This is a genomic window from Rhodococcus sp. MH15, assembly GCF_019266045.1.
GTDB lineage: Bacteria > Actinomycetota > Actinomycetes > Mycobacteriales > Mycobacteriaceae > Rhodococcus_F > Rhodococcus_F qingshengii.
Map to the genome: position 1 here is coordinate 804,744 of NZ_LPNP01000061.1, position 230,686 is coordinate 1,035,429.

General features: G+C 63.3%; 212 protein-coding genes, 4 tRNA genes, 1 other RNA gene and 1 pseudogene (2 of these 218 only partly in view). 75 read left to right on the forward strand and 143 right to left on the reverse strand.

Translation table 11 applies throughout. The features are described from left to right. The 3 genes from ATN37_RS11710 to ATN37_RS11720 form a co-directional block, all read right to left on the reverse strand. Window positions 1-2,947, reverse strand: the 5' portion of a protein-coding gene (locus ATN37_RS11710) for a pyruvate carboxylase (protein ID WP_003942675.1). Its footprint begins 458 nt before the window's first position; the window shows 2,947 of its 3,405 coding nt (coding positions 1-2,947); it begins with the start codon at window positions 2,945-2,947; its stop codon lies off the left edge, out of view. 120 nt (window positions 2,948-3,067) lie between these two features. Beyond that, the gene (gene recG, locus ATN37_RS11715) at window positions 3,068-5,329 is read right to left on the reverse strand and encodes an ATP-dependent DNA helicase RecG (protein ID WP_003942757.1); all 2,262 of its coding nucleotides are present in this window, start codon (window positions 5,327-5,329) and stop codon (window positions 3,068-3,070) included. A gap of 73 nt (window positions 5,330-5,402) precedes the next feature. Then, entirely contained in the window at window positions 5,403-7,112 is a 1,710-nt protein-coding gene (locus tag ATN37_RS11720) for a DAK2 domain-containing protein (protein ID WP_003942755.1), read from the reverse strand. A gap of 333 nt (window positions 7,113-7,445) precedes the next feature. On the opposite strand from ATN37_RS11720, the gene rpmB reads away from it, so the two are divergent. Further along, entirely contained in the window at window positions 7,446-7,637 is a 192-nt protein-coding gene (gene rpmB / locus ATN37_RS11725; protein WP_003942669.1) for a 50S ribosomal protein L28, read from the forward strand. A gap of 131 nt (window positions 7,638-7,768) precedes the next feature. Continuing rightward, on the forward strand, window positions 7,769-8,563 hold the full coding sequence (locus ATN37_RS11730) for an enoyl-CoA hydratase-related protein (protein WP_003942812.1): 795 nt from the start codon (window positions 7,769-7,771) through the stop codon (window positions 8,561-8,563). A 66-nt stretch (window positions 8,564-8,629) separates the two neighbouring features. Here ATN37_RS11730 and ATN37_RS11735 read toward each other — a convergent pair whose 3' ends face one another. The 3 genes from ATN37_RS11735 to ATN37_RS11745 are packed head-to-tail and all read right to left on the reverse strand — an operon-like array spanning window position 8,630 to window position 10,881. Further along, entirely contained in the window at window positions 8,630-9,301 is a 672-nt protein-coding gene (locus tag ATN37_RS11735) for a uracil-DNA glycosylase (protein ID WP_020907272.1), read from the reverse strand. Then, on the reverse strand, window positions 9,301-9,822 hold the full coding sequence (locus ATN37_RS11740; protein WP_003942761.1) for a gamma carbonic anhydrase family protein: 522 nt from the start codon (window positions 9,820-9,822) through the stop codon (window positions 9,301-9,303). The genes ATN37_RS11735 and ATN37_RS11740 overlap by 1 nt, the downstream gene beginning before the upstream one ends. A gap of 9 nt (window positions 9,823-9,831) precedes the next feature. Further along, window positions 9,832-10,881, reverse strand: coding sequence for a thiamine-phosphate kinase (locus ATN37_RS11745; protein ID WP_211920394.1), 1,050 nt, complete (start codon window positions 10,879-10,881; stop codon window positions 9,832-9,834). 77 nt (window positions 10,882-10,958) lie between these two features. On the opposite strand from ATN37_RS11745, the gene ATN37_RS11750 reads away from it, so the two are divergent. Next, window positions 10,959-11,651, forward strand: coding sequence for a DUF3515 domain-containing protein (locus tag ATN37_RS11750; RefSeq protein WP_007729332.1), 693 nt, complete (start codon window positions 10,959-10,961; stop codon window positions 11,649-11,651). Here the strand turns inward: ATN37_RS11750 and ATN37_RS11755 are convergent, their stop codons facing one another. The 3 genes from ATN37_RS11755 to ATN37_RS11765 all read right to left on the reverse strand — a co-directional run bounded on the left by ATN37_RS11755 (window position 11,652) and on the right by ATN37_RS11765 (window position 14,976). After that, entirely contained in the window at window positions 11,652-12,758 is a 1,107-nt protein-coding gene (locus tag ATN37_RS11755; RefSeq protein WP_042450837.1) for a D-alanine--D-alanine ligase family protein, read from the reverse strand. It lies immediately after the preceding gene. 71 nt (window positions 12,759-12,829) lie between these two features. Then, window positions 12,830-13,981, reverse strand: a complete 1,152-nt coding sequence (locus ATN37_RS11760; protein WP_003942728.1) for a cystathionine gamma-lyase — start codon at window positions 13,979-13,981, stop codon at window positions 12,830-12,832. After that, a complete protein-coding gene (locus ATN37_RS11765; RefSeq protein ID WP_218695159.1) occupies window positions 13,978-14,976 on the reverse strand; it encodes an NAD(P)H-dependent glycerol-3-phosphate dehydrogenase in 999 nt (332 codons plus the stop codon). The genes ATN37_RS11760 and ATN37_RS11765 overlap by 4 nt, the downstream gene beginning before the upstream one ends. Window positions 14,977-15,102: 126 nt before the next feature. Between ATN37_RS11765 and cofC the strand changes: the two genes are divergently transcribed. Genes cofC through ATN37_RS11780 form a run of 3 tightly spaced genes read left to right on the forward strand, consistent with a single transcriptional unit; the run spans window position 15,103 to window position 19,091 of the window. Further along, window positions 15,103-15,852, forward strand: coding sequence for a 2-phospho-L-lactate guanylyltransferase (cofC, locus tag ATN37_RS11770; RefSeq protein ID WP_007729336.1), 750 nt, complete (start codon window positions 15,103-15,105; stop codon window positions 15,850-15,852). Window positions 15,853-15,903: 51 nt separating this feature from the next. After that, window positions 15,904-18,147 (forward strand): RNA degradosome polyphosphate kinase, encoded by a 2,244-nt coding sequence (locus tag ATN37_RS11775; RefSeq protein ID WP_003942685.1) that lies wholly within the window; start codon window positions 15,904-15,906, stop codon window positions 18,145-18,147. Between the two features lie 17 nt (window positions 18,148-18,164). Beyond that, a complete protein-coding gene (locus tag ATN37_RS11780) occupies window positions 18,165-19,091 on the forward strand; it encodes a bifunctional NUDIX hydrolase/histidine phosphatase family protein (protein ID WP_007729338.1) in 927 nt (308 codons plus the stop codon). Window positions 19,092-19,258: 167 nt separating this feature from the next. Here ATN37_RS11780 and ATN37_RS11785 read toward each other — a convergent pair whose 3' ends face one another. From ATN37_RS11785 to leuC, 3 genes are all read right to left on the reverse strand, one after another. Then, a complete protein-coding gene (locus ATN37_RS11785; protein ID WP_149357716.1) occupies window positions 19,259-19,945 on the reverse strand; it encodes an HU family DNA-binding protein in 687 nt (228 codons plus the stop codon). A 157-nt stretch (window positions 19,946-20,102) separates the two neighbouring features. Next, a complete protein-coding gene (gene leuD / locus ATN37_RS11790) occupies window positions 20,103-20,711 on the reverse strand; it encodes a 3-isopropylmalate dehydratase small subunit (protein WP_003944724.1) in 609 nt (202 codons plus the stop codon). A gap of 28 nt (window positions 20,712-20,739) precedes the next feature. Further along, on the reverse strand, window positions 20,740-22,161 hold the full coding sequence (leuC, locus tag ATN37_RS11795) for a 3-isopropylmalate dehydratase large subunit (RefSeq protein WP_003944727.1): 1,422 nt from the start codon (window positions 22,159-22,161) through the stop codon (window positions 20,740-20,742). A 158-nt stretch (window positions 22,162-22,319) separates the two neighbouring features. Between leuC and ATN37_RS11800 the strand changes: the two genes are divergently transcribed. From ATN37_RS11800 to ATN37_RS11810, 3 genes are all read left to right on the forward strand, one after another. Next, on the forward strand, window positions 22,320-23,021 hold the full coding sequence (locus ATN37_RS11800) for an IclR family transcriptional regulator (protein ID WP_007729342.1): 702 nt from the start codon (window positions 22,320-22,322) through the stop codon (window positions 23,019-23,021). Window positions 23,022-23,076: 55 nt separating this feature from the next. Then, window positions 23,077-23,580, forward strand: coding sequence for a pyridoxamine 5'-phosphate oxidase family protein (locus ATN37_RS11805; RefSeq protein ID WP_003944740.1), 504 nt, complete (start codon window positions 23,077-23,079; stop codon window positions 23,578-23,580). An 83-nt stretch (window positions 23,581-23,663) separates the two neighbouring features. Further along, window positions 23,664-23,861 (forward strand): DUF5302 domain-containing protein, encoded by a 198-nt coding sequence (locus ATN37_RS11810; RefSeq protein WP_007729345.1) that lies wholly within the window; start codon window positions 23,664-23,666, stop codon window positions 23,859-23,861. Between the two features lie 139 nt (window positions 23,862-24,000). Here the strand turns inward: ATN37_RS11810 and ATN37_RS11815 are convergent. The 10 genes from ATN37_RS11815 to ATN37_RS11860 all read right to left on the reverse strand — a co-directional run bounded on the left by ATN37_RS11815 (window position 24,001) and on the right by ATN37_RS11860 (window position 34,782). Beyond that, window positions 24,001-24,073 (reverse strand) — tRNA-Glu (locus ATN37_RS11815). A 96-nt stretch (window positions 24,074-24,169) separates the two neighbouring features. Next, window positions 24,170-24,241 (reverse strand) — tRNA-Gln (locus ATN37_RS11820). Between the two features lie 156 nt (window positions 24,242-24,397). Next, window positions 24,398-25,873, reverse strand: a complete 1,476-nt coding sequence (gene gltX / locus ATN37_RS11825; protein WP_003944712.1) for a glutamate--tRNA ligase — start codon at window positions 25,871-25,873, stop codon at window positions 24,398-24,400. 73 nt (window positions 25,874-25,946) lie between these two features. Then, window positions 25,947-27,107, reverse strand: a complete 1,161-nt coding sequence (locus ATN37_RS11830; protein ID WP_050656958.1) for an alkane 1-monooxygenase — start codon at window positions 27,105-27,107, stop codon at window positions 25,947-25,949. Window positions 27,108-27,497: 390 nt separating this feature from the next. Beyond that, window positions 27,498-28,271 carry a fumarylacetoacetate hydrolase family protein gene (locus ATN37_RS11835; protein WP_003944722.1) on the reverse strand — a complete coding sequence of 258 codons (774 nt, stop codon included), beginning with the start codon at window positions 28,269-28,271 and terminating at the stop codon, window positions 27,498-27,500. An 84-nt stretch (window positions 28,272-28,355) separates the two neighbouring features. Next, the gene (locus tag ATN37_RS11840; RefSeq protein ID WP_003944691.1) at window positions 28,356-29,369 is read right to left on the reverse strand and encodes a 3-isopropylmalate dehydrogenase; all 1,014 of its coding nucleotides are present in this window, start codon (window positions 29,367-29,369) and stop codon (window positions 28,356-28,358) included. Window positions 29,370-29,443: 74 nt separating this feature from the next. Beyond that, window positions 29,444-31,036, reverse strand: coding sequence for a phosphoglycerate dehydrogenase (gene serA / locus ATN37_RS11845; protein WP_003944758.1), 1,593 nt, complete (start codon window positions 31,034-31,036; stop codon window positions 29,444-29,446). A gap of 250 nt (window positions 31,037-31,286) precedes the next feature. After that, complete coding sequence (ilvC, locus tag ATN37_RS11850) at window positions 31,287-32,288, reverse strand: ketol-acid reductoisomerase (protein ID WP_030535412.1); 1,002 nt, start codon at window positions 32,286-32,288, stop codon at window positions 31,287-31,289. 53 nt (window positions 32,289-32,341) lie between these two features. Beyond that, on the reverse strand, window positions 32,342-32,845 hold the full coding sequence (ilvN, locus tag ATN37_RS11855; RefSeq protein WP_003944718.1) for an acetolactate synthase small subunit: 504 nt from the start codon (window positions 32,843-32,845) through the stop codon (window positions 32,342-32,344). Next, window positions 32,842-34,782, reverse strand: coding sequence for an acetolactate synthase large subunit (locus ATN37_RS11860; RefSeq protein WP_030535411.1), 1,941 nt, complete (start codon window positions 34,780-34,782; stop codon window positions 32,842-32,844). Before ATN37_RS11860 ends, ilvN begins: the two co-directional genes overlap by 4 nt. Window positions 34,783-35,048: 266 nt before the next feature. Here ATN37_RS11860 and ATN37_RS11865 point away from each other — a divergent pair, with 266 nt between their 5' ends. The 3 genes from ATN37_RS11865 to ATN37_RS11875 all read left to right on the forward strand — a co-directional run bounded on the left by ATN37_RS11865 (window position 35,049) and on the right by ATN37_RS11875 (window position 39,787). After that, window positions 35,049-35,570, forward strand: a complete 522-nt coding sequence (locus ATN37_RS11865; protein ID WP_030535410.1) for a PH domain-containing protein — start codon at window positions 35,049-35,051, stop codon at window positions 35,568-35,570. A gap of 72 nt (window positions 35,571-35,642) precedes the next feature. Further along, complete coding sequence (gene ilvD, locus ATN37_RS11870; protein WP_007729361.1) at window positions 35,643-37,484, forward strand: dihydroxy-acid dehydratase; 1,842 nt, start codon at window positions 35,643-35,645, stop codon at window positions 37,482-37,484. A 767-nt stretch (window positions 37,485-38,251) separates the two neighbouring features. Continuing rightward, window positions 38,252-39,787 carry an amino acid permease gene (locus ATN37_RS11875; protein ID WP_003944693.1) on the forward strand — a complete coding sequence of 512 codons (1,536 nt, stop codon included), beginning with the start codon at window positions 38,252-38,254 and terminating at the stop codon, window positions 39,785-39,787. Window positions 39,788-39,856: 69 nt separating this feature from the next. Here ATN37_RS11875 and ATN37_RS11880 read toward each other — a convergent pair whose 3' ends face one another. Next, window positions 39,857-40,684: a DoxX family protein gene (locus ATN37_RS11880; RefSeq protein ID WP_003944742.1), complete on the reverse strand. Its 828-nt coding sequence runs from the start codon at window positions 40,682-40,684 to the stop codon at window positions 39,857-39,859. 90 nt (window positions 40,685-40,774) lie between these two features. Here ATN37_RS11880 and ATN37_RS11885 point away from each other — a divergent pair, with 90 nt between their 5' ends. After that, window positions 40,775-41,905: a sorbosone dehydrogenase family protein gene (locus tag ATN37_RS11885; protein ID WP_003944688.1), complete on the forward strand. Its 1,131-nt coding sequence runs from the start codon at window positions 40,775-40,777 to the stop codon at window positions 41,903-41,905. A 127-nt stretch (window positions 41,906-42,032) separates the two neighbouring features. Next, complete coding sequence (locus ATN37_RS11890) at window positions 42,033-43,079, forward strand: NAD(P)-dependent alcohol dehydrogenase (protein WP_030535408.1); 1,047 nt, start codon at window positions 42,033-42,035, stop codon at window positions 43,077-43,079. 88 nt (window positions 43,080-43,167) lie between these two features. Here ATN37_RS11890 and gatB read toward each other — a convergent pair whose 3' ends face one another. From gatB to ATN37_RS11910, 4 genes are all read right to left on the reverse strand, one after another. Then, window positions 43,168-44,679, reverse strand: a complete 1,512-nt coding sequence (gene gatB, locus ATN37_RS11895; RefSeq protein ID WP_007729370.1) for an Asp-tRNA(Asn)/Glu-tRNA(Gln) amidotransferase subunit GatB — start codon at window positions 44,677-44,679, stop codon at window positions 43,168-43,170. Window positions 44,680-44,704: 25 nt separating this feature from the next. Beyond that, the gene (locus tag ATN37_RS11900; RefSeq protein ID WP_075832935.1) at window positions 44,705-45,736 is read right to left on the reverse strand and encodes an ATP-dependent 6-phosphofructokinase; all 1,032 of its coding nucleotides are present in this window, start codon (window positions 45,734-45,736) and stop codon (window positions 44,705-44,707) included. A 115-nt stretch (window positions 45,737-45,851) separates the two neighbouring features. After that, window positions 45,852-46,514 carry a response regulator transcription factor gene (locus ATN37_RS11905; RefSeq protein ID WP_007729374.1) on the reverse strand — a complete coding sequence of 221 codons (663 nt, stop codon included), beginning with the start codon at window positions 46,512-46,514 and terminating at the stop codon, window positions 45,852-45,854. Window positions 46,515-46,523: 9 nt separating this feature from the next. After that, window positions 46,524-47,798 carry a sensor histidine kinase gene (locus ATN37_RS11910; protein WP_166502152.1) on the reverse strand — a complete coding sequence of 425 codons (1,275 nt, stop codon included), beginning with the start codon at window positions 47,796-47,798 and terminating at the stop codon, window positions 46,524-46,526. Window positions 47,799-47,962: 164 nt separating this feature from the next. Here ATN37_RS11910 and ATN37_RS11915 point away from each other — a divergent pair, with 164 nt between their 5' ends. Both ATN37_RS11915 and ATN37_RS11920 read left to right on the forward strand, forming a co-directional pair. Next, window positions 47,963-48,637 (forward strand): hypothetical protein, encoded by a 675-nt coding sequence (locus tag ATN37_RS11915; RefSeq protein WP_166502151.1) that lies wholly within the window; start codon window positions 47,963-47,965, stop codon window positions 48,635-48,637. Further along, window positions 48,634-50,034 (forward strand): alpha/beta-hydrolase family protein, encoded by a 1,401-nt coding sequence (locus tag ATN37_RS11920; protein WP_211920402.1) that lies wholly within the window; start codon window positions 48,634-48,636, stop codon window positions 50,032-50,034. Before ATN37_RS11915 ends, ATN37_RS11920 begins: the two co-directional genes overlap by 4 nt. A 56-nt stretch (window positions 50,035-50,090) precedes the next feature. Here ATN37_RS11920 and gatA read toward each other — a convergent pair whose 3' ends face one another. Both gatA and gatC read right to left on the reverse strand, forming a co-directional pair. Then, on the reverse strand, window positions 50,091-51,569 hold the full coding sequence (gene gatA, locus ATN37_RS11925) for an Asp-tRNA(Asn)/Glu-tRNA(Gln) amidotransferase subunit GatA (RefSeq protein WP_030535403.1): 1,479 nt from the start codon (window positions 51,567-51,569) through the stop codon (window positions 50,091-50,093). Continuing rightward, the gene (gene gatC, locus ATN37_RS11930; protein ID WP_003944747.1) at window positions 51,566-51,865 is read right to left on the reverse strand and encodes an Asp-tRNA(Asn)/Glu-tRNA(Gln) amidotransferase subunit GatC; all 300 of its coding nucleotides are present in this window, start codon (window positions 51,863-51,865) and stop codon (window positions 51,566-51,568) included. The genes gatA and gatC overlap by 4 nt, the downstream gene beginning before the upstream one ends. 280 nt (window positions 51,866-52,145) lie before the next feature. Here gatC and ATN37_RS11935 point away from each other — a divergent pair, with 280 nt between their 5' ends. Beyond that, a complete protein-coding gene (locus tag ATN37_RS11935; protein WP_003944719.1) occupies window positions 52,146-52,796 on the forward strand; it encodes an amino acid-binding protein in 651 nt (216 codons plus the stop codon). Window positions 52,797-52,809: 13 nt separating this feature from the next. Here ATN37_RS11935 and ATN37_RS11940 read toward each other — a convergent pair whose 3' ends face one another. The 9 genes from ATN37_RS11940 to ATN37_RS11980 all read right to left on the reverse strand — a co-directional run bounded on the left by ATN37_RS11940 (window position 52,810) and on the right by ATN37_RS11980 (window position 62,598). Continuing rightward, window positions 52,810-53,298: a GNAT family N-acetyltransferase gene (locus ATN37_RS11940; protein WP_058038606.1), complete on the reverse strand. Its 489-nt coding sequence runs from the start codon at window positions 53,296-53,298 to the stop codon at window positions 52,810-52,812. A gap of 47 nt (window positions 53,299-53,345) precedes the next feature. Further along, the gene (gene ligA / locus ATN37_RS11945; RefSeq protein WP_218960151.1) at window positions 53,346-55,427 is read right to left on the reverse strand and encodes an NAD-dependent DNA ligase LigA; all 2,082 of its coding nucleotides are present in this window, start codon (window positions 55,425-55,427) and stop codon (window positions 53,346-53,348) included. An 81-nt stretch (window positions 55,428-55,508) separates the two neighbouring features. Beyond that, complete coding sequence (locus ATN37_RS11950) at window positions 55,509-56,531, reverse strand: methionine synthase (protein ID WP_058038604.1); 1,023 nt, start codon at window positions 56,529-56,531, stop codon at window positions 55,509-55,511. After that, window positions 56,528-57,640 carry a tRNA 2-thiouridine(34) synthase MnmA gene (gene mnmA / locus ATN37_RS11955; RefSeq protein WP_042447455.1) on the reverse strand — a complete coding sequence of 371 codons (1,113 nt, stop codon included), beginning with the start codon at window positions 57,638-57,640 and terminating at the stop codon, window positions 56,528-56,530. Before mnmA ends, ATN37_RS11950 begins: the two co-directional genes overlap by 4 nt. Continuing rightward, window positions 57,640-58,869: a cysteine desulfurase family protein gene (locus ATN37_RS11960; protein WP_058038603.1), complete on the reverse strand. Its 1,230-nt coding sequence runs from the start codon at window positions 58,867-58,869 to the stop codon at window positions 57,640-57,642. The genes mnmA and ATN37_RS11960 overlap by 1 nt, the downstream gene beginning before the upstream one ends. Before the next feature lie 52 nt (window positions 58,870-58,921). Beyond that, window positions 58,922-59,821, reverse strand: coding sequence for a 1-acyl-sn-glycerol-3-phosphate acyltransferase (locus ATN37_RS11965; RefSeq protein WP_054827837.1), 900 nt, complete (start codon window positions 59,819-59,821; stop codon window positions 58,922-58,924). Then, window positions 59,821-60,657, reverse strand: a complete 837-nt coding sequence (locus ATN37_RS11970) for a GNAT family N-acetyltransferase (protein ID WP_003944707.1) — start codon at window positions 60,655-60,657, stop codon at window positions 59,821-59,823. Before ATN37_RS11970 ends, ATN37_RS11965 begins: the two co-directional genes overlap by 1 nt. 135 nt (window positions 60,658-60,792) lie before the next feature. Continuing rightward, on the reverse strand, window positions 60,793-61,749 hold the full coding sequence (locus tag ATN37_RS11975; protein WP_003944698.1) for an electron transfer flavoprotein subunit alpha/FixB family protein: 957 nt from the start codon (window positions 61,747-61,749) through the stop codon (window positions 60,793-60,795). A gap of 48 nt (window positions 61,750-61,797) precedes the next feature. Continuing rightward, window positions 61,798-62,598 carry an electron transfer flavoprotein subunit beta/FixA family protein gene (locus tag ATN37_RS11980; RefSeq protein ID WP_003944754.1) on the reverse strand — a complete coding sequence of 267 codons (801 nt, stop codon included), beginning with the start codon at window positions 62,596-62,598 and terminating at the stop codon, window positions 61,798-61,800. A 271-nt stretch (window positions 62,599-62,869) separates the two neighbouring features. On the opposite strand from ATN37_RS11980, the gene ATN37_RS11985 reads away from it, so the two are divergent. From ATN37_RS11985 to ATN37_RS11995, 3 genes are read left to right on the forward strand one after another with little or no spacing between them, the layout of a single operon-like run. Continuing rightward, complete coding sequence (locus ATN37_RS11985) at window positions 62,870-63,649, forward strand: bifunctional 2-polyprenyl-6-hydroxyphenol methylase/3-demethylubiquinol 3-O-methyltransferase UbiG (protein WP_042451468.1); 780 nt, start codon at window positions 62,870-62,872, stop codon at window positions 63,647-63,649. Between the two features lie 29 nt (window positions 63,650-63,678). Further along, window positions 63,679-65,205 (forward strand): glycoside hydrolase family 57 protein, encoded by a 1,527-nt coding sequence (locus tag ATN37_RS11990; RefSeq protein WP_054187795.1) that lies wholly within the window; start codon window positions 63,679-63,681, stop codon window positions 65,203-65,205. Beyond that, window positions 65,202-66,446 carry a glycosyltransferase family 4 protein gene (locus tag ATN37_RS11995; protein ID WP_083057491.1) on the forward strand — a complete coding sequence of 415 codons (1,245 nt, stop codon included), beginning with the start codon at window positions 65,202-65,204 and terminating at the stop codon, window positions 66,444-66,446. The genes ATN37_RS11990 and ATN37_RS11995 overlap by 4 nt, the downstream gene beginning before the upstream one ends. Window positions 66,447-66,464: 18 nt before the next feature. Here ATN37_RS11995 and ATN37_RS12000 read toward each other — a convergent pair whose 3' ends face one another. Beyond that, entirely contained in the window at window positions 66,465-67,100 is a 636-nt protein-coding gene (locus tag ATN37_RS12000) for a maleylpyruvate isomerase family mycothiol-dependent enzyme (RefSeq protein WP_042926126.1), read from the reverse strand. Between the two features lie 97 nt (window positions 67,101-67,197). Continuing rightward, window positions 67,198-67,962: an acyltransferase gene (locus ATN37_RS12005; protein WP_003944741.1), complete on the reverse strand. Its 765-nt coding sequence runs from the start codon at window positions 67,960-67,962 to the stop codon at window positions 67,198-67,200. Between the two features lie 137 nt (window positions 67,963-68,099). Here ATN37_RS12005 and ATN37_RS12010 point away from each other — a divergent pair, with 137 nt between their 5' ends. Next, window positions 68,100-69,407: a PQQ-binding-like beta-propeller repeat protein gene (locus ATN37_RS12010; protein WP_083057494.1), complete on the forward strand. Its 1,308-nt coding sequence runs from the start codon at window positions 68,100-68,102 to the stop codon at window positions 69,405-69,407. A 1-nt stretch (window position 69,408) separates the two neighbouring features. Here the strand turns inward: ATN37_RS12010 and ATN37_RS12015 are convergent, their stop codons facing one another. The 5 genes from ATN37_RS12015 to ATN37_RS12035 are packed head-to-tail and all read right to left on the reverse strand — an operon-like array spanning window position 69,409 to window position 74,124. Then, on the reverse strand, window positions 69,409-70,566 hold the full coding sequence (locus ATN37_RS12015) for an SAM-dependent methyltransferase (protein WP_083057497.1): 1,158 nt from the start codon (window positions 70,564-70,566) through the stop codon (window positions 69,409-69,411). A 1-nt stretch (window position 70,567) separates the two neighbouring features. Further along, the gene (locus tag ATN37_RS12020; RefSeq protein ID WP_003944733.1) at window positions 70,568-71,584 is read right to left on the reverse strand and encodes a class I SAM-dependent methyltransferase; all 1,017 of its coding nucleotides are present in this window, start codon (window positions 71,582-71,584) and stop codon (window positions 70,568-70,570) included. A gap of 53 nt (window positions 71,585-71,637) precedes the next feature. Further along, window positions 71,638-72,417 carry an enoyl-CoA hydratase/isomerase family protein gene (locus ATN37_RS12025; protein ID WP_003944701.1) on the reverse strand — a complete coding sequence of 260 codons (780 nt, stop codon included), beginning with the start codon at window positions 72,415-72,417 and terminating at the stop codon, window positions 71,638-71,640. 10 nt (window positions 72,418-72,427) lie between these two features. Further along, window positions 72,428-73,246: an NUDIX domain-containing protein gene (locus ATN37_RS12030; RefSeq protein ID WP_218695161.1), complete on the reverse strand. Its 819-nt coding sequence runs from the start codon at window positions 73,244-73,246 to the stop codon at window positions 72,428-72,430. Window positions 73,247-73,302: 56 nt separating this feature from the next. Then, window positions 73,303-74,124, reverse strand: coding sequence for an ABC transporter ATP-binding protein (locus ATN37_RS12035; protein WP_218695163.1), 822 nt, complete (start codon window positions 74,122-74,124; stop codon window positions 73,303-73,305). A 51-nt stretch (window positions 74,125-74,175) separates the two neighbouring features. Here ATN37_RS12035 and glgX point away from each other — a divergent pair. Next, window positions 74,176-76,218, forward strand: a pseudogene (glgX, locus tag ATN37_RS12040) (glycogen debranching protein GlgX); the annotation flags it as partial. On the opposite strand, the gene ATN37_RS12045 reads toward glgX, so the two are convergent. The 4 genes from ATN37_RS12045 to ctaD all read right to left on the reverse strand — a co-directional run bounded on the left by ATN37_RS12045 (window position 76,131) and on the right by ctaD (window position 80,872). After that, window positions 76,131-76,925 carry a YitT family protein gene (locus ATN37_RS12045; protein ID WP_256933207.1) on the reverse strand — a complete coding sequence of 265 codons (795 nt, stop codon included), beginning with the start codon at window positions 76,923-76,925 and terminating at the stop codon, window positions 76,131-76,133. The pseudogene glgX and the gene ATN37_RS12045 sit on opposite strands and share 88 nt — an antisense overlap. A 37-nt stretch (window positions 76,926-76,962) precedes the next feature. Further along, window positions 76,963-77,748 (reverse strand): peptidyl-tRNA hydrolase, encoded by a 786-nt coding sequence (locus tag ATN37_RS12050; protein WP_218695167.1) that lies wholly within the window; start codon window positions 77,746-77,748, stop codon window positions 76,963-76,965. After that, window positions 77,745-78,965 (reverse strand): phosphoserine phosphatase SerB, encoded by a 1,221-nt coding sequence (gene serB, locus ATN37_RS12055; RefSeq protein WP_003944761.1) that lies wholly within the window; start codon window positions 78,963-78,965, stop codon window positions 77,745-77,747. The genes ATN37_RS12050 and serB overlap by 4 nt, the downstream gene beginning before the upstream one ends. A 116-nt stretch (window positions 78,966-79,081) precedes the next feature. Next, a complete protein-coding gene (ctaD, locus tag ATN37_RS12060; RefSeq protein ID WP_020907234.1) occupies window positions 79,082-80,872 on the reverse strand; it encodes a cytochrome c oxidase subunit I in 1,791 nt (596 codons plus the stop codon). 350 nt (window positions 80,873-81,222) lie between these two features. Here ctaD and ATN37_RS12065 point away from each other — a divergent pair, with 350 nt between their 5' ends. The 3 genes from ATN37_RS12065 to ATN37_RS12075 all read left to right on the forward strand — a co-directional run bounded on the left by ATN37_RS12065 (window position 81,223) and on the right by ATN37_RS12075 (window position 83,902). Continuing rightward, window positions 81,223-82,218, forward strand: coding sequence for an ABC transporter substrate-binding protein (locus ATN37_RS12065; RefSeq protein WP_218695169.1), 996 nt, complete (start codon window positions 81,223-81,225; stop codon window positions 82,216-82,218). A gap of 49 nt (window positions 82,219-82,267) precedes the next feature. Further along, on the forward strand, window positions 82,268-83,362 hold the full coding sequence (locus ATN37_RS12070) for an iron-siderophore ABC transporter substrate-binding protein (RefSeq protein WP_218695171.1): 1,095 nt from the start codon (window positions 82,268-82,270) through the stop codon (window positions 83,360-83,362). Window positions 83,363-83,428: 66 nt separating this feature from the next. Beyond that, window positions 83,429-83,902, forward strand: a complete 474-nt coding sequence (locus ATN37_RS12075; RefSeq protein ID WP_007736052.1) for an NUDIX domain-containing protein — start codon at window positions 83,429-83,431, stop codon at window positions 83,900-83,902. Between the two features lie 73 nt (window positions 83,903-83,975). Here ATN37_RS12075 and nrdF read toward each other — a convergent pair whose 3' ends face one another. Beyond that, a complete protein-coding gene (gene nrdF, locus ATN37_RS12080; RefSeq protein ID WP_003944744.1) occupies window positions 83,976-84,941 on the reverse strand; it encodes a class 1b ribonucleoside-diphosphate reductase subunit beta in 966 nt (321 codons plus the stop codon). Window positions 84,942-85,111: 170 nt separating this feature from the next. On the opposite strand from nrdF, the gene ATN37_RS12085 reads away from it, so the two are divergent. Beyond that, complete coding sequence (locus ATN37_RS12085; RefSeq protein ID WP_003944699.1) at window positions 85,112-86,029, forward strand: SPFH domain-containing protein; 918 nt, start codon at window positions 85,112-85,114, stop codon at window positions 86,027-86,029. 12 nt (window positions 86,030-86,041) lie between these two features. Continuing rightward, window positions 86,042-86,254 (forward strand): hypothetical protein, encoded by a 213-nt coding sequence (locus ATN37_RS12090; protein WP_003944723.1) that lies wholly within the window; start codon window positions 86,042-86,044, stop codon window positions 86,252-86,254. A 61-nt stretch (window positions 86,255-86,315) separates the two neighbouring features. Here ATN37_RS12090 and nrdE read toward each other — a convergent pair whose 3' ends face one another. From nrdE to nrdH, 3 genes are all read right to left on the reverse strand, one after another. Beyond that, window positions 86,316-88,499 carry a class 1b ribonucleoside-diphosphate reductase subunit alpha gene (nrdE, locus tag ATN37_RS12095; protein WP_003944756.1) on the reverse strand — a complete coding sequence of 728 codons (2,184 nt, stop codon included), beginning with the start codon at window positions 88,497-88,499 and terminating at the stop codon, window positions 86,316-86,318. Beyond that, complete coding sequence (nrdI, locus tag ATN37_RS12100) at window positions 88,457-88,936, reverse strand: class Ib ribonucleoside-diphosphate reductase assembly flavoprotein NrdI (protein WP_003944767.1); 480 nt, start codon at window positions 88,934-88,936, stop codon at window positions 88,457-88,459. Before nrdI ends, nrdE begins: the two co-directional genes overlap by 43 nt. 82 nt (window positions 88,937-89,018) lie before the next feature. Further along, window positions 89,019-89,249 (reverse strand): glutaredoxin-like protein NrdH, encoded by a 231-nt coding sequence (nrdH, locus tag ATN37_RS12105; RefSeq protein WP_003944717.1) that lies wholly within the window; start codon window positions 89,247-89,249, stop codon window positions 89,019-89,021. Window positions 89,250-89,540: 291 nt separating this feature from the next. On the opposite strand from nrdH, the gene ATN37_RS12110 reads away from it, so the two are divergent. After that, a complete protein-coding gene (locus ATN37_RS12110; RefSeq protein WP_054781819.1) occupies window positions 89,541-90,368 on the forward strand; it encodes a siderophore-interacting protein in 828 nt (275 codons plus the stop codon). 55 nt (window positions 90,369-90,423) lie between these two features. Here ATN37_RS12110 and ATN37_RS12115 read toward each other — a convergent pair whose 3' ends face one another. Continuing rightward, window positions 90,424-90,990, reverse strand: coding sequence for an NAD(P)H-dependent oxidoreductase (locus tag ATN37_RS12115; RefSeq protein ID WP_030534957.1), 567 nt, complete (start codon window positions 90,988-90,990; stop codon window positions 90,424-90,426). A 106-nt stretch (window positions 90,991-91,096) separates the two neighbouring features. Between ATN37_RS12115 and ATN37_RS12120 the strand changes: the two genes are divergently transcribed. Both ATN37_RS12120 and ATN37_RS12125 read left to right on the forward strand, forming a co-directional pair. Then, window positions 91,097-91,696: a TetR/AcrR family transcriptional regulator gene (locus ATN37_RS12120; RefSeq protein WP_003944690.1), complete on the forward strand. Its 600-nt coding sequence runs from the start codon at window positions 91,097-91,099 to the stop codon at window positions 91,694-91,696. Window positions 91,697-91,731: 35 nt separating this feature from the next. Continuing rightward, window positions 91,732-92,511 carry an META domain-containing protein gene (locus ATN37_RS12125; protein ID WP_064444376.1) on the forward strand — a complete coding sequence of 260 codons (780 nt, stop codon included), beginning with the start codon at window positions 91,732-91,734 and terminating at the stop codon, window positions 92,509-92,511. Between the two features lie 19 nt (window positions 92,512-92,530). Here ATN37_RS12125 and ATN37_RS12130 read toward each other — a convergent pair whose 3' ends face one another. Beyond that, window positions 92,531-93,085: a nucleosidase gene (locus ATN37_RS12130; protein WP_065352914.1), complete on the reverse strand. Its 555-nt coding sequence runs from the start codon at window positions 93,083-93,085 to the stop codon at window positions 92,531-92,533. A gap of 68 nt (window positions 93,086-93,153) precedes the next feature. Between ATN37_RS12130 and nadE the strand changes: the two genes are divergently transcribed. Continuing rightward, the gene (gene nadE, locus ATN37_RS12135) at window positions 93,154-93,978 is read left to right on the forward strand and encodes an ammonia-dependent NAD(+) synthetase (protein ID WP_003944695.1); all 825 of its coding nucleotides are present in this window, start codon (window positions 93,154-93,156) and stop codon (window positions 93,976-93,978) included. 25 nt (window positions 93,979-94,003) lie between these two features. Here the strand turns inward: nadE and ATN37_RS12140 are convergent, their stop codons facing one another. The 3 genes from ATN37_RS12140 to moaA all read right to left on the reverse strand — a co-directional run bounded on the left by ATN37_RS12140 (window position 94,004) and on the right by moaA (window position 96,382). Then, window positions 94,004-94,759: a hypothetical protein gene (locus ATN37_RS12140; protein ID WP_218695173.1), complete on the reverse strand. Its 756-nt coding sequence runs from the start codon at window positions 94,757-94,759 to the stop codon at window positions 94,004-94,006. A 314-nt stretch (window positions 94,760-95,073) separates the two neighbouring features. After that, window positions 95,074-95,331, reverse strand: coding sequence for a MoaD/ThiS family protein (locus ATN37_RS12145; RefSeq protein WP_003944706.1), 258 nt, complete (start codon window positions 95,329-95,331; stop codon window positions 95,074-95,076). Continuing rightward, complete coding sequence (gene moaA / locus ATN37_RS12150) at window positions 95,324-96,382, reverse strand: GTP 3',8-cyclase MoaA (RefSeq protein WP_118606743.1); 1,059 nt, start codon at window positions 96,380-96,382, stop codon at window positions 95,324-95,326. Before moaA ends, ATN37_RS12145 begins: the two co-directional genes overlap by 8 nt. A 111-nt stretch (window positions 96,383-96,493) precedes the next feature. Here moaA and glp point away from each other — a divergent pair, with 111 nt between their 5' ends. The 4 genes from glp (at window position 96,494) to ATN37_RS12170 (ending at window position 100,785) form a co-directional block, all read left to right on the forward strand. Further along, the gene (glp, locus tag ATN37_RS12155; protein WP_218695175.1) at window positions 96,494-97,696 is read left to right on the forward strand and encodes a gephyrin-like molybdotransferase Glp; all 1,203 of its coding nucleotides are present in this window, start codon (window positions 96,494-96,496) and stop codon (window positions 97,694-97,696) included. Between the two features lie 28 nt (window positions 97,697-97,724). Further along, complete coding sequence (moaCB, locus tag ATN37_RS12160; RefSeq protein WP_218695177.1) at window positions 97,725-98,711, forward strand: bifunctional molybdenum cofactor biosynthesis protein MoaC/MoaB; 987 nt, start codon at window positions 97,725-97,727, stop codon at window positions 98,709-98,711. Further along, on the forward strand, window positions 98,704-99,117 hold the full coding sequence (locus ATN37_RS12165) for a molybdenum cofactor biosynthesis protein MoaE (RefSeq protein WP_007731311.1): 414 nt from the start codon (window positions 98,704-98,706) through the stop codon (window positions 99,115-99,117). The genes moaCB and ATN37_RS12165 overlap by 8 nt, the downstream gene beginning before the upstream one ends. 228 nt (window positions 99,118-99,345) lie before the next feature. Further along, on the forward strand, window positions 99,346-100,785 hold the full coding sequence (locus ATN37_RS12170) for a DEAD/DEAH box helicase (RefSeq protein WP_165638279.1): 1,440 nt from the start codon (window positions 99,346-99,348) through the stop codon (window positions 100,783-100,785). Between the two features lie 40 nt (window positions 100,786-100,825). Here the strand turns inward: ATN37_RS12170 and bluB are convergent, their stop codons facing one another. The 3 genes from bluB to ATN37_RS12185 form a co-directional block, all read right to left on the reverse strand. Further along, window positions 100,826-101,455, reverse strand: coding sequence for a 5,6-dimethylbenzimidazole synthase (gene bluB, locus ATN37_RS12175; RefSeq protein WP_007731309.1), 630 nt, complete (start codon window positions 101,453-101,455; stop codon window positions 100,826-100,828). Then, window positions 101,452-102,504, reverse strand: coding sequence for a GTP-binding protein (locus tag ATN37_RS12180; RefSeq protein ID WP_070162203.1), 1,053 nt, complete (start codon window positions 102,502-102,504; stop codon window positions 101,452-101,454). Before ATN37_RS12180 ends, bluB begins: the two co-directional genes overlap by 4 nt. A gap of 81 nt (window positions 102,505-102,585) precedes the next feature. Next, complete coding sequence (locus ATN37_RS12185) at window positions 102,586-103,188, reverse strand: lipocalin family protein (protein WP_064444372.1); 603 nt, start codon at window positions 103,186-103,188, stop codon at window positions 102,586-102,588. A gap of 178 nt (window positions 103,189-103,366) precedes the next feature. On the opposite strand from ATN37_RS12185, the gene ATN37_RS12190 reads away from it, so the two are divergent. Beyond that, window positions 103,367-105,901 carry an alpha/beta fold hydrolase gene (locus tag ATN37_RS12190; RefSeq protein ID WP_030534966.1) on the forward strand — a complete coding sequence of 845 codons (2,535 nt, stop codon included), beginning with the start codon at window positions 103,367-103,369 and terminating at the stop codon, window positions 105,899-105,901. Between the two features lie 10 nt (window positions 105,902-105,911). On the opposite strand, the gene ATN37_RS12195 is transcribed toward ATN37_RS12190, so the two are convergent. The 14 genes from ATN37_RS12195 to ATN37_RS12260 all read right to left on the reverse strand — a co-directional run bounded on the left by ATN37_RS12195 (window position 105,912) and on the right by ATN37_RS12260 (window position 118,415). Next, window positions 105,912-106,955 (reverse strand): FAD-dependent oxidoreductase, encoded by a 1,044-nt coding sequence (locus ATN37_RS12195; protein WP_308125206.1) that lies wholly within the window; start codon window positions 106,953-106,955, stop codon window positions 105,912-105,914. 126 nt (window positions 106,956-107,081) lie between these two features. Then, window positions 107,082-107,154 (reverse strand) — tRNA-Ala (locus tag ATN37_RS12200). Window positions 107,155-107,299: 145 nt separating this feature from the next. Further along, window positions 107,300-108,043: a DsbA family protein gene (locus ATN37_RS12205; protein WP_218695179.1), complete on the reverse strand. Its 744-nt coding sequence runs from the start codon at window positions 108,041-108,043 to the stop codon at window positions 107,300-107,302. A 42-nt stretch (window positions 108,044-108,085) separates the two neighbouring features. Next, entirely contained in the window at window positions 108,086-108,574 is a 489-nt protein-coding gene (locus ATN37_RS12210; RefSeq protein ID WP_003942318.1) for a MauE/DoxX family redox-associated membrane protein, read from the reverse strand. Window positions 108,575-108,599: 25 nt separating this feature from the next. Next, complete coding sequence (locus ATN37_RS12215; RefSeq protein WP_218695181.1) at window positions 108,600-109,853, reverse strand: MFS transporter; 1,254 nt, start codon at window positions 109,851-109,853, stop codon at window positions 108,600-108,602. Window positions 109,854-109,895: 42 nt separating this feature from the next. Continuing rightward, window positions 109,896-111,533 (reverse strand): phosphoglucomutase (alpha-D-glucose-1,6-bisphosphate-dependent), encoded by a 1,638-nt coding sequence (pgm, locus tag ATN37_RS12220; RefSeq protein ID WP_218695183.1) that lies wholly within the window; start codon window positions 111,531-111,533, stop codon window positions 109,896-109,898. A 97-nt stretch (window positions 111,534-111,630) separates the two neighbouring features. Then, entirely contained in the window at window positions 111,631-111,975 is a 345-nt protein-coding gene (crcB, locus tag ATN37_RS12225) for a fluoride efflux transporter CrcB (RefSeq protein ID WP_218695184.1), read from the reverse strand. Further along, complete coding sequence (locus ATN37_RS12230) at window positions 111,972-112,349, reverse strand: CrcB family protein (protein WP_007731302.1); 378 nt, start codon at window positions 112,347-112,349, stop codon at window positions 111,972-111,974. The genes crcB and ATN37_RS12230 overlap by 4 nt, the downstream gene beginning before the upstream one ends. A 23-nt stretch (window positions 112,350-112,372) precedes the next feature. Continuing rightward, window positions 112,373-113,176 carry a DUF1295 domain-containing protein gene (locus ATN37_RS12235; RefSeq protein WP_037130102.1) on the reverse strand — a complete coding sequence of 268 codons (804 nt, stop codon included), beginning with the start codon at window positions 113,174-113,176 and terminating at the stop codon, window positions 112,373-112,375. After that, the gene (locus ATN37_RS12240) at window positions 113,173-114,489 is read right to left on the reverse strand and encodes a class I SAM-dependent methyltransferase (RefSeq protein ID WP_218695186.1); all 1,317 of its coding nucleotides are present in this window, start codon (window positions 114,487-114,489) and stop codon (window positions 113,173-113,175) included. Before ATN37_RS12240 ends, ATN37_RS12235 begins: the two co-directional genes overlap by 4 nt. After that, the gene (locus ATN37_RS12245; RefSeq protein ID WP_003942339.1) at window positions 114,486-115,775 is read right to left on the reverse strand and encodes a cyclopropane-fatty-acyl-phospholipid synthase family protein; all 1,290 of its coding nucleotides are present in this window, start codon (window positions 115,773-115,775) and stop codon (window positions 114,486-114,488) included. The genes ATN37_RS12240 and ATN37_RS12245 overlap by 4 nt, the downstream gene beginning before the upstream one ends. Beyond that, window positions 115,772-116,515 carry a DUF1365 domain-containing protein gene (locus ATN37_RS12250; protein WP_218695188.1) on the reverse strand — a complete coding sequence of 248 codons (744 nt, stop codon included), beginning with the start codon at window positions 116,513-116,515 and terminating at the stop codon, window positions 115,772-115,774. Before ATN37_RS12250 ends, ATN37_RS12245 begins: the two co-directional genes overlap by 4 nt. Next, complete coding sequence (locus ATN37_RS12255) at window positions 116,506-117,786, reverse strand: NAD(P)/FAD-dependent oxidoreductase (protein ID WP_218695190.1); 1,281 nt, start codon at window positions 117,784-117,786, stop codon at window positions 116,506-116,508. The genes ATN37_RS12250 and ATN37_RS12255 overlap by 10 nt, the downstream gene beginning before the upstream one ends. Beyond that, window positions 117,783-118,415, reverse strand: coding sequence for a dienelactone hydrolase family protein (locus ATN37_RS12260; protein WP_054187610.1), 633 nt, complete (start codon window positions 118,413-118,415; stop codon window positions 117,783-117,785). The genes ATN37_RS12255 and ATN37_RS12260 overlap by 4 nt, the downstream gene beginning before the upstream one ends. A 53-nt stretch (window positions 118,416-118,468) precedes the next feature. Here ATN37_RS12260 and ATN37_RS12265 point away from each other — a divergent pair, with 53 nt between their 5' ends. From ATN37_RS12265 to ATN37_RS12275, 3 genes are all read left to right on the forward strand, one after another. Beyond that, a complete protein-coding gene (locus ATN37_RS12265; protein WP_080961234.1) occupies window positions 118,469-119,290 on the forward strand; it encodes a GNAT family N-acetyltransferase in 822 nt (273 codons plus the stop codon). A 41-nt stretch (window positions 119,291-119,331) separates the two neighbouring features. After that, a complete protein-coding gene (locus tag ATN37_RS12270) occupies window positions 119,332-120,684 on the forward strand; it encodes a DUF222 domain-containing protein (protein WP_308125207.1) in 1,353 nt (450 codons plus the stop codon). A gap of 101 nt (window positions 120,685-120,785) precedes the next feature. Beyond that, window positions 120,786-121,766, forward strand: a complete 981-nt coding sequence (locus tag ATN37_RS12275; RefSeq protein WP_218695193.1) for an alkaline phosphatase family protein — start codon at window positions 120,786-120,788, stop codon at window positions 121,764-121,766. Window positions 121,767-121,881: 115 nt separating this feature from the next. Here ATN37_RS12275 and ssrA read toward each other — a convergent pair. The 3 genes from ssrA to ATN37_RS12290 form a co-directional block, all read right to left on the reverse strand. Next, window positions 121,882-122,252: a transfer-messenger RNA gene (gene ssrA / locus ATN37_RS12280) on the reverse strand. Window positions 122,253-122,318: 66 nt separating this feature from the next. Then, the gene (locus ATN37_RS12285; protein ID WP_218695195.1) at window positions 122,319-123,893 is read right to left on the reverse strand and encodes an SDR family oxidoreductase; all 1,575 of its coding nucleotides are present in this window, start codon (window positions 123,891-123,893) and stop codon (window positions 122,319-122,321) included. 20 nt (window positions 123,894-123,913) lie between these two features. Beyond that, window positions 123,914-124,861 (reverse strand): NAD(P)/FAD-dependent oxidoreductase, encoded by a 948-nt coding sequence (locus tag ATN37_RS12290; RefSeq protein WP_158170455.1) that lies wholly within the window; start codon window positions 124,859-124,861, stop codon window positions 123,914-123,916. A 65-nt stretch (window positions 124,862-124,926) separates the two neighbouring features. Here ATN37_RS12290 and ATN37_RS12295 point away from each other — a divergent pair, with 65 nt between their 5' ends. Next, window positions 124,927-125,511, forward strand: coding sequence for a helix-turn-helix domain-containing protein (locus ATN37_RS12295; RefSeq protein WP_042450077.1), 585 nt, complete (start codon window positions 124,927-124,929; stop codon window positions 125,509-125,511). 36 nt (window positions 125,512-125,547) lie between these two features. On the opposite strand, the gene ATN37_RS12300 is transcribed toward ATN37_RS12295, so the two are convergent. The 7 genes from ATN37_RS12300 to prfB all read right to left on the reverse strand — a co-directional run bounded on the left by ATN37_RS12300 (window position 125,548) and on the right by prfB (window position 131,198). Next, complete coding sequence (locus tag ATN37_RS12300) at window positions 125,548-126,405, reverse strand: DMT family transporter (protein ID WP_218695296.1); 858 nt, start codon at window positions 126,403-126,405, stop codon at window positions 125,548-125,550. An 8-nt stretch (window positions 126,406-126,413) separates the two neighbouring features. Then, window positions 126,414-126,887 (reverse strand): SsrA-binding protein SmpB, encoded by a 474-nt coding sequence (smpB, locus tag ATN37_RS12305; protein WP_003942330.1) that lies wholly within the window; start codon window positions 126,885-126,887, stop codon window positions 126,414-126,416. Window positions 126,888-126,963: 76 nt separating this feature from the next. Continuing rightward, window positions 126,964-127,869: a permease-like cell division protein FtsX gene (gene ftsX, locus ATN37_RS12310; protein WP_003942367.1), complete on the reverse strand. Its 906-nt coding sequence runs from the start codon at window positions 127,867-127,869 to the stop codon at window positions 126,964-126,966. An 81-nt stretch (window positions 127,870-127,950) separates the two neighbouring features. Continuing rightward, the gene (ftsE, locus tag ATN37_RS12315; protein ID WP_020969258.1) at window positions 127,951-128,631 is read right to left on the reverse strand and encodes a cell division ATP-binding protein FtsE; all 681 of its coding nucleotides are present in this window, start codon (window positions 128,629-128,631) and stop codon (window positions 127,951-127,953) included. Window positions 128,632-128,702: 71 nt separating this feature from the next. After that, a complete protein-coding gene (locus ATN37_RS12320; protein ID WP_007731286.1) occupies window positions 128,703-129,188 on the reverse strand; it encodes a hypothetical protein in 486 nt (161 codons plus the stop codon). Then, the gene (locus tag ATN37_RS12325; protein WP_003942304.1) at window positions 129,185-130,069 is read right to left on the reverse strand and encodes a mechanosensitive ion channel family protein; all 885 of its coding nucleotides are present in this window, start codon (window positions 130,067-130,069) and stop codon (window positions 129,185-129,187) included. The genes ATN37_RS12320 and ATN37_RS12325 overlap by 4 nt, the downstream gene beginning before the upstream one ends. Before the next feature lie 22 nt (window positions 130,070-130,091). Then, a complete protein-coding gene (prfB, locus tag ATN37_RS12330) occupies window positions 130,092-131,198 on the reverse strand; it encodes a peptide chain release factor 2 (RefSeq protein WP_003942364.1) in 1,107 nt (368 codons plus the stop codon). A 109-nt stretch (window positions 131,199-131,307) separates the two neighbouring features. Here prfB and ATN37_RS12335 point away from each other — a divergent pair, with 109 nt between their 5' ends. The 3 genes from ATN37_RS12335 to ATN37_RS12345 all read left to right on the forward strand — a co-directional run bounded on the left by ATN37_RS12335 (window position 131,308) and on the right by ATN37_RS12345 (window position 134,267). Further along, window positions 131,308-131,802 (forward strand): carbonic anhydrase, encoded by a 495-nt coding sequence (locus ATN37_RS12335; RefSeq protein ID WP_007731285.1) that lies wholly within the window; start codon window positions 131,308-131,310, stop codon window positions 131,800-131,802. A 19-nt stretch (window positions 131,803-131,821) separates the two neighbouring features. Continuing rightward, on the forward strand, window positions 131,822-132,604 hold the full coding sequence (hisN, locus tag ATN37_RS12340; RefSeq protein WP_064112620.1) for a histidinol-phosphatase: 783 nt from the start codon (window positions 131,822-131,824) through the stop codon (window positions 132,602-132,604). Between the two features lie 136 nt (window positions 132,605-132,740). Then, window positions 132,741-134,267 (forward strand): multicopper oxidase family protein, encoded by a 1,527-nt coding sequence (locus tag ATN37_RS12345; RefSeq protein ID WP_218695197.1) that lies wholly within the window; start codon window positions 132,741-132,743, stop codon window positions 134,265-134,267. Here the strand turns inward: ATN37_RS12345 and ATN37_RS12350 are convergent. Then, complete coding sequence (locus ATN37_RS12350; RefSeq protein ID WP_218695199.1) at window positions 134,261-134,899, reverse strand: response regulator transcription factor; 639 nt, start codon at window positions 134,897-134,899, stop codon at window positions 134,261-134,263. The two genes, ATN37_RS12345 and ATN37_RS12350, sit on opposite strands and share 7 nt — an antisense overlap. Further along, entirely contained in the window at window positions 134,896-136,041 is a 1,146-nt protein-coding gene (locus tag ATN37_RS12355) for a histidine kinase (protein WP_308125208.1), read from the reverse strand. The genes ATN37_RS12350 and ATN37_RS12355 overlap by 4 nt, the downstream gene beginning before the upstream one ends. A 103-nt stretch (window positions 136,042-136,144) precedes the next feature. On the opposite strand from ATN37_RS12355, the gene ATN37_RS12360 reads away from it, so the two are divergent. From ATN37_RS12360 to ATN37_RS12370, 3 genes are all read left to right on the forward strand, one after another. After that, entirely contained in the window at window positions 136,145-137,593 is a 1,449-nt protein-coding gene (locus ATN37_RS12360) for an acyl-CoA dehydrogenase family protein (RefSeq protein WP_218695300.1), read from the forward strand. A 27-nt stretch (window positions 137,594-137,620) separates the two neighbouring features. Continuing rightward, window positions 137,621-138,826 carry an acyl-CoA dehydrogenase family protein gene (locus ATN37_RS12365; protein ID WP_003942363.1) on the forward strand — a complete coding sequence of 402 codons (1,206 nt, stop codon included), beginning with the start codon at window positions 137,621-137,623 and terminating at the stop codon, window positions 138,824-138,826. Between the two features lie 156 nt (window positions 138,827-138,982). After that, window positions 138,983-140,617 (forward strand): acyl-CoA synthetase, encoded by a 1,635-nt coding sequence (locus ATN37_RS12370; protein WP_003942348.1) that lies wholly within the window; start codon window positions 138,983-138,985, stop codon window positions 140,615-140,617. 6 nt (window positions 140,618-140,623) lie between these two features. On the opposite strand, the gene ATN37_RS12375 is transcribed toward ATN37_RS12370, so the two are convergent. Genes ATN37_RS12375 through ATN37_RS12385 form a run of 3 tightly spaced genes read right to left on the reverse strand, consistent with a single transcriptional unit; the run spans window position 140,624 to window position 144,110 of the window. Beyond that, window positions 140,624-141,952 (reverse strand): amidohydrolase family protein, encoded by a 1,329-nt coding sequence (locus ATN37_RS12375; protein WP_064075173.1) that lies wholly within the window; start codon window positions 141,950-141,952, stop codon window positions 140,624-140,626. 40 nt (window positions 141,953-141,992) lie between these two features. Further along, a complete protein-coding gene (locus tag ATN37_RS12380; RefSeq protein ID WP_003942293.1) occupies window positions 141,993-142,970 on the reverse strand; it encodes an isopenicillin N synthase family oxygenase in 978 nt (325 codons plus the stop codon). 15 nt (window positions 142,971-142,985) lie between these two features. Continuing rightward, window positions 142,986-144,110 carry a nitrate ABC transporter substrate-binding protein gene (locus ATN37_RS12385; protein ID WP_256933264.1) on the reverse strand — a complete coding sequence of 375 codons (1,125 nt, stop codon included), beginning with the start codon at window positions 144,108-144,110 and terminating at the stop codon, window positions 142,986-142,988. Between the two features lie 317 nt (window positions 144,111-144,427). Between ATN37_RS12385 and ATN37_RS12390 the strand changes: the two genes are divergently transcribed. The 4 genes from ATN37_RS12390 to ATN37_RS12405 are packed head-to-tail and all read left to right on the forward strand — an operon-like array spanning window position 144,428 to window position 147,871. Next, the gene (locus ATN37_RS12390) at window positions 144,428-145,210 is read left to right on the forward strand and encodes an ABC transporter ATP-binding protein (protein ID WP_003942349.1); all 783 of its coding nucleotides are present in this window, start codon (window positions 144,428-144,430) and stop codon (window positions 145,208-145,210) included. Next, entirely contained in the window at window positions 145,207-146,112 is a 906-nt protein-coding gene (locus ATN37_RS12395; protein WP_218695200.1) for an ABC transporter permease, read from the forward strand. Before ATN37_RS12390 ends, ATN37_RS12395 begins: the two co-directional genes overlap by 4 nt. After that, entirely contained in the window at window positions 146,109-147,179 is a 1,071-nt protein-coding gene (locus ATN37_RS12400) for an isopenicillin N synthase family oxygenase (protein ID WP_063316617.1), read from the forward strand. Before ATN37_RS12395 ends, ATN37_RS12400 begins: the two co-directional genes overlap by 4 nt. A 47-nt stretch (window positions 147,180-147,226) precedes the next feature. Further along, complete coding sequence (locus ATN37_RS12405; protein ID WP_003942323.1) at window positions 147,227-147,871, forward strand: GntR family transcriptional regulator; 645 nt, start codon at window positions 147,227-147,229, stop codon at window positions 147,869-147,871. A 4-nt stretch (window positions 147,872-147,875) separates the two neighbouring features. Here ATN37_RS12405 and ATN37_RS12410 read toward each other — a convergent pair whose 3' ends face one another. Together ATN37_RS12410 and ATN37_RS12415 are read right to left on the reverse strand one after the other, a co-directional pair. Next, entirely contained in the window at window positions 147,876-148,652 is a 777-nt protein-coding gene (locus ATN37_RS12410) for a triacylglycerol lipase (protein WP_218695201.1), read from the reverse strand. A gap of 73 nt (window positions 148,653-148,725) precedes the next feature. Next, window positions 148,726-148,799 (reverse strand) — tRNA-Met (locus tag ATN37_RS12415). A gap of 450 nt (window positions 148,800-149,249) precedes the next feature. Here ATN37_RS12415 and ATN37_RS12420 point away from each other — a divergent pair. Then, entirely contained in the window at window positions 149,250-149,804 is a 555-nt protein-coding gene (locus tag ATN37_RS12420; RefSeq protein WP_003942299.1) for a transglycosylase family protein, read from the forward strand. Between the two features lie 89 nt (window positions 149,805-149,893). On the opposite strand, the gene ATN37_RS12425 is transcribed toward ATN37_RS12420, so the two are convergent. Then, complete coding sequence (locus ATN37_RS12425) at window positions 149,894-152,809, reverse strand: UPF0182 family protein (protein WP_207623849.1); 2,916 nt, start codon at window positions 152,807-152,809, stop codon at window positions 149,894-149,896. A 174-nt stretch (window positions 152,810-152,983) separates the two neighbouring features. On the opposite strand from ATN37_RS12425, the gene ATN37_RS12430 reads away from it, so the two are divergent. Then, window positions 152,984-153,586 carry a PPA1309 family protein gene (locus ATN37_RS12430; RefSeq protein ID WP_003942343.1) on the forward strand — a complete coding sequence of 201 codons (603 nt, stop codon included), beginning with the start codon at window positions 152,984-152,986 and terminating at the stop codon, window positions 153,584-153,586. 26 nt (window positions 153,587-153,612) lie between these two features. On the opposite strand, the gene ATN37_RS12435 is transcribed toward ATN37_RS12430, so the two are convergent. Beyond that, entirely contained in the window at window positions 153,613-154,635 is a 1,023-nt protein-coding gene (locus ATN37_RS12435) for a PDZ domain-containing protein (RefSeq protein WP_037130086.1), read from the reverse strand. Window positions 154,636-154,758: 123 nt separating this feature from the next. Between ATN37_RS12435 and ATN37_RS12440 the strand changes: the two genes are divergently transcribed. The 3 genes from ATN37_RS12440 to ATN37_RS12450 all read left to right on the forward strand — a co-directional run bounded on the left by ATN37_RS12440 (window position 154,759) and on the right by ATN37_RS12450 (window position 158,520). Then, window positions 154,759-156,159 carry a zinc-dependent metalloprotease gene (locus ATN37_RS12440; RefSeq protein ID WP_058039104.1) on the forward strand — a complete coding sequence of 467 codons (1,401 nt, stop codon included), beginning with the start codon at window positions 154,759-154,761 and terminating at the stop codon, window positions 156,157-156,159. A gap of 98 nt (window positions 156,160-156,257) precedes the next feature. Then, a complete protein-coding gene (locus ATN37_RS12445) occupies window positions 156,258-157,172 on the forward strand; it encodes a hypothetical protein (protein WP_218695202.1) in 915 nt (304 codons plus the stop codon). Between the two features lie 4 nt (window positions 157,173-157,176). After that, the gene (locus ATN37_RS12450) at window positions 157,177-158,520 is read left to right on the forward strand and encodes an AarF/ABC1/UbiB kinase family protein (RefSeq protein ID WP_172403528.1); all 1,344 of its coding nucleotides are present in this window, start codon (window positions 157,177-157,179) and stop codon (window positions 158,518-158,520) included. Between the two features lie 26 nt (window positions 158,521-158,546). Here ATN37_RS12450 and ATN37_RS12455 read toward each other — a convergent pair whose 3' ends face one another. Then, window positions 158,547-158,870, reverse strand: a complete 324-nt coding sequence (locus ATN37_RS12455; protein ID WP_003942321.1) for a WhiB family transcriptional regulator — start codon at window positions 158,868-158,870, stop codon at window positions 158,547-158,549. A 512-nt stretch (window positions 158,871-159,382) separates the two neighbouring features. Beyond that, window positions 159,383-161,521, reverse strand: coding sequence for an ATP-dependent DNA helicase UvrD2 (locus ATN37_RS12460; RefSeq protein ID WP_218695203.1), 2,139 nt, complete (start codon window positions 161,519-161,521; stop codon window positions 159,383-159,385). 103 nt (window positions 161,522-161,624) lie between these two features. Between ATN37_RS12460 and ATN37_RS12465 the strand changes: the two genes are divergently transcribed. Beyond that, window positions 161,625-161,882, forward strand: coding sequence for a mycoredoxin (locus ATN37_RS12465; protein WP_003942350.1), 258 nt, complete (start codon window positions 161,625-161,627; stop codon window positions 161,880-161,882). A gap of 14 nt (window positions 161,883-161,896) precedes the next feature. On the opposite strand, the gene nudC is transcribed toward ATN37_RS12465, so the two are convergent. Then, window positions 161,897-162,796, reverse strand: coding sequence for an NAD(+) diphosphatase (gene nudC / locus ATN37_RS12470; protein WP_007731249.1), 900 nt, complete (start codon window positions 162,794-162,796; stop codon window positions 161,897-161,899). A gap of 38 nt (window positions 162,797-162,834) precedes the next feature. Further along, entirely contained in the window at window positions 162,835-163,902 is a 1,068-nt protein-coding gene (locus ATN37_RS12475; protein WP_003942296.1) for a TrkA family potassium uptake protein, read from the reverse strand. 156 nt (window positions 163,903-164,058) lie between these two features. Here ATN37_RS12475 and ATN37_RS12480 point away from each other — a divergent pair, with 156 nt between their 5' ends. Then, on the forward strand, window positions 164,059-164,460 hold the full coding sequence (locus ATN37_RS12480; protein WP_003942341.1) for a hypothetical protein: 402 nt from the start codon (window positions 164,059-164,061) through the stop codon (window positions 164,458-164,460). Here ATN37_RS12480 and ATN37_RS12485 read toward each other — a convergent pair. Then, the gene (locus ATN37_RS12485; RefSeq protein WP_218695204.1) at window positions 164,457-167,849 is read right to left on the reverse strand and encodes an ATP-dependent DNA helicase; all 3,393 of its coding nucleotides are present in this window, start codon (window positions 167,847-167,849) and stop codon (window positions 164,457-164,459) included. The genes ATN37_RS12480 and ATN37_RS12485 overlap by 4 nt on opposite strands. After that, complete coding sequence (locus ATN37_RS12490) at window positions 167,850-171,212, reverse strand: ATP-dependent DNA helicase (protein WP_218695205.1); 3,363 nt, start codon at window positions 171,210-171,212, stop codon at window positions 167,850-167,852. 52 nt (window positions 171,213-171,264) lie between these two features. Here ATN37_RS12490 and ATN37_RS12495 point away from each other — a divergent pair, with 52 nt between their 5' ends. Genes ATN37_RS12495 through ATN37_RS12505 form a run of 3 tightly spaced genes read left to right on the forward strand, consistent with a single transcriptional unit; the run spans window position 171,265 to window position 174,156 of the window. Next, window positions 171,265-172,053 carry an alpha/beta hydrolase gene (locus tag ATN37_RS12495; RefSeq protein WP_054187621.1) on the forward strand — a complete coding sequence of 263 codons (789 nt, stop codon included), beginning with the start codon at window positions 171,265-171,267 and terminating at the stop codon, window positions 172,051-172,053. A gap of 10 nt (window positions 172,054-172,063) precedes the next feature. Then, window positions 172,064-172,360: an MGMT family protein gene (locus ATN37_RS12500; RefSeq protein WP_003942322.1), complete on the forward strand. Its 297-nt coding sequence runs from the start codon at window positions 172,064-172,066 to the stop codon at window positions 172,358-172,360. A 50-nt stretch (window positions 172,361-172,410) separates the two neighbouring features. Then, window positions 172,411-174,156, forward strand: coding sequence for an NTP transferase domain-containing protein (locus ATN37_RS12505; RefSeq protein ID WP_218695206.1), 1,746 nt, complete (start codon window positions 172,411-172,413; stop codon window positions 174,154-174,156). 5 nt (window positions 174,157-174,161) lie between these two features. On the opposite strand, the gene ATN37_RS12510 is transcribed toward ATN37_RS12505, so the two are convergent. Next, on the reverse strand, window positions 174,162-174,506 hold the full coding sequence (locus ATN37_RS12510; protein WP_054826395.1) for a hypothetical protein: 345 nt from the start codon (window positions 174,504-174,506) through the stop codon (window positions 174,162-174,164). Continuing rightward, window positions 174,503-175,081, reverse strand: a complete 579-nt coding sequence (locus tag ATN37_RS12515; protein ID WP_042922177.1) for a hypothetical protein — start codon at window positions 175,079-175,081, stop codon at window positions 174,503-174,505. The genes ATN37_RS12510 and ATN37_RS12515 overlap by 4 nt, the downstream gene beginning before the upstream one ends. An 89-nt stretch (window positions 175,082-175,170) precedes the next feature. On the opposite strand from ATN37_RS12515, the gene ATN37_RS12520 reads away from it, so the two are divergent. Next, on the forward strand, window positions 175,171-175,938 hold the full coding sequence (locus ATN37_RS12520) for a hypothetical protein (RefSeq protein WP_003942311.1): 768 nt from the start codon (window positions 175,171-175,173) through the stop codon (window positions 175,936-175,938). 51 nt (window positions 175,939-175,989) lie between these two features. Here the strand turns inward: ATN37_RS12520 and ATN37_RS12525 are convergent, their stop codons facing one another. The 7 genes from ATN37_RS12525 to ATN37_RS12555 form a co-directional block, all read right to left on the reverse strand. After that, window positions 175,990-176,637 carry a maleylpyruvate isomerase family mycothiol-dependent enzyme gene (locus ATN37_RS12525; protein WP_007731241.1) on the reverse strand — a complete coding sequence of 216 codons (648 nt, stop codon included), beginning with the start codon at window positions 176,635-176,637 and terminating at the stop codon, window positions 175,990-175,992. Next, on the reverse strand, window positions 176,582-177,331 hold the full coding sequence (locus tag ATN37_RS12530; RefSeq protein ID WP_007731240.1) for a sirohydrochlorin chelatase: 750 nt from the start codon (window positions 177,329-177,331) through the stop codon (window positions 176,582-176,584). The genes ATN37_RS12525 and ATN37_RS12530 overlap by 56 nt, the downstream gene beginning before the upstream one ends. Then, a complete protein-coding gene (locus ATN37_RS12535; RefSeq protein ID WP_003942336.1) occupies window positions 177,318-178,478 on the reverse strand; it encodes a uroporphyrinogen-III synthase in 1,161 nt (386 codons plus the stop codon). The genes ATN37_RS12530 and ATN37_RS12535 overlap by 14 nt, the downstream gene beginning before the upstream one ends. Further along, window positions 178,475-178,888 carry a nitrite reductase small subunit NirD gene (gene nirD / locus ATN37_RS12540; protein WP_003942316.1) on the reverse strand — a complete coding sequence of 138 codons (414 nt, stop codon included), beginning with the start codon at window positions 178,886-178,888 and terminating at the stop codon, window positions 178,475-178,477. The genes ATN37_RS12535 and nirD overlap by 4 nt, the downstream gene beginning before the upstream one ends. Before the next feature lie 90 nt (window positions 178,889-178,978). Beyond that, window positions 178,979-181,480: a nitrite reductase large subunit NirB gene (gene nirB, locus ATN37_RS12545; protein ID WP_070386895.1), complete on the reverse strand. Its 2,502-nt coding sequence runs from the start codon at window positions 181,478-181,480 to the stop codon at window positions 178,979-178,981. 49 nt (window positions 181,481-181,529) lie between these two features. After that, window positions 181,530-182,930: a nitrate/nitrite transporter gene (locus ATN37_RS12550; RefSeq protein WP_218695302.1), complete on the reverse strand. Its 1,401-nt coding sequence runs from the start codon at window positions 182,928-182,930 to the stop codon at window positions 181,530-181,532. A gap of 113 nt (window positions 182,931-183,043) precedes the next feature. Next, window positions 183,044-184,306, reverse strand: a complete 1,263-nt coding sequence (locus tag ATN37_RS12555; protein WP_218695207.1) for an MFS transporter — start codon at window positions 184,304-184,306, stop codon at window positions 183,044-183,046. A 93-nt stretch (window positions 184,307-184,399) separates the two neighbouring features. Here ATN37_RS12555 and ATN37_RS12560 point away from each other — a divergent pair, with 93 nt between their 5' ends. Then, the gene (locus tag ATN37_RS12560) at window positions 184,400-185,080 is read left to right on the forward strand and encodes a FadR/GntR family transcriptional regulator (protein ID WP_003942319.1); all 681 of its coding nucleotides are present in this window, start codon (window positions 184,400-184,402) and stop codon (window positions 185,078-185,080) included. On the opposite strand, the gene ATN37_RS12565 is transcribed toward ATN37_RS12560, so the two are convergent. Genes ATN37_RS12565 through ATN37_RS12575 form a run of 3 tightly spaced genes read right to left on the reverse strand, consistent with a single transcriptional unit; the run spans window position 185,077 to window position 188,258 of the window. Next, window positions 185,077-185,931, reverse strand: a complete 855-nt coding sequence (locus ATN37_RS12565) for a TIGR02569 family protein (protein ID WP_007731227.1) — start codon at window positions 185,929-185,931, stop codon at window positions 185,077-185,079. The genes ATN37_RS12560 and ATN37_RS12565 overlap by 4 nt on opposite strands. A 45-nt stretch (window positions 185,932-185,976) precedes the next feature. Next, window positions 185,977-187,164 (reverse strand): adenylyltransferase/sulfurtransferase MoeZ, encoded by a 1,188-nt coding sequence (moeZ, locus tag ATN37_RS12570; RefSeq protein WP_003942292.1) that lies wholly within the window; start codon window positions 187,162-187,164, stop codon window positions 185,977-185,979. A 47-nt stretch (window positions 187,165-187,211) separates the two neighbouring features. After that, the gene (locus ATN37_RS12575; protein WP_007731223.1) at window positions 187,212-188,258 is read right to left on the reverse strand and encodes a DUF3152 domain-containing protein; all 1,047 of its coding nucleotides are present in this window, start codon (window positions 188,256-188,258) and stop codon (window positions 187,212-187,214) included. A gap of 328 nt (window positions 188,259-188,586) precedes the next feature. Here ATN37_RS12575 and ATN37_RS12580 point away from each other — a divergent pair, with 328 nt between their 5' ends. Further along, window positions 188,587-189,258 (forward strand): TetR/AcrR family transcriptional regulator, encoded by a 672-nt coding sequence (locus tag ATN37_RS12580; protein ID WP_003942309.1) that lies wholly within the window; start codon window positions 188,587-188,589, stop codon window positions 189,256-189,258. A 75-nt stretch (window positions 189,259-189,333) separates the two neighbouring features. On the opposite strand, the gene ATN37_RS12585 is transcribed toward ATN37_RS12580, so the two are convergent. Beyond that, window positions 189,334-189,564, reverse strand: a complete 231-nt coding sequence (locus ATN37_RS12585; RefSeq protein WP_003942312.1) for a DUF3107 domain-containing protein — start codon at window positions 189,562-189,564, stop codon at window positions 189,334-189,336. Window positions 189,565-189,671: 107 nt separating this feature from the next. Next, complete coding sequence (locus tag ATN37_RS12590; RefSeq protein ID WP_029255047.1) at window positions 189,672-190,367, reverse strand: ferritin-like fold-containing protein; 696 nt, start codon at window positions 190,365-190,367, stop codon at window positions 189,672-189,674. A gap of 377 nt (window positions 190,368-190,744) precedes the next feature. Between ATN37_RS12590 and ATN37_RS12595 the strand changes: the two genes are divergently transcribed. Together ATN37_RS12595 and ATN37_RS12600 are read left to right on the forward strand one after the other, a co-directional pair. Then, window positions 190,745-192,349, forward strand: coding sequence for a DEAD/DEAH box helicase (locus tag ATN37_RS12595; protein WP_063316629.1), 1,605 nt, complete (start codon window positions 190,745-190,747; stop codon window positions 192,347-192,349). 9 nt (window positions 192,350-192,358) lie between these two features. Continuing rightward, on the forward strand, window positions 192,359-193,561 hold the full coding sequence (locus tag ATN37_RS12600; protein ID WP_218695208.1) for a PQQ-binding-like beta-propeller repeat protein: 1,203 nt from the start codon (window positions 192,359-192,361) through the stop codon (window positions 193,559-193,561). A 13-nt stretch (window positions 193,562-193,574) separates the two neighbouring features. Here the strand turns inward: ATN37_RS12600 and ATN37_RS12605 are convergent, their stop codons facing one another. Next, the gene (locus ATN37_RS12605) at window positions 193,575-194,372 is read right to left on the reverse strand and encodes a ParA family protein (protein WP_030535000.1); all 798 of its coding nucleotides are present in this window, start codon (window positions 194,370-194,372) and stop codon (window positions 193,575-193,577) included. 71 nt (window positions 194,373-194,443) lie between these two features. Here ATN37_RS12605 and ATN37_RS12610 point away from each other — a divergent pair, with 71 nt between their 5' ends. Together ATN37_RS12610 and ATN37_RS12615 are read left to right on the forward strand one after the other, a co-directional pair. Next, window positions 194,444-195,067 carry an acid phosphatase gene (locus tag ATN37_RS12610; protein WP_080552758.1) on the forward strand — a complete coding sequence of 208 codons (624 nt, stop codon included), beginning with the start codon at window positions 194,444-194,446 and terminating at the stop codon, window positions 195,065-195,067. 17 nt (window positions 195,068-195,084) lie between these two features. Continuing rightward, the gene (locus tag ATN37_RS12615; protein WP_003940724.1) at window positions 195,085-195,564 is read left to right on the forward strand and encodes a GNAT family N-acetyltransferase; all 480 of its coding nucleotides are present in this window, start codon (window positions 195,085-195,087) and stop codon (window positions 195,562-195,564) included. Between the two features lie 42 nt (window positions 195,565-195,606). On the opposite strand, the gene ATN37_RS12620 is transcribed toward ATN37_RS12615, so the two are convergent. After that, on the reverse strand, window positions 195,607-196,077 hold the full coding sequence (locus tag ATN37_RS12620; RefSeq protein WP_019747799.1) for a membrane protein: 471 nt from the start codon (window positions 196,075-196,077) through the stop codon (window positions 195,607-195,609). 41 nt (window positions 196,078-196,118) lie between these two features. Between ATN37_RS12620 and ATN37_RS12625 the strand changes: the two genes are divergently transcribed. Both ATN37_RS12625 and ATN37_RS12630 read left to right on the forward strand, forming a co-directional pair. Then, window positions 196,119-197,075, forward strand: a complete 957-nt coding sequence (locus ATN37_RS12625; protein WP_218695209.1) for a diacylglycerol kinase family protein — start codon at window positions 196,119-196,121, stop codon at window positions 197,073-197,075. Window positions 197,076-197,330: 255 nt separating this feature from the next. Beyond that, window positions 197,331-197,585 (forward strand): WhiB family transcriptional regulator, encoded by a 255-nt coding sequence (locus ATN37_RS12630; protein WP_003940950.1) that lies wholly within the window; start codon window positions 197,331-197,333, stop codon window positions 197,583-197,585. A gap of 119 nt (window positions 197,586-197,704) precedes the next feature. Here the strand turns inward: ATN37_RS12630 and ATN37_RS12635 are convergent, their stop codons facing one another. Both ATN37_RS12635 and ATN37_RS12640 read right to left on the reverse strand, forming a co-directional pair. After that, window positions 197,705-199,207 carry a sensor histidine kinase gene (locus tag ATN37_RS12635; protein ID WP_003940890.1) on the reverse strand — a complete coding sequence of 501 codons (1,503 nt, stop codon included), beginning with the start codon at window positions 199,205-199,207 and terminating at the stop codon, window positions 197,705-197,707. An 8-nt stretch (window positions 199,208-199,215) separates the two neighbouring features. Then, window positions 199,216-199,431 carry a biotin/lipoyl-binding carrier protein gene (locus ATN37_RS12640; RefSeq protein WP_007731208.1) on the reverse strand — a complete coding sequence of 72 codons (216 nt, stop codon included), beginning with the start codon at window positions 199,429-199,431 and terminating at the stop codon, window positions 199,216-199,218. Between the two features lie 136 nt (window positions 199,432-199,567). Between ATN37_RS12640 and ATN37_RS33145 the strand changes: the two genes are divergently transcribed. After that, entirely contained in the window at window positions 199,568-199,642 is a 75-nt protein-coding gene (locus ATN37_RS33145; protein ID WP_022597109.1) for a 50S ribosomal protein bL37, read from the forward strand. Between the two features lie 102 nt (window positions 199,643-199,744). Here ATN37_RS33145 and rsrA read toward each other — a convergent pair whose 3' ends face one another. Further along, window positions 199,745-200,026, reverse strand: coding sequence for a mycothiol system anti-sigma-R factor (rsrA, locus tag ATN37_RS12645; protein ID WP_003940722.1), 282 nt, complete (start codon window positions 200,024-200,026; stop codon window positions 199,745-199,747). Continuing rightward, window positions 200,023-200,721, reverse strand: a complete 699-nt coding sequence (locus tag ATN37_RS12650) for a sigma-70 family RNA polymerase sigma factor (protein ID WP_042922166.1) — start codon at window positions 200,719-200,721, stop codon at window positions 200,023-200,025. Before ATN37_RS12650 ends, rsrA begins: the two co-directional genes overlap by 4 nt. 207 nt (window positions 200,722-200,928) lie before the next feature. Between ATN37_RS12650 and ybaK the strand changes: the two genes are divergently transcribed. Both ybaK and ATN37_RS12660 read left to right on the forward strand, forming a co-directional pair. After that, a complete protein-coding gene (ybaK, locus tag ATN37_RS12655) occupies window positions 200,929-201,423 on the forward strand; it encodes a Cys-tRNA(Pro) deacylase (RefSeq protein ID WP_058039127.1) in 495 nt (164 codons plus the stop codon). Window positions 201,424-201,447: 24 nt separating this feature from the next. Continuing rightward, window positions 201,448-202,161, forward strand: coding sequence for an SIMPL domain-containing protein (locus ATN37_RS12660; RefSeq protein ID WP_030535006.1), 714 nt, complete (start codon window positions 201,448-201,450; stop codon window positions 202,159-202,161). 3 nt (window positions 202,162-202,164) lie between these two features. Here ATN37_RS12660 and ATN37_RS12665 read toward each other — a convergent pair whose 3' ends face one another. Beyond that, window positions 202,165-202,917 (reverse strand): SOS response-associated peptidase, encoded by a 753-nt coding sequence (locus ATN37_RS12665; protein ID WP_030535007.1) that lies wholly within the window; start codon window positions 202,915-202,917, stop codon window positions 202,165-202,167. Between the two features lie 49 nt (window positions 202,918-202,966). On the opposite strand from ATN37_RS12665, the gene aroA reads away from it, so the two are divergent. Both aroA and rsgA read left to right on the forward strand, forming a co-directional pair. Then, a complete protein-coding gene (aroA, locus tag ATN37_RS12670) occupies window positions 202,967-204,280 on the forward strand; it encodes a 3-phosphoshikimate 1-carboxyvinyltransferase (RefSeq protein WP_042922161.1) in 1,314 nt (437 codons plus the stop codon). Further along, entirely contained in the window at window positions 204,229-205,266 is a 1,038-nt protein-coding gene (rsgA, locus tag ATN37_RS12675; protein ID WP_007731200.1) for a ribosome small subunit-dependent GTPase A, read from the forward strand. The genes aroA and rsgA overlap by 52 nt, the downstream gene beginning before the upstream one ends. Before the next feature lie 114 nt (window positions 205,267-205,380). Here the strand turns inward: rsgA and ATN37_RS12680 are convergent, their stop codons facing one another. From ATN37_RS12680 to ATN37_RS12705, 6 genes are all read right to left on the reverse strand, one after another. Then, a complete protein-coding gene (locus ATN37_RS12680) occupies window positions 205,381-206,622 on the reverse strand; it encodes a fatty acid desaturase (RefSeq protein WP_003940700.1) in 1,242 nt (413 codons plus the stop codon). Window positions 206,623-206,760: 138 nt separating this feature from the next. After that, window positions 206,761-208,023, reverse strand: coding sequence for an acyl-CoA desaturase (locus ATN37_RS12685; protein WP_003940901.1), 1,263 nt, complete (start codon window positions 208,021-208,023; stop codon window positions 206,761-206,763). 24 nt (window positions 208,024-208,047) lie between these two features. After that, the gene (locus tag ATN37_RS12690; protein ID WP_003940928.1) at window positions 208,048-209,166 is read right to left on the reverse strand and encodes a ferredoxin reductase; all 1,119 of its coding nucleotides are present in this window, start codon (window positions 209,164-209,166) and stop codon (window positions 208,048-208,050) included. A 92-nt stretch (window positions 209,167-209,258) separates the two neighbouring features. Beyond that, window positions 209,259-209,759, reverse strand: a complete 501-nt coding sequence (locus ATN37_RS12695; RefSeq protein WP_030535010.1) for a hypothetical protein — start codon at window positions 209,757-209,759, stop codon at window positions 209,259-209,261. A 23-nt stretch (window positions 209,760-209,782) separates the two neighbouring features. Next, on the reverse strand, window positions 209,783-211,192 hold the full coding sequence (locus ATN37_RS12700) for a wax ester/triacylglycerol synthase family O-acyltransferase (RefSeq protein ID WP_007731194.1): 1,410 nt from the start codon (window positions 211,190-211,192) through the stop codon (window positions 209,783-209,785). After that, the gene (locus ATN37_RS12705; RefSeq protein ID WP_054828205.1) at window positions 211,186-211,611 is read right to left on the reverse strand and encodes an HAD-IA family hydrolase; all 426 of its coding nucleotides are present in this window, start codon (window positions 211,609-211,611) and stop codon (window positions 211,186-211,188) included. The genes ATN37_RS12700 and ATN37_RS12705 overlap by 7 nt, the downstream gene beginning before the upstream one ends. 130 nt (window positions 211,612-211,741) lie before the next feature. On the opposite strand from ATN37_RS12705, the gene ATN37_RS12710 reads away from it, so the two are divergent. Next, window positions 211,742-212,260: an Rv3235 family protein gene (locus ATN37_RS12710; RefSeq protein WP_256933211.1), complete on the forward strand. Its 519-nt coding sequence runs from the start codon at window positions 211,742-211,744 to the stop codon at window positions 212,258-212,260. Window positions 212,261-212,296: 36 nt separating this feature from the next. On the opposite strand, the gene secA is transcribed toward ATN37_RS12710, so the two are convergent. From secA to ATN37_RS12790, 16 genes are all read right to left on the reverse strand, one after another. Next, complete coding sequence (secA, locus tag ATN37_RS12715) at window positions 212,297-215,140, reverse strand: preprotein translocase subunit SecA (protein ID WP_007731191.1); 2,844 nt, start codon at window positions 215,138-215,140, stop codon at window positions 212,297-212,299. Window positions 215,141-215,271: 131 nt separating this feature from the next. Then, the gene (gene hpf, locus ATN37_RS12720; protein WP_003940893.1) at window positions 215,272-215,952 is read right to left on the reverse strand and encodes a ribosome hibernation-promoting factor, HPF/YfiA family; all 681 of its coding nucleotides are present in this window, start codon (window positions 215,950-215,952) and stop codon (window positions 215,272-215,274) included. A 175-nt stretch (window positions 215,953-216,127) separates the two neighbouring features. Then, entirely contained in the window at window positions 216,128-216,859 is a 732-nt protein-coding gene (locus ATN37_RS12725) for a ComF family protein (RefSeq protein WP_218695211.1), read from the reverse strand. A 33-nt stretch (window positions 216,860-216,892) separates the two neighbouring features. Then, entirely contained in the window at window positions 216,893-218,671 is a 1,779-nt protein-coding gene (gene lpqB / locus ATN37_RS12730) for an MtrAB system accessory lipoprotein LpqB (protein WP_003940768.1), read from the reverse strand. Then, complete coding sequence (mtrB, locus tag ATN37_RS12735) at window positions 218,668-220,407, reverse strand: MtrAB system histidine kinase MtrB (protein WP_019747781.1); 1,740 nt, start codon at window positions 220,405-220,407, stop codon at window positions 218,668-218,670. The genes lpqB and mtrB overlap by 4 nt, the downstream gene beginning before the upstream one ends. Continuing rightward, window positions 220,404-221,081 carry an MtrAB system response regulator MtrA gene (gene mtrA / locus ATN37_RS12740; protein WP_003941013.1) on the reverse strand — a complete coding sequence of 226 codons (678 nt, stop codon included), beginning with the start codon at window positions 221,079-221,081 and terminating at the stop codon, window positions 220,404-220,406. Before mtrA ends, mtrB begins: the two co-directional genes overlap by 4 nt. Window positions 221,082-221,197: 116 nt before the next feature. Next, window positions 221,198-221,839: a dTMP kinase gene (locus tag ATN37_RS12745; protein ID WP_007731190.1), complete on the reverse strand. Its 642-nt coding sequence runs from the start codon at window positions 221,837-221,839 to the stop codon at window positions 221,198-221,200. An 80-nt stretch (window positions 221,840-221,919) separates the two neighbouring features. Next, a complete protein-coding gene (gene ahcY / locus ATN37_RS12750; protein ID WP_003940766.1) occupies window positions 221,920-223,398 on the reverse strand; it encodes an adenosylhomocysteinase in 1,479 nt (492 codons plus the stop codon). Between the two features lie 60 nt (window positions 223,399-223,458). Beyond that, on the reverse strand, window positions 223,459-224,100 hold the full coding sequence (locus ATN37_RS12755; RefSeq protein ID WP_003941024.1) for a TetR family transcriptional regulator: 642 nt from the start codon (window positions 224,098-224,100) through the stop codon (window positions 223,459-223,461). A 48-nt stretch (window positions 224,101-224,148) separates the two neighbouring features. After that, entirely contained in the window at window positions 224,149-224,331 is a 183-nt protein-coding gene (locus ATN37_RS12760; protein ID WP_003940894.1) for a rubredoxin, read from the reverse strand. Further along, window positions 224,328-224,513 carry a rubredoxin gene (locus ATN37_RS12765; protein WP_003940827.1) on the reverse strand — a complete coding sequence of 62 codons (186 nt, stop codon included), beginning with the start codon at window positions 224,511-224,513 and terminating at the stop codon, window positions 224,328-224,330. The genes ATN37_RS12760 and ATN37_RS12765 overlap by 4 nt, the downstream gene beginning before the upstream one ends. Continuing rightward, window positions 224,513-225,739, reverse strand: coding sequence for an alkane 1-monooxygenase (locus ATN37_RS12770; protein WP_218695213.1), 1,227 nt, complete (start codon window positions 225,737-225,739; stop codon window positions 224,513-224,515). Before ATN37_RS12770 ends, ATN37_RS12765 begins: the two co-directional genes overlap by 1 nt. 111 nt (window positions 225,740-225,850) lie before the next feature. Further along, window positions 225,851-227,347 (reverse strand): amino acid permease, encoded by a 1,497-nt coding sequence (locus ATN37_RS12775; RefSeq protein ID WP_007731185.1) that lies wholly within the window; start codon window positions 227,345-227,347, stop codon window positions 225,851-225,853. An 86-nt stretch (window positions 227,348-227,433) separates the two neighbouring features. Then, window positions 227,434-228,393: a cation diffusion facilitator family transporter gene (locus ATN37_RS12780; RefSeq protein WP_042450115.1), complete on the reverse strand. Its 960-nt coding sequence runs from the start codon at window positions 228,391-228,393 to the stop codon at window positions 227,434-227,436. An 8-nt stretch (window positions 228,394-228,401) separates the two neighbouring features. Continuing rightward, on the reverse strand, window positions 228,402-229,634 hold the full coding sequence (gene manA, locus ATN37_RS12785) for a mannose-6-phosphate isomerase, class I (protein ID WP_042922158.1): 1,233 nt from the start codon (window positions 229,632-229,634) through the stop codon (window positions 228,402-228,404). Next, a protein-coding gene (locus ATN37_RS12790; protein WP_218695214.1) for a tobH protein crosses the window boundary here: on the reverse strand, window positions 229,635-230,686 show its 3' portion. It continues 43 nt past the right edge of the window; only the last 1,052 of its 1,095 coding nucleotides appear in the window; its start codon lies off the right edge, out of view; its stop codon occupies window positions 229,635-229,637. It lies immediately after the preceding gene.

The following is a 230,686-nucleotide window of genomic DNA, read 5'->3' on the forward strand; positions in this document are numbered from 1 at the left end:
GCCGCGACGTGTCACCGTACTTCTCGCGGTGTTCGAGGAATTCCTTTGTCGGGCCGGGGAACAGCAGACGATTCAGCGTCGCCTGACGGTCCTTCGACGAGCCCTCGAGCAGCACCTCGTCCTCAGCGGACAACGTCGCTTCGGGCTTGGCCTGGCCACGTCCTTCGAGTGCCTTGCTGCGGAACGGTTCCGGCCAACCACCGGGAGGCGTACCGAGTTCACCGCGCAGGAAGCCCACCACGGAGTCGGGAATGTCGAACTTCGCCGGATCTGCGGCAAACTCCTCCGAAGGCACGCCGGCGCCGACAAGGTGGAGGGCGAGGTCGCCGACGACCTTCGACGACGGCGTCACCTTCACGAGATGCCCGAGCATGCGGTCCGCGTCGGCGTACTTGGCTTCGACCTCTTCGAACCGGTCGCCGAGACCGAGAGCAACGGCCTGGGTCCGGAGATTGGAGAGCTGGCCGCCCGGAATCTCGTGCGTGTACACACGTCCCGTCGGCGCCGGCAGTCCGGATTCGAACGGCGCGTACACCTTTCGCAGCGCCTCCCAGTACGGTTCGAGGTCGCACACGTTCTGCAGGTTCAGTCCGGTGTCGAACTCGGAGTGCGCAGCGGCGGCAACGATGGCCGAGAGCGCAGGCTGACTGGTGGTTCCGGCCAGTGCCGCCGAAGCACCGTCGACTGCGTCGGCGCCCGCCTGCCACGCGGCGAAATACGTGGCCAACTGTCCACCGGGGGTGTCATGCGTGTGGACGTGAACCGGAAGATCGAAGTTGCTGCGTAGCGCCGTCACGAGCTTGGTGGCCGCCGGAGCGCGCAGCAGGCCCGCCATGTCCTTGATCGCGAGCACATGAGCGCCCGCATCGACGATCTCTTCTGCCAACTTCAGGTAGTAGTCGAGCGTGTACAGCGTTTCGTTCGGATCCGACAGATCGCCGGTGTAGCTCAACGCCACCTCGGCGAGAGCCGTTCCGGTCTCACGCACCGCGTCGATGGCAGGGCGCATCTGGTCGACGTTGTTGAGCGCGTCGAAGATTCGGAAGATGTCGATGCCGGTGTCGGTGGCTTCCTGAACGAATGCGCGCGTGACCTTTTCGGGATACGGCGTGTAGCCCACCGTGTTTCGACCGCGAAGAAGCATCTGGAGGCAGATGTTGGGAATCGCCTCACGCAGTGCGGCAAGCCGGTACCACGGATCCTCGTGCAGGAAGCGAAGTCCCACATCGTAGGTCGCGCCGCCCCAGGCTTCGATCGAGAGCAGTTCCGGCGTCAACCGCGCAACGTGCCCCGCTACTCCGAGCAGTCCGCTGGTTCGAACTCGCGTGGCCAACAACGACTGGTGCGCGTCACGGAAGGTGGTGTCGGTGACGCCGACTGCCTTCTGCTCACGCAGTGCCTTCGCGAAACCTTCGGGGCCGAGTTCGAGCAGGCGCTGACGGCTACCGGCAGGAGGAGGCGTCGAAAGATCGATCTTGGGCAGCTTGTCCTGCGGGTACACCGCCGAGGGCCGCTCACCGTGAGGCTTGTTGACCGTCACATCCGCGAGGTAGGTCAGGATCTTCGTGCCGCGGTCTGCCGAAGAACGCAGAGTCAGCAACTGAGGACGTTCCTCGATGAAGGAGGTCGTCACACGTCCGGCCCGGAAGTCCGGGTCGTCGAGAACCGCCTGCAGGAACGGAATGTTGGTCGAGACACCACGAATGCGGAACTCGGTGACCGCGCGGCGAGCTCGCGCCACAGCGGCTTCGAGGTCGCGACCGCGACAAGTGAGTTTGACCAGCATGGAATCGAAGTACGCTCCGACCTCGGCGCCGAGTGTGGCGCCACCGTCCAAGCGGATACCGGCTCCGCCCGGGGTGCGGTACGCGGTGATACGGCCGGTGTCCGGGCGGAATCCGTTTGCCGGATCCTCGGTCGTGATGCGGCACTGCAGCGCCGCGCCGCGAAGCTTGATCGTCTCCTGTGACAGACCAAGTTCTGCAAGCGTCGAACCGGACGCGATCTTGAGCTGCGACTGGACCAGGTCCACGTCCGTCACTTCTTCGGTGACGGTGTGCTCGACCTGAATTCGCGGGTTCATCTCGATGAAGACGTGGTTGCCGCGCTTGTCGAGAAGGAACTCGACGGTGCCCGCGCACGTGTATCCGATCTCCTTCGCGAAGGCGACGGCGTCGGCACAGATCTTGGCGCGCAACTCTTCGGAGAGATTGGGCGCCGGAGCGAGCTCGATCACCTTCTGGTGGCGACGTTGCAGCGAGCAGTCACGCTCGAAGAGGTGGATGACGTTGCCCTGCTCGTCGGCGAGGATCTGCACTTCGATGTGCCGGGGGTCGATGACGGCCTGCTCGAGGAAGACCGTCGAATCGCCGAAGGCCGATTCCGCTTCGCGCGCTGCGGCTTCGATCGATTCCTTGAGTTGTGAGCGCTCCGCAACGCGGCGCATTCCGCGCCCACCGCCGCCTGCGACAGCCTTGACGAAGAGCGGGAAGGTCATGTCCTCGGCGGCTGCGAGCAACTCGTCGATGTCCGCTGACGGCTCCGAAGACGCGAGCACCGGGAGACCGGCGGCCTTTGCCGCTGCGATGGCCCGAGCCTTGTTTCCGGTCAACTCGAGGATCTCGGCGGACGGGCCGACGAACTTGATGCCTGCCTCGGCACACGCCGCCGACAAGTCCGGGTTCTCGGAGAGGAAGCCGTAACCGGGGTAGATGGCGTCGGCTCCGGCGCTCTTGGCGGCGGCGACGATTTCCTCGACCGAGAGATACGCGCGAACGGGGTGACCCTTCTCCCCGATCTGGTAGCTCTCGTCTGCCTTGAGACGGTGGATCGAATTCCGATCCTCGTACGGGAACACCGCGACGGTTCCGGCACCTAGTTCGTAGGCGGCGCGGAAGGCACGGATCGCAATTTCGCCGCGGTTCGCGACGAGCACTTTGGAGAACATTCGAGAAAACTACCCCGATTTCATCTTGCGTCTACATGCGGAGTCTCATATTTCGGACTGAATCGAGAAACCAACCCGGCGGTCCTCGTGCTATTCGATTTCAGCTTGTCGTCATACCCTTCACGACTTCTCGAGGTACTCGATCCGGTCGGAGTCCAGGGCAGCGGTCACCATGGAAGCGAGGGCGGGATGACCGTCGAGCGACGGATCGGAGTCGACGATTCCCTGAGCGAACTCCCTGGCGGACTCGAGGATGTCTCCATGGGCCATGAGGGAAAGCAGCCGCAGATTCGAGGTTGTGCCCGACTGCGCCGCACCGAGGATGTCTCCTTCACGTCTGGTCGCGAGGTCGAGTTGAGCCAGTTCGAACCCGTCGTTGGTCGCTGCCACCGCCGAGAGCCGCTCGTACGCCGGCCCCCCGGGATTGCTTCCGGTGACGAGGATGCACAGTCCCTGGTGTTTCCCTCGACCGACGCGGCCACGCAACTGATGGAGCTGACTGACGCCGAACCGCTCGGCGTCGACGATCACCATCACCGTCGCATTCGGAACGTCGACACCGACTTCGACAACGGTCGTACAGACGAGGACGTCGATGTCACCGACGTTGAACGCGCTCATCACCACGTCCTTTTCGTCGGAAGGCAGTCGACCGTGCAGCAACCCGACTCGCAGATCGGCCAGCGGACCACTCGACAGCTCTTCGAAGACGTCGACCGCCGACTTGGTCTCGGGCTGCTTCTCCTCGGTGAACTGATCTTCGCCTGCACCCTGCTCGCCGTCACCGATCCGCGAGCACACGACATACGCCTGACGGCCGTCGGCGACGTCCTCACGGATTCGTTCCCATGCGCGATCGACCCACTGCGGCTTCTGCTTCGCGGGCACGACACTGCTCTTGATCGGGGTTCGCCCACGTGGAAGCTCTCGCAGGGTCGAGACCTCGAGGTCGCCGAGCACGGTCATGGCGATGGTTCGCGGAATCGGCGTTGCCGTCATCACCAGCAGATGCGGACTCAGTCCTTCACGGGCACGTGATCGCAACTGATCACGTTGCTCGACGCCGAAGCGGTGTTGCTCGTCGACGACAACCATGCCGAGGTTGAAGAACTCGACGTTGTCCTGAATGAGCGCATGGGTACCGATGACGATCCCGGCGTCGCCGGTCACGGCTTCGAGCAGAGCTGCGCGCTTCGCAGCGACTGGCAGCGAGCCGGTAAGAAGGGCAATACGGGTGGAATGTTCGGCAGAACCGAGTTCACCACCTGCAGCCAGCGAGCCCATCATCTTGCGCAGTGATCGCGCGTGCTGATTTGCCAGGACCTCGGTGGGTGCGAGCAACGCGCACTGATAGCCCGCATCGACGACCTGCAGCATCGCGCGCAGAGCCACGATCGTCTTGCCTGACCCGACCTCGCCCTGAAGAAGGCGGCTCATCGGGTGTGGGCGGGCAAGGTCGGTGGAGATCTCCTCCGCAACTGCTTGCTGTCCCTCCGTCAGAGTGAACGGGAGCATCTCCTCGAACTGGTCCGCGATCCCGCCGGCGACCGGAGCGCAGGCCGGAGCCACACGCTCGGAATTGTCGTGACGACGCATCGCGAGGACCAACTGCAGAGACAGCGCCTCGTCGAAACGCAGACGATCCTGTGCTCGTTCGATGTCTTCCTTGGTATCTGGCAGGTGAACGGTGCGCAGCGCCTCGTCCAAACCGATGAATCCGTGCTCGGCCCGAGTCTCGGCGGGCAACGGCTCCTCGATCGGATCGAGTTGGTCGAGCACTTGCCGCACGCACCGCATGATGGTCCAGCTCTCGACCTCGCGGGTCGCCGGGTACAGCGGGATCAATGCGCGGTCGAAGACGGACAGATCGAGTTCGGCGCCGGGATCCTGATTTGCGCGAGCCAGGCCCGCAAGGTCACCGGCTCCCTTGATGGATGCAAGCGGAACTACCGAATCCTCTTCGCCGACACGAGGTTCCGGGAGAATCAGGTAGCTCGGATGAGTGAGAGACCACTTGCCGCGGAAGTACTTCACCGTCCCGGAGAACATCGCCCGAACGCCGGGCTTGATGACGTGCCGCACCTTCTGCGGGTTGAAGAACGTGACGTCCACGGTCTGCGAATCAGTCGCCAGCGACACTCGCAACATCTGCCCCGGACGGTTCTTCATCTTCACGACGGCGGCCGACGCCACACGCGCGATGATGGTGATGTGCTCACCCTCGGGGGGCTCCTTCTCGGCAAGTTCCTTGCCTGCCGACGCGTACCGGTGTGGGTAGTGACGCAGCAGGTCCTCGACGGTGCGGATCTCGAATGCCTCGTCGAGCGCGTCCGCGGTCTTCTTTCCCAGCAGCCGATCGAGTGGGTCGGCGAGCGTCGCCATCAGTTCCTCCAGCACAGTGTCGCGGTAAGCACACGTGTTCGTATATCAGCAGTCACCGACAGACCCGGTTCGATCACTCCACGCCCAACTGGAACAGGTCACCCGGCTGATCACCCTGATAGACGAGCACGTCGACGCCCGGGTGGTGCGCGACGACGTGCGCCTCGAGCTGCCCGGCCAGGTCGTCCGGCGCGTCGGCGCCCATGAGTAGGGTCACGAGTTCGCCACCGGATCCGAGCGCGAGGTCGACCAGTCGCGCACTCGACTCCGCGACGTCGGGACCGATGAGCACCACCTCGTGCCCCATCAGACCGATCGCGTCACCCGGATCACATGTCCCGACGTAGGTCAGCGAACGCTCGACCGCGATCCGCAACGATCCCCAGCGCGTGGCGGCCGCCGCCTCGGACATCGTGAAGCCGTCGTCGGCGACGTTGCGCTGAGGGTCGTGAACGGCAAGTGCTGCCAAGCCCTGGACCATCGACGATGTCGACAGCAGCAGAACCTGGTGAAGCGGATCGCGTGCAGCGGCACTGACTGCGACGAGTTCCTGCGCGGTCAAAGCTCCGTTCGGAAGCACCAGAACTTCGCTGCGTTCCATCTGACGAATGCGGCCGAGCAGTTGTGCGCGTGTCACCGGCGCATCGTCGCACCGAAGAACCGTCGCACCCTCACTCTCGAACAACGCCGCCGCGCTGTCACCGGCAACGACGGCCAGTACGCCGCGCGCGCCGGCCCCGGGGAATCGCCTCTCCGCCCGTGCCACCAACTGGTCGCGTTCGTCGACGAGAAAACTGCTGATGCGAATACCGTGAACCTTCCCGGCCTCGAGGCCGGCTTCCACGGCTGCACCGGCATCGCAGCAATGCACGTGCACCGACCAGCCGCCGAAACCGTCGCTGACGATGACCGTCGAATCTCCGAGGACGGACAGCCGCGTGCGCAGCGCCGTCATGCGATCGTCGTCGGAGTCGTCGACGAGGTACATGACCTCGAAATCCTGTTCCGAGTGATCACCACATTCGATCGGGCTCTTGTGAGCCCAATCGTGATCGAATGCGCTGACGTCGACAACTGCGCTCGACCTCGGGTCCGGCGTCCCCAGATCTTCGCGAACCTGCGGCTTCCCGGTCAGCACCTCGACAAAGGCGTCGAGGATCAGAACCAGACCGAATCCCCCGGCATCGACAACCCCGGCGGACGCGAGAACGTCCAGTTGCTCCGGCGTCTTGTTCAGTGCGACCGCAGCGGCGTCGGCAGCGGCGGCAACCACGGATGCAAGATCCTCGCCGCTCGGTGTCCTGGTGTCGACGCACTCCTGCGCTGCTTCTCCCGATGCGCGCAATACCGTGACGATGGTGCCTTCCACCAGATCGGAGACAGCCCGAGAGGCCAGCGTCGTCGCCGTGGTCAGCGAGTTCGCGAAGCTTCGGCCGTCGATGTGCTCACCTTGAACGCTCTCGGCGATGCCCCGGATCACCTGGGAGAGGATCACTCCGGAATTACCGCGAGCACCGGACACGGCGCCCCGAGCCAGAGCGTTGGCGACGCGGCCCGCACTGCGGACGTCGTCCTCGATCGTCTCGGCGGAATCGAGTGCAGCCCGCATCGTGAACAGCAGATTGGTGCCGGTATCCGAATCAGGGATGGGAAAGACGTTGAGGCTGTTGATCTCACCGCGACGTTTCTGGAGGCTGTCGACCGCCCGGCGGGCCCAGCGCCGCAGCAGATGTCCGTCCGCGACGGATTCCGCTTCTTCGGCGACGCGTTGCACTTCCCCCACTGACGGTTCCCCTCGACGATGGAAAGACTGACGATGAAAAAGAGATCGGTGATCGGTGCAGTCGAGGGTAGTCCGACGCTTCTGCGCAACCGTCATTACCGGGCGGTTTGGCCATTCGGGCCGGAAGCGGTTACTCTTACACGGTTGCCTCGAACGGGCTACACGAAATAACGCTGCACTTTGTTTGTTGCTGATTGACTGTTTTCACGTTCGACTGCACAGTGAGCGGTCAAGGATCGGTTCGAAGTCGAGTATATTCGGATTGTAATTCTGGCTGCCCTACCGTGTAGGGTAACCACTTCAATATTCATTTCTAACAAGGAGTTCGCGACTATGGCTGCCGTCTGCGACGTATGCGCCAAGGGGCCCGGCTTCGGTAAGTCGGTCTCGCACTCGCACCGGCGTACCAATCGTCGCTGGAACCCGAACATTCAGTCTGTTCGTACCGAGGTTGCCCCGGGTAACACCCGTAAGGTCAACGTGTGCACCTCCTGCCTGAAGGCAGGCAAGGTCGCTCGGGGCTGATTGCCCGAGCACAAACTATTGCAGGCTCTGCCCCCGTCACTTCGGTGACGGGGGCAGAGCTGTATCTATGTGGCTGTATCTATGTGTCCCCGTGTTTCGTATGGCTGTCGGACACCCGTAATGTGCGTTGAGTGACTTCCATCGATGACCTGAGCAAAGTGACCCTCGACGAGGGCGTACTCCGCATCACCATTTCCACCGCCGCCAACGGCACCTCCCTCGACGACGAAGGACTGGTTCAGGGCGCGCAGGCGCTCGAGACAGTCGGAAACGACATCGGGAGCATCCTTCTGGTCGGCGAAGGCGCAAACTTCTGTGCCGGCGGCAACGTCCGTGCGTTCGCCGCAGCCCCTGACCGCGGCGAGTACGTGGCCGAGGTTGCCCGCGTCTTCCACGTGTTCGTTCGCGCGCTCGACGCTGCGACCGCTCCAGTGGTGGCCGGGGTCCACGGATGGGCTGCCGGCGCCGGAATGAGCCTGGTCTGCCTCGCCGACGTCGCAATCGGCGGCACCGGCACCAAGCTTCGCCCCGCGTACCCCTCCATCGGTTTCACCCCGGACGGCGGAATGTCGTGGACGCTTCCACGCATCGTCGGCGTGGCACGCGCTCGCGAGATTCTTCTCAACGATTCGGTGATCGGTGGCGACGAAGCCGTCCGCCTGGGGATCCTCACCCGACTCGTCGGTGACGACGAGGTCCAAGAAGAGGCAGCTCGCCTCGCCCGCGCTCTGGCCAACGGACCGAGTACGTCGTACTCGGGAATCAAAGCACTGCTGCGTTCGTCGCGGACGAACTCGCTCGCCGAGCAACTCGACGCCGAAGCCGCGTCCATCGCCATCGCAGCGAACAGCCCGATCGGACGCGAGGGCGTCGACGCGTTCGTCGACAAGCGTCGGCCCGATTTCACTTCCGCAAAGCAGGCCTAGTCAGCTGGCATGCCGAATGTCGTGTCACGACGTTCGGCATGCCGGGTGAGTGCAGACGCTGATCGATCAGCCCAGATTCCAGTCCACCGGGTCAGCTCCGAGTCCGGTCAAGAGTTCGTTCGCACGACTGAACGGGCGCGAACCGAAGAACCCGCGCGAAGCCGAAAGCGGTGACGGGTGCGCTGATTCGATGATCGGTGTGTCGCCCAGCATCGGCGCGAGAGTGGCCGCGTCACGACCCCACAAGATCGCCACCATCGGTGACGACCGCGCCACCAAAGCGCGGATAGCCTGCTCGGTCACCGGCTCCCAGCCCTTCTTACGATGAGAAGCGGCTTGACCCGGCTGCACGGTGAGTACGCGATTGAGAAGCAGCACACCTTGTTTCGACCACGGCGTCAGATCGCCGTTCGGCGGTATCGGCAACCCGAGATCCTGGTGATACTCCTTGTAGATATTACCGAGACTTCGCGGAACCGGCCGCACGTCCGGGGCAACCGAAAAGCTCAACCCGACAGCATGACCGGGCGTCGGATAGGGGTCTTGACCGACGATGAGCACCCGAACGTCGTCGAACGGATTCGTGAATGCACGCAAGACGTTCTCTCCCGCAGGCAGATACTCCCGTCCCGCAGCGATCTCTTCGCGCAAGAACTTACCCATCGCGGAGATCTGCTCCGAGACCGGTTCGAGTGCCCGCGCCCACCCTGGATCGACGATCTCTGCAAGCGGCGCCATCAGTCGAGCCTGCGCAACGCGTCGCGGTAGTACGCCGCATTGGCTGCGTACATCTTGACGTTGCCGTCGAGGTGACCGAGCGGAACCTCGTATCCCGCACGGACCTTGGCGGGGACACCGAGTGCCATGCTGCGCGGCGGAACCTGCATCTTGTTGGCCACCACCGCACCAGCGGCGACGATCGACCCCGTCCCGATCACCGTTCCGTTGAGAACAACTGACCCCGACGCGATCAGGCAATGGTCCTCGATGGTCGATCCCTCGATGTGCGCGTTGTGGCCCACGACGCAACCGGAACCGATGACAGTCGCATCGACGGCGGTGCAATGGATGACGGTTCCGTCCTGGATGTTCGATCCGATTCCCACCGAAATGGTTCCGTAGTCACCACGCAATACCGCTTGCGGCCAGATCGAGGTACCCGCTGCGAGAGTCACGGCGCCGATCACCACCGCGTCCGGGTGGACGTATGCGTCCGGGTGAATGTCCGGAACTCTGTCTCCAAGTGCGTATACAGCCATGAAAGCAACCTATACCGCGGTGGTACCGGTGGTCGAAAAGCTGTGCCAGCCCCCGCCGCTCTCGCGAAGCGAACCGTCGACGCTCACGCCCGAACCGGCGGCAACCTCACCGATCACGATCCAACCCGACGGAATCTCGACCTCAGGCCCGAAAGTTGCTGCAAATCCGTGATCTTCACCACCGGAGAGGATCCAGTCCAGCGGATCGACGTCGAGCGCCTCGGCCGCCGATGCGACATCCGGTGAGGTCGGAACCGCAGCCGAGAAGATGTCGAACCGCACGTGCGAGGCCTCTGCGAGATGTCGAAGGTCCGCGATCAATCCGTCGGACACGTCCGTCATGGAATGTGCTGATTCTGCGGCGTCCCATGCCGATTGATACGGCGGATTCGGAACGCGATGGGAGGCAAGCAAATCTGGAAAGTTTGCGGGCTTGTCGAGCAGTACGGCTTCGTCGAGCAGTAGTGCCAACCCTGCTGCCGAGCAACCGAACAACCCGGCGACCGCGATCTTGTCACCGATCTTTGCTCCCGAACGCAGAACTGCCGCACGGCCACCGAGATCGCCGAGCACGGTCACCGACACCACGATCACCGGTGACTGGACCAGGTCACCGCCGACCACACCGGCGCCCAGATCGGTTGCCGCGTCCCAGATTCCCGCGGAGATTGCGTCGACCACGTCGACGGGTGTCGAAGGCGGGCACCCCAGAGACACCGTGAAGGCCGTCGGCCGCGCTCCCATCGAGACCACATCAGCAGCGTTCTGTGCCACTGCCTTCCGGCCGATGTCGCGTGGTGAAGACCAATCCATTCGGAAATGTCGACCTTCGACCAACATGTCGGACGAGACAACCACACGGCCGTCTCCGGAAGTCACGATGGCGGCATCGTCACCCGGCCCCAATTCAGTGGTGACCGGTTGGATTCGGCCGAGAAGAGATCGCGCGATCACGTCGAACTCCCCCACCTGCTCGACAGTGGGCTCCGACCCGAACTCCGATGACGCAGTGAACTCTGATGATGCAGTGAACTCCGATGATGCGATGAGTCTCTCCAATGCCGACGCAATTCGCTCGTAAGCGGCCTGCGGTACCTTCTAGCTGTGGTCGTGAATGCTTCTGCAAGCTCACGCGTGTGTCGGCAATCCTACCGATTCACCGACATGCTCTCAGAAGTGACAAGACCGCTGATCGACTGGACCAGGACCCGAGCGAAGAACTGAGCATGGCAGAAAACACCTCCACCGCAGACAACGCCGACATCGACCCCGACGGCGACGACGATCCGTCAGAGCGCCGCAGTCCGGCGCTGATCGCCACCGCCATCGCACTCCCGGTAGCCCTGATCGTCGGAGTAGTGATCGCGGCCGTCGTCGCGGGAAACAACGCTGAACTCTCGCCGGTTGCATTGGGACCCGTGCCGGCACCGGCAGCGGAGTCGCCGGCCTGCGTTTCCCTTCTCGGCGCGCTCCCCGACAAGATCGACGACTTCACGAAAGCCGAATTGGTAGAACCTGCTCCGGCCGGTGCGGCAGCGTGGCAGCGCAGCGAAGGAGAGCCGATCGTCTTGCGCTGCGGACTCGACCGTCCGTCCGAGTTCGACCAGGCTGCAGCACTACAGGTTGTGAACGGTGTCCAGTGGTTCCAGGTCTCGGGAACCGACATCGGTTTGGCGGCGAGCACTTGGTTTGCCGTAGACCGCGGTGAATACATCGGTATCACGATCCCCGACGGGACCGGTCCGACGCCGATTCAGGAAATCTCCGACACCATCACGGCGACTCTCGAACAGAAGCCTCTCGACCCGGCGCCGGTCGCGGTTCCCTGATCAGCGAAGGCCGGTGCCGCGAGCGACGGCGGTGTCGACCAGAGTCGAAATCAAAGTGCGGTAATCGATTCCGGTGGCGTTCCACATCTTCGGGTACATCGAGATGGAAGTGAACCCGGGCATCGTGTTGATCTCGTTGATCACCGGGCCGTCAGCCGTGACGAAGAAATCGACCCGCGAGAGTCCCTGGCAATCGAGTGCCTTGAACGCGCGGACAGCAAGCTCTCGAATCTGGTCGCTCACCGACTCGTCGAGTTTCGCGGGGATGTCGAATTCACAGACGTCGTCGAGGTACTTGGTGTCGAAGTCGTAGAATGCGTCCGAATCGGCGTCGGAATCCGGCATCCGGATCTCGGCGACCACACTCGCCTTGACGTCGCCGTTCGGGAATTCGAGGACGCCGCATTCCACCTCGCGGCCGATGATCGCGCCTTCGACGATCACCTTGGGATCGTGCAGGCGTGCATGAGCGATCGCCCCGTCCAGACCGTCCCAATTGCTCACCCGAGTGATGCCGATGGACGAGCCTCCACGAGCGGGCTTGACGAAAACCGGAAGGCCCAATTCCGCCTTCTGCTCTTCGGTCAGCGTTGCGGTTCCCGGTCGAAGCACGACCTGCACTCCGACGGGAAGTCCTTCAGCAGCAAGAAGCTTCTTCGTGAACTCTTTGTCCATGCCGGCGGCGCTGGCCAGAACTCCGGGTCCGACGTACGGAACCCCGGCAAGTTCGAGCAGACCCTGGATCGTGCCGTCTTCGCCGTAAGCCCCATGAAGAACGGGGAACACGACGTCGACCGACGCGAGCACAGCACCGGCGTCGGAGCCGTCGAAGGAGATGACCTCGCCCTCGCGGGTGGGGTCCGCGCTGAGGACCACCGACGTTCCGTCTTTGTCGACCGACGGCAGCGCGCGCCCGCTGATCGCGAGGGAACTGGGGTCGCTCGAACCGAGCACCCAGGAACCGTCGACGGTGATGCCGATCGGTACGACGTCGTACCGATCGGGGTCGAGGTTGCTCAGGACGCTTCCGGCGGAAACACAGGACACTGAATGCTCATTGCTCCGGCCACCGAAGATCACGGCCACGCGGGTACGACTGCTGTTCACGCGTCAAACCGTACCGCCGAATCGACTGCGGCACGCGATCGGGCCGGACCGATTTCGTCGACCCGGCCCGTTTACGCGTCGAGTGCGCGCTCGATGTCGGCCAGGAGATCGGCGGTGTCCTCGATGCCACAAGCGATTCGGACAAACCCCGCACTGACCGGATCGCCCCAACGCGCACGGCGATCCGCCGTCGTGTGGATCCCGCCGAAGCTGGTAGCAGCCGTGACGAGAGCGCTCGCTTCGACGAACGAGTGGAAGGCCTGAGCCGAATCCAACTCGACGCTCACCAATCCGCCGAATCGATTCATCTGACCGGATGCCGTTGCATAGGACGGGTCACCGCGAAGGCCGGGGTAACGAACGGACCGGACTGCTTTGTGATTTACCAACATCTCGGCAAGCGCCAGCGCGTTGTCGCACTGACGCCCGAATCGCAGGCCTGCCGTGCCGAGGCTCCGGTGCGCAAGCCACGTCTCGAAGGGGCCGAGCACCGTTCCCGAGAGAAGTCGCTCACGCTCGATTCGCCGACTCACTGCCGCATCGGAGGTGGCGACGTAACCCATCAGGAGGTCACTGTGCCCGCTGAGAGCCTTGGTACCGCTGGCCACCACGACGTCGGCACCCAATTCGAGCGGGCGCTGACCCAGCGGTGTCGCGGTCGTGTTGTCGACGATCAGCAGCGCACCCGAACGGTGGCACACGTCGGCGAGCACGCGAAGGTCGACCACGTCCAGCACCGGGTTGGACGGCGTCTCGGCGACGACGACCACGCGGCCCGGTGACGCGTCGAGCAGATCTACGAAGCTCGCGTCGCCCATCTGCAGAGTCGAAACCTCGCGAACGGTGATTCCCAACGGCGCGAGGCGCTCGTTCGCGTACAACCGCACTTGGTAGTACCCGTCCGAGGGCACGACGACGGTATCCCCCGCGACGAGGACGCTGCGCAAGGTAGCGGTGATCGCGGACATCCCCGATCCCATGACGAGGGCGTGGTCCGCTCTCTCGAGCGCCGCGAGCGCGGATTCGAGTCCGCGCCAACCCGGGTTCGATGCACGTGCATAGGTATCGGACTCGGAACCTTCGTCCGCCGAAAGTTGGTACGGCGCAGCGAATATCGGGCCCAGTTGCATGGGCTGACCCGCGGCGTGTTCGCGCGCGACGGCGCTCACGCTGCGCGTCGAATCCCCGTAATCCTCGAAGCGACCCACACCGATTTCACTCATTCCGGCTTCGTCCGGCGTCCGAGCAACTGACCGATCGCATCGCTGACGGCCATGCCTTCGTGGCACACCCGGTGGACCGCGTCGGTCAACGGCATCTCCACGTCGTATCCGGCAGCGAGTGCGCGTACCGACGTGCACGACTTCACGCCCTCGGCGACCTGACCGTTGGTTGCCGTCTGTGCCGACTCCATCGACCCGCCTCGTCCGAGCCGCTCTCCGAACGTCCGGTTTCGCGACAACTCGGACGTGCAGGTCGCTACCAGGTCACCGACGCCCGCCAAGCCTGCAAGAGTCGACGCCTTGGCGCCGAGCGCAACGCCGAGACGAATCGTCTCGGCGAGCCCACGGGTGATGATGCTGGCAACCGTGTTGTCGCCGAATCCACTGCCGGCGGCCATGCCGCAGGCCAGCGCGATCACGTTCTTACACGCACCACCGATCTCGCATCCGATGACGTCGGAGTTGGTGTACGGCCTGAAATAGCCGGTAGCACAAGCATCCTGGAGAGCGAGGGCACGCGAGGAATCCGAACAGGCGATCACCGTCGCCGCGGGCTGCCCGCCGGCGATCTCGTGTGCAAGGTTCGGGCCCGAGAGCACCGCGACGCGCCCCGGTTCCACGCCGGTCACCGACACGATGACCTGGCTCATGCGCATGAGCGTCCCGGTCTCGATTCCCTTGGCCAGACTCAGCAGAGTCGCATCGGGTCCGATCGAGCCTTTCCACTGCTCCAGGTTTGCTCGTAGCGACTGCGAGGGAACCGCCAGCACGATGAAGTCAGCACCTGCCATCGCCTCCTCGTGGTGGTGGGTCGCGCGAATCGACGAAGGCAAAGCAATGCCTGGCAGATAGTCGCTGTTCTCGTGCGTGGTGTCGATGCGCTTCGCGACCTCTTCACGCCTGGCCCACATCGTCACGTCGGTTCCGGCCTCGGCCATCACCTTCGCCAACGCCGTTCCCCACGAACCTGCGCCCAATACAGCTGCCTTACTCACACGCTCACCCCGTCTACCCGGCGAAGCGGGTCGCCGCCAGAAAAATCGTCTGCACAGAGTATCGCCTGTGGTGCACTGCGGTGGGCAGCCGCGGACACCGAGCGTGATGACTGGCAAGATCGAGGGATGGACAGCGCGGAACCCCCGTACCCACACGCCGTGGAGACACCGCATGCGCGCACGGAGATCGAACGCCCCATGCATGCGATAGTGGCCGTCAAGTCCTTGAGATCGGCCAAGTCCCGCCTCGCGGGCGAACTCGACTCGGACGCGCGTGCAGACCTCGTGTTGGCCATGCTTCACGACACCCTCGCCACAGTTGCAGCCGTCTCGGCCATCGACAGCGTCACAGTGGTCACCCCGGACCCCACCGTTGCCGCCCTTGCATATTCCGTAGGCGTGACGGTCTACGCCGATCCAGCTCCCGACGCCGCCCGAACCAACGGCGCAACACCGCGCACGGAGGAAACCCTCAACGCGGCGTTGAGTGCAGCGGCCGCCGATATCCGAGCCAAGCGCGGAGTGGTCGACCTCGTTGTGCTGCAAGCGGACTTGCCCGCGATGCAACCGAGCGAACTGACGGAGGCCGTGGCCGCGGCCCGAAGCGGCGGACGTTCAGTCGTCGTCGATCACCACGGCACCGGCACTTCCGCATTGTTTGCGTGCGGCGAAAGCGCACTCGACCCTCGGTTCGGGCCGGAATCCGCACTTGGACATGCCAATTCAGGTGCTCGTCCACTCAATGGCCAATGGCCGGGACTGCGCACCGACGTCGACACCCATGCCGATCTCGGCACTGTGAGAGCACTGGGAGTAGGCCCCGCGACATCGGCTTCGTTGACCAGACTCAAGGCCACGCCGTCGAACAGTCGATGAATTTTCTTTCATCGATTGTCGGACCGCGCGATTGTGGGGGATGATCGACGAGTGAGCAATGGCGAAGCACTCGAAAACCGTATTTCCGAAGACCAGTCGGACGGAGACCACAGCTCCGGCCGCCACGAGAACGGCGCGGCCACCTCGCCGCGATCTCAGGCCGTCGCGGTCGCCACCAACATCCCGGGCGCTCCCCCTGCAGCTACCAAGGCAGAGCTACCCGAATTGCTCGTCGGACTTCCCGAGGATCGTTACCTCAACCGCGAACTCAGCTGGCTCGATTTCAATGCCCGTGTTCTCGCATTGGCCGCCGACGAGTCACTGCCGTTGCTCGAACGCGCAAAGTTCCTCGCCATCTTCGCTTCCAATCTCGACGAATTTTTCATGGTCCGGGTCGCCGGACTCAAGCGCCGCGACGAGACGGGACTGTCGGTCAGGTCCGCCGACGGCCTCTCCCCACGCGAACAATTGGCGCTCATCGCGCGTCGCACCCAGGAACTCGCCGACAAGCACGCGCACGTGTTTCTCGACTCGGTCCGCCCTGCCCTGGCGGCAGAAGGCATTTCAATCGTTCGATGGGCCGACCTCAGCGCCGACGATCACGGCCGACTCTCGGCGCATTTCCACGAGCAGGTCTTCCCGGTACTGACGCCGTTGGCAGTCGATCACGCTCACCCGTTCCCCTACATCAGCGGACTGAGCCTCAACCTCGCCGTGACAGTGAAGGACTCCGTCACCCGCGGCGAACACTTCGCTCGCGTCAAGGTTCCCGACAACGTCGGCCGGTTCGTGCGAGTCAAGAGCACGACATCTTCGTCCACCATCGATTCTTTCCTCCCGATGGAAGAACTGATTTCGGCTCATCTGGACGTGCTGTTCCCTGGAATGGAAATCGTCGAACATCACGCTTTCCGAATCACACGCAACGCCGATTTCGAGGTCGAAGAAGATCGGGACGAGGATCTGCTGCAGGCACTCGAACGTGAATTGGCGCGTCGTCGTTTCGGTTCACCCGTCCGCCTCGAAGTTGCCGACGACATGACCGAGCACATGCTCGAACTGCTTCTGCGTGAACTCGACGTCGATCCGGCCGACGTGATCGAGGTTTCCGGTCTCCTCGACTTGTCCTGCCTCTGGCAGGTTTACGCCGTCGACCGCCCGGCTCTCAAAGACGCTCCGTTCGTCCCGGCGACGCATCCGGCGTTCGGTGAACGCGAGACTCCGAAGAGCGTGTTCTCGACCCTGCGCGAAGGCGACGTGCTCGTCCACCACCCATACGACTCGTTTTCCACAAGCGTTCAACGCTTCATCGAACAGGCCGCCGCCGACCCCCAGGTGCTCGCGATCAAGCAGACCCTGTACCGCACTTCCGGCGACTCCCCCATCGTCAACGCACTGATCGACGCCGCCGAAGCCGGCAAGCAGGTTGTCGCGCTGGTGGAGATCAAGGCCCGCTTCGACGAGCAGGCCAACATCAAGTGGGCACGCAAACTCGAGCAGGCCGGCGTTCACGTCGTCTACGGTCTCGTCGGTCTCAAGACTCACTGCAAGACGTGCCTCGTCGTCAGGCGAGAGGGCTCGACCATTCGTCGTTACTGCCACATCGGCACGGGCAACTACAACCCGAAGACCGCGCGCATGTACGAGGACGTCGGATTGCTCACCGCAGCACCGGAGATCGGTGCAGACCTCACCGACCTCTTCAACTCGCTGACCGGATACTCCCGAAAGACGAGCTACCGCAACCTTCTCGTAGCGCCGTACGGGGTTCGCCGCGGGATCATCGAGCGGATCGACAACGAGATCGCTCACAAGCTCGCAGGCCGCGATGCCGGTATCCGCTTGAAGGCCAACGCATTGGTCGACGAGCAGGTCATCGACGCATTGTACCGCGCATCCAAGGCCGGTATCCCCGTCGAGATAGTGGTCCGCGGAATCTGCGCGCTCAAGCCGGGCGTTCCCGGCCTCAGCGAAAACATCGAAGTACGTTCCATTCTCGGACGCTTCCTCGAACACTCGCGAATGTTCCATTTCCGCTCGGCCGACGAATTCTGGATCGGCAGCGCAGACATGATGCACCGCAACCTCGATCGCCGCGTCGAGGTCATGGTGCAGGTCAAGGACCCGAAACTGTCGAAGCAACTCGGTGACATCTTCGACTCCGCGCTCGATCCCCGAACTCGCTGCTGGGTACTGCATCCGGACGGGAGTTGGGTCGCTGCCCCCGAACGCGGTGAGGACGTACGTGAGCATCAACAGTCGTTGATGCGCAGCCGCACCGCCAGCGGGTCTTGACGGGCTCGGATCACACAATGAGCGACAAGCCGGTCAAAGCCAACATCTTTGCCGCAGGCGCGGTTCTGTGGCGGAAGGCTCCTCAGGATCCTTCCGCCATCGAGATCGCCGTCGTACATCGACCGAAGTACGACGACTGGTCATTCCCCAAAGGAAAGCTCGATCCCGGCGAGACCTTCTTGACCGCAGCAGTTCGCGAGGTCCGCGAAGAGACCTCGATCACTGGACGTTTCGGAAGGCACCTCGGTGGCGTGACGTACCCGATCCCGGGACATCGCAAACTCAAACGGGTCGAATACTGGTCGGCCGAAGCAGTGGACGGAGATTTCGGGCCGAATAGCGAAGTGGATGTTCTCTATTGGCTTCCGGTCACCGAGGTAGCCGATCATCTTTCCTACCCGATGGATCGAATGATTCTTCGCCGCTTCGTTTCCCTTCGGCCTGACACGAAAACGGTATTACTCGTCCGCCACGCAAAAGCTGGAAGCCGTAAGCGATACAAGGGCGACGACAATGTGCGTCCACTCGACGCCAAGGGCAAAGAGCAATCCGCCGCCTTGGTCGAACAGCTGAAAATCTTCGGAGCCGATTCGGTTTTCGCGGCTGACCGTACGCGCTGCATCGACACTGTGATGCCATTGGCGGAGGCATTGGGTGTAGAGATTTCGACGGAACCTCTTCTGACCGAAGAAGGTTACGAGGCCGATCCCGACGCCGCCAGGGCGCGTGCGCTGCAGATCGCCGCGCTGGAGGGCACTCCCGTAATCTGCAGCCAAGGAGGCGTCATCCCCGATTTGATGCGCTGGTGGGCTGATACGGCCGGTGTAACACTGCCCTCGGCGCGCAACCGTAAGGCGAGCACTTGGGTGCTCTCGTTCCTCGACGGCCGTCTGGTAGCCGCGGATCACCTCGACAGCCCGCTCCCCAAAGTCGCCAACTCCTGAGGGATTTGGACCAACCGACACCCAGCTCGATTCGGTAGTTTTGCAAAGCACTGAAACACAGGAGAATTCACACTTCTCCCAGACAGCAAAAAAGAGGTGCAGCCGCGGATCTGATCCGCGGCTGCACCTCTTTGTCTTACGGCATCGGGTTTTTCACCCGAACGCGACTACTTTGCGCGCTTGGCCGGAGCCTTCTTGGCCGGAGCCTTCTTGGCTGCGGTCTTGGCGGGGGCCTTCTTGGCCGGAGCCTTCTTGGCCGGAGCCTTGGCTGCGGTCTTGGCCGGAGCCTTCTTGGCGGGAGCCTTGGTGGCAACCGTCTTCTTGGCTGCGGTCTTGGCCGGAGCCTTCTTGGCGGGAGCCTTCGCGGCAACCGTCTTCTTGGCTGCGGTCTTGGCCGGAGCCTTCTTGGCGGGAGCCTTCGCGGCAACCGTCTTCTTGGCTGCGGTCTTGGCCGGAGCCTTCTTGGCCGGAGCCTTCTTGGCTGCGGTCTTCTTGGCAGCAGCCTTCTTGGCTGCAGCCTTGGTGGCCGGTGCTGCTACGCCACGCTTGACTGCCGGGCCGGTGGCCGGAAGCTTCTGTCCACCAGCGATAACAGCCTTGAACTGCGCACCCGGACGGAAAGCCGGAACCGACGTCGGCTTGACCTTGACGGTCTCGCCCGTACGCGGGTTGCGTGCAACACGTGCTGCACGACGACGCTGCTCGAAGACTCCGAAGCCGGTGATGGTCACGCTCTCGCCACGGTGGACGGCGCGGACGATGGTGTCCACGACGTGCTCCACTGCGTCGGTCGCTGTGCGCCTGTCCGAACCCAGCTTTTCAGTCAGAACATCGATGAGCTCTGCCTTGTTCATTGAAATTCCTCCGCTAATTGTGGTCCACCGTCGGACCGACTGAGAACCACGGTAAACCTGATAACGGCAAGAGTCTATGTGCCACGCCAATTCTCATTCAACGTGACTGCGAAATGGTGACCTATTTCTCTTCCCGCGCGGAGTTGCGGATTTCGGTTCAGCCCTGCGAAATTCGGGCTGGAAGGGTAGTCGGTTTCCATGAAGGCCTTGACTTTTCGAACTCGGAAATCGCGTCTACCTGCCGCAATGTCAGTCCGATGTCGTCGAGACCCTCCAGCAGACGCCACCGTGTGTAGTCGTCAATATTGAACGGCACCACCGTAGTTCCGGCGCTGACGGTCCGATTCTCGAGATCTACTGTCAATTCCAGTCCGGGCTGCTCTTCGAGCAACTTCCAGAGCAATTCGACGTCGCTCTGCTCGACCTGTGCCGCTACGAGACCGGCTTTTCCGGCGTTTCCGCGGAAGATGTCGGCGAACCGGGATGCGATGACGACCCGAAATCCGAAGTCGGAGAGAGCCCACACGGCATGCTCACGCGAAGAGCCCGTGCCGAAATCGGGACCGGCCACGAGGACACTTCCCTTGTCGTACGGAGCCAGATTGAGAATGAAGTTGGGGTCGGTACGCCAGCCTGCAAACAGTCCGTCCTCGAATCCGGTGCGCGTCACCCGTTTCAGGTACACGGCAGGGATGATCTGGTCGGTATCGACATTCGAGCGTCGCAGCGGGACGCCGATACCCTTGTGCGTGGTAAAGGATTCCATCGAAATTCTCCTCGAGATGGTAAGTGGGTCAGACCAGATCGGCCGGTGCCGAGAGCGTTCCGCGGACCGCCGTGGCAGCCGCGACGAGCGGGGAAACCAGATGGGTCCGGCCACCTTTACCCTGTCGGCCTTCGAAATTCCGGTTGGACGTCGATGCCGAACGCTCGCCGGGAGCAAGCTGGTCAGGGTTCATTCCCAAGCACATCGAGCAACCGGCCTGGCGCCATTCAGCCCCTGCCGCTGTGAAGATTTCACCGAGACCTTCGCTTTCGGCTTGAGCCCGCACCCGCATCGAGCCGGGAACGATGAGCATCCGAACGCCCTCTGCCACATGGCGACCCTCGAGCACCTCCGCCACTGCGCGCAGGTCTTCGATGCGTCCGTTGGTGCACGAACCGACGAACACGGTGTCGACAGAAACATCCCGAAGCGGCATACCGGCGTCGAGACCCATGTAGGTGAGCGCCTTCTCGGCTGCCTGACGCTCGCTCTCGTCGACGATCAGTTCGGGATCAGGCACACGGTCGCCGAGCGGCGCACCCTGTCCCGGATTGGTTCCCCACGTGACGAAAGGCGTCAATGCGCTTGCGTCGATGTGAACCTCGTTGTCGAATTCCGCGCCCTCGTCGGTCTTGAGCAACTCCCACGCGGCGACGGCTTCGTCCCACTCTGCGCCGGACGGTGCATGCGGACGGCCCTTGATGAACTCGTAAGTGGTCTCGTCCGGTGCGATCATGCCCGCGCGGGCTCCGGCCTCGATCGACATGTTGCAGATGGTCATACGAGCTTCCATCGACAGTTTGCGAATGGCCTCGCCGCGGTACTCCAGTACGTAGCCCTGGCCGCCGCCGGTGCCGATCTTGGCGATGACTGCGAGGATCAAGTCCTTGCTCGTGACGCCGGGAGGCAGCTCGCCGTCGACCGTGATCGCCATGGTCTTGAAGGGGCGCAACGACAATGTCTGCGTTGCCATCACATGCTCGACCTCGCTGGTGCCGATTCCCATTGCGAGCGCACCGAATGCGCCGTGCGTCGACGTATGACTGTCGCCGCACACCACGGTGGTTCCGGGCTGCGTCAGGCCGAGCTGCGGTCCGACCACATGCACGATGCCCTGATCGAGATCGCCCATGCGGTGCAAGCGAACTCCGAACTCCTCGCAATTTCGGCGCAAGGTGTCGACCTGAGTCTTGGACACGGGATCTGCGATCGGCTTGTCGATGTCGATCGTCGGAACGTTGTGGTCTTCGGTGGCGATCGTCAGATCGGGACGGCGCAACTGGCGTCCCGCCAGGCGAAGTCCGTCGAATGCCTGGGGGCTCGTCACTTCGTGAACGAGGTGGAGATCGATGTAGATGAGGTCGGGATCCTGCCCCTCCCCTTTCACGACAACGTGGTCGTCCCACACCTTCTCGGCGAGAGTGCGTGCTTTCTGTGCCATGTCTTCCACCTCTGTACGTAGCCTCGCGTCGGCGGACTACGGGCTGGCCCGCCGCGCGTGAAGTAGGTCCCCAGCCTTCACAGCAGATGCAGACTGTCCCGAGGAAATGCGCTATCCCTCCAGGAAATGCGGTAGCATCCCACTATGCGAGAAACTGGTATCGACCTATGAGACAGCATAGCGGCATCGGCGTCCTGGACAAAGCAATGGGCGTGCTTCATGCAGTAGCTGAGGAACCGTGCAGCCTCACCGAACTCTGTGCACGAACCGGTTTGCCGCGCGCGACCGCCCATAGACTCGCCGTCGGTCTCGAAGTCCATCGACTCCTCACTCGCGACTCGGACGGTCAGTGGTGCCCAGGGCCCGGACTCGCCGAACTCGCTGCCACCGCTAATGATCCACTCATTGCTGCGGCCGGACTCATCCTCCCCCGCCTTCGCGAAATCACCGGCGAAAGCGTCCAGCTGTACCGTCGCGAAGGCACACAACGCATCTGCGTCGCGTCGATGGAACCACCGACCGGCCTGCGTGACACGGTGCTCGTCGGAGCCCGACTGCCGATGAACGCCGGATCCGGCGCCAAGGTCCTTCTCGCATGGGCAGATCCACAAACCCAACGGACCGTCCTCGCCGATGCGTCGTTCGGCGAACGAGTGCTCCTCGAGGTTCGCCGGCGCGGCTGGGCACAGAGCGCGGCCGAACGTGAGCCCGGTGTCGCCAGCGTCGCGGCTCCCGTCCGAGACTCGGCAGGCGCTGTCATTGCCGCGATTTCGGTCTCCGGCCCCATCGATCGGATGGGTAGACGACCGGGAGCCCGCTGGGCGGCGGACCTTCTCGCAGCTGCCGAAGCGCTCCACAAGCGTCTGTAATTCGTGACACAGTAAGGCCTTCAGATCCTCGAGCACGTAGGAGTACGACGCGACCATGGCAGGAAAGCAGCGTAGTCAGATCACGATGACCGAGGCCGAAATCTCGAGCTTCGTCGAAAAGAGCCGTACGGCAACGATGGCGACGTTGAGCGCCGACGGAATGCCTCACCTGATCGCGATGTGGTTCGCGATAGTCGACGGCGAAATCTGGTTCGAGACCAAAGCCAAGTCGCAGAAGGCCGTCAATCTTCGCCGGGACGCCCGAATGTCCGTCCTGATCGAAGACGGTCAGACGTACGACACGCTCCGAGGAGTCTCGATGGAGGGTACCGGGGTCATCGTCGAAGATCCGGAAGCCCTCTTCGCTGTGGGAATCAGCGTCTGGGAGCGGTACACGGGCCCGTACACCGACGATCTCCGCCCGGCCGTCGACGCGATGCTCCACAAGCGCGTCGCGGTACGGTTCGTTCCCGATCGAACTCGTTCGTGGGATCACCGCAAGCTCGGGATGCCTGCGATGCCTCTTTCCGGCTCTACCGCACCGCCGCCGCAGCCCTGAGATTCGTGAGCGGAAAAATCACGAGCAATCGAATTCGGGCCGGCGTAGTTTCACCAACAGGCCCAACAACAAGGAGTGAGCATATGAGCGATCTCGACAGCAACACCCCGTCCGAACCCGAATCCCAATCGGAGGAAACCAAACGAAAGTTCCGTGAGGCCCTCGAACGGAAGAATCATCAGAACGCCAAATCGACCGACCATCGCGACGGACAGTCCAAGGTCCACAACACGCATGGCCCGGCCGATCACAAGCGAGAGTTCCGCCGTAAGAGCGGATAACCGATCGCGGACAACAGAGTGAGATGACGATCACCCCCAGTCGAATTCGACTGGGGGTGATCGTTTTTCGCATCGCCGGATACATTTCCCGCACATACGAAAAGACCCCCCGATCAATGATCGGAGGGTCTTTCCTTTGTAGCCCCGACGGGATTCGAACCCGCGCTACCGCCTTGAGAGGGCGGCGTCCTAGGCCGCTAGACGACGGGGCCAGGACACGCTTTTAAACGTGGTATTTCAGTCTTACTCTTGGATGCTCAGCAAGCTTAGCTTGTCTGAGTCCGGCCACAAAATCGACCGGATTTCCGCTGGGGTACCAGGACTCGAACCTAGAATGGCGGTACCAGAAACCGCTGTGTTGCCAATTACACCATACCCCAAGGTCTTGCTCACCAGCCTTGCTCGATCCGCTTCGCTGTTGTGCTCGGCGGCTCGTCTCCGGCCGAAAAGAAGATTACCAGTACCCCTGCCCCAAATACCAAATCGTATGGTCACAGGAGGTTTTTGCTTCATTTTCGGCCGGAAGACCGTCCGATCTAGGCGGTTACCGCTGCCCTACCGGCGCGCAACCGAGCGAGCGAGACCTCACGACCGAGCAATTCCATCGACTCGTACAGCGGAGGGCTGATGTGAGAGCCCGTGATCGCGACCCGAACCGGAGCGAAGGCCTTACGCGGTTTGAGCTCCAGATCCTCGATGAGGGCCTTCTTGAGTGCTTCCTCGATACTGGCCGCCGACCACTCTGAGATGGCATCGAGCGCCGCAAGAGACGCGTCCAGAACCGGACCGGCATCTTCCTTCAAGTTCTTTGCCGCCGCGGCCGGATCGAGAGCAAACGACGCCTCGTCGACGAACAGGAATTTCAGCAGATCCCACGCGTCGGACAGGACGACGATGCGCGTCTGCACGAGGTCCGCCGCAACAGTGAACGTGGCTTCGTCGACGTCGGCGCCGATGTGTCCGTGCTCCACCAGGAACGACTTCAGACGACCGGCGAAGTCGGCCGGCTCGAGCAGACGAATGTGCTCGGCATTGATCGCGTCGGCCTTCTTCTGGTCGAAGCGGGCAGGATTGGAGTTGACCTTGGAGACGTCGAAGGCCGCAACCATCTCGTCGAGCGAGAAGACATCGTGATCGTCGGCGATGCTCCACCCGAGCAGAGCCAGGTAGTTCAGCAATCCCTCGGGAATGAAGCCCCGATCGCGGTGGATGAAGAGGTTGGACTCGGGATCGCGCTTGGAAAGCTTCTTGTTGCCCTGACCCATCACGAAAGGCAAGTGCCCGAACGACGGTGTGAAATCGGCGACACCGATACGAATCAATGCCTCGTACAACGCGAGCTGACGCGGAGTCGAGGACAGAAGATCTTCGCCGCGCAGTACATGGGTGATCTTCATCAACGCGTCGTCGACCGGGTTGACCAAGGTGTACAGCGGAATGCCGTTGCCGCGAGTCAGCGCGAAGTCCGGAACGGTGCCTGCCTTGAACGTGGTCTCGCCCCGCACCAGGTCGTTCCAGGTCAGATCATGATCGGGCATCCGGAGGCGGACGACGGGCTTGCGCCCCTCGGCGATATAGGCAGCGCGCTGCTCGTCGCTGAGCTCGCGATCGAAGTTGTCGTATCCGAGCTTCGGATCGCGTCCGGCCGCCTTGTGTCGCGCTTCGACCTCCTCGTTGGTCGAGTAGGACTCGTAGGCCTCGCCCGCGGCCAGCAACTTGGCAACGACGTCGAGATGCAGGTCGCGACGCTCGGACTGGCGATACGGTGCGTGCGGCCCACCGACCTCCGGGCCTTCGTCCCAATTGAGCCCCAACCAGCGGAGGGCGTCGAGGATGGCCTGGTAGGACTCTTCACTGTCGCGCTGCGCATCGGTGTCTTCGATACGGAACACGAATGTGCCGCCGTGGTGTCGTGCGAATGCCCAGTTGAACAAGGCGGTGCGCACCAAACCCACGTGCGGGGTTCCGGTGGGTGACGGACAGAAACGGACGCGTACTTCGCTGTTGGTCATGGCTCACTTGGCTCGGCGATGATGGATGGTCGTACTACAGGTTAGTCCGGCAGCGCTTCCTCCATCCGGCCGATCACTTACCCGGCAGGACGTTGATGCGTGTCATGTCGCCGTCGTAGTAGGCCAGCAGTCGCTTGTCCATGACCTTTCGCCACAGCGGCGGCACCCACGCGCAGACGATCATGACTGCGTAACCCGCTGGAAGTTGCGGCGCTTCGGCCGCACTTCGCAGGCTCTGGTACCGCAGACGCGGATTCGCGTGATGGTCGCTGTGACGCTGAAGTTGATAGAGGAACAGATTGCTGACGACGTGGTCGCTGTTCCAGCTGTCCTCGGGCGAGCACCGGACGTACGAGCCGTCAGGCCGCTTCGCACGTAGCAAGCCGTAATGCTCGAGATAGTTGGCGGTCTCGAGGAACGTGAAGCCTGCAATTGCCTGAACGGCGAGCCACGGCGCAATTTCCCAGCCGAACGCGGCGATCAGACTGCCGAACAGAACCACACTCATCGCCCACGCGTTCAGGATGTTGTTGCGGTAACTCCACGTCCGTCTCCGCTGACGCCTCAGACGAGCGCTTTCGATCCGCCATCCCGAGCGCAGGCCGCCGATGACGCTGCGAGGCAAGAAGAACCAGAAGTTTTCCTTGTACCGTGAGCTGGCCGGATCCTCCGGCGTCGCGACGCGGACGTGGTGACCATGGTTGTGTTCGACGTAGAAATGGCCGTAGAAGGACTGCGCGAGCGCTACTTTCGCGAGCCACTTCTCGAGCTTCTCACTCTTGTGCCCCAATTCATGCGCCGCGTTGATCCCCACACCGGCAACCACGCCGGCAGTCATCGCGAGCGCGAACTTCTCCCCCGCCGCCATCGGCGCGTTCACCCAGCACCACGCGACGAACACCAGCCCGACGTATTGGAGGGGCAGGAACAAGTACGTGCACCAGCGGTAGAAACGATCCTCTTGCAATTCAGGGATCGCTTCGTCCGGTGGGCTGTTGCCGTCCTCGCCCGCCAGGAGATCGATCAGGGGAATGACGATGACGATCAGCCACGCCCCGATGGCCCAGAAGAGCCCGAGACTGAATTTGTCGACCAGGAACCACGCAGCGAACGGGCTGAGAGGAACCAGCAAACCCAGTGGCCACAGGTAGCGCTTCTTGTCTCGCCACACCGGCCGCTGCCCGTTCCGCGCTTGCCCTGCCGCTGTCCGGGAGGCTTCCGCGAAGGTCGTCATGTATCACCACGTTTCTGCGCAATCCACTCGATTGCCCCATCGGCTTCTATCCAGTTATCGGTCACCCTACTGCTCAGCGTTACATTTCAGGGAATTTGGTCTGTTACGGGCCGCGACAGCAAACCGTATGGCGAACTCTCCCAACCTGGCCAAATCCGACATAACGCCAGGAGGATCAGAGGCGAAGCTTCGCCTGGGTCATGAAACCCGCAGGTCAGTCCCGGAGCCTGATTTCTTCGAGTCGGTTGGCAATCCCGATCAATCCACTGGCGATAGTTACCATCTTGCAACTTTTCTGCGACAGACACCTCTCGACCTCACACCACGACGGAGGCCCCATCCGGTTGGATGGGGCCTCCGTAGTCGCGTGACTGAACGAACCGGGTCAGATCAGCTCTTGGCGGTCACCGGGTTCGTGAGCGTGCCGATCCCCGAGACCGTGACCGACACGGAATCGCCGTCGACGATCGGGCCTACTCCGGCGGGGGTGCCGGTGAGGATGACGTCGCCAGGCAAGAGAGTCATCACCGCCGAGATCCACTCGATGATCTTCGGAATGTCGTGGAGGAGAAAAGCCGTGCTGCTGTCCTGCTTGACCTGGCCGTTCACCTCGGTCTTGATATCGACGTCGGACGCATCCAGACTGGTTTCGATCCAGGGGCCGAGTGGGCAGAAAGTGTCGTGGCCCTTCGCGCGCGTCCACTGCCCGTCGTGACGCTGATGATCTCGCGCCGACACGTCGTTGGCGATCGTGTAACCGAGGACCACGCTCAACGCCTTCGCCGCCGGAACGTCCTTGCACGGTTGACCGATGACGACCGCGAGTTCACCCTCGAAGTGCACCTCGTTCGAGGTGGGAGGCAAGACGATCGGGGCACCCGGGCCAACTATGGACGTGTTTGGCTTGAGGAAGATCACGGGGTCCGCGGGAGCCTCTCCGCCCATCTCCGCGATGTGATCTGCATAATTCTTGCCGATGCAGATCACCTTGCTGGCGAGAATCGGAGCCAGCAGACGAACATCGGCGAGCGGCCAACTTCGGCCGGTAAATGTGGGGTTCCCGAACGGGTGCTCCGCAATTTCCTTGGCGACGAGGGCATCCTCTTCACCTTCGATACTGACGAACGCAACACCATCGGGACTGGCAATTCGACCAAGACGCATGCCGGCCAGTCTATCGGGGTGCCGGAAACGACTGACGCGCGCAAGCCGAAAGGCTCACGCGCGTCAGTCTCGTGAAAGAATTCCTTACAGCGCTGCAGTGATCCGGTCGCCGATCTCCGTTGTGGAGATGGGACCTTCGCCGCGGGTAGCCAGGTCGGCAGCGACCACAGCCTCGACCCGAGCGGCGTCGTCCTCGCGTCCGAGATGGCGAAGAAGCAGTGCGGCCGAGAGGATCGCGGCAGTGGGGTCGGCGATCCCCTTGCCTGCGATGTCCGGAGCACTGCCGTGAACGGGCTCGAACATCGACGGATTGGTACCCGACGCGTCGATGTTTCCGCTTGCGGCCAAACCGATGCCACCGGTTACGGCGCCGGCGAGGTCGGTGATGATGTCACCGAAGAGGTTGTCCGTGACGATCACGTCGAAGCGCGACGGGTCGGTGACCATGTAGATCGTGGCCGCGTCGATGTGGCAGTACGCGGTTTCGACGTCCGGGAACTCGGCACCGACGGTCTCGATTGCACGCGTCCAGATTGCGCCCGCGTTGGAGAGCACGTTGGTCTTGTGAATCAAGGTGAGGTGCTTGGACCGGGTCTGCGCCAAGGCAAATGCGTAACGCACCACGCGCTCGGCACCGAACCAGGTATTGATCGACACCTCGGTTGCGATCTCGTGATCGGTGCCGACGCGGATCGCTCCACCGTTTCCGGTGTACGGACCCTCGGTGCCTTCACGAACCACGACGAAGTCGATCTCCGGCTGGGCCGCCAACGGCGACAGCGCACCCGGATACAGCTGTGCGGGACGAAGATTCACGTGATGATCGAGCTGGAAGCGCATGTTCAGCAGCAGACCACGCTCGAGGATGCCGGGTGCGACGATCCGCGGATCACCGATGGCGCCCAACAGAATTGCGTCGTGCTGACGAATCTGGTCCAGCTCGTCCGCCGGGAGCAACTCGCCGGTGGCGTTGTAGCGACGGGCACCGAGATCGTATTCGGTGGTTTCCAGATCCGGAACCAACTTGCCGAGCACCTTGAGCGCCTCGGCAGTGACCTCGACGCCGATTCCGTCACCCGGAATGACCGCAAGCTTCATGGAGTCCTCATCTCAGTAGAACTGTGCGCCTTTATCAACCGCGGGCGGTTGATAAAGGCGCACAGCAAAAACAATCAGGAAAGGTCGACCTGGGCGACGCGAGCGTCGAGCTGCGAGACGATTGCCTCGACCTCGGCGTCACCGACGACGCGATCGACGCGCAAGATGACAGTTGCGCCTTCGCCTTCGGCATCCTGGCTCAGTGCTGCTGCGAGGATGTCGACGCCCGCGTTTCCGAGGACGGTGCCGAGGACACCGAGAACGCCCGGGCGATCGCTGTAGTGAACGACGATGTTGTGGCCCTCGGCGCGCAGGTCGAAGCTGCGTCCGTTGATGTTGACGATCTTCTCGACCTGCTGCAGACCGGTGAGTGCGCCCGTGACCGACGTGACCGTGCCGTCGGCGGCAACTGCACGCACCTCGACCGCGCTGCGGTGAGCAAGAGCCTCGGAGTGCTTCTCGACCGACACGGTCACGCCGCGCTGCTCGGCCAGTGCCGGAGCGTTGACGAACGTGACAGCCTCATCGCTGCTGGCGGAGAACACGCCGCGCAGTGCAGCCAGGCCGAGGATGTCGACGGTTTCGGCAGACAGCTCGCCGGTGGCGACAACCTGCACGGTCTGCACAGCTTCGGGCGACAACGTCGCAGCGAGGAGACCGAGCTTGCGGACGAGCTCGAGCCACGGAGCAACTTCTTCGCCCACGGGGCCGCCGGAGACGTTGACAGCCTCGGGAACGAATTCGCCTGCCAGAGCGAGGAGAACACTCTTGGCCACGTCGATACCTGCGCGGTCCTGAGCCTCGGACGTCGATGCTCCGAGGTGCGGGGTGACAACGACGTTGTCGAGCTCGAAAAGCTTGGAATCGGTGCACGGCTCGGTGCTGAACACGTCGAGACCGGCGCCTCGGACCTTGCCGGAGACGAGTGCGTCGTAGAGCGCATCTTCGTCGATCAGACCACCGCGAGCGGCGTTGACGATGATGACGCCGTCCTTGGCCTTGGCGAGGCGCTCGGCGTTGATCAGGCCGGCCGTTTCCTTGGTCTTGGGCAGGTGCACGGAGATGAAGTCGGCGCGCTCGACGAGCTCGTCGATGGTGACCAGTTCGATGCCGAGCTGCGCTGCGCGCGCTGCGGGCAGGTAGGGGTCGTACGCGATGATCGTGGTCTCGAACGCAGCGAGACGCTGCGCGAAGAGCTGGCCGATGCGGCCGAGTCCGACGACACCGACGGTCTTGCCGAGGATCTCGACACCGTTGAACTTGCTTCGCTTCCAGGTGTTCTCACGCAGGGTCTTGTCTGCTGCGGGAATCTGGCGAGCGGTCGACATGAGGAGCGCGACAGCGTGCTCGGCAGCGGAGTGAATGTTGGAGGTCGGTGCGTTGACGACCATCACGCCGCGCTCGGTGGCCGCGGGGATCTCGACGTTGTCCAGGCCGACACCGGCGCGGCCGATGATCTTCAGCTTGGTGCCGGCAGCCAGAACCTCGGCGTCGACGGTAGTGGCGGAACGGACGAGAATCGCGTCGGCCTCGGGTACCGCGGCGAGCAGCGCCGGGCGGTCGGGTCCGTCGACCCAACGCACCTCCACACCGTCACCGAGCGCCTCGACTGTGGACGGCGCGAGCTTGTCGGCGATCAGAACAACGGGACGGCCAGGCTGGCTCACGTGCAAACTCCCTGATTAGGTGGGTGTGAAGGTGGTTTAACCACCGATAGTTTAGTGCGCGCTCACTTGGAATCCACAACGCGGTAGGCAATACCACATAGTGGACACTTTCGCGGGCAAATTCTCGACGGAATATGAATCCGGACTCAGACGACCCGGAAAACGACTCCGGCCCAATGCCGCGCTGGTTCAACGTAATTGAACCGGCGCGGCATCAGGCCAGTGGAGACGTGGAGCGTGAAACTGCGAATTACGCGGTTTCGGTGATCGGACGATCGACCCAGCTCATCAGGTCGCGCAGCTTCTTGCCGGTGACCTCGATGGGGTGCTCGGCGTTGGCCTTGCGCAGGCCCTCGAGCTCGGTGTTGCCGTTCTCGACGTTGGCAACCAGACGACGGGTGAACTCGCCGGACTGGATGTCGGCCAGGATCGCCTTCATGCGCTCCTTGGTGTCGGCGTCGATGACGCGCGGGCCGGAGAGGTATCCACCGAACTCAGCGGTGTCGGACACCGAGTAGTTCATGCGGGCGATGCCACCCTCGTACATGAGGTCGACGATGAGCTTGAGCTCGTGCAGAACCTCGAAGTACGCCATCTCGGGTGCGTAGCCGGCCTCGACCATGACCTCGAAACCGGTCTTGACCAGTTCCTCGGTGCCGCCGCAGAGCACGGCCTGCTCGCCGAAGAGGTCCGTCTCGGTCTCTTCCTTGAACGTGGTCTTGATGACGCCTGCGCGGGTTCCGCCGATGCCCTTGGCGTAGGACAGAGCGAGAGCCTGGCCTTCACCCTTGGGATCCTGGTCGATGGCGATGAGCGCGGGAACGCCCTTGCCGTCGACGAACTGACGACGCACCAGGTGGCCGGGGCCCTTGGGGGCGACCATGCCGACGGTGACGAACTCCGGAGCCTTGATCAGGTCGAAGTGAATGTTCAGGCCGTGACCGAAGAACAGCGCGTCGCCGTCCTTGAGGTTCGGCTCGATGTCATTGGTGAAAATGCTCGCCTGCGCGGTGTCAGGTGCGAGCACCATGATGACGTCGGCCCACTCGGAAACCTCTGCCGGCGTACCGACCGTCAGCCCCTGCTCTTCAGCCTTCTCACGCGACTTCGAGCCTTCCTTGAGGCCGATGCGCACATCGACGCCCGAGTCACGCAGGCTCAGCGAATGGGCGTGGCCCTGGCTTCCGTAGCCGATCACAGCAACCTTGCGGCCCTGAATGATCGACAGATCGGCATCGTCGTCGTAGAACATCTCGACTGCCACAGTTCTCAACCTCTCCTTGGATTTTTACGTGTCTAAAAGTACTAGCGGGTGGCCGTGATCGACTTCGGCCCTCGACCGACTGCCACGACCCCGGACTGAACGATCTCCCGGATACCGTACGGATCAAGCATCCGCAGCAGTGCATCCAGCTTGGACCGAGTACCGGTCGCCTCGATGGTGACGGACTCCGGAGAGACGTCGATCACCTTGGCGCGGAACAGGTTCACCGTTTCGATGACCTGCGTGCGCACGCTTGCATCAGCGCGCACCTTGATGAGCACGAGCTCGCGAGCGACGGATGCTTCACCGTCCTGCTCGACGATCTTGATGACGTTGATCAGCTTGTTGAGCTGCTTCGTCACCTGCTCGAGAGGGAACTCGTCGACCGTGACGACGATGGTCATACGTGAGATCTCGGGGATCTCGGTTCCGCCCACCGCAAGGGATTCGATGTTGAATCCGCGGCGGGAGAAAAGTGCGGAGACGCGAGCCAGCACGCCTGGCTTGTCCTCGACGAGAACACTGAGGGTGTGACTGGTGCTCACTTCTGATCCTCCCCTGTGCCCGCGGCGGGTCCGGCTTGCTCGCGTGACATGGCTTCGTGGATGACGGCGGGCTCGGCAACTGCCTCGTCGTCGTCGAACAGCGGCCGGATGCCCCGGGCCGCCATGATTTCGTCGTTGCTCGTTCCGGCAGCGACCATCGGCCACACCTGTGCGTCGGCGGTGACGATGAAGTCGATCACGACAGGCTTGTCGTTGATGGACTGCGCCTCACGGATCGCAGCTTCGACATCTTCTTCACGCTCGACACGAATTCCGTGGCAGCCCAATGCTTCTGCGAGCTTCACGAAGTCCGGGATGCGGATGGCGCCGTGCGTTCCGAGGTTGGTGTTGGAGTAGCGCTCTTCGTAGAAGAGTGTCTGCCACTGGCGCACCATGCCGAGGTTGCCGTTGTTGATGAGGGCAACCTTGATCGGAATACCTTCGAGTGCGCAGGTTGCGAGTTCCTGATTGGTCATCTGGAAGCAGCCGTCGCCGTCGATCGCCCACACCTCGGTGTCGGGCATGCCCATCTTGGCGCCCATGGCTGCGGGAACCGCGTACCCCATGGTGCCGAGCCCGCCCGAGTTGAGCCACGTGCGCGGCTTCTCGTAGCCGACGAACTGCGCGGCCCACATCTGGTGCTGACCGACGCCGGCGCAGTAGATGGCATCCGGTCCGGCGAGCTTGCCGACGGTCTGGATCACGTACTCCGGGCTCAGCTGACCGTCGGTGGGACGGTCGTAGCTCAGCGGGTACGTACGACGGATGTCGTTCAGGTACGCCCACCACTCGGTGAGGTCGAACGTGGTGCCCGTGGCCATGTCGGCACGGATCGCCTCGATGAGTTCGGTGATGACCTCTTTGCAGTCGCCCACGATCGGGACGTCCGCGTAGCGGTTCTTGCCGATCTCGGCCGGGTCGATGTCGGCATGGATGACCTTGGCGTCGGGCGCGAAGGAATTCAGCTGACCGGTCACGCGGTCGTCGAAACGCGCACCGAGGGTGATCAGTAGATCGCTACGCTGCAGAGCGGCGACTGCGGCAACGGTGCCGTGCATTCCCGGCATACCGCAGTTGAGGTCGTGACTGTCCGGGAACGCGCCGCGGGCCATCAGCGTGGTGACGACGGGGATACCGGTCAGCTCGGCCAATTCGAGCAGCTCCGGCGAGGAGTCGGACTTGATGACGCCGCCACCGACGTACAGAACCGGCGACTTGGCGTCGGCGATCAGACGTGCAGCTTCACGAACCTGCTTGCCGTGCGGCTTGGTCACCGGGCGGTAGCCCGGCAGACGCATCTCCGGCGGCCACGAGAACGTGGTCTGCGACTGCAGGATGTCCTTGGGGATATCGACCAGGACGGCGCCGGGGCGACCGCTGGCCGCGAGGTAGAAGGCCTCGGCCATGATGCGCGGGATGTCGATCGCGTCGGTGATCAGGAAGTTGTGCTTGGTGACCGGCATCGTGATGCCTGAGATGTCGGCTTCCTGGAAGCCGTCGGTACCGATCAGCGAGCGCGCCACCTGTCCGGTGATCGCCACGATCGGAACGGAGTCCATCTGCGCGTCGGCCAGCGGCGTGACCAGGTTGGTCGCACCGGGACCCGAGGTAGCCATGCAGACGCCGACCTTGCCGGTCGCCTGGGCGTAACCGGTGGCAGCGTGGCCTGCACCCTGCTCGTGGCGCACGAGCACGTGGCGAACCTTGACCGAATCGAAGAGTGGGTCGTAAACCGGGAGCACGGCACCGCCGGGAATGCCGAATACCGTGTCGACCTCGAGCTCTTCGAGGGCTCGAACCACAGACTGCGCGCCGGTTACCCGCTCAGGCGGGAGCTGGCGACGGTTGGCCGTCTGGGTTGCGGCAGCCGCGGTTGTCGGGCTCGGTGTCCCTGACTTGCGCGGCGTGGGTTGAGGCCGTGCTGTTGGTGCGCTCACTGGGAAATCCTCTGATTCTGGCTCCGGGCAACAAAAAACCCCCGTCAGCATCTGCTGAGCGAGGGTGGCGCGTCGTTATCTGGTGAGTTGAGAAATCGACTCAGGCGACGACGCGCCGGCCGATTACGAGCAACTCATTCTGTTTCACGCACTCGACAGTAGAGGCGCTAGTCGCGAACGGCAAACTTGGTGAGTCGACCGTCCCAGAATCTGAGATACATCGGCTGCAATGCGAAGATGTAGAGGTGTCAACTTCGCAGCAGCCCGTGCCACCGGCTCAATCATCCCACACGCCGAAACCACTTCGGCACGTCATCCGCATTTCGCAGCTCGCTTACATGGCGTGCGCGTTCCTTCTGTTCGCGGTCAGCTTCCCGATCTTCGGGTGGCCCGTCGCCTTCAGCTGGTTGCTGATCCTTCCGATCATCGCCGTCTATCTCGTCGCGCGACTGCGCACCACCGTCAGCCCTGACGGCCTCGAGGTCCGCTCGACGTTCTCCAAGCGCACCCTCGCCTGGGACGACGTCAAGGGTTTCCGCTTCCCGAAGCGGAGTTGGGCGCGCGCGGAACTCACCGACGGAACCGAGGTGACCCTGCCTGCGGTCAGCTTCGTCAGGCTTCCCGAGATCGCGATCGCCAGCGGTGGCCGCATCACCGATCCCTACGCATCCGCCGCAGAAGCCTTCGCCGCCAAGGAAGCCGAAGAGGAAGAAGCAGCTGCAGAAGCAGAAGCAGAATCCGAGGTCGCCGAGAACACACAGGACCAGCCCGAAGAGAAGCGCCCGTAGCACGCGAGTAGCGTTGAAAGGCCCTCGCTTCTATTTGAGTGGACCAGCAACGATCACATAAGGAACACGCCCATGCCCCCGTTGAGGTCACGCACCACCACCATCGGACGTAATGCTGCCGGAGCCCGATCCCTGTGGCGCGCCACAGGAATGACGGATTCCGACTTCGGAAAGCCGATCGTCGCCGTAGCGAACTCGTACACCCAGTTCGTACCCGGCCACGTGCATCTCAAGAACGTGGGCGAGATCGTTGCCGAGGCCATCAGTGCGGCCGGCGGCGTCGCTCGTGAGTTCCACACCATCGCAGTCGACGACGGCATCGCAATGGGCCACGGCGGAATGCTCTACTCGCTCCCGAGCCGCGAGATCATCGCCGACTCGGTCGAGTACATGGCAAACGCCCACACGGCCGACGCACTGGTGTGTATCTCCAACTGCGACAAGATCACTCCCGGCATGCTCAACGCTGCAATGCGTCTCAACATCCCGACCGTCTTCGTCTCCGGCGGTCCGATGGAGGCCGGTAAGGCAGTGGTCGTCGGCGGCGTGGCCCAAGCCCCCACCGACCTCATCACCGCGATCTCCGCCTCTGCCAACGATGCCGTGTCCGACGAGGGCCTCGACGAGGTCGAGCGCAGCGCGTGCCCGACATGCGGGTCCTGCTCCGGAATGTTCACCGCCAATTCCATGAACTGCCTGACGGAGGCCCTCGGCCTCGCATTGCCGGGCAACGGCTCCACGCTGGCAACTCACAAGGCTCGTCACGCACTCTTCTCTCGTGCGGGCACCACCGTGGTCGAGGCTGCCCTCAAGTACTACCGCGACGGCGACGAGTCGGTGCTGCCACGCAACATCGCGACCCCGGCAGCGTTCCGCAACGCGATGGCTCTCGACGTCGCCATGGGCGGTTCCACCAACACCGTCTTGCACACGCTGGCTGCGGCGCAGGAAGGCGAGGTCGACTTCGACCTCGACACCATCGACGCGATCAGCCGAAAGGTTCCGTGCCTGTCCAAGGTCTCTCCCAACTCGGACTACCACATGGAAGACGTCCACCGCGCCGGCGGAATCCCCGCCCTGCTCGGTGAGCTTCGCCGCGGCGGACTCCTCGAAACCGACGTGTCCACCGTGCACACCAAGAGCTTCGACCAGTGGCTCGACGACTGGGACATCCGCTCCGGCAAGGCAACCGACGAGGCAATCGAACTCTTCCACGCGGCTCCCGGCGGCGTGCGCACCATCGAACCGTTCTCCACGGACAACCGTTGGTCTGCCCTCGACACCGATGCGGCCGGCGGCTGTATCCGCGACGTCGAGAACGCCTACACCGTCGAAGGCGGCTTGGTTGTCCTGCGTGGCAACATCGCACTCGACGGCGCAATACTCAAAACGGCCGGCATCGACGAGGAACTGTTCTCCTTCCAGGGCCCGGCGCTCGTCGTCGAATCCCAAGAAGAAGCCGTCTCGGTCATCTTGCAGAAGAAGATCAAGGCCGGCGACGTTCTCGTCGTGCGCTACGAAGGCCCCAAGGGTGGCCCCGGCATGCAGGAAATGCTGCACCCCACTGCCTTCCTCAAGGGCGCAGGCCTCGGTAAGGAATGCGCGCTGATCACCGACGGTCGTTTCTCGGGCGGAACCTCCGGGCTGTCCATCGGTCACATCTCCCCCGAGGCTGCCGCAGGCGGAATCATCGGTCTCGTCCAGAACGGCGATCAGGTTCGCATCGACGTCGCCTCGCGCACGCTCGAGATCCTGGTCGACGACGACGTCCTCGCCGAGCGACGCGCGAAGATGGAGGCCTCGGAGCGCCCGTGGCAGCCGGTCGATCGTCAGCGCACCGTGACGACAGCACTGCGCGCCTACGCCGCTCTGGCGACGTCCGCCGACAAGGGCGCGGTTCGCTACGTTCCGTAAGTTCTGCCACGAATCGAAAAAATCCCCGGCCGCTTTTCGGCCGGGGATTTTTTCTGTCAGCGCTCGTGCGGCTCGAGACGCCCGTAGCCGATGTGACAGTCACACAAGGTTTTCGGGCAGCCGCACGTGCGGCAACCAACTCAGCTCCACGAGAATGCTCGCCAACGGGCCACGACAGAGGGTCGACAGAGTCGGGTTCATGTCACCTCGGAGAAGAACGCGGGACCGACTGCGTCCGAACACGCCATACTTCCTCCGGTGTTGTATGAGCTTGAACCACAACCCAATCCGATCATCCCGTTGCCGACACACTCTGCCACGACGCGTGATGGACGCTCGACCGGATCCAGGTACGCGGTGGTCCTCTCGCCTGTCGCCCCGATACGGGTGAAATGGGACGTGCTGGTACAGCGACAGTGCAACTCATCGACAGCAAGACCGACCGACAGGTACCGAATAACCGGGCGACACGCGGAGCACCAACGGAACGATATGAGCTATCAGACATTTCAGACCGAATCGCGCGTCCGGCTCGTGAGCGAATTCACTTGGACGTAGGGTTTCAGACACCAGCTGATCAATTCAGATACATGAGGGGGGATGACTTTCAGTCAGGTGATCATTTCGGTCAGTTCGAGCGAGCCGACTTGCACACGGCGCTCACCAGTGGTTCCCTCATCAGGTCGCTGAGACGCACATCACAACGACGACAGTCAGCCACCGCCCGTCACCCACAAGGTCGACGGGAAACAACCAAGGAGCAATACATGCCCGGAGTCGGCATATGGCGCACCAAATCCGTCGAGCAATCGATCGCGGACACCGACGAGCCTGAGACAAAGCTCAAGAAGGAACTGACCGCGAAGGACCTCACGGTATTCGGAGTCGCCGTCGTCATCGGCGCAGGCATCTTCACGCTGACTGCTCGAACCGCAGGCAATGTCGCAGGACCCTCCATTTCACTGGCATTCGTTCTCGCTGCCATCGCCTGTGGCCTCGCCGCGCTGTGTTACGCGGAGTTCGCCTCCACCGTCCCCGTCGCAGGCAGCGCATACACGTTCTCCTACGCCACGTTCGGGGAGTTCGCCGCCTGGATCATCGGCTGGGACCTCATTCTCGAGTTCGCTCTCGCCTCCGCCGTCGTCGGCAAGGGCTGGTCGCTGTACCTCGGCAACGTCATCGGGGCCAGCGGAAGCACCACCGCCCACATCGGTTCGATCAGCTTCGACTGGGGCGCTCTGCTCATCATCGGCGCGATCACGCTGATCCTCGCGATCGGCACCAAGGTTTCCTCGCGAGTCTCCGCGATCATCACCGCGATCAAGATCGCAGTAGTCCTGCTCGTCATCGTCGTGGGCGCGTTCTACATCAAGAAGGAGAACTACTCCCCCTTCATCCCGCCGTCCGAAGGAACCGAGAGTTCTGCAAGCGGAATCCATCAGACCCTGTTCTCCTGGCTGACCGGCGCAGGCGGAAGTAGCTACGGCGCTTACGGATTGCTCGCCGCAGCCAGCCTCGTGTTCTTTGCCTTCATCGGTTTCGACGTCGTCGCCACCACCGCCGAGGAAACCAAGAACCCGCAGAAGTCGTTGCCGCGAGGAATCTTCGGCTCGCTCGCCATCGTCACGGTTCTCTACGTTGCCGTCACGCTCGTACTGACCGGCATGGTCAAGTACACCGAACTCAAGGACGGCAGTCCGCTGGTCGGCGATTCCAGCGCCACCCTCGCAACCGCATTCGAGGCCAACGGAATCGGTTGGGCACAAACCGCCATCAACTTCGGTGGCCTGGCCGGCCTCACGACAGTTGTCATGGTCATGATGCTCGGCCAGACCCGCGTCCTCTTCGCCATGTCCCGTGACGGCCTCATGCCGCGCAGCCTGGCCAAGACCAACGCCAAGGGCATCCCGATGCGCATCACGTTGATCGTCGGTGGCATCGTCGCCGTCCTGGCAGCCTTCTTCCCGATGGGCACGCTCGAAGAGATGGTCAACATCGGAACGCTGTTCGCCTTCGTCCTGGTTTGTGTCGGTGTCATCGTCCTTCGCCGCACCCGCCCCGACCTGCCGCGCGGATTCCGCGTCCCGCTGGTGCCGTTCGTTCCGATCGTCGCCGTGCTCGCCTGCGGTTGGCTGATGCTCAACCTCTCGGTCGAGACCTGGATCCGGTTCCTCGTCTGGATGGCCATCGGTGTGCTCGTGTACTTCGCCTACGGTCACCGCAAGTCGGTCCTCGGTCGCAAACTCAAGGACGGAACCGCCATCCCGTCCGCGAACGCCGACCCGGTACTCGTCAAGGACTGATCCTTCATAAACGAACCGCCGCTCTCCGATTCGGAGAGCGGCGGTTCGTTTTGTTCGACGGCGCGAGTATCAGATGAGCGGATTGGCACCGTTCAGGAAGATCCAGGTGCAGACGCCGGCAGCGATACCGAGGATCAAAACCACGAGCGATCCGATAAACGGACGAGTTGCCCAGCCACGACGACCGTCGAGCGCAATACGACCTGGTCCCGTCAAAATGATGACGCCCGCACAGATTCCGAGCAGCATCTCGTACTCGGTCCCGGCCGGGGCGAAGTACTCCAGGCCGGGTGCGCTCGCCTGACGCAGCGCCCACGCATTGATCATCACCGCCAGAACCGACGCTGCCGCAACGGGAGTCAGCAACCCGAGGATCAGGAGGGCGCCACCTGCGACTTCACCGACGGCGCCGAGTATCGCCATCCACTTCGCCTGCTGGAACCCGGCGTCCGCCAGCATCGACTCGAACCCGTTCAGCCCCGGCCCGTTCCAGATACCGGTCAACTTCTGCAGACCGTGCACCAACGCAGTTCCACCGACGGCCAATCGCAGTGCAAGCAACCCGAGGTCGAGAGTGCCTCGGCCCCGCGGAGACTCAGTTGTACCTGCCACGGCTTCGGCGGTGGGGACGGCGGCGATCGGAGCGTCGTACGCCGTCTCACGCTCGAGAGCCACGGTCGGCTGATCCGCGCCAGGTGCTCGGTATGTCGGTATCTGTTCGGTCAGGGAGTTGGCGTTCGTGGAACCGAAATCGAGATCGTCGTCGGTCCGCGGCAACGGATTCTTGGCGCTCACCGTCGGAAATTGTTCGGTGGGCGAATCATACGGACTGGACACATTGCCCGTCGGCTTGTCCGCATCCGACAACTCGCTGGGATCTTTTCGCTCGTCAGTCACGTAGGTGAGCCTATGACCGATTCACGAACTCGACGGGGAACCTTGGTCCGGCGTGGCGGCATCTGCCGTGCATTACGTAACGTCTTGGGCATGACTACGGGTAGGCATGCAGCGCTGGGCGCACTGGCGCTGGTGCTCGGGACATCGTTGCTCGCAGGTTGCGCCGACTTCGACGAATCGACTGCCTCGCCGTTCACACCCGAACCGACCAACCAGGCCAGCGCGGAAGTGCAGCCGGAGAACCCGCCGCCGTCGACCACGCCGCCGGCGCCGCGGACCGGCCCCCTCGGACCGTGTCAGGATGCCGACACCGCCGTGATCGCAACCTGTCTCGACACCACGGGTGGGCTCGTCACACTCCCGGACGGGAACTCCGGACTGGTTGCCGAACGGCGGACCGGCCGGATCATGCAGGTAGCTCCCAACACAACACCGGTCGAGGTAGCCAAGATCGACGTCGACGGCAGCGGTGACGGCGGCCTGCTCGACATCGCACTCTCCCCCACGTTTGTCGAAGACAACCTGATCTATGCCTACGTCACCACCGGAACGGACAACCGGGTGGTCCGCATCGCTCCGGGTGACACCGCCAAGGAGGTCCTCGGTGGAATCCCGCGCGGCGCGAGCGGCAACGGCGGGTCACTGGAGTTCGCGGCCCCGGACCAGCTCATGGTTCTGACAGGCGATACCGGAAACCCCGCGGTTGCTCAGGATCCCGCCTCGTTGGCGGGGAAACTCTTGCGGGTCCGATCGCTGACACCCAACGCTGCGCCGCCTCGCCCGGAAGTTGTTCTGTCCGGAATCGGAAACGGCGGCGGCGTGTGCGTCGATCCGGGAATCGCGACGTGGGTCACGGACCGAACCACTCTCGAGGATCGCCTCCAACGCGTCGGCGCCGACGGCACGGTGACATCCCCCGCGTGGACGTGGCCCGACCGACCCGGAGTCGGCGGGTGCATCGCGGCGCAGGGAGTGGTAGCTGTCGCGCTGGGGGCCGGCAAAGCGATCTCGGCGCTGGCCGCAGATCCAGGAACAGGTGCCGTCACGACCGCGCCGTCGGCAGTGGCGAAAGACACGTACGGCCAGCTGGGCGGTTTGGCACTCGGATCCGACGGTTTGATGTGGGCGAGCACGATAAACAAAACCGCGGGCGAGCCGGGTCCGAACGACGACAAGGTGGTCAAGATCCCGATGCCGAGTGGCAGCGGCGGGATCGACTGAGCCGCCATGTCTGTTCGGTCACGGATCCCGTGACCGAACATGCACAGATGCGTACTCTTTTGTTAGCGGGGCTAAACACCACGCATTTGCCAGGACCGGTTGGCCCAACCACGACAAAGGAGTCGGTATGAAGGCAATCCAGTACACGAGAATCGGCGCAGAACCCGAACTCACGGAGATTCCCAAACCCGAGCCCGGTCCAGGTGAAGTGCTCCTGGAAGTCACCGCTGCCGGCGTCTGCCACTCGGACGACTTCATCATGAGCCTGCCCGAGGAGCAGTACACCTACGGCCTTCCTCTCACGCTCGGCCACGAGGGCGCCGGCCGGGTCGCCGCCGTCGGCGAGGGCGTCGAAGGGCTCGACATCGGAACCAATGTCGTCGTCTACGGACCCTGGGGCTGTGGCAGCTGTTGGCACTGCTCGCAAGGACTCGAAAACTACTGTTCTCGAGCAAAAGAACTCGGCATCAATCCTCCTGGTCTCGGTGCACCCGGCGCGTTGGCCGAATTCATGATCGTCGATTCACCTCGCCACCTCGTCCCGATCGGCGACCTCGATCCGGTCAAGACGGTGCCGCTGACCGACGCCGGTCTGACTCCGTATCACGCGATCAAGCGTTCACTGCCGAAACTTCGCGGTGGCTCGTACGCCGTCGTCATCGGTACCGGCGGTCTCGGCCATGTCGCCATCCAACTCCTCCGCCACCTCTCGGCAGCAACCGTCATCGCACTCGACGTGAGCGCGGACAAGCTCGAACTGGCAACCAAGGTAGGCGCTCACGAAGTGGTTCTGTCCGACAAGGACGCGGCCGAGAACGTCCGCAGTATCACCGGAAGTCAGGGCGCCGCACTGGTTCTCGACTTCGTCGGCTATCAGCCCACCATCGACACCGCGATGGCTGTCGCCGGCGTCGGATCGGACGTCACTATCGTCGGGATCGGCGACGGGCAGGCCCATGCCAAAGTCGGGTTCTTCCAAAGTCCTTACGAGGCTTCTGTGACAGTTCCGTACTGGGGTGCCCGCAACGAGCTGATCGAATTGATCGACCTGGCGCACGCCGGCATCTTCGACATCGCGGTGGAGACCTTCAGTCTCGACAACGGCGCCGAAGCGTATCGACGACTGGCCGCCGGAACGCTCAGCGGCCGCGCGGTTGTGGTCCCTGGTCTGTAGACCGACAGCGGCAAAACGACAGCGAAAAACACTGATGCCCGGCCGAATTCGATTCGGCCGGGCATCAGTGTCAGAAATTCAGTGTGCGCTAGCTGCACGCCTCGATGACAAGTTCCTTCACACGAGCCGCGTCTGCCTGTCCACGAGTGGCCTTCATGACGTCGCCGACGATCTTTCCGGCGGCCTGCACCTTGCCACTGCGAATCTTGTCCGCGATGTCGGGGTTCGCTGCGAGCGCTTCGTCGACGGCTGCCTTGAGCTTGGTTTCGTCACGTTCGACGACCAACTCCGGGTGGGCCGCGACAACCTGCTCCGGGTCACCCTCGCCGTCGAGGACGTGATCGACGACCTGGCGAGCCACTTTGTTGTTGAGCTTGCCGCTGTCGATGAGAGCTACGACCTGGGCAACCTGCGCCGGGGTGATCGGCAGAGCGCCGAGTTCGACGCCACGGGTGTTCGCCTGCTGTGACAGGTAGGACAGCCACCAGGAGCGCGCTGCCTCGGGCGAAGCACCGGCCTCGGTGGTCGCGATCACCAGATCGATGGCACCGGCGTTGACGAGGTCGCGCATGACCTCGTCGGAGATTCCCCAGTCCTTCTGGATCCGCGCACGGCGAATCCAGGGAAGCTCCGGCAAGGTACCGCGCAGTTCTTCGACCCACTCGGCGCTCGGAGCGACGGGCTCGAGATCCGGTTCCGGGAAGTAGCGGTAGTCCTCGGCCGTTTCCTTCCGGCGTCCCGCTGCGGTGGTGCCGTCGCCTTCCTGGAAATGGCGGGTCTCCTGGATGACCTCACCGCCGGCGTCGAGAACTGCTGCCTGACGGCGCATTTCGTAGCGAACTGCGACCTCGACGCTCTTGAGGGAGTTGACGTTCTTGGTCTCGGTGCGGGTCCCCAGTTCGGTGGAACCGATCGGCATGAGGGAGATGTTGGCGTCGCAGCGCATCGATCCCTGATCCATGCGGACGTCGGAGACGTCGAGGGACTTCAGCAGATCACGAAGCGCCGTGACGTACGCGCGAGCAACCTCGGGGGCGCGCTCACCGGCACCGTGGATGGTCTTGGTGACGATCTCCACCAAGGGAACGCCCGCACGGTTGTAGTCGAGCAGCGAATGGCTGGCACCGTGGATACGACCGGTAGCGCCACCCACGTGGAGGGACTTACCGGTGTCCTCCTCCATGTGGGCGCGCTCGATCTCGACGCGCCACGTCGTGCCGTCGTCGAGGATCACGTCGAGGTAACCCTCGGTTGCGATCGGCTCGTCGTACTGGGAGATCTGGTAGTTCTTCGGCTGATCCGGGTAGAAGTAGTTCTTGCGTGCGAATCGGCCCCACGGCGTGATGGAGCAGTTGAGCGCAAGGCCGATCCGGATCGCGGACTCGACAGCGGCTGCGTTCACCACCGGCAACGAACCGGGCATGCCCAGACAGACCGGGCACACCTGGGTATTGGGTTCGGCACCGAACTCGGTGGGGCACGGGCAGAACATCTTGGTCGCGGTGCCGAGTTCTACGTGCACCTCCATACCCATCACAGGCTCGTACTTGGTCAGTACTTCGTCGTAATCGAGGATGTCGGGCGCATCGACAGCAGTCATGGTGATCAGTTTATGCGTCTGCGGCTCAGCCGAAGAATGCGGCTGCCTCCTCGTAGCGCTCCTTGGGCACCGTCTTGAGTTTGCGGGTCGCCTCGGCGAGCGGAACGAGGTCGATGCACGTTCCGTGCAACGCGACCATCTGACCGAAATCTCCGCGGTGAGCTGCGTCGGTGGCATGAACGCCGAAGCGAGTGGCGAGGATGCGGTCGTGCGGCGTCGGGGTGCCACCGCGCTGAATGTGCCCGAGGACGGTGGTGCGAACTTCCTTGCCGATCCGGCGCTCGATCTCGTTTCCGAGCTGCTGCGCGACACCGGTGAAGATCTTGTGGCCGAACTCGTCTATGCCACCTTCGCGCAGGGTCATCGACGCGGGATCGGGCATCGCACCTTCAGCCACGACGCAGATGAAGTGGGAGTCGCCACGCTGGAAGCGCTTCTTGACCATCGCGCACACCTCGTCGACGTCGAACGGCTGTTCCGGAACCAGAGTCAGGTGTGCCCCCGACGCCAGTCCGGCCTGCAGCGCGATCCAGCCCGCATGCCGGCCCATGACCTCGACGAGCATGACGCGCTGGTGCGATTCGGCCGTGGTGTGGAGCCTGTCAATGGCGTCGGTGGCGACAGCCAAGGCGGTGTCGAAACCGAAAGTCACGTCAGTGCAGTCGATGTCGTTGTCGATCGTCTTGGGCACACCGATCACGGGTACGCCACTCTCGGAAAGCCAACTGGCCGCGGTGAGAGTGCCTTCGCCGCCGATCGGGATCAGGACGTCGATCCCGTTGTCGTCGAGAGTCTGCTTGATCTGATCGAGGCCCGCACGGAGTTTGTCGGGGTTCACGCGAGCGGTGCCGAGGATCGTGCCGCCGCGGGTGAGGATGCGGTTGATGCGGTCATCGGAGTCGAGCGGGACCTTGCGGTCCTCGAGCAATCCTCGCCAGCCGTCCCGGAATCCGACCACGGTACTGCCGTAACGACCGGCCGACGTACGTACGACGGCGCGGATGACCGCGTTCAAGCCCGGGCAGTCGCCGCCGCCCGTGAGGATTCCGATTCGCATAGTGCAGCACCTCTCGTGACCGGATTGTGGATCTTGGTGTCCATCTTCCCCCAGTCACGGTATTGCCGCAGGATAGCGGCGTTGCCGAGCCGCAACGCCGCGCCGCACGGGACCCCTAACCCGGCGTGACGAGCCCGCTTTCGTACGCCAACACGACTGCCTGGGCGCGATCGCGCAGATCGAGCTTCGACAGCACCTTCCCGACATGGGTCTTGACGGTCTGCTCGGCGACGAACAGCCGCTCGGCGATCTCGACGTTGGACAATCCGCGGGCGATCAGTTCGAGGACCTCGCGCTCACGCGGGGTCAGGGCGTCCAGCGCTGCGGGCCGTGCGCGCGGGGCCGCCCGCCGACTGGTCACATCGGCAATCAGACGCCGAGTCACCGTCGGCGCCAGCAAGGCCTGCCCTTCGGCAACGACGCGTACCGCCCGAATCAGTTCCTCAGCCGGTGCGTCCTTGAGCATGAACCCGCTCGCTCCGACGCTCAGGGCCTCGTAGACGTAGTCGTCGATGTCGAAAGTGGTGAGCATGAGGACTCGCACCGGCGGTTCCCATCCGGCGGACAGAATCTGGCGGGCAGCGTCGAGTCCGTTCATCTCGGGCATGCGAACATCCATCAAGACCACATCCGGACGCAATCGCGCGACCTCGGCGACGGCGATCTTGCCGTCCGGCGCATCGCCGATCACGCTGATGTCGGGCTGGGCGGAGAGTAGGGCTCCGAACCCTTGTCGAACCATCGCCTGGTCGTCTGCGATGAATACTGTGATGGGCACTCGGACAGCCTAGGCGGGCATCGACGGCAACTCGGCCCGGACCTCGAACCCTCCGTCCTCGCGCCGGTTTGCCAACAGCATGCCGCCCACCGCCGAAGCCCGCTCACGCATTCCGCGGATTCCGTTGCCACCCGTGGTTTCCGACGCCGAGTGCTGATTGCCACCCAATGGCGAAGGTCCGTTGTTCACGAGCGCGCTCACCGATTGCGGACCGAAGGCCACGGCGACCTCGATGGGTCCGCCTGGCGAATGCCTGGCCGCGTTGGTGATCGACTCCTGAATGATCCGGTAGAGCGCAAGGCCCGTGGATTCCGAGACCGACGCTCGATCGCCGTCGACTCGCCACGATACCGGCAAACCGGCACGGGTACTGCCGAGCAACAGTTCGTCCAACTGGTCGACGCCCGGTTGTGGAGCCGTCACCACGGTGTCCCCGTCGCTGCGCAGGACTCCGAGGAGGCCGCGGATCTCGTTGAGCGCTGCTCGCCCTGTCTCACTTATCGATTCGAATTCGGTTCGGATCTCCGGAGTGACTGCATCGAGTCTGTACGGCGCACTCTGAGCTTGCACGACCACCATCGACATGTGGTGGGCCACGATGTCGTGCAAGTCGCGGGCGATCCGCGCCTTCTCCTCGAGGATCGTGCGTCGAGTGCGTTCGAGTTCACTGACTTCCTCCTGCTTGGCCAACTGGCGGCGCGAGAGGACCAACCAGCGGATCAACAGGCAGAAGACGACCAGTGCACTCAGCCCGACAGCCCAACCGGCGCCGTCGCTTCCCGGGGCGTTGCCGAGGAAGAGCAGCACCGTGGCGATCCAGGCGACACCGACAACCTGAATGGGCGCCCGCAGACTCACTGCGGCCAGCAACGACATCAGCACGATGATGTGGACGACCTGCCACGGGTAGTCGTAACCGGGAGTGTTGTCGAACACCAACGGGATGATCAACGCCGAGACCGCCGACACCGCCCACCCCAACGGAGCGTTGATCCGGATCAGGACGAACGGAAATGCAGCCAACGCGGCGACGAAGGGCATGATCGGCGGCGAAACATGATGCGTCAGTTGCAGTGTCGGCCAGGCAATCGAATAGAGGATCAGAGTGATCGCTACGATGACGATGTTCCAGAACTGACCGCGGGCCACGAAACTGGTTGCCCGGCGCACTTTCTCCGAATGAACGACCGCCCCGTCGAGGCCGGACAGCATCGACCCGGCGGTGGCGTATGTCGGCGTGGGCACATCCGGTGCACCCTTGTTCTTCCTACGGACCTTGATCACTCGTCAAGCCTATGAAGGCGAACCCCGAAAGTCCTCATACTGCAGAGTGAGATCCCCCTACCTCCGAGGTATCACAGGGGAGGGAATTCTCACCCGAATGCGCGTCGGAGAACCCCTCCACAGAGCGATGACCGTCAGGATTGTCCGTTCATAGCGTGAACGGCATGCGGATCACACGGGTGAAAGACATCTCTCGAAGCGCCGGCACCTGGGCTGCCCTGGCGCTGGCTGCAACGGCAGCGATCACGGTCACTGCCGGAGCGAGCGGAGCCCAGTCGCCGCGCACCGAGAATTCGAACGCATCCAGGGCGATCGCCACCGTGACTACTGCGGATGCCTCTGACGCTGCGACCACCATCCCGGCGGACTTTGCGGCATTCGCCGGTTACACCCCCGCCGTCGTCGACGGATACCTCGCCAATCCCCACGGCGACTGCTCGTCGCCGGTCCCACTTCCCGACGAATTCGACTCGGCCTGCAAAGCGCACGATCTCGGCTACGACCTACTCCGCTACGCGCATTCGCACGGAACGGAACTGGGGCCGTGGGCACGTCAGGTCCTCGACGGTCAGCTCGACCAGCGAATGCATGCCGCGTGTGAAGACCGCACGTCCTTTCTCTCACGAGGGTATTGCTTCGCGATGGCCAATGTAGCCGTCACGGCTGTGAACGGAAACTCCTGGCGCCAAAGCTATCTGACGCCGGTCGCGGAATCGGGATTCGGTTACGGCACGGCCGGTGTTCTGGCAGTCTCCGCCTTCGGCTTCACCCTGATGCGATCGCGGCGCCTCGACCCGTCGAACGAGTTCTCCTACTCCCCGAAAGCGATTGCAGCATGAGCGTTCTGAATGCGTCACGGACCCCCGTCCTCGCCCGAGTCGGGGCGCTCGCACTCCCCCGCGTGTCCACGAGCGTCGCCGTGGCAGCGATGTCCGCCATCTCGCTGGCTCCCGGACTCCTGCCGCGATCAGCCGTACTACAAGGGGTGTTCAGCGGTCTGCTCGTCGCGGCCGGACTACTGGCGATGTGGGCGTTCTCCGCGGTAGCCCGTCGGCTCGTCCCCGACCGGGTCAAGGCCCGATTCGACGAACGTCATTGGCGCATCACCGCGTTCGGGTTGTCGACTGCCGGCACCGCAGTTGCGATGTTCGCCGCCGCCGGTTGGCAGAACTCGTTGCGAGCGGCGATGGGCGCACCGTCTGCCGGACTTCTCCACTGGGCGGAGGCGGGTTGCATTTCAGCACTGACCGCACTTGGTCTCTGGGGCATCGGGATCGGAATTTCGAAGGCGCTGCGGTGGATGGGTTTCGCGCGGAGCGTCGGCGCACTGGTCATGGGTATTCTCGGGGTGCAGTTGGTAGTCGGTCCCGTCGTGTGGAACGGCCTCGCCGATTCGTTCGACAAGTCCAACGCGTACATCGACACTGCTCTGACACAGCCACTTTCGGCCTCTGTGTCAGGCAGCCCCGAATCTCTCATCTCGTGGACGTCGATGGGGGCGGAGGGACGCAAATTCGTCGCAGCAGGCGAAGACTCGGTGCGTGTCTACGCCGGTTTGGATTCGGCACCCGACACTGCATCACGTGCCGCTCTCGCGGTGAGCGAACTCGATCGCGTCGGCGGCTTTGCCCGCAACAGCGTCGTAGTGGCCGTTCCGACCGGATCGGGGTGGATCGACACGCATGCAGTCGACGGTATCGAGCAACGGTTCGGCGGCGACGTCGCAATAGTCGGGCAGCAATACTCCGACGCACCCAGTTGGGCGACATTCCTGTTCAGCCGCGACGACGCCGAAGAATCGGCAACCGCTCTGTTCACCGCCGTCGGCAGCCACATTGCCGCTATGCCCGCCGAGGATCGACCGGACCTGTTCCTCTACGGACAGAGCCTCGGCGCCGTCGGCGGCAGCGCCGCACTGACCGAGGCTTTGTCCGAGGGCAGTCCCACCACCGCGTGCGACGTGTTGTGGGCCGGTCCCCCGGCGGGCGCGACACGAACGGACGGCGCAACCGTCCTCGCGAACACTTCCGACCCGGTGGTGTGGTGGTCGCCTGCCCTCGCGACACAGAAACCGGATCTGAGCCGTGCCGTGCAAGATGCACCGATCCCGCAGTGGATCCCGGGTGTCACGTTCTTGCAGACCACCGTCGACATGCTCGGTTCGCTCGGTGTCCCCGCCGGTCACGGCCATCGCTACGGAACCGATCAGGGGACGGCCCTGAGAACTTGCTCCTGAACTGCTGTGCGCCTTTATTAACCGCGGGGGGTTAATAAAGGCGCACAGCAAACAGGTCAGACTGCAGTTGCAATCGGGCCGCGTGCAGCTTCGTAGGCGGCACCGACACGGTAGAGGCGCTCGTCAGCCATGGCGGGCGCCATGATCTGCAAGCCCACCGGCAGGTTGTCGTCCGCGGACAGGCCCGAGGGCACCGACATCGCGCAGTGTCCGGCCAGGTTGGTCGGCAGCGTGCACAGGTCGGAGAGGTACATGGCCAACGGATCGCCGACCTTCTCCCCCAACTTCCACGGCGTGAATGGGCTGGTCGGCGAGACCAGTACGTCCACCTTCTCGTAGGCCTTGTCGAAATCGCGCGCGATGAGCGTACGAACCTTGAGCGCCGAACCGTAGTAGGCGTCGTAGTAGCCCGAGGACAGTGCGTAGGTACCGATCATGATGCGGCGCTTGACCTCCGGACCGAAACCGGCGGCGCGGGTTGCCGCCATGACCTGGTCGGCACTCATGTTGCCGTCGTCGACACGCAGTCCGTAGCGCATCGCGTCGAAGCGGGCCAGGTTGGACGAGACCTCACTGGGCAGCACCAGGTAGTACGACGCGAGCGCGTGCTCGAAGCTCGGGCACGAGACCTCGACAACCTCGGCACCGAGTGCCTTGAGCTGCTCGACGGCAGCATCGAAGGAAGCGATGACGCCTGGCTGGTAGCTGTCGGAGTGAAGTTCCTTGACCACACCGACTTTGACGCCGCGCAGGTCGCCGTTTGCACCTTCGCGTGCGGCGGCGACGACCGGACGCACGGGGGCGTCGATGGACGTGGAGTCACGCGGATCGTGTCCGGCGATGACCTCGTGCAGCAGAGCGGTGTCGAGCACGGTGCGTCCACAGGGGCCACCCTGATCGAGCGAGGAGGCGCACGCGACGAGTCCGAAGCGTGAGACAGTTCCGTACGTCGGCTTGGTGCCGACCGTTGCGGTGACCGCAGCGGGCTGACGGATCGAACCGCCAGTGTCAGTGCCGATGGCCAGCGGGGCCTGACGGGACGCGAGCGCCGCTGCGCTACCGCCGCCCGAGCCACCGGGGATGCGGGTGACGTCCCACGGGTTACGCGTCGGGCCGAAGGCCGAGTTCTCGGTCGAAGAGCCCATCGCGAACTCGTCGAGGTTCGTCTTGCCGAGGATCGGGATGCCGGCAGCGCGCAGCTTGGAGGTCAGAGTCGCGTCGTACGGCGCGACCCAGCCTTCGAGAATTTTCGACGCACAGGTGGTCGGCATGTCCGTCGTGGTGAAGATGTCCTTCAACGCGATCGGAACGCCGGCGAGTGCCGAAGCTGGTTCGTTTCCGCCTGCGAGCGAGTTGTCCACTGCTGCGGCGGCTTCGAGAGCCTGTTCGCCTGCAACGTGCAGGAAGGCGTGGTACTCGGTGTCGACGGCCGCGATGCGGTCGAGATGCGCCTGCGTGACCTCTACGGAGGACACCTCACGCGAGTGGATCTTGCCGGCCAGCTCAGCGGCGTCCAGCGTGGTCAGATCGGTCATTCGCCCTCTCCAAGGATCTGCGGAACCGCAAAGCGATCCTGTTCGACTGCGGGTGCTCCGGACAATGCCTGCTCGGGGGTCAACCCGGGCACGATCACGTCGGGGCGCGTCACGTTGGTGACGGCATTGGGATTCGCCATGGGCGGGACGTCGTCGGCGGCAACCTCGGTGACCACCTTGACGTGGTTGAGAATCGAATCCAACTGACCGGCGAACTCGTCGAGTTCGGCATCGGACAGGGCGAGTCTGGACAGCCGCGCGAGGTGCGCGACCTCGTCACGGGAGATGGCAGGCACCGCGGGGCCCCTTTCGGAAGAGGACGTGAACATTGCCGGTCCAGCCTAGTTGCTCGCCGCGACAGACCTGTAAGCACGCCCGCTGTATCGAACGACGAGCACGCTCACTGTGTCGATCGCCACGCCGAAAGCCCGCAGTGTGTTTCGCTCGTGTGACAAGCATGTGCATCTGGCGTGACGCCGCCGCGGCGCCCACCATCGCAGGTTGGGCAAGTGCAAAGATGAGTCAGGCCCGGGTCGACGTGATCCGGGCGAGAACCGATCAGCGAAAGGCACGCACGTGTCGTACCTGCTTCGCGTCCAACTGCCCGATCGACCAGGCAGCCTCGGCGCGCTCGCCGTAGCTCTCGGATCCGTGGGCGCAGACATCCTCTCCCTCGACGTCGTGGAACGAGGTGACGGTTTTGCCATCGACGACCTCGTGGTCGACGTCGAACCGGGCGCGCTGCCCGACACCTTGATCACCGCTGCCGAGCATCTACCGGACGTGCTGGTCGATTCGATCCGCCCCTACGCCGGGATTCTCGACACTCACCGTGAGCTCGAACTCATAGATTCCGTTGCGACGGCCCGAAACGATCGACTACAGGTCCTCGTCGACGGCGCGCCGCGTGTACTGCGAGTCGGCTGGTGCGTCGTCGCGGACATCGGCAAGCACGGTGCGTACCGCGTCGTCGGTAGCGCCGGCGCGCCGGAAACCCACGCCACCGACATTCCGTGGATGCCACTGGACAAGCCCACCGCCCTCGACGGCGAGGCCGACTGGGTTCCGGACGTATGGCGCGACATGAACACCAGCCTCGCTGCCGCACCTCTCGGCTCCGGCAATCGAGTCCTCATGCTCGGTCGTCCCGGTGGGCCCGAATTCCGCCCTTCGGAGATAGCCCGCCTCGGCTACCTCGCAGGAATCGTGGCGACGGTACTGGGTTGACCAGGCTGGCTGATCAGGCCAGGCCGCGAACCATGACGGTCAGTTCCATACCGCGAATCGGCTCCCACGCCCGCTCGGGATCGGGGACGAAACCGTTGCGGTCGTAGATACGACGGGCATCGACCATCTCGGGCTGCGTCGAGATGACCACCGAGTGATCGCCGCGGTCGTAGGCTTCGGCGATCACTGCGCGAACCAATGCGGTTCCGGCGCCCGATCCCCGAGCTTGCGGCGAGACTGCGAGCATGCGGAACTCGAGTTCGCCCTTCTGCGCAACATCCGCGAAGGGCGTGCCGGGTTCTGCGATCGTCAACGAGCCCACGACTTCGTCACCGAGAACCGCAACCAGCACCCGCCCCTGCTCCACCCGAGTTGCGGTGTCGCGCAGGCGCTCCGCGTACGGCGATCCGCCGGTGACAAATCCGCCACCCACGTACGACTGCACAGTCAGCTCCCCGACGGTCTCGAACTCAGCCGGTAGAACTTCACGAATCTCGATCATGGCGTCACTATCGCACCCAGCACACCAATCTCAGAAATCGGACAAAGTCACTCTGATTCGTCCAAATCGGTGGGAGCGACCGCATCCGGGCCATCTTCGAGCAACCGCCGGAAGCCGTCTTCGTCGAGCACCGGCACACCCAATTCGACCGCCTTGTCGTGCTTGGAACCGGGCGCTTCACCGACGACGACAAACGCAGTCTTCTTCGAGACCGACCCTGCCGCCTTGCCGCCGCGCACCAGAATCGCTTCCTTCGCCTGATCACGCGAGTAGGTCTCGAGCGAACCGGTGACGACGATCGAGAGACCCTCGAGATTGCGCGGAATCGAATCGTCGCGTTCGTCCTCCATGCGTACTCCGGCCGACGCCCACTTGTCGACGATCTGCTGGTGCCAGTCGACGGAGAACCACTCCACGACGGCGGCGGCGATAGTCGATCCGACGCCGTCGACTGCAGCCAACTCGTCGACCGAAGCTTCCCGAATGCGTTGCAGCGAGCCGAATTCGCCGGCCAACGCCCTCGCGGCAGTGGGGCCGACGTGCCGAATCGACAGTGCCACAAGCACTCTCCACAGCGGCTTGTCCTTTGCCGAATCCAGGTTGGCCAGCAAGCGTTTTCCGTTGGCGGACAGGGATCCCGCATTGGTGCGGAAGATCGGAACTTCGATCAGTTTCTCGGCGTCGAGTGAGAAGAGATCACCCTCGTCACCGATGACCTTCGCCTCCAACAGCCCGGTCGCGGCCTCGTACCCGAGCACCTCGATGTCGAATGCACCGCGCCCCGAGACGTGGAACACGCGCTCGCGCAACTGCGCCGGACAGTACTGCTGATTGGGGCATCGCACGTCGACGTCGCCCTCTTTCGCGGGTGCCAACAACGTGCCGCACTCGGGACAATGCGTCGGCATGACGAACTCGCGCTCGGTACCGTCACGAACGTCTGCCACGGGCCCGAGGACCTCGGGGATAACGTCTCCGGCCTTACGCAACACCACGGTGTCGCCGATCAGCACACCCTTGCGCTTGACCTCCGAGCCGTTGTGCAGCGTGGCCAAGGACACAGTGGAACCCGCCACCGTGACGGGTTCCATGTACGCGAACGGCGTCACACGACCCGTACGTCCGACACTGACCCGGATGTCGAGGAGCTTGGTCGTGACCTCTTCCGGCGGGTACTTGTACGCGATAGCCCACCGTGGTGCGCGCGACGTGGTGCCCAGACGTCGATGTAACGACATCTCGTCGACCTTGACCACCAACCCGTCGATCTCGTGCTCGACGTCGTGGCGGTGTTCTCCCCAGTACTTCATCTTCTCGACCACGGCGTCGGCGCCGACCACCCGTGAGGTGTGCGTGGACACCGGCAGACCCCAGGCGGCGAGGGCCACGTAGGCGTCGTACTGCGAGGCCGGCTCGAAACCTTCCATGCGCCCGAACCCGTGGCAGATCATTCCGAGGCGGCGACGCGCGGTGACGGCAGGATTCTTCTGACGCAGGGAGCCCGCCGCGGAGTTGCGCGGATTGGCGAACGGCGCCTTCCCCTCCTCCACCAGGGAGGCATTGAGTGCTGCGAAGTCCTCGAGGCGGAAGAACACCTCGCCACGCACCTCGAGCAGGCTCGGAATCGGGTACTCGTCCGTGGCGGTAAGGCGCTCCGGGATGTCGTTGATCGTCAGAGCGTTGAGCGTGACCAGCTCGCCCGTACGACCGTCACCGCGGGTTGCGGCACGAACGAGTTTGCCGTTCTCGTAGACGAGATTGAGGGCGACACCATCGATTTTCACTTCACAGAGATAGTGCAGTTCCGGCCCGGTTTCCTGCTCGACCTTGGCGATCCATGCTCGGAGCTCCGACTCGTCGAAGACGTTGTCGAGGCTGAGCATCCGCTCGAGGTGGTCGACGGACGTGAAGTCCGTCGCGAATCCGCCACCGACGAGTTGCGTCGGAGAGTCGGGAGTTCGCAGATCCGGGTACTGCTCTTCGAGAGCATTGAGCTGCCCGAGCAATGTGTCGAATGCACCGTCCGAAATGACGGGCGCATCACGAACGTAGTAGCGGAACTGATGCTGGCGTACCTCTTCGGCCAGCTCCGTCCACTGCTCGCGCGCCTCGTTGGGCGCTGGCTGCATTGCATCCGCGGTTTCAGTCACAGCTAGAAGATTATCGGTTCACACCGACACACCACACGACTCCACATCGGAACGCACACACTAGAACGCCGACGGATCGTCCACCAATGCCTTGCCGACGTCTGTACACAGCCGAAGGGCGGCACGAGCCCAGTCGAGGTTCGCACCCGAAAGACCGCAACGCGGAGTGACCGCGACCTGGGTCTGCAGGAGTTCACGAGAGAAGCCGAGACGATCTACCAGTGTGACGGCGGGCATCGCACACTCTTTCCACGTCACCGGCTTTTCCGGCTCCACGGACGGAACCAGACCGAGCGCCAATTCCTTGCCGGCGTCGAACAACTGGCCGATACCGTCGAGATCGCGTGAGCCGATGAGCGACATGTCGAAGCTCACGCCGAACGCCTGGCTTCGCCTCAGTAGATCCCACGGCATGTCTGTGCCGCAACTGTGGACGATTGTGGGCAGTCCGCAACCGCTGATCGTCGAGTCGAGTACGGCGAGTGCCTCGGGTTCCGGCAGTGCCGGAACGCTCTCCATCTTGGTGCGCCCAGGCAGCGAACCGGCCAGAACTGCCGCGATCTGCGGCTCGTCCAACTGAATCACCACTGCGGCGCCGGTGCGGCGAGTGACCTCGGCCGCATGACGCGCGAGACCCTCACCGAGTGATTCTGCGACGTCGCGGAGCGCACCGCGGTCGACGAGAACTCGCGAACCGTTTGCGACTTCGATCTCGGCGCCGAGTGTCAGCGGGCCGGCGACTTGAAGCTTGACGACGTGGTCTCCGCCGACCAAGCGCGCCGACTCCCAGGCTTCCTCGAGCGCATCGAGATCCTGATTCAGAAAGTCCTCGGCTCGCTTCGCGACATTGCCCCGCCGAGGCACGACTCGATAGGCACGGGTCGAGGCGTCGAGGTTGATGTCGACCAGAATTGCCCCCGCCCGGCCGACCATGTCAGCGCCGAGACCGCGGCTCGGCAACTCCACCAGATGCGGGAAACCACCCAGCTCACCGAGGATGGTTGCGGCACTTTCGCGGGCATCCGTGCCCGGCCAGGATCCGATTCCGGTGACGAGACCACCGATGGAAACCTGCTGCGTCACAGTGTGTTCGGCTCGGATTCGGTGCCCGAGATGGTGCCACTGCCGAGAACCTGGTCGCCCAGTTCTCGGTCGGGGCGATACAACACGACGGCCTGTCCCTTTGCGACGCCGGTCAGTGGTTCGCGCAACGAGATCGAGATACCGCCGCTCGAAGTACCGTCGTCGACGGCCTCCGCAACGGCCTGCGCCAGTCCACCGTGCGCACGAACCTGCACCATGCATTCGACGGGGCCCTCCGGCGCCTGGCCCGAGGTCCAGATCGCACGCTGCGCCGAGATGGCCCAGACGTCGAGATTCTTGGCCGAACCCACTCGGACCGTTCCGGTTTCGGGCTCGATCGCGGTCACGTACCGCGGACGGCCGTCACCCGCCGGACCTTCGACGCCGAGACCCTTGCGCTGTCCGATCGTGAAGCCGTGTACGCCGTCGTGTGCAGCGAGGACTTCACCCGAATCGGCGTCGACGACGCTTCCCGGACGAACGCCGATGCGCGCACCCAGGAATGCTCGTGTGTCGCCGGTCGGGATGAAGCAGATGTCGTGACTGTCAGGCTTGTTCGCCACAGCCAGACCACGCTCGGCGGCTTCCTCGCGGATCTGTTCTTTCGGTGTGTCACCGATCGGGAACATCGCTCGCGAAAGCTGCTCAGCCGTCAGCACACCGAGGACATACGACTGGTCCTTGTCAGCGTCGACCGCCCGGCGCAGGACGCCGTCTTCGAGGCGCGCGTAGTGACCGGTCGCCACGGCGTCGAAGCCGAGAGCGACTGCACGGTCGGCGAGTGCGGTGAACTTGATCTTCTCGTTGCAGCGCAGGCACGGATTGGGGGTCTCACCCGCTGCGTACGACGCCACGAAGTCGTCGATCACGTCTTCCTTGAAGCGATCGGCGAAATCCCAGACGTAGAAGGGTATTCCGAGAACGTCGGCGGCGCGCCTGGCGTCGCCGGCATCTTCCTTCGAGCAGCATCCACGCGAACCCGTCCGCAATGCGCCCGGCGCCGTGGACAAAGCAAGATGAACGCCGACGACGTCGTGTCCGGCGGCGACAGCGCGGGCGGCGGCGACAGCGGAGTCGACACCTCCGCTCATGGCTGCGAGTACTCGCATCAGCGATCCCCTCCACGCGAACCGGCACCGGCAAGACCGGCGGCCCGAGCGCGCTCTACTACTTGTGGAAGCGCAGCGATGAGCGCGTCCACATCGGTGACACTCGACGTATGTCCGAGCGAAAATCTCAGTGAGCCACGCGCGACGGGCGATTCGACGCCCATCGCGATCAAGACGTGGCTGGCCCTGGCCACACCGGCGGTGCAGGCCGAACCGGTGGAACATTCGATACCGGCGGCGTCGAGCAGCATCAGCAACGAATCGCCCTCGCAACCGGGGAAGGTGAAGTGCGCGTTACCGGGAAGCCGATCGGAACCGGTCGGGCCGTTGAGCACCGACTCGGGAAGGATCTCCAGGACCCCGCCGATCAAACGGTCACGCAGCTTCGCCAATTCCCTTGTGCTCGAATCGAAGTTCGCGACATTCGCGCGCAACGCCGCAGCCATCCCGACAACTCCCGCGGTGTCCGGCGTCCCCGAACGCAGATCACGTTCGTGTCCGCCGCCGTGAAGGAGCGGCACACAGGGAACCTGGCGTCCGAGCAGAAGCGCGCCGACGCCGTGCGGACCACCGAACTTGTGCGCCGCGATGCTCAGCGCGGCCAATTTGCTCGCCGCGAAATCGACCGGCAATTGTGCAACTGCCTGAACCGCGTCGCTGTGCATCGGAATCTCGAACTCAGCCGAAATCTCCGCCAACTCCACGATCGGCATGATCGAGCCGACCTCGTTGTTGGCCCACATCACCGTCACGAGTGCTACCTCGTCGGCGTGGACGGAAAGCTCGTCACGCAAGGTCTGCGGGTCGACGACACCGTTCTCGTCGACCGGCAACCACGTCACGCGCGCGCCCTCGTGCTGCTCGAGCCACTCGACGGCGTCGAGCACAGCATGATGCTCGACGGAGCTGGCCAGGATGCGAGTGCGTCGCGGGTCTGCGTCACGGCGAGCCCAGTAGATGCCCTTGACCGCGAGATTGTCGCTCTCGGTGCCTCCGGAGGTGAAGATGACCTCCGACGGCCGCGCACCCAGGCTGGCGGCGATCGATTCGCGCGATTCCTCGACGCGGCGCCGGGCCGCACGGCCGGAGCCGTGCAGCGAGGACGCGTTGCCCACGGTTTTGAAGGTATCGGTCATCGCCTCGATAGCGGCTGCCGACATCGGAGTCGTGGCGGCATGATCGAGGTACACCGGAAATCCGGCGTGGGCACTGTGTGCAGGCAGAGTCATGGCTTGACAAGAATAGCCCAGCACGAGAGTTCGACCAGCCTCGCTCAGCAGGCTAAGCGCTCATCGCCGGGGAAGGATCGATTTGTCCCATGGCTTGTGTCACGAGTTCCGGTGCGGGGTCGAAGATGTCGTGAGCTGCCAGATCGATGATGTCGACGCCGCGTACGGCGCTCTCGCATCGCTGCGCGAGATCGGCTCGACACTCCCCTGCCTCCTCGAGCGGAGCCAGCCTGACCTTCACCTCGACGTTCTTCTGACGCAGGATCCGACGGATGGACTGACCGATCGTTTCGGTGCCGACAAAGCAGGGTCCGGTGCACAGGGAACCGTCGGCGTTCTCGTAGCGGATCGCCATCGGCTGAACCGGGCATTCGGCGTCGACGGCTGCTTGGAACATCGCCGGACGAAAACCGCCGTACGCCCGCCCGCACCAGGTCGTTCCCTCGGGGAACACCATCACCCGGACACCTCGCTGCAGGCGTTCGCGAACGACGTCGACGGTTCCGGGGAGTTCACGCAGGCGAGCGCGGTCGATGGGGACGACGCGCATCCGGCGCGCGAGACCGCCGAGCACTGCCCAGTCGAGCAGGTCGGCGCGGGCGACGAAGTTGGCCGGAGCAACGGCGCTCGCGACGAGGACGTCGGTCCAGGACACGTGACCGGCGACAACCATGACCCCGTCAGGTTCCGCGCGCCCCAACCGCTGGTCGTCGACCGTCAGCTTCATCCCCAGACAACGAAGCAACGCGCGCGAGTATCCGCGTTGCATCTCAGTACGCCAGGTGCGCGGGAGGAGCCAGCCGGCCGAAAGCACAGGCGCAGTCAACAGTGCGGCACCGACCATGACCCCGCGGGCCATCACGGTGATACTCGACACACCGGGTGCGTCCGCGGGTAGGCACCCGTCGCCGCAGGGGCTCGTCGGCACCCAGTACGGCACCGCCGCGGTCATCAGCCGATCCCCGACTCGTGTGCGGCGGCCGCCGATCGCAGCCGTTCGAGGTACCGCTTGTTGGCGGAGTGAAGGCCTTGCAGCGCAACAAAATCGGCCACACCGAACTCGGGATCGTGAGCAGGTTCCCCGCAGATCATCGCGCCCATCCGCAAGTAACCACGGAGCAACGGTGGCATCGTCACGCGTTCCGGTGCGGCGATCTCGTCGAGCGTCAGACCCCCGAGGACCACCGGGTTTCGTGGGATCACCCGCCGCGACCCCGGACTGGCGTGCTTGTTCATCACGAAGTCACGGACGCCGCGGACATCGGCGCCGGCAATTGAATCGGGGCTCGGCAAGACGGGCACGGAGACGCAGCCCATCACCCACTCGTATCCGGTCAATTCGAGATAGTGCAGGATGCCCGACCACATCAGGCTCAGGACGGATCCGGTGCGGTGAGCGGGATCGACGCACGCGCGACCCATTTCGACGATCCTGTTCGCCACCGGATCGAGCGCGGAGATGTCGAATTCCGTTGCGGTGTAATACCCACCGGCCGCCGCAGCGGAATCCGGCGGCAGCATTCGGTAGCAGCCGACGTACTCCTCGGTGATGTTGTCGCGAACGAGAAGATGATCACAGAATTCGTCGAAGGCGTCGGCGTCGAGTTCGAACACCCCGGCCGAAGCGGGGAGGGAGAAGCCTGGCTCGGAGGCGAACACTCGGTATCGAAGGCGCTGCGCAGCGACACGATGCTCGCGGTCGGAGGAGACGATCAGGGAATATCTCGGCTGGGCGACCTCACGGCCGAGATTGTCACTCGCGGAGCGAAGGACTGACGTAATTGTCATGCGCAAGGTTTATCGAGCGCGAACGGCGTCTCGGTATCGACGAAGTGACATGCCGATGCAGGCCGGGTGAATAAAGCACTGTGCGCCTTTATCAACCGCGGGGGGTTGATAAAGGCGCACAGCAGTTTGCGCTTTTCAGCCCTTGTGGGACTTCACAGCTTCGGTGAGCTGCGGTGCGACGTTGAACAGGTCGCCCACGATGCCGAAGTCGGCGATCTCGAAGATGGGTGCCTCTTCGTCCTTGTTGACCGCGACGATGGTCTTGGACGTCTGCATGCCGGCACGGTGCTGGATGGCACCGGAAATGCCGAGCGCGATGTACAGCTGCGGCGAGACCGTCTTACCGGTCTGACCGACCTGGAACTGTCCGGGGTAGTAACCCGAGTCCACAGCGGCACGCGAAGCACCGACTGCAGCGCCGAGGGAGTCGGCCAACTCTTCGACGACGGAGAACTTGTCCGCGCTGCCGACACCACGTCCACCGGAGACGACAACCGACGCCTCGGTGAGCTCCGGGCGGTCGCCGCCGACGATGGGCTCACGCGAGGTGACCTTGACGGCACTCTCGTCCTGGGCCGGAACCTCGACGGTGATCTGCTCGCCTGCGCCGGCCTGCGGAGCAGCCTCGACTGCGCCCGGACGAACCGAGTAGACCGGAACGTCGCCGTTGGCCTTGGCCTCGACGGTGAACGCGCCACCGAAGATGGAGTGGACGCCGGTGCCGTCAGCCTTGATCTCGATGACGTCGGTCAGCAATCCGGAGCCCAGACGTGCGGCCAGACGACCGGCAACCTCTTTGCCCTCGGTGCCGGCTGCGGTGATGACTGCTGCCGGGCTGGTGGACTCGACCAGAGCGGCGAGAACGTCGACCTTGGGGGTGACGAGGTAGCCGTCGATGTCGTCGGACTCGGCGACGTAGATCTTCTCGGCGCCGGCTGCTGCCAGAGCGTCGGCGAGCTTTGCTGCGGTGCCCGCGGGGCCGGCGACAACTGCCGACGGCTCACCGAGTGCGCGTGCAGCGGTGATGAGTTCGGTGCTGACCTTCTTCAGCGCACCCTCTGCGTGCTCTACGAGCACAAGTACTTCTGCCATGACTTAACTCTCCCTGAGTTCTTCTGCTGGATGTCTAGAAGGGCGCGATCAGATGACCTTGTTGCTGACGAGGTACGCGGCAATCTTGGTGCCACCGTCTCCCTCGTCGACGATGCGCTCACCAGCGGTACGGGGGGGCTTGGGGGTGGAGGACGTCACGGTGGTGCCGGCGTTGGCAACTCCGACGGTCTCCGGGTCGACTCCGAGGTCGGCCAGCGTGTAGACGAGAACTTCCTTCTTCTTCGCGGCCATGATGCCCTTGAAGGACGGGAAGCGCGGCTCGTTGATCTTCTCGGTGACCGAGACGATCGCGGGCAGCGAAGCCTCGAGGCCGAAGACGCCCTCGTCGGTCTCGCGCTCACCGGTGATCTTGCCGTCGGCGACGACGACCTTGCGCAGCTGCGTGAGCTGCGGGATGCCCAGGTACTCGGCGATGATGGCCGGAACAGCGCCGACGCGGCCGTCGGTGGCCTCGTTGCCGGCGATGATCAGGTCGGCAGGCTCGTCGTTCTCGAAGGTGATCTGGCCGAGAGCAGCAGCGAGCGTCCATGCGGTCTGGATCGCGTCGGAGCCGTGCAGTGCCGGGTCGTTGATGTGGACGGCCTTGTCGGCGCCCATCGAGAGAGCCTTGCGGATAGCGTCGGTGGCGCGGTCGGGACCTGCGGACAGCACCGTTACCTCACCGCCCTGAGCTTCCTTGATGAGGAGTGCTTCTTCGACGGAGCGCTCGTTGATCTCGTCGAGGACTGCGTCGGCGGCTTCACGGTCAAGCGTGTAGTCGCCGTCGGTCAGCTTGCGCTCGGACCATGTGTCGGGGACCTGCTTGATCAAAACAACGATATTCGTCATGGGTCTTCGTCGACCTCCTGTGTGTAATTCACCTGATAAATCGTCTGTGGTGCTCGCGCAGTCCGAGCGTCCGAAAAGAGAGTCCGACAGGTCTCCCTACGGGCGAATTTCTCGGTTCACGTCGGCTGTGCGTTAGATTACCCCACGTTAAGTTACCGGTGGGTAACTTAACGTGGAACCTCGTCCACCATAACGGCACGAACAGGAATTGACAGCAGTGATCTGGACCACGGCGAACACGTTCTACTCGGATGGCACTAATCTCGCACGGGTGAGTGAAACGAGTGTCAGCAACCACGAGGACGCACCCCTGCCCTTGACGGGCGAACGAACCGTGCCAGGAATCCCCGAGGAGAACTACTGGTTCCGACGCCACGAAGTGGTGTACCGCGCACTTCTGGAGCGCTGCACGGACCGCCGAGTCCTCGAGGCCGGTTCCGGAGAAGGCTACGGCGCCAACATGATTGCGGACGTCGCAACAAAGGTTACCGGCCTCGACTACGACATCTCCGCGGTCGAGCACGTCCGTGCCCGCTACCCCCGCGTCGAGATGCTCCACGGCAACCTCGCCGAGCTTCCACTGGCGGACAACTCGGTTGACGTCGTCGTCAATTTCCAGGTGATCGAGCACCTGTGGGATCAGGGTCAGTTCCTGCGCGAATGCTTCCGAGTTCTCGCTCCCGGCGGTGAACTTCTCATCAGCACCCCCAACCGGATCACCTTCTCCCCCGGCCGCGACACGCCGCTCAACCCTTTCCACACTCGTGAGCTCAACGCCTCCGAAATGACCGAATTGCTCGAAGACGCCGGATTCCGCGTTCAGTTGATGACCGGCGTCCACCACGGTTCGCGCCTGAAGGAACTCGACGCCAAGCACGGCGGATCGTTCATCAATGCGCAGATCGACCGCGCGTTGGCCGGCGAGCCCTGGCCGGAAGATCTCACCCGCGACGTCGAGGGCATCACCGTCGACGACTTCAGCATCAGCGAACCCGACATCGACGACAGCCTCGACCTCGTCGCTATTGCCGTGAAGGAAACCGGCGAGTGAGTAACGCAACACCCGTCACCGAACCGGGGATGTTCGCCCTGGTTCTGCACTCCCATCTGCCGTGGCTCGCCAACCACGGCAGATGGCCCGTCGGCGAGGAATGGATCTACCAGTCCTGGGCTGCGTCGTACATTCCGCTCGCCGCCGCGCTACGACGCCTGGCCGACGAGGGCCGATCGCACCTGCTGACGCTGGGAATCACGCCCGTACTCGCGGCCCAGTTGGACGATCCCCACTGCCTCGCCGGGATGCATCACTGGCTCGGCAACTGGCAAATCCGCGCCCACGAGGCTGCCGGCATGCCGGACGCGGCGCACCGCGAACTCGGCGCGCGCGAACACCGGGCGTCAGCTGCCGCTCTCGCAGATTTCGAGACTCACTGGCAGCACGGCGCCTCACCGGTGTTCCGCGACCTCATCGATCGCGAGGCCTTCGAGCTTCTCGGCGGGCCGCTGGCCCACCCGTTCCAACCGCTGCTCGATCCTCGCTTGCGGGCGTTCTCCCTCCGCGAAGGTCTCGCCGACGCGCATGCCCGGTGGAATCACACTCCGACCGGGATCTGGGGACCTGAGTGCGGGTACACCCCGGGCATGGAGCGCGGGTACGCCGAAGCGGGCGTCACCCACTTCATGGTCGACGGCCCCGCCTTGCGCGGCGACACGTCCCTCGGCCGCCCGGTTCGAGAATCCGACGTGGTTGCATTCGGCCGCGACCTGCAGGTCAGCTACCGGGTCTGGTCCCCCAAGTCCGGATATCCGGGTCACGCCGCCTACCGCGACTTCCACACCTACGACCACGAGACGGGTCTCAAGCCGTCGCGAGTCACCGGACGGACCGTCGACTCCGCCGACAAGTTGCCGTACGACCCCGAACTCGCTGCGGCCGCCGTCGACAAGCATGTTGCCGACTTCGTCGAAACCGTTCGGGCGCGTCTGCGCAGTGAATCCACCCGCATCGGCCGCGACGCCCTGGTGGTCGCAGCTTTCGACACCGAACTGTTCGGGCACTGGTGGCACGAGGGTCCGCAGTGGCTCGAAAAACTCCTGCGCGCGCTTCCCGAGGCCGGAATTCGCGTCGGCACCCTCGCCGACGCCAAGGCATCGGGATACGTCGGCGAACCCGTTCAACTCGAGGATTCGTCCTGGGGATCGGGTAAGGACTGGCGTGTCTGGGCTGGCGATCAGGTGTCCGACCTGGTGCAACTGAACTCCGAAGTGGTGGAGACCGCGCTCGGCACCGTGGACAAGTCTCGCGGACGCGACAACGCACCCGGACGACCGGAACTGCGAAACCGGGTCAACGATCAGGTACTTCGCGAGACACTGATGACGGTTTCGAGCGATTGGGCATTCATGGTGAGCAAGGATTCGGCCGCGGGGTACGCCCGCGAACGCGCACACAAGCACGCCCATGCGACCAGGGAAATCTCCGAAGCGCTGGTTTCCGGCCGCGATGCCGTCGCCGTGCGACTCGCCGAAGGCTGGAATCGCGCCGACGGGTTGTTCCCGGGACTGGATGCTCGCCGTCTACCTGACACAGAACTGAGTCCGTCGTGAAAATTCTCATCGTCTCGTGGGAGTACCCACCGGTCGTCGTCGGCGGGCTCGGTCGACACGTCCACCATCTCGCCACCGAATTGGCAGCGGCGGGCCACGAGGTCGTGGTGCTCTCACGCCGCCCCTCCGGCACGGATGCGTCGACGCACCCGACGATCACGCACATTTCCGAGGGCGTCCTTGTCGTCGCAGTGGCCGAGGACCCCGCGCACTTCGTCTTCGGCGAGGACATGCTCGCGTGGACCCTCGCGATGGGTCACGCGATGGTCCGGGCCGGGATGGCGCTGCACAAGCCAGGAGTGGGCGAGGGCTGGCAGCCCGACGTCGTGCACGCGCACGACTGGCTGGTCGCGCATCCGGCGATCGCCCTGGCCGAATTCTATGATGTCCCACTGGTTTCCACACTTCACGCCACCGAGGCGGGTCGCCACAGCGGCTGGATCTCCGGACGCATCAACCGCCAGGTCCACTCCGTCGAGTGGTGGCTGGCAAACGAATCCGACTCTCTCATAACCTGTTCGGCGTCCATGCAGGAAGAAGTGACCGAGCTCTACGGCCCGACGCTGCCGCCGATCACCGTCATCCGCAACGGAATCGACGTGACCACGTGGAACTTTCGCGAACGTGGACCGCGATCCGGACCGCCGAAACTCCTCTTCGTCGGCCGCCTGGAATACGAGAAGGGCGTGCAGGACGCCATCGCAGCACTCCCCCGAATCCGTCGTAGCCACCCCGGCACGACCCTCGCGATCGCGGGCGAAGGCACCCAGTTCACCTGGCTCTACCAACAGGCACGCACGCATCGCGTCGCGCGGGCGGTGGACTTTCTCGGCAACCTCGATCACACGGAACTGCTCAGCTGGCTGCACGGAGCGGACGCCATCGTCCTGCCGTCGCGCTACGAGCCGTTCGGGATCATCGCCCTCGAAGCGGCGGCGGCCGGCACTCCGCTGATCACGTCCACCGCAGGCGGACTGGGCGAAGCCGTCGTCGACGGGGTGACGGGGATGTCCTTCCAACCGGGCGACATCGCCGGGCTCACCTCGGCTGTCCGCGAGGTACTCGACGATCCCGCCGGGGCGCAGGAACGGGCAGTGGCCGCCCGCGCACGCCTGACATCGGACTTCGACTGGCATCAGGTCGCCGAGGAGACTGCTCACGTCTACGCGGGCGCGAAGCGTCGGGTGCGGCAGCCGTTGGCCCGTCCGCAGGTCCCCGAGCGTCCGCTGCCCGGTCGCTGAGCTCACTTCGTGCTGATCTCAGGGGGTCGGGAGTGGCGCGGTGAAACGAGAACTCGCATCCCCGAGCAGATGGCCTGGTGGCAGCATCCGGCCGCACAGCACGAGCAGGAGATCCTGCGCCGCCCCGTGAACCTCGGCGCCGGCACCGTACGTCCAGTCTCGGTCGTCGGCGCGCAACCGAGCGCCGTCGAGGTCAGTTCCGAAATACTTCAGGGTTTTGGGCGAGAGTCCGCTGAGCACGCGAGTGAGCCGGTCTTCGGGCACCACGTAGTCGTCGCCGAGTGCCACGCGAATGTCCTGACCGTGGATCACGTCGTGCGAGAGCGCACCCTCGAAGCCGCCGCCTGGTGGCTTCCACGGGTGTGCAACGTTGTCGCGAAGCGAGGCAAGCAGTTGTCGCTCACCGACTTCGGACGCATCGGCGAGCGCTCGCCGGTTCGACATCTTGTTGAAGTTTCCGCGTGACTTGACCATTTCCACGACGAATCGCGGCGCCGAGTATCGGTAGGGCATGGTGATGTGCGCGATCACTTCGCGGACCCGCCACCCCTCGCACAGGGTCGGCGCGTTCCACTGCTCCGTGCTCAGGCCTTCGAGAAATCCCACCAGTTCGCGGCGCTGCGCCACGACCCATTCGGGTGTCTGTTCGCTCATGTCGGCACTCCTTTCACCGGCGCAGACTTTCGGCGCCGATACCGATACAGACCGGTGGCGGCGCCGAAAGTAATCGCTGGTTCTGCCAAAAAGTGAGCTACGACGTCGACGACGCGTCGGCAGCGTCTGCGGCGGCCTTCTTGCGCGCGATGTCTTCGAGCGCCGCGATGTACTTTGCACGATCGGCAGCGCCGGCTTCCCAATCGGACTTGCGGTTCTTGACCGCCTTCGCGGGCGAGCCGACCGCGATGCTGTAGTCCGGGATGTCGCCTTTGACGACGGCGTGCGCCCCGAGGACACAACCGCGTCCGACGCGGGTATTTCGCAGCACGGTGACCTTCGCTGCCACCCACGTGTCCGGGCCGATACGGACGGGGCCCTTGACGATGCCCTGGTCCTTGATCGGGGTGTTGATGTCGTCCATGCGGTGGTCGAAGTCGCAGATGTAGCACCAGTCGGCTACGAGCGTCGACGCACCGATTTCGATGTCGAGGTACGTGTTGACGACGTTGTCCTTGCCGAAGACGACCTTGTCGCCGATGCGCAGCGAGCCTTCGTGGCAGCGGATCGCGTTGCCGTCACCGATGTGCACCCAGCGCCCGATCTCGAGGCGGGACAGGTCGGGGGTGGAATGGATTTCGACGTTCTTGCCGAGGAACACCATGCCGCGCAGGATCACGTGCGGGTTGGCCATCTTGAACTTGGCGAGACGGTAGTACCGCACCAGATACCAGGGTGTGTACGCCTTGTTCGCCAGAACCCATTTGAGGGAATCGACCGTCAAGAACTTGGCCTGATCGCTGTCGCCTCGGCGTGATCCCCGCCATCGAGTGCGCAACGGTGCGCCCCACATGCTCGTCATGAGTGTTCAGCCTACGTGGGGCCGACTCACCGACCCTCGGGGTGTGCCCCGTCACGTTGCCCCGGTCGGGATAGTCTCTGGTCCGGGCTTGTGCAGTTACCGAGGGCTCTTGATCAAGTGAAGGCAGGGAGATTGTGATGCGGCGGGTCCTACGGTCGTCCGTGATGGTGTCGACGGCGATCGCTGCGGCCCTGATCGCCGGTTGCGGCAGCGACGACGGACGGGTGGACCGGTACGCGTCGGCGGGTTGGCCGGCCATGCATGCCGACGCCCGCAACAGCGACACGAGCCCGGTCACCGGATCACGCGATGTCGAGTTCGCATGGTCACGCCCTCTCGGCGGTCCGGTTGCCGCGTACGCCTCGGTGGCCGCGAACGGTCAGAGCTTCGTCACCGCGCGCACCGAGAACGGCTGCAATCTCTTCTCGTTCCAGATGGATTCGGGTCGGAAGAAGTGGTGCGCTCGACTCAACGACGGAGTAGTCGCCTCGACGCCCATCGTCGACACTGCCACCAATGTCTACGTCGGCGAGAGCGGCGCGATGATGTCCTTCACCGAGACTGGTCAATTGCGTTGGCGCACGCTCGTTGTGGGCACTCCTCTCTCGTCACAGTTCACCGGCGACGGAAACCTGTTGTTCATCACCCAATTGGGTCAGATCAACGTGCTCAACCCGCAGACCGGCGCAAAAGTGGTTCCGTCGTTCGACCTGATCCCGCCGCCGTCGATCGACCAGGGCGCGAATGCAGAACTCATTCCCGACAACAAGGGTTTGAACGAGTGCTTCCTCGGCACGTCCGGCTGCCCGGTGGCCAATACCCCGGCAGTGGACCTGGGCACCGGCAAGTTCTACTTCACCTTCTACGGACCCAGTTCTCAGGCAGCCGATCTGGTGGCCATGAAGTACACGGGCGGCGACAATCCGTCCATCACCCGCGAGTGGTCCACCGACGCGCTTCCCGGTGGAACGGCGTCGAGCCCGGACCTGTCGAAGGACGGCAAGACCGTCTACGCCACCGACAACAACGGATCTCTCTGGGCAGTGAACGCCGAAACCGGTGACACCAGGTGGAGTTACGACATCGGCTTCAACTCGGCCGGTAGTGCCTCGACGTCCGACGACGGTTTGATCATTCCCGCCGGCGGCGACAAGGGGCATCTCCTTGCCGTGCGCGACGAGGGAGATCATGCCGAACTGGTCTGGGAGCGTAAGGACCTTCTGCAGCTGGGTGTTCCGGCGCAGACCGCCGGCAACACCGGATACACCGTCGTACGCGAGGGTGAGAACGGACTGAGCCTGATCACCTTCGACACCGAAACCGGTGAGACGGTGGATCAGGACACGTTGCCTGGCGCGGTCGGCTTCACCGTCGGCACCTCGATCGGACCCAAGGGCGAAGTGTTGACGCCCAGCGCAATCGGTGAGCTGTTCGTCTTCAAGTGAGCTAGCGGGATGCCTCACAGATGAAGGCCGACGCCGATCGCCCGATCCGTACGATCACGACGCTCAGTGCACGCGAGCCCTTGAGCTTGAGCCGTGGACGCAGCACTGCCGGGTCCACGTCGACTCCTCGCACCAGGATTTCGGCCACACCGCAGTCCCGCTTGGACAGTGTCTGTTTGAGCAGTTTCTCGGAGTACTTGATCTGCTCGAGGATCCGGAATCCGCGAACTCCCTCAGGGACGCTGTCACCGGTCAGATAAGCGATGCGTGGATCGAGCTGCCAGAGGCCGTGTCTGGCCGCGTAGTGGCGCACGAGGCCCGCGCGTACCACCGCTCCGTCCGGGTCGATGATCCACTCCCCCGGCGCTTGCTCCGGAATCACGTCGTCCTCGGCGTCGGTGATCGCCCATCCGCTCCCGTCGGAGCGAAGGACCGAAGCTCGGCGCGTGACGCCGGACTCGGCCAGTCCCGTCGACCACAGGCAGGCTTCCTTGACGCCGCCGTCGAGTGAGACGACCTCGACTTCCCCGTCCCAGCCCAGATTGTCGAAATCGAGTCCCGGAGCGCACTTCACCGCGAGATCACGGCCGGAGTACGCCTCGATGAGGTCCGGCAACGGTGGCATCAACGCTGCCGGATCGTGAGTGCGGCGACCGCCCGATCGCCGTGCGGGGTCTGCCAGTACGACGGTGTCGCGTGTCGTCGGGCGGAGCGCGTCGGCCCGCAGCAACGCTGCGCTCGGCACATTGCGCTGTGCCATCGCCAGGCGAACGGAATCGATGTCGCTGCCGATCACGCGATGCGCAATTCCGGTCAAGGCATGCAGTTCGGCGCCGATGGAGCACGTCACGTCGTGGACGTCGCGCCCGATCAGACGCTGCGCGCGGTGGGCCGCGACAACGCCGGGAGTGGCTTGTTGCATCGCGTCGTCCGTGAACAACCATTGCTCACTGCCCGGCAGTTTCGTAGCGGCCTTTCGTCGAAGCAGGACGGTGTCCACGAGCGCAGGCATGTGATCACCGAAACGCGTACGCGCCCGGCCGATGTCGGCCAGACGCGTACGCGTGGACAGTTCGAGCTGATCCACCTCGGCCAAGGCAGCTACGCCGGAATCACTTCCGAGATAGTCGACGTCGCCGAGGGTGAAGTCATAACCCAATTCAGTTGCCGGGCTTCACGCCGGTGATCATGACGTTGTAGAAGAATCCGCGAGGAACGACGTGGCGGAGCACCTTCTCGTCGACCCAGCTGAGTGTCTTCCAACCACCGAAAGCGAAACGCCCCCAGCCCCAACCGAGCTTCTCCGGCGGAACAGCCGCTTCGAAGGTACGGACAGGCCAGCCGAGAAGCGCCGCGGCGAATTCCTCGGTGGCAGCGTGGACCTGATCGGCGCCCGCAGACTTCGCCATGTTCTCGAGGTCGGTGGGGTCGAACGTGTGGATGTCGACGACAGCTTCGAGAGCTGCTGCACGAGAAGACTCGTCGAGTTCCTCTTGCGGACGACGCCAGTCTGCGAGGAACGGCAGCTTGGTCACGCGTGTGGTTGCTTCCCACGTCGCGCGGCCGAGCCAGCGGGCGTAGAAGTTGCCGACAGTGGTGGGCTCACCGGCGAAGACGAAACGTCCGCCGGGCTTGAGGACACGAAGGACCTCACGCAGCGACTTCTCGACGTCCGGAATGTGGTGCAGCACGGCGTGGCCGACCACCAGGTCGAAGGTGTTGTCCTCGTACGGAATGGTCTCGGCATCGGCAACACGGCCGTCGACCGGAAGGCCGAGGCTTTCGGCATTGCGCAGTGCGACCTTGACCATGCCGGGCGAGAGGTCGGTGACCGAACCGGTCTTGGCGACTCCACCCTGCATCAGGTTCAGGAGGAAGAATCCGGTGCCGCAACCGAGTTCGAGCGCGCGCTCGTACGGGAGCGGCTGATCGCCCGCGACGGCGTCGAAACGACCACGTGCGTAGTCGATGCAGCGCTCGTCGTACGAGATGGACCACTTGTCGTCGTAGGTTTCGGCTTCCCAGTCGTGGTAGAGCACCTGGGCGAGCTTGGTGTCCTTACGAGCGGCCTCGACCTCTTCGGCCGTGGCGTGCGGCCGCGGCGCGGGGTCGACTACCGAGGTGTCGGTAGCGGCGGGCGGCGTGACGGTTGCGTCGTCATTCGGGCTGGCTGTCATGGCGGCTATCCTACTCGCTGGTAAGAGATGAACAAGTTCTAGTTTAGGGGAGCCTACTCGCCCGTGAACTCGGCCTTGCCCGGACCGTTGGCGATGAACGACTCCATGCCGATCGCCTGATCCTTGGTCGCGAACAATCCGGCGAACAGATGCTGCTCGATCTTGAGCCCGGATTCCAGGTCGGTGTTCAGACCCTCGTCGATGGCCGCCTTGGCAGCAGCCAACGCACGTGACGCTCCCCCGACGAACTGCGAGGCCCATGTCCGGGCCGCGGTGTACACGTCGTCGGGAGCGACGACCTCGTCGACCAAACCGATGGCCAACGCCTCGTCAGCCCCGACGAAACGGCCGGTGAAGACCAAATCCTTGGCCTTGGCCGGACCGATCAGGCGAGCCAGGCGCTGCGTTCCGCCGCCACCGGGAATGATTCCGAGCAGAATCTCCGGAACTCCGAGCTTGGCGTTGTCTCCGACGATCCGGCGATCGGCCGAGAGTGCAACTTCGAGTCCACCACCGAGTGCGTATCCGGTGATCGCGGCAACGGTCGGCTTCGGGATGGACGCCACGGCGCCGAGTCCGGCCTGCATGCCACCGATGGCGTCACGGATCTGGCCGTAATCCATCTCGGCCATTTCCTTGACGTCTGCACCGGCTGCGAAGACTTTCTCGCCGCCGTAGACGATGACGGCCTTGACTGCCTTGTCGACGGTCGCAGCGTGTGCGGCAGCAGCCAACTCGTCCTGAACCTGACGGTTCAGAGCGTTCATGGGCGGACGCGCCAGACGGATGGTGCCGATGCCTTCGGAAACCTCGAGAGTCACAAATTCAGCCATGGTCGAGAGGTTACTTTGCCGCCTTGACCGACCACGGATGCGGCCCGGCGACGTAGTAACCGTCCTGGTTCGGGAACTCGACGCGCAGCGTTTCCTCGTCGGTGATCAACGTAGGCAGGATGACGGGAATCTCCGGCTCGGCTGCGAGTATCTCCACCACCGAACTGAACTTGGCCAATTCGGTCAGCTGACTCCACGTCGGCGGCAACAGGATGCTGCCACCCTCCCGCCAGTGCGCCAGCGCGTCCTGCGGGCTCTGCCAACGAACCTCGGCGGCCTCGGAGGTGACGCCGTCCGCGATCTGTCCGGTCGGTGACGCTGCGACGAAGAAGCGCGTGTCGTAGCGGCGGGTCTCGCCCACCGGCGTGATCCAGTTCGCCCACGGCCGCAGCAGATCCGTGCGCAGGACCAGGTTCTCCTTCTTCAGGAAATCGCTGAACGACAGCTCGTGCTTTTCGAGAGCTACTCGGTCCTGTGCATAGCCGGCCGTGTCCGCGACGACCGTGTCAGCCGTGGGGCCGGCCAGCAGGACACCGCACTCCTCGAAAGTTTCCCGCACCGCAGCCAAGACGAGAGCCTTCGCCCGAGCAACATCCGTGCTGAACCGCTCGGCCCACCACTCGACCGACGGTCCAGCCCACTCGACCTCGGCCGTCGCATCGGACTTGTCGACGCCGCCGCCGGGGAATACCGTCATGCCCCCGGCAAACGCCATCCCCTGTACTCGTTGAAGCAGGAAGATCTCGATACCGGATTCGGCATCGCGCACCAAGATGACGGTCGACGCATCCTTGGGCTCGGGGACAGCGTTTGCATTCTCGTTAGCCATGCTTCGCGAACCTACGCGATCTGTGATCTGGGCCGCATTTCAGGTCCCACTGAAGCTCACGCGCGATGAGATCCGGACGGCCTCGCGCGGCGCGCGAAGTATCGGCCGTCCGCCTTGTCGAGGCTGATGGACTGGCTGAATGCCGCGCTCAGATTTTCGGCGGTGATGACGTCGTCCAGAAGGCCCTGAGAGACGACCTCCCCTTCCTTGAGAAGGAGTGCGTGGGTGAATCCCGGCGGGATTTCCTCGACGTGATGGGTGATCAGAACGGTAGCCGGGGCGTCCGGATCGGCAGCCAGTTCGGCGAGTCTGGCCACAAGTTCCTCACGTCCACCGAGATCGAGCCCGGCGGCGGGCTCGTCCAGGAGAAGAAGTTCGGGATCGGTCATCAAGGCTCGCGCGATGAGGACGCGCTTGCGCTCGCCTTCGGAAAGCGTCCCGTACGTCCGATCCGCCAGGTGCTCGGCGCCGAGGCTTTCGAGCATCTCCACAGCGCGCGAGGTGTCCATGGATTCGTACTCCTCGCGCCACCGACCGAGAACGGCGTAGCCCGCCGACACGACGAGGTCGCTGACCTTCTCGTCGCCGGGCACGCGGTTCGCCAACGACGACGAGGACAAACCGATTCGCGGGCGCAACTCGTTGACGTCGACCTTGCCGAGAACTTCGCCAAGGAGGTGGGCAGAACCACTGGTCGGGAAAGTCTCACCGGCCGCGATGCGCAGCAGCGAGGTCTTGCCGGCACCGTTGGGTCCGAGCACCACCCATCGCTCGTCCAGCTCCACTTTCCAGGTGACGGGCCCCACGAGAGTGGACCCTCCCCGACGGATGAGTACGTTGTCGAAATCGATGAGCAGATCTGGATCAGGTAGCGGCACCCGAACATCTTCCCGCACATTCTCCGGCCGTTCACGGCAGGATCATCTTGCGTGTCGCCTCTCATCGAAACTCACACCCCGACGCCCGGGTCTCCGTTCCCACTCGGCGCCAACATCGTGGACTCCGGAACCCAGTTCGCGGTCCACGCCCCGGCCGCGTCGAGCGTCCACATCTGCCTGATCGACCAGGACGGAAACGAAGATCGCGTCGAACTTCGGCAACACACGTACGGAATCTGGCATGGAATCATCTCCGGGATCGGTGCGGGGCAGCGTTACGGAATTCGGGCGTCCGGCCCGTGGAATCCGCGCGCCGGGCTGAGACTTAATCCACACAAGCTGCTCGTCGATCCGTGGGCGCGCCGCATCGAGGGGGATCTCGGTGATCACCGTGCCCTCCTGTCGTACGCCGACGATCCCTTCGGCGACCCGTCGACGGTCGACTCGCTCGGCCACGTGCCGCTGTCCGTGGTGACTCCCGGCCTCGCGCCCGCCGGAGCCCGCCTCGAGACGCCGTGGGAGGAAAGCGTCATCTACGAACTGCATGTGGGCGCGTACACCGCCAGTCATCCAGGAGTACCCGCCGCCCACCGCGGAACGTACCTCGGCCTGACGGCACCGGCCGTGATCGATCACCTCGTCTCACTCGGCGTCACTGCCGTGGAACTGCTTCCCGTACAGGCGTTTCTGACCGAACAGAGCGTCCGCGAGCGAGGGATGCGCAACCACTGGGGATACTCGACGGCGTCGTACTTCGCCCCGCATCCCGGATACGCGGCAACTCCGGGCGGCGAAGTCACCGAGTTCCGGATCATGGTCGACGCACTACACGCGGCAGGCATCGAGATCATCCTCGACGTCGTCTACAACCACACCTGCGAGCAGAGTGTCGACGGAGTCAGCGTCAGCTGGCGAGGTTTGGACGGCCCCGGCTACTACCTTCTCGACGGCGACGGCCGCGACATCGACCTGACCGGGTGCGGCAACACGGTCGACGCCTGCTCCCCCATCGCCGTCCGCATGATCACCGACAGCCTCCGCTACTGGGCCACCGAAATGGGTGTCGACGGCTTCCGATTCGATCTCGCGAGCGCATTGGGTAGGCCGCGCGGCGGCGGCTTCGACCAGCGGGCGTCCATCTTGTCGGCCATCTCCTCCGATCCGGTACTGACTCGGTGCAAGCTCATCGCCGAACCGTGGGATGCCACTGCCGACGGTTACCAGGTCGGAAACTTCGGACTCCAATGGTCGGAATGGAACGACAAGTACCGCAGCACCATTCGCCAGTTCTGGAACGGCGGCTCCAGCGTCCGGAAGGTCGCGTCGCGCCTCGCCGGTTCCGAGGACATCTTTGCCGGCAGCGGCCGTCGCCCATGGGCGTCGATCAACTTCGTCACAGCGCACGACGGGTTCACCGCCGCCGATCTGGTCGCGTACAACCACAAGCACAACGAAGCCAACGGTGAAGACAATCGTGACGGCGCCGATCACAACGATTCGTTCAACCACGGAATCGAAGGCCCGAGCACCGATCCCGAGATTCAGGACGCCAGGGCACGTCATGTACGGGCGCTACTGGCCACGCTCGTGCTGTCGACAGGCACACCGATGCTCACCGCCGGAGACGAGTTCGGCCACAGTCTCGGCGGAAACAACAACGCGTATTGTGTTCCCACACTTGCCTCCCCAGCCGATTCGTGGGCCCTGGACTGGACGGCGGCCGATCAGTCGTTGGTGCAGTTCGTCTCCCGAGCGTTCGGATTACGCCGAGCGGCACCGGCGTTGCGTCAGCCCGAATTCTTCGAAGGCAGAAGAAGACTGGAGCACCCGGACCTCGTCTGGTTCGACGCTGCCGGCGTCGAGTTCGACGACACCGCATGGTACGACGAGAGTCACCGAACGCTGCAGGCCTGGATCGACGGAGCCGACGTTCGGTCTCACACTCGGACCGGGCGCCCGCTCGGTGACGACAGTTGGCTCCTGATCCTGCATTCCGGTGGACCGGTTCAGGTCACCGTCGGCACTCCGGAATGGTTCGACGGCACATTGACTGCATCGTTCGATTCGGCTTCACCGACCGGCGAACCCGCTTCCACGGCCGAAGTTCCCGTCGGCACGGAGATCTCATTGACCGGCCCCACGGTCTTGGCCTTACGTTCCGTGACACGTCCTCCGGTCACTGCTGCTGTCATGGAATCCGGCAGCACCTTGATCAGGAATTGAATGGTCGGTCCGATCCCGAAGGCGTACAACACGGTTCCGATGCCAACCGTTCCACCGAGGAGCCATCCGGTCGTGAGGACCGCGATCTCGATGCTGGTACGCACGAGCCTGACCGACAGACCTGTGCGAGCGACCAGTCCGGTCATCAATCCGTCGCGGGGGCCCGGCCCCATGCCCGCGCCGATGTAGAGAACGCTGGCCAGTCCGTTGAGGAGGATTCCCGCGACCATGATCACGGCTCGAACTGGCATGGAATCAAAGACCGGCAAGAAGGCCAGTGAGGTATCCACCGAGATGGCAATTACAACGACATTGGCGACCGTTCCGAATCCCGGCCGCTGACGGATCGGAATCCAGAGCAGCAGTACCACCGCACCGGTAATCGCAGTGATCACGCCGAAACTGAGCGAAACATGCTCGGCCACACCCTGATGAAACACGTCCCAGGGATCCAAACCAAGACCGGCCGTGATCATCATGGCCATCGAGAAGCCGTACAACCACAGACCGACGAACAGCGAGGCGAATCTCCGTATCAACACTCGACCATCTTGAAGGCCACTGGACTGTTCATCCATAGCCAAGTTACCGATACTGGACTGGTCGGTTACGTCTCTACGGAACCGCGATGACTGTCATGGAGCCTGGTGCCACTTCCGTGAAACCAGCGTCACGAACCGCGACGGCCTCCGACTTCTTCAGCCGAACTACTGCTTCGGCCCACTGTTCCGGGCTCGCGTCGCGCACTGAGCAGCGAAAGTCGTTCTGCGCCCAGGCCCAGCACTGTTTCTCGGACATGGCCGCCGCCAACAACATCGAGGCATGCCCGACCTGTGCCGACGCCTTGCCAACCGTCATCTCGAGCGCCGAGTCGATCCACAGCACCGGAAGACCAGGCTCCGGCGGGCCAGGCTCGTCGTGCTCGAGATCGGTCCCACCGATCTGCAACTTCTTGATTCGCGGGTCCAGTTCTCCGACCGGCCCGGGAACCAGAGTCCGCGCCTGCGCGCCATCCACATCGACGGTGATTCCCGGTACCTCCTGCGCGGCGAGCCACTGCGCTCCTCGCGCTCGACGAGACACCTTCCGAATCCGGGCACCCACCCACGCCGAATAGTCCTCGTGCCAGGGGCCGGGTTCCCCGTCTTCGGTGAACCCGACGCGTTCGTCCAGACACAGCGCCACAGCCGCCGTTGCCGCAGCCTCGAGCAGTGCGGTGCGCTTGGGCGGGTCTGCCTTCGGAATGTGCAGAACGATCGGCATCGCCAACACCAGCGCCGGATCCGCGGGATCGTCTCGCCCTCCGTACCCAGCAGCCAGCACCGCGTAGCGCTCGCGCCAGCGCGAATCGGGGCCGGACATCACAGCTGGATCGGAACTGAATGCTGGATCGGAACTCATGGAATCGGTACGCGTCGCACGCCACCGTCGACGGCGTCCGCAGCCTCGACCTCGTCGCGGGTCACACCGAGAATGAACAGCACAGCGTCGAGGAAGGGATGCGACAAAGCAGCGTCCGCGACCTCCCGCAACGCAGGCTTGGCGTTGAACGCCACGCCCAGGCCCGCGGCGTTGAGCATGTCGATGTCGTTGGCACCGTCGCCGACGGCGACGGTCTGTTCCATCGGCACACCGACCTGATCGGCGAACTTGCGCAGCGCAACGGCCTTCGCGGCGCGGTCGACGATTTCACCGATCACACGTCCGGTCAGCTTGCCGTCGACGATTTCGAGGGTGTTGGCGTGCACGAAGTCCAGTTCGAGTTCGTGTGCGAGACCTTCGATGACCTGCCGGAAGCCACCCGACACTACGCCGCAGTGGAATCCGAGACGGCGCAGGGTGCGAATCGTGGTTCGCGCACCCGGCGTCAGTTCGATGCTCTCTGCCACCTCGTCGATGACGGAGGCGTCGAGACCGGCGAGTGTCGCCACACGCTGGTGCAGTGATTCGGTGAAGTCGATCTCGCCGCGCATCGCAGCTTCAGTGACGGCGCGGACCTCGTCCTCGACGCCGGCCTTCGCGGCGAGCATCTCGATGACCTCGCCCTGGACGAGCGTCGAGTCCACGTCGAACACGATCAGACGCTTGGCCCGGCGAGCGAGACCTGCGCGCTCGACCGCGATGTCGACGTTTTCGAGAGCGGCGACCTCGGCGAGTCCGGTGCGCAGCTTCGCGTCGCCGTCCGCCGTATCGGCCGCGCTGACGCTGAGTTCGAGGCCGGTGACCGGATAGTCGGCGACACCACGGATGGAATCGATGTTTGCGCCCTGCTTCGCGAGTTCGCGTGCAACCGATCGCATTGCGCGAGCATTGACCGGGCTACCGAGAACAACGACCGCGTGGGTGGACACCGCGGGCCGTCCGGGATCGGCACCGATTTCGATGTCGACGTTCATTCCGACCGTCGCCATCGCCTGTTCGAGTTCTTCCTGAAGCGCTTCGGGATCGTTCGGGCAGGCAACCATGACACCGAGTGTCAGTCGACCTCGAATCACCACCTGCTCCACGTCGAGTAGACGCACATCGTGCCGCGACAGCGCCGCGAACAGTACCGAGGTGACGCCAGGGCGGTCCGGCCCGGTCACAGTCACCAGAACAGTGGTGTCAGAGGCACCCACCGAAAACTCCGATCGTTTCTTCGTTCGCGTCTTGATCGTCACTATTGTGCCAAGCGAAAGGCCCCACCCGTTACTCGGGCGGGGCCTTCGCTGATTACTTCAGTGTGTTACTTCGCTCAGGAGCGGCTGTCGGTTCCGGGGTCGCCTTCGTCCCCGACCGTGAGCGGCTCGTGACGAGCATCTTCGAGCACGGTGCTGGCGTTCTTCCCGCCGTGGCCGGGGCCGACGTGCGCTTCCGCGCGCATCCGCTCCACCATGTGCGGGTAGTGCAGCTCGAACGCCGGACGCTCGCTACGGATGCGCGGCAACTCGGTGAAGTTGTGACGCGGCGGCGGGCAGGTGGTTGCCCACTCCAGCGAGTTTCCGTAACCCCACGGATCGTCGACGGTGACCACCTCGCCGTAGCGGTAGCTCTTGAAGACGTTCCAGATGAACGGAAGCGTCGAGGCACCGAGTACGAAGGCGAAGATCGTGGACACCGAGTTCAGAACCGTGAACCCGTCCGAGGGCAGGTAGTCGGCGTAACGACGCGGCATACCTTCGGCACCGAGCCAGTGCTGAACGAGGAACGTGCCGTGGAAACCGACGAACGTGGTCCAGAAGTGCCACTTGCCGAGGCGCTCGTCCATCATGCGACCGGTCATCTTCGGGAACCAGAAGTAGATACCGGCGTACGTGGCGAACACGACCGTACCGAAGACCACGTAGTGGAAGTGGGCGACGACGAAGTAGCTGTCCGTGACGTGGAAGTCGAGCGGCGGGCTCGCGAGGATGACACCCGACAGACCACCGAAGAGGAAGGTGATCAGGAAGCCGATCGAGAACAGCATCGGCGATTCGAAGGTCAACTGCCCCTTCCACATCGTGCCGATCCAGTTGAAGATCTTCACACCTGTCGGCACGGCGATCAGGAACGTCATGAACGAGAAGTACGGCAGGAGAACAGCGCCGGTTGCGTACATGTGGTGGGCCCACACCGCGATCGACAGAGCGGCGATGGCCAACGTTGCGTACACCAGGCCGCTGTAGCCGAAGATCGGCTTACGGCTGAAGACCGGGAAGATCTCCGAGACGATGCCGAAGAACGGCAGCGCGATGATGTACACCTCGGGGTGACCGAAGAACCAGAACAGGTGCTGCCACAGGAGCACACCGCCCGTTGCCGGGTCGAAGATGTGCCCACCGAGATGGCGGTCGACGAACAAGCCCATGAATGCAGCGGTCAGCAGCGGGAACGCCAGCAGGATCAGGATGCTGGTGATGAAGATGTTCCAGGTGAAGATCGGCATGCGGAACATGGTCATACCGGGTGCGCGCAGGCAGATCACGGTGGTGACCATGTTGACGCCACCGAGGATGGTGCCGAGGCCGGCGACGGCCAGACCCAGGACCCACAGGTCGGCGCCGACGCCGGGGCTGTGCAGCGCGCTGGTCAGCGGCGTGTATGCCGTCCAACCGAAGTCTGCTGCGCCACCGGGCGTGACGAATCCGGCCGTCGTGATGATCGCACCGAACAGGTACAGCCAGTAGCTGAACGCGTTCAGGCGCGGGAACGCGACGTCGGGTGCACCGATCTGGAGCGGAAGAATGTAGTTCGCGAAGCCGAAGACGATCGGGGTCGCGTACAGCAGCAGCATGATCGTGCCGTGCATGGTGAACAGCTGGTTGAACTGTTCGTTGGAAAGGAACTGCATGCCGGGTACAGCAAGTTCGGCACGCATCATCAGTGCCATGAGGCCACCGATGAGGAAGAAGGCGATGGAAGTCGCCAAGTACATGATTCCGAGCACCTTGGGATCGGTGGTCGTGATCATCTTGAAAATGAATGAGCCCTTGGGTCCCTGCCGCGGCGGGTAAGGCCTGGCCGGCGCTATCGTGGGGACTGGCTGGGGCGCTACGGCAGTCACTGATCCTCCTGAATGTGCCTTTGGTCGCTCCGCAGACTCCGTCAAAGAGCCCTTGGTTGCGCCCGCAGGGTCCGTCGCCCGGGCTGCGGACAACGGCTTCTGGCTTGCGCTCATCGAATCGTAGACCGTGACTCCGAGGCACCGCGACTCGGTCCTACTCTGCGTCGTACTCGAGCATCCGTTTTTCACGGCACCGAACGAACGACCTGCGGTTTATGTTCCCCCGGGAGTCCGAACCCACTTCCGAATCGGCGTGTCGTGCGCGTCGAAGAATTCGGTCGGTGTCCGTTTTCGGCCAACCTCTCCACTGATAAGGTCACCCTCACCTAACTCATCTCAGGAGCCAATCAGTGAAATTCTTTCCCCGCCGGGCCGCGCTGGTAGCGGTCGCAGCTTCGATCGCCTTGGTCATTCCAGCGTGCTCGAGTAACGACGAGCCCGCTGCAAACACCAACTCGACCGAGTCGGGCGCATTTCCCCGTACCGTCGAGCACTTCCGCGGAAGCACCGAAATCCCGGCCGCACCCCAGCGGATCGTCGCGCTCGACAACAGCTTCACCGACGCCGTCCTTCTCCTCGAATCCCCGCTCGTCGGCTACGTCGACTACCGCGAGCCCGGTTTGCCCGACTACCTCGGATCCTCCCGGGAGGAATTCGCCCCGGACGCCGTCTCGGTCGGCACGGTCAGCAGCGCAAGCCTCGAGAAGATCGCCGCACTGCAGCCGGACCTCATCATCTCCGCTGAGGTCCGCGACGGGAAGAACTACGAGCAGCTCTCCGCAATCGCGCCCACCGTCTTCACCCAGACAACCGGTCCGACGTGGAAGGACAACATCCGCGTAGTCGGTCAAGCGCTGGGCAAGGAATCGCTGGCCGAGGCGAAAATCTCCGAATACGAAACTCGCGCGGCTGCCGTCGGCAAGGAAATCAACGAGAAGGCGAACAACCCGGTCATCTCGGTAGTCCGGTTCGCCGGTGAACCGACCGCACGCCTCTACCGCACCACCTCGTTCAGCGGCATCGTTCTTCAGGATGCCGGGCTGAAGCGCCCGGACAACCAGGGACCCGACCCCGCCGATGCCGGCAACATCATGATGAAGATCAGCCCCGAGCTGATCAACGAAGCCGACGCGGACGTCATCTTCATCAGCACCTGGCAGGACGCCGAGGGCAAGAGCGCCGAAGCTGCGAAGCCATTCCTCGAGAGCCCGCTGTGGCAGACCCTTAGGGGGCGCAAGGTGGACGTGGACGATTCACGGTGGATGTCGCCGGTCAGCATCCAGGGCGCGCACATGATCCTCGACGACCTCTCGGACACGTTCGAGGTGGACAAGCAGAACAGCTGAGTCGAACAGCTAACCTGAACGGCGCCCGCTCACACAGGAAGCCGTCGACTTGTCTGTTCTCTCACGCACGTCTGTTCTCTCACGCACGACCGCCCGCACGTCCGTTCGTCGTGTCTCGATCCTGGGGATCGCCGCCACGATGCTCGTCCTCGGTGGTTGCTCGTCCGACTCGTCGGACGATCCCGCGAGCACCATCGTCCGGACCACTACGTCGATCGCCGGTGCCGGCGTGATGGGCATCGAACGCGACACCGCCACCGCGTGCCCGACGCCGACGCAAGCCGACCCGGGAGCGGGCCCCGGGGTGAAGCGTCGAGTCGTACACACTGCGGGTGAAACCGAGGTTCCTTCCGATCCCCAACGGATCGTGGTCCTCGACAGTGTCTCGATGGACGCCGTGTGCGCCCTCGGTCTGTGGGAGCGGGTAGTGGGCGCCGCAACCGGTGTCGACTCGCCTCAACCGTCGTACCTGGGTTTCGGCATCTCGGAGATTCCGAGTGTCGGCCCCGTGAGCGCACCTGACGTCAACGCCGTGAAGGCCGCCGCGCCGGACTTGATCCTCGGGTCCAGTCCGGCGTCCGACGGCTTGTACGGGCAACTCGACGCCATCGCCCCCACCGTGTTCGCGGGCTCGGATCCCGTGTACTGGAAAGCGCAGTTCGCCCTCGCCGGCCAGGCACTGGGCCGTTCGTCCGCGGCTGCGACGGAGCTCGACCGCTACCAGCAGGACGTCGTGCAGCTCGGCGACGCATTGAATGCATCGCAGACGCAGGCATCAGTGGTTCGGTTCGGTTCGAAGGACCTGCAGATCGAGGGTCCCGCATCCTTCGCCGGACAGATCCTCAGCGACGTCGGCGTCCGGCGCCCACCGGCGCAGCGATTGACCGATGCGACCACGGCACCGATTCCGGCCGACGATCTCAGCGCCGCCGAAGGGGACTTGATCTACGTCCTCTTCGACGGGCCGAACGGTCGTAGCTACGGCACCGAGGTCATGAAGAGCGACCAGTGGCAGGACCTCGCCGCTGCCACCGACCGACGTGTGTTCGTAGCGGAAGACGACATCTGGAGCGGAAACGGGATGACTGCTGCCCGTGCCGTATTGGCGGACTTGAAGGGAACCTTGAACGGATATGCGAGCTGACTGGAACGAACCACAACTCCGACATTCGAAGCGGTTCGCCCCAGCTGTGAAGTTCGGGTTCTGATCATGCCGATCCCCGAATTCATTGTTGCACTGCGCGAGAAGGTCGGTCATGCGCCGCTCTGGCTGTCCGGAGTGAGCGTCGTGATCCGCGACGACGACGGTCGGGTCCTGCTCACCCGCCGCGCCGACAACGGTCAGTGGGCCGTCGTGTCCGGCGTTCTCGAGCCTGGGGAGGAACCGTCGGCGGCGGCGGTGCGCGAGGCGAAGGAAGAAACCGGCGTCGACGCCGAATTGGTTCGGATCACGAGTGTCGATGTCACAGAGCCCATTACGTACCCCAACGGCGACGTGACTCAGTACCTCGACGTGTGTTTCCTGGCCAGGTGGACCGGCGGAGATGCACACGTGGCGGACGACGAAAACCTCGAGGTCGCGTGGTTCGCGCCGAGCGCACTGCCTTCGGACATGACGGAAACCTCGCGTCTGCGCCTCGCAAAAGCGTTGCTGGACAAGCCGGAAGCGTGGTTTCAGCGCTAGCCCGCTCTCAATACACGGCCGAAGCCCGATTCCCGCGTGTGCAGGAGTCGGGCTTCGGCGTGTAGGTCGCTCTCTAGAAATCCCAGTCGTCGTCTTCGGTGTTGACGGCCTTGCCGATGACGTAGGAGCTACCCGAGCCGGAGAAGAAGTCGTGATTCTCGTCCGCATTCGGTGAAAGTGCCGACAGGATAGCCGGATTGACGTCCGTCTCGTCCTTCGGGAAGAGGCCTTCGTAGCCGAGATTGTTGAGCGCCTTGTTGGCGTTGTAGCGCAAGAACTTCTTGACATCCTCGGTCAGACCGACGCCGTCGTAGAGGTCCTGGGTGTAGTCGACCTCGTTCTCGTAGAGCTCGAAGAGCAACTCGAACGTGTAGTTCTTGAGCTCTTCACGCTCGGCCTCGGTGAGCTGTTCGAGGCCCTTCTGGTACTTGTAGCCGATGTAGTACCCGTGCACGGCCTCGTCGCGGATGATGAGGCGGATGAGGTCTGCGGTGTTGGTGAGCTTGGCTCGCGAAGACCAGTACATCGGCAGGTAGAAGCCGGAGTAGAAGAGGAAGCTCTCGAGGAGCGTCGAGGCGACCTTGCGCTTGAGCGGCGACTCACCGTTGTAGTAGTCGAGAACGATCTGCGCCTTGCGCTGCAGGTTCGGGTTCTCCTCCGACCAGCGGAACGCGTCGTCGATGTCCGGGGTGGAGCACAGCGTCGAGAAGATAGAGCTGTAGCTCTTCGCGTGCACCGATTCCATGAAGGCGATGTTGGTGTACACCGCTTCTTCGTGGGGAGTGATCGCGTCCGGGATGAGGCTGACGGCGCCGACGGTTCCCTGGATGGTGTCGAGCAGCGTCAGGCCCGTGAAGACGCGCATGGTGAGCTGCTGCTCCTGCGCGGTCAGCGTTCCCCAGGACGGGATGTCGTTGGAGACCGGCACCTTTTCGGGCAGCCAGAAGTTGCTGACGAGGCGATCCCATACCTCGGCGTCCTTCTCGTCCTGGACGCGATTCCAGTTGATGGCGGAAACGCGACTGACCAGCTTGACCATAATTCCTACCTAGCGAGAGAGATACTGCCGAATGTTGGCTTGCCTGAACACTACCCGTTGTGTCGGGTCCGCGATGCCAACACAACAACATGTGTCGCACGCGCCCCTCCACGAGTACAAAAAATGTGATATCGATTAAATATCACTTACCGATGGAAAGCGAGTCTCGCATGACCAGCACACCCACCGTGGCCGAGAAACCGACCGGTGTCGCCACCACAACGATCGCCGAACGCCCAGGCTGGGACCTGTCCGGCAGCTGGATGCTCCTCGGCGGCGTCCTTCTCTTCCTGGCCGGAATCGCGCTGTCCGTCGTTGGCGGAGTTCTGGGACTCTTCGCCCTGATTCCGGTCGGAGTGGTGCTGTTCATCGCGTCACTCCCCCTCCTGATGGGCCTGACCTTGGTGCAACCGAACCAAGCCCGAGTTCTGCAACTTCTCGGAAGCTCGTACAGCGGCACCTTGCGCACGCCGGGACTGCGATGGACAAATCCGCTGACGGTCCGTCGATCGATCTCGACGCGCATCCGAAACCATGAGACCGGTCAGGCGAAAGTGAACGACGCCGACGGCAATCCCATCGAGATCTCGGCGGTGGTCGTCTGGCAGGTGGCCGACACAGCGCTCGCCTCGTTCCAGGTGGACGATTACGAGGAGTTCGTCTCCGTACAGACCGAGGCGGCCGTCCGCCATATCGCCGGTAGCTACCCGTACGACGCCGAAGGCCGAGTCTCGTTGCGCGAGAACGCCGATATCATCACCACCACCTTGTCGGAGGAGGTTCACGCCCGCGTGCGTGCGGCGGGTGTCGAAGTTATCGAGACACGCATCAACAGGCTCTCGTATGCACCGGAGATCGCCAGCGCGATGCTTCGGCGCCAGCAAGCGGGTGCTGTGATAGCCGCCCGCAAGCAAATCGTCGAAGGCGCGGTGTCCATGGTCGACATGGCACTCAAGCAGCTCGAGGAAAAGCACGTCGTCGAACTCGACGAGGAACGCAAGGCCACGATGATCAGTAACCTTCTGGTCGTGCTGTGCGGCGACCGCGACGCACAACCGGTGCTCAACACCGGTTCGCTCTACCAGTAAAGGAAAGGCCACATGGCCACGGATCCAGCTCCGCGATCCGAGCGTAAGAAGATCCTTCTTCGGTTGGACCCAGCGGTACACGACGCCCTCGCCCGCTGGGCCGCCGACGATCTCCGAAGTACCAACGCCCAGATCGAGTTTCTCCTTCGGCGCGCACTCACCGAGCACGGTCGAATGCCGAAGAACGCCGGCAAGATGCACGGTCCCGGCCGCCCGCCGGCCTGATACCCCTGTGCGCCTTTTCGGTAGTAACCGCTACCGAAAAGGCGCACGGGGGCGGAGCCCTTTACAGCATGCAGGAAACGCAGCCCTCGACCTCGGTGCCTTCGAGTGCCATCTGACGCAGACGGATGTAGTACAGCGTCTTGATGCCCTTACGCCACGCGTAGATCTGCGCCTTGTTGATGTCGCGGGTGGTTGCGGTGTCCTTGAAGAACAGCGTCAGCGACAGGCCCTGGTCGACGTGTTGCGTTGCGGCAGCATAGGTGTCGACGATCTTCTCGTACCCGATTTCGTAGGCATCCTGGTAGTACTCCAGGTTGTCGTTGGTCAGGTAGGGCGCCGGGTAGTAGACGCGGCCGATCTTGCCTTCCTTGCGGATCTCGATCTTCGACGCCACCGGGTGGATGGAGCTGGTGGAGTAGTTGATGTACGAGATCGAGCCGGTCGGCGGGACGGCCTGAAGGTTCTGGTTGTAGATACCGTGCTTCTGAACCGAAGCCTTCAGCTCACGCCAGTCGTCCTGGGTGGGGATGTGCAGCTTCGCATCGGCGAAGAGTCCGCGAACCTTGTCGGTTGCAGGCTCCCAAGCCTGGTCGGTGTACTTGTCGAAGAATTCACCCGAGGCGTACTTCGACTCCGGGAAACCCTTGAAGTACGAGCCGCGCTCGATGGCGATCTTGTTCGACGCACGCAGTGCGTGGAACAGCACGGTGTAGAAGTAGATGTTCGTGAAGTCGATGCCTTCTTCGCTGCCGTAGAAGATCCGCTCACGAGCGAGGTATCCGTGCAGGTTCATCTGACCGAGGCCGATGGCGTGAGAGTCGTTGTTGCCCTGCTCGATCGACGGCACCGAGTAGATGTGCGTCTGGTCGGACACCGCCGTCAATCCGCGGATCGACACTTCGATGGTCTTGGCGAAGTCGGGCGAGTCCATGGTCTTCGCGATGTTCAGAGAACCCAGGTTGCAGGAGATGTCCTTGCCGACCTTCGAGTAGGACAGGTCGTCGTTGAACAGTGAAGGCGTCGAAACCTGCAGGATCTCCGAGCACAGGTTCGAGTGCGTGATCTTGCCCTCGATCGGGTTCGCCCGGTTCACCGTGTCCTCGAACATGATGTAGGGGTAGCCCGATTCGAACTGCAATTCGGCGACGGTCTGGAAGAACTCGCGAGCTTTGATCTTGGACTTGCGAATTCGCTTGTCGTCGACCATCTCGTAGTACTTCTCGGAGACGTTGATGTCGGAGAACGGAACTCCGTAGATGCGCTCGACGTCGTACGGCGAGAACAGGTACATGTCCTCGTTCTTCTTCGCCAGTTCGAACGTGATGTCCGGGATCACGACGCCGAGTGAGAGCGTCTTGATACGGATTTTCTCGTCGGCGTTCTCACGCTTGGTGTCGAGGAACCGGTAGATGTCGGGGTGGTGCGCATGCAGGTACACAGCACCGGCACCCTGACGCGCACCCAACTGGTTGGCGTAGGAGAACGAGTCCTCGAGAAGCTTCATGATCGGGATGACACCCGAACTCTGGTTCTCGATCTTCTTGATCGGGGCGCCGTGCTCACGAACGTTGGTGAGCAGCAAGGCAACTCCGCCACCGCGCTTGGACAGCTGCAGTGCCGAGTTGATGGAGCGACCGATGGACTCCATGTTGTCTTCGATACGAAGCAGGAAGCAGGACACGGGCTCACCGCGCTGCTTCTTGCCCGAGTTCAGGAACGTCGGGGTGGCGGGCTGGAAGCGTCCGGCGATGATCTCGTCGACGAGTTCGACGGCCAGGTCTTCGTTGCCTGCGGCCAGGGTGAGCGCAACCATGCAGACACGATCTTCGAAACGCTCGAGGTAGCGCTTACCGTCGAAGGTCTTGAGCGTGTAGGAGGTGTAGTACTTGAATGCACCCAGGAACGTCGGGAAGCGGAACTTCTTGGCGTACGCGTGATCGATCAGGAACTTCACGAAAGTACGTGAGTACTGATCGAGAACCTCGGGCTCGTAATAGTTTTCCTCGACGAGGTAGTCCAGCTTCTCGTCGAGGTTGTGGAAGAACACGGTGTTCTGGTTGACGTGCTGCAAGAAGTACTGACGGGCTGCAGCGACATCCATCTCGAACTGGATCTCACCGTTGGCGCCGTACAGGTTGAGCATGGCGTTGAGTGCGTGGTAGTCGAGACCGTTGGTGGAATCGCCGCCGCGCGCATCACGCTCTACGCTTCCTGCCGCGATCGTGTCAGTGATGGTTGGCGCCACTGCCCGTGCTCCTTCTCTGTTTCGAGATGATTCCAGAACTCCCCCAAGCCTTCTCGTACCCGGTCGACGTCCTCGGCAGTGCCCATGAGTTCGAACCGGTACAGAAAAGGAACGTGGCATTTCTGGGAAATGATGTTTCCTGCATAGCAAAAGGACTCACCGAAATTGGTGTTTCCCGCCGCGATCACTGCTCTGATCAACGACCTGTTGTGTGGATTGTTCAAAAAACGAATGACCGGCTTCGGTACATAACTGGTGTCGCGCCCTGTCACGGTGACCCCGCCACCATAGGTGGGCAGAATCAGCACATAGGGCTCGTCTACACGAAATGAGCCGTCACGGTCATGGATAGGTATACGTGTCGCAGGCAGGCCGAGACGTTGAACGAATCGGTGGGTGTTCTCCGACACGCTGGAAAAATAGACCAGCGAAGTCATCGGTTGTCACCATTTTCTTGTACGGTGCCCGGAACTACTCAGATGTGTCGGCGGAGGTGTCCACCGCCGACACTGCGGCGCTTCAAGCAGCGACGGTCAGGGTCTTGATGCGATCGGGACGGAAGCCCGACCAGTGATCTTCACCGGCAACCACGATGGGTGCCTGGAGGTACCCGAGAGCCATGACGTAGTCGCGGGCTTCGGCATCCTCGGTGATGTCGATGACGTTGTATTCGAGACCGGCCTTGTCCAGGGCGCGGTAGGTGGCATTGCACTGAACGCAAGCGGGCTTGGTGTAGACGGTGATGCTCATGAGAGTCCCTCTTTCGCTTAGCCAACAAAGGCCGATGTAGTGATGTTCAGCACCGATACGACCGATTGCCGGAGTCTCGCTCGAGGCGTTCCGCGTTGTGGTCTCTCAGTGCTCAAGACACTACACCTAGTGGCCGACAGAAACACATAACGCGAGATGTTGTGAGTCACATCGTTGGAATTCCCAGGTCGCCCCAGTTCAGCGCCTTCATTTCCCGGCGCGTCGGCGTGTCGCGCGTCACAGTTTCTTTTTGTGCTCGCCAGCCTCTGGGAGCCGCGCCACGGACCTACCATGAGCGTCGTGGAAACACCCCCGAAGGACGAGGCTCCACGCCACGAGGCAACCGTGACGAGAACACAGCAGGTGACACCGTTGATGCGCAGAATCACCTTCGGCGGGGAGGGCCTGAGCGACTTCGAGACGAGTGGTAGCCCGGACGAACGGGTGCTCGTCAGATTCCCCCTCATTCCCCCTCACGCCCGTAGTTACACGGTCCGGCGCTGGCAGCCGTCGAAGAACGAACTGGAGATCGACTTCGTTCTCCACGGCCACGGCGGCGCGGCACTCTGGGCCGCGACTGCGCAACCGGGCGAGACCGTTCACCTCTCGACGGCGAGCGGGTGGTTCACGCCGCCGGCAGGTTGCGACTGGCTGCTGATGGTCGCCGATCACGCCGCTCTGCCCGCGATCGGGCGAATTCTCGAAGAAGCACCCGACGGTCTACCGATCCACGTCATCGCGCAGGTACCCGCGCCGAGTGAACAGCAGACGTTCACGACGCGCGCCGACGCTCACTACCGATGGATCGAGGAATCGGACTCGCTGCTCGCCGAATTGGCCGACGCTGCCCTGCCCCCCGGCGAGGGCTACATCTGGTGTGCAGTCGAGGCCGCGGCCGCCAGACGCATCCGCACCCACCTGCGTCGAACATGGGAAATCCCGGCAAACCGCATGCACGTGATGGGTTACTGGCGGGAGGACAAGGAGAACTGGGAGCGTCGGTACGCCGCCGTCGCCGACCGTATCGATGCTGCGATGGGCGAAGCGATGATGGCCGGCAAGGATTTCGAGTCGGTTCGCGACGCGGTCGACGACGCGATGGAACGCGAAGGGCTCTAGCGCGCATACGAGTGAGGACCACACCTTCCGGCATGGCCCTCATTCGTGAAACGGATTACGCGTTGACGAGCTGCTTGCCGGCGTCGACGAGGTCGGAGACGACCTTGGAGACCTGAGCGAGCACCTCTGCGTTCTCACGCGGGTGCAGCTCACCGAACAGTGCGCCGGTTCCACCGATGCTCAGTGCAGTGTCCTCGACGACCTTGCCGCCGGCGATACGGACCGCCTTGGTGGTGTCTTCGTGTGCCCACTTGGCGCCGTTGCCGCTGGGCGAAGCGCTGATGACTGCGACAGCCTTGTCCTTGACTGCACCGACACCATACGGACGCGAGATCCAGTCGATGGCGTTCTTCAGAACTGCGGGAATGGTGCCGTTGTACTCGGGGGTGACGAGCAGGAACGCGTCCGCGTCGCTCGCAGCGGAGCGCAGTGCGTCGACAGCGGGGATGGAAGCACCCTCGACGTCGATGTCTTCGTTGTAGAAGGGGACGTCGGCGAGGCCTTCGAAGACCGTCAGCGTGGCACCCTCGGGTGCGGCGGACACAGCTGTCTCGGCAAGCTGGCGGTTGACGGATCCGGCGCGCAGGCTGCCGACGAGAACGAGAACATTGGTCTGTGACATAGCGAGTTTCCTTCGAGAGTGGTGCGGTTGGTGGCTCCGGTTGAAAGTTATATCAACTAAACGGACCGCGGTCCACTTACATTCCCCGGCCCTGTAACCTGATCCCGTGAGCGCAATCCCCCTCCCCCAGATCGGCGCCGCGCCGGTCGAGCGCGGTGACGCAGCACGTAACCGCGTACTTCTGCTCGACGCCGCAGCCCTCCTCGTTGCCGAGCGAGGTGTCGACGCGGTGACGATGGATGCTGTCGCGTGCCGGGCCGGTGTGGGCAAGGGCACAGTTTTTCGGCGCTTCGGCAATCGATCGGGACTGATGCAGGCATTGCTCGATCACACCGAGCGAGAACTGCAACAGGCATTCATGTTCGGCCCCCCACCGTTGGGTCCGGGCGCGCCGCCGATCGAGCGCCTCATCGCGTTCGGACGAGCCCGGATTGCCATGGTGGAAGTACAGGGCGAAGTCCTCCGAGCGGCGGAAAACGCTCCTGAATACCGCTTCGGCGGTCCGGCCCGGGCTCTCGGCATCGCTCACGTCATCGGGCTTCTTCGAGGAGCCGGCGTCGAGGGCGACCTCGATCTGCTCGCTTCAGCACTGTTGGCACCACTCGAAGCGTCGCTCGTCCTTCATCAGGTGCGCGATCTCGGGATGACCACCGAGCGTCTGGCCGCCGGCTGGGAAGACCTTGCCCGGCGCGTTACTCGATGTTGACTCCCCCGATCCGTCCCACCACTTAATGTGAGCCCATGCGCATCGCTGCAGCCGTCATCGGCCTCCTGACCATCGCCGCGGTAAGCGGTTGCTCCGCTTCGTCCGACTCCCCCGAGGACAAGACGGATCCCTCCGGTCGTGTGTTCATCTCGACCTCCGTGGATGGAACACAAATTCCCGGCGGCGGCCCGCTGACTCTCGACTTCAGCCAGGCCGGTCGAGTGTCCGCGAGCGCCGGATGCAACACGGCAAACGGTTCGGTCGAGTTCACCGACGGCACGCTGACCACCGGCACCATGGCGTCGACCATGATGGGCTGCCCTCCCGGCATCGCCGAATCCGACTCCTGGACAACAACATTGCTGACCGCCGCGCCGGCGTGGAGCCTCGACGGCGACACCCTCGTCCTGACATCGAAGGACGCCACAGTCACCCTGCAGGACAAGAAAATCGTCACGCCGGATCGACCGCTGCAGGGCACGACGTGGACTGTCACGTCCCTCATCAGTCCCGATGCGATCAGTACGAGCCTGGCTCTGGAGACGTCAGCTCCCGAACTGACGATTGCCGCAGACGGTTCGGTCAGCGGGAGCACCGGATGCAATCGCATGACCGGAAGCGCCCAGACGTCCGACACCACAGTCACGTTCACGCCGATGGCAACCACGCGTATGGCTTGCCCCGAGGAGAACATGGACATCGAGCGCCAGATCCTGGCGGTGCTCGACGGCGAAGTGAGCTACACCGTCGACGCCGACACGCTGACCCTGCGCAAGCCCGACGACACCGGATTGATACTGACTGCGCAGGCTTGACCAGACGCTGCAGGCTCGATCAGACGTTGTCGAGCAGCCAGCGCCCCAACTCGCGGGCGCTGGCATCGATCATCGCGGGCCAGTCCAAGGCCGAGTCGTCCGCGTGATCGCTGACGTGTTTGACGAGTCGGCAGGTAGCACCCGCAGCCTGCGCGGCGAATGCGATGGCAAACCCCTCCATGTCGACCAGATCGGCTCGCTGCGCAAGGGCGTCCCGGGTTGCAGCGTCGGCGATGAATGCGTCGCCGGTCGCCAACACCGAGTCGTCACCGCCGGCGAGCACCAAACGGTCCGCGACGTCGTGCCCCAGCGCTCGGATCGCGGTGCTGCTGATGTCGTGATTGATGACGACGCCGGGAACATAGAGGCCGCCGTGGTGCGCGTGCAGCGCACCGGCTGTCCCGATGTTGACGACCAGCGGCAGATCATCCCGCTCGTACCGCGCGAGAGCAGAGGCGACTGCTGTTGCAGCACTGACCTTTCCAATCCCCGTGATCAGCAGTTCGCATCCTTGCGGCACGTATGCCGCTTCCGACTTCGTCGCACTGACCACCAGAACGTTGTTCGCACTCATGTGCGCGACCGTACCGCCCCGGATACGGTGGCACTGCACGCGCCTGCTCACATCGCTAGAGTCCATTCATGGCCACACTGCGTGAAAGCATCATCGAAGAACTCGGCACAAAGCCGACAATCGACGCCGCAGCGGAGGTTCGCGCGCGAGTCCAGTTCCTGAAGGACTACGTGCGCTCGACCCCCGCCAAAGGGTTCGTTCTGGGAATCAGCGGCGGTCAGGACAGCACGCTCGCCGGAGCCCTCGCCCAACGCGCGGTCACGGAACTTCGCGAAGAAGGCCACGAGGCCGAGTTCGTCGCCGTTCGACTCCCCTATGGCGCTCAGGCCGACGAATCCGACGCTCAGATCGCGCTCGGCTTCATCAAGCCGGACCGCTCTCTCACGGTCAACGTCAAGCCTGGCGCCGACGCCACGGCCCGTGAGGCCTCCGAGGCGCTGGGAAACGGCGAACTACGCGACTTCGTCCGCGGCAACATCAAGGCGCGCGAACGAATGGTCATCCAGTATGCGATTGCCGGTCAGCTCGGCTACCTCGTGATCGGTACCGACCACGCCGCAGAAGCGATTACCGGCTTCTTCACGAAATTCGGTGACGGCGGTGTCGACATCACGCCGCTCACCGGCTTGAGCAAACGCCAGGGCGCTGCATTGCTGCAGGAATTGGGCGCACCCGAGAGCACGTGGCGCAAGGTGCCGACCGCCGACCTCGAGGACGACCGACCCGCGCTACCCGACGAAGTTGCCCTCGGCGTCACGTACTCACAGATAGACGACTACCTCGAAGGAAAGGACGTTTCCTCCGAGGTAGCCGAGAAGCTCGAGAAGATGTTCACCAACACTCGTCACAAGCGCACGGTGCCGGTCACACCCCTCGATGACTGGTGGAAGTAACTCCTACCAGAGCTCTTACCAGCGACTAGCTACCGAACAGGCTGCCGAAGACGTCGCCCAGCGAACCCGTTCCCGAAGCCGGATCCTTCTTCGCGAAGTTGGTGGTGCATCCGTTGAACTGCACTGCATCGACCAGCGTCGACGTGGCGGCGGAACCGGTGCCCACACTGACGCCGTAGTGGTCGACTACCGCGTTCGGGTTCGCGGCGACGATGTCAGCCAAAGGCACTGACACGCGGTCCATGGCGCCGTCGATGTTTTGAGTGCTCCACCACACGCCCTTCTGGAGATCCGCGTGAACGCCGCCGTCAGCCGTCGGCGTGGCGTCGGGTCCCGGGACCCACACCAGGGTGGTGAATCCGTTCTCGAACTTTCCGCCGGTCGTTCCGGTGAGGCGGAGCTGGAACGCCGCAGTCGGCGTGGCGGCGCGCTCGGCAAAGCCGATCGCCTTGCCGACTGCGTCGGACAACTTGATACCGCCGGCCGAATGGTAGGAAACCGAACGATCGCCGGTACCGTCGACGGCCAGCTTCAGTGAACCGTCCTTGTCAAGAACGTTGTCGGCCGAGTACGACGCGGTCTGATCCTTCTCGTCGGTGAACGGGATGCCCCACCCGTTCGGCGTCGCTTCGGTGGACAGGGTCGAGCAGGAGGCTTCCGGCGCAGAAGAGCCGAGAGAACCGGTGGACGGAAGCGCAGTAGCAATTGCCGGAGCGGTGAGTGCAGCTGCCCCGAGGAGTGCTACGACGACTCCGACACGGCGCGTGGAATTAATCGACATTGAAATACCTTTCACATATCCCGAGTGGAATTGCGCCAAAATTAACACATGTCGACAATTACCAACAGCGAAGGTATTTCTTTTGTCATCCAAACAGATGACAATTCACCTTGGCAATTCGAAGTGCATTCGCTCCCCCAAAAGTAGGAGAAACTAAACAAAACGACCAATGCTGGACAATTGACCAACAATGGAGAAAACGGAGATAGATGCCACTTGAGCTGGAGTGATCAAGATATAAATATTTGGACCGGCAAACCGAAAAAGGACAATACGTCGGCAGCCCACAAATAGCTACGCCGGCAATTCTCGGACTAGCCTCCAGCGAAAGGCGGAAGAATATCGACAGCGCTACCGGAGGCTCGAGAGACGTCGCGGGTCAACTCGTCACCGACGAGGAAAGCCGAGACCGACAGCACTCGCTCCATCTCCGGTCCGTATCGCCCGACCAGCACCGCCACCAACTCGGCAAGTGTGTTGTCAGGCGAGATGGCGACTACCTCGCTACGGCAACCGGATACATCCGCTGCAGCAGCAAAGTAACGAACCGAGATCGAATGCGGATCAGCCACCAATCGCTCCCATACTTCTTTCCGGCGGAACGAAGTCCGCGGCGTCGATGCCGTGCCCTGCCCACTTGTTCCACATCGCACCGCGCCACAAATCCGCTAGTTCGTCGTCACTTGCTCCAGCCCTGAGCGCGGCACGCAGGTCAACTTCACGGTCACTGAACAAACATGACCGAATTGTTCCCTCTGCGGTCATTCGCGTCCGATCGCATTCACTGCAGAACGAGCGGGTCACGGAAGCGATGATCCCTACCGTCATCGTGGTCCCGTCGACGCGCCATTCTTCGGCAGGAGCCGACGGATCTTCACGGCCGATTGCTTCCAATTCGAAACGGCTTCCCAAAACGGACAACAATTCAGCCGCGGTCACCATGTTCTCGCGTGCCCATGCATGGTCTGCGTCCAGAGGCATTTGCTCGATAAAGCGCAATTCGACGCCGGCTTCGAGGCACCACTGCAAAAGATCCGCCGCGCCGTGGAGCGTTTCACGCATCAGCACCGCATTGATCTTCAGTGGCGCGAGCCCGGCCGCAGCTGCCGCTCGAATTCCCGCGAGAACGGACGGCAACCTGTCTCGACGCGTCAATTCAGCGAAATGGGCGCGATCAACCGAATCCAGGGAAACATTCACGCGGGTCAAACCAGCTGCAGCCAGCTTTGCGGCACGATGTTCGAGCCCAACGGCGTTGGTAGTCATGGAAAGTGGAATTCCTGGCACGCGCGCGGCGCACCCCCCGATGATCTTTTCGAGGTCACTACGCATCAGCGGTTCCCCGCCGGTGAATCTCACCTCGCGAATACCGACTCGTTCGACGCCGATTCCGACTACTCGAATGATCTCGTCGGCACTCAGAAGATCTTCCGCAGCGATGGACGGCAAGCCTTCCTCCGGCATGCAATACGTGCAACGAAGTGAACACTTCTCGGTGATCGAGACTCGCAGATCTCTGGCAACACGCCCGAACCTGTCGACCAGGAGATCCGTCTCGGGACGACCGGCGAGGGAGGCAGCGTCGAACCGCACGGTGGGAATTCCCATCGAGACCACTGTCATCACTTCACCAACTTCCGTATTGCTCCAGTATGACCGAAAGCCGTACTCCGTGTGTCGGACGGACCACACCGCCTAGGATCAAAACATGTCGAGGTTGTCGAGGTTACTGTCATGAGCGCGCGTTCGGTCGAGGAACACGCGTCGCACATCTCCGGATTGCTCACCGGCCTGCACACCCTCTCTCCGACGGCAGTTCCGACGGCAGAAGCGTTGGGGCGCATAACTTGCTCGGATATCGCATCGCCGGTAGACCTGCCACTCTTCCGCAACTCGCAGATGGACGGGTATGCCGTCGATGCTGCTTCTGTGGCCTCGGTTCCGACCACACTGACGGTTCGAGGCGTGATCGCCGCTGGAAGCGGAAAACCACCGAAACACCTTCCAGGATCGGCATTTCGCATCATGACCGGTGCTCCGCTCCCCGAGGGTGCCGACGCCGTTGTTCCGGTCGAGGACACAACGGGCGTCACCGAGCACGTCGTCACGATCGAACGGGGCAGGTCGGTAGGCGAATTCGTACGCGAACGTGGCAGCGACATCACCGCCGGAATGCTACTGGTCACGGCCGGAACGCACTTGGAACCTCGCCATATCGCCGCGCTGAGTGCTGTGGGCCTGGCCTCGCTCGACACCTACACGAAGCCACGGGTCGCGATAATTACGACGGGCGCCGAACTGAAAAGTGCCGGAACAACTCTCGAACCCGGTGAGATCTACGATTCCAACGGTCCAGCTTTGGCAACATTGGCCGAAGCCAACGGCGCCGATGTCGTATCCGTCGCCCGAAGCAGCGACGACCCCGCCGAGTTCCGCGAATTGCTCTCGTACGCAACCTCGGTCGCTGATCTGGTGTTCACCTCCGGCGGAGTGTCCATGGGCGACTTCGAGGTGGTGAAGGAAACTCTCACGCCTCTGGGAGCACACTTCGGCCACGTCGCAATGCAACCTGGTGGTCCGCAAGGCACTGCAGTGGTGAACGAAGTGCCGGTCCTGAGTTTCCCGGGCAACCCGGTCAGCACGATGGTCTCGTTCGAGGTCTTCGCCCGCGGCGAACTGCGCCGGGCCGCGGGTCTGCCCGAGATCCCGCGCGAACGGCTGCCACTTACTGCACCGCTGCGTTCGGTGGATGGCAAGCGCCAGTTCCTGCGCGCGCGTAGAACTGCGGACGGTATCGAACTCGTGGCCGGACCCGGCTCGCACCTCGTTGCAGCAATGGCGTGGGCCGACGTCCTGATCGACGTCCCCGCCGCCGTGACCGAACTCGGAGCGGGCGATCTCGTCGACGTCGTCCCGCTCTCGACTTCCTCAATTTGATTCACTCGATCTGATTCAAAGGACACTGATGACCGAATTGACACACGTCGACAGCGAGGGCCGAGCGCGCATGGTCGACGTCAGCGCCAAGGCCGAGACGACACGTATCGCCGTCGCTGCCGGCGAACTCGTCACGACCGCCGAGGTAGTTCGCCTCGTCCGCGCCGACGGCATGCCCAAGGCTGATGTCCTCACCACCGCGCGCATCGCCGGAATCGCCGGTGCGAAGAAGACCTCCGAACTGATCCCGCTGTGTCATCAACTCGCGCTCTCGTCGGTCAAGGTGGAATTCGGGTTCACCGAAACATCGATCACCGTCGAGGCGACGGCGAAGACTCGCGGACAGACCGGCGTCGAGATGGAAGCACTCACCGCCGTCGCGGTAGCCGGCCTGACCTTGCACGACATGGTCAAAGCGGTGGACCCCGGAGCTACCATGAACGGTGTTCGTCTGCTCACCAAAGACGGTGGTAAACGCGGACATTGGACCCGCGACACTCAGAACGCACAGACAGCTCCGGCGCACACCTTCACCTCGGCACGGTCCGCGACCGTCCTCGTGGCTTCCACCGGCGGTGCGAACGGCACCAGACCCGACACCACCGGACCCAGGATCGCGACCTGGCTACGTGAACGGGACTTCGAGGTACGTGGACCGCTTGTGTACGCCGACGCCGACATCGCGGCGGGCATCGCTGACGCCAAGGAGGGCTCCCCGTCACTCGTCATCAGTACCGGCGGCACCGGGGCTTCCCCCACGGATGCCACCCCGGAAGCTACCCGGGCAGTCTTGACCCGTGAGTTGCCCGGCGTCGCAGAAGCGATCCGGACCAAGGGCCTCGAGAAGACACCGCACGCGTCGCTGAGCCGTGGTGTGGCAGGTCTCACAGGTACGACGGTCATCGTCAATCTTCCGGGTTCTCCCGGTGGAGTGAAGGACGGTCTCGCCGTCCTCGGACCCATCATCGATCACCTGCTCGCGCAGGTCGCAGGCGGAGGAGCGCACGATGAGTGAGCTATTGGCTCGGATCTCCGAGCAACCGATTCACGCAGACACCGTCGACGCCGCCGTTGCCGGTCCGAAGAACGGCGCTGTTGTGGTGTTCACGGGAACGGTGCGCAATCACGATGGAGGTCAAGCGGTTTCGGCGTTGGAGTACCAAGCGCATCCGGATGCCGAACGCTTCCTCCAGACGTGCTGCCAAGAGGTTGCGGCCTCGACCGGCCTGCCGGTTGCCGCGATCCATCGCGTCGGTCACCTCGAGATCGGCGACCTCGCACTGGTCGCCGCCGTCGCCGCGCCGCATCGAGCGGAGGCGTTTGCCGCGTGCGCCGAACTGGTGGAGCGCATCAAGCACGAGGTACCGATCTGGAAGCGGCAACACTTCGCGAACGGCGTCTCCGAATGGGTCGGGTTGTAGGTCGAACGCTCCGGGAAGGTAGAGTTGCGATCACTAGGTGCCTGAAATCGGGCATCCAGCGTCGTAGAACGCAAATTTTCTTGCTGAGTGCTCAATGCACCCGCTCTTCTTACGGCGAAGAAGCCTGCCGACCGGCAGCGCCGCCACCACTGTGCTTGATTGTTCGACCGGTTAATTCCCGTGTCGGCGTCCGGGCACGAACACGTGCCCGAAAGGCTCTGAACACACTTGTCTGACATCTCTACGCCCGCTACCACCTTCGCAGCCCTCGGTGTGCGCGCACCGCTGGTGAAAGCTCTCGAAGACGGCGGAATCACTTCTCCGTTCCCGATCCAGATCGACACCCTCCCCGACACTCTCTCGGGGCGCGACGTACTGGGCCGCGGAAAGACCGGAAGCGGCAAGACCCTCGCGTTCTCCATCCCCATGGTCTCCCGCCTCGCCGGCGAACTGTCCGGAGGAAAGCGTCGTCCGGGTCGACCGCTCGGCCTGGTGCTCGCACCGACGCGTGAGCTCGCCACCCAGATCACCGCAACCCTCGAACCGTTGGCCGCCGCATACGACTTGCGCGTGACCACGATCTTCGGTGGTGTCTCGCAGCACCGCCAGGTTCAGGCTCTCAAGGCCGGAGTCGACATCGTCGTCGCCTGCCCCGGTCGCCTCGAAGACCTCATGAAGCAGAAGTTCGTCAGTCTCGACGCCGTCGAGATCACCGTGCTCGACGAGGCCGACCACATGGCCGACCTCGGCTTCCTGCCCGTCGTCACCCGCATCCTCTCGTCCACCCCGCAGGACGGGCAGCGTCTACTGTTCTCGGCAACGCTGGACAACGGCGTCGACAAGCTCGTCAAGCGTTTCCTCAAGAACGAGGTCATGCATTCGGTCGACGAGGCCAACTCCCCCGTCGCCGCAATGACGCACCACGTGTTCGACGTCGACGGCGTCGAAGCCAAGAAGGCTCTGGTCGAGAAGCTCGCTTCCGGTACCGGTCGTCGCATCCTGTTCATGCGCACCAAGCACCAGGCTCGCAAGTTGGCTCGCCAGCTCACCGAGTCGGGCATCCCGTCCGTTGACCTTCACGGCAACCTCTCGCAGGCTGCTCGCGACCGTAACCTGGCGGCATTCTCCGCCGGTGAAGCGCGCGTCCTCGTCGCCACCGACGTCGCAGCGCGTGGCGTCCACGTCGACGACGTCGAGTTGGTCGTCCACGTCGATCCGCCGGCCGAGCACAAGGCTTACCTGCACCGCAGTGGTCGCACCGCTCGCGCAGGCAGCGCCGGCGACGTGGTCACCGTGGTTCTGCCCGAGCAGCGTAAGGATCTTGCGATCCTCATGCGCAAGGCAGCCATCAAGGTGACCCCGGTCCGTTCGACTGCCAACTCCGAGCACGTCGTCAAGTTGGTCGGCGACATCGCACCGCACGTCACGCCGGCTCCGAAGGCTCCTGCCCAGCCCCACGGTGGACGCGGACAGCGTCCCGCCGGCCAGGGTGGACGCGGCGGCGCAGCACGTTCGGGTCAGGCTCGCTCCGGACAGGGCGGTCAGTCACGCGGTGCTCGCACCGGCGGAGCTGCCCGTCAGGAACATGCCGGTGGTGGCGCTCGCCGTCCCCGCACCGGCGGCGGCGCTCGCACCGCAGGCTCCACCGGTGGCCGTCCCGCACGCTAGGCCACACCGCCGCCCCGCGCGCAACACCGCCCGGTACAACTCAATAGGTTTCGTAATGGACAGCGTCGGCCAATGGCCGGCGCTGTCGCCATCCGAAGCGTTCGAGATCCGGAACCTGTTGAAACTCGGTCACCTTCCCGACGCACAGCCACGCAATGGGGCGAACGGGTGACGGAATGCCCATGAGTTCGGTGAGGTACTTCTCGTCGTAGAACGAAACCCAGCCGATGCCGATCTCCTCGGCTACCGCGGCGAGCCACAAATTCTGAATTGCCAGCACCGCCGAGAACAGCCCGGTGTCGTCGACGGTATGACGGCCGAGGATGTTCGGGCCACCGCGCGACGGGTCGTAAGTGACGACGATGCCGGTACCACTCTCGGCAATTCCCTCGATCTTGATGGGGTCGAACGTCGAGCGGCGATCCTCGGGCAAGGACTGCGCGAATTTCACCCGGGCATCGGCGACGTGTGCCGCGAAGGTGTCGAGCGTCTCCGGATTACGAACGACGACAAAATCCCACGGTTGCGTGTTTCCCACGCTCGGCGCGCGATGGGCGGCGTCGAGAATGCGCATCAGAGTTTCGTCGGGGACGATCTCTCCCGAGAACTCGGCGCGAACGTCTCGCCGTCGCCGAATCGCTTCGTACACGGATACAGCTGATTCACTCACGCCCCGACGGTATAGCGGTGCAATCCCAGCATGGCGTCGGGGTGCGGTTCGACCGTTTCTTCGCGCACGCAGGCGCGGAGCGCGCTGCCGACCGCCCCCGAATCCATCCCGGTACCGATCACGACCAGTTGCGTGGTTCGAGGTTCGCCCGACTTCCATCGCAGCGGCGTGATCCGGACATGATCACCCACCGATTGGATCTCGAATTTTCCTGTGTAGCCCGGAATCTCGAAGTTCACGAAGCCCTTGATGCGGTAAACACCCGACGGCTGATTCTCGAGAAAGTGCGTCAGAGCCCTGGCATCGAGAGGCGTCTCCGATGCGAAATCAACCGATTCGTAGCGGTGGTGCAGGTGATCGTGATGACACGAGCCGTCCTCGTGATCGTCGTCGTGCCCGTCGCGCAGGAGCTCGTCGAGGCTCAGTTGATCGCCCGGAGCCGGAGGGGTCACCTCGCCGGTATCGAACAACAGAGCGGGGTCTATCCGCGAGTGCGAGGTTTCCACCATCGGCGCTCGCGGATTCAACTTACGAATTTCGGCCGTGAATCGCTCGCGTTCGGCGACCGGAACGCTGTCGATCTTGTTGACTACCACCAGGTCTGCCAGGCGGACATGTTGATCGAGCTCGGGATGTTCGCGGCGAACGGTGGAGAAATTGGCTCCGTCGACCAGGACCACCAGGCCGCCGTAGACGACAGACGGGTTCTCACTTCCGAGGACGAGTCGAATCATGTTCCGCGGCTCGGCAAGCCCGCTGGCCTCGATGACGATCACGTCGATCCCGGACTGCCGGTGCGCCAACTTGTTCAGCATCTCGTCCATGTCCGAGACGTCGACAGCGCAGCACAAACAGCCGTTGCTGAGAGAGACCATCGAATCGACCTGACCGGCGACCATCATCGAGTCGATGTTGACGGATCCGAAGTCGTTGACGATCACGCCGATGCGTACACCGTCGTTGTTACGCAGAAGATGGTTGAGCAGCGTCGTCTTGCCCGAACCGAGAAAGCCTGCGACGACTATTACGGGAATCTGCTTCTTCGCCACCACACAACCTTCCGAAACCACACGTACCGATCAGTGATCGTAGTGGAGTGTGGCTCCGGAAGGTTCACGCTGACAGCAGACTCACACCGTGCAGAGCGGACGGATGTCCGACGTGCCCTCGGTGGTCGGTGACGTCAGGATCGTGCATGCGTTGTATCCACGGGATTCGGCGACCCGGCGGATCTCACTCCAGCCTGCCGCGTCGATGACCGCCGACCGTGAGAGCACGAACCCGGAAAGCCTGAGCGGATCGCCCACCAGTGCCCATGAATAGTCGTCGGCAATGTAGGTGACGATGTAGTTGGGTGGGCCGTCCAAGCTTTCCTGTGAGGGCACCCCGGGGAAGCTCACATGCAACTGGGCACCCGTTGCTGGATCGGTAACTCGGGCATTCCCGACGATCTCGTTGGCTTGACCGGTCCACGTCGTACACGTGTTCTTCACGCTCACGTTCGACGAATCGACGATCCCGTAACTCGCCCGGGTGTCCCTCGCGCACGCGAGGTTGAAGGGCTGAGGAATCGCCGCCACCTGGTTCCATTCCCCTACGTAGCGCGCGACGTCCAGGTTCGCCACCGGCTGCAAGGGTTCCCAGAGTGGGCTCGCCTGCGCGGTTCCCGAAAACATCGTCGCTGCGGCGCACACTCCCGCAATCGCAATCGCACTTCGCCCCGACCACTTCATGTCACTGCTCCTCGTCTGTACAACGCTCGATCGGCATTGGTTCCTCAAGACATTCGGAGCTGACGGACTGGAGGATGGGGCGGTATGTAAAACTACTTTTGGTTTGTTATGGACCTACTTCACAAACCTTATGTAGTCTTTGCTAAAAGATAGCTGAAAGTCGGACGGAGCTACTGTGATGAAGGTTGTCGACTTAGGTCTAGAACGCACTCGCTATGCAGTCATCGACGAGACGATCGAGTCGAGGTGGCGCCGAGTCACCTCTATGCAGCACGACGCCGTTGCCGTCGTGACTCCGCGCGACCGGATCACTTTCGCCGAACTCGAACTCCGGACCGACGCATTGGTCCGCGAACTTCGCCTACGTGGGTCACACGGGGCACGCCCGGTTGCGGTCGATCTCGAACCAACGGCCGAGTCGGTGCCCGCCATCCTCGCCACTCTGATTTCCGGTCGGCCCTTGGTCATGATCGACCCACAACTCCCCGAGGCCCGCCGAGCGCACATCATGAGCACCTCGGGTGCAGTCCCGCTGCAGTCGATACTCGACGAGTCTGCTGCGACGGGCTTCAGATTCGACAGCGCGTTGGAACCATCGAGTTCCGACCCTGCAATGATCGCGTTCACGTCAGGCACCAGCGGGGCACCCAAGGGAGTCGTGTTGAGCCACTCCATGTGCCTGAACAAGGCCGACGAACTCGCCGCAGCAATCGACCTGCGACCCGACGATCACATCGGGAACCTGTTGCCCGTCAGTTTCGGAGCCGGAATCACGGCCCTGATCATGGGGCTTATGAACGGCGTCACGGTCTACTGCTGGGATCCACGTATCGACGGCGTCTCGGGAATCGACGACTGGCTGATCGAGAATTCGATCACGACCACGCACTGTGCGCCGTCTTTTCTGCGGGCGTGGTCAGATCTCGATTGCGGTGCAGCAAATGATGATTCGATCGGTTCCCTACGCGTCGTCGTAACGTACGGGGAAGCAGTTCACGGCGAGGACTACGCGCGCCATCGCAGTCACGGCTTCGCTCGCGTCACGTACGTCAACTGGCTGGCCACCACCGAGACCGGTGTCGTCGCGTACAACGTGTTCCCACCACATTCCGAACTACCCGTCGGAGTGGTACCGGCCGGACGTGCTCGCGACGGCAAGGACGTACAGATCGTCGATGTGAACGGCGTGCCTCTCCCCGACGGAGAGATCGGAGAGATTCAGGTTGTCTCCAGTGATCTTGCCGACGGATACCACGGCGACCCGGATCGAACTGCAACACGATTCACGCGCCTGGGCGACGGAGTGAGCATCTACCGGACCGGTGACCGGGGCCGCATCGACGAACGCGGAGAACTGCAACTGCGGGGACGCGTCGACGACGCCGTCAAGATTCGGGGCTACCTGGTGGAGCCGATGGAAGTCGAGGCGCATATTCGTCGAATTCCAGGCGTCGCCGATGTTTTCGTGGCCGTCGTCCTCGAGAACGATCGACCGGAGATCGTCGCCTACGTGGTCCTGACCAAAGCCGTGATGGCACGGTCGGGCGCCGAGATGCGGCGCGAATTGGCGACATATCTGCCGGCCTGGATGCTCCCCCGACATTTTGTTCTGATGCCGGCGTTGCCCCGCAACGAAAGAGGAAAGGTCGATCGAACAGCGCTGCCCTCCGTCGAGGTGCGGTCCACTCCACCGACTCTCGCCGGGCCCGCCGAATTGTGGTTGTCCTCGATCTGGGAGTCGATTCTCGGTATCGACTCCATCGACCGTGAGGACGACTTCTTCGAACTCGGCGGCGATTCGCTTGCTTCAACCGAAGTGGTGGCAAAGATTCACGACATGTTCCGGATCCGGATCACGGCGGCGGAGTTCGCGGCCGCCAGTACCGTCAAAGACCTTGCAGCGCTGGTGGATCGGCGCAGAATCGATCCCGATGATCGCGTCTGTCACAACACGATGGTGCCACTGAAGCTCGAAGGCTCCGGGCGACCGCTGTTCATCATGAACGGAGCGGGGTGCCCATCGACGACGCTGTCCACCTTGTCGAAAGCGCTTCACACCGATCGGCCGGTTTACGCACTTCAGCCACACGGCTTCGAATCTCGCGGACTACCCGACCGGTCGGTGAAAGCAAGCGCCCGCCGTTTCATTTTCGAAATCAAGAAGATTCAGCCCACCGGGCCATACCTCCTCGCCGGATACTCGTACGGCGGCTACGTGGCGCTGGAAATGGCGACACAGCTGTCCGAGTCAGGTGACACTGTCGAACACGTCACCGTTCTCGACACCAGAATCTCCACCGAAGCTGCCGCACGACTGGCTGGTCGAGCGGGCATCACTTTGGATCCGTCGATCGTCGACCTTGCACCACAACCATCCACCAATGCCCGCTGGAAGCCGACCAGACGCACCGTCGCGGCCATGTGGATCCGCACGCTGTTCGCCGGCATTCTGCAGTACCCGCCGGCCACCCAGTGGACCGTGTTCCTCTACATCGGAGGCCAGGCGCTCCGGAAGCATCGGATACGAGCATGCGCCGCGCCCGTCACCGTCATCCGTGGAGCCACCAACAACCGTGGACGCGAGATCTGGTCACTCATTGCCACAGGCTCACTGGATTTCGACGACGTCGACGCGTGCCACGAAGACGTCGTCCGCCAACCGTACGTCCGCAAGACTGCGGCGATCATCGATCGAGTCTGTGATCGAGCGTGACCAGCGCTGCTCATGTCCAGTTGTAGAAGAAAGAGCGGCGGGGAGTGAGTGCCCACTCGGTCGTCGACGAGCACACTCGTTCCTTGACGAACGCACCCGCCCTGCCTGCGATGAACATGCCCGCTGCGTCGTCGACACGAGTGGTCCGCTGGAACACACCTCGCCGCCTCCCGAGACTGATGCACCGGCCTGCGAACTTCGGAGCCACCGGGCGCGGCGCGGAACCTTCGAGTCGATGCAGGATCGTCTCGGCCGCATGGACTCCCAAGGGAATCGCGGCCTGACAACTCATCCTCAGTGAAAGATCACCGACTGCGACCGCATCACCCGCACCGACGATGTTGGGGTGGGACGAGCATTCGAGTCGGTCGTCGACCTTCAGACGACCGAGACCGTCGACGGGAAGGCCACTTCGGCGCGCCAGCTCGGGGACCCCGAATTCTGTCGCGAGAATCGTGCAATCTGCCTCCACCCGTGCGCCTCCCGCAAGCTCGCAGGACGAACCGTCAATGCGTGTAACCCGGGATTCGGTGACGATGTCGACCCCAAGATCGGTCAATGTTCTGAGAATTGCAGATCGCGCACGCTCTGACAGATCCGGGGCCACGATTCCTCCGGTCACCAAAGTGATTCGGCTGCTTCGCTGCTCAGCCAATTCTGCGGCAGTCTCGATGCCGGTGAGACCGCCGCCGACAACGCAGACCGTAGCCTTCCCGTCGAGTGTCGCCAGTCTGGATTCGAGGCGAACCGCGTCCTCGAATTCGGAGACGCTGAACCCGTGCTCCGCCGCCCCGCCGATAGTGCTGGGTAACTGCCTACTTCCGACTGCGTAGACCAAGTAGTCGTAGTCGAGCACGCTGCCGTCGTCGAGGGTGAGCCTGCCGAGCGCCGCCTCGATCGTCGTCACCTCTCCGAAGACTCGGTGTGCCGCACGCGGTAGCGCCCTGTCGAACGAGACCGTCGCGTCGTAGCCAGCCGCGATCATCTGATGGAGCCGCTTCGCTGCCATGGCGCCCGCATATCCTGCACCGATCACCACCACGTGTGCGCGCACGATTTCCCATTCCGCCGCTGGTCTCCGTACCGAGATGCACGGGCCGATCAGGCCTCACAGCGGACAGTATTGCGCACGAAAACAACAAATGCTCTGCACCGATTGGTGCAGAGCATTTGTATTGGGTGGAGCTAAGGGGACTCGAACCCCTGACCCCCACACTGCCAGTGTGGTGCGCTACCAGCTGCGCCATAGCCCCGTATTCAGTTCACTCTAACAGTCGAACTTGCAGCGGCTGTTCTGCTTTCCGCTTGCTGGAAGAAAGTTACACCACTTGACTCGTGGGCAACAAATCGCCTGGTCAGAGCGAAGCGGCCGCTCCTTGTCGAAGCGGCCGCTCCAGCTCAAGAGGAGAACTTGGAAACCCAGTCGCTGCTGCCTGTGTCAACGATCTTGCCGTTCGCCACAACCGTGGGCGTCCCGTTCGACCCGACATCCTTGAGCGCCTGGCTGGCGGCTGCGGCATTGGCCGCGGCGGCTTCGACGTTGGTACCGGAAGAGATGCAGGTTGCCACGTCCTCGGATGCGCCCGCATCACGAGCGATCTGGGCGAGGTCGTCGTTGGTGTGGTCGCTGCTGCCGCCCTCGGCCGGCTGCGTGTCGGTCGCGAAAAGCTTGTTGTGGAATGCGGAGTACGCGATCGCGTCGCCGCCCTGAGCAACGCACAGGAGCGCAGCGCCGGCCCGTGTGGAGTAGTCACCGCTGCCCGACGCCCGGTTGAGGAAGTTCAGCATGTGGTATCGCACGGCGACGTCACCGTTGTCGACAGCGGCCGCGAGAGCCTGGCCACTGAGGTGTTCGAGAGCGGCACAGGCGGGGCACAGCGGATCCTCGAAGAGATCAATGGTTGTCGCGGCGGAGGGCTTGCCGAGCAGCACCACTCCGTTGTCCTGCACCGTGACGGCAACTTCGGAACTCTGCACGGAGCCGTAGCCGTCGTTCTGGGGCTTGTTCTTGCTGTTCGTCCACAAGACACCGCCGATGACGAGGGCCGCGATCACGAGCACCGCGAGGCCACCGATGATGTAGGTGGAGCGGCTCGAGACCGGTTCCGGCGAGTATTTGTTCTTGCTGCTCTTGGTGCTCACGCTGATGCAGTCCTTCGTGCGTCGAAACGATTTACCGATTGCTTACCTTGCCACTGAAGACTGAGTATCCACTGAGAACGCCGCGCGTGATCCGGGCCCCAATGCGAGTGGCGAACGCGGGAACACGAGCAGCCAGACGGCAAGTGCCAAGAAGCCCAGGTCGCGGAGAATCTCCTTCGAATAGTCCCAAGCGCCGACGTCGGCTGCACCTCCGCCGCCGAAACATCCGCAGTCGATGGACAATCCCCTGGCCCACACCGAAATGATCACCGCAATGAGAACCGTGAGGATGACCACCGAGACTGCAGCGGATGCTCGCACCGCCAACCCGACGAGGATCAGCAGGCCCAGGACTATTTCGACCAGGGGAAGAGCCGTCGCCACCGGACCCACCAGTGACTCGGGCAATAGTTGATAGGCGCGCACCGCGATCTTCGTCTGAACGGGATCAAAGAACTTGAGTCCCCCGGAAATCAGCCAGACGGCCGCCAAACCCAATCGGGCCACAAGACTCACGATGCGAATTGCCACCCGATCGAGAGTACAGAATGCCCGGTCAGTCCAGGTTTATCCGCGCAGGAGTATCCGTTAGCACCGTCACATCAGTCAGATCTTCTACAACGGATTCGACAGGCTTCGTTCGCGACGGGACGAACAGCCACCCCGTCGCCGACACGACAACGACGGCTCCCATCACTGCGAAGGCCGCCGAGTACGAAACATGTTGGGCGATCAGCCCGGCACAAATCGGCGCCACTACCCCACCGATGTCGGACATCATCTGGAATACCGCCAGAACGGGTCCGCCTCGGGCCGTCGATCCGACAACATCGGCAACCGCGGCCTGCTGGGCCGGACTCATGAGCCCGGAGCCGACACCAGTCACTGCGGCGATGGCGAAGAACACCACGAGGTTGTCGGTGAATCCCATTGCGATGGTTCCCAGACCACAGATGAGCAGACCGCTCACGACAAAGGGCTTGCGTCCGAAGCGGTCGGAGAGTCGTCCGGACACGATCAACACCAGCGCATTGCCGACGGCGAAGATCGTCAGGGCGTAGGCCGCAATCGAGGGGTCTCGGCCGAGGAACTCGACGACGAACAGGGGAACCATGGCAACGCGAACTCCGAAGATCACGCCGCCGAAGGCGAGATTCGATCCGAGCGCTGCCCGGTACACCGGAGACTGGAGGCCTTCTGTGAGAGTCATCGACTTCACATCGACAGCCTTGTCCGGTGACGCCAAATGAGATCCACGCAGGCTCACGAAGACAACGAGCGCGGCGATCACCAACGCAATTGCGTAGATGATGAACGGCATCCGCAGACCGAACTGCAACAGCGCACCGCCGACCAGCGGGCCGCCGATCGATCCCATGAGAAAGCTCGTCGCGTACAGACCCGACACGCGGCCGCGACTGTCCGGCGGTGACATGCGAATGATCAGCCCGAGGGCCGACACCGTGAACATGGTCGACCCGATGCCGCCCAACGACCGGAACAGCAGAAGTTGCCAGTACTCCCCCGCGAAAGCGCACGCACCGGTCGAGACCGCGACGATCAAAAGGCCGACGATGTAGACCGGACGCTCACCGAGTTTCTGTACCAAAGTGCCGCTCATCGGCGCGAACACCAACCGCATGAAAGCGAAAGACGAGATCACGATCGTGGCGGCGGTGACCGATACATCGAAGCTGCGTGCGAACTGAGGTAGTGCCGGGGCGACCAACCCGAATCCGAGGGCGATGACGAAGCTGGCGGCGACCAGTACCCAAATTTCCTGTGGCAGCTTGGCTGCACGAGTTTTCATGTCGCCCGGAATTCTAGCCGGGCGACATGAGCGGTCCGCGGGCTAGTTCGCCTTCAAGACGCTGGACACCAAGTCCTTGGCCGCTGCCTGAACCTGAGCCAGATGATCGGCGCCCTTCATCGACTCGGCATAGATCTTGTACACGTCCTCCGTGCCGGACGGCCTCGCTGCAAACCATGCGTTCTCCGTCGTCACCTTGAGACCACCGATCGCCGCGCCGTTTCCGGGCGCGGCAGTCAGTGTCGCGGTGATCGGTTCACCCGCCAGCTCGGTTGCACTCACCTGGTCGGGAGACAGTTTTGCCAAGACTGCCTTCTGTGCGCGTGTCGCGGGCGCATCGATCCGTGCGTACGCCGGGCTCCCGAACTTCTCGGCCAACGCGGCGTAGTGCGCTGACGGAGACTTTCCCGTCACCGCGGTGATTTCCGACGCGAGCAACGCAAGGATGATGCCGTCCTTGTCCGTCGTCCAGACGGAACCGTCGTGTCGGAGGAAGGACGCGCCGGCGCTTTCCTCGCCGCCGAATCCCACAGACCCGTCGAGCAATCCGGGAACGAACCACTTGAAACCGACCGGAACCTCGAGCAATTCGCGGCCCAGGCTGCTCACGACACGGTCGATCATCGAGGAACTCACGAGGGTCTTGCCGACCTTGGTATCTGCGCCCCAACCTGGCCGGTTCGCGAACAGGTACTCGATGGCAATGGCCAGATAGTGATTCGGGTTCATCAAACCGCCGTCGGGAGTGACGATGCCGTGGCGGTCGGAGTCCGCATCGTTTCCGGTCGCGATGTCGTAGCGATCCCGAATCCCGATCAGCGACGCCATCGCGTCGGGCGACGAGCAGTCCATGCGGATCTTGCCGTCCGTATCGAGCGTCATGAACCGCCAGGTCGGATCGACGAGAGGATTCACCACTTCGAGGTCGAGTCGGTGAGTTTCGGCAATCGCGCCCCAGTAGTCGACGCTTGCCCCGCCGAGGGGGTCTGCACCGATCGTGATTCCGGCATCGCGGATCGCGTCGAGGTCGAGGACACTGGGGAGGTCTTCGACGTAGTAGCGGAGGAAGTCGTAGCGTTCGACGCGGTCCAGCGCTTGTGCCGCCGTCACACGCCGTACCCCGGAAAGCCCCTTGCGCAGTAGCTCGTTCGCTCGATCGGCGATAACCGACGTCGCATCCGTGTCCGCGGGCCCGCCGTGCGGCGGGTTGTATTTGAAGCCACCGTCACGAGGCGGATTGTGTGACGGTGTCACGACGATGCCGTCGGCTTTGGCCTCCGGACCCGTCGAGTTGTATCGCAAGATCGCGTGACTGACAGCCGGGGTGGGAGTGTAGGCGTCGCGTGAATCGACGAGGACGACGACGTCGTTGGCGACCAGGACCTCCAAGGCCGACAGCCAGGCAGGCTCCGAGAGCGCATGTGTGTCCCGGCCGATGAACAGCGGGCCGTCGATTCCCTGCGAAGCGCGGTACTCGACGATCGCCTGGGTTGTCGCCAGGATATGAGCTTCGTTGAACGCCGAGTCGAGACTGGAACCGCGATGTCCTGAAGTGCCGAAAAGTACCTGCTGCATCGGGTTCTCGGGATCCGGAGTGCGCGTGTAATACGCGGTGACCAGATGAGGAACATTGATCAGATCCTCTGGCAGAGCCACTTGTCCTGCTCGTTCGTGCGCCACGAATCCCCCTCGGCCCGGTGGTCGACCACTGTGTCGACGCGACTGTGGACAATTGTCTACCCTGGCCGCGTGGCGTGCACGCTCGGCGCCGGATCCGTCAATCCGTGATCTGGATTCCCAACCACGCAGCGGACAGTCCCACGATCAGACTGAGGATGATGTAGATCAGAGAAAGCGCCGTCTGGCGCCTCTCGATCATCCCGACGTTCTCGGTCGCGAAGGTCGAATAGGTGGACAAGCCGCCGCAGAAGCCGGTCGCCAGAAGTGCGGCCATCTCGGTGGAAAGAGCTGCCCCGGTGAACAATCCAAGGAGGAAGCAGCCGATCACGTTCGCGGCGAACGTCGCAGCCGGAAATCCCTTGTACGCGGGCACATACCGCGCCAACAGGTACCGGCCACTCGCACCAGCGCCGCCGCCGAGCGCCACCAGGAGAACTGTCATGCCGACGCTCCGTCCCGCGCGCGGATCCAGCGTTCACCGAGCCCTTTGCCCAGTGCTGCAGCGAGGATCGCGGGAATCAACGTCCCGAGAACATAGAGAATCGATCGCCACGGACTCTCCGTCACGGCGTGAACCGCGAAGGACGAGAAGGTGGTGAAGCCGCCGCAGAAGCCCGTGCCGAGAAAGAGGTACCCAACCTTGTTGTGCACGAGCAGGGCCGCGAGAACACCGAGAACGAACGAGCCAACGACGTTGATGACCAGAGTCGTCCAGATGTGGGGAAAGAGCTCCCCCAGACCGTAGCGGCTGAGCGCGCCCAACCCTCCGCCGACCGCAACCGCGCATACCGCAGCCGGCAGTTTCAGATCACCCATGCTCTGGCCTCACCCGAAAGAGCCTACGTCCCGGAGCGGGCTTTCGGCGGGCGAGGAATGAAGTAACTTGTCCGCTGCTGATACTCGCGATAGCCCGGACGCTGTTCCATGTGTCGCTCGAGCAACCGCGCTCCGGTGGCGAAGACCAGGAAGTACGTCATGGCGATCGGTGAGAGGACGGTCAACACCCCCGGCCACACGGACGCCGAGACGAGGAAGATCCCCCACCAGACACACGCGTCGCCGAAATAGTTGGGATGCCGCGTCCATGCCCACAAACCTTGATCCATGATGTGGCCACGGCTGCCCGGATCGGATTTGAACTCCTCCATCTGTCGGTCGCCGACCGTCTCGAACGTGACGCCGACAATCCACAGCGCGATTCCGAGTACGACAAGAAGTCCGAAGCTGCCGTTCGACACTGCTGCGACCTGGATCGGCAGGGAGACGAACCACAACGAAATCCCCTGCGTGAGATAGATCTTGCGGATCGCATACAGCGTTCGATTACCCGTCGCTCGTCCGAGCATTTCTTCGTACCGCGGGTCTTCACCTTTGCCACGCGATCGAATCGCCATGTGCGTCGCCAACCGCAGACCCCAGATCGCCACGAGCGCAAGCATCAGCAACCGGCGCCAGAGGTCGCCGGTTCCCACTATCGCGGACACGAGCGCGATCAGAACGAAGCCGGCGCCCCACGACACGTCGACAACGTTGTGGCGCCCGATCCGTACACCGATCGTGGCTGTCACCGCCATTCCGACGGCGATCGCCAGCAGACTCGTGAGTGTGACCACTCCGAACGCGCCCCAGTCGAATCCGTTCATCGCCGCGACACCCACTGCGGCCGTACCGGTTCCATACCCGATCGACCATCACCGTGCGGCCGGACCGACAGAATCTGATCGACGCCCATCCTGCCGTCCCGAAATGCCATTCCTCCGCCGACGAGGTAGAGACGCCACACCCGAGCGACTTCGACACCTACGAGTTCCACGACGCGATCCCAGTTCGATTCGAAGGTCTCGATCCACGCGTCGACGGTCCGCACGTAGTGCTCACGCAGGGCGTGGACGTCCCGCACTTCGAGTCCACCTTCCTCGATCATCGCAACAGTGCGACCGACGGGCCGCATGTACATGTCCGGCGCGATGAACGACTCGATGAACGGACCTCCCCCGGGGTGCGGGCCAGTGCGGGACATCTGCTGAATCAGCACACGGCCACCGGCAATAACATTGTCGTGGAGCGCTTTCACGTAGGTCGGATAGTTGTCCTCACCGACATGCTCACCCATCTCGATGGAAGCGACCGCATCGAAGGGACCGTCTGGAATCTCTCGATAATCTTGGAGGCGAATCTCGACCCAGTCTTCCAAACCGAGCGCGCGGACCTTCGCGTCGACAAAAGCCTTCTGCTCCGCCGAGATCGTGATTCCGACAACCCTGGCGCCGTACTCCCGCGCTGCATGCAGGCTGAGCGAGCCCCAACCACAGCCGACATCGAGAAACCGCAAGCCTCGTGCTCGATCGAGACCGACCTTGCGGCACACCAGGTCCAGCTTGTCTGTCTGTGAGTCTTCGAGCGTGTAGTCCGGTGCATCGGAAGTCCAATAGCCCGAGGAGTACGCCATGTTCTCATCGAGGAGCAGTTGGTAGAAATCGTTCGACAAATCGTAGTGGTGCCCGATCGCCTCGCGGTCGCGGGCGAGGCTGTGCAGGCGCCCCTTCACCTGAGCCTGCGACGCCGGCGGAGCCAAAGGTCTCCCGAAAGCACCGAAGGATCGCGCAGCCTTGACCGCGGCCAAGACGAGCGACGGTGTCGGGGTAATCGACCCGAGCCCCCGCTCGGCAGACACCTTCCACACGTGTGTGAGTGCATCGCCTAGATCGCCCTCAACGTCGAGTTCACCGAGAACATACGCCTGCGCAGCCCCCAACTCGCCGGGATTCCAGAGCAAGCGTCGCAAAACGTTCGGGCTGTAGAGCGTCACTTTCGGAGCATCTTCCGGACCTGCTGTGCTGCCGTCCCATGCAGTCAACCGCACCGGAAGTTCGCCGCCGACAAGTGGACTGAGGATGTCCGAGAGACGACCCGCAACGCCGGTACCTTGTGTCGTTCGATCCATTGTGGCAGTCATCGCTGGTTCCTCCGATCGAGAACAATTTGCTGGACGTCGAGATACCCCGACCGAAACCCCGCCTCGGAGTAGCAGAGGTAGAAATGCCACATGCGCGCGAACACTGCGTCGAACCCGAGCGCGGACGCCTCGTCGGTGCGAGCGCTGAATCGCTCGTCCCACAGTCGCAACGTCTGCGCGTAGTGATCGCCCATCGACATCCGCTCACGCACCCGCAGGGTTGTCATGCGCTCGGTGACGTCCTCGATCGCCCGCACCGACGGGAGAAATCCGCCGGGGAAGATGTACTTGTGCACCCAGGTGTAGGTGTTGCGGGTCGCGAGCATTCGATCGTGCGGCATCGTGATGGCTTGGATCGCCGCGCGCCCACCCGGCGCCAGCAGGGCGTCGATCGTCTGGAAGTAGCTTCCCCAGTACTGGTGGCCGACGGCCTCGATCATCTCGACCGACACAACGGCGTCGTACTCCCCCTGTACCTGCCGATAGTCGAGAAGGTCGACCTGAACGCGATCTGCCAATCCCGCAGCGCTTATCCGCTTCGCTGCCAATTCCTGCTGTTCGACCGAAAGTGTCACCGAGCGCACCGTCGCTCCCCGTTGGGCAGCTCGGATCGCCAATTCTCCCCAGCCTGTGCCGATTTCGAGCACTCGCGAACCGGGTCCGACACCTGCGCCATCCAGCAGTCGATCGATCTTCCGATGCTGCGCCGCTGCGAGCACGTCCCACGACGGGGTCGCCCCTACCGACAGATCCTCGAAGAGTGCACTGGAATACGTCATGGTGTCGTCGAGGAACAGTTCGAACATCTCGTTCGAGAGGTCGTAGTGCCGGGAGATGTTCGAGCGCGTGTTCTGCGTCGAATTCCGTTCACTGCGAGGCTGCTTCGGAATGTAGAGGCCTCGTAGCCGCTGCAGGAAGTCGGGAATGAGCGTCGCCACGCGGGAGGCGAAGACTTCCAGGACCGCAGTGAGGTCGGATGCTTCCCAATCGCCCGCCATGTAAGACTCGCCGAATCCGATCAAACCACTGTCCCCCACACGAGCAGCGAAGTCGTCTGGGCGGTGAATGACCATCAACGGCGAATCGGGGCTACCGCCACCGGAGAACTCACCGTTGGGCATCTGGACACGCAGCGGCAAACGTGCGACCGCCTTGTGGAACAGGGCGCGGGCAACCGGTGATGCAACCCGCACTTTGAGCCCGCTCGGCACGGTGGCGACGCCCGGCCACCGCTCGGTTTCGATCGTGTGAGCGGAAGGTTCGGTGCCGAGAGTGGTTGTGGTCATTGCACTGCCTCCTGCGGGTGATGTTGCGGTCGGGGAACGATGGGTAAGCGCCTGGCCCACAGCCGGATTCCTTGAAATCTGATCTGCGCGGCGACTCGGAGCGGAGCCAGCGGGATGGCGAGCGCACTGCGCACGATCTCGCGCGTCGTCGCCGGCACACAACGACCGGACACCGTGGCCACGAAGGGCGCCTTGCCGTCACGGGCCAGAACTATCGAGAGCGCGAGCGCGGTGTCGGGTAGCGGAAGTCGCATCCGGTACTCGCCGTCCAGATCGTTGAATGGAGACACGTAGAACTCTTTGGACGTGCGAACCGCGCCACGTTCGTCGGTTTCGAGCAGGTAGCAGTGCCGCTCGCCGTAGGTGTTGTGAACCTCGGCAACGACGCACCGCTGACTGCCGTCGTCGTTCAGGCACCAGAACACACTCAGCGGGTTGAACACATGGCCGAACACACGCGCGTTCGTAAGCATGAGGATGCGACCGCCGGCGAACTCCAATCCGTTGGTTGCCAGAAAAGTCTCGACGTTGGCACGAATCGATCGAGTGGGGTCGCCGAGGTGATCCCCGGCGTCGAACTTCGCCAAGGGCCGCAAAGCCTTCGGGAGCTCGGGCAAATCGTCGACGTCGACGAGCCAACTGTAGCTTCGGTACTCGAACTCGTTGTGCAACGGCTCCGTTCGTACGTGCCGAATGCTCGTATGAACGATGGACGGCGTGATGGGAGTAGTCACGGCCACAGACCTCCGACGCGTTCGGCGGCACGCAGGCCAGAGAGTGCACCGTCCTCGTGGAAGCCCCATCCGTGGTACGCACCGGCAAACGCGAGCACGTCCGAGTCCAACTCGGGAAGCCGCGCTTGAGCGGCGACGGAGGTGGGTGTGTACTGCGGATGCTCGTAGGTCATCTGATCGATCACCGAGTCCGGGGCCACCATTTCGTCTCCCCCCAACGTCACCAGGTAGCGCCGGCCGGTCTCCGGGAGCCGCTGCAACCTCGTCATGTCGTAGCTGACCAGAACGTGATCCGGCTTCGCGTTGCATTCAGGGATGTAGTAGTTCCACGACGCGCGCGCATTGGTGTTGCCGGGCAGCACATTCTCGTCGGTGTGAAGCTGGGTGTGGTTGACGGAGTACGGCATTGCGGCGAGGACCTGGGATTCGACAGGCGTCGGATCCGCCAAAATCTTCAGCGCTTGCTGCGGATGCGTTGCGACCACGGCTGCGTCGAAGGTCTGGATCTGGTCGTCGCCGTCACGAATGTCGACGCGATCATCGAACCGGTGGATTGCGCGCACCGGCGTGTTGAGGCGGATATCCCCGATACTTTTGGCGACGAGACGAACGTATTCGCCCGATCCACCGGTGACTGTTCGCCAGGTCGGCGATCCAGTGACGCTCAGCATTCCGTGGTGATCGAGGAACGAGAACAGGTACCGCGCGGGATATTTCAGCGCCGAGCCGGGATCACACGACCAGACTGCCGACACGAGCGGAGTCATGAAGTGAGCGGTGAAGTAGTCGGAGAACCGGCCGCTGCGCAGAAACACCCCCAGTGTCTGGTCGGGTGCCGACGGATCCGTGTTGTCGAGCAGGGCTCGGGCACGGCGATGGAAGCGCTTGACCTCCATCAACATCGACAGAAAGCTGCCGTTGACAAGGAGCCCCGGCGTCGGGAGAACGCCGCGCAACCCTTGGCCTCCCGAGTACTCGAGTCCGCAACCCCCACACCTGACCGACATGCTCATATCGGATTCCTGCGTAGGCACATCGAGTTCTGCGAACAATCGCAACAATGTCGGATAGGTGCGATCGTTGTGGACGATGAACCCCGTGTCGATGGCGAGGCTTCGCCCTTCCGGGTCGGTGACCGAATGGGTGTCCGCGTGCCCGCCGAGCCGTGAATCCGCTTCGTAGACGGTGACGTCACTGTCCTTACTGAGCACCCACGCCGCTGTCAGACCTGCGACACCACTACCGACGACGGCCACCTTGCGCTTGTCGGAACTCATCGTCGTTCTCCCATCTTTGTTGCGGCTACCCCGCGACTCATTCCTGCGATTGCATCCGCGACGAGGCGATGCCAAGTCGCCGCCCGACGGAGCATGAAGTGGCCTGCGCCGTCGATGCCGATCCATTCAGCGCTCTTACCCGACGCCTGCAGTTCGTCGACCTTTCGCCGCGACACCTCCGGATCGGTCCAGGAGTCAGCCGTGCCGTGAAGGACTGACAGTGGTGTGTCCGAACGCAGATTCACCGACGTTCCATCGGGCCACCACGGCGCCAGCGCGACCACACCGACCACCGCCGGATCGCCACATAGTTCGGCGGCGACCCGTCCGCCCATCGAGTGCCCCAGCAGGATCACCTGAGCTTGTGAATTACGTTTCGTTATCGCGTCGAGTGCGGCGCGGGCGTCCACGACCGGACTGCGCTCGGCACCGTTCCAACCTCGAACTCGATAGCGAGCCTGCACCGCTTTGACACCGGAGAGGCGAAGCTGAGCGGTGAACGGGCACATCCGAAGGTTGGACAGATGCCAGGCGCGAGCCGGGCGATGGCTCGATACCTTTCCTCCAGGCAGCACTAGCACCACCAGGTGCTGGTCACCGTCCTGCTGTTGCCGTCGGTTGGGCGTCATACACGGCATTCGGAGCCGAAAACCATTTGGATGGGGTTCGTAGAATTTCTTTTGTGAATCGTGAAGCACTCGTCGGCGATGTCCTCGACGCCATGGACGCCAACTTGGTATCCCATGCCTGCCACCTGCATGAACACTTGCCGACGGGATCGGTCACGGTCTCTGCAGATGTTGTCGTCGCAGACAGCGGCCTCACCGACGACACTTTCAACATCATCGCTGGTGCACGCTTCGCTGTACCTGCTGCTGAAGGCCCGGAAGAAGACCGACGACTACTCGACGTACTCGCGTGGCTTCGAGCAACCGGTCGTCCGTTCTCCTGGTGGACAGGTCCGCGCGACAAGCCCTCTGACCTCGGCGCTCGCTTGTCAGCCCTCGGCTGCGTGCGCTCCGAGGAAGAAAGAGCGATGACGGCAGACTTGGACGTCGTCCCACGCCCAACGCCTGTTTCAGAACTGTGCGTTCAGCGAGTGACGACTCGTTCGCAGCTCGCCGACTACGCCGCCGTGATGGCCGCCAATTGGTCGCCGCCCTCAACCGCAGTAATACGTTTCTTCGAAGACACCGCCGATGACATCCTCGATGAGCGCTCGCGGAGTTCGTTTGTCGTGGGATACGCGAACTCCCAGCCTGTCGCCGGAGCCGAGGTCCATTTTGCCGCCGACGTCGCCGGACTGTACGGGGTCGTCACACTCGAAACGGCGCGCCGACGCGGATTCGGCTCGGCGGTCACCCTTGCCGCACTCGACATCGCCCGCGAGCGAGGTGCCCGAACCGCTGTACTTCAGGCGTCCAGCGACGGCGCACAGCTCTATCGAAACGTCGGCTTCGAGGATGTCGGTACCTACGCCGAGTACTCGATCGGCAGCGGTTAGACGTCCCCGCGGGGACGCTTTCCGTCCTCATCCACGGATGTGTGTCGGTACTGGCATCTATTATCGAACGTACATTCGAAACATTGTCGGACACGCGCCGGGGGGCAACGATGAACGCAGCACTGACCGATACCGCAGCACTGATCAATGAAGAAACGCAGGGTTCCACCCGAAGCGACGTAGAGCAACTCGGCTCCGAAATCTGCGCTCTCGCCGGCCAGATCGCCGCGGCCACGGCTCGATTCCTTACCCTCCTGTCAAAATTCGACGAAGACCGCGGCTGGTCCGGCCCTGGACTGCATTCATGCGCCCACTGGCTGTCGTGGAAATGTGGAATGAGCCTGCACACCGGCAGGGAATATGTTCGCGTCGCCAAAGCGCTCCGACCTTTGCCCGAGATGCGGAAGGCCTTCGAGCAAGGCCGGCTGTCCTACTCGAAGGTTCGCGCACTCACCCGGGTCACCACGCCGTCAAACGAACAGCAGATGGTTCGGTTCGGATGCGAGGCGCCCGCAGCCCAGATCGATCGTCTCGCCGCAGGTCTGCGTAATGCAACCGACAATGAATCCGGCAAAAGCAAAGCGCCCGAACATCTTCAGGTCCGCTGGCATTGGGACTCGGATACGGGCGAGTTTGTCATCAAAGGACGCCTGCCCGCGCAGGACGGCGCCCGAATCCTCGCAGCATTGGCGGCGGCGGAACGTGAACGCACCCGAACCGCTGCCATCCGCCCTGTCGACGAGAAGGCTACAAAGAACCCGGCCGGAAATATCGGACCAGGACTCGTCGCGATGGCCGAGCTCGCCACCGCCGCAGTCACAGACCGCCCGTCCAAGGCCGCCGCGAACGAAGTTGTGTTCTTCCACGAAGCGAACACCGTCCGTGTACCGAGTGGACCCGCGCTCCCCCAAAGTGCCGCCGAGGAAGTGCTCTGCAACGCGAAACTTCGCCTGGGAACGACAAAGGAGGGATGCGTTTTGAATCTGGGCCGAAGGACCCGCGTCGTCAGCGCCAAACAAATGCTGGCATTGAATTACCGCGACGGATGTTGCCGCACACCGGGTTGCGGGCGGACTCGCTTCTTACACGCACATCACGTGAAATTCTGGGGACGCGGCGGAAATACGGACTTGGACAATCTGATCATGCTGTGCGGCACCTGCCACCGCGCGCTGCATGACGGCCAGTTCACGATCACTGCTCTCGGCGAGCAGAAGTTCGAGTTCCTTTACGCCAATGGTGACGTCATCGACCCAGCACCACCGACCGAGGGATTCGCTGATGGCCTACTGCGCGGAGACATACCCGACGACGCGATCATCCCAAGATGGGACGGCGAGCCCCTTCACCTCGATCACGCGGTCAGCGTCATCCTCGACGGTTGGGCCGCCTGAGGAAACATTGGTCTAGTCCAATCTGAATCTGCCGTGAACAACAGGACAACCCTCACATCCAGGTAGTGCAATTGGTCTAGTCCTATCGCAAGATGCTTAGCGTGACCAAGAAAATCGCACGCACCTCAGCCGCTATCACACTCCTCCTCGCCGGCGCTGTTGCTGCCGGAACTGCAACTGCTGCAGCAATTCCCGGATCGTCCGACCTCAATCCGTCGGCCGCCGAGAAGACAGTTGTCATCGGCCTCGACGGCACTATGCTCAGCCACATCAAGACCGCCGACGCTCCCCGTCTCCAGAAGCTGATCGCCGAAGGAACCAGCGGAGAATCTTCCATCCTCGGCCACATCACCATCTCCGGACCGTCGTGGTCGACCATCCTGACCGGAGTCTGGGATACCAAGCACGGAGTCAAGGACAACACGTACGCGGGCGCCCGCTTCGACCTCTACCCGAGCGTCTTCACCCGACTGGAAACAGCAAAGCCCTCCCTCCTCACCGAATCGATCTCCACCTGGGGCGGCATCGACAACATCGCCTCCAGTGGGACACCGAAAGCCGACGTTGTCGTCACCACGGCCGATGCAGGTTCCGGAGCGGCCACCGACGCTGCGACGGCAGACGCCGTCGCCCGCGACATCACAGACAAGGGACCTGACCTGATCTTCACCCAACTCGATCAGGTGGACGGCGCGGGACATAGCGGCGGCACCAACGGCGCTGCGTACGAAGAGTCGATCGCCTCGGTCGATGCTCAGGTGGGCAAGATTGTCGATGCCGTCGATCAGCGCGCAGCAAAGACCGGCGAGAAGTGGACTGTACTGGTCACTGCGGATCACGGGCACAAGCCCGCCGGTGGGCACGGCGGTCAGACACCCGCGGAAGCAACGACATTCGTCATAGCACGCGGCGCGGGATACGCGGCCGGTAAGAACACAGACTCGTACACGATCGCCGACATCACCCCGACAATCCTCCAGAGCCTGGGCGTTGCATTGCCTGCCGATCTGGACGGCAAGCCGCTGGCCAAGGAAGCTCCCGGCTTCGTCGGCTCGGTCGACCTGGGATTCTTCGGCTCCTGATCGCAAGAAGGCCCGGGCCACACAGCAGAGTGCCGCAGCAAGACAGCAGCAAAAAGGCAGCAAAAAGGCAGCAAAAAGGTCGGGCCGGAGAGCGTGTGCTCTCCGGCCCGACCTGTTGTGGAGCTGCCGGGAATTGAACCCGGGTCCTACGTTGAATCGCTAGGGCTTCTCCGTGTGCAGTTCGCTAAGTCTCTACTTGGATCTCCCAGTCTCGCGAACAAGCCAGGATGACGATCCCAGTCACTGTTTGATGTCCCATTCGACTCCGTGACCGAGCCGAACAGTAAAGCCCTCTAGCTGATGCCAGGAACCGGGTCGAGGGCAACCCCGGGCTGACAGACACGCTTCGCTACTTAGGCAGCGAGAGCGTAGTCGCGCTGATTGGAATCGGCGCTTATAGGTTTGCAGCGACGCTTACGGTGGTCTCTTGCCTGCACCGACACGCTTCCCCTAACTCAACACACGCAGTCGAAACCGTTCAGCCCCGTGTGTGCCCCGCGTCTTTCGTGGGGCTATTCACTATAACGCGCCGAAGTTCGGAAGTCATACCAATTAATCGGCGGCACTTTCCGTGTCCTTCGGCCCAGCCGTTTCCTGCACTGCACCCGCTTCCTGCACTGCACCCGTTTCCTGCACCGCAGCCATCTCACGCTCGGCGGCACCGGTGATGTTGGTGATCATCCCCTGGAAGACGACTCCGTGGAAAGGCAGGATCGAATACCAGTACGCCCGACCCGCGAGCCCGCGAGGGAAGAAGACCGCGCGTTGATCGAGGTGGGAACCCACCGGCCGTCCGTCGGCACCGGCTGGGCCTTCTGATACTCGCAACTCCAACCATGCTCCGCCCGGGACCTTCATCTCGGCGCGCAATCGGAGCAACTTGCCTCGATCGATTTCTTCGACCCTCCAAAAGTCCAGGGCTTCGCCCGTGTTGAGCCGGCGTGGATCCCGCCTGCCCCGGCGCAGTCCGACACCACCGACCGCGCGGTCCATCCACCCCCGAATGGCCCACGCCAAAGGGAATGAATACCAACCGTTCTCGCCGCCGATCGACTCGACCACCGACCAGAGGGTTTTCGGATCCGCCGCGCAGTCACGTTCGCGATGATCGACGTAGACCGCTTCGCCGGCCCAATCCGGGTCGGATGGAAGAGGATCGGATGGAGCGCCCGCGATCGTTGCACCGGACCACGCCGTCTCCACCTCACCGGTGTCGATCTTTCGAAGTGCCAGTCGCACCGCTTCTCGATACGGCGTGAGGCCCTCGGCGGGAGGCGGGATGAAGCCGTCGATGTCGTGATTGTGCATCACCGCGTCGTTCTGCAGGGATTCGATCAGGGGCATCGCCAAACCTCGTGGGATCGGCGTGACCAATCCCACCCAGTGACCTGCCAGACGCGGGGTGAGGACGGGCAGGACGAGGATGCGTCGGCGTACCAATCCAGCGACGTCGGCGTAGGTGTTCATCATTTCGCCGTACTGCATGACATCCGGCCCACCGATGTCGAAGGCGCGGTTGACCTCCGGCGTCGTCGCCGCGGCTGCAATCAAATAGTGGAGTACGTCACGCACCGCGATCGGCTGAATGTTGTTGTGCACCCACTTGGGTGTGGTCATCACCGGAAGCCGATTGGTCAAGTGGCGCACCATTTCGAAGGACGCCGAACCCGATCCGATCACCACTCCAGCTTGGAACACAACCGTCGGAACCTCGGAGTCGAGCAGGATCCGACCGACTTCGAGCCGGGACTGCAAGTGAGTCGACAACTCTCGGTCGGACGGATGAAGCCCGCCCAGGTAGACGATCCGTCGCACCCCCGCATCGTGGGCAGCGGCGGCGACGTTCTCCGCGCTTCGCTTGTCGATATCCGAGAACGACCCTCCCCCACCCATGGCGTGAACGAGGTAGTAGACCACGTCGATATCGTCGAAAACACCTGAGAGGGTGCCACTGTCGGTCAGATCCCCGCGCTTGATCTCCACGGAATCGTGCCAGGGAACATCGCGTAGTTTCTCCGGGCTGCGCACCACCACTCGAACTCGATGACCCTCTTCGACCAGGCGAGGGGCAAGACGTCCGCCGATGTATCCGGTCGCACCCGTGATCAACACTCTCACTGCGTCCATCACCCCACGCTACGCACAATTCAACTGCGAAGCGCGAGTGCAACCTCGAGGTCGTCGTTGGTCAACATCATGTTGATCCCCGCTCCGGCCTTCGCCCCGGCGGCTGCGGCCATGATGACCTGGGCACCCGGGTCCACGACATTGCCCGCAGCGAACACGCCGGGCACGCTTGTGGCCCCCATCATGTCGACTGTGACAAAATCGCCCATCATCGTCTCGGCGCGCTGCGCACCGAATGCGCGCAAGATCGCATCGTTGGGGTCCATCGTGAGGGCGCCACCGACAAAGACCGCCGAACGCGCGACCACACTGCCGTCGGCCAACCGCACGCCCACCAACCGATCATCCTCGACGACGGGACCGGCAACCTCACCCTCGACGATCGAAATACCGCGAGCCGCAAGCTTTTCCCGATCTTCGGAACTCAGTTCGGTGATGCGATGAAGGAAGAGAACCACGTCATCGGACCACTGGCGAACCATGAGCGCCTGGTGCATCGCAAATTCCGCGCTCTTGGCGATCACGCCGAGCGGCTGATCACGCACGCCGTACCCGTGGCAGTACGGGCAGTGCAACACATCGCGTCCCCAACGCTCGCCGAAGACTTCGAGTTCTACCGGTAGGCGGTCCGTCAGACCCGTCGAAACAAGCACCTTGCGCACCTGAATCTTGCTGCCGCCAGCCAGTTCTACCGAGAATTTCTCGCCGTCCGGTGTCACGGAGACAACGGTGCCGTCATGGAACTCGCCGCCGAATTTGCGGACCTCACCTCGGCCGATGGTCAACAATTCTGCCGGGTTCATGCCGTCACGGGAGAGGAATCCGTTCATGTGGTCGGCGGCCGCGTTCCGTGGCGATCCGTTGTCGAAGACGATCACGGACCTGCGTGCCTGACCGAGAATGAGTGCGGCGTTGAGGCCTGCCGCACCGGCTCCGATTACTGCTACGTCGAATGAGTTCTGCGTCATGAATCCAGAATGACAAGAGAACGCAGTCTTGACAAACACTGTTGCCACTTTGGCAAAATGAGTGCATGACCGAACCATCGTTCGAAGCCGTACTAGCCGGCATCGGCCCTCGCCTACGTGCGTTGCGCCAGCAGTCCGAGATGACCCTGGCCGACCTGTCGGAGACCACCGACATCAGCGTCAGCACACTGTCGAGACTCGAATCCGGTACTCGCCGAGCCAACTTGGAGTTGCTGCTGCCGATTGCCAAGGCACACGGCGTCCCGTTGGACGACCTGGTGAACAGCAAGATCAAGGACCCCCGCGTTCGAGAAGAACCTCGAACGGTCGGATGTATGACGGTCATTCCGCTGACCAGTCAACCCGGCAATCTGCAGGCCTACAAGATGATCATCTCGCCCACCGACGACGATCGCGAACCGGGATCCCACGAGGGCTACGAGTGGGTCTACGTTCTGTCCGGGCGCATCCGACTCCAACTCGGCGACCGGGATTTCATCATGGGGGCAGGCGAGGCCGCCGAGTTCGACACGCACATCCCGCACCGCATCAGTGCTGCCGACGGCCGGCCGGCCGAGGCGATCAGCCTCTTCGGAAAACAGGGCGAGCGGGTTCACCTACGCGCAGCGCCGGCCGACAGACGCGGCTGAAACGCTAGGACTGAAAACGCTGGAACTCGAAAAAATCTAGGCGCCCGCGACGGCAATCATGCCGACTGCCGCCAGCGCCAACAGCATTCCCGCTTGTTGCACGCGGCTTACCCGCTCGCCCAGCATCACCATGGCGAGCAGAACCGTCGCAGCCGGATACAGCGAACCGATCACGCTGACCAGTGAGAGCATTCCGCCTTGGAAGGCGTAGATCATCGTCCCGTTCGCGACGACGTCGAGGACGCTGACGTACACCGCGAGCTTGAGTGGCTCGCCTCGTGGGAGAACGAAGTGACCGGCCGCCAGCGCGACCAACCACACCACGACGGTCGCGGCGCCTCGAGATACGGCCAACGCCCACAGCCCGCTGCCCTCGCCGATCTGGTGAAGTGCGATGAACGAGAGAGCAAATGCGCCACCGCTTCCGACGGTCAGAAGAGCCACTTGTCTGGTGAAGCGGAGGGTGATTCCGCCGGCAACCTCACCCGCGGTGTCGTCAGGCGACTCGCGGCTGACCAGGACGACGGCGACCAGCGCGACGGCAATACCCAGGTACGCGATCAACCCCGGCCGCTCACCGAAAGCGAAGCCGACGAGCACCGGAATGCCCGCCACCAGAACAGCTGTCAGCGGCGAGACCACCGACATGGGGCCGGTTGCCAGCGCGAGATAGAACCACCAGACCGCCAGACCACTCGTGACGCCCGCGATCGCACCCCAGATCAGACCGTTCGGCGTCAGCGTCCCGGATACGAAAGGTGCTGCGATCAGAACGATGACGAGCGAGAGTGGATACGAGACGATCACCACACGCAGTGCGGCAACTCGTCGTGACGCAACTCCCCCGACGAAGTCGCTGACTCCGTAGGCAACTGCCGCCACGAGGGGAAGCAGGATGGAGGTCAGCGCATGCCCTTGATACGACGACCGAGCTCGCGGGTCACCTCGCGCTCGGCGGTGCGCTTGGCCATGTCCTGGCGCTTGTCGTAGTCCTGCTTACCCTTTGCCAGTGCGAGTTCGACCTTGACCTTGCCGTCGTTGAAGTACATCGACAGCGGGACCAGCGTCTGGTTTCCCTCGCGGGTCTTGCCGACGAGGTGCTCGATCTCACGCTTGTGCAGCAGGAGCTTTCGGGTACGACGTGGCGAATGGTTGTTCCACGTGCCTTGCGTGTACTCCGGAATGTGCAACGAGCGCAACCACACTTCGCCGTTGTCCACCGTGGCGAACGCGTCGACGAGCGACGCCTTGCCTTCACGCAGACTCTTGACCTCGGTCCCGACGAGAGCGATGCCGGCCTCGTAGGTGTCGATGATCGTGTAGTTGTGGCGTGCTTTGCGATTGGTCGCAATGACCTTGCGGCCCTTTTCCTTCACTGTCCGGGCCTCTCAGTCCGCTGTCTTGCTGTCGAATGGTTCTTGCTGTTCCAGCATAGAAGCTCGTGCAAACCGATTATTCGCGGACGTACAGACGCAGCGTCACGTACGCCGTCACCGCGGCCATTCCGACACCGGCAAGTACGAGGATCGGCGAGACGAACAGCACGTCACTGTTGGATATCCGCGCCACGATGTTTGCTTCGTAGACGTCGGACAGGACCCCGTCGATGAAGACGTTCTTCGCCGTGAACAGCCCGGCAATGGCGAGCACCGCACCGATCAAGGCCGCCACGACGGCTTCGAGGAGGAACGGAAGCTGGGTGTACCACCGCGTCGCGCCGACCAACCGCATGATGTTGACCTCGGTACGACGCGTGAACGCGGCGATCTGGACCATGTTGGCGATGAGCAGGATGGCCGCTATCGCCTGGACGATCGCGATCGCGAACGCTGCGTTGCGCACTCCACCGAGCACGCTGAACAGTCGGTCCACCAACTCGCGCTGATTGAGCACACTCTCGACGCCGGGCCTCGAACCGAAGGTGTCGTTGATGACGCCGAACCGCTCCGGGTCACTGAGCTTGACCTTGAACGACGCCGGGAAGCTGTCCGGGCTCACCAGGGCTGCCAGTTCGGGCTGGTCCTTGAAGACGCGCTCGGTGGCGTCCTTCACGGCGTCTTCGCGGTTGAGGTACTGAACCGCGACGACGGACGGAGTCTGCTCGAGTTCCTTGCGCAACGAACTGCAGATCTCCTGCTCGCAACCGGGATCGGCCGAAGAGATGTCGTCGGTCAGGAAGATCTGCACCTCGACGCGTTCGAGGAAGATCTGCTGGGTCTTGCCTGCCATCTGCACGACCAGCAGACCGCCGCCGAAGAGTCCGAGGGAGATCGCCGTCGTCAAGATCATGGCGATGGTCATCGTGATGTTGCGGCGTAGGCCGGTCAGGACTTCGCTGAAAATAAAGCTGGCGCGCATCGGGGAATCCGATTCCTTTTCGAGAGGCCGGTTGTTTCACGACAACCGGTGGGCGTACGGGACGTGTGGTCGTAGTCGGCGCTACCTGCCGACGCCGTACACACCCCGCGCTTCGTCTCTGGTCACCTTGCCGAGATCGAGTTCGATGACGCGTCGACGCATGGAGTCGACGATGTGGTGATCGTGGGTCGCCATCACGACGGTGGTGCCGGTGCGGTTGATCCGCTCGAGCAGCAGCATGATGTCCTGGCTCGTTTCGGGGTCCAGGTTGCCGGTGGGCTCGTCGGCGAGCAGCACGAGAGGGCGGTTCACGAATGCGCGGGCGATGGCGACGCGCTGCTGCTCACCGCCGGAAAGTTCGGTGGGCAGTCGATCGGCTTTGCCGGCCAGACCGACCATGTCGAGAACCTCGGGCACAGTGCGCGCGATGACGTTGCGGGGCTTGCCGATGACTTCCAACGCAAAGGCCACGTTCTCGGAGACCGTCTTCTGCTGAAGCAAGCGGAAGTCCTGGAACACACAGCCCATGCTCTGGCGAAGCTTCGGCACGCGGCGGGCCGCCAACTTGTTGACGTGGAAATCCGCGACCTCGATGTCGCCGGACGTGGGCGACTCCATCTTGAGCAGCAACCGCATGAACGTCGATTTGCCGGAGCCGGAGGGGCCGATGAGGAAGACGAACTCCCCCTTCTCCACCTCCACACTGACCTTGTCGAGCGCCGGCCTGGTGGAGGCCTTGTAGGACTTCGACACATTCTTCATGCTGATCACAACTAGCCAGTCTAGCCGTTATCTAACGGTGACCTTGGCGCCACGCGCGAGCACCCTCGTCCTTATCCGGTACCGGTGGTCGCGGGTGACTGCGGCACAGACGTCGGTGCCTGCATCGCCGCGCCAGGTTGGGGAACGGTCGTCGTCGCCGGAGTGGTCGGCACCGTGGTCGCGGACTGTTCGGCGTTGCCCGGCGCAGGCGCGGGACCCGAAGTCGGCGTCGGAGAACCTGAGCTGCCCGTGCTCGATTCCGGAGACTGGGTCTCGGACGTAGTCGTCGGCTCGGTCGAGGACGGCACGGGGGTCGTCGTCGACGGTTTGACCGAGGGCGCGACGTAAGGCTCGGTCTGCGACGTGTCCACGCTGGGCGGTGGTGTCACTGCGGTCGGGTCCTCAGGATTGAGATACGTATGCAACAGATACGTCAATATCCACGCCACGATGAGAATGAAGGTAGAGGTTCGCATCCGGCCGCCGAAAATCCGGGACGGGAGCCAGTCCAGGTGAAACAGTCGGTCGAGTCCGCGGCGCGGTTCCTGATCGGTCATTCGCTCGCCTCCTCGGTCCGTACGGTGTGCAGATCCGGTGACACCGTGATCCCCTGACGTCGCAGTGCTGCGGCGACGCGGACGCGAAGAGCGCGTCCGACCTGGAACTGTTTGCCAGGGAGTGTGCGCGCGACCATCCGCACGTTGACCTGATCGACCTCCAGGCTTTCGACGCCCATGACCGTGGGCTCGTCGAGCAGCAGTTTCTTGAGTCCGCGGTCGGCCATCGCGTCGACTCCGACCTGGCGAAGCACCTCGTTGACCCGGGTGAGATCGGCGGTCGCCGGAACCGGAACGTCGATGACGGCGCGTGCCCAATCCTTGGACAGGTTGGTCGCTTTCACGATCTGCCCGTTGGGAACGGTGATGACCTCGCCGTCGGAGTTCCGCATCCGCGTCACGCGCAGGGTCACGTCCTCGATGACACCCTCGGCGTCGTCGGAGGAACCGGTGATCGCAAGCCGGACGGTGTCACCGAAGCCGTACTGACGTTCGGTGATGATGAAGAAACCGGCAAGAATGTCCTGCACGACGCGCTGTGCACCGAAACCGAGCGCCGCACCGAGAACGGTCGCCGGCGCGACGAGACTGCCGATCGGCAGGTTCAGTTGGTCGAGAACCTTCAGCGTCGCGATCACGTAGATGAACGTGATGACCACCCAGGTGATGACCTGCGCGACCGAGTGACGATGCTTGGTCGCCTCGGAACGAACCAGCGCATCGCCCAACTGATAGTTGGAGTCGATCTGGTCGGTGACCTTGTTGCCTCCCCAACTGACCAACCGGGCGAGAATCATCGCCCCGAGCACGGTCATGAGGACGGACAAACCGGTGGTTTGAAGCCAATCGAGCAGGTTCTGCCCAGGTCGAAGTAAAGTCATCGTGCCTTTCGGTATCCGAACGCTATGCGGACTGGTTCTCGCTCATGCGCCAGCGGATGCCGGCCTCGAGGAACCCGTCGATGTCGCCGTCGAGCACTGCCGACGGGTTGTTGACCTCGTACTCGGTACGCAGGTCCTTGACCATCTGGTACGGATGCAGAACATAGGAGCGCATCTGGTTGCCCCACGAGCTGCCGCTGTCGCCCTTGAGCGCATCCATCTCGGCGCGCTCCTCCTGACGCTTGACCGCGAGCAGCTTTGCCTGCAAGACGCGCATCGCCGACACCTTGTTCTGGAGCTGCGACTTCTCGTTCTGACAGGTGACGACGATTCCCGTCGGGATGTGCGTGAGTCGAACGGCGGAGTCCGTCGTGTTGACCGACTGGCCGCCGGGACCGGACGAGCGGTAGACGTCGACGCGGATGTCGTTCTCGTTGATCTCGATGTGGTCGGTCGTCTCGACGACCGGCAGTACCTCGACCTCGGCGAACGACGTCTGACGACGCCCCTGGTTGTCGAAGGGGCTGATGCGAACGAGCCGGTGGGTGCCCATCTCGACGGACAACGTGCCGTACGTGTACGGGCCTTTGATCGCGAAAGTCGCGCTCTTGAGTCCGGCTTCTTCGGCGTACGACGTGTCGTAGACCTCGACGCCGTAGTCGTGCTTCTCCGCCCAGCGGATGTACATACGCATGAGCATCTCGGCCCAGTCTGCAGCGTCGATACCGCCTGCACCGGAGCGGATGTTGATGAGAGCGTCGCGCTCGTCGTACTCGCCCGAGAGCATGGTCTTGACTTCCATCGCCGCGATGTCGTCTCGCAGGCTCGCGCGCTCGGCGTCGGCGTCGGCCACCGCGTCGGGGCCTTCGTCTTCTGCCAGTTCGTAGAGGATCGGCATCTCGTCGAGTCGCTCGCGTAGTGCCACGATCCGGCGTAGCTCGGCCTGCGCGTGGGAGAGCTGGCTGGTGACCTGCTGGGCGTGTTCCTGGTCGTTCCACAGACCCGGGTCGGCTGCCTGGTGCTCGAGCTCGTCGATGCGTCGGCGCAGCTCCTCGACGTCCACAACCGATTCGCAGGTGCGAAGGGTGGTGTCGAGGGCGTTCAGGTCTGCAATTACGTCGGGATGCACGGTTCTCAAGGCTACCGGGTGCCGACCTCGGCCCTGCCGCCCGTCACGTATTGGGATCACCGGGACTGGAAGCCTTGCCAACCTCGCTCCGAGGGAACCTACTGGAACGATGACTGTCACCGACGAATACCTGCAGAACAACGCCGCCTACGCCGAGCAGTTCACCGGACCGCTCCCCCTCCCACCCAGCAAACACGTCGCCGTACTCGCCTGCATGGACGCCCGCATCGACGTCTATCGGGTGCTCGGAATCAAGGAAGGTGAATCGCACGTCATCCGCAATGCGGGTGGAGTCGTCACCGACGACGAGATCCGATCCCTGGCCATCAGCCAGCGTCTGCTGGGAACTACCGAGATCATCCTCATCCACCACACCGACTGCGGAATGCTGACGTTCACCGACGACGACTTCAAGCGATCCATCCAGGACGAGATCGGCATCAAACCAAATTGGGCTGCCGAATCGTTTCCCGACATCGACGAGGACGTCCGTCAGTCGTTGAAGCGCATCGAGAACAGTCCGTTCGTCACCGCGACGACCTCCCTACGCGGATTCGTCTTCGACGTCGCAACCGGAAAGCTGAACGAGGTCCTCCCCGATTGAGCCGGTAGGTTGTGTACCCGTGACCGATCGCGCATCCGACCTCGCACTCGCCCTCCGTATCGCCGACGAGGCTGACGCGATCACTCGCGCCCGCTTCGGCGCCCTCGACCTTCGAGTGGACGACAAGCCGGACCTCACCCCCGTCTCCGACGCCGATCTGGCTGTCGAGCGAGCAGTGCGCGCGACGCTCGGTGAGCATCGTCCTGCGGATTCCGTACTCGGCGAAGAATTCGGCGGCGACGCAGTCTTCGAGGGCAGACAGTGGGTGGTCGACCCCATCGACGGGACCAAGAACTTCGTCCGCAACGTACCGGTGTGGGCCACGCTGATCAGCTTGCTCGAGGACGGCGTCCCGGTCATCGGCGTCGTGAGCGCACCTGCACTGAATCGGCGATGGTGGGCTGCAACAGGTTTGGGTGCTCACACGTCATTCGGAGACGGTGACGCTCGGGCGATCCAGGTGTCTGCCGTCGACCGCAGCGAATCGGCGAGCTTGAGCTTCTCGAGCCTCTCGGGGTGGAAGGACCGCGGAATTCGCGATCAGTTCGTCGAACTCACCGACCACGTCTGGCGCGTGCGCGGCTACGGAGACTTCTTCTCCTACTGCCTCGTGGCCGAAGGCGCCGTCGACATTGCTGCCGAACCCGAGGTGTCGCTGTGGGATCTGGCAGCGCTCGACGTATTGGTCCGTGAGGCCGGCGGCGCGTTCACCGATCTGGACGGCGGCGCAGGTCCGCACGGCGGCAGCGCGGTCGCCACCAACGGACTGCTGCACGAAGACGTTCTGGCCCGCCTGCGGTAACACCCGATTACCAGAACATCCCACCCGCCGCAAGGGTCCGAGGGAGGAGTTCCGACAGGCCCGTCGGCAGGATTCGGCACGACATCTCGGCCCGTTGACTGGAAGTAGTTGATCACGCACTACTTCCAGGAGAACGATGAACCGGATTTCCAGGCGCACGATTCTGTTCGGTCTGGCCGCGGCGCCCCTCGGGCTCGCGGTGGGCTGCGGCGCCGACCCGGCAGCGAAGAGCGCCACGTTGGCGGTGGCCGGAACTTCGCGTCCGCTACCGATTCCGCCGCTGGCCGAATCCACCGTCGACGACGCAGGTGTTCGCCACTTCACACTTCGTGCCGGTGCCGGGACCACCGAGATCGTCGCGGGAAAACTCACCGACACTTGGGGTTTCAACGGATCCATTCTGGGGCCGACCGTCCGCGCCGAACGCGGAGAATCTGTCGCATTCACGATCGACAACACACTGGCAGAGCCCACGACCGTCCATTGGCACGGCATGCATCTGCCCGCCCGATACGACGGCGGCCCGCACCAGACCATCGAAGCCGGCGGACGCTGGGAACCGGCGTGGACGATCGGCCAGTCGGCGTCGACGCTCTGGTATCACCCACACCCGCACGGATCCACCGAACGGCACGTGCAGCGCGGTCTCGCCGGACTGTTCCTGATCGACGACGCCGACACGCGGGCGTTGGACATCCCCAAAACCTATGGTGTCGACGATGTTCCGCTGATCATCCAGGATCGTCGATTCCTCGCCGACGGCAGCTTCGACGAATCGGATCCGACCGACATAGGCCTGCTCGGCGACACGATCGTCACCAACGGCATCTCCGACGCCTACCTCGACGTCACCACCGGGGTCGTCCGGTTACGCATTCTGAACGGCTCTTCCGGCCGTCTCTACAACCTGGGGTTCCCCGACGACCGCACGTTCGATCTGATTGCCACCGACGGCGGACTGCTCGAATCACCTATTGCGATCAAGCGGATTCAGCTCAGCCCCGGCGAACGAGCCGAGATCGTGGTTCGCGTCGACCCCGGTGCGACGACCACACTGGTGTCGTTCCCGATCGAGGACGGCGGTGGCGTGAGTTCCTCCGACGCCGAGAACTTCGGCATGAACGACCGCTTCGACATCCTCGAACTGCGGGGCGTTGCCAGCCGCGCGTCACGGTCGACTCTCCCGGCGCAGTTGGCCGTACTGCCGCGTCTGGATCCGTCGAAGGCAAGCGTTTCCCGAACCTTCGATCTGCAGTGGTACATGATCAACGGGCAACGAATGGACATGAACCGCATCGACTTCGAGGCCGAGGTCGGCGCGACCGAGGTGTGGACGATCACCAACAAGGACAACTGGCCACACAATTTCCATGTCCACGACGTACAGTTCCAGATCCTCGACGTCGACGGTCGCACTCCTCCGCCGCACTTGCGCGGACTCAAGGACACTGTTTACACACCACCGGGCAGTAGGATTCGCGTCGCGCTGCAGTGGTCCGAGTACACCGATCCCACGTTCCCGTACATGTTCCACTGCCACCTGCTGATGCACGAGGACCAAGGGATGATGGGCCAATTCCTCGTCCTCGAACCGGGGCAGAAGGCGGCTCCGATGCAGATGGACATGCCGATGCCTTCGTCTGGTTCGCACTCCGGTCACTGAAAGTTCTGCAAGTGGTACACGGCGAGGCGAACCCGATTGTCGCAACCGGTCTTCGACATCAGGTTCGCCACGTGCGTCTTCACCGTGGTGACACCGAGATACAGCGTGTCCGCGATCTCCTGATTGCTCTTCCCTTCTGCCACCAGTGCGAGGACCTGCGATTCGCGATCGGTCAACGGAACCTTCTCCGTCGCAGCAGTGTCTGCGATACCACCGATCACCGCTCGATCCACAACCCGGCGGAGAAGTTCCGGAGTGAACACCATCTCGCCCTCGGCGATCCGCCGAATGGCACCGAGCAACTCGGCGGGTTCGGTGTCCTTGACGAAGAATCCCGAAGCCCCCGCGGCGAGTGCGGGATACAGATGATCGTCGTCGTCGAAGGTGGTCAGCACGAGAATGCGCGCTCGACGACCGGCCTTGACGATCTGCTGGGTGGCGCCGATCCCGTCCAGCCCGGGCATTCTCAAGTCCATCAGAATCACGTCGGGATCCAATTCTGCAGCGAGCGCTACCGCCTCGACGCCGTTCGACGCCTCACCGGCCACGGTCATGTCCTCGGCTGCCGCGCACAGCATCCGCAAACCGGCGCGCACAAGTCGCTGGTCGTCGACGATCAGCACGCTGATCACGAGACATCGCCCGAGACAACGAGTGGAATACTCACGTGCACTTCCCATTTCCCGTCACTGTTGGTGCCGGCGGTCATCTCGCCGCCGACCAACTCCGCACGCTCCTGCATTCCCACCAGGCCATGACCTGCACTCCGAGGCGATCCCTCGACGTGGTTGACAACCCTGACATGCACCCGGTTGTCTTCGCGACCGACCGAGACCGATACCAGCCCCTTCTTGTCGCCGTGCTTCATGACGTTGGTCAGTGATTCCTGAATCACCCGCAACAACGTCAGCCTCCCGATCGCGTCGAGATCGGCTGCGCCTGACTCGACATTCTCCTGGGCATCGAAGACTGCCTGCACCTCGAAACCCGCCGCACGCACACGATCTATCGCCGCCTCGATTTCCGTCTCGACGGCATCCGGCTCGACCAGAGCGACCTCACCGAGCGAAGGATCACGAAGTGCGACCAGGAGGCGACGGATATCGGCCAGCGCATCGGACGCAGTCCCACGCACATCCGCGAGGACCTCACGCACGGCCTCGTCCTGGGGCGCCAAGACATGTTGAGCCACGCCGATTCTCAGGACGATCGATGCCATGTGGTGCGCGACCAGGTCGTGCAGTTCGCGGGCGAGCGCACTGCGCTCCGCAGCGCGGGTCTGCGCAAGATTGTTCGCGGCCAATTCACGCTGCGAGCGTAGATACAGCCCGAGCAGCAGTGGCAACCCCACGTACGCAAGCACTTTCACAGCCGTCGTGACAGACCAGAACGCTTCGTGAGATTCGAACCAGATCCCCGCGAGCACCGAACCGCACCATCCTGCTGCCGATACGGCAACCATTTCTCTACGCTCGGCCCGCATCGTGACGTAGACGACGGCGACCGCCCCGAGATACGGAACAAGCTCGGACAGCCCCCAGGCGTCGGCGACGAACATCGGAACGGCGAGCGCCGAGATGACCAGGGACGCGAAGACCGGCCATCGACGGCCGACAGCGAAGGCGAGCGCCGACAGCATCGACAGAATCCAGTAGGTGAGGGGAACTCGATACTCCCCCGGATACGTGCTGGCGATCAACAGGCACGGGACCACCACCAACGGCGTGTAGCGCACGTACCGCTGTATCCGATCTGGCACCTCTGTCCGGTTCACCCCTCGAGCCTATGACGCGCATCATTTCGCGGTTTCTCGACAACAGACCTTACTGATGAGTAAGATAAGGATCGTCCAACGCCCCAACACCGAGAAACAGCTGGTGATCATGACCAAGCAAGACAGTGTTGCCCCCGACAAGAGCGCTCAGCGCAGCGAATCGGGCGCGCAGCGCGGCGGCGCCAAGGGTGCGCCCCGCGACACGTCCGCCGTCGGCCTGAACCCGATCAAACGCGACGCCATGGGCGCAGCCATGCGTGTGCTTACCAAGATCACCGGTTCGGAACTGGCCGAGAAGTTCAATCTGCGTCAGACCATCGATCGCGTGACCTACGAGGGCACCAAGACGGGCTTCAAAACCCTGGGTGCCGCCACTCGAGGATTCCAGAAGGTCTCTGGCAACGGCGCACCCAAGCGCCTGCCCGACAACCCGAGCAAGAACGCCGACTACTTCGATCTGACCCCCGACGACGACCAGAAGATGATCGTCGAGACCGTGCGCGAGTTCGCGGCCGAGATCCTGCGTCCCGCAGCGCACGACGCCGACGGCGCAGCGCAGGCCCCCGCCGATCTCTCCAAGCGCGCGGCCGAACTCGGTATCACGCTGATCAACGTTCCCGAAGAACTCGACGGAGCAGCCGCCGATCGCGGCGCAGTCACCAATTCTCTTGTTGCCGAGGCACTTGCGCACGGAGACATGGGACTTGCACTTCCGATCCTCGCACCGAGCGGTGTGGCAGTCGCACTGACGCAGTGGGGCACCGACGCGCAGCAGAAGACCTACCTTCCGGCCTTCACCGGCGAGCAGGTCCCCGGCGCAGCAGTGGTGGTCAACGAACCACGCGCACTGTTCGATCCGTTTGCCCTGCAGACCAAGGCAGTGCGCTCCCCCAGCGGCTACAAGCTCAACGGCGTCAAGAGCTTGGTGCCCGCCGCCGCTACGTCCGAACTCTTCGTCATCGCCGCAGAACTCGACGGCAAGCCGTCCTTCTTCATCGTCGAATCCGACACCAAGGGACTCGTCGTCGAAGCAGATCCCAGCATGGGTCTGCGCGCCGCCGGTCTGGGTCGCCTGATCCTCACCGACGTCGCTGTGTCGGAGTCCGCACTGCTCGGCGACGGTGACGCCGAGCAGCGTAGGGCCGAATACGCCGACGCGATTCGCCTGGCTCGACTCGGTTGGGCGTCCATGGCCGTCGGCACCAGCCAGGCAGTTCTCGACTACGTGATTCCGTACGTCAACGAGCGCGAAGCGTTCGGCGAGCCGATCAGCCACCGCCAGGCGGTTGCCTTCATGGTCGCCAACATCGGCATCGAACTCGACGGACTGCGCCTGGTCACGCTTCGGGGCGCTTCACGCGCCGAGCAGGGCTTGTCTTTCGCTCGCGAATCCGCTCTGGCCCGGAAGCTGGCTTCCGAGAAGGGCATGCAGATCGGCCTCGACGGTGTGCAACTCCTCGGTGGACACGGGTTCACCAAGGAACACCCGGTCGAGCGCTGGTACCGCGACCTCCGTGCCATCGGCGTTGCCGAGGGCATCGTCCTCATCTGACGCCGCTGAACTTCCAGGAGAACCACGATGATCAACCTCGAACTTCCCAAGAAGCTCAAAGCATCAGCGAACCAGGCACATCAGGTCGCGGCGCAGATCTTCCGACCCATTTCACGTAAGTACGATCTCGCTGAGCACGAGTATCCCGTCGAGCTCGACACCATGGCTGCCATGGTGGAAGGCCTCTCCGATTCCGGTGGAGACATCGGCGGTGCCAGCGGCGGACGGTCCGACGCGAGCGCCAAGGGTGGCAACGCCAACGGCGGCAACATGTCTGCGCTCCTCAACTCGCTCGAAACGTCTTGGGGCGACGTCGGACTCATGCTCTCGATCCCCTACCAGGGGCTCGGCAACGCCGCGATCGCCGCAGTGTCAACCGACGAACAGCTCGAACGTTTCGGTAAGGTGTGGGCCTCGATGGCCATCACCGAACCGAGTTTCGGTTCCGACTCCGCCGCAGTGACCACCACCGCCGTTCTCGACGGCGACGAGTGGGTTCTCAACGGCGAGAAGATCTTCGTCACCGCCGGTGAGCGTTCGACGCACATCGTCGTGTGGGCGTCGGTCGACAAGTCGAAGGGCCGAGCGGCCATCAAGTCGTTCGTCGTTCCGCGTGACGCACCGGGCCTGAGCGTTGCCCGCCTCGAGCACAAGCTGGGCATCAAGGCCTCCGACACCGCAGTACTCCTGCTCCAGGATTGCCGCATTCCCGCGGACAACATCCTCGGCAGCCCGGAGGTCAACGTGGAGCAGGGCTTTGCCGGCGTCATGCAGACGTTCGACAACACCCGGCCCCTCGTTGCAGCCATGGCAGTCGGCGTCGGACGCGCAGCTCTCGAAGAACTGCGCGGCATCCTGACCGAAGCCGGTGTCGAGATCTCCTACGACACACCGGTCTACAACCAGCATGCAGCTGCAGCCGAGTTCATCCGTTTGGAAGCCGACTGGGAGGCCGCGTACCTGCTGTCTCTGCGCGCGGCGTGGATGGCCGACAACAAGAAGCCGAACTCGCTCGAAGCGTCCATGTCCAAGGCGAAGGCCGGCCGCACCGGCACCGACGTGACGCTCAAGGCAGTCGAGTTGGCCGGCACTTACGGCTACTCGCAGCGCCCGTTGCTCGAGAAGTGGGGCCGCGACTCGAAGATTCTCGACATCTTCGAGGGCACCCAGCAGATCCAGCAGCTGATCGTCGCACGCCGCCTGCTCGGAAAGTCGTCCGCCGAACTGAAGTGACGGTCGCACGGACCAGATCCCGAAACACTCCGCCCCGCCACCTTTCGAGGTGGCGGGGCGGAGTGCTCGGTCGCCATCGTGAAACTTCACCACCGAAACCTGATTGCGCATTAGTGTGTAATCAGTCCTACAACGACGCTCGGAAGAGGTTCACGTATGCCCGGATTGGTCACCAAGGTCACTGACACCATCGGCGCGGCGGGGGTCATGTTCCGAGCCGGACTCGTCCCGTTCCCTCGCCTCGATCGCGGACTCAAATCCATTGCAGCCGTGGACAAGTACGGACCCTTCGCCGGGCCGGTCCATGCACACGCCGAGAACGGCTACGACGCGGTGGCGATCATCGACGAGCGCGGCCCCATCACCTATGCCGAGCTCGAGCGTCAGAGCAACGCGTTGGTCCGGGCGTGGCAGGCCGACGGCATCACCTCCGACTCCGTCATGGGTGCGATGTGCCGTAACCATCGAGGCTTGGTCCTGACCATGCTGGCGGCAGCGAAGAACGGAACGAAGCTCGTTCTCATGAACACGGGCTTCGCTCGGCCCCAACTCGTGGACGTCGCCGCGCGGGAGAAGGTGGTCGCCTTCGTCTACGACGACGAGTTCGCGGACATCGCCGATGCCTTGCCGGACGACGTCGTCGTCTATCGTTCCTGGCCAGAGGGCACGGCCGCTGACGGTTCCACGGCAGCCACTCTCGACGAGGCCATCGCCGGACGCACCACGTCGTCGGTGCCGGCACCCGAGAAGAACGGTGGCTTCGTCCTCCTCACCAGCGGCACCACAGGAACTCCCAAGGGTGCGCCGCGTGGCCACACCTCCCCTCTCGCGTCGGCGCAGTTCCTCGACCGCGTGCCGTTGCGCCGCGGACAGACCATGATGATGGCGGCCCCCGCCTTCCACGGAACCGGTGTCTCGCAGTTCGCTCTCGCGTTGGCGCTCGGCCAGACCGTCGTCATGCATCGAAAGTTCGATCCGGAGAACACGATCAAGCTTGTCGCCCAGTACAAGTGCGACAGCCTGGTCGTGGTCCCGACGATGCTCACTCGCATCATCGACCTCGGTCCCGACGTGCTGTCCAAGTACGACACGTCGAACCTGAAGATCATCTTCTCGGCAGGTTCGTCACTCTCACCCGACCTGTGCAAGCGAGTCACGGCCTCGTTCGGGTACGTCCTCTACAACCTGTACGGATCCACCGAGGTCGCAGTGGCCACGGTCGCAACTCCCGAGGATCTGACCATTGCGCCGGGAACCGCGGGCCGCGCTCCGGTGACCTGTCACGTCGAACTGTTCGACGAGAACAACAAGAAGATCACCACCCCACACACGATCGGCAGGATATTCGTCGCCAGCGGGCTGAGCTTCGAGGGATACACCGACGGGCGCGACAAGGAACGTATCGACGGACTTCTCTCGACCGGCGACGTCGGACACTTCGACGCCAACGGCCTCCTCTTCGTCGACGGCCGCGACGACGACATGATCGTCTCCGGCGGCGAGAACGTCTACCCGCTCGAAGTCGAGAACCTGCTCGCCGATCGAGAGGACGTCTTGGAAGCGGCAGTCATCGGAGTCGAGGACGCCGACTTCGGGCACCGCCTGCGAGCTTTTGTCGTCGTCGCCCACGGCGCCGACCAGAACTCCGACGAGCTGAAGGATCACGTCCGGTCGAATCTCGCGCGCTACAAGGTTCCCCGCGAGATCGTCTTCATCGACGAACTTCCCCGCAACGCCACCGGAAAGCTGTTGCGCCGCGTCCTGATCGAGATGGAGATCAGCGAAGACTGAGCACAGTCACAAAGCGCTGAGCGTGCGGATCAATTCCGCCTCGTCGACGCGAGTCGAGTGCCCGTCGCGGAGCACGACCTCGCCCGCAACCAACACCGTGTCCACTATCTGACGACTGCCCGTCGTGAGAATGGACGCACCCGGATCTCGCACCGGGAGGCAACCGAAGTCGCGTTCGAACCGAATCATGGTGAGGTCGGCGGGATCGCCCACGGAGATCCCGCCGGACCTGGCCGGCAGACCGAGTGCTGCGTTTGCACCGCCGGATGCGATGTCGATCATGGCTTCGAAGCCGAGCAGGTCGGCACGGCCGCGCGCGGCTCGCTGCACATAGGCGCCGGTGCGCAGCGTCTCGAGCATGTCCTGAGTATCGTTGCTGGCTGCGCCGTCCACACCCAACCCCACCGCGATCCCCGCGTCGAGGAAACTCGGGACGGGCGCGATTCCGCTACCGAGCCGCATGTTGCTGACGGGGTTGTACGACACTCCGACGCCGCGCTCCGCCAGCACCTTCTGACCACGGTCGTCGAGTTCGACGCAGTGGACCGCCAGCACCCGGTCCCACAAGAACCCATGGGAATCCAGGTAGTCGACCGCGTTCATGCCCGCGTGTTCGGTACACATCGTGTTGTCGGTCTGCGTCTCGAGCAGGTGAATCGAGACCGTCAGGTCGCGAGCCTGCGCGAACTCACGCACTTCCGACATCCCATCCGGGGTCAGCGAACGTGGGTTCGGTACCGCGACTGCCACGTCGACGCGGGAACCTGCGACGTCGCGCATCATCTGATCCGTATGTGCGAGAACGTCTCCGAGTGGTTGCATGAGCCGCGGATCGAAGCCCCACTTCCTCGTCTTGTCCGCCCGGTCTGCGGTTCCGCGTCCCAGTACGGCACGAATCCCGGTGTCGTGCAACGCCCGGATCACAGCGTCGTGAACCTCGCTGGACGGATGCGGCCACATGTGTTCGACCAGGGTGGTCGTACCGCTGCGCAATGCCTCCAGCGAGGCTGCGACAGTGGCCGTGTATGCGCGCTCCGGCGTGATCTGAACCGACTCTTCTGCGACCGCGAGTAGCCATTCGAGAAGCGGTGTCCCTTCGGCGATCCCACGCATCAGTGACTGCTGAAGGTGCGTATGGGTGTTGACGAACCCAGGGATCAGATACGCCCCCGATCCGTCCACACTTCCAGGTGTGGCGGTGCCGGTCGACTTCTCGATCGATTCGACCACCCCATTCGAGACGACGACGTCGTGGCCGGTCAGCCATTGCCCGCCGCTGTACAACGTCACGTCCCGGATGATCGCGTCGGTCATGTTCTTGGGCGCGGTAGTCATCGCCAGTTCTCCTGAAAGTGTGTGACGGAACGGATACGGATCAACGCGCGAAGTTCGCGCGTACTCGCTGGTCGATGTAGTCCTCGGCAGTGATCGGCGGGTACTTGCCCGCCGGCCCCTCGATGGTCACGTCGCGGTTCGCCTGAGCGAAGAACGCGAGGCTGTAGCGGGCTCCCCGATAGTCGGTGACTCCGGGACTCTTGACTCGATGAAAATTCGACGGCAGGACGTCATCACTCCATCTCATCAGCATGTCGCCGATGTTGCAGGTGATTGCTTCCTCAGCTGGCACCACCGACGTCCATTCCTGGGTGTCCATCTCCTTGCCCGGGCACAGTTGCAAGCCGCCCTGACCGTCACGCTGGAAAAGCAATGTCAGGCAATCGAAATCGGTGTGTGCTCCGGCACGCCACATCCCTTCGACATCTGCGTCGGCGGCAAGGGGGAAGTAGTGGAGTAGTCGCAGCGTGCTCTGGTAGGTGTCCACCGACGGGTCATGTGCCCTGGTGAAGAAGTCTCGTTCGAATCCCAGCTTCTCGGCGAAGCACGACAACAGGTCCATCGCAATGCCCCAGCACTTGGCTTCGAAGTCCAGGATCGTTTCGCGGAATCCGCCCAATTCGTCTGCAGTGGGCCACAGATCACCCATATGCGGGCGGGTCACCTGATAGGACTCTTTCTGATCAGGTGTTCCGATGGACGGACGCACCTGCGTCATGCTCTCCCAGCCGGAGTTGAAACCCTTCTTGAGCGGATACTGCGCTTTGACCTCGGTGGGCAGTGCAAAGAATCGCTCGGCCGCCGCGAAGGCCTCGCGGACCTGGTCCAGATCGATCCCGTGATTGACGATTTGGAAGAATCCGATGTCGGTCGCTGCCGACCACAACTCCTCGGCGATCTCGCTGCGCCGGTTCTCGAAATCCGAGAGATCGATTCTTCGGACCTCGCGGTCGGTGGTCTCCGTGCCCAGGCCACCCATGCGGGTCTCGCGGTTGAGTTCTGTCATGTCGTAAGTCATTTGCTGTCAGCTCCTTCAGCGGATTCCGATGGACCGATCGGTGAACTTGTCGGTGTAGATCGCTTCTGCAGTCAATGACTGCGGTATCGCCGCACCCCCGGCGTTCAGGATGGGCTTCAGTTCTTCGACGGTGTGAGCGACTCGCGTCATGTCGAACGTGCCGACGGATCCGTCCGCCTCGTTCGCGATCAGGCCCTTCTCTTTCAAGAGTTGGGCACTGAACGCTGCTTCACCCTCGGTGTAGGGAGAGAACGACACGTCCTGCGAGACGACGTCGACAATGGCAGCATTCGCCGTATCCGGCGCTGTGATGTAGTCCGCGGTGGCCTGCTGAATGATCGGAACCAGCTTGCTCAAACACGGGGAGAGTGTCTCGACCTTGTCGGCACGAACGGAAACATTGGACGCGTAGATGTCGAAACCCGAATCTTTCAGCAGGTCATAGGAAACCGGCTTGTCCCACGCCGGCGTCTCCTTCTCGTACGTGTACGGTTCCGAATTCGCGAATCCTTGCTGAGCGATGGTCGGGTCACCGACAAATCGCGAGGGAGCTCCGTCGTAGCTCGTGTCGAGCTGAGATTGCTTCAGTAGGCCTTTCGCCACGAGCCACTGCGGAAACAGTTGCTCCTTGGAAACGACGACACTCGCGTCGGACTTGCCGATATCGGCAACACTCGCCCATTCCGGATGAGACTCTTTGTCCCACATGAGGATTGCCGGGCTGTACTTGAGCAATGGCGTGACGGCCACGACGGGCTGACTTGCCGCTGCCGCGATCACCTGATCGCCGTGCACCAAGCCGAGAGTGATCGAATCGTCGACGTACATCTGGGAGCTGACGGATTGGAACCCGATTGCCGGTCCCCCGGCCCGCAAGGTCAAGTCGACTCCGGTGTCCTTCCCTCCGGCGACAAGAGTCCCGCTGACGGACTTGTCGTCGGTGTCGACCGAATAGCCGGGACCAAGCATCTCGAAGAGCGCCCCCATATCCGACTGCGGCTGCCATTGGAGTTGAACCACAACGTTTTCCGGACAGAGACCCGCTAGGTTCTGAGCCTCGGCAGCTGGTTCGAGAGATTCAGCCTTGGCCGTCTCAGCCCCACTGGAGCTGCACGCAGTCAATCCGATGGCTGCACACATGGCCAGTGCCGCGCCGGCCGCTCCCACACTTCTGCGATTGGAATGCACCTTGTGATTTGAATACACAGCGTCTCTTTCGTGAAAACAATTGGGATGTGGGCGAACCAGGAAGGATGATCCGATGTGCACACTCTGCAGCACATGGATTACATGCAATCGACTAGTTGTTTCCATCAGGTAACGCGCGCCAGAATTCTCGCTTCACCTGCAATGTCACCTCACATTTACATTCAGCAATCTAGGCGACATACATGCAATTCAAGATGGTTCATACATCTTGAAGAACTTTTGCATGCATTATTGAACCGGAGGCTCAGATGGAACTCGCGAACACGATGCAGGATGCCGACGCTCGCAAGCTCACCGCACCGATGCAGATGGTCTTTTCCGATGTCGTCAAGAAGTTCGATACCGGCACTGTCGCGCTGGACGGCATCGATCTGAACGTGGAGCGAGGAGACTTCGTCGCCGTGGTCGGACCCTCCGGCTGCGGCAAGTCGACTTTGTTGCGCATGGCGGCCGGCCTCGAGCGACCGACCAGCGGCGCGGTTGCCCTCGACACCGAATCAGTTGGCTTCATCTTCCAGGAGCCGACTCTCCTCCCCTGGCGAACCGTGCAGGCCAACGTCGAATTGTCCGCCGAACTCGGTGGCGGCGACAAAGCAGCCCGAAAGTTGCGCGCCGACGAGGCAATTCGCGCAGTGGGCCTGGCGGACTTTGCGAAACAACTGCCCAACGCGTTGTCGGGCGGAATGAAGATGCGTGTCTCGTTGGCGCGAGCGCTCACCCTCGCACCTGCTGTGATGCTGCTCGACGAACCTTTCGGTGCTCTCGACGAGATGACACGACTGGAGATGCAGGTAGAGCTGCAAAGGCTCTACACCGACAAGGGGTTCACCTCGATGTTCATCACGCACTCGGTATCCGAGGCCGTGTACCTCGCAAACAAGGTGGTCGTCATGACCGCCCGGCCCGGACGAATCCATTCGGTCGTGGACATCGATTTCCCGTACCCGCGTAGCCCGGAACTGCGCTACGACGCCCGATACACCGAACACGTCGCCGAGATCTCGGCCAGTCTCCATGGGAGCTCACGATGACCGAAGTCCTTGCAGTGCAACAGGGCACCACCGCACGCAATTCCGCCGTTCGCACTGATTCTGCGACCGCTGCGCGAGCACAGTCACAGCCCGGACGGCCCTCTCGAATGAGAGCGCTCGGCACCTTCCTGCTCTATCCGCTGCTCTCACTTGCCGGCGCGGTCGCAGCGTGGTCGATCGTCAGCTACCTCGTTCTCTCCCCGGAACGTCGATTTCTCCTTCCGCCGCCGAGTCAAGTACTGACAAAGTCGCTACTCGACTGGAAGCACCTCTCGCCCATGCTCGAAGCCCTCGCAGTGACGGCACAGGTAGCACTGGTCGGCTTCGTCGTCGCGGTGGCAGTCGGCGTCGGAACCGGCGTGCTGATGAGCCAGGCCAAGTGGATCGAGCGGATCGTCTATCCCTATGCCGTTGTGCTGCAGGTCATTCCCATCCTCGCCATCGTCCCCCTCATCGGGCTCTGGTTCGGCTACGGTATGACCGCGCGTACCCTGGTGTGTGTTCTCATCGCAGCCTTCCCGATCATCACCAACACACACTTCGGATTGCAATCGGTCGATCGCGGACTGCACGAACTCTTCACCCTCGGCCGCGCGTCCCGTTGGGATCGATTGGTGAAACTCGAACTGCGAGCGGCAATGCCGGCTGTTCTCACCGGCATCCGCACCGCCTCCGGCCTTGTTGTCGTCGGTGCCATCATCGGCGACATGTTCTTCGCCAAAGGACAACCCGGGATCGGAACGCTGCTCGACGTCTACCGAAGCCGCCTTCAGTCCAAGGATCTGATCGCCGCGATCGTGATCGCGTCGGTGTTCGGTGTCCTCGTCTTCTCTGCCTTTGGATTCCTCTCACGTGTGCTCGTCGGTAAGTGGCACACGTCCGGCCGCAAGGACTTTAAATGACCCACGAAACTCCTGTCTTCGAAATTCCTACGATCGATATCAGCCCGTACCTCCGCGGCGAGGCAGCGGTTGCAAACGCCACCAACAGCACTGCCTGTGCGGAAGTGGCAGCTCAACTCGATCGCGCGTGCCGGGAGGTCGGATTCATACAGATTGTCGGACACAGCATTCCACGATCGGCGACCAAAGGACTGGCCGACGCTCTCGACGAGTTCTTTGCTCTCCCACTGACGGTGAAGAACAACTATCGCCGTCCCTCGTCCGAGAACCGCGGCTACTCACCACCGAAATCGGAATCACTCAGCATGAGCCTGGGCGTCGCCGCCGCGAACCAGATGAACGATTTCTACGAAGCAATAGTCGTGGGCACAGAGGTGAGCGACTATCCGGGCGTCGACCTACCCGAGTCCAGCTACGCCGCCAACACCTGGCCCGTGGCCGCGCCCGGATTCCGACCGGCAATCGAAGAGTATTTCCGTCATGCCCAGGGCTTGGCACGAATCCTGATGTGCGCCTTTACCGACGCTCTCGGATTGCAGCCCGGGTACTTCGATTCGATGCTCGACCATTCGATCGACGCGATGAAGATGAACAACTACGCACTGCCCGAGGGCGAGATCCGCATCTCCGGCGACATGACGGGAATGGGCGCTCACACCGACTTCGGAATCTTGACCATCCTGTGGGCAGATCAAGTTCCGGGCCTTCAAGTTCTGAGTGCCGACGGCGTATGGCACGACGTCCAACCTGACGACGGCGCACTCTTGATCAACCTCGGCGACGCGATGGCACGCTGGACGAACGACCGATGGCGCTCGACAGTGCACCGAGTCGACCCACCTATCGTCGATGGTCAGATCATCCGACGTCGCTCTGCCGCATTCTTTTTCGACGGGAACTACGACGCCGTCATCGAAGCACTGCCAGGGACTCTCACACCGGGCGAAGTGGGATACCCGCCGATCACGATCGCTGAGAACATCGCGGCCAAAGTGGCCGGACTGAAAGGCGCGACGGCGCCCGACGTCGACAGTCGCAGCGCTGACCGGGTGCGCGCCGCTGGATAACGCTCCCGGGTACCGTCGACATCGTGCAGGATCGAAGTGAGGACAAGATGACCACCACCGAACGAGCTTTACTCACCGAGTCCGTGCACGAGACGCTTCGCGAACTGATCTTTTCGGGCGAGCTGGCGCCGGGGACACCACTGAGTGTTCCCGCGTTGGCGAGCAAGCTCAATGTCAGTCGAACGCCGGTCCGCGAGGCCGTGCAGCAGTTGATCTACGAGGGCATCGCCGTCCACACACGGAACGCGGGTGCAAAAGTCGATTCGCTGGACGCGGAGTCTCTGCGCGCGGTCTTCGAGGTGCGTGAGGTACTCGACGGTCTCGCGGCGTTCAACGCGACGGCCAATGCCACGCACGAAACCGTGTCACAGCTGAACAAGATGGTGCAGGTGCAACGCGAACTTCTCGAGAGCTCGCCGGATCAGCGTCGGGATTCGAAGCTCGACCTCGAGTTCCACACCTTGATTCGTGAGACTGCATGCAATCACCCACTCAGCGAAGCCCTGCATCGTCTGGATGGACAGTCACATCTCTACCGTTCGGACATGTGGAGCCTCGAGCTCAATCGGCGGATCGCCGTCACCGAGCACGCACGTATAGTCGCGGCCATCGAATCGGGTGACGCCTTGGGGGCGAGGACTGCCGCGAGCGCACACGTAGCCGGGCTACTCGTCCGAACAACCCGGACCTGAAGCTTTACCGAAATGACGGAAACAGTGTGTCAGGCCAGGTGATGTCGCCGTCGTTCTCGTCCACGAACGTACCGACACAGTCGCGCCCCAAAGCGCTGATCGCTCCCGAGATGACCTCTGGATGCTCGAGCTCGGTGAGGTGGTCTCCTCCGGTTCCGGCCCCGGGAACGCCATCGACGTACACCCGGCACTGGCCCCCGTCCAACCGACCGTCCGCCCACTCGCCCGAACTCTGCACCACCGAATAGTAGGCAGATCCAGGAGTGTCCTCACCGGCATTGAGCTTGGTGAGAACTTCGGAGAACATGCAGGTGTCGTAACCGTCGGCAGGGCCTTGTACGCAGCCACCGGGGCTACCGTACTGTGGCGCACCGATGGCGACGAATGAATCCACTACTTCGGAGCCACCGAGGAACTTCGCGTAGTACCGGGAGCTCAGTCCACCCGCACTGTGCGCGATCACCCCGACGGAGTCAGCGCCGGTAGCGTAGGAGCGAATCGAATCGGCAATCAGCTCGGCGTCGGCCGCAATCATCTTGCCGGGTGCATCGACGAAGTGTGTCTCGTAGCCCGCAGCGCTCAGTGCCTTGTCGAGGGCGCGGTAGGTCGCCTGGTGCGTTTCTCCCGAGTTGTAGAGCTGCTGCCCCGGAACGATGAAGACCACGCGCTTCGCATCGGTGATCCGCCCACCGGCGGCAGCGCTTCCTGCCGAGAACGCCAGAGCGGTGGTCGCCAGCGAAGTAGACACCGCCATCGCCAAGAGAATCTTCGAGAGTCGCACGTCGCCACCCTACGACGGCTGCGCACAAAAAAGGACCGCCGCACTGGAATCCAGTGCGGCGGTCCTTTTCTAGTAGCGGGGACAGGATTTGAACCTGCGACCTCTGGGTTATGAGCCCAGCGAGCTACCGAGCTGCTCCACCCCGCGATGCATGGACAAAGTTACACGAGCAGGTGAACGGAACGCAAATCGCCTGCGCTGGAGCGAAATACACGCCTGAAAGTCGAGAAATCGGGTGACTGGGTTCACAAAATGCCCGTGAGCATCAACACATAACAAGCATGTAACGAACGTACGTCGAAACGGCATCGGAAAGTCTCTACCAGCACAAACGCTAAAATTTTGGGTCGAGAGCAGACCAGACAGTCCGGAAAATTGCGAATCGACCCTCGTTCGACGCTCCCGTACGGTCGGTCCCGGCCCGAATCAACCGGGCGAACGCCGACCCGCCGCTGCTCCACTCTGCCCCGCGGGATCGGAACCCCCGAAACCTTCGAGGGGCAGAGACACGGAGAGACAAGCGCCCGGGAAAGTCAGCATCATCGCCGACCCGCAGGCCCGCCGATGTCAGCAAGCGCGGAGAGGATTTACCCCGACATGACGTACACCAGCATCAGCAAGCGTGCATTCGGCACATTGGCAGTAGCCGGCGCACTTGTCGCAGTGCCCCTCACCATGAGCACCGGCACCGCTTCCGCAGCCACCCACAACTGGGACGGCGTCGCACAGTGCGAGAGCGGTGGCGACTGGAACATCAACACCGGAAACGGCTACTACGGCGGCCTGCAGTTCTCGCAGAGCACCTGGACCGCCAACGGTGGCACCGGCTCGCCCGCCAACGCTTCCAAGGAAGAGCAGATCCGCGTCGCCGAGAACACCCTGCAGAGCCAGGGCCCCGGCGCATGGCCCGTCTGCGGCCAGCGTCTGACCGTCGCGAGCGAGCCTGCAGTCGAAGAAGCTCCCGCCGCAGCGCCGGCTCCCGTCGCCGAGGCACCCGCAGTTGCTCCCGCCATCGAGATCCCGGCCGAGCTCAAGCCCGCCGCACAGCAGGCTTACGACACCGCTCGTGACCTCGCCGGCCAGTACGGCTTCGCCGCACAGTTCCAGCAGCTCTCCGATGCCAACGCACCGATCGTTGCAGCACTGCGCTGATTCAGCTCGTACAGCTTCACCTGAGCACACAAGAAGGCCCACCATCCGATCGGATGGTGGGCCTTCTGCTATTCATGAACTGACGCCGCTTACCTCGGCAGCGCCTGGTACGCGTCAACAGCCTTCTGCAGGCGGTCGAGCGCAGCACCGTAGCTGGTGAAGTCACCGCTCTGTTGCGCCGACTTCAATGCCGCCATTGCCGAATTGACCTCGGCCAGCGCCTTCGTGACGTCATCCGAAGAAGCCGGCGGGGCCGGTGCCGTCGGAGTTGTCGGCGTTTCCGGTTGCGCTCCGGTATCCGGATCGGGTGCCGGCTGGGTGACCGTCGCTGCCGAACCTGCGCCCGGCCAAATCTGACTGATCGCCTCGGAGACGGTCGGTGCATAACCGATCCGAATGCCGTTGGTGTCGCTGAAGCTCACCAATACACGCGCCAACTGAGGGAACGCGTTCTGCGAGTTTCGCTGCGAGTACAAAGGCTCGACATAGAGGATTCCGCCCTCGGCAATCGGCAGAGTCAGCAAGTTCCCGTACTGAATCTTGTTCGACTGCTTGAGCAGTGACACTTCCGAAGCAACACGCGAATCCGACGTCATCGCAGACTGAGCCTGCTGTGGACCCTGAGTCTGCGTATCGGTCGGCAACTGCAGCACCGTGAACTTGCCGTAGTTCTCCTTGTCGTTCGCCACCGAGATGTAGGCCGACAGCAACTCACGACTGAACCCGACCATCGGACTGGTCAGACGGAAATCCGCCTTCGCGGTGTCCTTGTCGCCCACCAGCACGTAGTACGGCGGCTGGTTGGCCGACGTGTCGATCGTCGGATCGCTCGGAACCGACCAGAACGCGTTGTTGGTGAAGAACTCACTCGGATCGTCGACGTGGTACTTCGCCAGCATCTCTCGCTGAACCTTGAACATGTCTTCCGGGTAGCGGAAGTGTGCCTGCAAGTCGTCCGAGATTTCGCTCTTCGGCTTCACCGTGTTCGGGAAGACCCCCATCCACGCCTTCAGAACCGGATCCTGCTCGTCGACCTGGTACAGCGTGACAGTGCCGTCGTAGGCATCGACCGTGGCCTTCACTGAGTTACGGATGTACGAGAACTCCTGGCGCGGAATGAGGCGCCCGGTCGTCTGGTCGATACTGTCCTCGACCAACCCGTCGAGCGAACTGCGCTGCGCGTACGGGTAATCCTGGGCCGTGGTGTAGCCGTCGATGATCCACTGCATCTTGCCGTCGACCACTGCGGGGTAAGCAGCGCCGTCGGTCGTCAGCCAAGGCGCGACCTCCTCGACCCTTTCCTTCGGATCACGCTTGAAGATGATCTTCGAGTTCGAGCCGATTGCACTCGAGAACAGGATGTTGCGCTCGGTGTACTTCGCCGCGAATGCAAGACGGTTGAACCAGTTGCCGATCGAAACGCCACCCGAACCTGTGTAGGTGTACTTCGAGGTGTCGGTGTCGTACTCACGAGGTCCCTCGCCGTCGACAGAACCGACGATCGAGTAATCGGCGTCCGACTGACTGATCACCTCGCCGTAGTACGAACGAGGATTGTCCACCTTGAGATTCTCGTTCTCGGGCGTGGTCGTCAGGTCGCTCACCGAGTAGATCGGGTAGCCACCGGTGTTGTTCTGACTGTCGCCCTGCACGGCCGTGACTTCGTTGGCCTGGGCGGCGACGAAACCGTTGCCGTGCGTGTAGACCGTGTGCTTGTTGATCCAGTCCGTCTGGTTGCCGGAAAGGTTGTTCGGCGACAGCTCACGCGCGGCGACAACGAAGTCGCGCAACTGGCCGTCTTGTTCGTAACGATCGACGTTGAGCGTCTGCGGGAACCCGTAGAAGTTCTTGAGCTGACGCTGAGCGGTGAACGTCGGCGACAGAATGGTCGGATCCAACAGGCGTGTGTTCGCGATCGTGGTCCGGTCTGCCGGAACGTCCTGGGGCTGCTTGGTGCCAATTCCCGGATAGTCGACGTAGTCGACGTTTTCTTCCGTGATCCCGTACGCCTGACGGGTCGCTTCGATGTTTCGTTCGATGTACGTGCTCTCCTTCTGCGCCGCATTGGGCTTGACGGAGAACTGCTCGACGATCATCGGGTAGACGGCACCGACGAGGACCGACGAAAGAACCAGTAGAGCGACTGCCATGGCCGGTATCCGAAGATCCCGCGTGAAGATCGAGGCGAAGAACGCCAAGGCGCAGATGACCGCAATGGACAACAGAATGAGCTTCGCAGGCAGAACCGCATTGATGTCGGTGAAGCCCGGGCCGGTGAACGTCGGTTCCTTACGACTACTCGACATCAACGAGTACCGATCAAACCAGTACGCCACCGCCTTGAGAAGCACAAAGGTGCCGGCGATGACAGCCAGCTGAATACGAGCGGCCGTGGTGAACGTCCCATTGCGCCCGGCCAACTTGATCCCACCGAAAACGTAGTGGGTGACCAGGTTTGCCACGAAGGCAAGCAGAATCGAGACGAACAACCAATTCAGAACGAAACGGTAGAACGGCAGATCGAACGTGTAGAAGCCGACGTCCAAGTTGAACTGCGGATCGGTGATCCCGAAAGCCTGGCCGTTGAGGAACAACTGGATAGTGACCCAGTTGGCCTGTGCGATGAGACCGGACAGGATGCCGATCGCTACCGGAATGATCACGCCGAAAAGACGAAGACGCGACATAACGGTGGTGCGGTAGCGCGCGATCGGATCATTGGGCCCGGAGACCGGGACGAACACCGGGCGTGCGCGGTACGCGAGAAGCATCGCGAGCCACACGATGGCGCCGACGACAATTCCGACGACCAGGAAGAGCACGAATCGCGTCAGCAGAACCTTGGTGAAGACACCGCGGAAGCCGACTTCGCCGAACCACAACCAGTCCGTGTACATGCCGATCAGTCGCGGCCCCACGAGCAGCAAGGCCGCCACTACGACAGCCACCACCAACAAGATTCGACTGCGTCTGGACAGAGAGGGTAAACCTGCGGGGGGCCGCATGCCCACGTGCCACGCTCCAAGATTTGGCGACGCCGTGGCGTCGCAACCGATTGCATCGATCACTGCGGCCACGCCCGAGTGGACTTGGCCGTTTCCGACCACTCTACGTAACAACGGTCACGGGTTGACAACACGGAGAGCGGGGAGCCGGACAGAAGGTGGGAGGATGAACGTGTGAGTGAAGAGAATATGAGCAGATCACCGAGTGCCCTCGCCCGGTGCGTTCATGAAGTTGTCGACCACATCGACGCCGAAGGCTGGGATCAGCCGCCGAAGCTGTACGCGTTGGTACCCACCGAAATGCTCGCCGCGGCCGAACCCGGACTGCTCGACCAACTCGCCGAGGGCGCCGAATACACACCGATCGAACAGGAATCGCTTCCCGAGGACATCATCGGCGGTTCACGGGCACTCGACGAGTTCCTGGCAACGACGCATTGGCCCGAGTCCGTGCAGGGTTGCATCCTGGTGCAGGAGATCGTCGTCCTGCCGCCCGAGGCGGAATCGGATCTCGACCACGCCACGGCGCCGGTGTTGACCGATCAGCACGCGGCGGACGAAGTCGCTCGACTGACGGCCGACGCGCATCCCGATCGACGCGAGGCTCGACTGTTCGTCGGCGTGCTCCGTGACGGTCCCTCGCTGTCGCTCCTACAGATGCGTCCCGACGAGGATGCGGATCCGTACGGTGACTTGGAACTGCTCACCTACGACGGTCTTGCACCTCACCTCGTGCACGCCCTGTACGCGACGCTCGACGAGGTCGAAGAAGACTGACAGAGTCGTCGGCGGCCAGGCAGCTTTCAGCAGCGGGGTGCGTCGCCACCCGTGTTGAGGCTTTCGAGTGAGTCCACTGCGCCGGGCAGGTTGTCGACCTTGACGAGTCGAAGCCCGTCCGGCGCATTCTGTTTCGCCTCGTCACAGTTCTGGGCCGGCACGAGGAAGGTCTCAGCACCGGCTTCGGACGCGGCGATCAACTTGTACCTGATGCCGCCGATCGGACCGACCTCGCCGTCGGAGTCGATGGTGCCCGTTCCGGCAACGAACTTTCCGCCGTTGAGCTCCCCCGGAGTCAGCTTGTCGACCAAGGCCAGTGTGAACATCAGTCCGGCAGAAGGACCGCCGATGTCGGCGAGATTGAACTGCACGGTGAAGGGAACGTCCGGGACCTCGCTGGGTGTGACGCCGAGGTAACCCGATTCGGGCTTGTTGGGCCGCGCCCCGACGGTGACCGGCACAACGGTCTCCACACCCTCACGAAGGACGGTGACGTCGATCGCGGTGCCGGGCGCGATCGCACCGACCGTGTCCTGAACGCCGGTGATGGTGGTTACCGGAGTGTCGCCGATCTTGACCAGGACGTCGCCTTCTTGCAGGGCACCCGCAGCGGGACCGTCCGGAGTCACCTTCGAAACAGTCAGTGCCACCGGCTTGCCGAGAAAGTGCAGTGCCGCCAACTCGGCACTGTCCTCGGATTGCTGGAAGTCGGCCGTGTTGGCCTGCTGAATCTCTTCCTTCGACTTCTCGGGCGGATAGATCTCCGAGCGAGGGACGAGTCCGTTGCTGCCACTCGCCCACAGTCCGAACGCTTCGAAGATGTTGAGGCCGTCGCGAACCGACACCGTTGTCATGTTGAGGTTGCCGTCGGTGGGATCGACCTCGGTCCCCTGGATGTCCACGACGGGCTTACCGTCGACGTCGCCGAGCGTGTTGAAGGTGGGGCCCGGACCGAGTGCGACATAAGGAACAGTGACCATTGTTCCGACGACTCCCAACACGACGATGGGTGCGAGTGCGGCCAAGAGCGTCACTATCCGTCGATTCACCTGATCCAGAGTAAAGCGCGAAGGCTCCGGAGCACCGATCGCACCGCCTGAGCGCCGTGCGTGTTCGCCGTCAGCGTGACTCGGAGGGCGACTCCGACCGCTCGAGCCTTGTACCGTTGAGGTATGAGCAATATGCCGTTCGGCTTCTCCAACTCCGACGACGATCCCGATCGCGACAAGAACGCGGCGGGTGGCAATCCGTTCGGGGGTGGTGACATGCCGTTCGGGTTCGGCGCGGGCGGTGAGGGATTCGATCCGGCTCAGCTCGGCCAGATGCTCACCCAGTTCGGGCAGATGCTGAGCGGAATGGGCTCGTCGATGGGCCAGGGCGGTACGTCCGGCCCGGTCAACTACGACATCGCCAAGAAGCTGGCACGCCAACAGATCGGATCGGTCACACCGATCACCGAGGGCAACGTCAAGGCGATCGCCGACGCCGCGCACCTGGCCGAGATGTGGCTGGACGCCGCGACAACGCTCCCTGCCGGAGCGAGCCGCACTCTTGCGTGGACTCCGAACGACTGGCTCGACAACACGATCGACACGTGGAAGCGACTCTGTGATCCGGTGGCCGAGAAGGTAGCGGGCATGTGGGTCCAGGGTCTTCCGGCCGAAGCACAGCAGATGGCTGGCCCGATGCTGGGCATGCTCGGCCAGATGGGCGGACTCGCGTTCGGCTCGCAATTGGGCCAGGCACTCGGCCAACTGTCCACCGAGGTGCTCTCCTCCACTGACATCGGCCTGCCCCTCGGCCCCGAAGGCACCGCGGCCCTTCTCCCGGCTGCGGTTCAGGCTTTCAGTGAGGGTCTCGAACAGCCGCATCAGGAAGTTCTGGTCTTCCTCGCCGCGCGGGAAGCGGCTCATCAGCGCCTTTACAGTCACGTTCCGTGGCTGCGCCAGCGTGTTCTCGCGACAGTGGAGGAATACGCCCGCGGAATCACCATGGACTTCTCGGCGATGGAAGAATTCGCCAAGGACCTCGATCCATCCGCTCTCACCGATCCGAGCAAGCTCGAAGCGCTGATGCAGCAGGGCACGTTCGAGCCGCAGAACACACCGGAGCAGAAAGCCGCTCTCGAACGTCTCGAGACTCTGCTTGCGCTGGTCGAGGGTTGGGTGGAGACGGTCGTCACCGCCGCACTCGGCGAGCGACTGCCTGGTGTTGCCGCGATGAGTGAGACGTTGCGGCGTCGCCGCGCTACCGGCGGCCCCGCCGAGCAGACCTTTGCGACGCTGGTCGGACTCGAACTTCGTCCTCGCAAGGTCCGTGAAGCGGCTGGTTTGTGGCAGAAGCTCACTGCGAAAGCCGGTATGGACGTTCGCGACGGCGTCTGGTCGCATCCCGACCTGATGCCCGATTCGAGCGATCTCGACGCACCGGACGGATTTGTCGCCCGTGTCCTCGGCGCCGGCGAAGCCGGTAATTTCGACGACCCGATAGCCCAGCTCGAAGCCGTCGTGGCAAAAGAGCGTGCGGCCGAGGAAGCGATGGACAAGACCCGCGAGGACGACGAAGAGAAGTAATCCCTTCTCGACCGATTTTCGCAGATCAGCCGCGATGACCGCCTGTGGATAACTGCCGCTGACGGGGACTCGCCGAGGGCCCGTCGTGCCAGCATCGAATGATGACCGGTCACACACACGACGACACCAGACAAGACAGCACTTCACAGCGATCCGCGGGACCTCGATGGGACCCGCGGATCGCTGTTCTGTCGCGCCCGGATGGTCGACTGCAGCTGGGATGGACCCCCGGACGTGCCGTCCTACTGACTCTGCCTGTCGGGGTCGACGATCGCGCGGTGAAGTCGATCCTGCGCAAAATGGACGGCTCGAGATCCCGCGCAAACATCCTCTGGGAAGCGTCGAGGCTCGGGATTCCCACATCCGTGACGGAGGAGTTGCTCGAGCAACTCGCCGATTCCGGTTTCGTCCACACTGCCCGCAGAAGCACCGCGACGGTACGGATTCACGGTGTCGGTCCGCTCTCTGACGCCATCGAGCGCGCACTGGTCGCCGGCGGGGTCAGCACGCGTCGCTCGCGCGGGTATCGCAACACCGACGTCGTGCGCACGTGGAACGAACAACTGGTGGTCCTGGCCGACGACGTCGTAACTGATCCTCGTCTGGTCAGCGATCTCGTTCGCTGCGGACTCCCCCACCTTTCCATCCGCATCCGCGACGGCAACGGTGTGGTCGGGCCTCTTGTCCTGCCTGGTCAGTCGAGTTGCCTGCGGTGCGCCGACATCCTCCGATCCGAACTCGACCCTCATTGGCTTCATCTGTCCGCGCAGCTACTCGGCAGCGCAGGCCACGCGGAATCGGCGATGATCCATGCAAGTGTCGCGCTGGCCCTGGCCGAGATCGACTCCGCATTATCGGAGACAGCGGCGACGCATGCGGCGAGCCTGTCGTCGACGCTCGAGATCGCGCTGCGTCCGTATCGGATCACAACCAGGCGCTGGCCTCGGCAAATATCCTGCAGTTGCCAATACCTGGCACCTGTTTCGGGCAAAGGACGCCCCAGTCAGACATGATGGTGTGGTGTCCGAGATCCCACGCAAGAGTTCTGCCCGTACTGCCAAACTCGCGAGCATCCCCCTGGGGATGGCCGGTCGCGCCGCCATGGGCTTCGGACGCAAGCTCGCCGGCGGTGACAAAGGCGAGATCGACGCACAGTTGAGCGCGAAGGCCGCCGAGCAATTGTTCGCGGTGCTGGGCGAACTCAAGGGTGGCGCGATGAAGCTGGGCCAAGCGCTCAGCGTCATGGAGGCGGCTATTCCGGAGGAATTCGCCGAACCGTACCGCGAGTCGCTGAACAAGCTTCAGGCCGCTGCCCCACCGCTGCCGACCAAGCAAGTACACAAGATGCTCGACCAGCAACTCGGAACCAAGTGGCGCGACCGATTCCAGTCGTTCGACGATGAACCGACCGCGTCGGCAAGCATCGGGCAGGTTCATCGAGCCGTCTGGGCGGACGGCCGCGACGTAGCCGTGAAAGTTCAGTACCCCGGCGCCGACGAAGCTCTACGCGCCGATCTCAAGACCCTGGGCAGATTTGCCGGTCTCTTCGGTTCGGTCATGCCCGGTGTCGACGTACGGCCCGTGATCGAGGAGTTCACCGCGCGCACGGAGGAAGAACTCGACTATCGGATCGAGGCGAACAATCAGCGAGCTTTTGCCAAAGAGTTCGACGGAGATCCCCAATTCGTGATCCCGCACGTCGTGGCGAGCGCGCCGAAAGTGGTCGTGACCGAATGGATGACGGCAACCCCGTTGACCAGAATCATCGAGAGTGGAACGCCGGAGCAGCGCAACGCGGCCGGTGCACTACTCGCCGAATTCCACTTCGCGTCTCCGGCCCGTGTCGGATTGCTCCACTGTGACCCGCACCCCGGCAATTTCATGCTTCTCGAGGACGGCCGACTCGGCGTCATCGACTTCGGTGCTGCTGCGCCGTTCCCGAACGGACTGCCACGGGTTCTCGGCACTATGGTGCGCTTGGCTGTCGAGGAACAATTCGACGAGTTGACGGAGTTGTTGCGCGCCAACGGTTTCGTGATCCCCGGACGCACGGTGACCGACAAGGAGATCGCGGATTACCTGCGACCCTTCACCGACCCGATCCAGACCGAGTCATTTCACTTCACTCGGGCATGGCTGCAAAAGGCCGCCGGAACCGCCACTGACTTCAACAGTGCGCAGTTCCGAACGGCCCGTGCACTCAACCTTCCGGCCGAGTATTTGATGATCTTCCGTGTTCTTCTCGGTTCGGTCGGCATATGCGCCCAGTTGGACGCATATGCCCCGTACATGGAAATCCTGACTCGTTGGTTGCCAGGGTTCGCGGAGCCGGTTCTGGATGACACCGGCTCCGCCGACTAAGACACCGGCTCCGCCGAATAGGGCTCTCACGCGCACACAAGTTGCTTGCGTGGGCGCCCTCTCGGTCTCTTGCGCGCTATGACGGCCCCCTGATCGAGGATCTCGCCGCCCCACACCCCCCATGGCTCGGCGCGGTCGAGAGCCGCACTGAGACAACGGGAACGGATGGGGCACTGCGCGCACAGTGCCTTGGCCTGCTCGAGTTCGGCCGGAGCTTCGGCGAACCAGAGATCGGGGTTGGATGCCCGGCACGGCAGGTCGCGGCGGGTGGACGCGACCTCGATGAACGTGACTGCAGCCGAAGTGACGTCGGTGGAAGTTACTGCAGTGGTGGAGTTTTCGGATTCCACGCGGATTGTCTGGGCAGACAACTCGGTCTCCTAGTGCTCGGATGCGAAACTGTGTCGCACGATATGGGTTCGATGGGTGCGAACCTGAGCCGAGTCGGAAACCAGATGAAGAGGGCTATCCAACACAAAGGCCACGGTCCGCAGGGGCTGCGGGTCCGTGGCCGTAAGTGAACGGATGTGTCCTACCGAGAAATACCTCGATGGCTTAAGAACACGGACTCGACAGCTGCTTTCTTTGCTGCTGCTTGAGGGCGCAGGCGGAACGCATGCTGCGCCCATCCCGCTGCACGCGGCAGCATGGGGGCGGCAACAGCGAACTTTGCGCTTGCGCACGCTTCATACGAGATCAAGTTCGTCATTTTTTTGCCACCTCCATTTCGTGTCGGTCCGGATAGTTTCTGCGCACAGGTTGCCCCGTAACACTGAAAACCAGAGTAGAGAATCTGCCGAATCTGCACAACCTATTTTTGACCTGCGGTTATGTAAATCACCGTTGTCGATTCGGATGCATTTCAGATATCGAGTGTTGCCGCACGCAGTTCGCCGCGAATGACAGCTAGTACGTCTTCCCCGAAGTTGTCGAGTTTCTTCGGCCCGATTCCAGGGATCGAAACCAGTCCACGATTGTCTTGTGGTCGTTGTTCGGCAATAGCCATCAATGTGTTGTCACTGAAGACGACATAGGCCGGAACTTTGAGTTCTCTGGACTTGTCCAGACGCCAGGCCTTGAGGTGCTCGAGCAATTCCAGGTCGACATTGGACGGGCATTTTTCGCAGCGCCCGAGCATGGTCGCCGACGTCCCGATCAACGGTTTGCCGCAGACGCGGCAGCGCGGACGCTTCTTGTTCCCCGACGACGGCGCGGCAACGCGCGAAGCCGGTGAGTCCTCGGGGATGAGCCCGTTGAGGAACCTCGACCGGCGACGGGACTTCCGTCCACCCTCATTGCGGGCCAATGCCCACGACAGCTGCAGATGCTCGCGAGCGCGAGTAACCCCCACGTAGAGAAGCCGACGCTCCTCCTCCACCGCGACGTCGTCGGCGCCCGAATTGGCGTCGCCGAGAACGTGTTGGATAGGCAGGGTGCCGTCGTTGAGGCCGACCAGGAACACCGCATCCCATTCGAGCCCCTTGGCCGCGTGGAGGGAGGCCAGCGTCACACCTTGCACGGTCGGTGGGTGCCGCGCCTCGGCTCGGGCCGTGAGCTCCTGTAGAAGCCCGGTGAGCGTCAGTTCAGGTTCGTGGACAAGTTGTTCTTCGGTGAGCGCCACGAGAGCCGAGAGCGACGCCCAGCGCTCGCGTGCCTGAGTACCCGAAGGCTCTTCGTTGGTCAGGCCGAGCGGCGCGAGCACAGCGCGGACGAGTGAGACCAGCGCTTCGCCGTTGTCTGCACCTTCGGGGAGGTCGTCGCGTCCAGCTGCCTGACGCAGCGCTGCCACCGCCTGACGTACCTCGGTGCGAGTGAAGAAGCCCTCTCCACCGCGCACCTGGAACGGAATGCCCAGCTTCGTCAGGGCCTGCTCGTGCGCCTCCGACTGAGCATTGGTCCGGTACAGAACAGCGATCTCGGCAGCAGGAGTGCCTGCCGCGATCAGCCGTTTGATCGCCCGCGCAACGCCGAGCGCCTCGGCCGGCTCGTCGTCGAACTCCATGAACTCCGGCTCAGGCCCCGGCGCGCGCTGCCCGATCAGCTGCAGACGCGTCCCGGCGATCCGCCCGCGCGCCGCACCGATCACGCGGTTCGCCAACGACACGACCTCAGGGGTGGAGCGGTAATCCCGTTCGAGCCGAACGACGGTCGCTTCGGGGAATTTCCGGGAGAAGTCCAACAGATAGTTGGGGGTGGCTCCGGTGAAGGAGTAGATGGTCTGATTCGCATCGCCCACCACGGTCAGATCGTCTCGGTCGCCCAGCCAGGCGTCGAGCACACGCTGCTGCAGTGGGGTGACGTCCTGATACTCGTCCACGACGAAGCAGCGATACCGCTCGCGGAACTCGTCGGCGACTGTCGAATGCTCTTCGAGAGCTGCCGCCGTGTGCAGTAGGAGATCGTCGAAATCAAGCAGCATGCCGTCCTGGCCGCGTGCTTTCAGCTCTTCGTATGCGGCATACACCTGGGCCACCTTGGTGGCATCGACCGGTGCCTCACGGCGAATCTTGGCGATCGCGCGTGGGTAATCCTCCGGCGCGATCAGCGACGCCTTCGACCACTCGATTTCACTGGCGAGGTCGCGGACGCTTTCCGTGCTGGTGGACAATCCCACCCGGGCTGCGGCACTGCTGACAACGGCGAACTTTCGGTCCAGCAGACGCCACGGCGTGTCGCCGACAACCTGCGGCCAGAAGTACTTCAGTTGACGGAGAGCAGCAGCGTGAAAAGTTCGAGCCTGCACCTGCGGCCCACTCCCGCCGACGCCCAGCTCACGGAGACGTCCACGCATTTCCCCGGCCGCACGAGCGGTGAACGTCACGGCAAGCACCTGACCGGCCGACACGTGACCGTCGGCAACCAGATGAGCGATCCGGCGCGTGATGGTGCGGGTTTTGCCTGTTCCAGCGCCCGCGAGGACACATACCGGGCCGCGTGGCGCGAGCACGGCGGCCGATTGTTCTGGATCCAGTCCGGTGTCCGCAGGCATGGGGACCATCATGGCAGGACGTTCCGACACTCCATTCGCCGCGCCCGACGGTATGTGGGCAAGAGAACACGGGCCGATACGGAACAACGCTCTCGGTCGTGGTGTTATATCGGCCGTGACTTCTACCGAAAATGCGCCTGCCCTGACCATCTACTCGACCACGTGGTGCGGCTACTGCCGTCGCCTCAAGACGCAGCTCAACGCGTCGGGGATCGAGTACACCGAGATCGACATCGAGAACGATCCGGCAGCAGCCGATTTCGTCGGCAGCGTCAACGGTGGCAATCACGTCGTTCCGACCGTGAAGTACGGCGACGGCAGCGTTGCGACCAACCCGTCGCTCAACCAGGTCAAGCAGGCTCTGGGTCTGTAGACCTTCTCCGGCTGCTACTTGACCCAGCTCTCGAGCATTCCGCGAGCGATGGAGATCGACCCGGGCAGCAGCAGTGGCGCGTCCGCTTCCGAACCCCAGTCGCCGAGTTCGAGAGCGGCGCGCACCTCGTCTTTCGTGAACCAGGTGCCCTCGGCGATCTCGCCGTCCGCGAACAGCAGCGGAGCTGCGGGGTCGCCGATTGCGGCGAAGCCCAACATCACCGAGCGAGGGAACGGCCAGGGCTGGCTCCCGAGGTATCGAACGCTGTGCACGTCGATACCGACTTCTTCCTTGATCTCGCGGACAACACACGTTTCGAGCGACTCCCCGGCCTCGACGAATCCCGCGAGAATCGAGAAACGGCGCTGCGGCCAGGTCGGCTGACGCGCGAGTAGAACTCGATCGCCGCCGTCGTGCACCAGGCAGATGACCGCCGGATCCGTTCGGGGAAACTCCTCGTGGCCGGTGGACGTGGAAATGCGTGACCAGCCGGACATCGTGGGTTCACTCGGTGCGCCGTCGATAGCGCTGAATCCGGCACTGTCGTGCCAGTTGAGAATCGCGACGGCACCGGTCAACAAACCGGCGTCCGCGTCGTCGAGTGTTCCGCCGAGCATCCGCAATTCAGACAAAGTGCCCGCCAGCAGCGACACCCGCACCGCCCAGACGTGGCGATTCTCCCGAATTCCCAGGAAGACCGCGCCGCGCACCGGTTCGGGCCCCAACTCGGTTGCCTCGGCGAAGACCAATTGACCTTCCGGCGACACCTTGACCTGACCCCGTGAATTCACACGGAGGAGCAGTGCGTCCGCCCAACCCGTCGTCAGTGCAGCGGCGTCCGACCGCAATTCCTCGGCGCGGCCGACGCTCGAGCGTGAGAGCAGAGGTGTTTCGGTCAGCTGGAAGTCGTTCACGCTCACGACATTACTGCGCGCACGAAGCTCGGTAACACTCAGTTCGTGACGCGGCGAATGTAGAGCAGTCGATCGTTCTCTTCGACGGCGTCCACCTCGGGTGAACCGACGCGAACCAGACGGCCGTCACGAACGACCCCGAGCACGATGTCGGAGAGATGACGCGGAGAGCCGCCGACCTCGTCGCGCTCGACGGCACGCTCGGCAATCGCGAATCCGGCCTCCGGAGTCAGCAGGTCTTCGATCATCTCCACGACGGTCGGCGTCGTGGTCGCGATGCCGAGGAGTCGACCCGCCGTCTCCGAGGACACGACGACGGAGTCTGCGCCGGACTGACGCAGAAGATGCGCGTTGTCGGCTTCACGGATGGCTGCGGCGATCTTGGCTTTCGGCGCGATTTCGCGGGCTGTCAGCGTCACGAGCACTGCGGTGTCGTCACGGTTGGTTGCCACGATGATCGACGACGCATTCTGCGCACCTGCCAACCGAAGTACGTCCGATTTCGTCGCCGAACCGAATACCGTCACCAGGCCTTTGCTCGCCGCCGAATCGAGGACGGTCTGATCGGTGTCCACGACCACGATCTCCGACGCCGGTACACCGTCACCGAGCATTGCTTCGATTGCCGTCCGCCCCTTGGTCCCGTATCCGACGACGACGGTGTGATTACGCACGTGCTGCCTCCAACGCTGAATTTTGAACGCCTGACGCGAACTCTCGGTCAGAGCTGAAAGTGTGGTTCCGACCAACACGATCAAGAAGAAGATCCGAAGTGGCGTGATCAACAGGACGTTGACCAGGCGCGCCGACGGCGTGAACGGAGTGATATCGCCGTAGCCGGTGGTCGAGAGCGAAACCGTCGCATAGTAAATGCAGTCGAGCAGCGACAGCTCGTTGTCCTGTGCGTCCCGGTATCCCGCGCGATCGATGTACACGATCAACACGGCGGCGCCGAGAGCACCCAACGCGATGAGAACTCGCTTGTAGATGGCCCGCGCCGGACTTGTCTGTAGCTGGGGAATGCGCAGCACCCCGACAAGGGCGAAGTCAGGCTGATCGGTCAATGCTTCCGACCTGGTCAAACGCGCCCGGAGCTTACCGGCCATACATCGACTCTCTCACTCGAACTTACGAAATACCTACACGGACATCGGCAGGCAGCGTAACCCTCGAAGATCGACTTCGGAACTCGGGCGCCGAATAGCGCGCGGGTCGTGGCGCCGGTAGTGGCAAGAAGGTCCACCGTGAGGCAGGCTGGGCAAATGCCTTTCACCGGTTCGACGTCCACTCCCAGCCAAGCGGCCGCTCTTCGTTTGTCGGCCCTCCTTCTCGGCGCCGGCACCATGCATTTCGTGGCGCCTTCCTTCTTCGACAGCACCGTTCCCCGCCAGCTTCCCGGACAGGCCCGCACCTACACCCAGGTGTCCGGCGTCGCGGAACTGGCGATCGGCGCTGCCTTGGCCGTGCCGAAGACCCGCAAGCTCGGCGCGGGCCTTGCCGCCGCGCTCTTTGTCGCCGTGTTCCCCGCCAACATCCAGATGGCGATCGACTGGTGCCGAAGCCCGAAGACGTCCACACCGCAGAAGATCGGTTCGATCGCACGTCTTCCCCTGCAGGTTCCGCTGGTGACCGAAGCACTCAAGGCTCGTCGAAACGCAAGCTAATCTTGCGCGCCTGCCGTTCGGATGAGGCGAGCGAGAGCCTCACCGTCCGGCAGGTTCTCGGGTGCGATGGTGCGACCCGATCGAACGTAGTGAAACGCCGCCCGGACCTTGTCGGCCGGAAACTGTTCGTTGCGCCCCGCCGAACGGGCTCTGGCTGACATCAATTCGGCCCAGGCCACCCGATACGCGGCCAACTGCATCACAACAGCGTCCTCGTTGGCGGCCGACGGTTCGGCACCGGTCTTCCAGTCGATCACCGTCCATCCGCCGTCGGGATCGGCGAACACAGCGTCGATGCGACCCCGCAGAACCGTTCCGGCAATGGATGTTTCGAAAGGAACTTCCACTTCGATCGGGCTGCGATTGGCCCACGGGGACCGCAGGAACGCATCCTGAAGTTTCACCAGATCGGTCTCGGGACCCGCGCCGGTATCCGCGGCGCCGGGTAGTTCGTCGAGATCCAACAGTCGGGTCGCACCGAACCTTCGCTCGATCCAGGCGTGAAAAGCCGTGCCGCGCCGAGCGAGCGGGTTCGGTGGGTACGGCAGTGGTCTACGCAGCCGTGCCGCGAGTTCATCCGGATCTGCCTTGAGGTCGACGAGCTGAGTCACCGAAAGCTGCGCCGGGAGAATCACTTCGGCACGCGCGTTTGCCCGGGCTTCGCGCTCGGCCAGGAGAACGTCGACGTCCGAGGCCCAGTTCTCCGGATCGTCCTCCGGTTCTTCCGTCTCTTTGCTGTCTTGCGGCAGCGATGCAAGTGCGGACAGGACGCTCGCGGCTCCGGCCTCGACCGCGCCGCGACGCGCACCCAGCGGATCCGGCGGCCACTGCGCCGTACGGGGCGTGGCGGCCAACGGGTTCTCGGTGTCGGGTTCCGGTGCAGGCGCCCACTCCTCCACGACGCCGATCGCACCGCGTGAGTCTTCCTCATCGGCATCGTTTTCGGCCGTGACCATCTGATGCAGCTCGTCCAGGAACTCCGAAGGCCCCTTCGGTTCCGAACCGGACTCCGCCCAGTGATGCGCCGAGATGAACAGCGCCCGTTCGGTTCTGGTCAGCGCGACGTAGAACAGTCGCCGGTCCTCGTCCAGTCGACGGTTGGACAAGGCCTTCTTGTGCGCCGTGATCGCGTTCTCGAGGTCCTTGCGGTTGTAGAGCTCCTCGAGGTCGAGCACCGGAACTCCGTCGGCCGAATCCGCGTCGACCGCCCGGTCACCACGCAACGACGGTGGCAGTTCGGCGAGCGCCCCGAGCCACGATCCGGACGCGGTGGACGAGGGGAACACCCCGTCGCTGACATGCGGGATCGCCACTACTTCCCATTCGAGCCCCTTCGCCGAGTGCACGGTCAAGATCTGCACGCGATCCGGCGCCACCTCCACTTCGCCCGGAGTGAGGCCCTTTTCGATCTGTTCGGCGGCCGCGAAGAATGCGAGCATCCCGGGCAGATTGGCTGTTGGACGCGTCGCGTAATTGGCGACGACGTCGGCAAATGCGTCGAGATGCTCGCGGCCCGCGGTCCCGACGACACCGACTCGAGTTCGCGCGCCTGCCTCGATTCCGATACCGAGCACCCGCTCGACCTCCGCCACCAGTTCGGTGAGCGGCTGGCCGATACGTTCGCGCAACGACGCCAATTCTGCCGCTATCGCGTTGATGCGTGTGTACCCGAGAGCTGAATAGCGTTCTGCCGGGCCTGGATCGGAGATCGAATCGACCAATCCTGCTTGCTCGGCGTTCTCCCCCGGCAGCGCGTCCTGAACTGCCGAGGTGAGCGCCTCGGCGTCGGTGACCGCACCCGCTGTTCCGTATCCGGCGGAGATGGCAAGTTCGCGAGAGCGTTGCGAGAGTGCGGCGAGGTCCTTCGCGCCGATCTGCCATCTCGCTCCGGTGAGCAGCCGAACGGCGGCGCTACCCGCCAGCGGATCGGCGACCACTCGGAGCATGGCGATCACGTCCGCCACCTCGGGTGTGTGCAGGAGCCCACCGAGTCCGACCACTTCGACTGGCAGACCCTTGGACCGCAAAGCCTCGGCCAGCGGGGCAGCATCGGCGTTGCGGCGGATCAACACCGCTGCCGTGGGCGTCGGGCGGTCTTCGGCACGTGCCGCCTCGTACTCTTCGGCGATCTTCTCCGCAACCCACTGACGTTCCTGTTCGACGTCTCCCAGCAGCGCCAGTCGAACGTCTCCGGCGACGGCTCCCGGCCGCGCACGAAGTGTGCTGACGGCCACACCGCGTCGGCGCAACGGTGCGGACGACAGGTTTGCCAATTCGAGAGCCTCCGGCGGGTTACGCCAACTGGTGAGCAGTTCGAGTGTCGGAGCCGGCTTTCCGTTGGCAAGCGGGAAGTCGGTTGCAAACCGTGGCAGGTTGGCCGCCGACGCGCCTCGCCAACCGTAGATCGACTGCATCGGATCGCCGACGGCTGTCAGCGCCAACCGGCCGTCGGCTCCCCCACCGAACAACGAGGACAACAACACTCGCTGAGCGTGACCGGTGTCCTGGTACTCGTCGAGAAGAACTACCCGAAAGCGCTCACGCTCGGTTTGCCCGACCTCGGGATGTTCGGAGGCGACACGGGCCGACAGCGACATCTGGCTGCCGAAATCCAATGCGCCTTCACGCCGCAGCGTCTCACCCAGCCGGGCAACGAGGGGCAGTAGCTCGATGCGTTTGTGTTGCACATCAAGGTAATTCAACAGCTCTTTGCTCGGCCCACCCCGCTGTTTCGGACCGGCGGGCAGAGTGTGAATCAGCTTGTCCAACTCGGTGTGAGCCTCGAGCAACTGCTCGGGGTCGACCAGGTGCTCCGCCAACTGACCGGCAAGGGCCAGAACGGTTTCGGTGATGGACCCCGGATTCTTGTCGGTGTCCAGATCACTGTCCCAGCCGCTCACGACGCGGTGCGCAACCTGCCACAGTTCGGTCTCGGACAACAGCGTCGCCGAGGGTTCGATCGGCAACAGCAGTCCGTGCTCGGACAGCAACCGTCCCGCGTAAGCATGGTAGGTACTGACTTCGGGTTCCCCGGCCAGAATCCGGGAACGCACTCCGCCGGTCGGGTCGAGTGCCCGCAGAACGTCGGAACCCGCCAGTCGCGCCAAGCGCTTGCGGATTCGCGACGTGAGCTGTTGTGCCGCTTTGCGCGTGAAGGTCAATCCGAGAACGGCCTCGGGATCGACGAAGCCGTTGGCCACCAGCCACACGACGCGAGCAGCCATCGTCTCGGTCTTACCGGCACCGGCACCGGCGACGACCAATGTCGGACCGAGCGGTGCGGCGATGACTGCCGCCTGTTCCGGCGTCGGCGGGTGTTGACCGAGCGCGACCGCCAGGTCGACAGGATCGATCTTCGGTCGGCGTGCCTTCTGCGTCGCGGCAGCCACTTAGTTACTCACCTGTCGTCCCTCGTCGTGTGCCGGGCAACTCGAGCGCACCGGGCAATGTCTACATCCGTCGTTGACCCTGGCCAGATACTGCGGCCCTTGGGTCGCTGCCGCTGCGTTGTGGATGACGTCTCGCCACATCTCGACGGCTTCGGCCGTCAGCGGCGGCTGAACTCGCTGCGCCGCACCGTCTTTCTTGTTGGACTTGGCCACGAATACCAGGCGTGCACCGCCGGGTTGTGTGGCCGGTTCGCCGGCAATCGCACCTTCGGCCGCTGCGACCTGGTACGCCGCCAACTGCGCGTGAGATTGCGCGGCCTCGTTGCTGACAGGGTTTCGCGCAGTCTTGACGTCGACAACCACCGGACGGCCTTCGGTGTCGCGCTCGAGCCGGTCGATCCGGCCACGAAGCTTGACCGCAGGCGCTCCCTCCTCACGTGGTTCGAGGACCCCCTCGACCGCGACCTCGACGCCGACTTCGGTCAGTTCGCCGCGAGTTGCGTTCATCCAGGCGGTGAACGTCGCCAGCATCTCCCGAGTTCGATTGAGTTCGCGGCGCGAGTACCACTGCGATCCCAGATCGATGGATTCCCAGGCATTTTCGAGTGCCTTCTCGACCTGATCCGGTGGAATCCGGCCGGCCAATGCCTGCACCAAGGTATGGACCAGCGTACCGGCGATCGCATGAGTGTTGTCTCCGTCGCTGCCGCCATGACGCTCGAACACCCATCGGAGAGGGCATGTTTCGAGAAGCTCGATGGTGGACGGCGATAGTGAAACCGGTCCGTCCTCGGGCTGCCACATGGGAGCAGCGGTACTCGGCTCGGCTGTGCCGTACCACTGATCCGGGTGCGCGCCGCGTACCCCGGCAGCAGCCAGACGTGCCAACTGGCGAGCGGCCCGGGAATGCTTCTCGGGGTCGAAATGCGCGATGTCGGGATCACACACGACGCTGCGAAGCTGTGCGACCAGTGCAGGCAGCGACAGAACCCGGGTATCCCCGGTCTCGGGTGCAACGACGTCGAGATCGGAGGACGGATCGTCCGAGTACGCGTCACCACGGATCAATTCGTCCACGAACCGCGAAGGCACCAAGTCGGTGTCCCCCGAAGCCGATTCGACTGCGGTGATCAGCAGACGGCGACGAGCACGGCTACAGGCAACCAGGAACAACCTGCGTTCTTCGGCCAGAAGCGGTGCGGTTCGCGAGAGTCGTTCGGCAGCCGAGTCACTGCCGTCGGAGACTCCGTTGACCAGGTCGATCAGCGCTTCGGTACGCAGTAGCGTTCCGCGTGCCCGCAAACTCGGCCAGAGCCCCTCCTGCACACCCGCCACCGCCACGACCGCCCATTCGCGACCCGCCGCGGCGTGAGCGCTGACCACGGTGACGGCGTCGGGAGTGATGACCGACCGGCTCCGCGAGTCGGTCGGTATCTCCTGGCTGGTCAAGTAGTCGACGAAACCGGCGAGTTGCGAACGCGGCAACCGGTCGACGTAGTTGGCGGCCGCGTCGAAAAGTGCGACGACTGCGTCGAGGTCTCGATCGGCCTGTGAGCCGATAGGTCCGCCGCGCGCCGACGCAGCCGCCCAGCGTCGTTCCAGCCCCGTCGCCTGCCATGCTGCCCACAGAACTTCTTCGACCCCGAGACCTCGCTCGAGAGGCACTCGGGCCTTGCGAAGGACCGACAGCACGCGATTGAGTGCCGCAGCTTCGACGTCTGTCAACTTGCCCATGAGGCGCTTGGACTGCGCACGATCCTCGTCGATCAGAATGAGCCGCAACAACTCCGAGGAGTCCCGATCACTTCCCGATGCCAACTCGACCCGGCGCAGGCCACGACGCAACCGGCGCAGGGTGACCGGCTCGGCGCCGCCGATGGGACCGGCCATCAGGGCAAGCGCGTCGTCGCCGGTGAACTGATCGCCGCCGAGCGCCCGAAGGACCAGCAGCAGGCCGGACACTCCGTGTTGCCTGGCCAGCGGCAATTCGGTGGCAGCGGTCGTGACGGGTACCCCGGCCGCGAGCAGGGCTCGCCGGAGAGGGGCGAGAGTGCGCGGGACCGACCGAACGATGACGGCCATGTCGGACCAAGCAATCCCGTCCAGCAGATGCGCCCGGCGCAAGGTATCTGCGACGACTGCCGCTTCTTTGGCCGTCGTACCGAGAACCCGCACCGACGCCCGCCCCGGGTCCTCATCGGTGAGATCGGATGGAACCGCGATGCGATGAGCGAGGTTGCCGGGCAGCCGCGCAGCGATCTTCGCCGCGATCGACGCGACGTCGGCGTTGTTGCGAAACGTGGTGGGCAGGACGATCTGGCGCTCGTCTCCGCGCTCGGCGAGTCCGAGTAGGAACGCCGAATCCGCACCGCGGAACCCGAAGACCGACTGATCGGGATCACCGGCGATGACCGTGCCCGCAGTTGCGGTTCCGATCAGCCGAACCAGTTGCGCCGCCTGCGGATCCAGATGTTGTGCGTCGTCGACGAGTAGGTGCCGGATCCGAGCGCGCTCGGAGCGAAGCAATTCGGGATCGGTGGCGAACGCGGTCAATGCCGCACCGATCAACTCGGCCGCGTCGAGCGCCGGCGCCGTCGCCTCCGGAGCCTCGACACCGACACTGCCGCGCAGCAGCACGCCTTGCTCGTAGGCCTCGGCGAACCGCCCGGCCGCCACCCACTCCGGACGTCCACGCTTCTTGCCGAGCTTGACCAGATCTTCGGGGCCGAGTCCGCGCTCGTTCGCTCGCAACATCAGATCTCGAAGTTCGACGGCAAAGCCGTTCAAACCCAATGCGGGTCGCAGGCGCTCCGGCCACCGGAGCGCACCGTCTTCTATGTCGCCGCGCAACATCTCTCGGAGCACCGAGTCCTGCTCGGCGCCGGTGATCAGGCGTGGCGGCGCGTTGCCGTGCGCTGCGGCTTGAAGCCGGAGTACGGCAAAGGCGTACGAGTGAACGGTGCGGACCAACGGCTCACGAGTTGCCTGCGGTCCGCGTTCTTGTTCGTACCCGAGCAACCCGGCCGTGATCTGCTCGCGGACCTGCGTCGCTGCCCGGCGCGACTGGGTGAGCACCAGGACCGATTCAGGATCTTCGCCACCGGAGATCTTCTGCACTGCCAGATCCACGAGAAGGGACGTCTTGCCGGTTCCGGGGCTGCCGAGTACCTGCCAGGGACTCCAGGCGGCCCCCGAGCCGAATGAAACAGGGCCGAACGCGAGTTGGAACGGATCCTCGGACGGCGGCGCGAACAGCCGGGCCGTCCCTTCGTCCCACGTTCGGGGTATCGGAGACGGCGCAGTTCGGTGCACCAACCGCGCCCGCGGAATGGTGACCTTGCTGCGTGTTGCCGTCTCACTCACCCAGGCATTCCACCAGAGCGCACCGACAACTCACACATCGCCTGCATCCGGCATGATTGACCTCGTGTCTGCACTCCATACGTATCTCTACGGACCCGTCGGGGCACCGGAGATCCTTTCGCTGCACGGTCTGACCGGTCACGGCCGACGTTGGCAGTCGATGGCCGAGAACCAACTGCCCGAAGCGCGCTGGATCTCGCCGGATCTACGCGGTCACGGGCGTTCCACCTGGGCTCCTCCGTGGAACATCGAATCCCACGTGGCGAGCCTGCTGGAGACGCTCGACGAACATGCCACCGGACCGGTGGTGATCGTCGCGCATTCTTTCGGCGGAATGCTGGCGCTGCACCTCGCGGCCACCGCACCGGAACGCATTCGTGGGCTCGTCCTGCTCGACCCGGCGATCGGGTTGGATCCGACTTTCATGCAGGAAGTGGCCGAACTCACAATCGGCTCACCGGATTACACCGATGCGGCAGAGGCCTACTCCGAGAAGATTCACGGCTCGTGGGGTGAGGTTCCCACACAGGACCTCGACGTCGAGATGGCGGAACACCTGATCGAACTGGACAACGGACGCGTCAACTGGCGCCTGTCCACGCCCGCGATCGTGACCGGGTGGGGCGAACTCGCTCGCCCGATCGTGCTGCCTCCGTCGTCGATGCCCACCGTGCTGGTTCAGGCGATGAAGGTCCAACCGCCGTACGTCACCGACGAGTTCCGGGCAGCGCTCACCGAGCACCTCGGTGAAAATCTGACCGGTGTCGAATTCGACTGTGACCACATGGTCCCGCACGTGCGGGCCGACGAAGTCGCCGCGCTCGTTCGCAGCATGCTCTGAAGGAACCGACATGGCAGCCACCACCGAAGAGCAGATCGAAGAGGTACGGCGCCTCATCGCGTCGATTCCGGCCGGTTTCGTGGCGACGTACGGCGATATCGCTGATGCTGCAGGACTTTCCAGTGCTCGCACGGTCGGTTGGATCATGCGAACGGACTCTGCCGACCTGCCGTGGCATCGGGTTCTCGGCGCCTCCGGCAAACCGTCGGCGCACCTGGCTCATCGTCAGATCGCCAAGCTCGAACTCGAAGGCGTGCCGATCAAGGACGGTCGGATCGACCTGAAGAAAGCTCGGTATCACTTCTGATTCACGTGTCACCGGTCGTCGTGACGCGGGCGATGGGGCAGCATGGAGGTATGACCGTCACGCCGCCGACCGCCGCCCTCATTCTGGCGGGTGGTCGCGGGACCCGAATGGGTGGTGTCGACAAACCCGGCCTGCTCGTTCACGGCCGCAGGCTCCTCGACGTCGCGCTTTCAGCGACGGCGCATCTGGACGCCGTCGTCGTGGTCGGTCCACATCGCCCTGAACTTGATCCTGGCATCACTCAAACTCAGGAAACTCCGGCCGGAGCCGGCCCTGTCGAGGCGATCTGGGCCGGATTGTCTGCGACCCGGTTACCCGACGACGCCGTGGTGGTGGTCCTGGCGTCCGATCTGCCGCACATCGAGGCCGTATCAGTTGACGCTTTGATAGCTGCCACGTCGACGGACAGTCCGGTGACGTGTGCCGTGGACGAGAACAACCGAACCCAATTCCTGCTCTCCGCGTGGACATTTCGCGAGCTCCGGCAACGCCTGTCCACATTGCGGGAGAGTTCGGGGTTGGAGAATCAACCTATGAAAGCGATTGTCACCGAACCGTTCTCGACGCTGCGTGTCACTGGCACCACTGACTGCGACACACCGGCGGACATCGACCGCGCGCGAAACCATCCGCGCCTGACGATCGAGCAAGCCCGCGCCGCCGTCAGGAACTCACTGACAGCATTGTCACCACACCGGGCCGCCCTCGCCGACAGTCTCGGAGCAACGCTCGCGCAGCCTCTCGTCGCCCTGGGTGATCTTCCTCGATCCGATGTCTCGGCGATGGACGGGTACGCCGTCTCCGGCGAGGGTCCCTGGCGAATCCGCACCGAGATCCGTATCGCGGGCGCCGACGGGCAACTCGAACTCGGTGAAGGCGAAGCGATTCGCATTGCCACGGGAGCACACCTGCCCCTCGGCGCCACCTCGGTGATTCGTGACGAGTATCTGTCCGTCGACGAGCCATCTCGGATGGTACGGAGACTGCCGGATGCGCCGCACCGCAACGACGCTCGATCACGAGGGGAAGATTGGACCACCGGATTCACGATCGCCCCGACTGGTACCGCGGTGACTCCGGCGGTGATCTCCGCAGCTGCCAGCGGAGAGGTATTCGACGCCCTCGTCCGTGGTCCGGTACGGGCACGCGTGATAGTCACCGGCGACGAGATCCGGCGGACCGGTCCACTGCGTGAAGGTCAGACCCGCGACTCCGTCGGTGGGATTCTCCCCTACCTATTGGAAAGCAACGGCGTACGGTGCGTGGCGAATTCGCACCTGAGGGACACGGCCGACAGTTTCGAGCGTGTACTGGCGGATGCGACTGAACAGGACCTGCTTGTTGTCATTGGTGCGACGGGCGGCGGCGCTGCCGACGAAATGCGCAGTGCGCTCGATCGACTCGGCGCTCGCACGATTGTCGGGCGAGTCGCCTCGCGCCCGGGCGGATCTCAGATAACGGCTGTCCTGCCCAGTGGTCGGGTGGTTCTCGGCCTCCCCGGCAACCCGTACGCCGCAGTGACCACCCTGTTGACGATGCTGCCCACCGTCGTGGCCGCCTTGACGGGAAGCGACACACCACCGCCACTGCTCGGCATCATCGAGAACGCCGCTGCGGTGACTTCCGATGCGGTACGCCTACTGCCGGTCACACAATCCGCCGACGGTCGCTGGCGCGCCGAACCGTCTGTACGTACCGCACACCTGGCGGGGTTGATCGGGCGCTCCTCGTTTGCACTCGTTCCGCCACACGCGGAAGACGGTGCCGTCGCCGAAGTGGTTGTCCTCCCACGCTGATCGGGTCAGTCGTTTGGGCGCCTACGCCGGTTGACCCCGACCACGCCGACCACTGTCGCAAGCACCAGCGAATACACGCCCCACAGCACCAAGAACGGCAGCAACCAGCCGGCATCAACGGTCTGACCGCGCGGTCCGACGCAGTACAGCGTGAAATTGGTGGACGTACCGTCGCCGTCGGAAAAGGTATCCGAGACGACCATCGCGCTCGATGTGGGAGCTTCACAGAAAATCGGCGCCAAATGAGCGACCTGTCCTGGCCAGATCACCGAAGACAGTAGTGCAGCAAAGATTCCCACGACCACGATCACCACTACGGAGATCACCAACGGAGCGATACGGCGGCTCACAGCGGGTGCACCAGGAAGGGAGTTCCGTCAGGCTCGAAGACCACCAGCGCCCGCGAGCGTGGAGATTCCACCATCACGGATGCGCGAATCGCCTCGGTGCGACTGACCGAGATCCCGGTGACTTCGCCGTCGTCGACACCGCTGTTCTCCAGCGCGTCGTCGACCAACTTCTCGAGGTTCGTCAATGCCGGCACTTGATCCAGCGTGAACGATCGTGCATCGAGATCGTCGGTGACACTGACTTGCACGGGGCTCGGCTCGCCGAGAATGACTCCGTCGAAAGAGAATCTGTCGAGCTGGGTCGGCTTCCCGGGGTCTCGAACGGTGACTCCGAGCGTCTCGATCGGGCTGATGTCGATGCTGGTCACCGATACCGCGTCGACGCCGTATCTATGTGCGAGGCTGTCGAACCCGCCTCGCACCAACTCCGACGTCATCCCACCGCCACGTTCGCGCATCTGATTGTCGAAATCCATCCGATCGACGGCACCGATACATCCGCTCAGACTCGTGGCCGCCAAAGCGATGGCTACCGTCCACAGCGCCGACCGCACCTGCGAGGACGCGAATTTCATGAGCGGAGCGTACCGCGAGTGTCCGGTTCCATCCCGGTGGACTGCGCGTCGCACGAATTACTGTCGGCGACTCGTGGGATCATCGCGCCATGAATCGTGTCGACGAAGGATTCGAACCGCCGGACGCATTGGTCGAGTGGTGCCGCTCCCGCACCTTTCCACTGCACGTCCTCGACGACGAAGCCACCGTCGACCTGGATTGGTGGAACGCCCACCTGAAGGACGCCGGCCACACCATCAGCCTGCGCGGGCGTGATCTCGACGGCAAAGTGATCACCGAAGGCCGAGCCATCGTTCAACGCAACGACCTTCGCCCGTCGAGCGATCTCGTTGTCGCCCAGCACGACGGCCTCGGACTACTGTTTCTCTGCGCGGCCTGGCAGGGCTCGCACGAGAGCCGACGGTTCACACGGCGGTTCCCCAACGTCTTCAATCCCCATCACCGCGAGGACGAGGATCCGCTGACCCAGATCACAGCCATTCTCGATCACTGCTCGAAAAACAAGTCGATGCCCGTCGTCCGGCGCGACACCTGGTCCGGGTGGCCACTCACCCCCGGTGTCGGGGTATCGCTGATGGCCGCTTTCATGTGGGCAGTGGGCGTACAGGACGAAGGCCGACGCGCTCAGATGATCGACCAGTACGGAGTCTCGACGCTCATCCACGAGGGCTGGCTCGAGGATCCTTCCGTCACCGGCTTCACGACGCGTCGCTACCGCCGGTACTGCGAACTTCTCGACAGCTGGGCCTATGCCGCCGGCACCCAACCCGAGATCGTCGAGATGTGGTTGGTGAAAAGGTGGAGTGCGCGATTGGCCCAAGCACGCAACGACGTGAGCGCCCCCACCCTGTTCTAACTCTCAGAACGGCTGCATCTCAGAACGGCTGCATCTCAGAACGGCTGCATCTCAGAACGGCCAGGCAGGGAGAGTCGGCAGCCCCACCCTCGTCGGCCTCCCGACCAACCAGGCCAAGGTCTCCGCGTCGGACAGCGACGGCACTCGTACACCCGGGACCGCCGTCTCGAGTGCGCCCAACTGACTGGCGAGAGTGAATTCCACGAACTCGGCAGGCCAGTCGTGGCAGGTGTAACCGATGTCGAGGTCCATCAGGTGAATCTCGATCTCGTTCCAGCGCAGGATCGGTAGATCGAATGCCGTCACAGGTTTGCGCCACGGCACCGGTGTGTCCAGTCGATCAGTCGGGATCTCGCACAACGCGTCGACCAGCCTCGTTCCCGAGAAGCGGTAGTCGAGGGCCAACAATTCAGCCGGGCGATCTGCGCCCTCTTCGATTGCAGCATTGCGCGCATCCGGCCCCCCTGGATACATCTCCCCCGATTCGCCGCCCTGCACGCCGGCAACAAATCTGCCCAGCGCGTCGGCGTTGCGCGACATGTGCGTCACGACGTGTCCCCGACTCCACCCGGGGAGCCCGGAGGGCTCCCGCGCCTGCTCTTCGGTCAGTGCACCGATGAGAGCCTGTGCCTTGACGTCGGATTCACGAACTGCTGCGACCAGGTCGGCATACGTCGGCGTTACGGAGTGAGACGTCATGCAGCGATACTAGTTCCCTTCGCGCACTCTCATACCGATTCACGACAAGGTCCACCACTCCCGGATCGACGCCGAGCGGTTCGGTCACACCATCGGCTCCTGCAGCGTGCAACCTTTCGTGGAACAGCCCGTGCGCGAGGAGGTACGAGGCGACAAAAACTCGCTTCGCGCCGCGAACGCGTGCTGCTGCAACAACATCGGCTACCTTCGGCTCCCCGGTCGCGATGTACCCGATGTCGACACGAGTCCCCGCCGCTTCGGCAAGCATCAGCGCAGCACGCTCGACGTCTCGCAGCGCCCGCGCATCGGAGGACCCGGCGGCAGCAAGCACTATCGCGTCACCCGGATTCCACCCCGCCTCGGTCAAGCGTCGGAGCAGCACGCGCGCAAGCGCCGGATCGGGTCCGAGTGCGGGCGTCACACTCACAGCCGAGTGCTCACTGAGCGTCACTTCGCGTCGAACATCGGTGTGAACGTGGTAGCCGGACGCCAGGAACGCCGGTACGAGAATCGCTCGCCCCGGAGTGTCCCGGAGGACTTCCGAAGGTGACGGACCGAGCACATCGACAAAGGCAACGCGCGTGCGTCCGACGCGCGTGCCGACGGCTTCGGCCAGGGCGGCAACCATTTCCACGCCACGTGCACTACGCGTGCCGTGAGCTACCAGTACGAGTACATCGTCATCGCGTTGCATAGTCACCTGGATTCTGTACGTAGTCGCCGGGGTCGAGGGCCAGTCGATAGCCCCGCTTGACCACCGTCTGAACGGCTTTGGGCGCGCCGAGGCACGCGCGCAATCGGGCGACGGCGGTCTCGACGGCATGGGTGTCGCCGCCGCCGCCGGGAAGAGAAGCCAGCAGTTCGTCGCGGGAGACGACTCGACCGGGGCTGGCACCGAGAGTGCGGATCAACGACATCGCAGCCGGCGGCAATTGCTTCACTTCACCGTCCACGACTACGCAACCGCCGCGAATACTGATTTCGTGTTCGCCGGCTTGAATCTTGTTGGCTCGCTGCGGGAGTTCGTCGACGATGTGTCTCGCGAGCGCGCCCAGACGTGCCCGCGCCGGGGCTGTGGTCGGTACATTCAACGCTTCGAGCGGCGCCGAGGTGACCGGGCCGACGCACATGGCCGCCACCGGACCCCGCATCGCGTCGAGAATGTCTCCGAGATCCCCGGTCTTGTCGGCGCGCATCAACATCGAGGCTACGGCCGGTGCACTGGTGAAACTGACGGCGTCGATTCCGGCTGACGCTATGGCGTCGATCATCCGGTCGAGCAGCGTCGGATCCTCCGGCGGTTCCCATCGATAGACGGGCACCGCGATGACCTCGGCGCCGGCCTCGCGCAACACCTGACAGAAGTCGGGAATCGGCTCCCACTCGGTGGTCGCACCATGCAGTTGTACAGCGATCCGCTTTCCCGAGACACCTTCTGCCAGAAGATGTTCGAGCACCTCGGCGGAAGACTCGGATGCCGGTGACCATTCCTCACGAAGGTCGGCCGCGCGGATTGCTCCCTTGGCCTTCGGTCCTCGCGCGAGCAGACGAGCCGAGCCCAACGCGGATCCGAGATTTTCCGCCTCACCCCACCCGTCGGCTGCTTCCAGCCAACCCCGGAATCCGATCCCGGTGGTGGCGACAACCACCTCGGGAGGATCCGAGATGATCTGCTGTGTCACCCTTTCGAGCTCACGGTCGTCGGCCAACGGAATGATTCGAATCGCCGGAGCGTGAACGACATCCGCTCCCCGACGAGTCAGCAAGGTCGCGAACTCCTCGGCGCGGCGCGAAGCAGTGATACCTACCGTGAATCCAGCCAACGGCATGTCGTCACTCACGAGACTGCATCGGCGACAGTCGAGCGAACACCCTGCATCTGCAAGCTGTGTACCTGAACGACTCCAGCCCACACGCGAACGCCGTACACCGGCAGCGCAACCGACGAGTCGTCCAGCGCCCGGCCGTCGACCAGCGAGAACGCCTGCTTGAGCAGTGGCGAGACCACGATCGGCTCACCGTCCCGGTCGCCGACGAGTCCGCGAGACATCACCGCGGCGCGGCCGTACGGATCGAAGTTGCTGACAGCCCGGAGTGTGCCGTCCTCGAGTAGGAACAGCGCCACCTGCTCGCCGCCGCGAAGAAGCACGGCAACTCCGCGTCCAGGGATCAGATGGCTCAGCGGGCAGGCCGACGTCCATTCGAGTCGATCCGAATCCAGCTTGGCGATCTGCGCATCGATGACACTCATCGAAGTCCTCCTGTCGATCCGGCGACAACGTCGCGCGGGTTCTTGTCTACGTTTCTACGGATCCCGTGTTTCCCACGGGTTACGCGACTATTACCGGCGCGTGGGGATGCTCGGCATGCCCATCAGGACCGGAACCTTGCGCACTCCGGTCTCGTCGAACACAACCGTCGGGTCGGCTTCTTCCGGTGCGTTGACGAACGAGACGAACCTCGACAATTTCTCCGGATCACCCAGCACACCGGCCCATTCGTCCTGGTAACCCTCGACGTGCTTGGCCATCAGTGCCTCGAGTTCCTCGCCGATACCCAGGCTGTCTTCACAAATCACGGCCTTGAGGTGATCGAGTCCGCCTTCGAGTGATTCGACCCACGGCGCCGTGCGCTGGAGGCGATCGGCAGTACGGATGTAGAACATGAGGTAGCGGTCGATGTACTTGACCAAGGTCGCGTCGTCGAGGCCTCCGGCAAGCAACTGAGCGTGTTTGGGCGACTGTCCGCCGTTACCGCCCACATACAGATTCCAACCGTTCTCCGTCGCGATGACGCCGACGTCCTTGCCTCGCGCTTCGGCACATTCACGGGCGCAACCCGAGACGCCGAACTTGATCTTGTGCGGCGAACGCAGACCGCGGTAGCGATTCTCGAGGTCGACGGCCATACCCACCGAATCCTGGACACCGTAGCGGCACCAACTCGAACCGACGCAACTCTTGACCGTCCGGAGGGACTTGCCGTACGCCTGACCCGATTCCATCCCGGCGTCGACGAGGCGCTTCCAGATCGCGGGCAACTGTTCGACGCGGGCACCGAACAAGTCGATGCGCTGACCGCCGGTCACCTTCGTGTACAAGCCGAAGTCTCGCGCCACTTCTCCGATGACGATGAGTTGCTCACCCGTGACCTCGCCGCCAGGCATCCGAGGTACCACGGAGTACGTACCGTTCTTCTGGATGTTCGCGAGGAAGTGATCGTTGGTGTCCTGCAACGACGCCTGCTGGCGGTGCAGGATGTGATCGGAGTCCGTCGATGCCAGAATCGAAGCGACTACAGGCTTGCAGATGTCGCAACCGGCGCCCTTGCCGTACTTGGCGATCAGCGCCGAGAAGGTTCTGGTCTGCGTCGACTGGACGATCTGGAACAACTCGGCCCGCGACTGCGCGAAATGTTCGCACAGTGCCTTCGACATCACGACGCCGGAATCGGCCAGCAGCTGCTTCACGGTGGGAAGGCAACCGCCACAAGTGGTTCCGGCGCTGGTGCACGCCTTCACCGAAGCGATGTCGCATGCGCCGGCTGCGATTGCACCGCAGATGGCTCCCTTCGTCACGGCGTTGCACGAGCACACCTCGGCGTCGTCGGGCAGCGAGCCTGCACCCGGCTTCTCCCCCGCAGGCGAGATCAATGTCGCCGGGTCACCGGGTAGTTCGCGACCGACCAGCGGGCGCAGCGACGCGTAGGCCGATGCGTCACCGACAAGAATGCCGCCGAGCAGGATCTTCGCGTCGTCGGAGACCACGAGCTTTGCGTACGTCCCCTTGGACGCGTCGCTGAGGACGACTTCGAGGGCGCCCGGTGAGGTCGCCATCGCGTCACCGAAACTGGCGACGTCGACGCCCATGAGCTTGAGCTTGGTGGACATGTCCGCGCCCGGGAAATCCGCGGCGCCGCCGAGCAGACGATCGGCCACGATCTCGGCCGTCGTGTAACCGGGAGCGACCAGACCGTAGCAACGGCCTTCCACCGCAGCACATTCGCCGACGGCATAGATGTTCTCGTCCGACGTCACGCAGCCGAGGTCGGTCAGAATGCCACCGCGCTCCCCCACTGCGATGCCGGCGTCGCGGGCCAGCTGATCACGCGGACGTACTCCGGCGGAGAAGACGAGCAGCGACGCGTCGATGGTGGAGCCGTCGGAGAGTTCGACCACGATTCCATTGTCGGCCTGCGAAATTCCCGCCGTCCCGACACCGGTGTGGACAGTGAGCCCGAGTTCGGTGACGAGGCGAGCGAGCAGTGCGCCACCACCCTCGTCGACCTGCATCGGCATCAATCGCGCATTGTGTTCGACGACGTGTGCCGTCATCCCCATGAGCGAGAGAGCATTTGCGGCCTCGAGTCCAAGCAAACCTCCGCCCACCACGACGCCGACAGCGCCAGGACCAGCCTTCTCGGCGGCGGCCCGGATACCGTCGAGGTCGTCGAGGGTGCGGTAGACAAAACATCCGTCGCCGTCGTGCCCCGGCACGGGAGGCACGAACGGATACGAACCGGTCGCCATCACCAGAGCGTCGTAGGAGATCGTCTCGCCGGTTGTCGTCGTGACCGTGCGTGCATCTTTGTCGATCGAGAGCGCGCCTTCCCCCACTCGGAGATCGACCAGGCCGTCACCGACGTAATCGTTGCCGGCCAGTGCCAATTCCTTGGGGTCCCACGCTCCGACGTACGAGGACAGCCCGACTCGGTCGTACGCTGCGTACTGCTCGTCGCAGAGTACGGTCACCGACCAGTTGTTCGCTTCGTCGCGCGAACGCAGTGCCTCGACGAATCGGTGTCCGACCATTCCGTGTCCGATGACAACAACCGACTTGCTCATGACGCCTACTTCCTGAGGTACGAGATAGTTCTGAGATTCTGCGGACCGCTCACGCCGTGACTGCGACCTTCGCCTCGTCGACGTCTGTGGTCAGCGTCGACGGCTTGCGCAGGAAGACGAACCAGGTGACTGCGATGCAGGCGATGTAGAAGGCCAGGAACACCCAGAAGGCCATGGTCGCCGACTTCGCGGGGCTGCTGTACGACGCGCGCAGCACCAGGTTGATGCCGACGCCGCCCAAACCGCCTACCGCACCGGCAAATCCGATGAGAGCACCGGAGATACTGCGCGACCACGTTGCCTTCTCGCTTCGATCCATGTGATCGAAGCTCTGAGCCTTCGCCTCGAAGATCGCCGGGATCATCTTGTAGACGGATCCGTTTCCGATGCCCGAGAGCAGGAACAGGGCGATGAAGCCGAGAACGAAAGTCACCATGATCCCGGCGCTGGCGACGCCGGCGGTGTTGTCGTCCATCGTTCCGGCCGTCACGAGTATCGATGCCGCGAATGCCATGGCGACAAACGTCCACATGGTGATCTTGCCGCCGCCGATGCGGTCGGCCAGTTTGCCACCGAGCGGCCGGGCGATCGAACCGAGGAGAGGGCCGATGAAGGCGATCTGTGCTGCATGCAGCGCCGCCGCGGCCGGAGTGGTACCGCCGGCGAGGAAGTTGATCTGCAGAACCTGACCGAAGGCGAAGCTGAATCCGATGAAGGAACCGAACGTACCGATGTACAGGAAGCTGATCACCCACGACTCGGAGAACTTGAGTGCCTTGGCCATGGAGCGCAGGTCCGACTTCTGGTTGCCCAGGTTGTCCATGAACAGCGCGGCACCGACGGCGGCGGCCGCAATGAACACGAGATAGACGGCGCAGACGATCCACGGAGCGCGGTTACCGACGGTGGCGATCACCAGCAGACCGATCAGCTGGATCATCGGCACACCGATGTTGCCGCCGCCGGCATTGAGACCGAGCGCCCACCCCTTGAGGCGTTGCGGGTAGAAGGCATTGATGTTGGTCATCGACGACGCGAAGTTGCCGCCGCCGATACCTGCAGTGGCCGCTACCAACATGAACGTGGTGTACGACGCACCCGGGTTCATCATCAGGTAGAGCGTGAGAAGTGTTGGCACGAAGAGGAACAGCGCACTCATGACGGTCCAGTTACGACCGCCGAACCGTGCGGTGGCAACCGTGTAGGGAATACGGAGGACCGACCCGACAAGTGTGGGCACTGCGACGAGGAAGAACTTTCCGGCCGCGTCGATGCCGTAGATATCCGTCGGCATGAACAACACCATCACGGACCAGATCGACCAGATCGAGAAGCCGACGTGTTCGGCTACCACTGACCAGATCAGGTTCCGCTTCGCGATGTCCTTGCCGCCGGATTCCCAGGCGTCGACGTCCTCTGCATCCCAATGCTCGATGTAATGACTCACCAGGGCCTCCTGAATATGTTGGAGACCCAAAGGTAGAAAACGGTTATTGCGCCGGTGCTGCGTGCGATGACCGCGAAGTCAATTGATCCTCACCCGGTAACAAGACCGGGTGTGAGCTAGTTTTTCGCAGGTGCGTGCCAGGAATCCTCGAGCATCCGAGGCTTGCATGCCTGGTAGGCGCCCAGGAGCACCACGATCACCGCGACGACGAGCAGGCCGAACGGCGCAGCGTATCCACCGGACACGTCGTGAAAAACGCCGAACAGGAGCGGACCGAGGCAGGCAACGGAGTAGCCGATGCCCTGGGTGAAGCCGGACAGTGCCGAGGAACCGATGTGTGAACGAGTACGCAGGTTGATCAGTGTGAGCGACATCGGAAACGTGCTCGGACCGAGGCCCAGGACGACAACCCACACGACCGGCGCCGCCATCGGGGCAAAGTACAGCCCGCCCATGCCGACCAGGTAGCAGACGGCACACGCGATCACGACAGGGAAGGGATTGGCCATGCGGGCGCACAGCGTCGGTGCACCGAAAGCTGCGACGAGCCCGATCACCGAGAACATTCCGACCATCGTTCCGCCGAAGGCGTCACTGGCTCCGGCGTCACGAAGGATCGAGGGAATCCACGTGAACATCGAATACGTGATCAGTGAGGTCATGCCGAACATGCCGGCCATCCCCCAGGCCACGGGAGAACGCCAGACCTGACCGCGTGGCTGTTCTGCCACTGCCGCAACCGAATCCGATGAATTCTCGACGGACCCGGCTTCGTTCGCGCGAGCCTTGCGCGAGCGAGCGAGGGTGATCAACCACGGCACTGCTGCGGCGAAGCCGAAGGCGGACCACCAGCCGATCGAGAACCGCCACCCCAAGGCGTCGGCAACGGGGACTGCGACGAACGCCGGAACGATGGTGCCGATCTGCACGGCCACGATGTAGACCGAACTCATGGTGGCGAGGCGATCCGAGAAGTACCGCTTGACCAACGGCGGGATCACGACATTGCCGATTCCCATGCCTGCCAGTGCCAGAGCCGAGAGGGCCAGCAACGACCATGTCTGAGACATCATGGCGCGCAACAGCATTCCGACGCCGGCCATGAGCATCGCGACGAGGGCCGTCCGCTCGAGCCCGATACGTTTCGCGATGGCGGGAGTGACGAGACCGAAGATGGCGAACATGGCGGTCGGAACCATGCCGAAGACACCGACGATCGAGGCGGAGAAGCCGATCTCGTCGCGAATCTCGGCCGCCAAGGGCGAGAACGAGGTCACCGCAAGTCGAAGTACGAGCGCAGACATCGCAATCGCTGCGAAGACGAGCACACGGCCTTGTACCAACGAGCGGGTTTCGGTTCTCTCCAGTTGAGCAGTCACCGGGAAATCATAGGATGACCGGACGAACTCGCACAAGCGCGGTAATCTAACGTCACATTCACACCATTTACCCGGACCCGAGGAAACAACCACGTGCAACCCGTTCGACGCGCAAGTCTCATCTCGCAGGTCACCGAACAACTCCGCAACGAGATCCGGAGCGGAACCTGGCCGATCGGTTCCAAAATCCCCACCGAACCGGAACTGTCGGAGCTGACCGGGACCGGTCGCAATACCGTGCGCGAGGCAGTCCAGGCGCTCGTACACGCCGGAATGCTGGAACGTCGTCAGGGATCGGGCACCTACGTCGTTGCTGTCTCCGACCTCGGTGGCACTCTCGGCAACTACTTTGCCGGTGCCCACCAGCGGGATGTACTCGAACTTCGGCGCGCACTCGACATCACTGCAGCCACCCTCGCCGCCGCACGGCGAACCGAAGACGACATCGCCGAACTGACGCGGCTACTCGAGCTTCGCACCGCGTCATGGGAGGGTCAGGACGTCGACGCCGCCACCACCGCGGACGTCGCCCTGCACCGAGCAATCGTCGCGGCCAGCCACAACGAGGTCTACCTGGAGTTCTACGACTCCCTGCTCCCGGTCATCGAGACCACGATCCAACAACACATCGACGCGACCGGCGAGGGATTCCACTCGCAGCACGCGAACCTCGTCAACGCTGTCGTCGACGGGAACACCGTGGCCGCCTCGAACGCCGCACGCGAGTTGTTCGAGGGCCTGGTCTCGGACTTCGGTACCGGCGCCCCGATCTAGAGCAGCAAGCGCACGATGTCGGAGGTACGGGCCAACCCCGGGAACGCGTCCGCCGTCGAGCGAGGATGCAGAACATGAACTGCCAAGCGGAACATCACCGCACGTAGAAGCATCTGCGGCCACTCGGGGAGATCTTCCCACCGGCCGACCAGTGCCTCGTCGGCACCGCCCCACGAGATCGCGTCGACCACAGCGACGGCGGCGGCCCACGCAGCCGGCCGCCAATACGGCGTGATGTCGGTGATTCCGGGCGCCATACTGCCCGAGAACAGCACTGTCCCGAACAGATCGCCGTGCACGAGCTGGTCCGGGCTCTGCACCGGCTTACGCAAAGTAGCGAGCCCGGCGATCAGTTCCAGACTCTTGCGACCGTCAGGAGTGGGCGTCTCGAGTTGCTCGACGCCCTTCGCGATCCTCAGCGGAACCGTTTCCCATGCCGCGCGATCAGCGGCGACGAATACGTCGACCTCGGCCCACGGCGGCACGGGCGGTTGCGCAAGGAAGCGCGGACGCTCGAGCGAGGCCGTCGCCGCATGCAGTCGGCAGGACATCGAGACCACTTCGTCGTGACGTGGTTCCGGCGATCCGACGATGAAGGTGTCGGCACGCCAGCCCGAGACGACGTAACGACCGTCGGTCGAACGCACCGGTCGAGCCAGCCGAACGCCGTCGACTTCGAGGTTCTCTCGCACCTTCGCCGACCACGCTGCGCGGGCATGATCCGCGACTGCTGAAAGGACGACGTCTCCACACAGCCACCCGCCGTCCCAATCCGCACCGAGTGGGATGGGATCGACTTCACGGAGGCCGAAGGTGGAGCACACGTGCTGGGGAGGTTGGCCTGTGCTCACACCCCAACGCTACCGGTGCGCGGCGCCGCCTCCCGCGAGGCGCGCCTAGTAGACCGGCAGACTCGCATCCACCTGGTTCGCCCAGGCGATCGCGCCGCCTTGAACGTGGACCGCGTCGGAGAAACCGGCGTTCTTGAGAAATGCCAGTGCCTCGGCGGAACGAATGCCGGTTTTGCAGTACAGCACTATCTGCTTGTTCTGCGGCAACGTCGCCAGAGCTTCACCGGACAGGATGCGGTCCTTCGGGATCAGCACGGCCCCCGGCAGATGCATGATGTCCCATTCAACCGGTTCTCGTACGTCGACCAGCTCGATCGACCGTCCCTCGCCGATCATGGCCTCCAGTTCGGGCGCCGTGATCGTCGAACCGACAGCAGCGGCACTCGCCTCTTCGGACACGACACCGCAGAACGCGTCGTAGTCGATCAAGGCGGTGACCGGCACGCGGGTCGGATCACGCTGAAGGCGGATCGTCCGGAACGTCATCGCAAGTGCGTCGTAGATCATCAGGCGTCCGAGAAGCGGTTCGCCGATCCCCGTGATGAGCTTGACCGCCTCGGTCGCCATGATCGAACCGACGGTCGCAGGCAGGACTCCGAGCACACCACCCTCGGCGCACGAGGGGACCATGCCTGGCGGCGGTGCCTCCGGGTAAAGATCGCGATAGTTCAGTCCCGCGCCGTCCGGGGCGTCTTCCCAGAAGACCGAGACCTGCCCTTCGAAGCGGTAGATCGAGCCCCACACGTATGGCTTTCCCGCGATGACGGCAGCATCGTTGACGAGGTACCGCGTCGCGAAGTTGTCCGTACCGTCCAGGATCAGGTCGTACTCGGAGAACAGTTCGACCGCGTTGGAGTTGTCCAGGCGGAACTCGTGCAACCGGACGTCGACGTGCTCGTTGATTTCGAGAATCGACTCCTTCGCACTGAGCGCCTTCGGGCGTCCGACGTCGGAGCGTCCGTGAATCACCTGACGCTGCAGGTTCGACATGTCGACCTCGTCGAACTCGACGATCCCGATGGTGCCCACTCCTGCGGCCGCGAGATAGAGCAGTGCCGGTGAACCCAATCCACCGGCGCCGATGAACAGGACTCGTGCATTCTTGAGCCGCTTCTGGCCGGTCATGCCTACGTTCGGGATGATCAGGTGCCGGCTGTATCGGGCAACTTCCTCCCGGCTCAACTCGGCTGCCGGCTCCACCAGTGGTGGCAATACGACGGGTGTTGCAGACACCGCGAAACACTCCTAGTTCAAGACGAGATCAGGGATTCTCGATCCGGTCACGCTCGGGGGTACGGCCACGGATTGAAGCGGCACGTGAGTCCGTTCATCGGAACGACGCCCTCGGGATCAAGCCTAGCGATGTCGTTGTTCGCGGTTCCGAAGGTCTGCTGCATCATGATCGGTGCGAGTCCGCCTTCGGTCTCGCACGGCTGATGAGCGGCGTATCCGATGGCATGGCCGACCTCGTGATTGATCTGATACTGCCGATACGAGCCGATGTCGCCCTGGAACGAAATGGCGCCTCGCACCCATCGCGGTTCGTTGAGCAGGACTCGGTCCATGCTCGGGTTGTAGCAGGATCCTTCGAGTTCGATTTCGTATCCACAGCCTTCGCGGATCGTCATCTGTGAGGTCAAGGAGATCCGGAAGTCCGGCTCGCCGGCGTCGACGCGCCGGAACGCGACCTTGGGATCGTTGGTCCAACTCTTCGGATTGGCCAGTGTCTGGTCGACCATGCGTCCGTACGATTCGTCTCCGCCGAAGCCGGTCGTGTCGACGCCGTCCTCGATCTCGACCGTGTACGTGAACTCGCGTTCGGTTCCCTGTCCGACCTTGCCCGTCGTACCTGGTACGACGTGCCACGTTCCACCCCCCGCGACGGTGAACGGACCACCGTCGGGAAGGGCACCGGACGGTATCGACGAGGCAAAAGTTCCGTCTCCGGCCGGTGGGGCACCGATGACATCGGTTCCGTCGGTGCTGTGCGCGAGGTCGGCGGTGGCCGACGTCTTGCTCGCGGAGTCTGTGGCGTCCGGCCGTACCGCATCGACGATCACAAGAATGGTGAGCACCACGAGAACCGGAATCGCGTAGGCCCGCCAACCGTAGGTCGAGACGAAGCGCCCGAGCTTGCTCTGCTTTCGCGCTGCCCGGTCCGGTCGCGGATTACGCGGGGTTCGGCCCACTTCTCGTTTGGTCGGATCCCATTGGGCGCGCAAAGGCTGATGGGAGGAAATGCCGCGATAGTCGCGTTCGCCGTAGGCACGATCATCCGGCACCTCCGGCCGACGTTCGTCGCGAGGCGCTCCAGTTCCGCTACGCATTCGACGTTCCTCACGTTCAGGGTTCTGCGTAGTTCGTCCACGCATGCGCGGTCCCCCTGGGTCAGTCACGTCGTCCAGAATCTCACACACGGCAAGTCGCTCGCCCGGGCTGACCGAAACTTGCTGGTCCTGGCGTGTCATGGCAGCCCGTCCTGTAACGAGAAAGACCGCTGGTCTCGCTCACCGAGGCACGCGCGACTCGCCCGGGCGACACACGGTATCGTTCATTCGGCTACGACCGGTGTGACGGAGGATACTGGCGGGTACGCACACGCGACTCGCGGATCCGCGCGCCGACCGAATTACTTTTGCTCAGATTGGAAGCGACATGACAGAACTCGCGGATCGGACTGACTCCGATCGCGGTACAACGGCTGGCAAGCCTGCCGGAACACGTCGCAGCACCCGCCTCCCCCGCGATGCGCGCCGCCTCCAGCTCCTCGCAGCTGCAAGTGAGGTATTCGTTGCGAACGGGTACCACTCGGCCGGCATGGACGAGATCGCCGAATGTGCCGGTGTCAGCAAGCCAGTTCTGTACCAACATTTCCCAGGCAAACTCGAACTGTACGTCGCAGTCCTGCAGAGTTACGTCGACAGCCTCATCTCGGGTGTACGCCAGGCCCTGCGATCGACGACGGACAACAAACAGCGTGTCCGCGCCGCGGTCCAGGCGTTCTTCGACTTCGTCGACAACGACTCCCAGGGCTTCCGCCTGGTGTTCGAGTCCGACATCATGGGCGAACCTCAGGTCCAGACACGCGTCGAACAAGCCACCGAAGCCTGCGTCGACGCCGTGTTCGACCTGGTGAGTCAGGATTCCGGACTCGATCCGTACCGTGCGCGCATCCTTGCGGTCGGCCTTGTCGGTGCCAGCCAGTTCACTGCGCGGTACTGGCTCGAAGCCGCGCGGCCGATCCCGAAGGAAGAAGCCGTGGAAATCACCGTGACCCTCGCGTGGGGCGGTCTCTCACACGTGCCGCTGCAAGCCGAAACGAAGTAACCGGAACCCGAACCCGAACGAGAATGGGCGGGCAGTCTCACGACTGCCCGCCCATTCTGCTGTTACAGCTACGCGTCAGACGGTAGGCGCGAATCCGACCTTGCGGATATCGGACGGACCGATCTCCACGTACGCCACACGAGAAGCCTGCACCAGGAACTTGCGGCCCTTGTCGTCGACGAGAGCCAGAACCGGCTCGCGGCCACCGAGGACAGCCGCGACCAGTGTCTCGACCTCGTCAGGGGTCTGTTCGCTGTTGACGATGAGCTCACGCGGGCTGTCGATTACACCGATCTTGACCTCCACGGTCAACCTCCGAACTGTTCGTGAATTACATCCGTTGTCGACGCAAGGCTAATGCAGCAACGACCGCCCACGCTCCTCTGCACGCTGTGCCCAGAGCGAACAGGCACCTAGACGAGTCCGAGAATCGCCATCCGCTCGGCATGCTTTGCCTGCATGCCGTCGAACAACGCGACAACTCCGTTGAGGTCGCCGGAGGCGGAGATCACCAGATCGGTGAGATCTTCACGCTGCGCCAGCACGAACTGTGCCTGCGTGATTGCTTCCCCCAGAAGACGGCGTCCCCACAGCATCAACCGGTCCTTGGCGCGAGTACTGGCCTCCACTGCTGCCTTCACCTCGAGCACCACGAACTCCGAGTGGCCCGTCTGGGACAGCACGTCCTCGACGATTTCCGCGACATCCGCCGGGAGGGAGTGCCCGATCTCGCGATAGAAGTCGGCAGCGATTCCGTCGCCGACGTACGCCTTCACGAGCGATTCCAGCCACGTCGACGGTGTCGTCGACGCGTGGTAGTTGTCGAGAGCTCGAACGAACGGGTCCATGACGGCGAAGATCTCGTGGCCACGTTCCGTCAACGCCGTTTCCAGAGTCTCGAAGTGGTCCATCTCGGCGGCGGCCATGCTGGCGAACGCCACCTTGCCTCGCAGGTCCGGTGCCATTTGTGCGTCCTCCGCCAAGCGGTAGAACGCCGAAATCTCGCCATACGCGAGAACGGCAAACAAATCGATCACGCCAGGGTGATCGGAAGCGACTCGGCCTCCGGTTCCAGCGTCCGTCGAAGCATCAAGATCGTGTGCGCCCATGACTACGAACTGTAGTGCTTCGACGGCCGACGCGACCGGCAAGGACCGCATGTCCGATTCGGTGATCTTCGACATGTCATCGCGAGGGACGGACAACGTGCAGCTACAATGGTCTTGGGAGTTCGCCAGTTCCCCCGGGCCATTTGGTTAGCCGGGACGGCTGTATTCACACGAACCCCACCGATAATGTGCGCGCACCTGCATCGACGGTTGTCGCCCGCTTCGCCGAGATCTCCGGACGGTTCGAATTCGTCCGAGTGGAATTCAGTGCTGAGGCGTAGGCATGACCGAAGAAAAAGAGGGCATCGACATCGGCCGACTTACGGCCTGGCCCCTTACCTTGTGCGTGCGTACCGCCACGAGGAAAGGCTAGTCCCCTGAGCAAGATCACTGTCGACCACGAAGACGAAGCAACCGAGAACACCGTTTCCGTCCAGCTCGACGACACCCATGTACCCCCGAGCTTCGCCGAACTCGGTGTCCGCGACGAAATCGTCCGCGCACTGAACGAGATCGGCATCGAGCGCACCTTCGCCATCCAGGAACTCACCCTTCCGTTGGCTCTCGCCGGTGACGACCTCATCGGTCAGGCCCGCACCGGAATGGGCAAGACCTTCGGTTTCGGCGTCCCGCTCCTGCATCGCATCGTCACCGCCGAGAACGGCACAGCTGTTCTCGACGGCACGCCCCGCGCTCTGATCATCGTTCCCACCCGCGAGCTGTGCATCCAGGTCGCCCGCGACCTCGAGAACGCCAGCAAGTACCTCCGCGTCGGCGATCGTGGTCTCCAGGTTCTGCCCATCTACGGCGGCCGTCCGTACGAGGCGCAGATCTCGGCACTCCAGAAGGGCGTCGACGTTGTCGTCGGCACCCCGGGTCGCCTGCTCGACCTCGCCAACCAGTCGCACCTGATCCTGGGCAAGGTGGGCGTTCTCGTCCTCGACGAGGCCGACGAAATGCTCGACCTGGGATTCCTCCCCGACATCGAACGCCTCATGGGCATGGTCCCCGACAAGCGTCAGACGATGCTCTTCTCCGCGACGATGCCCGGCCCGATCATCACCCTGGCTCGTACCTTCCTGACGCAGCCGACGCACATCCGCGCCGAAGAGGCCGAATCCTCCGCGGTGCACGATCGCACCAGCCAGCACATCTACCGTGCACACGCGCTCGACAAGGCCGAGATGGTCGCCCGCGTCCTGCAGGCCGAAGGCCGCGGCGCGACGATGATCTTCACCCGCACCAAGCGCACAGCCCAGAAGGTGGCCGACGATCTCGCGGAACGCGGCTTCTCCGTCGGTGCCGTCCACGGTGACCTCGGACAGATCGCCCGTGAAAAGGCGCTGAAGGGCTTCCGTAACGGCAAGGTCGACGTTCTGGTCGCCACCGACGTCGCTGCCCGCGGTATCGACATCGACGACGTCACCCACGTCATCAACTACCAGTGCCCCGAGGACGAGAAGACCTACGTCCACCGCATCGGTCGTACCGGCCGCGCCGGACGCACCGGCATCGCCGTCACGCTGGTCGACTGGGACGACATCCCTCGCTGGCAGCTCATCGACAAGGCACTGAGCCTCGGAATCCCCGACCCGGTCGAGACCTACTCCAGCTCGCCGCACCTCTACGAAGAGTTGTCCATTCCGGCCGATGCCAAGGGCACTGTTCGCAAGGCCAAGGCCGCACCTGAGAAGGCAGCAACGGACAAGGCAGCAACGGAAAAAGCAGACGCGCCGAAGTCGACCGACTCGGACGGCAACGAAGAGAAGGCCGCTCCCCGCCGCAACCGGACCCGTCGCCGCACCCGCGCCGGCGCTTCGACCGACGCCCCGACGTCCACCACCGCCGGCGCCACCACAGCTCCCCCTTCGGCACCCGCGGCAACCGCTGCCGAGAACTCGGACGAAGACGGAGCGGCCAAGCCGCGTCGCCGTCGGCGTCGTCGCCCCGCGGCTTCCGCGACGGCAGGCGCCGCAGAGTAAGCTGCCGATGTGCTGGCTCCCGAAAGGCGTACTCGCTCAGATGTGATCGGTGCGCTGGCAATCGCGCTGGCCGTAATCGTGGCGGTGACCGTTGTGTGGTTGCGCAGTGATGCGCGCGGAACCACCTCGGTCACCGCCGAATCTCCACTCCCACCTCTGTCGACGTCGGTGTTGTTACCCGACATCCTGAAGCAGACGTGGGAATCTCCCAGTGCCGACTCGACGGCACCGATCACCGTCGGAAATGCCGTCGTCACCGCCGACGGCTCCGAGGTGATCGGCCGCGATCCGGCAACGGGCGAAGAAGTATGGCGATACGCGCGCAACATTCCGCTGTGCGGCGCGATCGGTTCGTGGGATCGCGTCGTCAGCGTCTATCAGGACGATCGCGGTTGCTCTCAGGTCACGTCGCTGGTCGCCGACACCGGCGCCCGAAAGGACCAGCGCAACAGCGACGCCGATTCCGCGGTCAGCCTTTCAGCGGACGGCACCTACCTGATTTCGCGCGGCAGTGAGCGAATGGAGCTGTGGCGCTCGGACCTCGTCCGAACCCTCGAGTACGGCCGGGTCGACGCGAAGGTCAACCCCAACAAGCAACCCCGCACCGGATGCACGCTGCTCGACGCTGCGTCGAGCGCCAACCGAGTCTCGGTACTCGAGCGCTGCCCCGGTGAAGCCTCCAACAGGTTGACGGTGATGAATCCCGCACCGAAGGACGCCCAGGAACCCGAAGAGTACGGATCCGCGATTCTCCTCGACTCCGAGGGCGCCCGCCTGCTTGCCGTGGCCGGCGAAAAGACGGCAGTCTACCTCCCTGCCGCCAACGGAACCGTTTCTCGCATCACCATTTTCGACGGAACCGGCAATCCGATCGTCGACTATCCGATCGAGGGAACGGTGACCGAAGGCGCCCGCACCCACGCCGACAAGGCTTCGATCACGTGGTGGACCGGCTCGCAGACCGTCAACCTGCGCCTGAGCGATCTGGCTCCGACGTGGATCGTCAACGGAACGTCCGGACCCGGAAGCATGGTTGCCGGTCAGATGCTCATCCCCGTTCCGGGCGGCATTGCAGCCGTCAGTCCGTCGGACGGAGCGGTGCAGCGCATGATCGCAGTCGACCGCGGTGAGACGGCGACACCGATCGTGCTCGCCAGTGCGGGCGAGACGATTCTGGAACAGCGCGGCGATACCTTGTTCGCGCTGCGCTAGAAGCTCACCTTCCTCAGATCGCCAGCTCCGGCGCGAAAGTCACGACTTCGTTTCCAGCCCAATGCTTTACGAGATTGTCCGCGAGTTCACGATAGGCATCCGCACCCTTGTTCTTTCGTCCGGCGAGGACCGTCGCGCCCGACGCGGACGCCTCGGCGAACTTGACGGTGCGTGGGATCGGAGGCGCCAGAACGGCCAGGGAGTAGCGGTCGCTGACATCGGCGAGCACGTCGCGACTGTGCGTGGTTCGAGCGTCGTACAGAGTCGGAAGTGCGCCGAGCAGAACAAGATCCGGGTTGGTGATGGCTTGGACTTCACGAACCGTACGCAGCAGCTGTCCGACGCCGCGGTGTGCGAGGGTTTCGCATTGCAGTGGAACCAGAACCGACTGCGCCGCAGTCAATCCGTTGAGTGTGAGCACACCCAACGACGGTGGGCAGTCGATGATGATGACGTCGTAAGAGCCCAGGAGCGGAGACAGCGCCCGCTTGAGCGCGAACTCTCGACCGGGTCGCATCAGGAGCAGCGCTTCGGCGCCCGCGAGATCGATCGTGGCCGGCAGGAGATCCATACCGTCGTCCGTCTTCAGCACGGCGTCGACCGCGTCGAGATCACCCGCCAGGACCTCGTTGACCGAACGCTCGAGGCGATCCGGGTTGTGTCCGAGCGAGAACGTCAGGCAGCCCTGCGGGTCGAGATCCACCACCAGAACTCGTTGTCCGAGCGCGGACAAAGCCGCACCGAGAGAAGCGACGGTGGTGGTTTTAGCCACGCCGCCCTTTTGATTCGCCACTGCGAGAACCGTCGTCACACGTAGATCCTTGCGCACTTCGCGCCAGGAGGCGAGCTACACACGCGAGGCAGCCTGCAATGATGGTCGACATGACGTCCCAGTCCGCCCCCTCGTCGATCCCCCTCGGTGCTCGCGTCGTACTCATGCGACACGGTGAAACCGAGTGGGCACGCACCGGGAAACACACGGGCCGGACCGAGGTTCCGCTGACTCCGCTCGGCGAGATGCAGGCAACCGCGACCGGAAATCGCTTGCGAACCCTCGACCTCCGGAACCCCATGATTCTGACGAGTCCGCGGCTGCGCGCACAGTTGACGGGTGATCTCGCCGGCCTGCCGGAAGAGCGAACCTGGGATGCACTGTCCGAATGGGACTACGGCGATTACGAAGGCCTCACGACGCCCGAGATCCGCGCAACGGTGCCCGATTGGACCGTCTGGACGCACCCGTGCCCCGGCGGCGAGCAGGCCGATCAGATCCACGCCCGGACCGACATGGTGCTGTCGATGGTGCGTTCGCAACTACCCGAACGCGACGTGATCCTGATCGGGCACGGCCACTTCTCACGCGCACTCATCGCCCGCTGGCTCGAGCTCCCGGTGACGGAAGGAAAGCGTTTCGCCTTGTCCCCCGGCGCTTACTCGGTTCTCGGTTACGAGCACGGCGCCACCCACCTCGTCCATCACAACGTGCCGCCGCTCGTCGAGGCTTGAGGCCTAAGATTCTCCCTATGATCCGACGCGCCACGCCCGCAGACGTCCAGCCGATCACCGACATGATCTACGAGTTGGCCGACTACCAGAAGGCCCTCGACGAGTGCACCGTGAAGGCGGAACAGATCGGCGAGGCGTTGTTCGGGCCGGCCGCGACGGCCTTCGCGCACGTCGCTGTGAATTCGGCCGACGACGTCGTCGGCATGGCATTGTGGTTTCGCAATTTCTCGACGTGGGACGGCGCTCACGGCATCTACCTCGAAGACCTGTACGTCAAGCCCAGTCAGCGCGGATCAGGCCACGGGAAGGCTCTTCTGGCCGCGCTCGCCAAGGAGTGCACCGACAACGACTACACCCGGCTGTCCTGGTCGGTGCTCAACTGGAACACCCCCTCGATCAAGTTCTACGAGTCACTCGGTGCCGACGCGAAGACGGAGTGGACCACGTATCGCCTGACCGGTACTCACCTCGGAGCTCTCGCCGCCGAAGCTGAGTAGAGCGGAAGCTGAGTAGGTCTGAAGCAGCGTAGGCGTTCCGTCCTACTTGTCCCGCGGCTCTTCGGTCTCGTCCGGGCGCCCCTCTTCCGGCGACACCTCGTCTGCGTACGCTCCGTACTCCGCTGCCATCCATCGAGACGTCGGAGCCGAGAACAGGCAGCCCAGAGCGCCGAGAACGACGACACCCAGAACGATGCCGAGCGGCACCTGATGCGAATCGGTCAGGAGCGACCAGGCGACCGGCAGGAGCAGCAACTGCGCGACGACGGCGATTGCCCGGCCCCACCGGCGGCCCGTCAGCAAAGCGATACCGGCAGCCAACACCGCGCCGCCGAGGATCGCGACCCACGCGGCAAATCCGTATCCGTTGGTGACGCTCTGATCGTGGCCGGTTGCACCGCGAATCACTGCGACGATCGCGAACCCGGCGGCAACCAGCCCTTGAAGCGTCACGAGGGCACCCGCCCATGTGACTGTCTTGGGCAGGGCGTTCGGACTGGCGGTATTCGGCACGAGGCCAGCCTAGAACACGACACCGGATAGGCTCATGCCCCGTGCGCGCACTGCTGATCGTCAACCCCAATGCCACCTCCACCACCGCTGCCGGTCGTGACCTGTTGGCACACGCCCTCGAGAGTCGGGTGCGACTTACTGTGGCGCACACCACACATCGGGGTCATGCTGCCGAACTGGCGCGCGAAGCCCACGAAGACGGCTTCGGCTCGGTGATCGTCCACGGTGGCGACGGAACGGTCAACGAAGTGGTCAACGGACTGCTCGGGTCACCGCATCCCGCGTCGATGAAATCGGTTCCGGTCGGTCCGATCCCGACGATCGCTGTCGTCCCAGGCGGCTCGGCAAACGTTTTCGCGCGCTCACTCGGTATTGCCGCCGACCCGATCGACGCCACGAACCAACTCGTCGACCTCCTCTCCGAACGGACCAGGCGCCGAATCGGGCTCGCACACTGCGACAACCGTTGGTTCACGTTCAACGCCGGAATGGGCCTCGACGCCGATGTGTGCGAGGCCGTCGACGCCAGCCGTAAGAACGGTGACGCCGCCACACCCGCCCGGTATGTCCGAACCGCGATCGCGGCGTTCTTCCGTGCCAAGCGAGCCGAACCAGCGCTGACCGTCCACCTTCCCGATCAGGATCCCGTCTCCGGAGTCCACTACGCGTTCGTGTCGAACTCGAGCCCGTGGACATATCTGGAAGAGCGTCCCGTACACACCAATCCGGGAACGACCTTCGACAGTGGACTCGGCATCTTCGCCATGACGAGCACCAAAGTTCTGCCGTCTCTGCGGGTTGTGCGGCAACTACTCGCACGCGGCGCGGAGCCGAAATCGAAGGTCCTCTTACGCACCGACAACGTCCCGACAATCACCATCGAATCGTCGCGACCGATCGGACTGCAGATGGACGGCGACTACATCGGACTTCGTGAAAAGGTCGAATTCACCTCGGTCCCGGATGCACTGGAAGTGTTCGCACCGATTACTACGTGAGTCAGGCAACACGTTTGACCTGCAAAAACTCTGGTGCCAAAAGGTCGAAATCGGGTAAAATGCCGGTGACGCCCAGGTGGCCGTCAGGTGTGTCACAAATTAGTGAGTTGGCCCACGAACCCGTTCAAACCTATTGACATACCGCGAGTTCGTGAAAGCATTCACAAGTAACAGTGCGGAAACATTGATGACGCACACACAAACTCATTGGTACCAAATGGTGTGAATACACACCCAATTAAGGAGCGAAAAAAGATGGACTGGCGCCACAACGCAATCTGTCGCGACGAGGATCCCGAACTGTTCTTCCCCGTGGGAAACAGCGGACCGGCCCTCGCTCAGATCGCTGATGCCAAGGTTGTCTGCAACCGCTGCCCCGTCACCGCCGAGTGCCTGTCGTGGGCTCTCGAGTCCGGCCAGGATGCAGGCGTCTGGGGCGGAATGAGCGAAGACGAGCGTCGCGCACTCAAGCGTCGTAACGCACGTACCCGTGCACGCACTTCCGTCTAGGTAGAACCGAGACGTTCGACTCGCGGCGGAGAACAGCCCCTCTGCACAGTCGAAGACGACAGCCCGGCACCACATGGTGCCGGGCTTTTTGTCTGCTCGAATCGCTAACGCTGCTCGAATCAGTAACGCGCAGAACGTCTACCGAGCGGCACACGCAGAACCGCGTCGGTACCGCCTCCGCTTCCCGGGTGCAGTCCGAGCGAGCCACCGAGCTCGGCTCCCAGCAGAGTCCGCACGATCTGGAGTCCGAGGCGATCGGATTTCTCGAGGTCGAAGTTCTCCGGCAGGCCGCGCCCGTTGTCGTGGATGATCACGTCCAACCAGCGTGCAGAACGCTCGGCACTGAGTGTGACCGTGCCGGTCACACCCGGATCGAAAGCGTGCTCGATCGCATTCTGCACCAACTCCGTCAGCACCATGACCAGCGGGGTGGCGCGCTCGGCGGAGAACACTCCGAAACTGCCCTCACGCCGAATCGTCACCGGCACACCTACTCCCGCGACATCGGAGAGCATGGGAACCAACCGGTCGATCACCTCGTCGAGATCCACCTCTTCGTCCACCGACATCGACAAGGTGTCGTGAACGAGGGCAATGGACGTCACGCGTCTCACCGACTCTGTCAACGCTTGTCGCGCTTCGTCGTTGCCGGTTCGCCTGGCCTGTAGACGCAGAAGCGCCGCGACGGTTTGCAGATTGTTCTTCACTCGATGGTGAATCTCGCGGATGGTTGCGTCCTTGCTCAGCAGAGCGCGATCACGACGCTTGACCTCGGTGACGTCGCGGACGACGACCGCAGCACCGACATGCCGGCCGCCAGGCTTGAGAACCAGGGCCCGCAGCAGAACGGTCGCCCCGCGCGCCTCGATCTCCATACGGCGACCGGGCTTGTCCGCCAACGTATCTCGGATGTATCCCGCAGCTTCCTGAGACTCGAACGGGTCGGTGACCAACGAACGGGTCAGCGCTGCGAGGTCTTGACCCACCAGATCCGAACTCAGACCCATCCGGTGATAGGCCGAGAGCGCGTTCGGGCTGGCATAGACGACTGTGCCTTCGGTATCGAGACGGATGAAGCCGTCGCCCGCACGTGGGCTCGAGTTCGTGTCGGAGCGCGATTCTCGGATCGGGAAGGTTCCGTCGCTGATCATCTGACACAGGTCTTCGGCGCAATCGAGATACGCGAGTTCGAGCGGACTCTGCGCTCGCTGGTGCGACAGGTTGGTGTCGCGGCTCAGAACAGCGATGACTCGCCCGTCCAGACGCACCGGAACGGCTTCCCGACGCGGCGGCATTCCTTCACGCCACGTCTCGTCTTCCCCGCGCACGACGCGGCCCTCCACGAGAGCGCGAAGAACCTGCGGGTGCTCGGACTCGGAAACGACCGTTCCGACCGCATCCTCCGGAAAAGCCGTCGATGCCGTTGTCGGCCGGCAATGCGCGACGCAGATGACCGTCCCCTCGGATCGGTTCTTCTCCGATTCGGTGCCCACCCACAAGAGAACGTCGGCAAAGGAGAGGTCGGCGAGCAGTTGCCACTCCCCCACGACGCGCTGGAGATGGTCGACCGCCGCACCGGGAAGGTCGGTGTGTTCGGCGAGGAGGTCGCTGAGAGTGGACATCGTCCGGCTTAGGAGATCACGGCGATCAGATCGCCTTGCTGAATCACGTCGCCGACCTTGACGCCCACCGTCGTCACCGTTCCCGGAACCTCGGCCAGGACGGGAATCTCCATCTTCATGGATTCGAGGATGACCAGGGTGTCGCCGTCCGCAACGACGTCTCCCTCGCTCACGACGACCTGGTAGACCGTCGAAACCATCTCGGCGCGCACGTCTTCTGCCATCGTGAACCTCACTTCTGTCGGAACTGCACTCTGACCACGAAAATACGTCGACGGATCACTCGATCGACCTGCCAATGGAACCACACCGGCATCGGCGTGAAACAATGACGCGAAAGAAACAGAAGGGAGACCAATCATGGGTAAGCGTGGTCGTAAGAAGCGCAGCCGTAAGGGCAACGCCGCTAACCATGGCAAGCGTCCAAACGCCTGACATGTAGCGCAACAAAACGTCCGAGGGGCGGGGAAGCATTGCTTCCCCGCCCCTCGGCGTTACTGCCTTCCGACTGCTGCCGCTCAGATCTTCGCTGACGGGCTAGCTGTCGGTTTCGGTAGTCGTTATGACGATGGTCCGACGCAACTCGACGGTGAGCCTCTGACGCAGGCTTTCCGGCGCGTGGTCTCCACCGCACTTACGGTTGATCAGGCTCTTGACCTTCTCTTCGATCCCGTAGGCCTCGAGGCACGATCCACAATCGTCGATATGACGCTGCAGGCGAGCACGACTTGAATCGTCGCATTCACCGTCGAGCATCAACCAGACGTCGGCGATGACTGCCGAGCAGTCGAGCCTTTCGAATTCGTCCTGCTCACTCATCGTGTGACACCTTCCGTCTCGGTGGCTGCGACTGTGGCTGTGTCGACCGCGCCGTCCCGATTGAATCCCCGGTCTTTTGCGACATCGGCCAAAAGACCACGCAATTGCTTGCGACCACGGTGCAGTCGCGACATCACCGTTCCGATGGGTGTGCCCATGATCTCCGCGATCTCCTTGTACGGGAATCCTTCGACATCGGCGTAGTACACGGCCATACGGAATTCCTCGGGAAGCGACTGCAGCGCCGCCTTGATGTCGTCGTCAGGCAACGCGTCGAGCGCCTCCACCTCGGCCGATCGCAGCCCCGTCGAAGTGTGCTCGGCGGTGGCGGCCAACTGCCAGTCGGTGATCTCGTCCGTTGGATACTGCGCGGGTTGGCGCTGCTTCTTGCGGTACGAGTTGATGTAGGTGTTCGTGAGAATCCGGTACAGCCAGGCTTTCAGGTTGGTACCGGCACGGAACGAACGGAAAGCGGTGTACGCCTTGACGTACGTCTCCTGCACGAGATCCTCGGCATCAGCCGGATTCCGCGTCATGCGCAGGGCAGCGCCGTACAACTGGTCGAGCAGCGGGAGCGCGTCGCGCTCGAACCGGGCAATCAACTCATCCGCAGTTTCGGGCGTTTCGGACACTGCGCCGTCGATAGGTTCAGCTACCCCTGACGGTTCGTCCTTGGGCCGGTCGTGTTCCAGCACTCTGATCCCTTCACTAGCCGTAGGGATCAAGGTTACCGCCAACTGAAGATCCGACCCACGGGCCGGTGGTGGCTCACACACAGCCAGCACGGTCGCTCCTTCGCTTCTCGGGACAAGTTTCATCAACTGGTACCAACACGGGAGTCAGCGACTCTGTTCCCGGCCTGGTCGGATGCACCTGTCGGCGATCCACATAGGGTGTTCCTCATGGCCGGAACAGCGACCCCTGCGACCGTACTTCTCGACAAGTCGAAGACACCGCACCGCGTCCACAGCTACGACCACGATCCTCGCGCCGAATCTTTCGGCGACGAGGCGGTCACTGCACTGGCAGAGTCGACAGGTGTCGTGGCTGCCCAGATCTTCAAGACCTTGGTCGTCAAACTCGACACCGGCAAGCTCGCCGTCGCGGTTCTGCCGGTCCCGGACAAGCTCTCCCTCAAGGCTGCAGCCGCTGCCCTCGGTGCGAGCAAAGCCGTCATGGCCGATCGCGCCGAAGCCGAGCGCTCGAGCGGCTACGTCTTCGGCGGTATCTCACCGCTCGGCCAGCGCAAGAAACTGCCGACCGTGATCGATGCGTCGGCGCTCGACTGGGACCGCGTTCTCTGCAGCGCCGGCCGACGCGGCCTCGAAATCGAGCTGGCTCCGACGGACCTCGCGCAGCTCAGTGGCGCGGTCACGGCGCAAATCACGGCGGGCTGAGTATCCGGTCGCTACGGTCTCACCATGCGACCACACCTGAAAACTCTTGCACTGACCGCTGCGACGGCAGCTCTCACCGTCTCGCTGACGGCCTGCGGGAGTTCGGACAATGCCGCCAAGGAAGTCACGGTAGTCGGATCAGGGCAGGTCCGCGGGGCGCCGGACATCCTCAATGCCGACATCGGCATCGAGGTGGTTGCCCCGGATGTATCGGGAGCGGTCTCCGAGGCGAATGACAAGGCCCGTCAGATGATCGACGCGATAGTCGCCGCCGGGGTTGCCCCCGAGGACGTGCAGACAAGCGATCTGTCCGTCCAGCCGCAGTACGACGCCAGCGGCGGACCGTTCGTCGGCGGCAACGTGACCGGCTACCGGGCGACCAACTCGGTACGAATCGTCGTCCGCGATCTCGACAAGGCCTCTTCTGTCCTGGACGCCGGCATCGCGGCGGGCGGAAACGCGGCACGGCTCGGTAACGTCGCCTTCGCCATCGACGACGACTCTCAGCTTCTGGCCGACGCTCGCACCCGTGCCTTCGAGGACGCGAAGAACCGTGCCGAGCAGTACGCGGATCTGTCCGGGACGTCGCTCGAAAACGTCGTGACCATCACCGAGGCACACGACACGAGTGGCGGTCAGACCATGCGCGCTCCCGACGCCTCGATGTCCGACATGGTTCTCGCCCCGGGAACCCAGCAGGTCTCGTTCGAAGTGACCGTTACCTGGGCTCTCGGCTGACTGCTAGAGCAGGCTGATCTGCTCGCCGGCACGGTCGACGTCCGGCTCGATCAACTCGTGCCCGTTGTTCTTGACACTGTTGACCAGCGGCCGGACTCGATCGACGTCGATCCGCTCGAAGAGGTCCGGTACCGGTTCGAGCAGAGCCGAATCGACGGTGTTGTCGGGATCGAGCCACGCCTCCCAGCGGTCACGAGGCAGGGCGAGGGGCATGCGGTCGTGAACCTGCTCGAGGTGACCGAGAGAGTCGACCGTGACGATCGAGCAGCTCAGAACGGGGCTCGCGTTCTCGACACTCGGGTCCCGCCAGGCAGACCACACGCCCGCCATGAACAGCCGTGATCCGTCGTCGGGGTGCATGTAGTAAGGAATCTTCGCTGCCTTCTTCCCGCCGGTGGCCTCGGTCTGCCACTCGTACCACCCGTCCATGGGGACCAGGCAACGCTTGAACTTGAAGGCGGTCCGAAACGCCGGCTTCTCCGCCAGCGAGTCGGCGCGGGCGTTGAACAGGACCGGGCCTTTGCCCAGTTCCTTGGTCCACGACGGCACCAATCCCCACCGCATCCGCCGAATCCTCTTGGTCGGATCGCTGTCGGGGTTCTCCCGATCGTGGCGTTCGACGACGGTCAACACCTCGGTCGTGGGGGCCACGTTGTAATCGGCTTCGACGGGCGCCGAGTGGTCGGTCTCGTCGAGCGCGTCGAGTTCCACCGCCAGGGTGGCCGGGTCCGCTGTGGTCGCATACCTTCCGCACATGACACCCAGGGTGGCACGGTTTCGACCATTCCCCCACCGATGAGAGAAGATGGACCATGTGAGTCTGAGTCTGTGGAGCGCCCCGAGGGCCCAAGCACCCGTCGATGCAGTGGTGACGCTGCCCGGATCCAAGTCCATCACCAATCGAGCTCTGATTCTGGCCGCACTTGCGGATGGCCCGTCCACGATCACCGGTGCACTCCGCAGCCGTGACGCCGACCTGATGATCGCAGCTCTGCGTGACCTCGGCATCGGCGTCGAGGAAGCCGGTGATGCGACCACGCTTCGCATCACCCCTGGACCCCTGCGCGGCGGCGAGGTCGACTGCGGCCTGGCCGGCACCGTGATGCGCTTCCTGCCGCCACTCGCCGCGATGGCCGACGGCATCGTCCACTTCGACGGCGACGAGCAAGCACGCACACGACCGCTCGGCACCATCTTGGAAGCACTGCGCGGTCTCGGCGCTCGGATCGAGGGTGACGCACTCCCGTTCACCGTCACCGGAACCGGATCCCTACGCGGCGGGACGGTCACCATCGACGCATCCGGTTCGTCGCAGTTCGTCTCCGGTCTCCTGCTCTCGGCTGCTGCGTTCGAAGAGGGTGTCACCGTTCACCACGACGGCAAGCCCGTCCCGTCCATGCCACACATCGACATGACCGTCGAGATGCTCCGCGAGGCCGGAGTTTCCGTGACGACGCCAGCCACGGGCGGTGACGCGGACACCTGGCGTGTGGCACCGGGGCCGGTGCGCGCCGTGGACTGGGCGATCGAACCCGATCTCTCCAACGCCACACCGTTCCTGGCCGCTGCCGCAGTGACCGGCGGAACCGTCAGCGTCCCGATGTGGCCGTCGTCGACGACGCAACCCGGCGACGCGATCCGCGGGATCCTCGCCTCGATGGGGGCCGACGTCACTCTCGCCGATGGTGTCCTGACCGTCCGCGGCCCGGAGAAACTGCGCGGCATCGACATCGACCTCCACGACGTGGGAGAGCTGACCCCCACCGTGGCGGCCCTGGCCGCTCTCGCCGAGGGCACCTCGCATCTACGAGGAATCGCGCACCTGCGCGGGCACGAGACAGACCGTCTCGCCGCCCTCGCCGACGAGATCAACAAACTCGGCGGCTCCGTCACCGAAACCGATGACGGCCTGACGATCGTTCCCGCGGAACTCCATGGCGGACAATGGCTCTCGTATGCCGACCACCGCATGGCAACAGCCGGCGCCATCATCGGCCTGGTCGTCGACGGTGTCGAGGTCGACGATGTCGGAACCACAGCCAAGACACTGCCGGGCTTCGAGAACATGTGGATCGACATGCTCGAGAGTTCGCCGGCGACACCGAAGGCAAGCTTCTGAGTCCGCGGCAGTACGACGAGTCCGACGTCCGGGTACGCCCGGGGCGCGGATCCCGCCCCCGTACGAAGACTCGGCCCGAACATCTCTCGGCCGAATCGGGGATGGTGGTGTCGAAGGATCGTGGCCGTTGGGGTTGCGTCCTCGGCGGCGATCCCGACCGGCTGATCGTCACGATGCGCGCCCGCGAACTTGGCCGAACCCCCATCGTCGTCGGCGATCAGGTGGACATAGTCGGCGATCTGTCGGGCAAAACCGACACCCTGGCGCGCATCGTCCGGGTCTCCGAGCGTTCGACGGTTCTGCGACGGACCGCCGACGACACCGATCCCTTCGAACGTATCGTCGTCGCGAACGCGGAGCAGCTTCTCATCGTCGTGGCACTCGCCGATCCCCCACCGCGCACCGGCTTCGTCGAGCGCGCACTGGTCGCCGCCTACGTGGGTGGCCTGACGCCGATCGTCTGCCTGACCAAGAGCGACCTCGAACCGCCGGAGGAATTCGCGAGCACGTTCGCCGACCTCGACATCCAAGTGGTCGTCGCCGGTCGCGACGATCCCCTGGACGAACTGACGCAGATCCTCGAGCACAAGTTGACCGCCCTGATCGGACATTCCGGCGTCGGAAAGTCGACACTGGTCAATCGCCTTGTCCCCGATGCCAATCGAGCGGTCGGCATCGTATCCGGCGTCGGCAAGGGCCGGCACACGTCGACGCAATCGGTGGCACTCCCGCTCGCCGGTGGCGGCTGGGTGATCGACACCCCGGGCATCCGTTCGTTCGGTCTGGCGCACATCTCGCCCGAGAACGTGGTGGCGGCGTTCTCGGATCTCGCTGCGGCGATCGAGGATTGCCCGCGCGGATGCACGCACCTCGGACCGCCGGCAGATCCCGAATGCAAGCTCGACCTGCTGGAGGGCAAATCAGCTCGACGCGTCGTCGCTGTGCGACAACTGCTGGAAGCGATCAAGTCCAACGATCAGTACTGAGCGCCCCCGAGCGACGTTCCGGGCGAGAACAGCAAAGCGGCCCGACACCATCGAATGGTGTCGGGCCGCTTGCTGTCTACGGTCAGCGCAGTCGACGATCAGCGCAGTCGACGATCAGCGCAGGCCGAGGAGGCTGCGCAGCTTTCCGCTCTTGCGCTTACGTGCGATGGCGCTCTTGAGGCCACTGCGACGCCCGGTCACGGGATCGACAGTCGAGGTAAGTTCGCCGTCGAACATCCGCTCCGACGCCGTCTCGGGCGCATTGTCGACGGTGTCCTTGAGGTACTTGTTGGGCAGCGACAGCTTGGCGATGGTTCGCCAGGACTTGGCGTACTGCACGGCAAGCGGGCCCGTCGTGTACGGCAAGTCGTACTTGTCCGCGAGCTGACGCACCGTGACCGCGATGTCCTTGTAGCGGTTGCTGGGCAGATCGGGGAACAGGTGGTGCTCGATCTGGTAGCTCAGGTTGCCCGTCATGAAGTCCATGAGCGCGCTGCCCTCGATGTTGGCGCTGCCGAGCATCTGACGCAGGTACCACTGAGCCTGCGTTTCCTTGTCGATGTCTTCCTTGGTGAACTTCTCGGCACCGTCCGGGAAGTGGCCGCAGAAGATGACCGCGTTGGTCCACACGTTCCGCAGAGTGTTGGCGGTGAAGTTGGCCGACAACGTGCTCTTCCACGCCGGGCCGGTGATGGCCGGGTAGATGACGTAGTCGCGCAGGACCTGCTTGCCGATCTTCTCGCCGACCTCACGGAGCTTGCGCTGCGTCTCTTCCTTGTCGGCGCGGCCCTTGGCCACCTTGCCGAGCTCGAGGTGCTGTGCGGCGATGCCGTACTCGAAGAACAGCGCGAGCAGCGTGTTGTAGACCAGGTTGCCGGCGTTGAAGGGCTTCCAGCGCTGATCGCGGGTGACGCGGAGGAGTCCGTATCCGACGTCGTCGTCCATTCCGAGGACGTTGGTGTACTTGTGATGCAGGTAGTTGTGGGTCTGCTTCCAGTGCGCAGACGGGCCGGTGACGTCCCACTCCCACGAGGTGGAGTGGATCTCCGGGTCGTTCATCCAGTCCCACTGCCCGTGCATCACGTTGTGCCCGAGTTCCATGTTCTCGATGATCTTCGAGAGCGTCAGCAGGCCAACTCCGGCGAGCCACGCCGGACGGCGACGGCTGGCGAAAAGCACTGCGCGGCCGCCGATTTCGAGCGAACGCTGCAGACGAATGACGTTGCGCACGTACCGCGCATCCTTCTCGCCGCGCGACTCCTCGATGTCGCGACGAATCGCGTCGAGTTCGCGGCCGAGCGCTTCGATGTCGGCGTCCGTGAGATGTGCGTATTCCTTGACATCTGCAATCGCCATGGAAAGCCTCCTAGCAGTGAGTTAGGCGCAAAGTAGTAAGTGCAGAACGATCATCGATTCGAATCGTTCAGATCAACTGCACCTACTGTAGCGTAACTTACGGCACCGTAGGTTAGGTTTTTCCCGATGTAACCTATATCACTTCCGGCGCTTCGGCATGCGGGAACGGGCCTGCGACTTGAGTGCGGTCAACAAACCGAGACGCTTACCGGTGATCGGATCGGTACGAAGGTCCTCGACCATCGCCATGGCTGCGTCCCGGAATCCCGAGTCGCGGAACCGCAGTTCCGAAGACGTTTCCGGAGCATTGTCCGAGGTTGCGGTCAGCCACTTGTCCGGCAAAGCCAACTTGTGGATGGTGCGCAGAGCCAGAAGATACTGCTTGAAGAGCGAACCGGTGGTGTACGGGAGATCGAACTTCTCGCACAATGCACGCATCTTCACAGCGATTTCGGGATAGCGGTTGCTCGGCAGATCGGGAAACACGTGGTGCTCGATCTGGTAGCTCAGATTGCCGCTCATGAGTCCCATGAGCTTGCCGGAATTGAAGTTCGCACTACCGAGCATCTGGCGCAGGTACCACTCGTGACGAGTCTCCTGCTCGAATTCGGCAACCGTGAACTTCTCGGCACCGTCCGGGAAGTGGCCACAGAAGATGACGACGTACGCCCACAGGTTGCGCACGAGGTTCGCGGTCGCATTGGCCGACATGGTCGACTTCCACGCCGGCCCCGTCAGCGCCGGGAACAAGATGAAGTCCTTGCCCACCTGACGAAAGATCTTGCGCGCGAAGTCTTTGTTCGCCTGCGAGTTCAACTGCCCCTTTTCCGCGCCCTCCAACTCGGCTGCCGCCGTGAGGTCGTGCAGCGCGATGCCCCACTCGAACGTGGCCGCCAAGATCACGTTGGCGATCGGCTGGAAGAGGTTGATCGGCTTCCACGGCTCGTCACGAGTCATACGCAGAATCCCGAAACCGAGATCCTCGTCCATACCGACGACGTTGGTGTACGTGTGGTGCTGGTAGTTGTGGGCGCGCTTCCAATGCTCGGAAGGACCGGTTTGATCCCACTCCCACGAGACGGAGTGAATCTCGGGATCGTTCATCCAGTCCCATTGCCCGTGCATGACGTTATGCCCGAGCTCCATGTTCTCGATGATCTTCGACAGGCTCAGCAGGGTCGTGCCGACCAACCATGCCGGTCGGTACCGACTGCCGAACAATGCGATACGCCCGCCGAGCTCCAACGCCCGCTGGACGCGAATGACGCGACGAATGTAGCGGGCGTCCCGGATCCCACGAGAGTCTTCGATGTCGAGTCGAATCTGATCGAGTTCACGTCCGAGAGCTTCGACATCGGCCTCGGTGAGGTGCGAAAACTCTTTGATATCGGTGATGGCCACCGTGGTCCTCCGTGTGCCTAGAAGCTATGCGTCCAGCGTACAGTCGCCGGCGGCGGCGGAGATGCACGTCTGGATGCGCTCGCCCTCCGCGTGCTGTTTCCCCGAGCGTAGATCGATCGCGTGGCCGGCAACGAGAGGTACGACACACGTCTGGCAGATGCCCATGCGGCAACCGAACGGCATCAAGGCACCGGACTGCTCGCCCGCCTCCAGAAGCGTCGTCGCACCGTCGACGGTGATCGTCTTACCCGACTTCTCGAACGTGACCGTGCCACCGTCGGCCGAAGCGTCGATGCGCGATACGGCGAACCGCTCCATGTGGAGTCGATCCTCGATGCCTTCCGCCTTCCAGACGTCTTCGAGCTCGTCGAGCAACGGGAGGGGTCCGCACGCCCAGGTGTGGCGCTCGCGCCAGTCGGGGCAGACCGTGTCGAGAGAACTGAGTTTGAACTTTCCGTCACGTCGCGTGAGTTGAACGTGGCTCACGAAGTCCTCGTGCTCGGCGTGCAGTGCTGTGAGTTCGTCGGCGAACATCACGTCGGATTCCGTCGGAGCCGAGTGGATGTGCATGACGTCGGGCAATTGACCGCGCCGGTTCATCGTCCGCAACATGCCCATGACCGGAGTGATGCCACTGCCGGCGGTGATGAACAGGATCTTCTCCGGTGGCGGATCCGGCAACGCGAAGTTGCCCGAAGGCGTGGCCAGTCGAACGATGGTTCCCGACGGCACGGCCCCGCTGACGAGGTGGCTCGAGAGAAAGCCCTCGGGCATGGCCTTGACCGCGATGGAAATGCGCTTGTTCTCCCAGTTGGGAGGCGAGGTAAGTGAGTACGACCGCCAATGCCAACGGCCGTCGATATGCAGACCGATGCCGATGTACTGCCCCGGCTGGTAGTTGAAGTCGAATCCCCAACCCGGCTTGATGACGATGGTCGCCGAGTCCGTGGTCTCGGGCCGGACTTCGACGATCTGGCCGCGCAGCTCGCGGGCGGACCACAAAGGATTCGCGAGGTGCAGATAGTCGTCGGGAAGCAATGGTGTGGTCAGCCGAGCCGCCGCACCGCGAAGCAGATTGAGCTTCGACCGCGCTGCCGGAACTACCGACGCTGCCGGTGCCTCGATCCAGTCCTTCAGACCCATCAGACCTCCACCTCTCACCTTCCGAACCCACTGCCTACGGTACCGTAGGTTATCAGGTTACGGTACCGTAGGTTACTTCACGGTAAGCACATTCACAGCAGGTCGAGCAAGAACGGCAACTCCTGCGCGGCGTACCACGCCAACTCGTGGTCCTCCGCGTCACCGAGCGTGAACTCGGCATCGGCGTCACCGAGATCCGCCGCGTCGACTATGCCAGCAGCGCGCTCGATGTCCGATTCTGCCTGTTCGAGGTCGACATGCACAGATGCAACCTGAGCCATCGTGACAGGACCCGCCAATCGGACTACCGAATCGTCGAGATCGGGCCGTAACTTCACATCGGCATCGTCGACGTCGGCGGCAACGACAGCACGCCGGAAGGTGACGTCACCCTCGGTTCCGGCGATCAGTCGCAGCGACGCACGCGCAGCCTCACCCATGGCGACCTCGGCCAACTCGTCGTCGTCCCCCGCCGCGTACGACTCACGCAGAGTCGGGGTGACCGCAAAAGCCGTCCGGCTCATCGGGTCGAACTCCTGATCTGCGACCAACTGCTGCAAAATCTCGACCGTCGCCGGTACGTACACCCTCATGAGACCACCTTCATGCTCGTTCGTCACCGACTCGCATCCGTCAATTCCTCGAGTGACTCGAAGATCAGCGAACGAACGACGTCGACGTCCGACATCGCGTCACGGTCGGCATTCAAACCGTAGTAGACATTTCCGTCGTACGACGTCAGGGCGATGCTGAGTGTCTGATTCTTGAGCAGTGGCGACACGGGATACATCTCGAGCATCCGAGCACCACCGAGGTAAAGCGGAAATTGCGGCCCTGGCGCATTGGTGATCATCAAGTTGAACATTCGCTGCGACAGACTACTGGCCGCGCGGGAGCTCATCGCATGCAGCGTCGCCGGCGCAAACCCGGACATTCGCACCATCGTCTGCGCGGTGACCCGCCGACCCTGACGCGCGAATGCCTCCGTCGCATGGGCCACGTGCGAGAGCCGAACCACCGCGTTGGGTTCACCGACAGGCAGGTCGATGAGGAACGAGGAAACATGTCCGGGCGCTTGCGGATCGTCGACGTCAGGACTCTCCGGGCCGTCGGTGTAGACCGACATGGGCACCATCGCTCGCACGATGGTCGCCTCGGTCACCGGTTCACCGCGCGAGAGCAACCAGTTCCGCATCGCACCTGCGATGACGGTCAGAATCACGTCGTTGATCTCGCACCCGTACCGCGCACGAATGCGTCGATAGTCCTCCAGAGACGTCTTGGCCACCGCAAGGCGTCGATTGCGCGAAATGGTGGCGTTGAGCGGGCTCGACGGGGCTACCTGCGTCGCCGTTCGAACCACTTCCGCGAGTTTCCCGAGTGCACTCACAGCCTCGGTGACGGACGTGGTCACGTCGTTGAACGCTGCACGCGCCCGTGCGATCCCCTCCCCCGGGCTCGTCACGAGATCCGCCAGTGCACTGACCAACAAGCTGGTATCGCTCGGCGGCCTGGCGGGCATCCACAATTCTTCGGGGCCTGGCGCTCGATTCTTCTCCGGATCGAAGATCACCTGACTGATCTCTGGAGCCGCCTCGCCGTCCACCAACGACGAATGAGACTTCGTGAAGATGGCAAATCTGTTTCTGGTCAGCCCCTCGACCAGGTACATCTCCCACAACGGCCTCGTGCTGTCGAGTGGTCTCGACGTCAGCCGCGCGATCAGATCCATCAGCTGTTCGTCGGAACCCGGTTTGGGCAGAGCAGATCGGCGAACGTGATAAGTGATGTCGAAATCCGAGTCGTCCACCCATACCGGGCGGGCCAGACCGAACGCCACCTCACGCACTCGCTGGCGGTAACGCGGAACCGATCCGAGCCGCTCTTCGACAAGTCGAAGCAACTCCTCGTGATCGATCCCGTTTCGCAGTTGCCTGAAGATCCCCAACGAGCCGACATGCATCGGCGTCGTCCCGGCTTCGAGGAAGTAGAAAGCGGCATCCTGAGTCGTCAGTCTGTTCACCATGGCTTCGTGTCCTCTCCTTCGCCGAGATCGAACAGAATCGACAACTCCTCGATGGTCGATTCCGAGCCGACGTGATGGACCCCGACCATCCCGACGGCCACAGCCGCCCGGACGTTGATTTCGAGATCATCCACGAAAACGAAATCCTCCGGCTCGACGCCCAAACGACTCGCTGCCAACAGATAGATCTCGGCGTCGGGCTTCGCCATCTCGACATCACCGGACAAGATCACGTCGTCGACCAAGACCCCGTCGCCGAGATCCCGCAACCACTGAGCACTGGCGCCGCCGGGATCGTTGCTGACGATTCCCGTCACGATTCCGCGGGCCTTCACCGCGCGCACGACCGCGCTCAAGCCGTCGAGATCCGATCCCGGACCGAACAACACGCCACCGACATCCAACAGAAGTCCCCGCACGCCATCACCCTAAGTCGCGATGGTGATCACGGCGACATCTCGAGCGATTCGTGTCATGCTTCTCACCATCGCTCGGGGGAGCGAAGTCCGAGACAGCTGTCTCGGACGCAGGATCATCCGGGGGGATGTCATGGAGCAGGACTGCAAGATCGTTCTCGAGCCGGCGCCGCAATTCGAGCCTCACCCGCATACCGTCGTGCTGTCGCGGCCACAGTGCCGGCCAGACCGAACGCAGTGCCGAACAGACCGGATGCTGCGTCGCCCGCGAAAGACGCCACACAACGGAACGTCGCCCAGTACCGGGTTCACTCACGCTCCGGAACCGCGGCCGGTAGGTGCCGACATCTTCTGGAACCGATCACTACGTCTGGTTCTCGAAACCGTCGACCGACGACGAAATCCGCGGCAGCTCAAGGGCGTGTTGACGCCGTCCGTCCTGGAAGTTGTTGCGCGACTTTACACTTCGAATTTCTCGGCCCGGAAGCTGGGCGGCGCGGCCGTTCACCGCACCCACGTTCAAGCAGTGTCGGAGAGTACCGCCGAAGTCTGTGCGACGTACACACGAGGCACGCAGACTTTTGCCGTCGCAGGCCGGATCGACCACACAGACGAAACAGGCTGGACGGTCACCGCACTACACGTGGTGTGACCGTCCAGCCTGCCGAGTACTGACTGCGCTAATACCTCAGCGCTTGCGCTTGGACTTCGGAGCTCGATTGCTCTTCGACTGCGTCCGTGCTGCTTCACGACGTTCGCGACGAGAGGCGGCACCGTCGCCGGTGTCGGCAGCCGAGTCACGTGTTGCCTTTGCCTTGCCGTCCTCGTCCGGGCCGGTGTACGTCAGACGCGACGGACCTTCGTCGTCAAGTCCCTTGGCGCGCAACGCCGTCGGGGCAGCAGTTCCGGCAGTCCTGGCCGCAGCTTCCTGCGTGGGGAGCGGCTTGGGCGCCGTGGCGGACGCCGCGGCGGCAGAGCCCGCGGTGACGGAAATTCCACTTGCGGGCTGAGCCGGAGCTGCTTCGACCTGCAGGTTGAAGAGGAATCCGACGGACTCTTCCTTCAATCCGTCGAGCATGCCGATGAACATGTCGTAACCCTCGCGCTGGTACTCGACCAGCGGATCGCGCTGGGCCATCGCACGCAGACCGATTCCCTCCTTGAGGTAATCCATCTCGTAGAGATGCTCACGCCACTTACGGTCCAGGACCGAGAGGAAGACACGACGCTCGAGTTCACGCATACCGTTTTCGCCGGCGATCGCATCGATCTCGGCTTCGCGCTTCTTGTACGCCGCGTGGGCGTCTTCGAGCAAAGCGGTTCGCAGGTCGTCACGGCTCAGGTCACTGTTGATGCCTGCGCCGTCCTCCCCGGCCAACGTCTTGTGATCGATGCCGACCGGGTACAGCGTCTTCAGCGCCGTCCACAGCTGCTCGAGATCCCAGTCCTCGACGTATCCCTCGGCGGTGGCACCGTCGACGTAGGCGGTGACCACGTCAGTGATCATCTGCTCGACCTGGCCTTCCATGTCCTCACCCTCGAGGATCTGGCGGCGCTCCTTGTAGATGACCGTTCGCTGCTGGTTCATGACCTCGTCGTACTTGAGGACATTCTTGCGAATTTCGAAGTTCTGCTGCTCCACCTGGGTCTGAGCGCTCTTGATGGCCTTCGAGACCATTTTGGCTTCGATCGGGACGTCGTCGGGCAGGTTGAGGCGCGTCATGATCGACTCGAGTGCCGAACCGTTGAAACGGCGCATGAGCTCGTCACCGAGCGAGAGATAGAACCGCGATTCGCCGGGATCACCCTGACGTCCGGAACGACCACGCAACTGGTTGTCGATTCGGCGCGATTCGTGACGCTCGGTGCCCAGGACGTACAGGCCGCCGGCATCGCGGACCTTTTCGGCGTCTGCCTTGACCTCAGCCTTGACCTCGTCCAGGACTGCGTCCCAGGCTGCCTCGTACTCGTCCGGCGTCGTGACCGGGTCGAGGCCCTTCTTGCGCAGCGCGATGTCCGCGATGATGTCCGGGTTACCACCGAGCACGACGTCGGTACCGCGGCCGGCCATGTTGGTCGCGACCGTGACCGCGCCGGAGCGACCGGCCTCGGCGATGATGGTCGCTTCCTTCTCGTGGAACTTGGCGTTGAGGACGTTGTGGGCAACGCCGCGCTTGGTGAACTGCTTGGACAGGTACTCCGAGCGCTCGACGCTGGTCGTACCGATCAGGACGGGCTGGCCGTTCTCGTGGCGCTCGACGACGTCGTCGACCACCGCGTCGAACTTGGCTTCCTCGGTCTTGTAGATGAGGTCGCCGTTGTCGACTCGGACCATCGGACGGTTGGTCGGGATCGGGATCACACCGAGCGTGTAAGTCTGGTGAAGCTCGGCAGCTTCCGTCTCGGCGGTACCCGTCATGCCCGACAACTTGTCGTACAGACGGAAGTAGTTCTGCAGGGTGATGGTGGCAAGGGTCTGGTTCTCCGCCTTGATCTCCACCTTCTCCTTGGCCTCGATCGCCTGGTGCATGCCCTCGTTGTAGCGGCGGCCGACCAGCACGCGGCCGGTGAACTCGTCGACGATGATGACCTCACCGTCGCGGACGATGTAGTCCTTGTCCTTGGTGTAGAGCTCCTTGGCCTTGATCGCGTTGTTCAAGTAGCTCACCAGCGGCGAATTCGCGGCTTCGTACAGGTTGTCGATACCGAGCTGGTCCTCGACCAGTTCGACGCCCGCCTCGTGCACACCGATGGTGCGCTTGCGGATGTCGACCTCGTAGTGAACGTCCTTCTTCAGCAGCGGCGCGATGCGCGCGAACTCGCTGTACCACTTGCTGGAGCCGTCGGCCGGGCCCGAGATGATGAGGGGGGTTCGGGCTTCGTCGATGAGGATCGAGTCGACCTCGTCCACGATGGCAAACGCATGGCCACGCTGGACCAGGTCGTCCAACGAATGCGTCATGTTGTCGCGCAGGTAGTCGAAGCCGAACTCGTTGTTGGTGCCGTACGTGATGTCGGCTGCGTAGGCGACGCGGCGCTCGGCCGGCGTCATGCCCGAGAGAATCACACTGGTCTCGAGGCCGAGGGCGCGGTGAACGCGGCCCATCCACTCGGAGTCACGCTTGGCGAGGTAGTCGTTGACCGTCACCACGTGGACGCCGTCACCCGCGATCGCGTTCAGGTATGCCGGAAGAACACAGGTCAGGGTCTTGCCCTCACCGGTCTTCATCTCGGCGACGTTGCCGAAGTGCAGGGCCGCGCCGCCCATGATCTGCACGTGGAAGTGCTTCTGGTCGATCACGCGCCACGACGCCTCGCGGGCAACCGAGAATGCCTCGGGCAGCAACTCGTCGAGAGTTTCCCCGGCGGCATAGCGCTCACGGAACTCGGTGGTCTTGGCTTTGAGTTGCTCGTCTGTCAGGCCTTCGACATCGGGCGACAGAGATTCCACATGCTCGGCGATGTGCTTGAGCCGCTTGACCATGCGACCTTCACCAACACGGAGCAGCTTCGATAGCGACAGCGACGGCACAGTCTTCTTCGTCCTCAATCTTCGGCGACAGGGGGTCACACACTGAAAATCCGGCCGGGGTCCGAAAACTCCGGCCGGATTCCATGGTAGGCGCTACCGGCGGCGAGCGAGCAAACCCACCACCGATTGGGTCATGTCAGGCGGATCAATCCGTAGTCGAAAGCGTGACGACGGTAGACGACGGACGGCTTGTCCGACTCCTTGTCATGGAAGAGAAAGAAGTCGTGTCCGACCAGTTCCATCTCGTAGAGAGCGTCGTCGATGGTCATCGGCTCGGCCGGGTGATCCTTCGTGCGGACCACGCGTCCCGGGCCGTCGTACTCGTCCGGCTCTTGACCGTTCAGCGAAATGTCCGGTGTGACTCCGAGTGAGTCTGCGTCGACGAGGGAGGCGGTTGCCTCCGCGACGGACACCGGTCGCTTGTCGCCGTAATGGACCTTCTTGCGGTCCTTGGTTCGACGGAGGCGACTCTCGAGCTTGTCGATCACCGATTCGAAGGCGGCGTAGAAGCTGTCTGCGGACGCTTCGGCTCGGGCCACCGGGCCTTTACCTCGAGCGGTGATCTCGACGCGCTGGCAACTCTTGGCCTGTCGTCGGTTGCGTTCATGTTGGAGTTCCACGTCGAAGTGGAATATGGAGGGGTCGAAGTGTTCGAGTCGCGCCAGCTTTTCCGAAACGTAGATTCGGAAGTGATCGGGGATCTCGACATTTCGTCCCTTGACTACGACGTCGGATCTCGGAGCTGCGGCATTCTCGGAACGCTCGATGGTGGCGTCCTCGATGAAAAACGAGGCTTGCGAAGGGGTCGTCACTCGTACCTCCCAATTACGGCCCCGCCCCACGGTGGGCGGCGGCAAATTCTGCAAGTACCGAGAGGGGATCCGCCCGGCACCAGTATCGAAGTACCACCTCCTACCAGTATTTTCGGGTGTGCCGCCGACGCTAGTACGTAACGCGCGCGAGTGCCACTGTTCCAACGAAATTCATCTAAGCCCCTGCAAGGACAAGCACGAGAGTTGTCCGAATCCCACTGAGCGAGAGGGCCCGAACCGACTCTGCCGCAGTCGCTCCCGTGGTGAGGACGTCGTCGAGCAGGACGATGTCACTGTCCCCGGCAATCGAAGTGATCGCAGTGGTGTCGAGAGACACATGACCGTTCACGTTGGTCACCCGGTCGGCCGCGGACAGTCCCACCGAGTCACGTACACCTCGCGTCATCCGGAGAATCGGACAGACACGTACCGGACGCCCCGCGACAGAACCAATTTCCCGCTTTCCGCGCATACTTTCGGCTATCCGGCGAACCGGATCACCCCCGCGAGATCGCGCCGCTCGGGCGCGCGTGGGAGCCGGCACCAGCACGATCGGCGGACGACCCCCGCTGCCGAGCTCGCCCCACCGTTCCAGAGTGGCCAACGCGTCGGCCACAGCGATCCCCAGAGGCATCGCGAGGTCCCGACGACCCCGTTCCTTCATCTCGATCACACTGCGCCGCCTGGGGCCGTCGTAGCGGCCGAGTGCCCAGACGGGCACGCCCGGATCCACGCGCGGACTCAGTTGAAGCGGATGATCGCGCAGCAGTTCCGCGCACTCACCGCACCACAGAGTCCCCGAGCGGCCACACCCACCACACTCGCGTGGCAACAGCAGGTCGAGCAGACCGGCACCGAATTTCTTGTCCCCCATGGCCGAATCATGAACCTGAGCACCGACATGCATCAGAGCGCAGACATTCACCAGAGCGCGGAGGCGTCAGCCAGGCAGAACCGGAATCGCCTTCTGTCCGGTCAGCACGGTCACCTCACGCCAGCGGCGATCCCCGGCGGGGTCGTTGTTGTTCAGTTGGAACACCGCACGCGCGTCGGCGACGTACTCGGTGGTCGGCGATGCATCCACGGAGGTGACGGGAGCGGTCAGGTTTCCACTCGGCAGCGCGTCCATTCGTGAGCCGTCGATCGCGACCTGGACGACCGGTATGTCGGCTCCACTGCGCGCGATCACGATGGTGTCGCTGTTGCTCCAGTCGAGTGAGAGCGCGGTACTGCCCAAGCCGGACGCCACTGCGCGTGGACTCGTCAGGGCGTAGACCCCGCTGGCGGTGCGCACGACCACAGCCAGGTAGACCTTGCCGTCGATGATCATCGCCGCTCGCACGCCGTCCCGCGACAGACGCAGTTCCGAGATCGTGGAACCGACCGACGTCAGGGCCCCGACGTCGACGTTGGTGACCGACACCCGGCCGGTGCCTGGTTCGCGGACGACCCGAACGACGGTATTGCCGTTCACAGCCGTCCAGACCGCGTTGTTGTCCAGCTCCCACGAGGGTCTGGTGATGGCGCTGCCTTCGAGTACCGGAACGGACCCTTCGCCGTATGTCCCGAGCGACAAGTCGAATCTTGTGCCGGGATCCGGCCGAGCGGTGTCCGCGACGGCTGCCACCAACTTGCCGTCCCGTGAGAGAGCAGCCGCCGTGAGGTTGCCCGCATTGCCTGCGAAACCGGGCACCGGAGTCGCCTCTTGCTCGGTGACACTCACCAGTGAACCGTTGCGCAGTGCATGCAGTCCGACGGTTGCACTCGTGGTGGCCAGTGGGTTGGTGGATGCGACGTCGGCGGTGGTCCAGCCGTCGGCATGAGCCGCGTCCAGCGGTTCGCCGTCGATCTCCAGAACGTACGGCCCTGCCACATCGGCGTTGGCGAGCGTCCAAATGACCTGTGCTGCAAACAAACCGCGAGTAGCAGCATCCATCGGGTTGTCAAGGCGGAAGTTGATGCGCACACCACCGAGACCGACTCCGACCTGTCCCGGCTTACCGTCGGCCTTGGTGATCGGACCGATCACCGACACGCCATTGCCCAGTTCGTTTCGCACAGCCGGCGCCAGCGCTGCCTTCGGTCCGTCGATCATCAGACCGATCAGCTGAGCCGCCACCTGGTCCTGCCCGCCGGAGATCCAGCGAAGATCGGGGACGACCGTCTGGCTGGTGGGGTCGAGGAAGAACAACGACTTCCGCTGGTAAGCGCCGAGGAACTGCGGACGCTCCATGATCACGCCGGGAGGCAGATCACTGATCCGCCATTCGCCGTCGGTCAACGCCAGGGTCATCCTCGCTTCGAAGCTGCCCTCTTCGGGAACGTACAGTCCTCCCGGGTCGAGGCGACCGACCTTGTTCACACGAATCGTGTAGACGGCTTCGGTGCTGGTTCGAGAAACCGAGAGCACATCGACCTTGTCGACGATGACAGCACTTGCCGCGTCGTCCCAACGCGCCGAAGCGTCCTTGGTCAGGTACTGACGGGCCGCGGCGTGCCGGTTGGACGGATCGGTACTCGCCTTGACGAAGTCACGTACCAGCAGGTCCGGCTCTCGCCCCGAGGCCGGTGATTCGACGGAGGTTCCGGGCACAGCGGTTGCCAGAGTTCCGATTGCCTGCGGCGAGGAGGATTCCGGCAAACTCGCGCACGCGCCGGTCAGCAACAGAACGCTGAGCGTTGTTGCGAGAAGTGCCAGACGGCGGCGGGTTCCGATCATGATCGATCCCCACCGTTGGACTCGTTCCGCGAGTCCGATTCGCGCGGAGTCGGCAGGGACGACGTGACCTCGCCGACGGTATCGGCGACGATGTCGGCTTCGCTCGGCGTGCGGACGAACTTTGTGGTCGTCGGCTTGAGAGGCAGTGGGCTCGACACGACTTTCTTGCCACGGGTGCGCGAGAGCGTCAACCGGAAGCAGGCGCCGACTCCCGGTTCGCCCCAGGCCTCGAGCTTGCCGTCGTGCAGATTCGCGTCTTCGACGCTGATCGCGAGGCCGAGTCCGGTGCCGCCACTGCGGCGCACGCGGGACGGGTCCGATCGCCAGAACCGGTTGAAGACCAACTTCTCCTCGCCCGGACGCAACCCGACGCCACTGTCGCGGACGATAAAGGCGAGGGCATTGTCGTCGGCGCGAAGGCGAAGCAGAATCGGCTTCCCCTCACCGTGGTCGATGGCGTTGGCCAGGAGATTTCGCAGGATGCGTTCGACGCGGCGCGGATCGACATCTGCCATGACGGGCTCGTCGGGCATGTCCACGATCAGTTCGGTGCCGGATTCGCGGGCGAGATGGCGAACTGTGGAAACGGCCGCTCGCGCACACATACGCACGTCGAGTTGTTCGGATGCGAGTTCCGCGACACCGGCGTCGTGACGGGAGATCTCGAGGAGGTCCGCCAGTAGCCCTTCGAACCTGTCCAGTTCGGCGACAAGCAGTTCCGACGACCGACGCAGCATGGGGTCGAGGTTCTCGCTGCCGTCGTAGATCAGGTCGGCTGCCATCCGGACCGTGGTCAGTGGTGTGCGCAGTTCATGGCTGACATCGGAGGTGAAGCGCTTCTGGAGGCTGCCGAACTCCTCCAGCTGGGTGATCTGTTTGGACAGACTCTCGGCCATCTCGTTGAAGGACATGGCCAGGCGCGCCATGTCGTCCTCGCCGCGGACCGGCATTCGTTCCTTGAGTCGGCCGTCTGCGAAACGCACCGCGATTCGCGAGGCCGATCGGATGGGAAGCACGACCTGTCTGGCAACCAACAGCGAAATCGCCGCCAAGAGCACCAGCAACACGGCTCCACCGATCAGCAGGGTGCTTCGAACAAGAGACAGACTTCGGTCTTCGCTGGCGAGCGGGAAGATCAGATACAGCTCGAGTCCCGATATCGACGACGCGGTGGGGCTACCGATGATCAGCGCGGGTCCGGAGTAACCGTTCGGGTTGGACACCGTCGCGAATTGGTAACTGATCTGGCCGCGTTTGACGAACTCGCGAAGGTTGTCGGGGATCTGATCGACCGGTCCCGAACTCGTCGGCTGGCGCGGCCCGTCCCCTGGCACGATGAGCACCGGGTCGAAGGTTCCGGCCGAACCGGAGGCCTGGCCCGAGGTCTGGTTTCGACGGCTCGTCAGTCCGGATGCAGCGCTTTCCAATTGAACGTTGAGCGCCGTCGAATCGTCGACGCCCGCGAGTTGGTCTTCGACGATGCCGCGGGCTCGGTCCATTTCCTCGGTCGCCGCGGTGATCTTCGTTTCCAACAGCCGATCGGTGATCTGGCTGGTCAGCACGACACCGAGAATGACGATGACGATCAAGGACAACGTCAAAGTCGAGACGACCACTCGCAATTGGAGCGAGCGTCGCCACGTGTGCGCGAGGGTGTTGCTCATCGAGTGACACCACCGCAGAAATGGCGTCAGCCGTCGGTTGAGACGACGACGCCACCTGGAAACTCCGCTCACGGCGGTCCGGCCTTGTAGCCGACCCCCCTGACCGTCAGAACCACTTCGGGATTCTCGGGATCAGTTTCGACCTTGGCGCGCAAACGCTGAACGTGCACGTTCACCAGGCGGGTGTCGGCGGCGTGGCGGTATCCCCACACCTGCTCGAGGAGGACTTCACGGGTGAACACCTGGCGCGGCTTGCGCGCCAATGCGACCAGCAGGTCGAATTCGAGTGGTGTGAGCGAGATCTGCTCGCTGCCGCGGCTGACCTTGTGTGCCGGAACGTCGATCACGATGTCGGCGATGCTCAGCAGTTCGGCCGGCTCCTCTTCCGTACGGCGCAGGCGAGCACGCACCCGCGCCACCAGCTCCTTCGGCTTGAACGGCTTCATGATGTAGTCGTCCGCGCCGGATTCGAGGCCGAGTACGACGTCGACGGTGTCGGTCTTGGCCGTCAACATCACGATGGGCACGCCGGAATCCGCACGCAGAACTCGGCATACGTCGATCCCGTTCATTCCGGGAAGCATGAGATCGAGCAGGACGAGGTCGGGCCGGGTCTCACGCACTGCCGCGAGCGCCAGGGTTCCGTCGCCTACCACGTAGGGATCGAAACCCTCACCACGCAGCACGATCGTGAGCATCTCGGCGAGTGCCGTGTCGTCGTCGACAACCAGAATCCTTGGTTTCATATCCCTATCGTTGCATCTCGGAGCGATGAATCAGACCGTTACGAGGCCGTGCGGCGTGCCGCGTCTTTCCCTCTACTGTGCCGGAAAGTTCGAATCCCGGCCGCAAGGGTGACCGATCACGCGAAATCCGCGAGCCTGCGCGCCAGTTCGCCCGGGTCCGTCTCCGGCCCCACGATCCACCAGGGCGAGACCCAGTCCGTCGCTGCCAACTGCTTGTAGAGCTCACCGGTTCTGGCCTGCAGGCCGCCGTCGCGCTCGTAGGCGTCGAGCTGACGCGACGCGTCCTCGGCCTCACGCGAGCGGGCACGCTGCTCGGCCAGAGCTACCGGCACGTCGAGGTACAACTGCAGATCGGGAGCGGGAAGAGCGAGTCGACCCAACTCCAATTCACGGACCCAGGCGACCATCTCGCCGTCCACGCCCTGATGCGCGCGCGCCGCGTTGTAGGCGGCGTTGGACGCCACGTAGCGGTCGAGGAGAACAATATCGTTGGCGGACAACAGGTCCGAGATCCGATCCGCCGCACCCGCGCGGTCCAGGGCGAACAGGACTGCCATCGCGTTCACGGATTCAGCCAGGTCTCCGTGCGATCCTTTGAGTGCCTCGGCAGCAAGATCCGCGTGGATCGACTTCCCGTACCGCGGAAAATCCAGAGTCGCGATCGACGTGCCGCCGCGGCGGAGTTCGCTCTCCACTTTGCCGATCAACGTTCGCTTTCCAGCGCCGTCGAGGCCTTCCAATGCCACCAGTGTTCCCACGGCGGACAAGCCTATCCCCCGGCCTGCTTGCGCAGACCGGGGGACGGCGGACACTACATCCTCAGCGACGAATCACCGGGTCAGTAGCGGTAGTGCTCGGGCTTGTACGGGCCTTCGACGTCGACGCCGATGTACTCTGCCTGATCCTTCGTGAGCTTGGTCAGCGTGCCACCGAGTGCCTCGACGTGGATCTTGGCGACCTTCTCGTCGAGGTGCTTCGGGAGGCGGTAGACCTCGTTGTCGTACTCGTCCGGCTTCGTCCACAGTTCGATCTGCGCGATGACCTGGTTGGAGAAGCTGTTGCTCATCACGAACGACGGGTGGCCCGTCGCGTTGCCGAGGTTGAGCAGGCGGCCTTCGGACAGCACGATGATCGAGTGGCCGTCGGCGAACGTGAACTCGTCGACCTGCGGCTTGATGTTGATCCGCGTGACGTCGCCGGACTTCTCGAGGCCGGCCATGTCGATCTCGTTGTCGAAGTGACCGATGTTGCCCAGGATGGCCTGATGCTTCATGGCCTTCATGTGCTCGAACGTGATGATGTCCTTGTTACCGGTGGACGTGATCACGATGTCGGCCCAGCCGATGGCCTGCTCGACTGTCTTGACCTCGAAGCCGTCCATGAGCGCCTGCAGGGCGTTGATGGGGTCGACCTCGGTGACCGCGACGCGAGCGCCCTGGCCGCGAAGTGCCTCGGCACAACCCTTGCCGACGTCTCCGTAACCGCAGACCAGCGCAGCCTTACCGCCGATCAGAACGTCGGTGCCGCGGTTGATGCCGTCGAGCAGCGAGTGGCGCGTGCCGTACTTGTTGTCGAACTTGCTCTTGGTGACCGAGTCGTTGACGTTGATAGCGGGGAACGTGAGTTCACCGGCAGCGGCAACCTGGTACAGGCGCAGAACGCCCGTGGTGGTCTCCTCGGTGACGCCCTGGACGGACTCGGCGATTGCCGTCCACTTTCCCTTGTCGGACTCGAGGGACTGACGCAGAAGTGCAAGGAAGACCTTGTACTCGTCGGAATCCTGGTCGTCGTCCGTCGGCGGGACGACGCCGGCCTTCTCGAACTGTGCGCCCTTGAGCACCAGCATGGTGGCGTCGCCGCCATCGTCGAGAATCATGTTGGCAGGCTCACCCGGCCAGGTCAGCATCTGCTCGGCTGCCCACCAGTACTCTTCGAGGGTTTCACCCTTCCAGGCGAAAACCGGAACGCCCTTGGGCTCTTCCGGGGTGCCGTGCGGACCGACGACGATGGCGGCGGCAGCGTGATCCTGCGTGGAGAAGATGTTGCATGAAGCCCAGCGGACCTCGGCGCCGAGCGCGGTCAGCGTCTCGATCAGCACCGCGGTCTGAATGGTCATGTGCAGCGAGCCGGAAACGCGAGCGCCCTTGAGCGGCAACACCTCTGCGTATTCGCGACGAAGCGCCATGAGGCCGGGCATCTCGTGCTCTGCCAGACGGATTTCCTTGCGACCGAACTCCGCGAGCGAAAGATCTGCAACTTTGAAGTCGATGCCGTTACGGCTCTCGGCCACGGGCGTTGTTGAAACTGAGGTCGTCATCTGCCTCTCCTGGTTGACGTGCATACTCTGCACAAGCCTATCGGTGTACCAGGCTATCGGTTAGACGCCCTCTCCCGCCCGCCCCTCTACTGCGCGGCCCTCGCGCGCCACGTCGATGAACGGCCCGAGCAGTATGCCCAGATCCTCCGCCACCGAAGCCTCGGACTCCGGCGGCATCGAAATGTAGCTCAGCCCGAGACGCGCAATCGCCCTGGCCAGAATTCCGGCGTCGGCGGGTGACGCCTGAATCCACCCTCGCTGGAAACTCTCCGCAAGCCGCGACGACGCGCGCTCGATGATGACCGCACTGTCGGTGGTGATCAGGCGAAGCAGGTCCGGCTTGGCCTCACCGGTGAGCAGAGAGATCACCAACGGGTCGGTTGCACTGGAGGCGAAAAACGATCCGAAACCCGCCGTCAATGCCTCGACTGCACGTCCGTCGTTCGCCACCATGGCCTCGTCCACCGCGTCGACGAAGCCGTCAGCAAGGCGAAGCGCGTACGCCTCGGCAAGCCCTTGCCTCGAGCCGAACTCGTTGTAGAGCGTCTGACGACTCACACCGGCATGCTTGGCCAGAACCGTCAGCGTCACCTCGGACCAGTCGCGCTCGGTCAACAACTCACGCATCGAATCGAGCACCGACGTACGCAGCAGCAGGCGCGACGCTTCTTTCTGCGGCAGACGAGTGGGCGTCGAAGTCATGGTGACGACACTACCGCCGCACCTAGGTCCGTTCGACGCCGACGCATCTCACCGTCGTTCGACCTCAACCATGAAGAAGTCGCTCTTCGCCGCCCCGCAGTCCGGGCAACTCCAGTCTTCGGGAATGTCGTCCCAGCGAGTGCCCGGTTCGATACCGTCCTCCGGCCAGCCGACCGCCTCGTCGTACTCGAAGCCGCATTGCGCGCACTGATACAGCTTGTAGTCGTTCATGATTCACTCCCCGCCGTTGCCGGCATCGGCTCGAAGTCCAGCTTTTCCCTCACGCCGCAGTCCGGGCAGCACCAGTCGTCCGGCACGGCATCCCACGGCGTGCCCGCCGGAAACCCTTCTCGTGGTGCACCCTTCGATTCGTCGTAGACGTATTCACACACCGGGCATCGATAGCTGCTCATCACGCTGCTCCGTACCGAGCAAGGATGCGATCACGCTTGGACGGCTGAACGTTGACGCGGGTGATGTCGCCGCCATAGTGCGCAAGGACTTTGGGATCCATCACTTTTCGCCACAGCGGTGGAACGTAGGCGAGGATGATCATGCTCGCGTACCCACTGGGCAGGTTGGGCGCACCGTCCATGCTTCGAAGCGTCTGATAACGACGCGTCGGGTTCGCGTGATGATCGCTGTGACGCTGGAGGTGATACAGGAAGATGTTGGTGCAGATGTGATCACTGTTCCAACTGTGCTCCGGTGCTGCACGCTCGTACCGCCCGCTGTCCAGACGACGACGCTTCAGTCCGTAATGTTCGAGGTAGTTGACGGTTTCGAGCAGACAGAATCCGAACACGGCCTGCAGCACCAGGAACGGCAGTACCGAGAGGCCGAAGACGGCGACGAGGACACCGAACAGTACGACGGACATCAACCACGAATGCAGGACGTCGTTGCGAATTGTCCACGGCTTCTTACCCAGTCGATCGAGTCTGGCCTTTTCCAGGGACCACGACGAGCGCAGAGATCCCCACACACTGCGCGGCAGGAAGGTCCAGAAGCTCTCACCGAAGCGAGACGACGCCGGATCCTCGGGCGTGGCGACGCGCACGTGGTGTCCACGATTGTGCTCGATGTAGAAGTGGCCGTAAAACGACTGCGCCAGAGTGATCTTCGACAACCAGCGTTCGAGATCGTCCTTCTTGTGACCGAGCTCGTGTGCGGTGTTGATCCCGATTCCTGCGACACAACCGATACTGATCGCCAGACCGATCTTGGAGATCAGCCCAAGTCCCCCGTCGATTCCGAGCCAGGACAGATCGGTCGCCGACAAGAGGTAGCAGGCCAGGACCAGGCTGACCAACTGGAACGGTATGTAGATGTAGGTGCAATACCGGTAGTACTTGTCGTTCTCGAGGCGCTCCATCATTTCGTCCGGCGGATTCTCGCCGTCCGGGCCGAAGAAGATGTCGAGGATCGGGAGCAGGATGTAGACGAGCAGCGGCCCGATCCACCACCACACCGGCGAGACCGCATTCCATCCGAGACTGTTGAACAACGCGACCAATCCGACGGCGATGAAGACCGCCGTCGGCGGCACGAGGCCGAGCAGCCAGAGGTATCTCTTCTTGTCACGCCACTGCTCGGGCGGGAGCGTCTGGCCGGATTGCGAGTCCACGTGCGTCGACACGGTCTACCTCCTCGATTCGGACCGACCCGAAAACTGTGAGTCAGTTCACTATGAGGTAGACAGTACTACTGATTTTGTACAATTGATAGACAAATTACAATCTTTGTACATTTACTCGATTTCGCCGCGTTCACGCTTCCCGATCATCGAATGCTGCCTGCTGTAGGCAAAATAGATGACAACGCCGAGGGCCATCCAGACCACGAACCTCATCCAGGTCTCCACCGACAGGTTGAACATCAGCCACAGACACGCGAGGACGGCCAGAATCGGGACCAGCGGGACCAGCGGCACCCTGAATCCGCGAGGTAGGTCGGGACGCGTCCGACGGAGCACGAGAACCCCGATCGAGACGAGAACAAAAGCGAACAGTGTGCCGATGTTGACCATTTCCTCGAGGGTGCCGATCGGAAAAACGCCGGCGAGCACCGCGACCACGACGCCGACCAAGATCGTGATCCGCACAGGGGTTCCGTGCTTGCCGGTCGGCGCCAGGCGTCGTGGCATCAGACCGTCGCGTGCCATCGCGAAGAGCACCCTGGTCTGCCCGAGCATCAGTACCATCACCACTGTCGTGAGACCGGCCAACGCACCGAACGAGATGACGTTTTTCGCCCACGTGATGTCGTGGAAGGCGAATGCCGTTGCCAGGTTGGAGGTATCGCCCTCGAGCTCGGTGTATTTCACCATCCCGGTCAGCACCAGTGTCACCGCCACGTACAGAACCGTGACGATCAAGAGCGAACCCAGGATGCCGCGTGGCAGCGCCTTCTGCGGCTCCTTCGCCTCCTCCGCCGTCGTGGCGACGACGTCGAAGCCGATGAACGCGAAGAACACCAGACTGGCTGCCGCGAGCAATCCGTACCACCCGAACGTGCTGCCACCGGCCCCGGTCACGTACGAGAACAACGACTGGTGGATGCCCTCTCCCGTCGAGCCCGGCTCCGACGGCGGAATGTACGGCGAGTAGTTGTCGGTGTCGATGTAGAAGAGGCCGACGACGATCACCAGCAACACCACCGCGACCTTGATCGCCGTGATCACCAGCGACACCCTCGACGAGAGTTTTGTGCCGGTCGCGAGCAGGATCGTGATGACAGCGATCACCAGCACCGCACCCCAGTCGAATGAGATCGGCCCCAATTCGACGATCGGGCTGCGTGAGCCCATCACTTCGCCGAGGTACAGCGACCAGCCCTTGGCGACCACCGAAGACGCCAAGGCGAATTCGAGGATGAGATCCCAGCCGATGATCCAGGCGACGAATTCGCCGAATGTCGCGTACGAGAACGTGTACGCGCTACCGGCAACCGGGACCGTCGACGCGAATTCGGCGTAACACAGCGCTGCCAGTCCGCAGGCGATGGCGGCAATGACGAACGCGAGCGAGACCGACGGCCCGGCGACATTTCCCGCCGTCCGAGCCGTGAGTGTGAAGATGCCCGCACCGATGACGACTGCGACACCGAACACCGTGAGATCCCACGAGTTCAGTTCTTTCCGGAGTTTGGTTTCCGGCTCGTCGGTGTCCTTGATGGACTGCTCGATCGATTTGGTTCGAAACAGCTTCGACCGTCCAGATCCGGCCTGCTCGTCCTTGACAGCCATTGCCGCCTCCTTGCTGGGGACCAGCAGGTCCCACCATGGGCAAGTAGAGAGATGGCATCAGCCTAAGCCCGCAGGCGCAGCTTTGTTCAGGGTTTGTCGGGAGCCTGTAGATCTGTTTCAGGGCGATCTCCTGCGCTGAGACGATCCAGGTCCGGCTCGAGGTAGATCACCCGCGCCGCAGGCACTGCAGCGCGCACGCGAGACTCGGCCTCGTCGATCGCCGTCGCCACGTCCGAGATCGTCGATCCGATCGGCACCGCAACCTTGGCAGCAACAAGGATCTCCTCGGGACCGAGGTACTGCGTCTTGCAATGAATGACGCGTTCGATACGAGTTCCGTCGACCAGGGCGTTGAGGATCAGTTCGGTCTCCACCGCCGTTGCGCCCTCACCGATCAGCAGCGACTGCATTTCGATGATCAGAATGATCGCGATGATGCCGAGCAGGACACCGATGCACAGAGTTCCGATGCCGTCGAAGACCGGATTTCCGGTCACCATCGTGAGGCCGACGCCGCCGAGTGCAAGGACGAGACCGATCAATGCGCCGGTGTCCTCGAGCAGCACAACCGGGAGTTCCGGGCTACGAGAGGTTCGGATGAAGTTCCACCACGACGCATTTCCCTTGAGCGGTCGTGATTCCTTCGCTGCGGTCCGGAAGCTGTAGCCCTCCAGACAAATCGCTATGACAAGAATCGCGATTGCCACGAAAGCCGAATTGAGTTCTTCCGGATGTTGAATCTTGTGAATACCCTCGTAAATCGCGAACAGCGAACCGAGGGTGAAGAGCACCAGTGCAACGACGAACGAATAGAAGTATCGGTTGCGCCCGTAGCCGAACGGGTGCAGTTGATCCGCGTCACGTTCTGCCTTCTTCTGCCCCAGGAGCAGCAAACCCTGATTGGACGTGTCGGCCACCGAGTGCACCGATTCGGCGAGCATCGACGACGATCCGGTGATCAAGAATCCGGCGAACTTGGCTACGGCAATTCCGGCATTGGCTCCGAGGGCCGCCAGAATTGCCTTCTTGCCACCATGAGCCGACACAATGTCTCCTAGTTTCCGACTACGGCACTGAAAACCTGCGCAGTCGGGGTCCGTGTGCTCAGGTGTATCGCGGGCTCGTCGGCAGCGATCCACGCCGCTCGGCCTCGATCGAGGTCGAGAGTGTCAGTGCCGCACGTCGCAGTGACCGCGCCGTCGGTGCAGATCAGAATCCGCGGGCCTGAAGCGTCGACGACGATGTCCGTGGAATTCGCGTCGAACTCCAGACGCGTCAAACGAAATTCGGGCGCCGGCGTGACGTACTCGTATCTACCTGATCCTGACTGACCTGATCCAGATGACGGGGCCGGATCGAGCACTTCGATATCGGCCCCGACGAAGTCCAGAACCCTCAGCAATTCGGGCACGTCGACGTGCTTCGGTGTCAGCCCACCACGCAGAACGTTGTCGGAGTTGGCCATGATCTCGACCGCGAGTCCATGGAGATACGCGTGGAGATTGCCGGCAGCGAGAAACAGTCCTTGGCCGGGCTCGAGGGTGACGCGGTTGAGCAGCAGTGCCGCCAGAACACCGGCGTCGCCGGGGTACGCCTCGCTCAATTCCAGCGCGGTGCGGATCTCGGTCACGAATTCGGCGTCGTGGTGCGCGACGTAGGTGATGCACCCGGCAAGTACGGCAGGGAGCAAGGTCCCGAGCACCGTGGACGGCAGCGTGATCCATGTCGTGAACAACGCCCGCAGTCCGTCGGAATCGGGTTGGCCTTCGAGCAGACCGATGTACGGCTCCAACTCGTCGACGGCCAGAGCGCGCAGCAATTTGACAGTCCGCGTCGGCTCGCGGAATCCGGCAAGCGCTTCGAATCTGCTGAGCGCGACAACGAGTTCGGGCTTGTGGCTGCCGTCCTTGTAGTTGCGAATCGGCGATTCCATGGGAACGCCGAGTGCGTTCTCACGACGAAAACCCTCGTCGGCTTGAACGGCGCTGGGGTGCGCTTGAAGCGACAGCGGTTCTTCCGCCGCAAGCAGCTTGAGCAGGAATGGGAGTCGCTCACCGAATGCCTCGAGGTTCTCACGGCCGAGTTCGCGTTCGGGTTCGCGGTGCAGGACCTCGAGCAACGACTCGCTTCCGGATTCGGTGATCACGCGCGCCGGGTCACCCGGGTGCGCGCCCAACCACAATTCCGCTTCGGGATGATTCGACGGAGTCGAAAGACCGCGTAGTTCGGCAATTGCCGTTCGCGAGCCCCACGCGTAAGAACGAAGTGCACCTTCGAGTTCACGCACTTACTTCGCACCGCCTGTCAACTGCACGTACGCCGCGGCCATGTCTACTCGAGACGCCAACACGAATACCTGCTCCATCTCCGATATGACCACGTTGGTCTGGTCTTCGTCTGCCGCAACCACCAGGTCGGCGTCAGCCAGTGCGTCCATCCGGCGCCTCGCCTCCCCGCGCGTGGATTCGGTCGCGAAGACGAACGCCCGCGCCGGCGGGGTCGGCAGCGCGCCGTCGAGTTGCGGATCGTGAAAGAAGGGGTCGTGGAACACCGAATCACGTGAAGCTGCGTCCGGCGCGAACAGTGCACGCGCCGAACGAATCACCTCGGACATCTCGGCGGCAGCGGCGTTCAGGCCGGAGCTCATCAGCGCAACGCTCGAGAACTCTGCGAGTGCTGTTGTCACGGAACCACTTCCACACAGAACGACTCGCCGGCCGCTCATCCTGGTGGCCAACGACTTGGCCGGGTTGTGGAATACCTCGTTGGCCGGTCCGTCCCGCAGCGCCTCCACATCAACTGCGTCGGCGATTCGACCGAGCACCGCCGAACGGTCCTCGATCGATCCCTTGCCCTCGATTTCGGCGGCAACCGCGAGGAAGACGGCGAGGAACCGCGTCATCGTGTGCCGGGGCAAGGCGTAGAGCCGCGGTGGCAAGGGCATGGTGCGCCCGGCCGCCACGGCTCGCATGGGCCCCTCGTCGGGAACGGCGACAACAACCTCGGCGCCGCGGCGTACGGCACTGTCAACGGATTCGACGAGGCGTGGATCACCGGCATCGTCACCGGCGACGACGATCACGTCCAACGGCCCGGCCCACGACGGCGTCCGGTCGAGTACGAGGAGCGGGCAACCGACCGAATCTCCGACGAGAGCAAGCGCGATCCTGGCTCCGTGCCGGGCGCCACCCGCGCCGGCGATGAGTACGACGCTGCGCGGACGCAGACCGGCCAATCGGGAGATCACACCCTCACCGACGGCCGACGCGGTGGCCCGAATCTGTGCGCCGCCCATGGCTACAGACCGCAGTAGCCCTTCCGAATCGGCAGCTGACAAAC

Bases quoted from the DNA above. Each gene is read 5' to 3' on its own strand.
- ATN37_RS11835 (WP_003944722.1), bottom strand. From the start codon at position 28,271: ATGCGTCTTGGTCGAATTGCCAGTCCCGATGGTGTTGCGTTCGTCAGT.
- ATN37_RS11920 (WP_211920402.1), top strand. From the start codon at position 48,634: ATGAGCGTTCTGAATGCGTCACGGACCCCCGTCCTCGCCCGAGTCGGG.
- ATN37_RS12505 (WP_218695206.1), top strand. From the start codon at position 172,411: ATGACCGTCACGCCGCCGACCGCCGCCCTCATTCTGGCGGGTGGTCGC.
- ATN37_RS12365 (WP_003942363.1), top strand. From the start codon at position 137,621: ATGATCAACCTCGAACTTCCCAAGAAGCTCAAAGCATCAGCGAACCAG.
- ATN37_RS12260 (WP_054187610.1), bottom strand. From the start codon at position 118,415: ATGACGCCCAACCGACGGCAACAGCAGGACGGTGACCAGCACCTGGTG.
- gatA (WP_030535403.1), bottom strand. From the start codon at position 51,569: ATGACCGATCTGACCACGCTGGACGCCGCTGAGCTGGCCGGCAAGATC.
- ATN37_RS12420 (WP_003942299.1), top strand. From the start codon at position 149,250: ATGACGTACACCAGCATCAGCAAGCGTGCATTCGGCACATTGGCAGTA.
- ATN37_RS12125 (WP_064444376.1), top strand. From the start codon at position 91,732: ATGCGCATCGCTGCAGCCGTCATCGGCCTCCTGACCATCGCCGCGGTA.
- nirD (WP_003942316.1), bottom strand. From the start codon at position 178,888: ATGAGTGTCATCGATGCGCAGATCGCCAAGCTGGATTCGGATCGACTC.
- ATN37_RS12005 (WP_003944741.1), bottom strand. From the start codon at position 67,962: ATGACGAGCATGTGGGGCGCACCGTTGCGCACTCGATGGCGGGGATCA.
- leuD (WP_003944724.1), bottom strand. From the start codon at position 20,711: ATGGAATCCTTTACCACGCACAAGGGTATCGGCGTCCCGCTGCGACGC.
- nrdH (WP_003944717.1), bottom strand. From the start codon at position 89,249: ATGAGCATCACCGTCTACACCAAGCCCGCTTGCGTTCAGTGCAATGCC.
- ftsX (WP_003942367.1), bottom strand. From the start codon at position 127,869: ATGCGCGCCAGCTTTATTTTCAGCGAAGTCCTGACCGGCCTACGCCGC.
- ATN37_RS12460 (WP_218695203.1), bottom strand. From the start codon at position 161,521: ATGATGGTCCCCATGCCTGCGGACACCGGACTGGATCCAGAACAATCG.
- ATN37_RS12345 (WP_218695197.1), top strand. From the start codon at position 132,741: ATGAACCGGATTTCCAGGCGCACGATTCTGTTCGGTCTGGCCGCGGCG.
- ilvC (WP_030535412.1), bottom strand. From the start codon at position 32,288: ATGTTCTACGACGACGATGCCGATCTGTCGATCATTCAGGGCCGCAAG.
- ATN37_RS11735 (WP_020907272.1), bottom strand. From the start codon at position 9,301: ATGGCGCCGCTTGCAGAGATCGTCGATCCAGGGTGGGCGCGGGCACTC.
- ATN37_RS12695 (WP_030535010.1), bottom strand. From the start codon at position 209,759: ATGAGGGTGTACGTACCGGCGACGGTCGAGATTTTGCAGCAGTTGGTC.
- ybaK (WP_058039127.1), top strand. From the start codon at position 200,929: ATGGCCGGAACAGCGACCCCTGCGACCGTACTTCTCGACAAGTCGAAG.
- ftsE (WP_020969258.1), bottom strand. From the start codon at position 128,631: ATGAAGAATGTGTCGAAGTCCTACAAGGCCTCCACCAGGCCGGCGCTC.
- ATN37_RS12030 (WP_218695161.1), bottom strand. From the start codon at position 73,246: ATGGCTAACGAGAATGCAAACGCTGTCCCCGAGCCCAAGGATGCGTCG.
- ATN37_RS11980 (WP_003944754.1), bottom strand. From the start codon at position 62,598: ATGACGAATATCGTTGTTTTGATCAAGCAGGTCCCCGACACATGGTCC.
- ATN37_RS12255 (WP_218695190.1), bottom strand. From the start codon at position 117,786: ATGAGTTCCGACAAGCGCAAGGTGGCCGTCGTCGGTAGTGGTGTCGCA.
- ATN37_RS12590 (WP_029255047.1), bottom strand. From the start codon at position 190,367: ATGGGCGCACACGATCTTGATGCTTCGACGGACGCTGGAACCGGAGGC.
- lpqB (WP_003940768.1), bottom strand. From the start codon at position 218,671: ATGATCGGAACCCGCCGCCGTCTGGCACTTCTCGCAACAACGCTCAGC.
- ATN37_RS11805 (WP_003944740.1), top strand. From the start codon at position 23,077: ATGGCAGGAAAGCAGCGTAGTCAGATCACGATGACCGAGGCCGAAATC.
- ATN37_RS12765 (WP_003940827.1), bottom strand. From the start codon at position 224,513: ATGAGCAGCTATCGATGCCCGGTGTGTGAATACGTCTACGACGAATCG.
- ATN37_RS12235 (WP_037130102.1), bottom strand. From the start codon at position 113,176: ATGAACGGATTCGACTGGGGCGCGTTCGGAGTGGTCACACTCACGAGT.
- rpmB (WP_003942669.1), top strand. From the start codon at position 7,446: ATGGCTGCCGTCTGCGACGTATGCGCCAAGGGGCCCGGCTTCGGTAAG.
- moaA (WP_118606743.1), bottom strand. From the start codon at position 96,382: ATGACAGTGGTCTCGATGGGAATTCCCACCGTGCGGTTCGACGCTGCC.
- nadE (WP_003944695.1), top strand. From the start codon at position 93,154: ATGGCCACACTGCGTGAAAGCATCATCGAAGAACTCGGCACAAAGCCG.
- ATN37_RS12050 (WP_218695167.1), bottom strand. From the start codon at position 77,748: ATGAGTTCCGATCCAGCATTCAGTTCCGATCCAGCTGTGATGTCCGGC.
- ATN37_RS12495 (WP_054187621.1), top strand. From the start codon at position 171,265: ATGATTGACCTCGTGTCTGCACTCCATACGTATCTCTACGGACCCGTC.
- ATN37_RS11970 (WP_003944707.1), bottom strand. From the start codon at position 60,657: ATGACAATTACGTCAGTCCTTCGCTCCGCGAGTGACAATCTCGGCCGT.
- ATN37_RS12295 (WP_042450077.1), top strand. From the start codon at position 124,927: ATGACCGAACCATCGTTCGAAGCCGTACTAGCCGGCATCGGCCCTCGC.
- ATN37_RS12045 (WP_256933207.1), bottom strand. From the start codon at position 76,925: ATGGATGAACAGTCCAGTGGCCTTCAAGATGGTCGAGTGTTGATACGG.
- ligA (WP_218960151.1), bottom strand. From the start codon at position 55,427: ATGCAGCCAGCGCCCAACGAGGCGCGCGAGCAGTGGACGGAGCTGGCC.
- ATN37_RS12760 (WP_003940894.1), bottom strand. From the start codon at position 224,331: ATGAACGACTACAAGCTGTATCAGTGCGCGCAATGCGGCTTCGAGTAC.
- ATN37_RS12285 (WP_218695195.1), bottom strand. From the start codon at position 123,893: ATGGACGCAGTGAGAGTGTTGATCACGGGTGCGACCGGATACATCGGC.
- ATN37_RS12635 (WP_003940890.1), bottom strand. From the start codon at position 199,207: ATGTCCACTCTCAGCGACCTCCTCGCCGAACACACCGACCTTCCCGGT.
- ATN37_RS11830 (WP_050656958.1), bottom strand. From the start codon at position 27,107: ATGACGACCTTCGCGGAAGCCTCCCGGACAGCGGCAGGGCAAGCGCGG.
- ATN37_RS12580 (WP_003942309.1), top strand. From the start codon at position 188,587: ATGACAGAACTCGCGGATCGGACTGACTCCGATCGCGGTACAACGGCT.
- ATN37_RS12025 (WP_003944701.1), bottom strand. From the start codon at position 72,417: ATGGCTGAATTTGTGACTCTCGAGGTTTCCGAAGGCATCGGCACCATC.
- gatB (WP_007729370.1), bottom strand. From the start codon at position 44,679: ATGACTGCTGTCGATGCGCCCGACATCCTCGATTACGACGAAGTACTG.
- ATN37_RS12390 (WP_003942349.1), top strand. From the start codon at position 144,428: ATGGAACTCGCGAACACGATGCAGGATGCCGACGCTCGCAAGCTCACC.
- ATN37_RS12475 (WP_003942296.1), bottom strand. From the start codon at position 163,902: ATGGCCGGTAAGCTCCGGGCGCGTTTGACCAGGTCGGAAGCATTGACC.
- moaCB (WP_218695177.1), top strand. From the start codon at position 97,725: ATGACCGAATTGACACACGTCGACAGCGAGGGCCGAGCGCGCATGGTC.
- ATN37_RS12515 (WP_042922177.1), bottom strand. From the start codon at position 175,081: ATGAAATTCGCGTCCTCGCAGGTGCGGTCGGCGCTGTGGACGGTAGCC.
- ATN37_RS12725 (WP_218695211.1), bottom strand. From the start codon at position 216,859: ATGCATGTCGGTGCTCAGGTTCATGATTCGGCCATGGGGGACAAGAAA.
- ATN37_RS11965 (WP_054827837.1), bottom strand. From the start codon at position 59,821: ATGACCGCGGCGGTGCCGTACTGGGTGCCGACGAGCCCCTGCGGCGAC.
- ATN37_RS11885 (WP_003944688.1), top strand. From the start codon at position 40,775: ATGACTACGGGTAGGCATGCAGCGCTGGGCGCACTGGCGCTGGTGCTC.
- ATN37_RS12700 (WP_007731194.1), bottom strand. From the start codon at position 211,192: ATGGTGAACAGACTGACGACTCAGGATGCCGCTTTCTACTTCCTCGAA.
- ATN37_RS12615 (WP_003940724.1), top strand. From the start codon at position 195,085: ATGATCCGACGCGCCACGCCCGCAGACGTCCAGCCGATCACCGACATG.
- ATN37_RS11900 (WP_075832935.1), bottom strand. From the start codon at position 45,736: ATGCGAATCGGAATCCTCACGGGCGGCGGCGACTGCCCGGGCTTGAAC.
- ATN37_RS12405 (WP_003942323.1), top strand. From the start codon at position 147,227: ATGACCACCACCGAACGAGCTTTACTCACCGAGTCCGTGCACGAGACG.
- ATN37_RS12660 (WP_030535006.1), top strand. From the start codon at position 201,448: ATGCGACCACACCTGAAAACTCTTGCACTGACCGCTGCGACGGCAGCT.
- ATN37_RS12520 (WP_003942311.1), top strand. From the start codon at position 175,171: ATGAATCGTGTCGACGAAGGATTCGAACCGCCGGACGCATTGGTCGAG.
- ATN37_RS11810 (WP_007729345.1), top strand. From the start codon at position 23,664: ATGAGCGATCTCGACAGCAACACCCCGTCCGAACCCGAATCCCAATCG.
- ATN37_RS11780 (WP_007729338.1), top strand. From the start codon at position 18,165: ATGAGCGACAAGCCGGTCAAAGCCAACATCTTTGCCGCAGGCGCGGTT.
- ATN37_RS11975 (WP_003944698.1), bottom strand. From the start codon at position 61,749: ATGGCAGAAGTACTTGTGCTCGTAGAGCACGCAGAGGGTGCGCTGAAG.
- ATN37_RS12375 (WP_064075173.1), bottom strand. From the start codon at position 141,952: ATGACTACCGCGCCCAAGAACATGACCGACGCGATCATCCGGGACGTG.
- ATN37_RS12445 (WP_218695202.1), top strand. From the start codon at position 156,258: ATGATGACCGGTCACACACACGACGACACCAGACAAGACAGCACTTCA.
- glp (WP_218695175.1), top strand. From the start codon at position 96,494: ATGAGCGCGCGTTCGGTCGAGGAACACGCGTCGCACATCTCCGGATTG.
- ATN37_RS12400 (WP_063316617.1), top strand. From the start codon at position 146,109: ATGACCCACGAAACTCCTGTCTTCGAAATTCCTACGATCGATATCAGC.
- ATN37_RS12075 (WP_007736052.1), top strand. From the start codon at position 83,429: ATGCCGATCCCCGAATTCATTGTTGCACTGCGCGAGAAGGTCGGTCAT.
- ATN37_RS11960 (WP_058038603.1), bottom strand. From the start codon at position 58,869: ATGACTCTGCCTGCACACAGTGCCCACGCCGGATTTCCGGTGTACCTC.
- ATN37_RS11915 (WP_166502151.1), top strand. From the start codon at position 47,963: ATGCGGATCACACGGGTGAAAGACATCTCTCGAAGCGCCGGCACCTGG.
- ATN37_RS11840 (WP_003944691.1), bottom strand. From the start codon at position 29,369: ATGAAGCTTGCGGTCATTCCGGGTGACGGAATCGGCGTCGAGGTCACT.
- ATN37_RS12000 (WP_042926126.1), bottom strand. From the start codon at position 67,100: ATGAGCGAACAGACACCCGAATGGGTCGTGGCGCAGCGCCGCGAACTG.
- ATN37_RS12165 (WP_007731311.1), top strand. From the start codon at position 98,704: ATGAGTGAGCTATTGGCTCGGATCTCCGAGCAACCGATTCACGCAGAC.
- ATN37_RS12090 (WP_003944723.1), top strand. From the start codon at position 86,042: ATGGCCACGGATCCAGCTCCGCGATCCGAGCGTAAGAAGATCCTTCTT.
- ATN37_RS12530 (WP_007731240.1), bottom strand. From the start codon at position 177,331: ATGCAACGCGATGACGATGTACTCGTACTGGTAGCTCACGGCACGCGT.
- ATN37_RS12480 (WP_003942341.1), top strand. From the start codon at position 164,059: ATGCCTTTCACCGGTTCGACGTCCACTCCCAGCCAAGCGGCCGCTCTT.
- ATN37_RS12640 (WP_007731208.1), bottom strand. From the start codon at position 199,431: ATGGCAGAAGACGTGCGCGCCGAGATGGTTTCGACGGTCTACCAGGTC.
- ATN37_RS12085 (WP_003944699.1), top strand. From the start codon at position 85,112: ATGACCAGCACACCCACCGTGGCCGAGAAACCGACCGGTGTCGCCACC.
- ATN37_RS11760 (WP_003942728.1), bottom strand. From the start codon at position 13,981: ATGAGTGAAATCGGTGTGGGTCGCTTCGAGGATTACGGGGATTCGACG.
- ATN37_RS12385 (WP_256933264.1), bottom strand. From the start codon at position 144,110: ATGTGTGCAGCCATCGGATTGACTGCGTGCAGCTCCAGTGGGGCTGAG.
- ATN37_RS12215 (WP_218695181.1), bottom strand. From the start codon at position 109,853: ATGAAAACTCGTGCAGCCAAGCTGCCACAGGAAATTTGGGTACTGGTC.
- ATN37_RS12320 (WP_007731286.1), bottom strand. From the start codon at position 129,188: ATGACCGATCAGGAACCGCGCCGCGGACTCGACCGACTGTTTCACCTG.
- ATN37_RS12680 (WP_003940700.1), bottom strand. From the start codon at position 206,622: ATGGCGATTGCAGATGTCAAGGAATACGCACATCTCACGGACGCCGAC.
- ATN37_RS12690 (WP_003940928.1), bottom strand. From the start codon at position 209,166: ATGGGTCTGAAGGACTGGATCGAGGCACCGGCAGCGTCGGTAGTTCCG.
- recG (WP_003942757.1), bottom strand. From the start codon at position 5,329: ATGGCGACGCTCGCCGACCCACTCGATCGGCTGCTGGGAAAGAAGACC.
- ATN37_RS12190 (WP_030534966.1), top strand. From the start codon at position 103,367: ATGAAGGTTGTCGACTTAGGTCTAGAACGCACTCGCTATGCAGTCATC.
- cofC (WP_007729336.1), top strand. From the start codon at position 15,103: ATGGACAGCGCGGAACCCCCGTACCCACACGCCGTGGAGACACCGCAT.
- ATN37_RS11940 (WP_058038606.1), bottom strand. From the start codon at position 53,298: ATGATCGAGATTCGTGAAGTTCTACCGGCTGAGTTCGAGACCGTCGGG.
- ATN37_RS12335 (WP_007731285.1), top strand. From the start codon at position 131,308: ATGACTGTCACCGACGAATACCTGCAGAACAACGCCGCCTACGCCGAG.
- ATN37_RS11740 (WP_003942761.1), bottom strand. From the start codon at position 9,822: ATGGCTGTATACGCACTTGGAGACAGAGTTCCGGACATTCACCCGGAC.
- ATN37_RS12610 (WP_080552758.1), top strand. From the start codon at position 194,444: ATGACGTCCCAGTCCGCCCCCTCGTCGATCCCCCTCGGTGCTCGCGTC.
- ATN37_RS11785 (WP_149357716.1), bottom strand. From the start codon at position 19,945: ATGAACAAGGCAGAGCTCATCGATGTTCTGACTGAAAAGCTGGGTTCG.
- ATN37_RS12020 (WP_003944733.1), bottom strand. From the start codon at position 71,584: ATGACAGCCAGCCCGAATGACGACGCAACCGTCACGCCGCCCGCCGCT.
- ATN37_RS12440 (WP_058039104.1), top strand. From the start codon at position 154,759: ATGAGCAATATGCCGTTCGGCTTCTCCAACTCCGACGACGATCCCGAT.
- ATN37_RS12575 (WP_007731223.1), bottom strand. From the start codon at position 188,258: ATGCGTAGCGGAACTGGAGCGCCTCGCGACGAACGTCGGCCGGAGGTG.
- ATN37_RS11800 (WP_007729342.1), top strand. From the start codon at position 22,320: ATGAGACAGCATAGCGGCATCGGCGTCCTGGACAAAGCAATGGGCGTG.
- gltX (WP_003944712.1), bottom strand. From the start codon at position 25,873: ATGACCAACAGCGAAGTACGCGTCCGTTTCTGTCCGTCACCCACCGGA.
- ahcY (WP_003940766.1), bottom strand. From the start codon at position 223,398: ATGACGACCTCAGTTTCAACAACGCCCGTGGCCGAGAGCCGTAACGGC.
- crcB (WP_218695184.1), bottom strand. From the start codon at position 111,975: ATGACAGTTCTCCTGGTGGCGCTCGGCGGCGGCGCTGGTGCGAGTGGC.
- ATN37_RS12665 (WP_030535007.1), bottom strand. From the start codon at position 202,917: ATGTGCGGAAGGTATGCGACCACAGCGGACCCGGCCACCCTGGCGGTG.
- ATN37_RS11890 (WP_030535408.1), top strand. From the start codon at position 42,033: ATGAAGGCAATCCAGTACACGAGAATCGGCGCAGAACCCGAACTCACG.
- ATN37_RS12010 (WP_083057494.1), top strand. From the start codon at position 68,100: ATGCGGCGGGTCCTACGGTCGTCCGTGATGGTGTCGACGGCGATCGCT.
- ATN37_RS12425 (WP_207623849.1), bottom strand. From the start codon at position 152,809: ATGCGGCCCCCCGCAGGTTTACCCTCTCTGTCCAGACGCAGTCGAATC.
- ATN37_RS12630 (WP_003940950.1), top strand. From the start codon at position 197,331: ATGGACTGGCGCCACAACGCAATCTGTCGCGACGAGGATCCCGAACTG.
- ATN37_RS12755 (WP_003941024.1), bottom strand. From the start codon at position 224,100: ATGACTTCGACGCCCACTCGTCTGCCGCAGAAAGAAGCGTCGCGCCTG.
- ilvD (WP_007729361.1), top strand. From the start codon at position 35,643: ATGCCCCCGTTGAGGTCACGCACCACCACCATCGGACGTAATGCTGCC.
- ATN37_RS12245 (WP_003942339.1), bottom strand. From the start codon at position 115,775: ATGACCACAACCACTCTCGGCACCGAACCTTCCGCTCACACGATCGAA.
- aroA (WP_042922161.1), top strand. From the start codon at position 202,967: ATGGACCATGTGAGTCTGAGTCTGTGGAGCGCCCCGAGGGCCCAAGCA.
- ATN37_RS11990 (WP_054187795.1), top strand. From the start codon at position 63,679: ATGTTCGCCCTGGTTCTGCACTCCCATCTGCCGTGGCTCGCCAACCAC.
- ATN37_RS12115 (WP_030534957.1), bottom strand. From the start codon at position 90,990: ATGTCACAGACCAATGTTCTCGTTCTCGTCGGCAGCCTGCGCGCCGGA.
- ATN37_RS11875 (WP_003944693.1), top strand. From the start codon at position 38,252: ATGCCCGGAGTCGGCATATGGCGCACCAAATCCGTCGAGCAATCGATC.
- nirB (WP_070386895.1), bottom strand. From the start codon at position 181,480: ATGAGCAAGTCGGTTGTTGTCATCGGACACGGAATGGTCGGACACCGA.
- ATN37_RS12325 (WP_003942304.1), bottom strand. From the start codon at position 130,069: ATGACTTTACTTCGACCTGGGCAGAACCTGCTCGATTGGCTTCAAACC.
- ATN37_RS12140 (WP_218695173.1), bottom strand. From the start codon at position 94,759: ATGTCGATTAATTCCACGCGCCGTGTCGGAGTCGTCGTAGCACTCCTC.
- ATN37_RS12290 (WP_158170455.1), bottom strand. From the start codon at position 124,861: ATGACGCAGAACTCATTCGACGTAGCAGTAATCGGAGCCGGTGCGGCA.
- ATN37_RS12395 (WP_218695200.1), top strand. From the start codon at position 145,207: ATGACCGAAGTCCTTGCAGTGCAACAGGGCACCACCGCACGCAATTCC.
- ATN37_RS12240 (WP_218695186.1), bottom strand. From the start codon at position 114,489: ATGACTGCCACAATGGATCGAACGACACAAGGTACCGGCGTTGCGGGT.
- ATN37_RS12710 (WP_256933211.1), top strand. From the start codon at position 211,742: ATGGAGCAGGACTGCAAGATCGTTCTCGAGCCGGCGCCGCAATTCGAG.
- ATN37_RS12500 (WP_003942322.1), top strand. From the start codon at position 172,064: ATGGCAGCCACCACCGAAGAGCAGATCGAAGAGGTACGGCGCCTCATC.
- mtrA (WP_003941013.1), bottom strand. From the start codon at position 221,081: ATGAAACCAAGGATTCTGGTTGTCGACGACGACACGGCACTCGCCGAG.
- ATN37_RS12185 (WP_064444372.1), bottom strand. From the start codon at position 103,188: ATGAAGTGGTCGGGGCGAAGTGCGATTGCGATTGCGGGAGTGTGCGCC.
- ATN37_RS12380 (WP_003942293.1), bottom strand. From the start codon at position 142,970: ATGACTTACGACATGACAGAACTCAACCGCGAGACCCGCATGGGTGGC.
- ATN37_RS12370 (WP_003942348.1), top strand. From the start codon at position 138,983: ATGCCCGGATTGGTCACCAAGGTCACTGACACCATCGGCGCGGCGGGG.
- ATN37_RS12110 (WP_054781819.1), top strand. From the start codon at position 89,541: ATGAGCGTCGTGGAAACACCCCCGAAGGACGAGGCTCCACGCCACGAG.
- rsrA (WP_003940722.1), bottom strand. From the start codon at position 200,026: ATGAGTGAGCAGGACGAATTCGAAAGGCTCGACTGCTCGGCAGTCATC.
- ATN37_RS12525 (WP_007731241.1), bottom strand. From the start codon at position 176,637: ATGACGTCTCACTCCGTAACGCCGACGTATGCCGACCTGGTCGCAGCA.
- ATN37_RS12230 (WP_007731302.1), bottom strand. From the start codon at position 112,349: ATGGGTGATCTGAAACTGCCGGCTGCGGTATGCGCGGTTGCGGTCGGC.
- ATN37_RS12130 (WP_065352914.1), bottom strand. From the start codon at position 93,085: ATGAGTGCGAACAACGTTCTGGTGGTCAGTGCGACGAAGTCGGAAGCG.
- ATN37_RS12775 (WP_007731185.1), bottom strand. From the start codon at position 227,347: ATGGCTGTCAAGGACGAGCAGGCCGGATCTGGACGGTCGAAGCTGTTT.
- nrdF (WP_003944744.1), bottom strand. From the start codon at position 84,941: ATGGTCAAGCTGGTCAGTCGCGTTTCCGCCATCAACTGGAATCGCGTC.
- nrdI (WP_003944767.1), bottom strand. From the start codon at position 88,936: ATGACTTCGCTGGTCTATTTTTCCAGCGTGTCGGAGAACACCCACCGA.
- mnmA (WP_042447455.1), bottom strand. From the start codon at position 57,640: ATGCGAGTACTCGCAGCCATGAGCGGAGGTGTCGACTCCGCTGTCGCC.